This is a genomic window from Alphaproteobacteria bacterium, from assembly GCA_033762625.1.
Classification (GTDB): Bacteria; Pseudomonadota; Alphaproteobacteria; order UBA9219; family RGZA01; genus RGZA01.
The window spans coordinates 1-204622 of the sequence record JANRLI010000011.1 but is presented as its reverse complement, the minus strand read 5'-3'; the positions used below and the strand labels follow the sequence as shown (position 1 = coordinate 204622).

At 48.8% G+C, this 204622-nt stretch carries 219 protein-coding genes and 2 tRNA genes; 64 read left to right on the top strand and 157 right to left on the bottom strand.

Going from position 1 to position 204622, the window contains the following annotated elements; translation table 11 throughout:
* The first annotated feature begins 127 nt into the window (after positions 1-127).
* The 9 genes from SFW65_06765 to gcvPB all read left to right on the top strand — a co-directional run bounded on the left by SFW65_06765 (position 128) and on the right by gcvPB (position 9695).
* Positions 128-1423 carry a PAS domain-containing protein gene (locus tag SFW65_06765; protein MDX1922813.1) on the top strand — a complete coding sequence of 432 codons (1296 nt, stop codon included), beginning with the start codon at positions 128-130 and terminating at the stop codon, positions 1421-1423.
* A gap of 77 nt (positions 1424-1500) precedes the next feature.
* Positions 1501-2304, top strand: a complete 804-nt coding sequence (locus SFW65_06760; GenBank protein ID MDX1922812.1) for an ABC transporter permease — start codon at positions 1501-1503, stop codon at positions 2302-2304.
* A gap of 4 nt (positions 2305-2308) precedes the next feature.
* Positions 2309-3523 carry an aspartate aminotransferase family protein gene (locus tag SFW65_06755; GenBank protein ID MDX1922811.1) on the top strand — a complete coding sequence of 405 codons (1215 nt, stop codon included), beginning with the start codon at positions 2309-2311 and terminating at the stop codon, positions 3521-3523.
* Positions 3523-4440, top strand: a complete 918-nt coding sequence (argF, locus tag SFW65_06750) for an ornithine carbamoyltransferase (protein MDX1922810.1) — start codon at positions 3523-3525, stop codon at positions 4438-4440. Before SFW65_06755 ends, argF begins: the two co-directional genes overlap by 1 nt.
* 191 nt (positions 4441-4631) lie before the next feature.
* Complete coding sequence (locus tag SFW65_06745) at positions 4632-5198, top strand: hypothetical protein (GenBank protein MDX1922809.1); 567 nt, start codon at positions 4632-4634, stop codon at positions 5196-5198.
* Between the two features lie 24 nt (positions 5199-5222).
* Positions 5223-6362 carry a glycine cleavage system aminomethyltransferase GcvT gene (gene gcvT / locus SFW65_06740; GenBank protein MDX1922808.1) on the top strand — a complete coding sequence of 380 codons (1140 nt, stop codon included), beginning with the start codon at positions 5223-5225 and terminating at the stop codon, positions 6360-6362.
* Positions 6359-6724, top strand: coding sequence for a glycine cleavage system protein GcvH (gene gcvH / locus SFW65_06735; GenBank protein ID MDX1922807.1), 366 nt, complete (start codon positions 6359-6361; stop codon positions 6722-6724). The genes gcvT and gcvH overlap by 4 nt, the downstream gene beginning before the upstream one ends.
* A 41-nt stretch (positions 6725-6765) precedes the next feature.
* Positions 6766-8112, top strand: coding sequence for an aminomethyl-transferring glycine dehydrogenase subunit GcvPA (gene gcvPA / locus SFW65_06730; protein ID MDX1922806.1), 1347 nt, complete (start codon positions 6766-6768; stop codon positions 8110-8112).
* Between the two features lie 53 nt (positions 8113-8165).
* A complete protein-coding gene (gcvPB, locus tag SFW65_06725; GenBank protein ID MDX1922805.1) occupies positions 8166-9695 on the top strand; it encodes an aminomethyl-transferring glycine dehydrogenase subunit GcvPB in 1530 nt (509 codons plus the stop codon).
* On the opposite strand, the gene fliP is transcribed toward gcvPB, so the two are convergent.
* Genes fliP through SFW65_06705 form a run of 4 tightly spaced genes read right to left on the bottom strand, consistent with a single transcriptional unit; the run spans position 9692 to position 11436 of the window.
* A complete protein-coding gene (fliP, locus tag SFW65_06720) occupies positions 9692-10450 on the bottom strand; it encodes a flagellar type III secretion system pore protein FliP (protein MDX1922804.1) in 759 nt (252 codons plus the stop codon). The two genes, gcvPB and fliP, sit on opposite strands and share 4 nt — an antisense overlap.
* Positions 10437-10727, bottom strand: a complete 291-nt coding sequence (locus tag SFW65_06715) for a flagellar biosynthetic protein FliO (protein MDX1922803.1) — start codon at positions 10725-10727, stop codon at positions 10437-10439. Before SFW65_06715 ends, fliP begins: the two co-directional genes overlap by 14 nt.
* Positions 10728-10729: 2 nt before the next feature.
* A complete protein-coding gene (locus tag SFW65_06710; protein ID MDX1922802.1) occupies positions 10730-11080 on the bottom strand; it encodes a hypothetical protein in 351 nt (116 codons plus the stop codon).
* Positions 11077-11436, bottom strand: a complete 360-nt coding sequence (locus SFW65_06705) for an EscU/YscU/HrcU family type III secretion system export apparatus switch protein (GenBank protein ID MDX1922801.1) — start codon at positions 11434-11436, stop codon at positions 11077-11079. Before SFW65_06705 ends, SFW65_06710 begins: the two co-directional genes overlap by 4 nt.
* Positions 11437-11856: 420 nt before the next feature.
* Here SFW65_06705 and flgB point away from each other — a divergent pair, with 420 nt between their 5' ends.
* Genes flgB through SFW65_06670 form a run of 7 tightly spaced genes read left to right on the top strand, consistent with a single transcriptional unit; the run spans position 11857 to position 17896 of the window.
* Positions 11857-12282 (top strand): flagellar basal body rod protein FlgB, encoded by a 426-nt coding sequence (gene flgB, locus SFW65_06700; protein ID MDX1922800.1) that lies wholly within the window; start codon positions 11857-11859, stop codon positions 12280-12282.
* A complete protein-coding gene (gene flgC / locus SFW65_06695; GenBank protein MDX1922799.1) occupies positions 12282-12701 on the top strand; it encodes a flagellar basal body rod protein FlgC in 420 nt (139 codons plus the stop codon). The genes flgB and flgC overlap by 1 nt, the downstream gene beginning before the upstream one ends.
* A gap of 12 nt (positions 12702-12713) precedes the next feature.
* The gene (locus SFW65_06690) at positions 12714-13025 is read left to right on the top strand and encodes a flagellar hook-basal body complex protein FliE (protein ID MDX1922798.1); all 312 of its coding nucleotides are present in this window, start codon (positions 12714-12716) and stop codon (positions 13023-13025) included.
* Positions 13026-13077: 52 nt separating this feature from the next.
* Positions 13078-13350 carry a flagellar biosynthetic protein FliQ gene (locus SFW65_06685; GenBank protein ID MDX1922797.1) on the top strand — a complete coding sequence of 91 codons (273 nt, stop codon included), beginning with the start codon at positions 13078-13080 and terminating at the stop codon, positions 13348-13350.
* Positions 13351-13362: 12 nt separating this feature from the next.
* Positions 13363-14145 (top strand): flagellar biosynthetic protein FliR, encoded by a 783-nt coding sequence (gene fliR, locus SFW65_06680; protein ID MDX1922796.1) that lies wholly within the window; start codon positions 13363-13365, stop codon positions 14143-14145.
* A 9-nt stretch (positions 14146-14154) separates the two neighbouring features.
* On the top strand, positions 14155-15237 hold the full coding sequence (gene flhB, locus SFW65_06675; protein MDX1922795.1) for a flagellar biosynthesis protein FlhB: 1083 nt from the start codon (positions 14155-14157) through the stop codon (positions 15235-15237).
* 37 nt (positions 15238-15274) lie between these two features.
* The gene (locus SFW65_06670) at positions 15275-17896 is read left to right on the top strand and encodes an ATP-binding protein (GenBank protein ID MDX1922794.1); all 2622 of its coding nucleotides are present in this window, start codon (positions 15275-15277) and stop codon (positions 17894-17896) included.
* A 19-nt stretch (positions 17897-17915) separates the two neighbouring features.
* Here the strand turns inward: SFW65_06670 and SFW65_06665 are convergent, their stop codons facing one another.
* The gene (locus SFW65_06665) at positions 17916-18233 is read right to left on the bottom strand and encodes a hypothetical protein (protein ID MDX1922793.1); all 318 of its coding nucleotides are present in this window, start codon (positions 18231-18233) and stop codon (positions 17916-17918) included.
* 12 nt (positions 18234-18245) lie between these two features.
* Positions 18246-18428: a hypothetical protein gene (locus SFW65_06660; protein ID MDX1922792.1), complete on the bottom strand. Its 183-nt coding sequence runs from the start codon at positions 18426-18428 to the stop codon at positions 18246-18248.
* A gap of 397 nt (positions 18429-18825) precedes the next feature.
* Between SFW65_06660 and recA the strand changes: the two genes are divergently transcribed.
* Positions 18826-19890 carry a recombinase RecA gene (gene recA / locus SFW65_06655; protein ID MDX1922791.1) on the top strand — a complete coding sequence of 355 codons (1065 nt, stop codon included), beginning with the start codon at positions 18826-18828 and terminating at the stop codon, positions 19888-19890.
* A 100-nt stretch (positions 19891-19990) separates the two neighbouring features.
* Positions 19991-20878 (top strand): branched-chain amino acid aminotransferase, encoded by an 888-nt coding sequence (locus SFW65_06650; protein MDX1922790.1) that lies wholly within the window; start codon positions 19991-19993, stop codon positions 20876-20878.
* Positions 20879-20881: 3 nt separating this feature from the next.
* Here the strand turns inward: SFW65_06650 and SFW65_06645 are convergent, their stop codons facing one another.
* The 18 genes from SFW65_06645 to SFW65_06560 all read right to left on the bottom strand — a co-directional run bounded on the left by SFW65_06645 (position 20882) and on the right by SFW65_06560 (position 38181).
* Positions 20882-21502 carry a GNAT family protein gene (locus tag SFW65_06645; protein MDX1922789.1) on the bottom strand — a complete coding sequence of 207 codons (621 nt, stop codon included), beginning with the start codon at positions 21500-21502 and terminating at the stop codon, positions 20882-20884.
* 6 nt (positions 21503-21508) lie between these two features.
* Positions 21509-22768 carry a pitrilysin family protein gene (locus SFW65_06640; protein MDX1922788.1) on the bottom strand — a complete coding sequence of 420 codons (1260 nt, stop codon included), beginning with the start codon at positions 22766-22768 and terminating at the stop codon, positions 21509-21511.
* Between the two features lie 24 nt (positions 22769-22792).
* Positions 22793-24178 carry a threonine synthase gene (gene thrC / locus SFW65_06635; protein ID MDX1922787.1) on the bottom strand — a complete coding sequence of 462 codons (1386 nt, stop codon included), beginning with the start codon at positions 24176-24178 and terminating at the stop codon, positions 22793-22795.
* Between the two features lie 2 nt (positions 24179-24180).
* Complete coding sequence (locus SFW65_06630) at positions 24181-24885, bottom strand: SURF1 family protein (GenBank protein MDX1922786.1); 705 nt, start codon at positions 24883-24885, stop codon at positions 24181-24183.
* Positions 24885-25238, bottom strand: coding sequence for a DUF983 domain-containing protein (locus tag SFW65_06625; GenBank protein MDX1922785.1), 354 nt, complete (start codon positions 25236-25238; stop codon positions 24885-24887). Before SFW65_06625 ends, SFW65_06630 begins: the two co-directional genes overlap by 1 nt.
* Positions 25231-26094: a cytochrome c oxidase subunit 3 gene (locus SFW65_06620; GenBank protein MDX1922784.1), complete on the bottom strand. Its 864-nt coding sequence runs from the start codon at positions 26092-26094 to the stop codon at positions 25231-25233. The genes SFW65_06625 and SFW65_06620 overlap by 8 nt, the downstream gene beginning before the upstream one ends.
* A 23-nt stretch (positions 26095-26117) precedes the next feature.
* Positions 26118-26753 (bottom strand): cytochrome c oxidase assembly protein, encoded by a 636-nt coding sequence (locus SFW65_06615; protein ID MDX1922783.1) that lies wholly within the window; start codon positions 26751-26753, stop codon positions 26118-26120.
* Complete coding sequence (locus tag SFW65_06610) at positions 26750-26896, bottom strand: hypothetical protein (protein MDX1922782.1); 147 nt, start codon at positions 26894-26896, stop codon at positions 26750-26752. The genes SFW65_06615 and SFW65_06610 overlap by 4 nt, the downstream gene beginning before the upstream one ends.
* Positions 26893-27828, bottom strand: coding sequence for a heme o synthase (gene cyoE, locus SFW65_06605; protein MDX1922781.1), 936 nt, complete (start codon positions 27826-27828; stop codon positions 26893-26895). Before cyoE ends, SFW65_06610 begins: the two co-directional genes overlap by 4 nt.
* 27 nt (positions 27829-27855) lie before the next feature.
* The gene (gene ctaD / locus SFW65_06600; GenBank protein MDX1922780.1) at positions 27856-29442 is read right to left on the bottom strand and encodes a cytochrome c oxidase subunit I; all 1587 of its coding nucleotides are present in this window, start codon (positions 29440-29442) and stop codon (positions 27856-27858) included.
* Positions 29443-29473: 31 nt separating this feature from the next.
* The gene (gene coxB / locus SFW65_06595; GenBank protein ID MDX1922779.1) at positions 29474-30397 is read right to left on the bottom strand and encodes a cytochrome c oxidase subunit II; all 924 of its coding nucleotides are present in this window, start codon (positions 30395-30397) and stop codon (positions 29474-29476) included.
* A gap of 217 nt (positions 30398-30614) precedes the next feature.
* A complete protein-coding gene (locus tag SFW65_06590) occupies positions 30615-33548 on the bottom strand; it encodes a hypothetical protein (protein ID MDX1922778.1) in 2934 nt (977 codons plus the stop codon).
* A 120-nt stretch (positions 33549-33668) separates the two neighbouring features.
* Positions 33669-34313 (bottom strand): protein phosphatase CheZ, encoded by a 645-nt coding sequence (locus tag SFW65_06585; protein MDX1922777.1) that lies wholly within the window; start codon positions 34311-34313, stop codon positions 33669-33671.
* 34 nt (positions 34314-34347) lie between these two features.
* On the bottom strand, positions 34348-34734 hold the full coding sequence (locus SFW65_06580) for a response regulator (protein ID MDX1922776.1): 387 nt from the start codon (positions 34732-34734) through the stop codon (positions 34348-34350).
* A gap of 204 nt (positions 34735-34938) precedes the next feature.
* On the bottom strand, positions 34939-35658 hold the full coding sequence (locus SFW65_06575; protein ID MDX1922775.1) for a hypothetical protein: 720 nt from the start codon (positions 35656-35658) through the stop codon (positions 34939-34941).
* Between the two features lie 29 nt (positions 35659-35687).
* A complete protein-coding gene (locus SFW65_06570) occupies positions 35688-36404 on the bottom strand; it encodes a DUF6468 domain-containing protein (protein MDX1922774.1) in 717 nt (238 codons plus the stop codon).
* A 3-nt stretch (positions 36405-36407) separates the two neighbouring features.
* Positions 36408-37481, bottom strand: coding sequence for a flagellar motor switch protein FliM (fliM, locus tag SFW65_06565; protein MDX1922773.1), 1074 nt, complete (start codon positions 37479-37481; stop codon positions 36408-36410).
* A gap of 61 nt (positions 37482-37542) precedes the next feature.
* Complete coding sequence (locus tag SFW65_06560; protein MDX1922772.1) at positions 37543-38181, bottom strand: flagellar basal body-associated FliL family protein; 639 nt, start codon at positions 38179-38181, stop codon at positions 37543-37545.
* 381 nt (positions 38182-38562) lie between these two features.
* Between SFW65_06560 and flgF the strand changes: the two genes are divergently transcribed.
* From flgF to flgH, 4 genes are read left to right on the top strand one after another with little or no spacing between them, the layout of a single operon-like run.
* The gene (gene flgF / locus SFW65_06555) at positions 38563-39282 is read left to right on the top strand and encodes a flagellar basal-body rod protein FlgF (GenBank protein MDX1922771.1); all 720 of its coding nucleotides are present in this window, start codon (positions 38563-38565) and stop codon (positions 39280-39282) included.
* A gap of 27 nt (positions 39283-39309) precedes the next feature.
* Positions 39310-40095, top strand: coding sequence for a flagellar basal-body rod protein FlgG (flgG, locus tag SFW65_06550; protein ID MDX1922770.1), 786 nt, complete (start codon positions 39310-39312; stop codon positions 40093-40095).
* Positions 40096-40116: 21 nt separating this feature from the next.
* Complete coding sequence (gene flgA, locus SFW65_06545) at positions 40117-41082, top strand: flagellar basal body P-ring formation chaperone FlgA (GenBank protein MDX1922769.1); 966 nt, start codon at positions 40117-40119, stop codon at positions 41080-41082.
* A gap of 24 nt (positions 41083-41106) precedes the next feature.
* Complete coding sequence (gene flgH / locus SFW65_06540) at positions 41107-41874, top strand: flagellar basal body L-ring protein FlgH (protein MDX1922768.1); 768 nt, start codon at positions 41107-41109, stop codon at positions 41872-41874.
* 52 nt (positions 41875-41926) lie between these two features.
* Here flgH and SFW65_06535 read toward each other — a convergent pair whose 3' ends face one another.
* The 3 genes from SFW65_06535 to SFW65_06525 all read right to left on the bottom strand — a co-directional run bounded on the left by SFW65_06535 (position 41927) and on the right by SFW65_06525 (position 43660).
* A complete protein-coding gene (locus SFW65_06535; GenBank protein MDX1922767.1) occupies positions 41927-42676 on the bottom strand; it encodes a hypothetical protein in 750 nt (249 codons plus the stop codon).
* Positions 42677-42708: 32 nt separating this feature from the next.
* Positions 42709-43131, bottom strand: coding sequence for an RNA polymerase-binding protein DksA (gene dksA, locus SFW65_06530; protein MDX1922766.1), 423 nt, complete (start codon positions 43129-43131; stop codon positions 42709-42711).
* 109 nt (positions 43132-43240) lie between these two features.
* Positions 43241-43660, bottom strand: a complete 420-nt coding sequence (locus SFW65_06525) for a flagellar assembly protein FliX (protein ID MDX1922765.1) — start codon at positions 43658-43660, stop codon at positions 43241-43243.
* 315 nt (positions 43661-43975) lie between these two features.
* Between SFW65_06525 and SFW65_06520 the strand changes: the two genes are divergently transcribed.
* The 5 genes from SFW65_06520 (at position 43976) to SFW65_06500 (ending at position 48509) form a co-directional block, all read left to right on the top strand.
* Positions 43976-45133, top strand: a complete 1158-nt coding sequence (locus tag SFW65_06520; protein MDX1922764.1) for a flagellar basal body P-ring protein FlgI — start codon at positions 43976-43978, stop codon at positions 45131-45133.
* Entirely contained in the window at positions 45133-45465 is a 333-nt protein-coding gene (locus tag SFW65_06515) for a rod-binding protein (GenBank protein ID MDX1922763.1), read from the top strand. Before SFW65_06520 ends, SFW65_06515 begins: the two co-directional genes overlap by 1 nt.
* Positions 45462-45959 (top strand): hypothetical protein, encoded by a 498-nt coding sequence (locus tag SFW65_06510; GenBank protein MDX1922762.1) that lies wholly within the window; start codon positions 45462-45464, stop codon positions 45957-45959. Before SFW65_06515 ends, SFW65_06510 begins: the two co-directional genes overlap by 4 nt.
* A gap of 166 nt (positions 45960-46125) precedes the next feature.
* Positions 46126-47763 carry a flagellar hook-length control protein FliK gene (locus SFW65_06505; GenBank protein MDX1922761.1) on the top strand — a complete coding sequence of 546 codons (1638 nt, stop codon included), beginning with the start codon at positions 46126-46128 and terminating at the stop codon, positions 47761-47763.
* A gap of 11 nt (positions 47764-47774) precedes the next feature.
* On the top strand, positions 47775-48509 hold the full coding sequence (locus SFW65_06500; GenBank protein MDX1922760.1) for a flagellar hook capping FlgD N-terminal domain-containing protein: 735 nt from the start codon (positions 47775-47777) through the stop codon (positions 48507-48509).
* 3 nt (positions 48510-48512) lie between these two features.
* Here the strand turns inward: SFW65_06500 and SFW65_06495 are convergent, their stop codons facing one another.
* Complete coding sequence (locus tag SFW65_06495; protein ID MDX1922759.1) at positions 48513-49079, bottom strand: TlpA disulfide reductase family protein; 567 nt, start codon at positions 49077-49079, stop codon at positions 48513-48515.
* A 34-nt stretch (positions 49080-49113) separates the two neighbouring features.
* Between SFW65_06495 and argH the strand changes: the two genes are divergently transcribed.
* The 5 genes from argH to SFW65_06470 are packed head-to-tail and all read left to right on the top strand — an operon-like array spanning position 49114 to position 53847.
* The gene (argH, locus tag SFW65_06490) at positions 49114-50541 is read left to right on the top strand and encodes an argininosuccinate lyase (GenBank protein MDX1922758.1); all 1428 of its coding nucleotides are present in this window, start codon (positions 49114-49116) and stop codon (positions 50539-50541) included.
* Complete coding sequence (locus tag SFW65_06485; protein ID MDX1922757.1) at positions 50541-50708, top strand: hypothetical protein; 168 nt, start codon at positions 50541-50543, stop codon at positions 50706-50708. The genes argH and SFW65_06485 overlap by 1 nt, the downstream gene beginning before the upstream one ends.
* Before the next feature lie 11 nt (positions 50709-50719).
* On the top strand, positions 50720-51976 hold the full coding sequence (gene lysA, locus SFW65_06480) for a diaminopimelate decarboxylase (GenBank protein ID MDX1922756.1): 1257 nt from the start codon (positions 50720-50722) through the stop codon (positions 51974-51976).
* 19 nt (positions 51977-51995) lie between these two features.
* Positions 51996-52811 carry a DUF4175 family protein gene (locus tag SFW65_06475; protein ID MDX1922755.1) on the top strand — a complete coding sequence of 272 codons (816 nt, stop codon included), beginning with the start codon at positions 51996-51998 and terminating at the stop codon, positions 52809-52811.
* Positions 52812-52818: 7 nt separating this feature from the next.
* Positions 52819-53847 (top strand): COX15/CtaA family protein, encoded by a 1029-nt coding sequence (locus SFW65_06470; GenBank protein MDX1922754.1) that lies wholly within the window; start codon positions 52819-52821, stop codon positions 53845-53847.
* Here the strand turns inward: SFW65_06470 and SFW65_06465 are convergent.
* From SFW65_06465 to SFW65_06365, 21 genes are all read right to left on the bottom strand, one after another.
* Complete coding sequence (locus tag SFW65_06465; protein MDX1922753.1) at positions 53844-54410, bottom strand: DJ-1/PfpI family protein; 567 nt, start codon at positions 54408-54410, stop codon at positions 53844-53846. The two genes, SFW65_06470 and SFW65_06465, sit on opposite strands and share 4 nt — an antisense overlap.
* A 223-nt stretch (positions 54411-54633) precedes the next feature.
* Positions 54634-55284 (bottom strand): hypothetical protein, encoded by a 651-nt coding sequence (locus tag SFW65_06460; protein MDX1922752.1) that lies wholly within the window; start codon positions 55282-55284, stop codon positions 54634-54636.
* Positions 55285-55444: 160 nt separating this feature from the next.
* Positions 55445-56146 carry a hypothetical protein gene (locus SFW65_06455; GenBank protein ID MDX1922751.1) on the bottom strand — a complete coding sequence of 234 codons (702 nt, stop codon included), beginning with the start codon at positions 56144-56146 and terminating at the stop codon, positions 55445-55447.
* Complete coding sequence (locus SFW65_06450; GenBank protein ID MDX1922750.1) at positions 56143-57117, bottom strand: hypothetical protein; 975 nt, start codon at positions 57115-57117, stop codon at positions 56143-56145. The genes SFW65_06455 and SFW65_06450 overlap by 4 nt, the downstream gene beginning before the upstream one ends.
* Positions 57117-58349 (bottom strand): type II secretion system F family protein, encoded by a 1233-nt coding sequence (locus SFW65_06445; GenBank protein ID MDX1922749.1) that lies wholly within the window; start codon positions 58347-58349, stop codon positions 57117-57119. The genes SFW65_06450 and SFW65_06445 overlap by 1 nt, the downstream gene beginning before the upstream one ends.
* On the bottom strand, positions 58346-60115 hold the full coding sequence (locus SFW65_06440; GenBank protein MDX1922748.1) for an ATPase, T2SS/T4P/T4SS family: 1770 nt from the start codon (positions 60113-60115) through the stop codon (positions 58346-58348). Before SFW65_06440 ends, SFW65_06445 begins: the two co-directional genes overlap by 4 nt.
* An 11-nt stretch (positions 60116-60126) precedes the next feature.
* On the bottom strand, positions 60127-61713 hold the full coding sequence (locus SFW65_06435) for a hypothetical protein (GenBank protein ID MDX1922747.1): 1587 nt from the start codon (positions 61711-61713) through the stop codon (positions 60127-60129).
* Positions 61713-63491 (bottom strand): hypothetical protein, encoded by a 1779-nt coding sequence (locus tag SFW65_06430; protein ID MDX1922746.1) that lies wholly within the window; start codon positions 63489-63491, stop codon positions 61713-61715. The genes SFW65_06435 and SFW65_06430 overlap by 1 nt, the downstream gene beginning before the upstream one ends.
* A 170-nt stretch (positions 63492-63661) precedes the next feature.
* On the bottom strand, positions 63662-64501 hold the full coding sequence (gene nadC, locus SFW65_06425) for a carboxylating nicotinate-nucleotide diphosphorylase (protein ID MDX1922745.1): 840 nt from the start codon (positions 64499-64501) through the stop codon (positions 63662-63664).
* Positions 64494-66062 carry an L-aspartate oxidase gene (locus SFW65_06420; protein ID MDX1922744.1) on the bottom strand — a complete coding sequence of 523 codons (1569 nt, stop codon included), beginning with the start codon at positions 66060-66062 and terminating at the stop codon, positions 64494-64496. The genes nadC and SFW65_06420 overlap by 8 nt, the downstream gene beginning before the upstream one ends.
* Before the next feature lie 14 nt (positions 66063-66076).
* Positions 66077-67387 (bottom strand): replication-associated recombination protein A, encoded by a 1311-nt coding sequence (locus tag SFW65_06415; protein ID MDX1922743.1) that lies wholly within the window; start codon positions 67385-67387, stop codon positions 66077-66079.
* A complete protein-coding gene (locus tag SFW65_06410) occupies positions 67384-68802 on the bottom strand; it encodes a Do family serine endopeptidase (protein ID MDX1922742.1) in 1419 nt (472 codons plus the stop codon). Before SFW65_06410 ends, SFW65_06415 begins: the two co-directional genes overlap by 4 nt.
* Positions 68803-68889: 87 nt before the next feature.
* Positions 68890-69222 (bottom strand): multidrug efflux SMR transporter, encoded by a 333-nt coding sequence (locus SFW65_06405; GenBank protein ID MDX1922741.1) that lies wholly within the window; start codon positions 69220-69222, stop codon positions 68890-68892.
* 10 nt (positions 69223-69232) lie between these two features.
* The gene (locus SFW65_06400) at positions 69233-69556 is read right to left on the bottom strand and encodes a hypothetical protein (GenBank protein MDX1922740.1); all 324 of its coding nucleotides are present in this window, start codon (positions 69554-69556) and stop codon (positions 69233-69235) included.
* A gap of 1 nt (position 69557) precedes the next feature.
* Entirely contained in the window at positions 69558-69992 is a 435-nt protein-coding gene (gene rplQ, locus SFW65_06395) for a 50S ribosomal protein L17 (GenBank protein ID MDX1922739.1), read from the bottom strand.
* Between the two features lie 130 nt (positions 69993-70122).
* The gene (locus SFW65_06390) at positions 70123-71136 is read right to left on the bottom strand and encodes a DNA-directed RNA polymerase subunit alpha (protein ID MDX1922738.1); all 1014 of its coding nucleotides are present in this window, start codon (positions 71134-71136) and stop codon (positions 70123-70125) included.
* Positions 71137-71208: 72 nt separating this feature from the next.
* Complete coding sequence (gene rpsK / locus SFW65_06385) at positions 71209-71643, bottom strand: 30S ribosomal protein S11 (GenBank protein ID MDX1922737.1); 435 nt, start codon at positions 71641-71643, stop codon at positions 71209-71211.
* 42 nt (positions 71644-71685) lie between these two features.
* On the bottom strand, positions 71686-72066 hold the full coding sequence (gene rpsM, locus SFW65_06380) for a 30S ribosomal protein S13 (protein MDX1922736.1): 381 nt from the start codon (positions 72064-72066) through the stop codon (positions 71686-71688).
* A gap of 338 nt (positions 72067-72404) precedes the next feature.
* A complete protein-coding gene (locus SFW65_06375; GenBank protein ID MDX1922735.1) occupies positions 72405-74105 on the bottom strand; it encodes an ATP-binding protein in 1701 nt (566 codons plus the stop codon).
* 1 nt (position 74106) lies between these two features.
* Positions 74107-74619, bottom strand: coding sequence for a chemotaxis protein CheX (locus SFW65_06370; protein ID MDX1922734.1), 513 nt, complete (start codon positions 74617-74619; stop codon positions 74107-74109).
* A gap of 8 nt (positions 74620-74627) precedes the next feature.
* Positions 74628-75053: a response regulator gene (locus SFW65_06365; protein ID MDX1922733.1), complete on the bottom strand. Its 426-nt coding sequence runs from the start codon at positions 75051-75053 to the stop codon at positions 74628-74630.
* Between the two features lie 162 nt (positions 75054-75215).
* Between SFW65_06365 and SFW65_06360 the strand changes: the two genes are divergently transcribed.
* Positions 75216-76457, top strand: coding sequence for an MFS transporter (locus SFW65_06360; protein ID MDX1922732.1), 1242 nt, complete (start codon positions 75216-75218; stop codon positions 76455-76457).
* 130 nt (positions 76458-76587) lie between these two features.
* Here the strand turns inward: SFW65_06360 and SFW65_06355 are convergent, their stop codons facing one another.
* From SFW65_06355 to rpsL, 26 genes are all read right to left on the bottom strand, one after another.
* Entirely contained in the window at positions 76588-77253 is a 666-nt protein-coding gene (locus tag SFW65_06355) for an adenylate kinase (GenBank protein MDX1922731.1), read from the bottom strand.
* Positions 77253-78599: a preprotein translocase subunit SecY gene (gene secY / locus SFW65_06350; protein MDX1922730.1), complete on the bottom strand. Its 1347-nt coding sequence runs from the start codon at positions 78597-78599 to the stop codon at positions 77253-77255. The genes SFW65_06355 and secY overlap by 1 nt, the downstream gene beginning before the upstream one ends.
* A 166-nt stretch (positions 78600-78765) precedes the next feature.
* Positions 78766-79242, bottom strand: coding sequence for a 50S ribosomal protein L15 (rplO, locus tag SFW65_06345; protein MDX1922729.1), 477 nt, complete (start codon positions 79240-79242; stop codon positions 78766-78768).
* Positions 79243-79245: 3 nt separating this feature from the next.
* Positions 79246-79881 carry a 30S ribosomal protein S5 gene (rpsE, locus tag SFW65_06340; GenBank protein MDX1922728.1) on the bottom strand — a complete coding sequence of 212 codons (636 nt, stop codon included), beginning with the start codon at positions 79879-79881 and terminating at the stop codon, positions 79246-79248.
* Positions 79882-79899: 18 nt separating this feature from the next.
* Positions 79900-80271: a 50S ribosomal protein L18 gene (rplR, locus tag SFW65_06335; GenBank protein MDX1922727.1), complete on the bottom strand. Its 372-nt coding sequence runs from the start codon at positions 80269-80271 to the stop codon at positions 79900-79902.
* 59 nt (positions 80272-80330) lie between these two features.
* Complete coding sequence (gene rplF, locus SFW65_06330) at positions 80331-80864, bottom strand: 50S ribosomal protein L6 (protein ID MDX1922726.1); 534 nt, start codon at positions 80862-80864, stop codon at positions 80331-80333.
* 26 nt (positions 80865-80890) lie between these two features.
* On the bottom strand, positions 80891-81289 hold the full coding sequence (rpsH, locus tag SFW65_06325; protein MDX1922725.1) for a 30S ribosomal protein S8: 399 nt from the start codon (positions 81287-81289) through the stop codon (positions 80891-80893).
* Between the two features lie 18 nt (positions 81290-81307).
* Entirely contained in the window at positions 81308-81613 is a 306-nt protein-coding gene (rpsN, locus tag SFW65_06320; protein MDX1922724.1) for a 30S ribosomal protein S14, read from the bottom strand.
* Positions 81614-81626: 13 nt separating this feature from the next.
* Positions 81627-82178, bottom strand: a complete 552-nt coding sequence (gene rplE, locus SFW65_06315; protein MDX1922723.1) for a 50S ribosomal protein L5 — start codon at positions 82176-82178, stop codon at positions 81627-81629.
* Positions 82179-82192: 14 nt separating this feature from the next.
* On the bottom strand, positions 82193-82516 hold the full coding sequence (gene rplX, locus SFW65_06310) for a 50S ribosomal protein L24 (GenBank protein MDX1922722.1): 324 nt from the start codon (positions 82514-82516) through the stop codon (positions 82193-82195).
* Positions 82517-82531: 15 nt separating this feature from the next.
* Positions 82532-82900: a 50S ribosomal protein L14 gene (gene rplN / locus SFW65_06305; protein MDX1922721.1), complete on the bottom strand. Its 369-nt coding sequence runs from the start codon at positions 82898-82900 to the stop codon at positions 82532-82534.
* Positions 82901-82935: 35 nt separating this feature from the next.
* Positions 82936-83247, bottom strand: a complete 312-nt coding sequence (gene rpsQ, locus SFW65_06300) for a 30S ribosomal protein S17 (GenBank protein MDX1922720.1) — start codon at positions 83245-83247, stop codon at positions 82936-82938.
* 9 nt (positions 83248-83256) lie between these two features.
* The gene (gene rpmC, locus SFW65_06295) at positions 83257-83472 is read right to left on the bottom strand and encodes a 50S ribosomal protein L29 (protein MDX1922719.1); all 216 of its coding nucleotides are present in this window, start codon (positions 83470-83472) and stop codon (positions 83257-83259) included.
* 66 nt (positions 83473-83538) lie between these two features.
* Positions 83539-83952, bottom strand: a complete 414-nt coding sequence (rplP, locus tag SFW65_06290; protein MDX1922718.1) for a 50S ribosomal protein L16 — start codon at positions 83950-83952, stop codon at positions 83539-83541.
* Positions 83953-83985: 33 nt separating this feature from the next.
* Positions 83986-84666, bottom strand: a complete 681-nt coding sequence (gene rpsC / locus SFW65_06285) for a 30S ribosomal protein S3 (protein ID MDX1922717.1) — start codon at positions 84664-84666, stop codon at positions 83986-83988.
* 9 nt (positions 84667-84675) lie between these two features.
* Complete coding sequence (gene rplV, locus SFW65_06280; protein MDX1922716.1) at positions 84676-85122, bottom strand: 50S ribosomal protein L22; 447 nt, start codon at positions 85120-85122, stop codon at positions 84676-84678.
* Positions 85123-85133: 11 nt separating this feature from the next.
* On the bottom strand, positions 85134-85415 hold the full coding sequence (gene rpsS, locus SFW65_06275) for a 30S ribosomal protein S19 (GenBank protein MDX1922715.1): 282 nt from the start codon (positions 85413-85415) through the stop codon (positions 85134-85136).
* Positions 85416-85426: 11 nt separating this feature from the next.
* Complete coding sequence (rplB, locus tag SFW65_06270; GenBank protein MDX1922714.1) at positions 85427-86263, bottom strand: 50S ribosomal protein L2; 837 nt, start codon at positions 86261-86263, stop codon at positions 85427-85429.
* 9 nt (positions 86264-86272) lie between these two features.
* Complete coding sequence (locus tag SFW65_06265; protein ID MDX1922713.1) at positions 86273-86596, bottom strand: 50S ribosomal protein L23; 324 nt, start codon at positions 86594-86596, stop codon at positions 86273-86275.
* A complete protein-coding gene (gene rplD, locus SFW65_06260; protein MDX1922712.1) occupies positions 86593-87216 on the bottom strand; it encodes a 50S ribosomal protein L4 in 624 nt (207 codons plus the stop codon). The genes SFW65_06265 and rplD overlap by 4 nt, the downstream gene beginning before the upstream one ends.
* 3 nt (positions 87217-87219) lie before the next feature.
* A complete protein-coding gene (gene rplC / locus SFW65_06255) occupies positions 87220-87966 on the bottom strand; it encodes a 50S ribosomal protein L3 (GenBank protein ID MDX1922711.1) in 747 nt (248 codons plus the stop codon).
* An 11-nt stretch (positions 87967-87977) separates the two neighbouring features.
* Entirely contained in the window at positions 87978-88292 is a 315-nt protein-coding gene (gene rpsJ / locus SFW65_06250; protein MDX1922710.1) for a 30S ribosomal protein S10, read from the bottom strand.
* 292 nt (positions 88293-88584) lie between these two features.
* On the bottom strand, positions 88585-89772 hold the full coding sequence (tuf, locus tag SFW65_06245) for an elongation factor Tu (protein ID MDX1922709.1): 1188 nt from the start codon (positions 89770-89772) through the stop codon (positions 88585-88587).
* A 49-nt stretch (positions 89773-89821) separates the two neighbouring features.
* Positions 89822-91900, bottom strand: a complete 2079-nt coding sequence (fusA, locus tag SFW65_06240) for an elongation factor G (protein MDX1922708.1) — start codon at positions 91898-91900, stop codon at positions 89822-89824.
* 52 nt (positions 91901-91952) lie between these two features.
* On the bottom strand, positions 91953-92432 hold the full coding sequence (gene rpsG / locus SFW65_06235) for a 30S ribosomal protein S7 (protein MDX1922707.1): 480 nt from the start codon (positions 92430-92432) through the stop codon (positions 91953-91955).
* Between the two features lie 19 nt (positions 92433-92451).
* Positions 92452-92823, bottom strand: coding sequence for a 30S ribosomal protein S12 (rpsL, locus tag SFW65_06230; GenBank protein ID MDX1922706.1), 372 nt, complete (start codon positions 92821-92823; stop codon positions 92452-92454).
* A gap of 701 nt (positions 92824-93524) precedes the next feature.
* On the opposite strand from rpsL, the gene SFW65_06225 reads away from it, so the two are divergent.
* From SFW65_06225 to SFW65_06210, 4 genes are all read left to right on the top strand, one after another.
* The gene (locus tag SFW65_06225) at positions 93525-94313 is read left to right on the top strand and encodes a TSUP family transporter (GenBank protein ID MDX1922705.1); all 789 of its coding nucleotides are present in this window, start codon (positions 93525-93527) and stop codon (positions 94311-94313) included.
* Complete coding sequence (locus tag SFW65_06220) at positions 94313-95107, top strand: TSUP family transporter (protein MDX1922704.1); 795 nt, start codon at positions 94313-94315, stop codon at positions 95105-95107. Before SFW65_06225 ends, SFW65_06220 begins: the two co-directional genes overlap by 1 nt.
* Positions 95104-95814, top strand: coding sequence for a 16S rRNA (uracil(1498)-N(3))-methyltransferase (locus tag SFW65_06215; protein ID MDX1922703.1), 711 nt, complete (start codon positions 95104-95106; stop codon positions 95812-95814). The genes SFW65_06220 and SFW65_06215 overlap by 4 nt, the downstream gene beginning before the upstream one ends.
* 88 nt (positions 95815-95902) lie before the next feature.
* Positions 95903-97267 (top strand): glutamate--cysteine ligase, encoded by a 1365-nt coding sequence (locus tag SFW65_06210; protein ID MDX1922702.1) that lies wholly within the window; start codon positions 95903-95905, stop codon positions 97265-97267.
* A gap of 4 nt (positions 97268-97271) precedes the next feature.
* Here the strand turns inward: SFW65_06210 and SFW65_06205 are convergent, their stop codons facing one another.
* Both SFW65_06205 and SFW65_06200 read right to left on the bottom strand, forming a co-directional pair.
* Complete coding sequence (locus tag SFW65_06205; GenBank protein ID MDX1922701.1) at positions 97272-98087, bottom strand: FTR1 family protein; 816 nt, start codon at positions 98085-98087, stop codon at positions 97272-97274.
* 12 nt (positions 98088-98099) lie between these two features.
* On the bottom strand, positions 98100-98435 hold the full coding sequence (locus SFW65_06200; protein MDX1922700.1) for a cupredoxin domain-containing protein: 336 nt from the start codon (positions 98433-98435) through the stop codon (positions 98100-98102).
* Between the two features lie 421 nt (positions 98436-98856).
* Here SFW65_06200 and SFW65_06195 point away from each other — a divergent pair, with 421 nt between their 5' ends.
* Together SFW65_06195 and SFW65_06190 are read left to right on the top strand one after the other, a co-directional pair.
* Positions 98857-99738, top strand: coding sequence for a hypothetical protein (locus SFW65_06195; GenBank protein MDX1922699.1), 882 nt, complete (start codon positions 98857-98859; stop codon positions 99736-99738).
* Between the two features lie 17 nt (positions 99739-99755).
* Positions 99756-100409, top strand: a complete 654-nt coding sequence (locus SFW65_06190; GenBank protein ID MDX1922698.1) for a M23 family metallopeptidase — start codon at positions 99756-99758, stop codon at positions 100407-100409.
* Here SFW65_06190 and gyrB read toward each other — a convergent pair.
* On the bottom strand, positions 100406-102862 hold the full coding sequence (gene gyrB, locus SFW65_06185; protein MDX1922697.1) for a DNA topoisomerase (ATP-hydrolyzing) subunit B: 2457 nt from the start codon (positions 102860-102862) through the stop codon (positions 100406-100408). The two genes, SFW65_06190 and gyrB, sit on opposite strands and share 4 nt — an antisense overlap.
* A gap of 74 nt (positions 102863-102936) precedes the next feature.
* Positions 102937-104139, bottom strand: a complete 1203-nt coding sequence (locus SFW65_06180; GenBank protein MDX1922696.1) for a CCA tRNA nucleotidyltransferase — start codon at positions 104137-104139, stop codon at positions 102937-102939.
* Positions 104140-104258: 119 nt separating this feature from the next.
* Here SFW65_06180 and SFW65_06175 point away from each other — a divergent pair, with 119 nt between their 5' ends.
* The gene (locus SFW65_06175; protein ID MDX1922695.1) at positions 104259-104807 is read left to right on the top strand and encodes an OmpA family protein; all 549 of its coding nucleotides are present in this window, start codon (positions 104259-104261) and stop codon (positions 104805-104807) included.
* Positions 104808-104906: 99 nt separating this feature from the next.
* On the opposite strand, the gene SFW65_06170 is transcribed toward SFW65_06175, so the two are convergent.
* From SFW65_06170 to SFW65_06160, 3 genes are all read right to left on the bottom strand, one after another.
* The gene (locus SFW65_06170; GenBank protein ID MDX1922694.1) at positions 104907-105659 is read right to left on the bottom strand and encodes a hypothetical protein; all 753 of its coding nucleotides are present in this window, start codon (positions 105657-105659) and stop codon (positions 104907-104909) included.
* A gap of 58 nt (positions 105660-105717) precedes the next feature.
* Positions 105718-105804: transfer RNA gene (locus SFW65_06165), tRNA-Leu, on the bottom strand.
* A gap of 97 nt (positions 105805-105901) precedes the next feature.
* Positions 105902-106378: a cytochrome c family protein gene (locus tag SFW65_06160; GenBank protein MDX1922693.1), complete on the bottom strand. Its 477-nt coding sequence runs from the start codon at positions 106376-106378 to the stop codon at positions 105902-105904.
* Positions 106379-106605: 227 nt separating this feature from the next.
* On the opposite strand from SFW65_06160, the gene SFW65_06155 reads away from it, so the two are divergent.
* Both SFW65_06155 and SFW65_06150 read left to right on the top strand, forming a co-directional pair.
* Positions 106606-107367 carry a 3-deoxy-manno-octulosonate cytidylyltransferase gene (locus SFW65_06155; protein MDX1922692.1) on the top strand — a complete coding sequence of 254 codons (762 nt, stop codon included), beginning with the start codon at positions 106606-106608 and terminating at the stop codon, positions 107365-107367.
* Positions 107364-108203 carry a prephenate dehydratase gene (locus SFW65_06150; GenBank protein MDX1922691.1) on the top strand — a complete coding sequence of 280 codons (840 nt, stop codon included), beginning with the start codon at positions 107364-107366 and terminating at the stop codon, positions 108201-108203. Before SFW65_06155 ends, SFW65_06150 begins: the two co-directional genes overlap by 4 nt.
* Before the next feature lie 16 nt (positions 108204-108219).
* Here the strand turns inward: SFW65_06150 and SFW65_06145 are convergent, their stop codons facing one another.
* The 7 genes from SFW65_06145 to SFW65_06115 are packed head-to-tail and all read right to left on the bottom strand — an operon-like array spanning position 108220 to position 114986.
* Positions 108220-108624 carry a 3TM-type holin gene (locus tag SFW65_06145; protein ID MDX1922690.1) on the bottom strand — a complete coding sequence of 135 codons (405 nt, stop codon included), beginning with the start codon at positions 108622-108624 and terminating at the stop codon, positions 108220-108222.
* The gene (locus SFW65_06140; GenBank protein MDX1922689.1) at positions 108617-109063 is read right to left on the bottom strand and encodes a lysozyme; all 447 of its coding nucleotides are present in this window, start codon (positions 109061-109063) and stop codon (positions 108617-108619) included. Before SFW65_06140 ends, SFW65_06145 begins: the two co-directional genes overlap by 8 nt.
* The gene (locus tag SFW65_06135) at positions 109063-109335 is read right to left on the bottom strand and encodes a hypothetical protein (protein ID MDX1922688.1); all 273 of its coding nucleotides are present in this window, start codon (positions 109333-109335) and stop codon (positions 109063-109065) included. The genes SFW65_06140 and SFW65_06135 overlap by 1 nt, the downstream gene beginning before the upstream one ends.
* 11 nt (positions 109336-109346) lie before the next feature.
* A complete protein-coding gene (locus SFW65_06130; GenBank protein ID MDX1922687.1) occupies positions 109347-110495 on the bottom strand; it encodes a DUF2793 domain-containing protein in 1149 nt (382 codons plus the stop codon).
* A 19-nt stretch (positions 110496-110514) separates the two neighbouring features.
* Entirely contained in the window at positions 110515-113928 is a 3414-nt protein-coding gene (locus SFW65_06125; GenBank protein MDX1922686.1) for a phage tail protein, read from the bottom strand.
* Positions 113929-114348, bottom strand: a complete 420-nt coding sequence (locus SFW65_06120; protein ID MDX1922685.1) for an NlpC/P60 family protein — start codon at positions 114346-114348, stop codon at positions 113929-113931.
* Positions 114349-114353: 5 nt separating this feature from the next.
* Positions 114354-114986, bottom strand: coding sequence for a hypothetical protein (locus SFW65_06115; GenBank protein ID MDX1922684.1), 633 nt, complete (start codon positions 114984-114986; stop codon positions 114354-114356).
* A gap of 3 nt (positions 114987-114989) precedes the next feature.
* On the opposite strand from SFW65_06115, the gene SFW65_06110 reads away from it, so the two are divergent.
* Entirely contained in the window at positions 114990-115397 is a 408-nt protein-coding gene (locus SFW65_06110) for a hypothetical protein (GenBank protein MDX1922683.1), read from the top strand.
* On the opposite strand, the gene SFW65_06105 is transcribed toward SFW65_06110, so the two are convergent.
* From SFW65_06105 to SFW65_06055, 11 genes are all read right to left on the bottom strand, one after another.
* Positions 115394-116239, bottom strand: coding sequence for a DUF2163 domain-containing protein (locus SFW65_06105; protein ID MDX1922682.1), 846 nt, complete (start codon positions 116237-116239; stop codon positions 115394-115396). The two genes, SFW65_06110 and SFW65_06105, sit on opposite strands and share 4 nt — an antisense overlap.
* Entirely contained in the window at positions 116236-116862 is a 627-nt protein-coding gene (locus SFW65_06100; protein ID MDX1922681.1) for a DUF2460 domain-containing protein, read from the bottom strand. The genes SFW65_06105 and SFW65_06100 overlap by 4 nt, the downstream gene beginning before the upstream one ends.
* A gap of 68 nt (positions 116863-116930) precedes the next feature.
* Positions 116931-117176, bottom strand: a complete 246-nt coding sequence (locus SFW65_06095) for a phage tail assembly chaperone (GenBank protein MDX1922680.1) — start codon at positions 117174-117176, stop codon at positions 116931-116933.
* A 15-nt stretch (positions 117177-117191) separates the two neighbouring features.
* Entirely contained in the window at positions 117192-117524 is a 333-nt protein-coding gene (locus SFW65_06090; GenBank protein ID MDX1922679.1) for a hypothetical protein, read from the bottom strand.
* A 1-nt stretch (position 117525) separates the two neighbouring features.
* The gene (locus SFW65_06085; GenBank protein MDX1922678.1) at positions 117526-117939 is read right to left on the bottom strand and encodes a phage tail tube protein; all 414 of its coding nucleotides are present in this window, start codon (positions 117937-117939) and stop codon (positions 117526-117528) included.
* Positions 117940-117954: 15 nt separating this feature from the next.
* Positions 117955-118362, bottom strand: coding sequence for a DUF3168 domain-containing protein (locus SFW65_06080; GenBank protein MDX1922677.1), 408 nt, complete (start codon positions 118360-118362; stop codon positions 117955-117957).
* The gene (locus SFW65_06075) at positions 118359-118685 is read right to left on the bottom strand and encodes a phage head closure protein (protein MDX1922676.1); all 327 of its coding nucleotides are present in this window, start codon (positions 118683-118685) and stop codon (positions 118359-118361) included. The genes SFW65_06080 and SFW65_06075 overlap by 4 nt, the downstream gene beginning before the upstream one ends.
* Before the next feature lie 11 nt (positions 118686-118696).
* Positions 118697-119350: a phage head-tail connector protein gene (locus tag SFW65_06070; protein MDX1922675.1), complete on the bottom strand. Its 654-nt coding sequence runs from the start codon at positions 119348-119350 to the stop codon at positions 118697-118699.
* A gap of 96 nt (positions 119351-119446) precedes the next feature.
* Positions 119447-119839 (bottom strand): hypothetical protein, encoded by a 393-nt coding sequence (locus SFW65_06065; GenBank protein MDX1922674.1) that lies wholly within the window; start codon positions 119837-119839, stop codon positions 119447-119449.
* An 88-nt stretch (positions 119840-119927) separates the two neighbouring features.
* On the bottom strand, positions 119928-121145 hold the full coding sequence (locus tag SFW65_06060) for a phage major capsid protein (GenBank protein ID MDX1922673.1): 1218 nt from the start codon (positions 121143-121145) through the stop codon (positions 119928-119930).
* A gap of 22 nt (positions 121146-121167) precedes the next feature.
* Positions 121168-121719 (bottom strand): HK97 family phage prohead protease, encoded by a 552-nt coding sequence (locus SFW65_06055; GenBank protein MDX1922672.1) that lies wholly within the window; start codon positions 121717-121719, stop codon positions 121168-121170.
* Between the two features lie 88 nt (positions 121720-121807).
* On the opposite strand from SFW65_06055, the gene SFW65_06050 reads away from it, so the two are divergent.
* Positions 121808-122467 carry a hypothetical protein gene (locus SFW65_06050; GenBank protein MDX1922671.1) on the top strand — a complete coding sequence of 220 codons (660 nt, stop codon included), beginning with the start codon at positions 121808-121810 and terminating at the stop codon, positions 122465-122467.
* A 1-nt stretch (position 122468) separates the two neighbouring features.
* Here SFW65_06050 and SFW65_06045 read toward each other — a convergent pair whose 3' ends face one another.
* From SFW65_06045 to SFW65_06035, 3 genes are read right to left on the bottom strand one after another with little or no spacing between them, the layout of a single operon-like run.
* Positions 122469-123653: a phage portal protein gene (locus tag SFW65_06045; GenBank protein MDX1922670.1), complete on the bottom strand. Its 1185-nt coding sequence runs from the start codon at positions 123651-123653 to the stop codon at positions 122469-122471.
* A 15-nt stretch (positions 123654-123668) separates the two neighbouring features.
* Positions 123669-124922, bottom strand: a complete 1254-nt coding sequence (locus SFW65_06040; GenBank protein MDX1922669.1) for a terminase family protein — start codon at positions 124920-124922, stop codon at positions 123669-123671.
* Positions 124831-125238, bottom strand: a complete 408-nt coding sequence (locus SFW65_06035; GenBank protein ID MDX1922668.1) for a hypothetical protein — start codon at positions 125236-125238, stop codon at positions 124831-124833. Before SFW65_06035 ends, SFW65_06040 begins: the two co-directional genes overlap by 92 nt.
* Before the next feature lie 189 nt (positions 125239-125427).
* Here SFW65_06035 and hemA point away from each other — a divergent pair, with 189 nt between their 5' ends.
* The gene (hemA, locus tag SFW65_06030; GenBank protein MDX1922667.1) at positions 125428-126660 is read left to right on the top strand and encodes a 5-aminolevulinate synthase; all 1233 of its coding nucleotides are present in this window, start codon (positions 125428-125430) and stop codon (positions 126658-126660) included.
* On the opposite strand, the gene SFW65_06025 is transcribed toward hemA, so the two are convergent.
* The 5 genes from SFW65_06025 to SFW65_06005 all read right to left on the bottom strand — a co-directional run bounded on the left by SFW65_06025 (position 126661) and on the right by SFW65_06005 (position 134132).
* The gene (locus SFW65_06025) at positions 126661-127167 is read right to left on the bottom strand and encodes a hypothetical protein (GenBank protein ID MDX1922666.1); all 507 of its coding nucleotides are present in this window, start codon (positions 127165-127167) and stop codon (positions 126661-126663) included.
* Positions 127168-127263: 96 nt separating this feature from the next.
* On the bottom strand, positions 127264-128334 hold the full coding sequence (gene epmA / locus SFW65_06020) for an EF-P lysine aminoacylase EpmA (GenBank protein ID MDX1922665.1): 1071 nt from the start codon (positions 128332-128334) through the stop codon (positions 127264-127266).
* On the bottom strand, positions 128312-131821 hold the full coding sequence (smc, locus tag SFW65_06015; GenBank protein ID MDX1922664.1) for a chromosome segregation protein SMC: 3510 nt from the start codon (positions 131819-131821) through the stop codon (positions 128312-128314). The genes epmA and smc overlap by 23 nt, the downstream gene beginning before the upstream one ends.
* An 80-nt stretch (positions 131822-131901) precedes the next feature.
* Positions 131902-132654 carry a class I SAM-dependent methyltransferase gene (locus SFW65_06010; protein ID MDX1922663.1) on the bottom strand — a complete coding sequence of 251 codons (753 nt, stop codon included), beginning with the start codon at positions 132652-132654 and terminating at the stop codon, positions 131902-131904.
* Positions 132655-132761: 107 nt separating this feature from the next.
* On the bottom strand, positions 132762-134132 hold the full coding sequence (locus SFW65_06005; protein MDX1922662.1) for a peptidoglycan DD-metalloendopeptidase family protein: 1371 nt from the start codon (positions 134130-134132) through the stop codon (positions 132762-132764).
* Positions 134133-134556: 424 nt separating this feature from the next.
* Between SFW65_06005 and SFW65_06000 the strand changes: the two genes are divergently transcribed.
* Positions 134557-136200: a peptidoglycan-binding protein gene (locus SFW65_06000; protein ID MDX1922661.1), complete on the top strand. Its 1644-nt coding sequence runs from the start codon at positions 134557-134559 to the stop codon at positions 136198-136200.
* 7 nt (positions 136201-136207) lie between these two features.
* On the opposite strand, the gene SFW65_05995 is transcribed toward SFW65_06000, so the two are convergent.
* Both SFW65_05995 and SFW65_05990 read right to left on the bottom strand, forming a co-directional pair.
* A complete protein-coding gene (locus SFW65_05995) occupies positions 136208-136924 on the bottom strand; it encodes a DUF5765 domain-containing protein (GenBank protein ID MDX1922660.1) in 717 nt (238 codons plus the stop codon).
* Between the two features lie 2 nt (positions 136925-136926).
* Entirely contained in the window at positions 136927-137811 is an 885-nt protein-coding gene (locus tag SFW65_05990; GenBank protein ID MDX1922659.1) for a 4-(cytidine 5'-diphospho)-2-C-methyl-D-erythritol kinase, read from the bottom strand.
* A gap of 169 nt (positions 137812-137980) precedes the next feature.
* On the opposite strand from SFW65_05990, the gene SFW65_05985 reads away from it, so the two are divergent.
* The 4 genes from SFW65_05985 to SFW65_05970 all read left to right on the top strand — a co-directional run bounded on the left by SFW65_05985 (position 137981) and on the right by SFW65_05970 (position 141339).
* Positions 137981-138808 carry a TIGR00282 family metallophosphoesterase gene (locus SFW65_05985; GenBank protein ID MDX1922658.1) on the top strand — a complete coding sequence of 276 codons (828 nt, stop codon included), beginning with the start codon at positions 137981-137983 and terminating at the stop codon, positions 138806-138808.
* A 3-nt stretch (positions 138809-138811) separates the two neighbouring features.
* The gene (locus SFW65_05980; protein MDX1922657.1) at positions 138812-139438 is read left to right on the top strand and encodes a ribonuclease HII; all 627 of its coding nucleotides are present in this window, start codon (positions 138812-138814) and stop codon (positions 139436-139438) included.
* A 64-nt stretch (positions 139439-139502) separates the two neighbouring features.
* Positions 139503-139949 carry a hypothetical protein gene (locus tag SFW65_05975; GenBank protein MDX1922656.1) on the top strand — a complete coding sequence of 149 codons (447 nt, stop codon included), beginning with the start codon at positions 139503-139505 and terminating at the stop codon, positions 139947-139949.
* A gap of 337 nt (positions 139950-140286) precedes the next feature.
* Positions 140287-141339, top strand: a complete 1053-nt coding sequence (locus SFW65_05970; protein ID MDX1922655.1) for a site-specific DNA-methyltransferase — start codon at positions 140287-140289, stop codon at positions 141337-141339.
* Between the two features lie 12 nt (positions 141340-141351).
* On the opposite strand, the gene SFW65_05965 is transcribed toward SFW65_05970, so the two are convergent.
* The 3 genes from SFW65_05965 to mutY form a co-directional block, all read right to left on the bottom strand.
* Positions 141352-142860 (bottom strand): hypothetical protein, encoded by a 1509-nt coding sequence (locus SFW65_05965; protein MDX1922654.1) that lies wholly within the window; start codon positions 142858-142860, stop codon positions 141352-141354.
* A 223-nt stretch (positions 142861-143083) separates the two neighbouring features.
* The gene (locus SFW65_05960; GenBank protein MDX1922653.1) at positions 143084-143830 is read right to left on the bottom strand and encodes a DUF4852 domain-containing protein; all 747 of its coding nucleotides are present in this window, start codon (positions 143828-143830) and stop codon (positions 143084-143086) included.
* Positions 143830-144924 carry an A/G-specific adenine glycosylase gene (mutY, locus tag SFW65_05955; protein ID MDX1922652.1) on the bottom strand — a complete coding sequence of 365 codons (1095 nt, stop codon included), beginning with the start codon at positions 144922-144924 and terminating at the stop codon, positions 143830-143832. The genes SFW65_05960 and mutY overlap by 1 nt, the downstream gene beginning before the upstream one ends.
* Before the next feature lie 157 nt (positions 144925-145081).
* Here mutY and SFW65_05950 point away from each other — a divergent pair, with 157 nt between their 5' ends.
* Both SFW65_05950 and SFW65_05945 read left to right on the top strand, forming a co-directional pair.
* Complete coding sequence (locus SFW65_05950; protein MDX1922651.1) at positions 145082-145402, top strand: DciA family protein; 321 nt, start codon at positions 145082-145084, stop codon at positions 145400-145402.
* A 165-nt stretch (positions 145403-145567) separates the two neighbouring features.
* Positions 145568-146281, top strand: a complete 714-nt coding sequence (locus tag SFW65_05945) for a DsbA family protein (GenBank protein MDX1922650.1) — start codon at positions 145568-145570, stop codon at positions 146279-146281.
* A gap of 86 nt (positions 146282-146367) precedes the next feature.
* Here the strand turns inward: SFW65_05945 and SFW65_05940 are convergent, their stop codons facing one another.
* The 5 genes from SFW65_05940 to SFW65_05920 form a co-directional block, all read right to left on the bottom strand.
* The gene (locus SFW65_05940) at positions 146368-147042 is read right to left on the bottom strand and encodes a hypothetical protein (GenBank protein MDX1922649.1); all 675 of its coding nucleotides are present in this window, start codon (positions 147040-147042) and stop codon (positions 146368-146370) included.
* Positions 147043-147094: 52 nt separating this feature from the next.
* Positions 147095-147433, bottom strand: coding sequence for a peptidoglycan-binding domain-containing protein (locus tag SFW65_05935; GenBank protein MDX1922648.1), 339 nt, complete (start codon positions 147431-147433; stop codon positions 147095-147097).
* Between the two features lie 36 nt (positions 147434-147469).
* A complete protein-coding gene (locus SFW65_05930) occupies positions 147470-148084 on the bottom strand; it encodes a hypothetical protein (protein MDX1922647.1) in 615 nt (204 codons plus the stop codon).
* A gap of 291 nt (positions 148085-148375) precedes the next feature.
* Positions 148376-149419: a hypothetical protein gene (locus SFW65_05925; GenBank protein ID MDX1922646.1), complete on the bottom strand. Its 1044-nt coding sequence runs from the start codon at positions 149417-149419 to the stop codon at positions 148376-148378.
* 95 nt (positions 149420-149514) lie between these two features.
* Positions 149515-149979: a hypothetical protein gene (locus tag SFW65_05920; GenBank protein ID MDX1922645.1), complete on the bottom strand. Its 465-nt coding sequence runs from the start codon at positions 149977-149979 to the stop codon at positions 149515-149517.
* A 123-nt stretch (positions 149980-150102) separates the two neighbouring features.
* Between SFW65_05920 and SFW65_05915 the strand changes: the two genes are divergently transcribed.
* Positions 150103-150957 carry a DUF4743 domain-containing protein gene (locus tag SFW65_05915; protein ID MDX1922644.1) on the top strand — a complete coding sequence of 285 codons (855 nt, stop codon included), beginning with the start codon at positions 150103-150105 and terminating at the stop codon, positions 150955-150957.
* Here SFW65_05915 and SFW65_05910 read toward each other — a convergent pair.
* The 21 genes from SFW65_05910 to ubiE all read right to left on the bottom strand — a co-directional run bounded on the left by SFW65_05910 (position 150893) and on the right by ubiE (position 171372).
* Positions 150893-151765 (bottom strand): hypothetical protein, encoded by an 873-nt coding sequence (locus SFW65_05910; protein MDX1922643.1) that lies wholly within the window; start codon positions 151763-151765, stop codon positions 150893-150895. The two genes, SFW65_05915 and SFW65_05910, sit on opposite strands and share 65 nt — an antisense overlap.
* 128 nt (positions 151766-151893) lie before the next feature.
* Entirely contained in the window at positions 151894-152685 is a 792-nt protein-coding gene (locus SFW65_05905; GenBank protein MDX1922642.1) for a hypothetical protein, read from the bottom strand.
* Between the two features lie 590 nt (positions 152686-153275).
* A complete protein-coding gene (lepA, locus tag SFW65_05900; protein ID MDX1922641.1) occupies positions 153276-155084 on the bottom strand; it encodes a translation elongation factor 4 in 1809 nt (602 codons plus the stop codon).
* A 75-nt stretch (positions 155085-155159) separates the two neighbouring features.
* Positions 155160-156761: an alpha-amylase family glycosyl hydrolase gene (locus SFW65_05895; GenBank protein MDX1922640.1), complete on the bottom strand. Its 1602-nt coding sequence runs from the start codon at positions 156759-156761 to the stop codon at positions 155160-155162.
* 43 nt (positions 156762-156804) lie between these two features.
* On the bottom strand, positions 156805-158211 hold the full coding sequence (locus SFW65_05890) for a glycoside hydrolase family 104 protein (GenBank protein ID MDX1922639.1): 1407 nt from the start codon (positions 158209-158211) through the stop codon (positions 156805-156807).
* 15 nt (positions 158212-158226) lie between these two features.
* Positions 158227-159123 (bottom strand): phage tail tip lysozyme, encoded by an 897-nt coding sequence (locus tag SFW65_05885; protein ID MDX1922638.1) that lies wholly within the window; start codon positions 159121-159123, stop codon positions 158227-158229.
* Positions 159124-159301: 178 nt separating this feature from the next.
* Entirely contained in the window at positions 159302-160105 is an 804-nt protein-coding gene (locus SFW65_05880; GenBank protein MDX1922637.1) for a hypothetical protein, read from the bottom strand.
* Between the two features lie 248 nt (positions 160106-160353).
* The gene (gene leuB / locus SFW65_05875) at positions 160354-161457 is read right to left on the bottom strand and encodes a 3-isopropylmalate dehydrogenase (GenBank protein MDX1922636.1); all 1104 of its coding nucleotides are present in this window, start codon (positions 161455-161457) and stop codon (positions 160354-160356) included.
* Between the two features lie 12 nt (positions 161458-161469).
* Entirely contained in the window at positions 161470-162066 is a 597-nt protein-coding gene (gene leuD / locus SFW65_05870; GenBank protein MDX1922635.1) for a 3-isopropylmalate dehydratase small subunit, read from the bottom strand.
* Between the two features lie 7 nt (positions 162067-162073).
* Complete coding sequence (locus SFW65_05865; GenBank protein MDX1922634.1) at positions 162074-162331, bottom strand: hypothetical protein; 258 nt, start codon at positions 162329-162331, stop codon at positions 162074-162076.
* Entirely contained in the window at positions 162328-162543 is a 216-nt protein-coding gene (locus tag SFW65_05860; GenBank protein MDX1922633.1) for a DUF4177 domain-containing protein, read from the bottom strand. Before SFW65_05860 ends, SFW65_05865 begins: the two co-directional genes overlap by 4 nt.
* A gap of 31 nt (positions 162544-162574) precedes the next feature.
* Positions 162575-163234: a hypothetical protein gene (locus SFW65_05855; GenBank protein ID MDX1922632.1), complete on the bottom strand. Its 660-nt coding sequence runs from the start codon at positions 163232-163234 to the stop codon at positions 162575-162577.
* Between the two features lie 20 nt (positions 163235-163254).
* Positions 163255-164667, bottom strand: coding sequence for a 3-isopropylmalate dehydratase large subunit (leuC, locus tag SFW65_05850; GenBank protein MDX1922631.1), 1413 nt, complete (start codon positions 164665-164667; stop codon positions 163255-163257).
* An 87-nt stretch (positions 164668-164754) separates the two neighbouring features.
* Positions 164755-165600, bottom strand: coding sequence for a glutamate racemase (gene murI / locus SFW65_05845; GenBank protein MDX1922630.1), 846 nt, complete (start codon positions 165598-165600; stop codon positions 164755-164757).
* An 87-nt stretch (positions 165601-165687) separates the two neighbouring features.
* The gene (gene rplS, locus SFW65_05840) at positions 165688-166086 is read right to left on the bottom strand and encodes a 50S ribosomal protein L19 (GenBank protein MDX1922629.1); all 399 of its coding nucleotides are present in this window, start codon (positions 166084-166086) and stop codon (positions 165688-165690) included.
* 130 nt (positions 166087-166216) lie between these two features.
* Positions 166217-166960 (bottom strand): tRNA (guanosine(37)-N1)-methyltransferase TrmD, encoded by a 744-nt coding sequence (gene trmD / locus SFW65_05835; protein MDX1922628.1) that lies wholly within the window; start codon positions 166958-166960, stop codon positions 166217-166219.
* Complete coding sequence (gene rimM / locus SFW65_05830) at positions 166957-167538, bottom strand: ribosome maturation factor RimM (GenBank protein ID MDX1922627.1); 582 nt, start codon at positions 167536-167538, stop codon at positions 166957-166959. Before rimM ends, trmD begins: the two co-directional genes overlap by 4 nt.
* Positions 167539-167554: 16 nt before the next feature.
* Positions 167555-167932, bottom strand: a complete 378-nt coding sequence (rpsP, locus tag SFW65_05825; protein MDX1922626.1) for a 30S ribosomal protein S16 — start codon at positions 167930-167932, stop codon at positions 167555-167557.
* 99 nt (positions 167933-168031) lie between these two features.
* Complete coding sequence (gene ffh / locus SFW65_05820; GenBank protein ID MDX1922625.1) at positions 168032-169396, bottom strand: signal recognition particle protein; 1365 nt, start codon at positions 169394-169396, stop codon at positions 168032-168034.
* A 160-nt stretch (positions 169397-169556) separates the two neighbouring features.
* On the bottom strand, positions 169557-170465 hold the full coding sequence (locus SFW65_05815; GenBank protein MDX1922624.1) for a hypothetical protein: 909 nt from the start codon (positions 170463-170465) through the stop codon (positions 169557-169559).
* A gap of 94 nt (positions 170466-170559) precedes the next feature.
* Entirely contained in the window at positions 170560-171372 is an 813-nt protein-coding gene (ubiE, locus tag SFW65_05810) for a bifunctional demethylmenaquinone methyltransferase/2-methoxy-6-polyprenyl-1,4-benzoquinol methylase UbiE (GenBank protein ID MDX1922623.1), read from the bottom strand.
* 71 nt (positions 171373-171443) lie between these two features.
* Here ubiE and SFW65_05805 point away from each other — a divergent pair, with 71 nt between their 5' ends.
* Positions 171444-171875 (top strand): hypothetical protein, encoded by a 432-nt coding sequence (locus tag SFW65_05805; GenBank protein ID MDX1922622.1) that lies wholly within the window; start codon positions 171444-171446, stop codon positions 171873-171875.
* Positions 171876-171912: 37 nt separating this feature from the next.
* Positions 171913-172743 (top strand): bifunctional DNA-formamidopyrimidine glycosylase/DNA-(apurinic or apyrimidinic site) lyase, encoded by an 831-nt coding sequence (gene mutM / locus SFW65_05800; protein MDX1922621.1) that lies wholly within the window; start codon positions 171913-171915, stop codon positions 172741-172743.
* A 64-nt stretch (positions 172744-172807) separates the two neighbouring features.
* Here mutM and SFW65_05795 read toward each other — a convergent pair whose 3' ends face one another.
* The 3 genes from SFW65_05795 to SFW65_05785 form a co-directional block, all read right to left on the bottom strand.
* A complete protein-coding gene (locus SFW65_05795; protein MDX1922620.1) occupies positions 172808-173578 on the bottom strand; it encodes a 3'(2'),5'-bisphosphate nucleotidase CysQ in 771 nt (256 codons plus the stop codon).
* 11 nt (positions 173579-173589) lie between these two features.
* A complete protein-coding gene (locus SFW65_05790; protein MDX1922619.1) occupies positions 173590-179946 on the bottom strand; it encodes a hypothetical protein in 6357 nt (2118 codons plus the stop codon).
* 304 nt (positions 179947-180250) lie between these two features.
* The gene (locus SFW65_05785) at positions 180251-180883 is read right to left on the bottom strand and encodes a hypothetical protein (GenBank protein MDX1922618.1); all 633 of its coding nucleotides are present in this window, start codon (positions 180881-180883) and stop codon (positions 180251-180253) included.
* A 222-nt stretch (positions 180884-181105) separates the two neighbouring features.
* Here SFW65_05785 and SFW65_05780 point away from each other — a divergent pair, with 222 nt between their 5' ends.
* Entirely contained in the window at positions 181106-181576 is a 471-nt protein-coding gene (locus tag SFW65_05780; GenBank protein ID MDX1922617.1) for a DUF305 domain-containing protein, read from the top strand.
* Positions 181577-181694: 118 nt separating this feature from the next.
* On the opposite strand, the gene mutS is transcribed toward SFW65_05780, so the two are convergent.
* Positions 181695-184394 carry a DNA mismatch repair protein MutS gene (mutS, locus tag SFW65_05775; protein MDX1922616.1) on the bottom strand — a complete coding sequence of 900 codons (2700 nt, stop codon included), beginning with the start codon at positions 184392-184394 and terminating at the stop codon, positions 181695-181697.
* A gap of 178 nt (positions 184395-184572) precedes the next feature.
* Positions 184573-184830, bottom strand: coding sequence for a hypothetical protein (locus SFW65_05770; GenBank protein MDX1922615.1), 258 nt, complete (start codon positions 184828-184830; stop codon positions 184573-184575).
* Between the two features lie 151 nt (positions 184831-184981).
* Here SFW65_05770 and SFW65_05765 point away from each other — a divergent pair, with 151 nt between their 5' ends.
* The gene (locus SFW65_05765) at positions 184982-185668 is read left to right on the top strand and encodes a helix-turn-helix transcriptional regulator (protein ID MDX1922614.1); all 687 of its coding nucleotides are present in this window, start codon (positions 184982-184984) and stop codon (positions 185666-185668) included.
* Here the strand turns inward: SFW65_05765 and SFW65_05760 are convergent.
* Complete coding sequence (locus tag SFW65_05760; GenBank protein MDX1922613.1) at positions 185665-185880, bottom strand: hypothetical protein; 216 nt, start codon at positions 185878-185880, stop codon at positions 185665-185667. The genes SFW65_05765 and SFW65_05760 overlap by 4 nt on opposite strands.
* 118 nt (positions 185881-185998) lie before the next feature.
* Between SFW65_05760 and SFW65_05755 the strand changes: the two genes are divergently transcribed.
* Complete coding sequence (locus SFW65_05755) at positions 185999-186688, top strand: helix-turn-helix domain-containing protein (GenBank protein ID MDX1922612.1); 690 nt, start codon at positions 185999-186001, stop codon at positions 186686-186688.
* 2 nt (positions 186689-186690) lie between these two features.
* On the opposite strand, the gene SFW65_05750 is transcribed toward SFW65_05755, so the two are convergent.
* The 3 genes from SFW65_05750 to rplJ all read right to left on the bottom strand — a co-directional run bounded on the left by SFW65_05750 (position 186691) and on the right by rplJ (position 189681).
* Positions 186691-188376 carry a SulP family inorganic anion transporter gene (locus SFW65_05750; GenBank protein MDX1922611.1) on the bottom strand — a complete coding sequence of 562 codons (1686 nt, stop codon included), beginning with the start codon at positions 188374-188376 and terminating at the stop codon, positions 186691-186693.
* Positions 188377-188592: 216 nt separating this feature from the next.
* Positions 188593-188973 carry a 50S ribosomal protein L7/L12 gene (gene rplL, locus SFW65_05745; protein ID MDX1922610.1) on the bottom strand — a complete coding sequence of 127 codons (381 nt, stop codon included), beginning with the start codon at positions 188971-188973 and terminating at the stop codon, positions 188593-188595.
* 189 nt (positions 188974-189162) lie between these two features.
* The gene (rplJ, locus tag SFW65_05740) at positions 189163-189681 is read right to left on the bottom strand and encodes a 50S ribosomal protein L10 (GenBank protein MDX1922609.1); all 519 of its coding nucleotides are present in this window, start codon (positions 189679-189681) and stop codon (positions 189163-189165) included.
* Between the two features lie 412 nt (positions 189682-190093).
* On the opposite strand from rplJ, the gene SFW65_05735 reads away from it, so the two are divergent.
* The gene (locus SFW65_05735) at positions 190094-191011 is read left to right on the top strand and encodes a hypothetical protein (GenBank protein MDX1922608.1); all 918 of its coding nucleotides are present in this window, start codon (positions 190094-190096) and stop codon (positions 191009-191011) included.
* A gap of 2 nt (positions 191012-191013) precedes the next feature.
* Here SFW65_05735 and SFW65_05730 read toward each other — a convergent pair whose 3' ends face one another.
* From SFW65_05730 to rplK, 3 genes are all read right to left on the bottom strand, one after another.
* On the bottom strand, positions 191014-191451 hold the full coding sequence (locus SFW65_05730) for a hypothetical protein (GenBank protein ID MDX1922607.1): 438 nt from the start codon (positions 191449-191451) through the stop codon (positions 191014-191016).
* Positions 191452-191537: 86 nt separating this feature from the next.
* Positions 191538-192230, bottom strand: a complete 693-nt coding sequence (gene rplA / locus SFW65_05725) for a 50S ribosomal protein L1 (protein MDX1922606.1) — start codon at positions 192228-192230, stop codon at positions 191538-191540.
* Between the two features lie 11 nt (positions 192231-192241).
* Positions 192242-192673: a 50S ribosomal protein L11 gene (gene rplK / locus SFW65_05720; GenBank protein ID MDX1922605.1), complete on the bottom strand. Its 432-nt coding sequence runs from the start codon at positions 192671-192673 to the stop codon at positions 192242-192244.
* Between the two features lie 512 nt (positions 192674-193185).
* On the opposite strand from rplK, the gene SFW65_05715 reads away from it, so the two are divergent.
* On the top strand, positions 193186-194331 hold the full coding sequence (locus SFW65_05715) for a hypothetical protein (GenBank protein ID MDX1922604.1): 1146 nt from the start codon (positions 193186-193188) through the stop codon (positions 194329-194331).
* Positions 194332-194358: 27 nt separating this feature from the next.
* Here the strand turns inward: SFW65_05715 and SFW65_05710 are convergent, their stop codons facing one another.
* Complete coding sequence (locus SFW65_05710; protein ID MDX1922603.1) at positions 194359-194895, bottom strand: response regulator; 537 nt, start codon at positions 194893-194895, stop codon at positions 194359-194361.
* Positions 194896-195014: 119 nt separating this feature from the next.
* Between SFW65_05710 and SFW65_05705 the strand changes: the two genes are divergently transcribed.
* Positions 195015-195758, top strand: a complete 744-nt coding sequence (locus SFW65_05705) for an isochorismatase family protein (GenBank protein ID MDX1922602.1) — start codon at positions 195015-195017, stop codon at positions 195756-195758.
* Between the two features lie 71 nt (positions 195759-195829).
* Complete coding sequence (locus tag SFW65_05700; protein ID MDX1922601.1) at positions 195830-196678, top strand: hypothetical protein; 849 nt, start codon at positions 195830-195832, stop codon at positions 196676-196678.
* Here the strand turns inward: SFW65_05700 and nusG are convergent.
* The 3 genes from nusG to SFW65_05685 form a co-directional block, all read right to left on the bottom strand.
* Entirely contained in the window at positions 196656-197189 is a 534-nt protein-coding gene (nusG, locus tag SFW65_05695; protein ID MDX1922600.1) for a transcription termination/antitermination protein NusG, read from the bottom strand. The genes SFW65_05700 and nusG overlap by 23 nt on opposite strands.
* A gap of 90 nt (positions 197190-197279) precedes the next feature.
* Complete coding sequence (secE, locus tag SFW65_05690; GenBank protein MDX1922599.1) at positions 197280-197474, bottom strand: preprotein translocase subunit SecE; 195 nt, start codon at positions 197472-197474, stop codon at positions 197280-197282.
* Between the two features lie 117 nt (positions 197475-197591).
* Positions 197592-197667 (bottom strand) — tRNA-Trp (locus SFW65_05685).
* Positions 197668-197811: 144 nt separating this feature from the next.
* Here SFW65_05685 and SFW65_05680 point away from each other — a divergent pair.
* Both SFW65_05680 and SFW65_05675 read left to right on the top strand, forming a co-directional pair.
* Positions 197812-198975, top strand: coding sequence for a pseudouridine synthase (locus SFW65_05680; GenBank protein MDX1922598.1), 1164 nt, complete (start codon positions 197812-197814; stop codon positions 198973-198975).
* 113 nt (positions 198976-199088) lie between these two features.
* Positions 199089-200009: a hypothetical protein gene (locus SFW65_05675; protein ID MDX1922597.1), complete on the top strand. Its 921-nt coding sequence runs from the start codon at positions 199089-199091 to the stop codon at positions 200007-200009.
* Here the strand turns inward: SFW65_05675 and SFW65_05670 are convergent.
* Together SFW65_05670 and rpoC are read right to left on the bottom strand one after the other, a co-directional pair.
* The gene (locus SFW65_05670) at positions 200002-201048 is read right to left on the bottom strand and encodes an asparaginase (GenBank protein MDX1922596.1); all 1047 of its coding nucleotides are present in this window, start codon (positions 201046-201048) and stop codon (positions 200002-200004) included. The genes SFW65_05675 and SFW65_05670 overlap by 8 nt on opposite strands.
* A gap of 263 nt (positions 201049-201311) precedes the next feature.
* Positions 201312-204545 (bottom strand): DNA-directed RNA polymerase subunit beta', encoded by a 3234-nt coding sequence (rpoC, locus tag SFW65_05665; GenBank protein ID MDX1922595.1) that lies wholly within the window; start codon positions 204543-204545, stop codon positions 201312-201314.
* Between the last annotated feature and the right edge of the window lie 77 nt (positions 204546-204622).

The following is a 204622-nucleotide window of genomic DNA, read 5'->3' as shown; positions in this document are numbered from 1 at the left end:
ACGAAACAACCTTGACTAATCAGTAGGTTAATTAAAAACACCTGCTAATTTGCTGGCCTCTTAAGAAAAGCTTAGCACTCACTATATATATCTAAGAGACATTCCTTTTTCCCAAAAGGCCCTCCACATGCCTCAAGCTCCTGAAACACCTATCGCAGAACCAAAATTATCGCTACTGGCAAAGCTGCTGGGCTTTCTTGTGTTCCCGCTATTGTTGTTACTCGGCGCATTTGAAGCATTTCAATTATTTCAGCCTGCATTTACCAACGGCACCGCTGATACCTTACTGATGGTCCTTGGCATTTTTCTTGCGCTTGTGATTTGCGGCTCCATCACCACTTATCACCTGGCACATTTCCATTCTGAATTACAACATTTGAGCAAAGAGACAGGCTTGAACCGCCGCGCGCGCTATCATGAAGATTTACTACGCGTGATTACAGATAATATTCCAAACAGTCTATTTATCACCGACCGTGAAGGCCATTTCTGGTTTGCCAATAACGAAGCTGGTAAACAAGTGAAGATGGATCAGGAAGACTTGGTTGGCAAAACAGTTGACCGTGTATTCCTGCCGCGTCAAGCAAGCCTACTCATCGATCGCATCAAACGCGCCAATAAAAGCGGCGCACCTGTTATCACGGTTGACCGCCGTGACGAAGCGTCAGGTCCGCATTATATGCAGACCTATCATATACCGCTGCCAGATACGGCTGATTTGCATAATCTAATTATGGTCACGCAAAAAGATATTACTGACGTGATTGTTGAGCGTGAACGCCAAGACCAAACCTTCCGCCAGTTGATTGATACCTTGGTAGCTGTGGTGGATAGACGCGATCCTTATGCTGCTGGCCACTCCCTTCGCGTGGGTATGGTTGCCGAAGCACTTGCACTGGAAATGGGACTTGATGAATCGAGTGTAGAAACATGCCGCATCGCGGGTTCATTGATGAACCTTGGTAAAGTTCTGGTGCCGCGCAAAATTCTCGTGAAAAGCTCAGCTCTTGATGCTGAAGAATTACGACTTGTGCGCAAAAGCATTTTAACATCTGCCGACATTCTTTCGCTTATCAGCTTTCAGGTTCCGGTTATTCCAACCTTGCGCCAGGTACTTGAACGCTATGATGGTTCAGGCATGCCCGAAGGCAGAAAAGGCGAAAACATTCTGGAAACCACGCGGATTGTTGTCGTTGCCAATGCCTTTGTGGCGCTGGTATCACCCCGTGCTCATCGCCAAGGTCTTACCATCGATAATTCGATGCGCATCTTAAAGGAAGATAACGCCGCCATTTATGATCCCAAAATTGTTGCTGTTTTGGGCAAATACCTTGAAAGCTATCCGGATGCCAGCCAGTCATTGCTGACGCCGCCACCGGAATTACGCAGCGGTATTACAGATAAAGACTTCCTGAACGATTAAGATCGGCACGATTAGGGTCTTGTAAACCCTGCCCACCGATTTATAATTAGTTGCTTCCATAAAAGGATTAGGAAGCAATGACCCCTGCGCAACAACTGCAACCACGTAACATCGGCGCCATCAATTGGATTGGCCTTGCCACCCTTACGAAAAAAGAAACCCAGCGTTTTTTTGTTGTGTATTTGCAAACCATTATCGCACCAGTTATCAGCACCATTTTATTTTATGCGGTGTTCCGCATTGCATTAGGCGGCGCTGGAAAAATGGCTGCCGGTATTCCGTATATGGATTTTTTAATGCCCGGCCTCATCATGATGTCTATGGCACAAAACGCATTTGCCAATACATCCTCATCGATGGTGATTTCAAAGGTGCAAGGCAACATTGTCGATGTGTTGATGCCACCTTTGACAGCAACCGAATTGTGCATTGGCTATACACTTGGTGGATTGATCCGCGGCCTTGCTGTTGGCGCCGCATCAATGCTTGTAGTCGCGCCGTTCTCTGGCATTCCCATTCACGATTTTTCGTTTATCCTCTATCATGCAGTTATGGGCTCCATGCTGATGGCCTTGCTTGGCCTGATTGGCGGCATCTGGTCGATGAAGTTTGACCATCTGGCCACCGTTACTAACTTCATTATCATGCCGGCTACATTCCTATCAGGAACCTTTTATACGGCTGGCCAGTTGCCGGAGGTGTGGCGTTTTATCTGCCACCTCAATCCATTCTTTTATATGATTGACGGCTTCCGATATGGCTTTGTAGGCGTAACCGATGGGTCGCTCACCGTTGGTTTATATGTGATGCTAAGCGTTAATATTGTGCTATGGATAGTAACCTTGGTGATGTTGAAAAAAGGCTATAAACTTAAGAGTTGAGACGATGATTACACCGATTATGCCCGTTTATAACCGGGCGAATTTAGCATTCGAGCGGGGCGAAGGGCCTTATCTTTATACAAGCGATGGTAAACGCTATCTTGATTTTGCAGCAGGAATTGCCGTAAACGCCTTTGGGCACGCGCATCCCTACCTTGTTGAAAAATTGCATGAGCAAGCAAAAAAGCTTTGGCATGTTTCCAATATTTTCCGAATTCCAGAAGGCGAGCGTTTAGCGCAGCGGCTTTGCGATGTAACATTTGCGGATACAGTGTTCTTCAATAACTCCGGCAGCGAAGCATGGGAATGCGGCATCAAAGTTATTCGCAAATATTTCACACATATTGGCCAACCACAAAAAACACGTTTTATCACTTTCCAAGGCTGCTTTCACGGACGCAGCATGACGGGTATAGCAGCAGCAAAGACCGAAAAAATGGTGGGTGGATTTGGCCCACTCATCGATATGTTCGATCAGGTTCCGTGGAATGATTTAGATGCAGTACGCAAGGCTATTACTCCTGAAACGGCTTCTATCCATATCGAAGTCGTGCAAGGTGAAGGCGGCATGCGGGCGGCTTCTACCGAATTCATTCAAGGCTTAAGAAAACTATGCGATGAGCATGGTTTGCTATTATTCTTTGATGAAATCCAATGCGGTATGGGCCGTACAGGCAAGCTATTTGCTTATGAATGGCATGATGTTACCCCTGATGTAGTTTGCGTTGCCAAGGGGATTGGTGGCGGCTTCCCGCTGGGTGCATGCCTTGCAACAGAAAAAGCCGCCAGCGGTATGTTACCCGGTACGCATGGCTCAACTTATGGCGGAAACCCGCTGGCGATGGCGGTAGGCAATGCTGTGCTTGATCTTTTAGATGAAAAATTGCTGACGCAGGTAAACCGTGTCGGGGAGTATCTTTGGAAGCAATTTGATACGTTGATTGATGAATTTCCAAAATTGTTTGCAACCAATACTGCGCCGATGTTTAATGAACATCGCGGCAAGAATTTGATGCAGGGTCTTCGTTGCGTTAATGCTGATGATAATCTGAAACTGGTTGCAAAGTTGCGCGAAAATGGTTTGCTATGCGTAGGCGCATCGGACCAAGTGGTGCGTTTCCTGCCACCACTTATCATCGAAGAAAAACATGTTGACGAAGCTATGAGCATCATCAAGAAAACGGTCGCCGATTACCTAAAAGCCAAGGATGCTGCATAATGAGCCATCATTATAAAACCCGGCATTTCCTTGACTTGGATTCACATGATAACCAGACACTGACGACAATTTTGCACACTGCACTGCGGCTGAAGAAGTTCCGTAATTGGCGTAAAGACTTGCATGGCAAAACATTAGCCATGATATTTGAAAAGCCATCCACCCGTACGCGTGTTTCATTTGAAGTTGCGATGAAAGAACTGGGCGGAGAAACGGTGGTCTTATCCGGCAAGGATATGCAACTGGGTCACGGCGAAAGTCTTGCCGATACCGCTAGGGTGCTGAGCCGTTTTGTCCAAGGGTTGATGATCCGTACCTTTGAGCAAAGCAATCTTACTGAAATGGCCGCCAATGCCAGCATTCCGGTTATTAATGGACTAACCAATTTTTCACATCCCTGTCAGGTAATGGCAGATTTGATGACTGCCTTTGAAAAATTCAAAAAGCTGAAAGGGCTGGAAGTTGCTTGGTGTGGCGATGGCAACAACAATGTGTTGACAAGCTGGATGCATGCCGCAGGAATCTTTGATTTTTCCATTCGGATTGCAGCGCCCGCAAGCCTTGCTCCCGATAAGGAAATATTGAAGAAGGCCAAAGCAAAAGCCAAAATTACCTATTCGGATAATTTACAGTCAGCATTAAAGAATGCCGATATTGTACTGACGGACACATGGGTTTCGATGCATGACACTAATGCCGACGAACGCCGCAAGCTATTGCAACCTTACCAGATTGATACAGCACAAATGGTACTTGCAAAACCTTCTGCTATTTTCATGCATTGCCTGCCTGCCCATCGCGGGGAAGAAGTAACCGATGCAGTCATGGATGGCGAGCAATCGGTTGTATGGGATGAAGCTGAGAACCGTTTGCATGTGCAAAAAGCTATCCTCTTATGGTGCTTTAGAAAAATTTAAGTTATCCACAGAAGATATTTGACATCTTTCGGCGGCATTGGCCGCCGCCTCGCTATTGGGCTCCCATACCAACTGCGTCTTTTATCATAAGCAAATAAAATGCCGCCAGTTGGTATAAGAGCGTGGACTCTTGCCCGTTTACCCTATAATTTTTTCGGCTTGAGATTTAACTCGTTTTAATCAGGCCACTCATGAAGCGTATCGTTGCACTTTGCCTACTTGCACTTCCACTTGCCTCATGCAGTTCCGATGGACCACGGGAAGCAACTCCTGTAGTAACACCCGGCGGCTGTCCACAACTTGCAATCATCCGTGATTTATCGGTCTATCAACATCCGGCTGCTGCCGATGAAACTAATCTGGTTATCAGTGCGCGTATGGGTAATCTCCAGCCCAATTGCCGAACTGACGAAGAAGGCAATGCGGTTTCAGACCCTTTAGCACAAACATCATTTGATGTTATTGCTGTACGTGGTCAATATACAGCCGGTAAACGCGCGGCCATGCCGTTTTCTGTTTCAATTGTTGATGCCAATGATCAGGTTATCAAAAAAGAAATCTATGAAATCCCTGTTGTGTTTCACGAAAACAGCCGCGAGCTGCGTTTGACCATCCCCGTAAATCCGAATGTGGGATTGGCAGGCCTTGATGAACCATCAAAATACCAAGTGCTTATTGGCTTCCAGCTCAGCGCCGAACAACTGAAAGCCAACACCAATTATTTTTCACAAATCGGACAACCGACCCCTCAAGAATAACCACCAACCGACGCCAAGGAACACATGACCGCAAACGCCCAAGCAAATGCAGCACCCCGCCGTACTACGCTTTATAATTGGCATCTTGCCAATGGCGGCAAGATGGTGGAATTCGCAGGTTACGAAATGCCCATCCAATACCCAACGGGTATTATGACCGAACATTTGCACACCCGTGAACATGCAGGCCTGTTTGATGTATCGCATATGGGGCAGATTGTACTGCGCGGCAGTGAAGCAGTAGCTGCGCTGGAGAAGCATGTTCCAAGCGATGTACAAAGTTTAAAGCCGGGACAAATGCGTTATTCTACATTGCTCAATGAATGGGGCGGCGTGATTGACGATTTGATTATTGTGCGCCCGGATACGGGTTACGATTTATGGGTAATTGTAAATGCATCCCGCAAGGAACATGACCTTGCGATTATTCGCGGCAAGTTGCCGAGCAATCTAATTGAGCTGGTAAACCGCGATTTAATCGCGTTGCAAGGTCCACACGCCACACATGTTATTCGTGCTCTCGCCGATAATGATGTGGTTGAAAAACTCGGCTTCATGAATTCAGCCTGGACAAAAATGAGCGGTATGCCCGTATTGCTGATGCGTTCAGGCTATACCGGCGAAGATGGTTTTGAAATTTCTGTTGACCCACAGAATACCGAAACACTCGTAAACATACTTATGCAAGATACAGATGTTAAACCGATTGGTCTGGGTGCGCGCGATACGCTTCGTTTGGAAGCCGGGCTTTGTCTGTATGGCCACGAACTGAATGAAAAAACCACTCCCGTGGAAGCTGGCCTTAAATGGGTTGTTAACAAGGCGCGCTTATCGCAAGGTGAGTTTGCTGGCGCATCAATTCTGGAATCTGAGCTTTTGAACTTACCGGAACGCTCCCGCGTGGGTATCATGGTGGATGATAAAGCCCCAGCCCGCGAAGGCACGGAAATCCAAAACACCAAAGGTGAAAAGGTTGGCGAGGTGACCAGCGGCGGATTTAGCCCTACACTGCAAAAACCAATTGCCATGGGGTATGTCGATAAACATTTGGCCGTAAATGGCACACGCCTGCAATTAATTGTGCGCGGACGCCCGCTTTCGGCACGTATTGTTCCATTACCGTTTGTACCACACCGTTATATTAACAAAGGAAAAATGCCATGATGAAATTTAGCAAAGACCATGAATGGGTACGTTTAGAGGGCGATGTTGCCGTTGTAGGCATCACTAATTATGCTCAAGGTGCATTAGGTGATATCGTGTTTGTCGAACTTCCCGAAACAGGAAAACAGGTTTCACAAGGAAAGCAGGCTGCGGTTGTTGAATCCGTGAAAGCGGCATCGGATGTCTACGCGCCATTATCAGGCGAAGTGATAGCCGTGAATGATAATTTGAAGAACGACCCTTCATTGATTAATTCTAGCCCGGAAGATACCGGTTGGTTTTTCAAAGTTAAACTCAGCAACAAAGCCGAGCTTGACGGGTTAATGGATGCAACCGCCTATAAAAAACATACTGGCGAATAAGTTACGTTTTATTTTTTATTTAAATAAATTAGAGGTGCTTCATGCGTTATTTACCGCTTACTGCACAAGACCGCAACGATATGCTGCAAAAAATCGGCGTTGCAACCGTTGATGACTTGTTCAAAGACGTTCCTGCGGCTGCAAAACTGAAAGGTCCTATTGCTGGCCTTCCCAACCATGCCAGCGAAATGGAAGTAGAACGCCAGTTGTCAAAGCTTGCCAATCAAAACATTTCTGCGGGCAGCGCGCCTTTTTTCTGTGGCGCTGGCGCTTACCGCCACCATGTTCCTGCATCGGTTGATCAATTATTGCTGCGCGGTGAGTTTTTAACATCTTATACGCCGTACCAGCCCGAAGTCAGCCAAGGCACACTGCAATACCTGTTTGAATTCCAAACACAGGTCTGCATGTTAACCGGTATGCCGGTTGCCAATGCATCGATGTATGATGGTTCAACAGGCACTGTTGAAGCTGTGATGATGGCAAACCGCGTGACTAAACGTGATCAAGCCATATTGTCTGGCGGGCTCCACCCACATTACCGCGATGTTGTAAAAACTCATGCTGATTTAAGTGGCTTTAAAGTTGAATGCTTACCGCCCACCGTGAAACAAGCCGAAAACTTAGCATCCAAAATCACGCAGCAAACATCATGTGTTGTTGTGCAAACCCCTGATGTATGGGGCCGCGTACATGATGTGACAGCGCTGGCAGAAGCTTGCCATAAAAATGGTACACTGCTGATTGTGGTGGTAACTGAAGTTGTTTCACTTGGCCTGCTGCCATCTCCCGGCAGCATGGGCGCAGATATTGTGGTATGCGAAGGGCAATCGATTGGAAACGGTTTGAATTTTGGCGGGCCATATGTGGGCCTCTTTGCAACCAAGGAAGAATATATGCGCCAAATGCCGGGTCGCCTTTGCGGGCAAACGGTTGACGCCGAAGGCCAGCGCGGTTTTGTGTTGACGCTATCAACGCGCGAACAACATATTCGTCGCGAAAAAGCGACCAGCAACATTTGCACTAATTCGGGGCTTTGCGCATTGGCATTCACCATGCACTTAACGCTGCTGGGTGAAGAAGGCTTGAAGAAACTCAGCCGCCTTAATCACGCTATGGCTGTGCAAACCGTAGATCGCCTCGCCAAAATTAGTGGCGTGAACGTGCTAAATGATAACTTCTTTAATGAATTCTCCGTTGAACTGCCAAAGCCAGCTGCGGAAGTTGTTGAACGCTTGGCAGCACAGAAAATTATTGCTGGCGTCCCTGCTAGCCGGCTTGATAATACGCCGGAGCTTAAGAACATCCTGCTAGTTGCAGTAACCGAAACCACCACGCCAGAGCATATTGAAGCGCTGGCGGTTGCCTTGGAAAAGGAGTGCCGCTAATGACCCAGCACGCAGCACGTAAAATGGATGAGCAGATGGACAGGAATATTCCAATGGTAAATGAAGGCCGTAAAACAACACCAGCAGAAGCAACACCCCGCTCTCAGCACCGCGGGATGCAGTTGGAAGAACCATTGATTTTTGAAATGGATGAAAAGGGCCGTTGCGGCGTTGATTTACCTGATGTGCCTAAAACCGCCACACGCCTTGGCGCTTTAAAGCCACGTGCAGAAATCGGTTTACCTGGAATTTCTGAACCGGAAATGGTGCGCCATTATACGCGTCTGTCACAAAAGAATTTCGGCATCGACAGCACGTTCTATCCGCTGGGCTCATGCACCATGAAGCACAACCCGCGCCTGAATGAAAAAATGGCACGCCTGCCAGGCTTTAATGATGTTCACCCATTACAACCTCAATCGACTGTGCAAGGTGCAATTGGCGTGATGAAGGAATTATCACACTGGTTGCTTACCCTAACGGGTATGAAGGCGCTTACGCTTGCGCCTGCTGCGGGTGCGCATGGTGAATTCGCTGGCATGGCTGCAATTAAAGCTGCGCTTCGGGCTCGGGGCGAAGACCGCAAAGTAGTGCTGGTTCCTGAATCAGCCCATGGCACGAACCCAGCCACTGCTGCTGCACTTGGCTTTACGGTTGTTAGCATCCCTGCCAATTCACGCGGGCGCGTTGACCGTGATGCCTTGATTGCGAAACTGGATAACACCGTTGCGGCGATCATGCTCACCAACCCCAATACCTGCGGATTGTTTGAAAATGAAATCGTTGAAATCGCGGCTGCTGTTCATAAGGCTGGCGCGTATTTCTACGGTGATGGCGCAAACTATAACGCAATTGTGGGCCGTGTTCGCCCAGCTGATTTGGGCATCGATGCGATGCACATTAACCTGCACAAGACATTCTCTACGCCACATGGTGGCGGCGGACCAGGCAGCGGCCCTGTTGTATTCTCTGAACGCCTTGCGGCCTATGTGCCTGTGCCTTACCTGAAAATTGAAGCCGATAAATTACAATTGGTGGAAGATGCTGCAACGCCCGATGCCACTATTAAATCATTTGGCCGACTAAAAGCGTTCCACGGGCAGATGGGTATGTTCACAAGAGCGCTGACCTATATTTTAAGTCACGGCGCAGATGGCCTTTATCAGGTAGCGAGCGATTCAGTGCTCAACGCCAATTACGTTCTGGCGAGCCTTAAGGATGTGATGAGCGCGCCGTTTGGCGATGGCCCATGCATGCATGAAGCTTTGTTTGATGACAGCTTCCTGAAAGATACCGGCGTGACAACGCTGGATATTGCCAAGGCATTACTGGATCGCGGCTATCACCCCATGACCATGTATTTCCCGTTAGTGGTTCACGGCGCATTCCTGATCGAGCCCACCGAAACGGAAAGCAAGCCAACGCTGGATGCCTATATTGCAACCATGCGCGAACTGGCGATCGCAGCGAAGGTAGCAAATAACAAGGATATGTTTTTGCAAGCCCCGACAACAACGCCGCGCCGCCGCCTTGATGAGACAAGGGCAGCGCGTCAGCCTGTGTTACGTTGGAAGAAAAGCTAAGATAGGCCGTAGCTTTTAACGAGCGAGCCGACGACGAGATACCAGCCGTCAACAAGTACGAAGAAAATAATCTTGAACGGCAGCGACACGACCGATGGCGGCAGCATCATCATACCCATGGCCATCAAGATGGATGATACAACCATATCAATAATCAAAAACGGCAAGAACAGCAGGAAACCGATTTCAAACGCGCGGCGCAGTTCCGAAATCATGAAGGCCGGAATAACGATGTGGTATGGAACATCTTCTGCCTTGGTGGTGTTTGGCAGTTTTGCAATATCCGCGAACAGTTTTAAATCCTTCTCACGCGCATAATGCATCATGAAGTCATGGAATGGCTGCGCGGTTAGCTTTATTGCATCCTCTTCCTTTATTTTCTCCGCCATCATCGGCTTAATACCTTGTTCATACGCTTTGTTAAACGTCGGCGCCATGATGAAGAAGGTCAGGAACATCGCAAGGCTGATAATTACGGTGTTGGGCGGTGTTTGTTGCAAACCCAAAGCAGTGCGAAGCAATGAAAGCGAGACAACAATACGTACAAACGATGTCACCATCATCAAAATCGATGGGGCCAGCGACAATACTGTAATCAGCATAACCAGCTGAACAATTTGCGATGCGGTAGAGCCGCCTTCCTGCCCGCCGACATTCAGATTGATGCTTTGCGCAGCTGCCGGAAATGCCATTCCGATAAAACAAATTAATGCAGCAAGCAGAACGGGAAGAAAACGGATGCTATGTTTTTTCATTTGAACCTTTATGAGCGATTCCTGTTTCAACCACAATCGGGCTAGCGCCACCCAAGAGCAAAAGATGCTCCACATCATCACGGCGGACCAGAACCAAACGATGCCGGGCATCAAGCGGAGTGACATCCAGCAATTGGGTGCGTGACTTGCCTTGCTTGATTGCCATGGGCACGCCAAGACGGTTACCATATTTTTTTAATACCCAGGCCAGCGCCCCAAGCAGCGCCAAAACCAGCGCAAGAGATAGAAGCGCACGTGCAAATAAATCTTCCGGCAAGGCTAGTTCCCCTTAGTTGTAACTGGGGTTGTAATCGGCGGTACGCCGTAAGCCTGATTAGCGCGCAAACGGTTATGGGCCTGCATGCTTTCGTGCGGCGCTGTCTTGCGGAGGACAAGTTCAAGATTATCCAGTATCTGAATAACGGCTTCCAGTTTTGGCAAAAGCTGCAAGCGCATGGAACCTTCGGTTTTTACAACCTCAGCGCATAAAAATTCAACTTGCTCATCCAAATCACGTAAATCAATCAACCCGCCTTCACGTACCACGCGTTCGCTCGCTTCCAAGGCAAGGCGCAGCGCTTCCAACTCGTCACTCGGATTAAACCCCTTTGGATCAAATGTTGCGCTCATGTCGTTTGGGGATCCCCCGAATTGGCCTGATTGGTGTTACCCACATTTGTATTACCCAGTGCAGAATTTGCTTCAAACACCCGGGCAAGAACTTCCGCAACCGCTATGACTGCTTCCGCTGGAATATGGTGGTCAAGGTCAAGCATTGCCAGCAACTCAACCAGATCTTCATCTTGACGCACTTTTATATTATTTTCAAAAGCTAGCTTTAGAATCTGTTCGGCTAAAAGACCTCGGCCGCTGGCAATCACCCGTGGTAATGCGTTTGGATTGCTGCCGCCTTCGATTGCTACGGCAGTTTTAGGGCCTTTTTGGGCCTCATTCTTCTCTTCGCCATACGTTACATCTATTGGCATACCTAGTGTCCCGATTCTGAAGTTCGGTTTATTCTACTGCTGTCATTATCGAACTTCAGAATCGATAAGGACACCAGTAAAACTATAAAACTAGTGTGGTTCAGACCTTGAAGTCCGCTAAGTAGCGTGAACCCAAGTATTAAGCGGATTTCAAAGTCACCACACCAGAGCTTAGTGCCCGTTGTGGTTATTAAATCGTTAACACGTTTAACTATCTTCCGTGAGCTTGGTGTTTCAAGAGATGTGCCAAGCACCTCATGCCTGCCTCATTTCCTGAATCATTTCAATGTAGTTACGAAGTTGGAACGGTTATTGCAATGATAGGATTCAGATAAAGCTTTACGTATTATTAAGCGTGATGGACGCAATGTAGAGCTTAGATATTTTAAAGGGCGAAATGTCGCTTTAGGGAAACGAAAAATGGGACTTACAAATTTATTTTCGCTGCTTTCCGAAAAGATGGAATATCTAACCCAGCGTCAGGGTGTGATAGCGCAAAACATCGCGCAAGCGAATACGCCAGGCTACAAGCCAAAAGATATCGTCAGCTTTGACGAAGTTTTGCAAAAACAGATTTCAAGCGGCACCGGCAGCGCACGCAGCGGTGGCTTTCAATTAGCAACCACCAATCCTAAACATGTACAGGGCCTTAGCAGCGGCGGTGGACTTTACAAAACATCAAAAGAAAACGACGTGTATGAAGTAAAGCCATCTGGCAATGCGGTTGTTCTTGAACAGCAAATGAGCCAGATGTCGGATACCACCGCGCAGTATCAAATGATGACCAGTCTTTACAAAAAGACGCTGGGCCTTCTTAGAACTGCGCTTGGCAGAGGTGGTGCATAATGCGCAGCACTGATTTTTCAGATGTATTTAAAGTAGCGACCGCAGGCATGCGTGTGCAAGGCGAACGCCTGCGCATTATCGCAGAAAACATTGCAAATGCTGATAGCACGGGTCTTTCACCCGGCGCAGAACCATATCGTCGCCGCCAGATTATCTTTAAAGAAGTGCTGGATAATACATCGGGTTTGTCCACTGTAAAGGTTGCGGCAGTAACGGGTGATACCACACCGTTCATCAAAGAATTCAATCCAAAACATCCTGCTGCTGACGCAGAAGGCTATGTATTAAAACCAAACGTAAAGCCGCTGGTCGAAGGCATTGATATGCGCGAAGCCCAACGCAGCTATGAAGCGAATTTGAGTGTTATTGATACAATAAAAAGCATGTTAGCCAGAGCACTGGATGTTTTAAGAGGATAATGGAGAACCATCATGGTTGTTAATGTAGGCGATGTTCTGAAATCATACCGCAATACCATCAAAACACTTGATGAAGGTGCAGGCGGTGCTGATGAAGCAGGCAAAACAGGCCAATTCGGCGATATTCTTGGCAATATGCTGAACAGCACAGTTGATAGCCTGAAGACTTCGGAAAAAGTTTCGCTTTCTGCCGTACAAGGCAAAGCCAGCATCAATGAAGTGATTACAGCCGTTAGCTCTGCCGAAACTGCTTTGCAAACCGTTGTCACCATCCGCGACCGCGTCATCGCCGCATATCAGGAATTGATGCGCAGCGCGGTTTAGGTTAGGCTTTTTCGTATCACCATTTCTAATACCTTGCCTTTAAGGAATCACCGTGAACGAAGCCGATATTGTCGATATTGCACGTGAATCCATTATCGTCATGCTGCGCGTTGGCGGTCCATTGTTGATTGTGGGATTGATTATCGGCGTGCTCATCTCGCTCATTCAAACGGTAACGCAAATTCAGGAAGCAACCCTCGCCTTTGTTCCAAAATTATTAGTGATGTCGATCGGCTTGCTGCTCATGCTGCCGTTTATGATTACCAGCCTCACCACCTATACCGAAGGTTTGTTTGCGCGCATCGCGTCGTTTGGTCAAATATAGGATATTGACGGTATGTCGATTGATCTTGCGCAGTTCATCACCGGAAACGTATTTGCTTATCTTCTAATCTTCTGTCGTATTGGTTGCATTTTTATGATTATGCCTGGTGTTGGCGAAAGCTTTGTACCAGCACGTGTGCGCTTGCAACTCGCACTATTAGTTAGCTTTATTTTATTGCCCCTGCTTGCACCGCAACTTCCTGCCATGCCCGAAGATGCATTTCGCGTATGCGAATATATTTTGATTGAAGCAGGCGTTGGTATTTTTATCGGTTTTATCATGCGCCTGCTCCTCAGCACGCTGGAAGTTGCAGGAATGCTCATTGCCCTGCAAATCGGTTTATCGAACGCAATGGTTTTAAACCCGACTATTCAAAGCCAAGGCTCTGTTACCGGTACACTTCTTAGTATGCTTGGCATTGTATTGCTATTTGAAAGCGGCCTTTTGGACATGACACTCAAATCATTCGTTCAAAGCTATGTGGTGTTCAAGCCAGGCGCATTTATCGCGATTGGCGATATGACGCATTTTATTTCCCAAAGTGTCAATGATAGTTTCTCGCTTGCGCTGCGGCTCGTTGCACCCTTTATGATATTGGGCGTTGTGTTCCAGCTCACGGGCGGTTTAATGGTCAAAATGATCCCGCAGATGCAGATTTTTTTTGTGCTTGCGCCACTTCAAATTCTGTTCGGTCTTGCCATTCTGGCTGCAAGCCTTGGCACCATGATGGCGGTATGGGGCAGAGGTTATGAAGAAATTTTCACGCGTATCTTTTCCATTCCATCCGTTATTTAAGGGATAGCAATGGCAGAAGATGATGATGACAGTCAAAAAACCGAAGACCCCACCGCGAAACGGCTGAGTGAAGCGCGTGAACAAGGTAATCTGCCTATCAGTCGTGATGTTGCGACATGGACCTTGCTGCTGGGGATTGTATTATCGGTGATGGTGCTTTTCCCCATGTTGGGACAGCAGATGATGATCCCCTTAACAGCGCTGATTGAGAAAGCAGGCGAAACACAGTTGAGTGATGGCGGATATCAATCCGTATATCTCTATATCCTTGGTTCGTTTGGCCCGCCAGTATTGGCTGTTGTGTGCGTGTTAATGGCAATGGGTGTATTGGGCTGGATTGTGCAAACAGGCATTTTTTTCAGCCCTGGCCTTATAAAACTCAAATGGGAACGCCTTAGCCCGCTTGCAGGCATCAAACGGTTATTCTCGGCAAATTCGCTTGTCGAACTTTTGAAAAGCATTGGAAAAATCGTAATAGTTGGCAGTGTTGCATGGATTTTGATAACGCCAACTTTTCATCAATCAGAAAGCATGACAGGCATCAGTAATGATGACCTTATTTCTACAACCTATAATCTTTCTATTCATATCATTTTCTCTGTATTCCTTGTGTTCACAGTGATTGCAGCAATCGATTTGGCTTATCAGCGCTTTACGTATTTTAAAAATATGCGCATGACCAAGCAGGAAGTGAAAGACGAAAACCGCCAATCGGAAGGTGATCCGCATGTGAAGGGGCGCCTGCGCCAAATCCGAGCAGAAAAAGCCAAGAAGCGCATGATGGCCGCCGTGCCCAAAGCAGATGTGGTGATTACCAACCCGACCCACTTTGCTGTTGCCCTGAAATACGACCCGGCAAAGATGCAAGCCCCCGTATTGCTTGCCAAAGGGCAAGATTTAGTTGCCCTTAAAATCCGTGAAGTAGCGGATAAAAGCAAAGTGCCAATTGTTACGAATCCGCCATTAGCAAGAGCGCTGTTTGCTACCGTTGAAATCGACCAGGAAGTGCCGCCCGAGCATTACCGTGCAGTGGCTGAGGTTATTTCCTATATCTATCGGCTTAAAAAGATAACGCCGCAGAAGAAAAACTAAGTTGTGTTATGGGCTACAGCTTTTAAGCTGTTAATCCATGAAAACAGATTCGGCTAAAGCTCAGCGTTCTTCCAGAAAACCTGCTGCATCGGTTGGTAAAAGTCTCGAAGCTTCGGATGAAGCGATGGGTCTTCTTGCCGCAACCGGCAAACAGGAAACCAGCGAACGTCAACATCGCCTTTTAATTGTTGCCATCAGTGCAGGGATTCTGGTCGCGCTGGTATTCAGTATGGTGGTGCTCGCCAATCTGGACATGGCGCCCTATAAAGGCATCGCAGGGATACTGATTGATGTGGCTATCATCATTCTGGCGATTGTGATTGGCCGTAATCTTCATAAAATTTCACGATTTGGAAAAATTGAAACCATTTTAGCTGAAGCGTTTCAAGCAGCATTTAATCCTCAGGTAATTGTGGACAGCGATGGCAGAGCAGTGTTGACCAATAAGGCTTATGATTACTGGGTCAGCAAGTCGGGAAGCAATGTCGAAGCAGTGGTTTCAAGCAAGTTCAGCGAAAACGCGACTGTTGCTGCCGAATTCCAGAAATTGCGCAAAGCCGCGCGCACCAATCAGCCATCGCAAGGCGAATTACCGGTAATAAAAGGCGGGAAAATCACCGAGTGGCGGCGTGTAATTGTACGTCCACTGCCGACAACCGGATATATCATCTGGCGCTTTGAAGACATCAGCGAACGTAAACGCGCCGAACAAGCGGTGCGCGAGGAACAAGCCAAGCTGATTGACTTCATGGCACATGCGCCCGTGGGCATTTATTCGGCCGACCAAAATGGACGTTTCCGTTTTGTTAACCGCACGCTTGCTGAATGGTTGGGCTGCAGTATTGAAGAGCTAACCAGCGGCAGCATTAAATTGCATGATGTTATTGCACAAAAGCTGGAGGGCGTTGTGCCATACGGAGTTGCTACGGGCCCCGATGGCCATTTGCGCGGCGATAGCTTCATGCGCAGCAAAAAGGGACGCGTATTTCCGGTATCAATCACCCAAACGGTGGTGATGAATGAAGACGGGCAAACGCTTCGCACCCGTTCAATTGTTCGCGATTTAACACCTGAACAATCTTGGCAGGAAGCACTAACCCTTTCCGAGCAACGCTTCCAACGCCTATTTGCCGAAGCACCAATCGGCGTTGCATTGCTGAACGCTACCATGCAAGTCGAAGAATGCAACCAGGCATTCACTGCGTTGATTAGGCGCAACAAAGAAGATATTCTGAAAAAGAACTTCATCAACATGATTACCGATGAACGGCAAGCAGCGATCGCCGATGAACTGGCCGCCGTATTGTCAGGCCGCGATTTGCAAAAACCGATTGAACTGCGCGGCATGGGCGATGCCAGCTCCGTTGCATTCATTTACGCAAAGCGTTTTGCATTGTTGGGCCATACATCAAACGAAGAATTATCCAGCCCGCAGCAAACGGGATTAATGCTGTACTTCATCGATTTCAGCGAACAAAAACGTATTGAAGCGCAACTTGCGCATTCCGTAAAACTGCAAGCCATTGGCCAATTAGCAGGCGGCGTCGCGCATGATTTCAACAATCTGCTCACCGCGATGATCGGGTTCTGCGACTTGCTGTTGCAACGTCATAAACCCGGCGATCAATCCTTTGCTGATATCATGCAGATTAAGCAGAATGGTAATCGCGCCGCAAACCTTGTGCGCCAGCTTCTTGCCTTCTCGCGCCAGCAAACCCTACAACCTAAAGTACTCAGCGTGACGGATGTATTGGCAGAACTCGCCAATCTTCTACGCCGTCTGATCGGTGCCAATGTCGAATTGAAGATGGTGCATGCGCGTGACGTTGGCCTTATCCGCGCTGACCAGGGCCAGCTGGAACAAGTGATCATCAATCTGGTCGTGAATGCACGTGATGCGATGCCACAAGGCGGCACCGTCACCATCAGCACCAGCCCGCATCACCAAGACAGCGCGGTGACCAGAGGCCAAGACATCATGCAGCCCGGCGATTACATCAAAATAGCAGTAGCCGACCAAGGCATGGGCATTCCTAAGGAAAACATCCAGCGCATCTTCGAACCGTTCTTCTCCACGAAGGAAGTCGGCAGCGGAACCGGCCTTGGCCTTTCCACCGTATACGGCATTGTGCGCCAAACGGGCGGCTTCATCGAAGTGGATAGCACGGTTGGTAAAGGTTCCACCTTCACCATCTATCTGCCGCATCATATCGAAAAAGAAAAACCAGCCGATGCTGTCGTTGAAGTGGTACGCGAAAAGAAGACGTCAGATTTAACCGGCGCAGGTACCATTTTGCTGGTTGAAGATGAAGACGCCGTGCGCGTATTTGGTGCACGCGCTCTGCGCAATAAAGGCTACAATGTTCTGGAAGCCCGCGGCGGTGAGGAAGCATTGACCATTATTGATGAACAAGGCGGCAAGATCGATCTGCTCATTAGCGACGTCGTCATGCCGCAAATGGATGGCCCAACCTTGGTGCGTGAAGTGATGCGCCGCAAGCCTGATACAAAGGTGGTATTCATCTCCGGCTATACCGAAGATAAATTCCGCGAACAACTGCGCGAAGGCGAAGTTGTGCATTTCCTATCTAAACCGTTCAGCTTGAAACAGCTCGCGAGCAAGGTGAAGGAAGTTCTAACCGGAGAAATCGAAGAATAGAAATACAAGAACAGCGGAATTAACCTGCGCCGCCACCTGCGCCTGCGTAAGGCGATGGCGCATTGGGTTTTACGGAGTTGACTACTTTATATCCGCCGCCCGCGCCTTCACCGCGGCCGCCCGAGCCTTTATACGCATAGTCATCACCGAAATAGCCGTAATCAAACACAGCGATACCATAAAAATCATAGGACCATACCATTTCCGTGATGCTAAGGGAGTTGTCGGAGAAACACTGGTTCTCATACGCGACGTCAATCACGCGCGGCGCACGCATTGCATGTTCTTCATGCGATGCCCCAATCGTGTTGTATTGATCTTTCCGCGACGTCATCATGGTTCAGAGCTTCTAATTGTGCTCATATTTTGCAGCAACAACCCGGCTACCAGGACGCAAAGGTTCATCCATTGAACGGCCTACCGATTTCCCTGAAGGGTCTTTCATCATGATTTCGCCCGACCCATCTGAAGGATGAACGGCTCCTAGTAATGCTGAGCCGAAATCTGCAACTGCTTCTTGGGTTCTTGTCATGGCTATATCCCTAAAAAAATTAGCTGATTGCATGAGAATACGTGAAAGTATTTAAACTTTTATTTAATTTCTTGGTTAATGTTTATTACCGTAACGATTATTTCCCTTTATTTTTATAGGCATAGACAGTTTTTTCTGACTTAACCACAATTTTTATCAGTAAAATCTTGGCCAGAGCTGTACTCCTCATAGCTATGGAATCATCCAAAAAACAAATCCACATAAAGAACAAAAATAGAACTTGAAATTGGGAACAAACCATGAATAATGACATGCATAGTTATTCCCCAAGTACTTAAAAAATGGTCCTCACGAAAATCCCTTTACCTAAATGGAGTCCCCTATGTCTAATCCTAAAGCCCCGTTACGTGTAATCCCCAATGAAAAAGGCGACAGCATGAGCCAATCCGCTGCCAAGGAAATGAACCCAGAAAAGCAAAAAGCATTAGACGCTGCGTTGACCCAGATTGAGCGCGCATTTGGTAAGGGCTCCGTAATGAAACTGGGAACCCGTGAATCTATCGATATTGAAACCATCTCAACCGGCTCACTTGGACTTGATATTGCGCTGGGCATTGGTGGATTACCCCGTGGCCGTATCATTGAAATTTACGGCCCTGAAAGCTCAGGTAAAACCACCCTTGCGCTGCATGTCCTTGCACAATCACAAAAAATGGGCGGCACCTGCGCATTTGTTGATGCTGAACACGCCCTTGACCCATCCTATGCCAAAAAACTTGGAGTAAACATCGATGATCTCCTTATCTCCCAGCCTGACACCGGCGAACAAGCTCTTGAAATTGTGGATACACTCGTTCGCTCTGGCGCAATTGATGTGCTGGTGGTTGATAGCGTCGCCGCTCTTGTTCCAAAGGCTGAAATTGAAGGCGAAATGGGCGATAGCCATATGGGCCTCCAAGCTCGCTTAATGAGCCAGGCTTTACGTAAACTCACCGCGTCCATCTCCCGTTCACGTTGCATGGTGATCTTCATCAACCAGATCCGCCAGAAGATCGGCGTGATGTTTGGTAATCCTGAAACGACCACTGGTGGTAATGCACTGAAATTCTATGCTTCGGTTCGTCTTGATATCCGCCGTATTGGCGCAATCAAAGACAAAGAAACCGTTGTTGGAAACCAGACACGTGTCAAAGTTGTAAAGAATAAAATGGCTCCTCCTTTCCGCGTGGTAGAATTCGATATCATGTACGGCGAAGGCGTTTCAAAGCTTGGCGAACTGATTGATCTAGGTGTTAAAGCGGAAGTAGTCGAAAAGTCTGGCGCATGGTTCTCATACGATGGACAACGCATCGGCCAGGGCCGTGAAAACTGCAAGCAGTTCTTAAAAGACAACCCTGCAATTGCCGAAGCTATTGAAAACGAAGTGCGTTCAAATGCTGGCCTTGTTGCTGGCGCTATGATGGAAGGCGATACCGGAGGCGGTTCTGACGCCGACGAATAGGCCTTTTTTGTATACCTCCTGCACCTAATTATTGACTCATACAGACCCTCTAGCGCATTGTTAGAGGGTCTTTTTTTTAACAATTAATAGGTTGATGACTATGGCTGTAGCGTTTCATGATCGTGATGGTAAAATTTGGTTTGACGGTAAAATGATTGATTGGCGCTCTGCCAATATTCACGTCTTAACCCATGCATTACATTACGCTGGCGCGGTCTTTGAAGGTGAGCGTGTATATGGCGGCCAAGTATTCAAGCTGCGTGAACATACCCAGCGCCTGCTCGATTCGGCTGTAACCATGGGGTATAGCATTCCTTACACGTTGCAACAGCTTGAAGAAGCAACCATGGAAGTTGTCCGCACGCAGAAAATTGTTGATGGGTATGTGCGACCTATTGCTTGGCGCGGCAGTGAAATGATGGGCGTTGCTGCACAGAAAAATCTAATCCATGTAGCAATTGCCGTATGGGAATGGCCGAGCTATTTCGACCCCGAAGCTAAAACCAAAGGCATCCGTCTGACTATGAGTAAATGGAAACGCCCATCACCCGAAACAGCACCTGTTCACGCCAAAACATCCAGTCTTTATGCGATTTGCACACTTGGAAAGCATGAAGCTGAAAATGCAGGGTGTCATGATGCCTTGATGCTGGATTGGCGCGGACAAGTTGCGGAAGCAACCGGTGCTAATTTTTTCATGGTAAAAAATGGCGAAATTCACACCCCAACGCCTGATTGCTTCCTGAATGGTATTACCCGCCAAACTGTAATTGAACTGGCACGCGGCATGAATATTAAAGTAACGGAACGCGCGATTATGCCGGAAGAACTAAAAACCGCGGATGAAATCTTCCTCACTGGTTCCGCAGCAGAAGTGACTGCAGTGGGTCAAATTGCAGATATGACCTTTAAAGTAGGGCCAATTACACAGAAACTTGCTGAAGCCTATTCCGCAGAAGTACGCAAACCTGTCGCCAAAGCCGCTTAAATCTTATTTTATTTTTTCAAACAGTATTTGATCGCGCCATGCGCCTTCAATCTGCATATTTGTTTTTGAAAGCCCGATTTCGCGGAAATTTAAGCCACGTAATAAACGTAGGCTGCGTTCATTTTCTGGCATAACAGTGGCTTCAAGGCGTTGCAGGCCAAGCTGTTCAAACGCGAATGGCAATATCAGTGAAATGGCTTCGCGCATAACGCCTTTTCCGGCAAAGGGCGCGCCCATCCAGTAGCCGAGTGTCCCTACCTGATAGACACTGCGCTTGATATCAGTAACAGTAATACCCCCCAGCAATCCACCTTCCATATTATCTGGCTCGCGACGAAAAATAAGAAATGCATATTCGCGGTCCTGAACCCAGCGCCGCACAAAACGCCGCCATTGGCGCATGTAAAAACTTTGCGTGACCGCATCTTTTGGCCATAACGGTTCCCATGGAATTAAAAAACTGGTACTTAAGTGCCGTAACTTGGTCCATTCCTCCCAATCGCCAACATCCGGCATACGCAGAATGATATTCGTACCCTCTAGAATAGTATCATAGGATGCACGGCATCGCCGCCCACGTTCCCCTGCAACTAATGCCATCAGTGTTTGCAATAAGAAGCTCATTAATGCCTATAATCTGAATGCGGCAGCAATAGCGTCTTCTTTTGGTACGCTGCCAAGTGGCCCCACAAACGCGCTAGCAGGCGCTTTCTTCAGCACATTCGTTGCAAGACGCTGAATATCAGCGTTTGTTACCGCTTCAATTCGTTCCAGAATTTCCGCATTCGGTACTATCCGGTTATACATCAGCTGGTTGAATGCCAGTTTTTCAGCACGGCTCATCGTGCTTTCCTGCGACATGAAGAGCGATGAACGCAATTGTGCTTTGGCACGATTCAATTCCTCATTACTTACATGCTTGGTAACGAGCTGCAATTGCTCTGCAACAACGGGCAATAACTCGGTAATCTTATCAGGATCAGTGCCCGCATACACACCAAAGCTACCGCTGTCCCTATGGGCAGAAACGAATGAATATATACTATATACCAGTCCGCGCTTTTCTCGCACTTCCTGAAACAAGCGCGATGACATACCACCGCCCAGTAGCGTGGAAAGTACAGATAACGCAAAATAATCCTTATCTAGATATGACAATCCTTCGAATGCCAGCGCCATATGCAGCTGTTCAATGTCACGGTCTTCGCGCATGTCACCGCTTTGAAATTGCGCAGCATCAATCTTGGTTTTCGATGCAGAAGGCAATTTAGTCAAATGCGTATTTGCATAATCAACCATCTGGTCATGATGAACTGCGCCTGCCGCCGCAAAAATCATCTGTGGGCCTGTATAATTGCTGTTAATATAGTGTGTTAAGCGATCACGCTTTAAATTACGGATAATATCCGCCGAACCCAACACAGGCCGACCAAGACCGGAATTGGGATATGCGGTTTTTTGTAAATAGTCGAATAAAATATCATCTGGCTGGTCTATTGATTGACCAATTTCTTGGATAATTACGCCGCGCTCACGGTCCAATTCGTCCTTATCAAGCGAAGCATTCTGCATCATATCGCACAGAATATCGGCGGCAAGGGCGACATCTTGTTTCAAAACCTTGGCATAATAGGCTGTTGATTCACGGGTCGTATAGGCATTCAGATGCCCGCCAACATTTTCCATCTCGGCCGAAATATCAAATGCGCTGCGCCGCTCTGTGCCTTTGAACAACATATGTTCAACAAGATGCGCAACACCATTGTCGGCTGCTTCTTCATGGCGCGTACCCACACCAACCCAAAAACCAATCGACGCCGTTTCGACATTTTCCATCATGTCAGTTACAACACGCAAGCCGCTGGGCAATGTGCTTATTTGAACAGTCATTTTATTCCTTAATGCTGAAACAGCTTAGCGCGTCTCGATAAAATTCACAAAAGCCGCATAATCATTTGGCATAACGGTAAATCGCTCTGGCCGTTGATATAAATCAGCCAAATGCGGCGGCAAGGGCGGATTTTGGCCTGTTACTTCGCGCACAATTTCAGGGAACTTGGCAGGGTGCGCGCACGCAAGGCTGATAATTTGCCCCGGCAACTGGCTGCGGAAACGATTTGCAATCGTCACGCCAACGGCCGTGTGTGGATCAAGCAAAATACCATGCTTTTCCCACACAGCTTTAATCGTTGCCTTCGTATCTTCATCACTTACCGATGAAGCCATAAATTCGTTTTTGAGCATACTGTGTGCTGCCGACGGCAACTGCACATCTTTGTGTGCAGCAATCTGCTGCATTGCGGCTTTCACTTGCCCAGCATCTTCGTTGAGCAATTCATATAAATAACGCTCGGCATTGCTTGCAATTTGAATATCCATGCTGGGAGACAAGCTTGGCGACACAACACCGCTAGTCATTAGGCCAGTTTCAATAAATTTTGTCATGCTGTCATTTTTATTGGTAGCAATCACAAGGCGGTGAATGGGCAAACCCATTTTTTTTGCCACATGGCCAGCAAACACATTTCCGAAATTGCCGGTTGGCACAACAAAGTTTACCGGTTTTTCAAGCGCACCCGCCTTCAGGCCAGCATAGAAATAATAAACCACCTGCGCCAGAATACGCGCCCAGTTAATCGAATTGACAGCTGTCAGCGTGTGTTTCTTGCGCAACTCCTGATTGTTGAATGCTTGCTTGACCAAAGCCTGGCAGTCATCAAACGAACCTTCCAGAGCAACGGCAAAGACATTTGGCGCATCAACGCAGGTCATTTGACGGCGCTGTACTTCCGATGGACGGTTATGCGGATAAAGAATGATGACCTTAATACCGGGAATGCCACGGCAACCTTCAATTGCTGCCGAACCTGTATCACCGGAAGTTGCACCAATTACGGTCATGGAACCACCGTGCTTATACGTAAAATGCCCAAACACACGGCCAAGAAATTGTAAGGCTACATCTTTAAATGCCAGTGTCGTGCCGTGGAATAATTCCAGTAATGAAAGCTGATCATCTACTTTGGTCAACGGTACAACATCCGGATGATCAAATCCCGCATAGGTATCTTGTACCAAGGCAGCCAATTCACCTGCTGACAAACTATCCCCGACAAAAGGCTGCATAATTCGCTGCGCCAACTGGATATAGGAAAGCGTTGATAGCTTGCGTAGTTCGTCAACACTGAATTGTGGCCATGTTTCAGGCACGAACAATCCGCCATCACTTGCAAGACCGCGTGCCACAACACTTTCAAAATCCGGAACGGCGTCTCCGCCTCTGGTACTGATATAACGCATGATTAGTCCTTGGAAACGAGCTTGGTATGTGAAGCAACATAAATCACGCATAAGGCGAAGGCGAGCAAAAACCAAGTTAGCGAATAAGCCTTGTGGTTATTGCTTATATTGAGCAGGCGCGATTTTAACAATTCATGTTGTACGCTACCCCATTCAAAAATCGGTATAAAAATAACAGGTTCCACCTTATCCAGTGGGCGAATGGGCTCGCTGCCGATTTCCTTCAGCACAATAAAATTTGCTGCATCTTCCAAAGGTACAAAAATACCCAGTTGTTCATGAGGTGGTTCATTAGCCAACTGTTCGTTGGTAGGCCAACGCAGACCCCCCGCTCTCCACTCTTCCATCGTTAGAAAATCCGATTTACGAATGAACCAGCGGTTGTCATTCCATGTTTCAGGAAAATAAAGCTGAAACCCAATACCATGTTCCGATGTATGGGAAAACGTATAATATGGCCGCGCGATTTTCACCGATGCCGTAACATACGCGCCGCGATAATAGAGATCGGAAACAGGTCCATCCGGAAGCCCTTTCAATACCATCGGTTTTTCAGCAAGCCGTGCAGATCGCTCCGCAATCAGTGCGGTTTTCCATTCTCCACGCTGCATCTGCCATGTGCCAAGCGCCAACAATAGCGCAACTATCACCGCTGTGGTGATGCTTGGCCCAAGCTTTGGCGTGAATTTGAGTGTTGGAAGTGCCATTACTGAAAAATTTCTGGTCTGTTTTTGTATTGCAGTGCAACGGTTAGCGCTTTTGCCGGACGCAACATCCCAAGCGTAGCGCCAAGGATAAGCACGCCCCACAGCACCCCATGGATCCATAAAGGCCAATCAACACGCATGGCAATAATAATAGCGGGCGGCACCATGCAAAAGCCTAAAATAAAAATCAGGAATACCGCAGGACCATCGCCATTATCGTTTTTGGCGAGTGGCAACCGGCAAACAGCACAATAATCAACGAGCGTAATATAACCTTTGAATAATGCGCCCTGCCCGCATTTTGGACAGCGGCACGCTACTCCTTTGGCAAGCAGGCTGGATAGATTATCCATGTCCTGGCACTTGCGGACCCGAACCCCACCAGTAAACAGATGTGAAGAGGAACAGCCATACCACGTCAACGAAGTGCCAATACCAAGCGGCAGCTTCAAAACCAAAATGGCTATCCTTGGTGAAATGACCTTTTGCTGTGCGCACCCAAGCAACTATCAAGAAGATCGTCCCGATCAGCACGTGGAACCCGTGGAAGCCCGTTGCCATAAAGAAGGTTGAAGGAAAAATGCCATCCTTAAAGCTGAAATGACCGTTCATATATTCGTAAACCTGAAAACAGGTAAACAGTATGCCGAGCAATACGCTTAAGCCCAAAGCTTGAATTGCATCTTTGCGGCGACCTTCTACCAATGCTTCGTGAGCAAAAGTCACGGTCGAGCCCGAAAGCAGAAGGATAATCGTCATCACGAAAGGTAAATCAAACGGATCAATTGTGTGAATACCCTTTGGTGGCCAAACACCGCCAACTGGATAAAGCGCGGAACTGAAATACGCCCAGAAAAAAGCAACAAAGAACATAACTTCTGAGGCGATGAATAATGCCATACCATAACGAAGGCCGATTTTTACTAGCGGGCCATGCAGTTTTTCAACATAGGCTTCTTTAATCACGTCTTTCCACCAATAGAACATGACGGCCAGAACGGCGATCGCACCAAGGATTAAAACCTTGCTGTCGAATTCAAAGGCAAAGCTACCCAAAGTAAGTTTGATTTTATGCATAAATAAAATCATACCCACAGCCAATATACCTGCAGCAAATGCGCCAAGCAGCGGCATGATGGACGGCGCAACCAAGTGATAAGGTTGCGGGATGCCACTGTCCTCGTATTCATTTTCGCGATGTTCAGACATACTGTTCTCCTTTAAGGCCAAAATTAAGGTATATTTTTTGCTGTTTCCAGCAATTGGGTTTGTTTGATATCAAATTTTTTCTGCGCTTGTGCAAGCGTTGGGCTTTTGGCAGCAAAAAAGGTATAAGAAAGCGTGATGGTTTTTACATCATCCATTTGTCTGTCGCTTGCCAAGGCTGGATCAACAAAAAACTGCACGGGCAACTCAGCGGTTTCACCAGCCTTTAACGGCTTTTCATCAAAGCAGAAGCATTGAACCTTATTAAAATATAATCCGGCACGATCAGGCTGCACATTATATACAGCCACGCCGATATCATTGGTTTTGCTTTGGCTGCGCGCTTCATAAATAATTTTTTGCGCTTCGCCGATACGTACTTCAATTTCGTTGATTGCGGGCTTGAAACTCCACAACAATCCGGGCGCCACATCGGCGTTGAAACGGATTTTAATCTTGCGATCCAAGATGCCGTCTTGCAATGGCGCAGCTGCAACCTGTGTTGCACCACCATAACCCGTCTTTTTGCAATAGAGATTGTAAAGCGGAACAGAGATGAATGCCAATGCAAGCATAACAAAAACGCCACCCGCCAGCTTCATGCCAACGCTGCGGTTTTTGCTTTGCAGATTATCAGATGGCTTCGCCCCAAATTGCTTCATGGTTGCACGCCGCCATGAATATGGATTTTAACAACGGTGACCACATAAATAATTACCACAAAAGCAATCAGCCCAATGGCAATTGCCCAATTACGTTTTGCGCGCGCAGGCGGAATGGAAATCTTTACAACTGGCTCGCTCATAGCTGCCATCCTGTAGCTGGGAACCCGGCCACACGTTCAATCAGCAGCGCCATAAACAGAGACGTCAAATAAAGCAGCGAGAATTTGAACATACCTTTGGCGATCTTATAATCTTTGTCAAAGAACACGGCGGCTGCGTAAGCAATAAAGCCGATGCTGAATAGAATCGCGGTTATCGCATATAACCAGCCCGCAAATCCAAGAAAGCATGGCGCCAATGCAATGGGAACAAGCAATAAGGTATAGACAAGCATCTGGATTTTTGTGGCGCGTTCACCTGCAACAACTGGCAACATGGGGATACCCGCACGGGCATAATCATCGCTGCGATACAGTGCAAGCGCCCAGAAATGCGGTGGCGTCCAAAAGAAAATCAACGCAAACAGAACAATCGCTGGTAATTCCAACTGGCCTGTTGCAGCAACCCACCCAATCATAGGCGGAAAAGCACCCGCTGCGCCGCCAATGACTATATTTTGCGGGGTACTGCGCTTAAGCCAAATAGTATAAATAAATATATAAAACGCGGCTGCAGATGCAAGTAAAGCAGCCGCAAACCAGTTCAATGCAACACCCATCAGCAACACAGACACGCAGAGCATCACGACGCCAAATTCCAACGCATGCTCAGGCGCAATACGCCCACGTGGCAACGGACGGTTGCGGGTACGCACCATCAGCGCATCCACATCACGCTCGTACCACATGTTAATCGCGCCACTTGCGCCGCTTGCCAGCGCAATACAAAGTACCGCAACAAAAGCAAGCACAGGATTAATCGGCACTGGCGCGACAACGATTCCAACAAGCCCTGTAAATACTACTAATGACATGACCCGCGGCTTTAGAAGCGCAATATAATCGCGCACGCTTGCTTCAACATCGGATGCAAGCGGTTGATGTTCCTGTAGCGCGAGAGGTGACAATGTCATTGTGCGGTTTACTTAACTCAACTTATTTTATTTTACACGGGGCAGTGTTTCGAATTGATGGAATGGTGGTGGCGACGGCAATGTCCATTCCAATGTATTGGCATGCTCATTCCAGTAATTTGCGCCAACTTTCTTGCCATATTTGAGCGTCACAATCACTACCACCACGAACCATAAGGCAGCAGCATATGAAATATATGAGCCAATCGATGAAACGAGGTTCCAGCCGGTAAGCGCATCCGGGTAATCGGGGTAATGACGCGGCATACCCTGCAATCCCAGGAAGTGTTGCGGGAAGAAAGTAAGGTTTACACCCACAAAGGTGAGCCAGAAATGAACAACACCCATCCATTCAGGGTATTGGCGACCAGACATCTTACCAATCCAGTAATAAAAACCGGCAAAAATGGTGAACACAGCACCAAGTGACAGCACATAATGGAAATGCGCGACTACGTAATAGGTGTTATGGAGTACAACGTCCACACCGGCATTCGCAAGCACAACGCCAGTTACACCCCCAATTGTGAACAAAAAGATAAAGCCAATAGCCCATAGCATGGGGGTTTTGAACTCAATCGAACCGCCCCACATGGTTGCAATCCATGAAAAGATTTTAATCCCTGTTGGCACCGCGATTATCAGTGTTGCAGCAGTAAAGTATGCACGGGTATCCACATCAATACCTGATACATACATGTGGTGAGCCCAGACTACGAAACCGACTACGCCGATTGAAATCATCGCGTAGGCCATTGCCAAATAACCGAACACAGGTTTCTTAGAAAAAGTTGAAACGATGTGACTGATGATACCAAAGCCCGGCAAAATCATGATGTAAACTTCGGGATGGCCAAAAAACCAGAATAAATGCTGGTACAATAATGGGTCGCCGCCCCCAGCTGGATCAAAGAAGGTTGAGCCAAAATTACGGTCGGTGAGCAGCATAGTAATTGCACCACCAAGAACAGGCACAGCAAGCAAGAGCAAGAAAGCGGTAACCAACATCGCCCAAACAAACAATGGCATTTTGTGCAAGGTCATGCCGGGTGCACGCATGTTAAATATTGTAGTAATAAAATTTACCGCGCCCAGAATGGATGATGCACCCGCAAGATGGAGCGCAAAAATCGCCATATCAACCGATGGCCCTGATTGTCCGGATGTTGCAAGCGGGGGATAAACCGTCCAGCCTGTACCAGCACCTTGACCAACAAATGCCGAACCAAGCAACAGTAGGAAAGAAGGAACCAACAACCAGAAGCTGATATTGTTTAAGCGCGGGAACGCCATATCGGGCGCGCCAATCATCAGCGGCAAAAACCAGTTACCAAAACCGCCAATCACCGCAGGCATCACGACAAAGAACACCATCGTCAAACCATGGGCGGTAACAAGCACGTTCCACATCTGTCCATCAGCTACATATTGCAGCCCTGGGGTCTGCAATTCCATGCGCATGATGACGGAGAACAGGCCTCCAATTAAACCTGCGATAATCGAAAACAGCAGATAAAGCGTACCGATATCTTTATGGTTAGTAGAACAAAACCAGCGCACGAAAAAACCTGGCTTGTGATCATCGTGGTGCGCATCATGTGTTACGGCTGACATATTCAAGAACTCCTAAGTCGAATAGATAATCTTATTGTTGGGCAATGATGGATGAGCGTTGCAGCTGCGAATGCTTCTTTGATGGCGCAGATGTTTCAGCTGGCGCTGCGGCACCAGTTTTCTTAGCAACCCACTGCGCAAACTTTTCTTTGCTCACCGCTTCAATCACGATGGGCATGAAAGCATGGCCCGTACCGCAAATCTGCGAGCACTGACCATAATAGACGCCTTCTTTGTCAATCTGGAGCCACGTTTCATTCAAACGACCAACAACACCATCTTTACGAACACCAAGCGATGGAACGGCAAAGGAATGGATAACGTCGGTTGATGTTGTATAAACGCGAACTTGCGTATCAACCGGAAGCACTAAACGGTTATCCACTTCGAGCAAACGCAGTGGATGTTCAGTCGGATAAATCCAGTTCGGCGCTGCATCTTTTAACGCAGCTTCAATTTGTTCTGGCGTTTGCTTTGTGCCATCCCAGATGGGGCGACTATCAAAGCTTTCAACTTTCTGGTCTGGCAATTCGTATGACCAATACCATTGATGCGCTGTTGCTTTCAGCGTCAATTCAGGATTTGGTGTTTTATCAACGTAATACAACAATTGCATCGATGGAATGCCAACCACGACAAGAATAAGCACTGGAATTGATGTCCATATAACTTCCAGTAATGTATTATGAGCAAAGGTCGCTGGTTTTGGATTAGCTTTTGCGTTGAAACGCAAAATCACAAAAATCAGCAAGCACATCACAAAGAGCGTGATCACCGTAATGATAACAAGCATGAAATCGTGGAAGTCGTGCATGCGGTGCTTTGCCGGGGAAAATGCTTCCTGAAGGTCAATCCCCCATGGAATGGGCGCGCCGAGAGCAAGTTTGTCATCTGCGTGAGCAGGGCTGGCGAGTAACAGAATACAAGCAAAAAAAGCAAAGAAACGTGACAACACGGGGATACATCCTCTTGAGCTGGAAGAGCTTATTTAGATATTAGACGGAATTAAAACAAATGAGTCGTCACTTGCCTTATGAATGGGCATCTAAATAGCATGAAATATATGGGCTTATAAGCAAAATAGTTGGCCCTGCATAACAAGATTAAAAGGTGTGGCCTTCTTGAAGCCCGACAGAGCAGAAAATCATTATTTTTATAATTATTTCAATATGTTAATTCAGATTACGGTAGTTCTCAAGATAGCCTTGAAACAAATCTACATCGGCCATCAACGATTTCATAGCCGAAGGGTCGCGAGGCAGACCTGTATCTGCTTCCGTTAGCATTTTAAAGAGTTCTTCCTGCGGCAAACCTTTCATCCCAGATGAAAAATCGCTCCGCATTTTTTCAAGTGCTACACTATCGTTAATCAGTGCAAGGGCAATCGCGCGGCTGATAACTAGCTGGGCGGTTTCTGCCTTCATTGCTTCAGCATGCGGCGCACCAATCAGGTCATTGAGAATAGTTGCAGCGCCCGCCCAATCATGCGCACGCCATGCAATATCAACCAACAAACGGGTTGCATATTCACTGTTTATATTTTTGAGCATAGCTTTGGCTTCATCTTCCTTGCCTGACACGGCTAACGCTTTTGCTTTTAACAAATTACGTTCTACCACTAAATCTTCTGGTGTTCCCGTCTCATCACTGTCTTTTAAAATTTTTAACGCATCGTCCGGTTGATGATCGAGCAAATAAATTCCTGCGGCTTGCGTCCCTACCCGCGTTTTCATCACGCCTGTTAAACGGTGGCGCGATTGGTCAGCCAGTAGTGCCGCGGCTCTATCTAATAAATCAAGCGATACCATGCGCTGTGCCAGTGCACGTATAATCGCATCACCTTCTGCGCCCGGCGGCGCTAAATCATAAAAACGCTCGTAAAGGCTGAGCGCATCAAGCGCTGAAATATTACGGTTTTTATTTCCCAAGAACACATCACGAAATGCAAACGCCATTTCCTCATGCAATTTTTTTGCCACATCATTATCGGGCAACAACACCAACGCCTGCTTTAGCGTTGCAAGGCCTTCTTCTATCTTGCCACCTTCAATATAAAATTTGCCAATACGGCGCAGGATATCCAGTTCCAGATCATCGCCACGCCATGCAAAACGCACTTTTTCTAGTTTTTCTGCAGCTTGCAGCGGATTAATTTTTCCACTGATAACTTCGTAATCGGTCAACGATAATTTTGCGCGTACTTTATATAATTGGTCCTTACTGCTAGCTGCTTTATTCCAGAACTTTTCTGCCCTGTCTAAACGATCGGTTAAGCTCATTAATACGCCGCGCAGATAATTGACAGGGCCAGACGAGGCATCAAGTTCGGGGTGACGCTGCATCAATCTGTCTAACACTGAATTAGCATAGGTTTTATCCTTGCTCGCAATTGCAGCTTCGATGGCAGTAATTGAAAAATCTGTGAAGAACGGTTCAGGATATTTATCCAACACATTATCAGCGCTGGCAAATAATTCGGCTGCTTCTTTCCATTCCATAACGCGCGTTTTAGCAACCGCGCGCCACAATTTCATTTCCGGATAATTCATAATATCGGGTGAATTGAAATCTTCAAGTGCACCAATATCATGGGTAAGCACGCGTACCGCGCCGCGCAGCGCGCGAAATTCACTGCGGTGAAGCAAATCTGGAACTTGTTGCGACAAAAGTGTAAGCAACCCTAATGCTTCCTGTGCATGGTTACGTGCAAAATAAAAACGCGCCATATTTAAACGAACGCGGTCGCGTTCATTTACGGGAACTTCAGCAAGGGTTTGCTGCCAGTGCTGGCGCATTTGCGTATAGGATTTTGAAACAGGCCCATACCAGTCGTTTAAATCAAATAACTGGTCTTTTGATGGTGTGGTTGCACGTGTATCACTGGGAAGCCCGGTATCTTTACTTGATGAAAGACGAAGTCCTTTATCGGATGTAATTTCAATGCCAAGGCCCTGACGCTTTACGTCAACGCCATCAACCAATGGGCGAATAACAACGCCTTGCTCGGATGGAATAAATCGAAAATCCGTATATTGGTAGGCCTGTCGCACCGCCTGACTGGAGCCCACAAGTGGCACAACAATCAACTCATCGCCAATTTCGGGGTCTACAAAATGCACCACGTCATCAGCCTTGCTGACAGGAATAATAATACGTGCCCCTAGCGCATAATCAGGCTGCGCAGACAGGGTAAGACTGATAGGAGCGGTTGGAACTTTTTTGGATGCCAGAATGCTCCAACGGTTTTCTTCACGCACACACCGCAGGTTAAAATCCTGCGGCATATAAAAACGATACACGCTTCCGGTTGACGACTGCATGCTTTCTAATGTTACACGCGGCGTATCACGCAGCATGGATGCAAGTGGCAAAGTAATTTTTTTACCAAACACGATATAGATATAATCCGCCCGGCGGTAAATTGCGGTTCCTGCAACAATACCGGGATCTATCGTTACTAGTGGCAATCCCTCGTTTCCAACATCGTCTAAATTGGGTGGCGTTGGGCCATTTGTGTTCTTTCCTGCAGACGCCTCTGCTACTGACGCTTTTGTTTCTTCAGGTTTTTCTGCCTTTACTTCAGGTGCTGGCGGCGCCGGGGCTACAACCGTTGCTGAATGTTGCTCATGCTGTACAGGTGCTTCGCCAGCAATCGACATTGCTTGCGGCAAATTGGATGACACTGTAACAACGGGCGCGAGACCTTCATAAAAATCGAGTATGACCAAGCCTGCTTGCTGCACATGTTTGGCAACCGTATCAGGAGCAAGAAGCAGCTTTATAATACGCGCATTACCTTCAGCGATTTGTTCGCTATGAATAATTTTTGAGAGATGGCGGCGTTTGATTTGCGTTAAATCAACTGGCGCGCCTTGCGCAAAACGCAAATTCACTTCTTGGCCGTTTTGCGAAAAGGTGTAGGAAATTTGCACAGGCCAATCAAAAACCAAGCGTTCATAATCATCGTGAATACCGGCGCGCACCTTTGCTTGCACCTGAATGGGTTGCCCATGCTCGGCAATTTCCTGCGCGCAAACAAACTGCGTTGGCACAACCGTGCCAAGCGATAAGATCAATGCTGGAAGAACAGACGAATTAGGTTTCAAAGGACGTGCGGTGACAACACTGGAAAGAGTGCAAAAAATACACTTTCAGATTGACCGATTTTAGCCAAAACAACAAGGGTTTATGGCGATTCAATGGGCGCGGCTTGAGGATGGTACAGACTAGCCAAAGAGCTTATCGATATCATCTTGCTTAATAGCGGCGTCGGCTGCTTGCGGGCCATTGAGTAAATGCTTTTCAGTATCGGTTGCCTTGGACACATTGAGGCCTTGCAACACGCCACTCTTTTCAATCTGGAAACCTGCATCATCAAGCGCTTTAAGCAGCAAGGTTACCTGAGTATCGATATGCTTGAGAGTACGCACCACCTTGGTAATGCGTTGGCCAGTAAGGTCTTGAAAGTTACATGCTTCGTAAATCTTTGTGACTTGGTCAGTCAACTCCTGCTGTGTCGGCTGCGGCTGTTTGCCTGCAATCAGATTGATTGCATCGCAACAATCCATAATCTTGTTGGTGGCTTCTTCGGTTGCTCCAACGACTTCATCCAACTGGTCGGTAGCGCTTGGGATGTGCTCGCCGCTAATGGCATCCGCGCGTATATTTGCGATTTCCTGTTTTGCGTTGGCGATATACTTCCCAAGGTCAGCCAAACGCTCATAAACGCTATTGTTGGTCACACGCGCAGTTTTAAGTGATTCAATAGCCGTTGCAATCAACGCCTGTGGGTTCTGCTTGCCCGTGGCATCGCCAAGTTGCGCTAGCGCATTTTCCAGCGTCTTCTGCAATTGATCATCATACCCGGTCATTACGCAATCCCTTCAAGAGCAGCTTTGTCAATAATCAGAATTGACCCAGTACGGTAACTATTTTTGATTTCAATGTTTCAGCATTAAACGGCTTAACAATGTAATTGTTCACGCCGGCCTGCTTTGCAGCTACCACGTTTTCGGTTTTGCTTTCAGCGGTTACCATAATGAACGGTGTTGCTTTCAATTTTGCATCGGCGCGAACTTCTTTCAAAAGTTGTAAGCCGGTCATGGGCTCCATGTTCCAGTCGGAAATCACCAGACCATAATCTTTTTCACGCATCATGCTCAGAGCCATACCGCCATCGGTTGCTTCGTACACATTCTTAAACCCCAATTGCTTGAGAAGATTGTTCACGATACGCAGCATCGTTTTGTAATCATCGACGATGAGGACGTTCATATCCATATTCACAGCCATGTGAGTTGCTCCTTAACATGTGCAAAGTTTTGCCGATTAAATAATGCGGGCGCTTGGAATGGCTATTGTTAGCCGTGAGGATTTAACAAAGGCTTATTAGCGTGATTTTTTTTGATGTTTTTGATAAAACGACTGCGATATGCTAATAAAAAATTGTTCTGATATACGAACAAATCAGCCGAGAAACAGATAAATTACGCTAACTTAGGGCTGTGTTGGCAATGGTTTCTTTTCCATTAACGCGCCGGTTACTTGTTTTGCTTTCTGCGGATCCATTGCGGCAAGGATAGGCGCAACGCGTGATTCTTTCATGTTGGCAATCACACTGAGCAATACAGGCATATCCAGTGCGTTAAAAATATTCGCAGCATCCTTGGGTTTCATAATTTCATATATTTTTACTAGACTATCCGTCTTGGCTTTTTGTTCAGCACTTGCCGTGCTAATCGCTGCACGGACCTGCTCCTGCATCGTTTTCATATCGGCGAGTTTTTTGTCGATCCGTTGCTCGGTGATTTTCAGCAACGCTTCACGCTGGTCAAGGTCACGCGCATGTTTATCCAGTTCCTGACGGCGTTCCGAAAGACGCTTTAAGATGTTCACTTCCGCTTCGGAATAGTTTTCCTGATCCTGCACAGGATCGGGATTAATGGGATCAGGTGTTTCGTCTTTTGCAACCTCGCCTTCCTTGTGCTCCGCTTTCTTTTCGTCTTTTTTGGCTTCCGTCTTGGTTTCTGGCGTTGGCTTATCCGCTTCCTTGGCTGCGGTTTCAGCTTTTGCGGGTGTTACAGCCTGCAAAGGATTACCGTTTGCCAAATCGGTGGCCATTTCCTGAACGCGTAGCCCCATCACGGCTACCGCAAGGAAAATAAAAATCGACATCCCAGTACGAAACGAGATTTTGAATTTCGGTTTCGGTGACACAGTTTTTTCCAAGGGGCCAAGTGTCATGATTATTTCATCTTTTCAAGTGCTTGCTGCAATTCGCGTTCAGCTAATGAGCGCAGCTGCTCTTCTTCTTTTGCGGGTTGCGAATTGGCTAGCGGTTCTGGCGATTTTTGAACGGGCTTTTTGCCAAACTGCAAACCGGAGACAGGCGCTGCTGCTTCAACGGGCGCATTAATCACTGGGCCATTTGGTTCAGCGCGTTTTGCCCATAACGGTACGGTTTTGGCCTGCACAGGTTGAGGTGCGACTTCAGCTTTTGCAGCAGGCGAATTAATGACTGTTTCCGCTTTTTGTTTTTGCACTTCCTGAATGGATGAAAGTGGTTTGGTATCAGCTTTACTCTCTACAGATTTTTCGTTTTGCTTTTCAGATCGATTATTACGTGATGCTTTTGCATCATTTTGCGCGGATGCCGTGCTATCGGTAAGTCGCGTTGCAATTTTATCTGCCGCTTCCACCAAAAAAGTCAGTTCATCGCGCAAGCCTTGTGCGCGTGATAAATGATTTTCAACATCCTCACCTACATCTCGTGCGGTTTGCTGCAAATCATTAATAGCTTTTTGAGCGCGCGCAATGCTGCCAGAAAAGTCGGCGACGAACTTTTCCATTTCCAGACGGCTTTTGTTTAATCCGTTCAAGGTTTTTTGCAAACGCCACACGACCACAATGCCAACTGCCATACACACGATAAACACGGCATTGATAACGATACTCCAGTTCATAAATTATTCTCCGGGACGCTTGATTTTTTCTTCTTCAATCATCACGGCAATACGGCCATTCTTGCTGCCCATGCGCCCTTTGAATAAGGATACTTCACCGCTGCGCAATTCCACCATACTGTCGGGCTTCACGTTGAGTGGCACGAAGGTTCCAGGTTTCATATTCAAAATATCATAAAGCGGCATGGTCATTTCATCCAAGACCGCATGCATGCTCATATCCGTGGTGAGTAATTCATTACCCAAGTGAGTTTCCCAGATGGAATCACGTCCGAACTTTTCACCCATGAACATCTGCAAAAGCAGTTCACGAACCGGCTCAAGCGTCGCATAAGGAATAATGATTTCAAGACAGCCGCCACGATCTTCCATATCAATGCGCAGCTTGACGAGCACCGCAGCATTGGCAGGTCGTGCTATCGTTGCAAAGCGAGGGTTGGTTTCAAGACGATCAAAACGGAAGTTTACTTGCGATAGCGGGTCAAACGAACCGCTCATATCCGCCAATATCACATGCACAAGACGTTCCACAAGATTACGTTCAATGGTTGTATAGGGACGGCCTTCAATACGCATTGCTGCCGTACCGCGACGGCCGCCCAGAAGCACGTCAACAATCGAATAAATCATTGCGCTATCAACGACCATCAACCCGAAATTATCCCACTCTTCGGCCTTAAATACGGCAAGCATCGCAGGCAATGGGATAGAATTTAGATAATCGCCAAAACGTACCGACGAGATTTGGTCAAGGCTGACTTCTACGTTGTCAGATGTGAAGTTGCGAAGCGATGTGGACATCATACGCACCAAGCGGTCAAAGACCACTTCGAGCATCGGCAAGCGTTCATAGTTCACAAGCGCGGAGTTAACCAGCGCCATGATGCCTTTGTTTTCATCGCCATCATCCGCGCCGCCAAAACCCAGCAAGCTGTCGATTTCATTCTGGCTTAAGACACGGGTATCGCCGCCCATATCAGCCATCGCGGCGGCCATATCATCTCCGCCGGCAGGCGCAGCAGCGCCATCACCCGACATGGCAGCCCATTCGGCGGCCATGCGTTCTTCTTCGCTCATTTGTTCACCACCAGGTGGTTTATCATCAGCAGGCGTCACAGGAGGCCCCCATTCACATTCATCATTGCACCAGCATTTGCTGGATCAGTACGTCTTTAACTTTAACTGGTTGCGCCGCTTCAGTAACGCGGAACAGCAATTCTTCACGTAAGCGGTAAAGCCCTGCAGAACCACGCAAATCATCAAGGCGCAATTCACGTAAATACGTCTGGAAATTATCAATAATGCGCGGTTTGATTTTTTCAATAACCGCTTTGTCTTCTTCTGCTTCCAGCTCCAGTTGCATCACCAGCTTTAAGAATATCTGGCGCTTGCCATCCGTTTGTAAATTCACAACTACTTCGCCCATATCATAAAAAATGGGGCCATGTTCACTTTTTTTTCCATCTTCTTTGCCGCCATGGCCATCATCCTTGGCTTCACCGTGACCATCTTCTTTTGCTGCTTCACCGTGGCCATCGGCCGCTGCCGCTTCCGGCTTTTTACCGCCCAGCACGCCAGTGAATACCAACGCCGCAGCACCACCACCCAACAACAACACTGCGGCAGCCGCAATGATGATGATCATTTTCTTATCGAGTTTCTTTTTCCCGCCTTCGGCGCCTTCCGTCGCTTCGCCTTCCGCGCCTTCTTTGCCTTCTGGTGCTGCGACTTTCTTATCGTCCTTCTCTTCAGCTTTTTTTTCTTCTTTTTTAGCCACGCAGAAAATCCTTTTGGGAAAACGGCCTACCGGAGATAGAACGGCGGAAAGCCTTTTAGATGTTAACACTTTAACAAAAACATGGTTAACAACTTCTTGAAAGAAAAAAATTAGGTCTTTCAATATGTTATTTGGCTTTCGCAACCAACAGTGGTGGCCAAACCATACCTTGCCTATGCCATTTCTATGCCAAGTTCTGGGTAAAAACGCCCCCAAGCTGGTTTGAAGGTTAGCACAAAATGCGCATTTTTTTGCACGCCCAGTAACTAACCACATGAAATAAAATAAAAAACAATCTTGGCACAGCATGTGCATAGCAACGCGGTGTGACGATGGTCAGCCTTTAACGAACCAACGCACAAAAGAGAGGAGAAGGGCCAAATGGAATCGCCAGTATATGTTTTGCTATCACAACAAGAAGCTCTGCAACGGCAGATGGACATTGTCGCGCAGAATATCGCGAATGTGAACACCACTGGCTATAAATCGAACGACGTATTGTTCCAAGATTATATGGTGAAGCCTGCACCAAAATTCACACATCACATGGTGCTGGATCGCGCAACCTTGCGAAACACCACCCAAGGAACATTTATTAAAACTGAAAATCCATTAGATATCGCGATTGCCGGGCAAGGCTATTTTGCAGTTGATACGCCACAAGGCGTCCAATATACGCGCCAAGGAAGTTTCCAACTGGATGCCGAAGGCAATCTGGTAACGCCAGATGGCTATGCTGTACTCTCCGGTGGCGGCTCGAATGTCACTATTCCAAGCGATGCGAAAAGTATTTTGATTTCACAAGACGGCACCCTTTCAACCGAAAACGGAAAAATTGGTCGCTTGCAGGTTGTCAAGTTCCAGAATGAACAACTAATGAAGCAGACCTATGGCGGCTTTTACAAAAGCGACGAACTGCCAGAAGTAGATGAAGATGCACAACTAAACCAAGGCATGGTCGAAGCATCCAACGTCAAATCAGTTACCGAGATGACGCATGTAATTGAGATTTCGCGCGCTTATGAACGCGTCGCTCGTTTAATTGACACCGAAAATCAACGGTTAACTAACGCCATTCGCTCACTCGGTAAAGTGGCATAACGGGTAAAGTATAAAGGGAGAAGAACCATGCGTAGTATGCTTATCGGCGCAACGGGAATGCAAGCACAGGAATTAAATGTGGAAGTCATTTCCAATAACATCGCCAATATTTCGACGAGCGGGTTCAAGCGCCAACGCGCAGAATTCCAGGATATGATTTACGAGAACATCCGCCGCCCCGGCTCTACGTCAACCGACGCTGGCAACATTGTTCCAACAGGCATTCAAGTGGGAATGGGCGTGCGTCCTGCGGCTGTGTACCGCATCAATTCGCAAGGCAACGTAACCATTACCGATAATCCGCTTGATATTTCCGTATCTGGCCGCGGCTTTTTTCAGGTCCAATTACCGGATGGCACCACAGCTTATACACGCGCAGGTTCCATGCAGCTCAACGCAGATGGCGTGATTGTAAATGCGGATGGGTACCCTATTCAGCCATCCATCACCATTCCAAGTAATGCGATTGACGTGACCATCAATTCCAGCGGCGAAGTATTGGTGAAACAAGATGGCACCACCACCTTGACTAATGTAGGTCAGCTGCAGCTTGCAACCTTTGTGAACCCGGCTGGCCTTGAAGCTATTGGTAACAACTTGCTGCGGGAATCCCCCGCTTCCGGTACGCCAACAACTGGTGCTCCAGCATCAACCGGTTTTGGCGAAGTACGCCAAGGTTCGATTGAAAATTCAAACGTCAACGTCGTTTCAGAAATTACCAGCCTGATTACCGCGCAACGTGCTTATGAAATGAATTCCCGTGTGATTAAAGCATCGGATGAAATGCTCAGCACGGTCAGCCAGCTCCGTTAATTAAGCAACAGGGATTAATACATGACTAGCGCCAAAAAGCTCCTCCTCCTCCTCGCCGCAAGTTGGGCTGTTAGCATGGCCGCACCATGCCTAGCTGCAACAACGCGCGGCGAGGTTCTTTTAGAGGGAAGCAATGTGACGCTGGGTGATTTGTTTATAAATGCCGGCGATAAGGCTGGTATGATTGTCGCGCAGGCCCCGGCACCAGGCATGAAAACTAGCTATGATGTAACGGCACTTAATCAAATTGCCCGTTCCAACGGTTTTGATTGGAAGCCCGAAAATACATATGAACGTGTGGTTGTAACACGTGATAGCAACTCATTGAACTCAACGAAAATCAAGGAACTGGTTACAGCCGAAATTGCCAAGGTTGTACCATCCAAGGATCTGGATATTGCACTGGATAACCAGAGCATTGAAATCCACCGCGCAAAAAGCGAACCGCTTAGCTATCATTTTTCTGAAATCAAATACGACCCGATTAAAAGCCGTTTTGAAACCAACCTGATTGTTGATCGTGCAGGATCACCTGACGCTGAAGTTATCAAGCTATCAGGCCGTGCAATGCTGATGGTACAAGTCGCGATTCTTAATCGTAGCGTTACCACTGGCGATGTGATTACCGAACATGATGTCGAATGGTCGCGAGTGGCCGTTGATAAAGCTGGCGCGGATGCAGTAACTGATCCTTCACGTCTCGTGAATGCAGAAAGCCGTCGCGCATTGAATGTTGGCAGCGTGTTACGCATGCGTGATTTGCGCGGCGCAAAAATGGTTTTGAAAGGCGCAATTATCACCATCGCCGTTGAAACACCTAACATGACGTTAAGCACCCAAGGACGCGCCATGGCCGATGGCGCAATGGGGGATACGATTCAGGTTATTAATACACAAAGCAACCGCGCAGTAGATGCGGTGGTTGTTGGCAGCGGAAAAGTTTCAGTAACGCCACGTGAATTATTGAGCAAGGTTGCAGCAAAATAGGAAAGAGTTTTTGAGGAGTAAAACATGAGAACACGAATTCTTACCAACGGGGCATTCATCAAAATGGTAATGCTCACCAGCGCACTGGTCAGCCTTAGCGCATGCAATGCGGGGCAACGCCTGTCTGAACTGGGTGAAGCGCCAGCATTGAGCTCCGTTGAAAACCCGTCCAAACTTGCGGGGCCAGAACCCGTTTCATTCCCGATGCCACAAAAGGAAGAATATAAGCACCAGGCGAATTCCTTATGGCAATCCGGCGCGCGCCAATTCCTGAAAGACCAGCGCGCTGGCAAGGTTGGCGATATTCTGACCGTGATTATTCAAGTAGCAGATAAGGCCGAGTTCAAGAACGTAACCAAGCGTTCACGCACCACGAATGAAGATGACAGCGCACCAAAAATCCTTGGCTTTGAAACCAAGCTGCATAAATACTTGCCAGAAGCTGTTGACCCAACCAGCCTCTTGAACATCAAGGGCAAAACCCAACAAGATGGCAAAGGCGAAATGACACGTACCGATACCGTCAACATGCGGGTTGCTGCTGTGGTGACTCAAGTATTGCCAAACGGCAATCTGGTAATTGCCGGTAAGCAGGAAATGGTTGTGAATTACGATATGCGTGAATTAAAAGTCACCGGCGTTATTCGCCCAGAAGATATCAGCTCACAAAACGCTATCAATTACGACCAGATTGCCGAAGCCCGCATTTCATACGGCGGCCGCGGTCAGTTGATGGATGTTCAGCAAGCACGCTACGGCTCGCAGCTGCTCGATATCATCTTCCCGTTCTAATATTTGCCATTCGCTCTGTTCCGCTGCGCGGAACAACCGCTCGGGTATAGATTTATTTAAGTGTCTCCGGATCAACGGATGCGTGTTGCTTATCCCACGCATTTCTAAAGCGCATTGCCAAATCGATGAAGCCGTTAATCAGCGCGCCATTATGGGTTGACTTGGCAGATGATACCATCATGCCATCATACCACAGCATAATCGGCACCTTGCGGCGATACATGAGCGGCGGCACGCGGAAGGTGTATTGCACCGACACTTTGTATTGAATCCAGGATATACAGTTAATCACCAAATCCTGCATGGAAATGATTTGCGGCTCGGCTTCAACGGTTACCACATCGGAAAGCAGCGTATCGTTTTGCGCTTCATTCACAAGCGGAATACCGCCTTCACGTAAGCGTTCGACAAAGAAATGAAAAATCATGTCTTTCTTCATACCGCAATCGGTCACTAAACCTTCATCAGGCATTTTCAAATCTTTGATAACTACCCGGCTCCAACCATAGAGCGGTGGCAGAATAATATTGCTGGCAGGATTGGGACGCTCCGATAATTCCGGAGCTACGTAAATCTTTTTGGTGGGGTTTGCCACATCATTGCTTTTGGGTTTTGGCTCCGATTTTGGTGCTGGGGGCGGCTGTTCAGGCAGTGGCAGAGCTTTAGTATTTGTTAAGACAGAGTTGCGCGGCGATGCATCAGGCGGCGAAGCTGTTGTTCCTTGCGATTGCGCATACGCAACACCAATACCGGCGAGTAAACATAATGATACGGATAGTAGAATGATTTTTTTAGGTGCCATTCCAGTTCCTTTTTAATTATTTATCGCGTCGATTATTCATCACGCTGTGTGCGCTCAACCCGCTCATGTCGTTCTTGTGCTTCAACCGAAAGTGTTGCAACCGCGCGCGCTTCAAGGCGCTTAATGCCAATCGGCTCGCCGGTTTCTTCACAATAGCCATAGGTATTTTCGTCAATACGACGAAGCGCTTCTTCAATTTTATTGATGAGCTTTCGTTCACGATCACGCGTACGGAATTCCAGCGATTTGTCAGTTTCCAATGTTGCGCGGTCTGCGATGTCCGGTTCCTGCATGCCGCCATCTTCTTGTAAATCTTTGAGCGTGGAAGAAGATTCCTGCAACAAATCGGCTTTCCATTTAATAAGCTTCTGGCGGAAATATTCCAACATGACAGGATTCATGTATTTTTCTTTTTCAGTCGGCTTGTAGTCGGGTGGAAGAGTAACTGAAGTCATTAAATCCGCTCCTGATACATAATAAGGATAGGTGACTTTCTTGGCGGGATTTTGTCCGTTTTGCAACTATTTAGATGCAATTCGCGTAATACATATGCTTATTTGGGGCTTAAAAGCCATATTTTGCGAGCTCGACTCTTGCCCGCAGGTCAACATCATCGAGAATCTGGTTGAGGCCGGGATCATCGGCTTTAACCTTTTCGCTTTGAATAGCAGCAGATAATTTCAGCAACTGCGCACGGGTTAGCGTGCCGCATGCCAACGCCAAACGGAGATCGTCCATTTCATCAAGCAATGCTTGAGCACGTTTTTTGCCTTTTGACTCGCGCTGGGTGGCATCATCTACTTCCTGCAGACCAATCAACGCGCTAATGCCGCCAATGCCAGATGCACCGCCAACGCCATGTGCACTACTAGCTTCATCAAGATGTGAAGAGAAGTTTGCACCACCTGTTTTTTCTGTTTTACCAGCTTTGCGCACCGGTTGTGTTCCACGTACGCCGCCAGGTCCATCAACTTTATTGATCAATTGCGCATGCCTTAGAAAAAATGTCCGGTCACAAGTTCGACCACGAACCTTACTATAGCACTTTGCGCGATGCCTCTTAAAGGCCAGTTAATGAAAAAGCTGCGCTCACGCAAAACAGCAACAGTCGGCACTACGAAACAATTGAAAAAAGACAAGCAAAAACAACTGAATCTGCACGGCATTACTTACCTATTCTTTGATTGTTTGCGTTTTCGTAACGACCATGTATTGATATTTTTCTATTATATTTCAATGCGTTAGAAACGATGTGATTTGGCATGCGTTTCGCATAGTGAAGGGTTGGAGAAGGAGCTCATGATGGTTCAACCGATCGTTCAGTGCGGCATGAAAAAACAAAGAACTATAGCCAAAGCGCTCATGTCAGCGTTGATGCTGGCAATATTACTTTGCTCAGGCACGGCGCAGGCAAGCGCAGTTCGTATCAAAGATATTGTGGATATTGATGGCGTTCGTGACAACATGCTGGTGGGCTATGGATTGGTTGTTGGTTTGAACGGAACGGGCGACAGCCTCAGCAATTCACCATTCACTGCCAAAAGCTTGGTTGGTATGTTGGAACGCCTTGGCATCAATACGCGCGGTGATTCACTTAAAACCAAAAACGTCGCAGCCGTGATGGTTACGGCAACCTTGCCGCCTTTTTCCGCGCAAGGCACGCGTATTGACGTGACTGTTTCAACACTTGGCGATGCAAAAAGCTTATCCGGCGGTACATTATTGGTAACACCGCTGATGGGCGCTGATGGTGAAGTGTATGCCGTTGGCCAAGGCTCACTTGTTATTGGCGGATTTACCGCCGCAGGCAATGCCGCATCGGTTACCAAAGGGGTTCCAACTACTGGCCGTATTGCCAGCGGCGCGATTATTGAACGTGAAATTAATTTCCAACTGGCGGATATGCCGAATTTGCGCCTCAATTTACGCAATCCTGACTTCACCACCGCAAAGCGTATCGCAGATGTCGTGAACAAGGAATTCGGCAGCGAGATTGCAATTGCATCTGATCGTTCTAACGTCACTGTCGCCATCCATGACAAGAGCAAGAACAAGCTAGTCTCGCTTATTACACGGATTGAACAGCTTGAAGTAACGCCAGATGAGGTTGCCAAAGTCGTAATCGATGAACAATCCGGCGTTATCATCATGGGCGATAATGTGCGCATTAGCCGCGTTGCAATTGCTCAAGGTAATTTAACCGTGCGGATTACCGAAACACCGCAAGTGTCACAGCCAGGCGCATTATCAAACGGCACAACCCAAACTGTTGATAGAACCGATATTGATGTCAGTGAAGGCGAAGGTAAAAAACTCGCGGTGTTTTCACCCGGTGTTACCTTGCAGGAATTGGTGCACAGCCTGAACGCCCTTGGAATCGGACCCCGCGATATGATTACCATTCTTCAATCCATCAAAGCAGCTGGCGCATTGCAGGCAGAAATTCAGGTTATCTAATGCTTGATGCGCTAACCAGTAACAAACCTTACATCCCGCCAGTCATTCCTGATGCGCAAGCAGCGGGCAATCTGGTCAGCAATAAAAAAGCAACGCCGGAAGAGGCAGGAAAAGCAGCTGCGGATTTTGAAGCGGTGTTTTTGTCACAAATGCTAGCGCCCATGTGGGCAGGCGTAAGCGGCGATAGCTATATGGGCGGCGGTTCAGCAGAAGACACCTATCACAGCATGCTCGTCAATGAATACGGCAAATTGTTGCAGAAATCAGGAGGCCTAGGAATTGCAGACGCGGTAAAACGCGAGATGCTCAAGATGCAGGAGAAGCACACATGATTCAGCATACAATTCAACAACCCGATCCGCCGCCACAACCAGCAGCGACTATGCCGATTGCAGCAGCACGCGAATTGGCTAAGAAGCTATTTAATATCATCAATGAATTATCAAACGTCATGGAAGAAGAAACACCAATTCTTCTTGCGCGCGATTATAGCAAACAGGAGTTATATCTGCGCCGCAAACAGGAATTGACGATGGATTATCAATCAACCATGAAAGTGTTTATCGAAAACAAGGTGTTGCTTGAAAGCCTTCCCAAAGAGGAGTCGCTGCAATTACGCTCCAGCGGCAAAAAATTGGAAGAAGTGACACAAAAAAATGCCGATGCCTTGCGTTTTGCACATCATGCCAATGAGCATTTTCTGAAATACATCATCAATGACATCCGTAAGGATTTGCATAAGGAAAGTGGCTATTCCGTGCGCGGTGTTCTGGCGTTGGCTGAGGCACAACGATCACGCCCCGTCTCAGTCAACCAACGCATATAGGCGCATTCCGCCGACTGGCATTCCTTGCCGGATAACCTCATACCTAAATTTATACTAACCTGTTGTTTTTAAAAACTTTTCCGAAAAAAGGCATTTGGCACAAAGTGTGCAAAGTCCATCAGAGATGATCAGGCCTTCCGGCCCAAATACAAGGTGATGAACGATTATGGTTTCTTTGAACGACACAGCAGTAGCACAGCTTCAAATCAGCCTTAAACAGGACGCAGCGGAAGCCGCGTTTAAAGCCCGTCACAGTTTTGGTTCATCCGATGCCTTTAAACAGATTTTCGATGGCATCGATAAAGTTGCCGCGCCAGTAAAAGAAAATAACCCTGAGCCAAAGAACGAAGGCCCACAGCGCGCACATGGTCACAACCATTCACATAAGTCAGAACGCAAAGATGATGATAAGTCACTTTCCAAAGCATGCGATGAAGATAAAGCAACCAGCGAAAACGAAGTAAATAAAATCGCTGCACCGAAACATGAAAAGACCAAGCATGTTAAAAAAGATAAGACTGATAAAACCGAAGAGGCCAGCGACGATAAAGATGGCTGCAAGCATACCGCATGCACAGACAAAGCAGATGCAAGCACAGAAGTAAAAGCAACAGTGGAAGCAAAAGCATCTGTCGATACCGGCCTTGTTGACCTTGATGTTGGCGTGTCAGCAGAAGCTGAAACCCATACATGTAGCAGCGAAGAAAACACCGCAAACAGTGATGGCAGCGAACAAGCTGCGACTGATGTTTTGGCAGACGCATCTACCAACACGCAGGAACAAGCAGCTAATACAGCAGACCAATCAAAATCAGCAGGCGTGGTAATTGCTAACCTGCAATTAATCGCCAAAGAAGATTTGCCAACCGTTCATTTGGAAGCAGTAAGCAAGTTCCAGTTACAGGGGTTGGATTTTCAAAAACCTGTTCATGACAAGGCAGCGCTTCAAAAAACGGGCAAGGACGATACTACCGCAGCTGCAAATGACGATTTTGCTGCCGCCCTTGATGCTGATGGTAAACTGGTTAAAGACCAACAGGGCAAAGATACGCAAACAGATGCGAAAACAGAACGCGCTACGCAAAAAGAAGCAACCCAGAAACATGATGACCAGTTAGACCTATTGCAGGGAAAATTCTCTGCTAACTCCACCCCCCCCGCTGCCGGCGACCGCGCGATTTCCGTTGCTTTGAAAGCTTCGGACTCCTCCGCACCCACCCTTAACGGATCTGCTGGCAGCGGCTCCCCCATTGCACCAAAAGGTGATGGCGCAAATACCGCCCTCACAGGCCTTGCAGGACTGCGCCCGGGCCATGCTGCGGATGCAGCATCCTTTGCAGCAACGCTGCGCGGCACCAAAGAAGCGCAAGCAAGCTTGATGGTGCCAAGCGAACAAATTGCAGTAAGCCTGCACCGTATGGCAAAATCTGGCACTACCCAGTATGAGCTACAATTACACCCTGCTGAATTGGGCCGCGTCGATATCAAACTGGATATCAGTAAGGATGGCATGGTACGCGCAACTGTTTCTGCCGACAACCAGCAAGCGTTCGATATGCTGCAAAAAGATTCCAAAGCGCTTGAACGCGCATTGCAACAGGCCGGTTTGCAGACCGATGATTCATCCTTGAGCTTCAATTTGCGTCATAACCAAAATCAGGCACAGCAACAGCAAGCACAGAACCAATCGGGCAATGCATGGAATAGATGGATGGACAAAACCCTGCCTGATGAACCGGCTCAGTCCAAAGTTTTGACATTTGATATCGCGGGCGCCAATGGCCGCGTTGATTTACGGGTATAGGAGCAAGCACAATGGCCACCACATCTTCCCTAACGAATACCAGCACCGATAACCCGCTAGCGAAATACCAAGCAGGCGCAACCAGCTCGACAACTAAATCCGCAACTGAGGCTGCTAAAGACAAGCTAACCAGCGATTACACAACCTTCTTGAAACTGCTGACCACGCAGTTACAAAATCAGGATCCCACTAATCCCATGGATTCCGCGCAATTCACCCAGCAGCTGGTTCAATATTCGCAAGTTGAACAGCAAATCAAATCCAACGAAAAACTAGATGCTCTACTCGCCGCACAAAATAGCGCGGGAGTGGGTTCATCGCTCGGCTATCTTGGCAAAACCATCGAAATGGATGGCGCTTATCTATCTACTGATGCAACTTCAGGTGGTTCGTTCAATTATACCCTGAGCGATGTAGCAACTTCGGCGACAATTAAAATATATAATGAGAGCGGCACACTGGTCCGCACATCAACCGGTTCCGGCACGCTTGGCAAACATACAGTTACATGGGATGGCAAGGATGATGATGGCCATCAATTGCCAGCTGGCGTATATGGAGTGTCGGTCACTGCAACCAATTCCAGCGGCGCATCTGTGACCACCAAAGTCAGCACCAATGGTAAAGTGGATGGGGTTGAAAAAGATTCATCCGGCGCGGTTGTGCTGGATGTTGGCAAGTTACAGGTAACGCTGGATAAGATTTTGGGCATCCACGACACCCCGACTACAGTTGCATCCAACTAATCGCTATTTGATAAATGCTTTGATCAACGCAGCTGCTTCGGGCGCTTTCCAGTTCGTCTCGCCTGGAATGCGGCCAATTTCACGCCCTTGCTGATCAATTAGTATTGCATAGGGAACACCAGACGCACGCAGCGAAATGCCCAGCCGCATTTTAGGGTCGGAGTATGTCGGCAGGTTAATGCTTTTTTCTTCAAGATATTTTTTCACCACGCGCGGACCTTCCTTATCAACGCTGATGGGTAACACCATAAATTTATCGCGGCCAAATTCTTCCTGCATATCGCTCAGCATCGGCATTTCAATCGAACAATAGGGACACCATGTCGCCCAGAGCGTAAGCAAAACCAGACGCCCACGAAAATCACTGAGCTTAATGGGTCTACTTGTTACATCCAGAAAATCGACATCAGGAAGGGGCTTTGGCTCAGCGTGAAGGACAAAATCCTTCATTTCACCTTGGATTAAATCTGCCGCAGAACCTGCGTAAACAGGCTGATTTTGAAGCCCACCAATCAAAAAAACGAAGATTGCTACGCGAAAGACTTGTAAGAACGCGCTCTTTTTCTGCATAATCAATAAAGACCCTTAAAACCAAGATTTATGAATGTCAGATAAGCAGAAAAACGTGCCCAATCCTACCGAAAAGAACACATCCGGAAACAGTATGTGGGGCGGCCGCTATGCGGCTGGACCATCGGCAATTATGACAAGCATTAATGCCAGCATCAGTTTTGATAAAAAGCTTGCCCTTTATGACATTGAAGGGTCGATTGCGCATGCAACCATGCTCGGCGCAAAGAAAATTATCGGCAGTGATGACGTTACAAAAATTACCAATGGCCTTAACGCCATCAAAGAGCAGATAAAGGCGGGCACTTTCCAGTTCACAGAAGAACTCGAAGATGTGCACATGAATATCGAACATCATTTAACGCAAGCGATTGGCGATGCAGGACGCCGCTTGCACACTGGCCGTTCACGTAACGACCAGGTTGCTACAGATTTTAAATTATGGATACGCGATGCGTTTGATTACCTCGAATCTCAATTAAAAGCATTGCAAGGCGCGCTCATTGCCCAAGCTGAAAAGCATGTAGATAGCGTGATGCCAGGCCTTACGCATTTTCAAATTGCGCAACCGGTAAGTTTTGCACATCACCTACTTGCCTATGTTGAAATGCTGGGCCGCGACCGCGATCGCGTTACATCGGCACGAAAGCGCGCCAATGAATGCCCGCTGGGTGCTGCGGCTTTGGCTGGTACACCATACCCAATTGACCGCACCATGACCGCAAATGCGTTAGGTTTCGATAGGCCCACCGCCAATTCGCTGGACAGCGTGTCAGACCGCGATTTTGCCATGGATTATGCAAGCGCGGCAAGCATCATCATGGTGCATTTATCGCGCCTTGCCGAAGAAATCATTCTTTGGATGAACCCGCAAATCGGCTTCATCACGTTGGGTGATCAACTCACCACCGGCAGCTCCATCATGCCACAAAAACGTAACCCCGATGCAGCGGAATTGGTACGTGGCAAAACTGGCCGTGTGTTTGGTGTGCTTACGCAAATGTTGACGCTGCTCAAAGCCTTGCCACTTGCTTACGCCAAAGATTTACAGGAAGACAAGGAGCAAACCTTCATGGTTGCTGAAACGCTTGACCTTGCGTTAAGCGCAATGACTGCGATGGTGCACGATATGAAAGCGAACACTAAGGCGATGAAGGAAGCAGCCGCCTTGGGTTTCAGCACTGCAACCGATTGCGCCGATTGGCTGGTGCGTGAATTGCAACTGCCATTCCGCGATGCGCACCATATTACCGGACAAATTGTCAAACTGGCTGAAGGTAAAAGCGTGCAACTCCACGAATTGAAATTACCTGAACTGCAATCGATTGAACCACGCATTACCGCCAAAATTTTTGACGTCTTAAGCGTTGAAGCATCCATGAATAGCCGCACCAGCTTTGGTGGCACTGCGCCTGTTGCTGTACGCGCAGCGATTAACGATGCCAAGAAAAGGTTTCTTTAATGCGCAGGCCAGCCCAGATTTTATTGATGCTTTGTGTATTGTTGTTATGCGCCGCATGCGGCAAGCGCCCAGACGTGGTTGATGCCCCCGAAGGCAGCGACCCCAACGCCTTTCCACGTAAATACCCTGATATTTCAATAGATCCAGCTGGACACGCCAATCCATAACTTAACACTCAATGAAACATTTTATTGCTCACAAAAACACAAGACTAATGATGGAAGATGTTGATATTGCGGAACTGGCAAAAACGACACCTACTCCTTTTTATGTGTATTCCGCCAATACCATCCGCGCACGGTATTCTGAATTATGCAGCGCGGTTAATCATTCGCGCGTGAAAATCTTTTTTGCCGTAAAGGCAAACTCCAATATTGCTGTGTTATCACTGCTGGGCAAAGCCGGTGCGAATATGGATATCGTATCGGCTGGCGAGATGAAGCGGGCTTTGGCGGCTGGCATTCCCGGAAACCGGATTGTATTTTCCGGTGTTGGCAAAACCGATGATGAGTTGGAATTCGCGCTAAAAAACTATATCTATCAAATCAATGCTGAATCATTACCCGAACTGATTGCAATTAACCGCGTCGCAGCTGCGTTAAAAGTGCAGGCGCCTGTAGCCCTGCGCGTCAATCCGGATGTCGATGCAGAAACCCATGCCAAGATTTCAACCGGCAAAGATGAAAACAAATTCGGCATCAGCTGGGATCACGTCGAAGCCGCCTTTGCAAAAGCCGCGGCGCTTTCGAATATTAATGTGTTGGGGCTAAGCGCACATATAGGTTCACAAATTATAACCACTCAGCCTTTCATCAACTCCGCTGCGCGCATGGAAGAAATGGTAACCAAGCTTCGCGCGCAAGGTCATTCTATTCAACGCATCAGCCTTGGCGGCGGGCTTGGCATTCCATATCAGGGCGAAACCATTCCGCTGACTGAATTTGGCAAACTGGTTCACGACTTCGCCGATAAAATGAATTGCGATGTAGAACTGGAGCCGGGACGCTTTCTGGTTGGTGAAGCAGGCTTGCTCATAAGCAGGGTCATTTATGTGAAGGAAGCCAGCAGCAAAAACTTCCTGATTGTGGACGCTGCCATGAATGACCTGTTGCGCCCTACCCTTTATGAAGCCCACCACCCCATCTGCAAGGTCATCGAATCGCCATCGGCACCCGCGAACCAAGTATATGATATTGTTGGCCCCATTTGCGAAACAGGAGATTATCTGGCTGAAAACCGCGCTCTTTCCCCCTGTCAGGCAGGAGATTTAATCGCTATATCTATGGCAGGGGCTTATGGGGCGACCATGTCTTCCATGTACAATTCGCGGACGCTGATTGGGGAAGTGTTGGTTGATGGCAACCGCGCCGAAACAATCCGTAAGCCGTTAACGATTGAACAGCAATTATTATGGGAAACTATTCCAGCTAATTAAACCTTCTGCGGGATGACCTATGCGACCACCAGTGATTAAGAAAAAATACGGAAAGCGGTTTTGGGGTCCCTTAGTTTTAGCTGTAGTTGCAATTATTGCAGTTGGCGCAACCGTCATCTGGAAAGATAAAACCACCGAATTTTTACAATCCCTAAACCGCAGCGAAACTCTACCTGCTGAGCAGACTGCCGCGCAGGAAACCGTGCGCCCCAACCCCAATCTTGCACCACCGGTTGTTTCATGGGTTGCCCAACCGCAACATTCCGCGCAGGGTCGTGTTGCTATGGCTTTTAAAATTGGCGCATCAGCGCCGCTGCGCAGCGTTAAAATTAGCATCACGCCTGTTGTGCAAATGTCTGGGATTTATATTGATAAAGAGGTCATGGAAGTTCCAACCTATATCATTGGCCGTAAAAGTCTTGATTGGGATGGCCAGTTAGATTTAACGGGTTCAATACTGGCAGGCACGCCAGTTGTACTACAAATCATTGCGCAGGACAGTGACCGACGCGAAGGCACAAGCGATACCGTTTCTATCACGCTTCCTGAACATAATTTCAATCATCCCGTTGCCAAGGCTATTTATTCCCTCCGCAAAAACTTGCGTGAAGACCCACAGAACAAGCGTTTGGAAACCCTGCGCGGCCTTGCAGTGCTGTTACAGCAACGCGACAACTTTGAGCATAATGAGTTAAGCTTGCTTACCTTGCGCAGCGCTGCGGTGCGTATTGCGCTAGATAAAACCAATGATGGTCTTCGTACCGCCCTTGATTTATTATGGCACGCAGCAGTGCTATTTGAAGACAGACACCCCACGGGTCTTGCTAAAAGCTAAATAATAAATGATTTCCCAATCTTCAATTCCGGCGCGTAAAGCGCTCACCGTCTGGCTAACCACTTGCTGCATCCTGATTTTATGCATGGCGGTTATTGGCGCCATTACGCGTCTAACGGAATCGGGCCTTTCCATCACAAAATGGGAGCCGATTAAGGGTACCCTGCCGCCTTTGAACGCTGCCGCATGGAATGAAGCATATGAACTATATAAGGCTACCCCACAATATGCTGGTATCCATGACGGGATGAGCCTTGAAGAATTCAAGGGTATTTATTTCTGGGAATGGATACATCGGCTATGGGGCCGGATGATTGGCGTTGTCTTTGCATTACCCTTATTGTTCTTCTGGGTAAAGGGAATGATACCCAAAAGCTTTAAACTGCCCCTGTTGGGCATTTTTTTACTGGGTGGCTTTCAGGGCTTTATCGGCTGGTTCATGGTGCAAAGCGGTCTGGAACCCGGACAAGTAAGTGTCAGCCCTATTCGCCTTGCACTGCATCTAGGGATTGCACTGTTAATCTACGCCCTAACCTTCTGGCAAATCCTGCGATTACATCCGGAGCAATTCAGACTTCACAGACCTTACACATGGTGTTTGCATCGCCACACGTTATTCGCATTATTGTTTTTATCGATCACGATTGTATGGGGAGCATTCACCGCAGGGCTTGATGCCGGAAAAATCTATAACAGCTTCCCATTGATGGACGGGCGCTTAGTGCCGACAGATTTTATCGCGTTTGAAGATTGGCTGAAAAACATCACGGCAAATCCCGCAGCCGTGCAATTCATTCACCGCGTACTGGCAACCATTACCTTTGTGTTGACCGTAACACTGGCTTGGCGGATGCACAGTATTGATAAACGACTAAGCATCGCGTTAAGTGGTTTTATGATCCTGCAATATTGTCTTGGTATAGCAACCATATTGACCGGTGCGCATATCATCCCCGCCAGCCTGCATCAAGCGAATGCAGTATTAGCGCTGACCAGCCTCATCGCAGCATTATTTGTCGTAAAACAAAAAGTTTAAGCAGCCTTTAGAACAGCTGTGCGGTCTTCGGCGACATGCTGGATAATTGCATCCAGCCATTCACCATCATCCGAAAGTTTTGCGAATGTCAGCAGATGATTATCGATCATTGCTGGCTGATCAGAAATAATAGCCCCTGCGGTTTTAATGGTCTGCACCAATCCGGCAGGAACACTTACTTCCAGACCATTCAGATGTTCGCAAAGTGTCAATAATTCGATGGCTTCAGCAATCGCAACAATCGGCTTTTGTGCATCAAAGAAATGACGCAGCACACGGCGGGTATGAAGGTTGTTCTTAAGCTTTTCAATTGCACGTGCGCCACCGGGTAGCAAAACCGCGTCGTAATCAGAACCCAATGCTTGGTCGAGTTGTACATCAACCGGAAAATAATGGCCCCATGTGTTTTCAAACCACCCATGAACCAAACCGTTTTCGGGGGATACAGTGATAAATTTTGCGCCGGTTTTGTTTAATGACTTTTGAATATTGCTAAATTGTTCTTCGGCAAAACCGCTTGCTACCAAAATACAAATCTTCTTACCTGACAGGATATTCTCCATGCCCCGACCTTTCTTTTTATATTTTTGATTTTGAAATGCGCCGCTAGTTCTTGAGACTGCGCTGCATTTGTGGGTGGAACTTCTGCTGTAAAAAAAACCCTCGTGCTTTAAAAACCCACACTCTTAAAATAACAAGGGGACGCAATAGATAGCCTATTGCGCCCCCTGATTCAATGCAGTTTTTAGTTTCAAGCGACTCTTAGAAAGTCGCTGTTATCAAGTATTATTGAACACCCAGTACTTGATAGTAATAATAACCAGGCACAGTTGCGTTGCTGTTGTTTATGCAGCCTGTCATTTTGCCGCCAAGCACCTGCGCTGGGGGACCCACCACGTTCGCAGGCCATGCGGAGAAGTTCACAGTATTCGATATGGCGCCAACGTCAGTACCAGTTACGTGAGTAGTTGTGTTCGCACCAATCACGTTGATTTGATCGCACACCCCTTGGTTCACTTTAAGTACAGCGAGACGTTCAAGTGCAGTACTGCCCAGGCTGGTTACAGCACCCCATGTGTAAATCCATGTATCGGTTGCAGGATTTGCAGCGAGCGCCGTTGAAGGAGGAACAAGACCGCCACCAAGTGGGGAGAAAATCGCAGTATTGGTGGTTGTGTTCGACGCATTAATATCTACGTTTGCAAGCGGTGTACCCAATGCCACAATACGATCCACACCAAGCTTCAGATTTTGACCAATCTGAATTATGGCGCCAGCATTCGTGCGATTGGTTTCTTGCGATGCGTTAGTTGCAAAGGTTGAGGACCCTGCGGCAATTGCAGTTGCCAAAATAGCAAGAATTGCGACCACGAACAGAATTGGGCCAATCGCAATACCAGCTTGCTGATTTAAGCGTGAATGAGCGTGACGTTGCATCGGCTATGTCTCCTAAAATGGGTCGATGTGAAGTGCTTGAATTTTAATAAACCTTTATTAAACAAAGGTTACTCTAGCTGATAACAGCTTCGCAACTGCATGATTCGTGCATCGGCAGGATGCTTAATCCACCATTATCTATGTATTGACTGATCAGTATTTAATTCTGAGCTGTTTCCGGCTGTGTAATATTGATGGCCTCAGCGGTTAACTCAGCCTGCATCAAGCCATCTCCCGGACACTCCACGCCAACGCAAAAAGCATTCAGTGTCCAACGCACTGTGGATACCATCGAATCCACATAGCTAACAGCATTTAACCAATTCATGAAATCATCGGGGTTATTGCTCATCAACCGCAAAGTGGGTTTGGATGTAATATCAAAATTCACTGTGGGAAATTGTTTTTTTAATCGCGCCTGCAACGGTTCGTATTGTTCCTTGGTCAACGGCAATCGAACAATCTTTGGCAATACGGGGTCTAGCGCACGCGCAACCTCTGTTTTCAGTTTAAGCTGAGCAGTATCTTTTACAGCCGTGAATGCCAAACCCATTGCTACAATCGCAACAAGCCAGGCGATGCCTATAATGAGAAGCGTTGATTTATCAATCGTCACCATCGCTTTTTCAAATACAGCGCCAGAAAAATAACGGCCGACATCACCCATTCGTAAATCGAGCGATAATCCCTTTGGCATAGCAAAAGATTGTTTTGTTACGCCAGTGGGGAGAACAGCATCATCAGCAAACGGATCAGTTTGTTTTTTAGATAAAAGCTTTTTGAAACTGCCTTTCGATAAATCAATTTCCAGCGAGTTTATTTTCTTGAAAAACCCCGATATGCCATCAAGCAATTTTGTCATTTGATTTGCCCTTTGCGCATATAGGAATCCTTGCCATTGGCAATTACCAGGCCTTCATCATTGCGTTCGATCGTCTGGCCGCCCAATTCCTGAATACGGTTCGATGTTAGATTTTCAGGAACAACGCCCCACCATTTAACATTATTGTCTTTAAGCATATAGAGCTTTAACCAACCCTGTGCATTGATAAGGCTTTCATTGAGTTTGTTAAAATTGGCGACTTGTTCGCGCATATCACTCGTACGCAAAACCATGGCTGTTTGTTGCAATTGCAAAAGTGATGCGGCAGTACGCGTTTGCAATTCCTTTAAATCCGATCGATAGGCAAGTTGCGTAACCGATGCCATGAACCACACAAATACTGAAAATATAGTCACGATGATGGCTGTAATCACCGATGCAAATCCCATAAAGCGGCGCGCACGGTTTTCAAGCAATGACAACGATTCCCATTCAACTGCCTTCAAGGTGATAATCCGGTCAGGAATTAAATCAAATATTTCTGCATTACCCATTTCACGGGAAAGGCGTTCAGCCTTGGCTTTTATAACTGATGACGTTCCACGGATAATCTGCATGCTTTCACGGTCAACCGCCATAAGGGTCGCGGCTTCGTCACTATAATAGGTATAGATAATCGGCATTTCCAAGCTATCTGGAGCACCAGGCAGCAAACAAGCAAAGGGGCACCATGATTTTGAATGCGATGCCATATCTTCCGAACGGATGGCCAGATACCACACGCGGTCTTCATAGACGCGCCACACAAAATGGATACGTTCACTGGCACAAGCTTCTGCCGCTGCTTGCCAAGCAATAGCTTGTTCTTCACCTTTTACCGCAGGACAGCTGCCGCCAATCATTTCCGGCGGGAAGTAGAATGTTTGTAGCGCTTCATCCGCCGTACTTAACGCACCAGCTTCCAAAACGGATGCGTTTGCATCCCTGTCTGCTCCGCTTACAAAACTCATTAACCGCCACCCTTGCCGATATCCTTCATGCTATCCATGAAGCCTTGGTTTTGGATACTTAAAAGATAAATCATCGTCAGAACTACCGCACCAAAAAGCACCATGGTCAGAATAACGCCAAACATCATGATTTTCTTCTGGCCGGTTTTTGCCATGCTATGGCGTTCTTCCGAAATACTCTCGAACACTTCTGATAATTGTTCAAGAGATTGAATACTACGTAATTGGTCACTTTCCTGCTTGGTCAATGGTGGGCGCGCCAGTGCCTTTGCCGTATCAATACCCGCCATAACGCGTGATAAGCATTCGCGCCAATAATTGCGGGTAATCGGTTCAATGCACGAATCAATCAGAATTTTTAATGCTTCGTCCAGCGGAACATTGCCTTTCAGCAAACGGCTCATCAATTTAGTCGTATCATGCATGGTCGCATCGTGCATGTAACTGCTGATAAGTGGCAGTTTTGATACCATGCGCGACGCATAGTGATCCGCCTTGTGGCGGTTTTTCCAAAATATCATACCAATCCCAGCAATCGCCGCAGCACCGCCAAGCGTAATCACCATCAAGGAGTAATTGATGATGCTCACGGTTTCGATCGCATCATTGAATTTTTTTGCTGCAACAGGATCCGTGCTGGATTTATTACCTGATGTTTTCAAATAAGGAATGAACGTAAATTGTGCACCCCAAATGGTCGAAATAATCGAAAAAATATCGAACGACAACCAGCCGAGCGCACCCATGACCAGCTTCATCTGCTTGCCTTTTTCATCAACGTGCTGAATGGCATGCACGATAACACTCTTCAAGTCACCCGCACGCTCTCCTGCCATGATAATCGACATTGTCGCAGCATCCATCAATTTGAGCTGGCGAAGCGCTTCGGAAAACGAACCACCACCCTTTAATACTGAGCGTGTTGGCAAAAACGCTAGGCGCCGCCGCGGATCGGTTTCGCCTTCAATAATATTCAATAAAGCGGTACCTGCTGATGTTGTTGCAGATTGAAAGCGCAACGCGCGTAGTAACTGAATTTGCCAAGCAGCAGAGCGCACATCCATCCATTCGAACATGTCTTGCTTGCGCTCTTTGATTTTGATTGGCCATAATCCCTTGGAACGCAATACGCGGCGCACTTCATCTTGGGATGGCAAATAGAAATCTTCTTCGCGTACACTGACGTGGCCGCCGGGCAAAGTCACTGCATAGCGAACATTCCAAAGCTTCATCGCGCTTTCCCTGCCATTTCTTCAACAAGCAGCGCAGCGCCCATATGCGCGTCAATCACACGGCGTTTAATCAGATCACGGATAGTGGCTTCACGTGGAATGAATATTGTGCCCGGCACATCGACTACCGAATTGGTAACATTCGATAAAATCATTTCCGTGATACTGCGCTTACTAGCCTGATCTTCAGGCGGGAATAACGCTTCAAGCGCAAGCGTTCGACCTAGAAAACCGCTGCGGTTGCATAAATCACAGCCCTTGCGATCAGCAATGGCTACTCTGTCGTCACCCGTTAATCCCATATCCTGAAGGCGATTTTCATCGCCAAATACTTCCATTGCATTCATTTGCTTGTGACAGGCCGGGCAAACCGTTTTCACAAGGCGCTGTGATAATGAACCGATTAGCGCATGACCAAGAATATAAAGGCCAGATGTACGATAAGTGGATGATAAAAACCCATCAATACGGTCAAGCACGTGCAAGGCGTTGACAGCATGCACCGTAGTAATCACCAAGTGACCAGATTCTGTTGCACGCAATGCGGCTTCTACCGTATCACCATCGCGCATTTCACCGATGATGATAACGTCAGGGTCATGGCGCATCAGCGCGCGTACCGCATCCGCAAGGCCCATACCCGAATGATCGGTAACCGATGTCTGGTCCACCAGTGGCATATCGTATTCCACAGGCGATTCAACCGAATAGACTGCTTTGGCCGTGCGGTCGATTTCTTGAATAATTCCGTACAAAGTTGTTGATTTACCAGAGCCCGTAGGTCCGCTGACCACAATCAAACCGCCATCTTTTACATTACCATGCACCACGCGGCGAATACGTTTGGCAACATCGGGGGCATTGGAAAAAAGTTCATCGAATGAACGAAGGTTATCTCGATCGAGCAACCGCATGGTGATTTTTTCACCCGAAGGCGCAACAGGTAAGGATGCAACACGAACGTCAATCATGCGACCTTGCCATTCAAATGACAGACGGCCGTCTTGTGGGTGCTGACGATCAGCGGCGTCCATCTTGGACTCCGTTTTAATACGGGTGACAATCGGCGCCATCACACGGTTCGGAAGCAAGTGTTTGTAGGTAATATCACCGTCAACACGATATCTAATCCAGCAGCGCACATCATCTTCTTGCAGGGTTAAGTGAATATCCGATGTACGACTTTGGCAGGCTTCCGCCAGAATATCATAAACGGCCTGTTCGACCATGGTTGCGTTATCTGGGTCGCGTGAAAGGGTGGCAAAAATACGCACCAAGCGTTCACTGGCAACTTCGGTTTGGTCGCGCATCAGGCGCGCCAGTTCCCCTCTATCCCATGGCTCGATTTCGACATCATTGACATCGCACTTACCGCGTTTAAGCGCAAGAATGATGCGCTCCAATTCGCTTTCTTCAAATCGGTCACCTGTCGCGACACGCAGCACACCTTCTTTTAGGTCAAGAAGGCAAATACCCATCGCAGTTTGAATGGATGTTGGAACATAGAGCCGCAGGGATTGCATATTCAAATCCTGACGGACACCGATTTTACTTTTGCCCTTGGTTTCTTCTTCTTCAATCCGGAAACCATTGCGCTTAAGAATTTCTTCAACCGACATGTGACGGCCGCGTGCACGGTGCACACTTTGCTCGGCAAGCGCTAAATCGACATGTCGCTGTGATAATTTAAAGCGTGCTTCTGGCGCTTGAAGGGATGACTTTGTTTCTTTTGTCTCATCCGCCGGAGTTGTTATAACCTCTTCCATGCACGACTAACCTATGGCTTTATCATATTGAGAACATCTTGTGCGGTCATGGCGTTATTCAACTGTTTTGTCGAGGTGCCCAAGCCCGAACTATTACTGCTTGTTCCACCAATACTGCCTGTTGAATTCAGACCACTACCGCCTGAAGATGACGAAGATGAACTAGTCGCAGAATTATCCACCAGCTTTTCTGACTTTGAGCTACCACTCTCAAAAGAGGAGCGTTTACGCTTGGCCTGTCCTGAATCCGATGTGCTTTTTCCATCATCCGATTTTTCAGCGCTTCTGGGCTGAATAGTTTGCTTGTTACGAAGCGTTAGATTCATACGTTTGCCAGCCGCCATCACCACGACACGGGTTGGATCCAGCTGTAATAATTCTACATCGACGCCGTCAATCGAAACTTTTTCACCAAGCCCCACCATATAGGATTGTTCTTGTGCATCGCCTAAAATAGCGCGCCCGCCGACAGTACCAATCAACATAAGTTGCGGTGCCGATGCAGCGGGCGCTTGCTCGGCTTCAACCATTTCTTCAACGCTTGGCGGTTTAGTTGGGAGTACCGCACTTGATTTCATCGGTACAACGCCGTCATCCGAACCATCCATTTTTGCGGCTGATTTCGGCAGTGGCAATGGTTCAAGTGAAGGTTGTGAACGCAATTGCAGCTTACCCGAACCGCTTGGCATCAATGATGAAGAGCTACTACGTTTTGGCTTATCCGAACCGGATTTTGTATCTGCAACATCCTCTTCTTTTCCGCTGCGTCCATCTGAACCTGCACCGCGAATGGGCACTACAACAAAGCCCAGATTGCCGCTATGACGCACAATCAAATCGGTCGCTACATTCCCACGGAAAGTTGGCTCCCACATCACCGTAATCGGGCAGGATTCGCCCGGTTTTAATTCATCACCTTCTTTGCAGCCCATTTTTCGGACACTCAGCCCTTCATCTTCTGAGGCAATCAAATCTATCGAAGAGATAAGCAACGGAACCGTGCTGTCATTTTCAATTAGCATGGTGCGGGCGGCTTTTTCTTCATTCACCATTACCGTACCAAAATCGAGTGGCGCCGCGATTTTTTTACTGATTGCCAATCCTTCGGATTTTTCATCAGCTTTACCAAGCGTTGTGCCATTTACTTCCGCGCGCGCAATACGGCCTGTACCGGAATGATTTAATAATAATTCAACTGACCAAGGCCCTGGGCTGCTAGGCGTAATTTCCAACGCAACTGAACATTTATCCTGAACCGGTAGTGTTTTAAGTCCCTTGCAATCATCGGTGATAACTTTGCTACGCACATTACCATCAGCATTCAAGGTCAGTTCATTAATCTGTACGGGATTTCGAAAACCGTTGAAAAAAAACACCGTTATTCGCCGCGCTACATTTACCAATGTTTCACCTGCATCAATTGATGCAGGGTCCGCAACAACGGTGTTAGATATCGATGCATTCTTGCCGTCTGCTGATTTTTGGGAAACGGTATTTGGGTTCACAAAAGATGCGTTACGTGACTGCGCATGTGCGGGCGCAGATGCAACCGCCAGCACCATTACAACCATGCATACCAAGTGAATACCTCTATTCATCACGTACCCCCGCTTTCCTGGCCAGGCGGCAGAATGCTTTGCGGGTCGTCCTTGGATATAGGCTGCGGCGTTAATGCAGTTTCCGGCGTTTTAACGGGTGGAATATGGGTTTCTTCAAACATCTTTACAACCTGCCCAAATTCATTTTGTAAATCATTTGGCTTAACAGGCTGATCTTCAGCAACTTTTTTGTCTGTAGCTTCAGAAACTTTTTCTGGTACAGCAGGTTGTTCTTTTGGTTTATCTGCCACTTCGCCAACAGAGCGTAAGCTATCTACATTTCGTAGATCGGGCGCTTCCTTGTCACTAAAGAATACAACCGATGGTTTAACCATCACAACAAGCTCCGAATTGCTGACCGTGCCAGTGCCGTAAGTTGGTATAATACCGCTCATAAAATCGGGGCCAGGCAATCCTTCGCGGTTGCGGTCCTCACGGGAAGTTTGCAATCCTGCCAATACAAGATTATCACCGGGTCGAACACGCAGCACGGTTTGCACAGCACGGTTAGCTGTTTTTGGTAATTGCAATTGCGTGGTACCGGTTGGGATATTGGTAAACCTGATGAAGTCGGATGTTTTAATTTCAAGTTTAGAGAATACCACACCACCTTCATAATTTCCGGTAACGGTAATTTGAAGACCAGTCTTCAATTCTTCAGTGTTTACGGTGTTATTGCTTGCTCCGGATGTCGTTCCGGTGCCCGCGACCGTGCTGTTAACGAGCGTGCCAACTTGCGACACATAACGCTCGCTATCACCCACTTCAAACTTCGCGGATGTACCGGACACAAACGTCAATTGCGGCGAGCTGATATTTTGAACCTTACCCTGCGTTGCAAGGAACCCTGCAAGCACATTGACGTCAACCGCGCCTGAAAGCACGGCGCCAAGGCTTACACCTTTGCTTGTTCCAACCGTTGATGTATTGGACTCTCCAAGGATGTTAAGCCCCATGCCTTTTCCGCCAAAATCCGGCAGATGCAAATCTTTCCAGCTGATGCCCAATTTTTTTGTATCATCCAGCGTAACCTGCCAGATGTATAATTGCATCACGATGAGTGGTCGGCCGTTGCGCAATTGATCAAGGTAACCTTGAACGCGTTCATGACCGATAGCGTTCGTTGTATAAATCAGATTTCCGCCATTCGTATCAGCTTTTACTTTGCCATCAATCAATGCTTCAATTGAATCAGCAATCGTATTCGCTGCACTGCCCGATCCGGACACGGCAACACCAGGCAATTCAACAACAAACGTATCTTCTTCAGCGAGTTCCAGTGCGCCATTGCGATAGGCGCAAAGAATTTTTGCTGCGCGACACATTCGGCTTACAACGACCGGTAACGAACCTTTCAGGTTCATTAATGTGACTTTGCGGGTTTGTAATTCTTCACTTTCCCAAAGCAGTGTAATGTCAGTATCGGCAAGAACAGCTTGCAGCGCGGTAGTCACCGGAACATTATTTAAATTAGTAGCACCAATTTTAATATGCGCGGGTAGATCCTCGCTTGGACGTAAGTTGGCAGGACGCAGGGTGCGACCTAATTGCAATTTCACAACTGGCGGATCTTTATCGCCGCGAACAGTTTCTGCTTGCTCGGGAATTTGCTGAACGCGGGGTTCACGTTCCGTTAATCGCTCAGGCGGTGAAAAATCTCCGCCAACTAATGAACAGCTTGTCAAAAGCAACGAGAGAATAAACGCCGTGCAGGTGCGCGAGACGCGCAAAAGCAAAGCAAAATTCTGTTCAAAACTTCTTTTACAAAACCATTTCATATCAATAACGATGCCGACCGTAAGACGTGTGATTCGACCGATTTTGCGGCTTGTATCGATTAAGAAGGGTTAAGATTGACAAAAAATTAACGTCGCGCCGCCTTCGCCAAATCGCTTGGCAGATAATCTGGGGCGTGTCTTTTGGATTCTGGTTTGCAAAAAAGCCGGTTTTAAAAGTCGAGCGCGATATCAAGCGCCGGCGCAGAATGCGTAATGGCGCCAACCGAAATAAAATCAACGCCCGTTTCGGAAATAGAACGAATAGTCTGGAGACTTACCCCCCCTGATGCTTCCAGCGGAATCTTACCCGCGGCCATACTCACGGCCTTGCGCAGCGATTCAAGGGAAAAATTATCAAGCATGATGACATCTGCGTCGGTTATTAAGGCTTCACCAAGCTGTTCAAGCGTATCGACCTCGATTTCGACCTTTACGGTCTTGCCCACGGCTGCCCGCGCCTTTTGCACGGCCATACTTATCGAACCCACTGCGGCAAGATGATTATCTTTTATGAGCACAGCATCATACAAGCCAAAGCGATGATTAACAGCGCCGCCTGTGCGCACTGCATATTTTTCAAGTGCGCGAAGCCCGGGATGGGTTTTACGTGTACATAATATTTTTGCTTTTGTCCCGGCTGTTTCTTTTACAAATTTGGCTGTAAGCGTTGCTATACCTGATAAATGGGTTAGAAAGTTTAGCGCGGTTCGTTCAGCAGTTAAAATAGAGCGCGTATTGCCTTCCAGTTTTGCAATAACATCACCTGCCTTCAAATGATCGCCATCATTTTTAAAAATAGTGATGCGCAAACTATCATCCACTAACCGCAATGTCGTTTGCGCACACTGCATGCCACATAACACACCGTCAACGCGCGCAACAATATCAGCAGTGCTTTGCAATCCTTCCGGAATTAGTGCTGCACACGTAATGTCACCTGCATCCCCCAAATCTTCGGCAAGAGCGGATTTGACCGCCGCATCAATGATGGACTGCGTTAATTCAATCATGTCTTACTTCTTTCGGCCAGTCCTGATGCACCAATTCACGTACCGCGCGCTCGAACAATGCCAATGTAATCGTACTATGTTCAGCTTTTTCAAGTAAATTAGGGAAATCTTCGCGCGCATGTGCACCGCGGCTTTCTTTGCGCTGCAATGCGCTCACCGTTACCATTCCTGCAATCAAAATCATGGAACGGGTTGTCCGGCTAAGCTCACCACGACGCTGAAAATCTACAATCGCTTTTAATGCTTCAAGCAGTTTTGCTTCATTGCGCACAAGGCCGACATTCGCATACATCAGCTTACGAAGCGCCATACGTGTAATTCCATCTTTGTTCACATCAACGGCATGTGCCTTATGCAGCTGAACCACTTTGGTTGAACTTTGCGCAAGCGGTTCAGATAATACATCTTTGGCAATCACCTGTCCGTACACCAAAGCCTCTAATAATGAATTGCTGGCAAGGCGGTTGGCACCATGAATGCGGCTACATGCGGTTTCCCCGCACACCCACAGATTTTTAATTGTGCTGTGTCCTGTATCATTAATACTTACGCCACCCATATGGTAATGTGCGGCAGGTGCAACCGGCAGCGCATCTGTAACAGGATTTAAGCCCGCACTTTCGCACACTGCAGTAATTAATGGAAAGCGCTGCGGGAATAATTCGCCGACAGATTGCCGCGCATCGAGCATCGGCACGTGTCCCGATTGCAATTGCCGCCAAATGGCGCGTGCCACCACATCACGGGGTGCTAGTTCCGCTTGTTTATCAACGGATGTCATAAAGCGTTCGTTATTTTCATTAATCAAAATTGCGCCTGCACCGCGCAATGCTTCGGTAAGCAAAGGCATGGGGTCGCGGCCGATCGCCAGCGCAGTTGGGTGAAATTGTACAAATTCCAAATCTGAAAGTTCTGCGCCCGCGCGCGCTGCCATGGCCAAGCCTTCGCCACATGCGGCAAGCGGGTTGGTTGTATAACAATAAAGCTGGCCAACACCGCCCGTTGCCAGCACAACAGCTGATGCAGGCAACACCATATATTCATGTGCACGCGCTAAATGAATACCCACTACCGCGCCATCTTCAACTGCAATATCAACCGCGCGCCAGCCGACATGAAAATGGATAGATGGCGTTGTTTTTGCAGTTTCAATTAATGCACGCATTACAGCAGCGCCAGTACCATCGCCGCCTGCATGCACAATCCGGTGTTTACTATGCGCAGCTTCGCGGCCTAATGATAAATTTCCATCTTCTTGCCTGTCAAATGGAACGCCCAGCTTCTCAAGCCATGCGATTTGTTCGCTCGCATGTTCGGTAAGCATTTTCGTGCGATGTTCATCCACCAACCCTGCACCAGCGGCAATCGTATCTTCTACATGCAAGCTTGGTGTATCTTCTTCGGATAATGCGGCAGCAATACCACCTTGAGCCCATGCGCTCGCGCTACCTTCGCCCAAGGGTGCGCCCGTCAATACCGTAACCGGATGCGGCGCCAGCCGCAGCGCTGTTGATAGCCCCGCAATACCTGCGCCGATGATGATGATAGGGGCCTTAGACAAAATGATTCCTTTGGTTATTCTTTCTTTTGGCGCTGCTGTCGCAGTGCATCAAGCTCGGCAAGCCGCGTGGCAATATCCTTTTCATGCCCGCGACCCGTTGGTTGGTAAAATTGCTGCCTGACAATAGCATCGGGGAAATAATTTTGTCCTGAAAAAGCATCTGGCGCGTCATGGTCGTATTCATATCCCTTGCCATAGCCTTGTTCGCGCATCATTTTCGTAGGCGCATTCAAGATATGCTTTGGCGGCATGAGCGAGCCGTATTGCGCAGCCGCGGCCCTTGCTCCATGCATGGCTGTGTAGGTAGCGTTTGATTTGGGCGATACCGCCAGATAAATAACCAATTGCGTAAGCGCCAAATCCCCTTCGGGCGAGCCCATACGCTCATAGGCCTGCCATGCGGCAATCGCCTGTGTGAGGGCTGCTGGGTTGGCAAGCCCCACATCTTCCACCGCAAATCGCGTTAAGCGCCGCGCAATATAGTTAGGATCCTCTCCGCCTTCCAGCATGCGGAAAAACCAATACAGCGCCGCATCCACATCACTACCTCTCAATGATTTATGAAGCGCGCTGATTAAATTGTAATGGCTATCCTGCTTTTTATCATAAAGCGGCGCACGTTTTTGCAACCGTTTAATAAGATTTGGAGTATCCAGAACATCCTGTGGCAGCGAAGTTAATAAATCTTCGGCAAGCGCCAACAAATAACGTCCATCACCATCCGCCATACCAATTAATGTGCTGCGCGCTTCTACGCTCAGTCTCAGTTTTTTGCCGGTATCTTTTTCTGCGCGTTGCAATAACTCTTCTTGGGCCGCTTCATCGAGGCGATTGAGCACCACCACCTGCGCACGCGATAGCAACGCGCCATTGAGTTCAAATGATGGATTTTCGGTTGTCGCACCAACCAATACCACCGTACCATTTTCAACATATGGCAAGAATGCATCCTGTTGTGCGCGATTAAAGCGATGAATTTCATCGACAAATAATAATGTGCCATTTCCCATGGCATGGTTTTTCTCAGCTAATTCAAATACTTTGCGCAATTCCGCAACACCGGACATCACGGCAGACACAGGCTCGAACTTCAGTCCGACCGCTTTTGCCAGAAGTCGTGCAATTGTAGTCTTGCCGCAGCCTGGCGGTCCCCACAGAATGATTGACGATAAATGCTTTGTCGCCACCATGCGAGCAATGATGCCATTATCTTTTAGCACATGGTCTTGGCCAATGACTTCCGATAAGTGCACTGGCCGCAATTTATCAGCAAGCGGCCGTGGCGCTGCGCTTTCAAATAAGGATGTTTCTTTTTGCGCGCTCATCTCACCACTACTGTTATGACATTACCACCGCGGTTAATGCTGATTTTCCATGCTGACGCAGGGGCATTTAATGCAGTCTGAATATCGCTCACTGACTTTATTTCATTATTATTGATGCCGATAATCAGATCACCACGCTGAAGTCCCAAACGCGCAGCCACACTGCCCTTGCTCGTGCCAAGCACAATCACGCCTTCAATATCATCCGGGAGACCAAGGTCTTGCGTTAACGCAGGCGATGGATTAACAACCCTGGCGCCGGACAATGGTGTATCGCCTGTTAACGTCGTTTCACTTTTTATTGTTTCTTTTGGCGGCGGTGAAATTTTGACTGTGATATCCTGTTTTTCCTGCTTGCGCATGATGCTGAAGGTCAGTGATGTATCAACCGCCGCTGTTGCTGTGCGGTAACGCAAACCTTCCTCATCGGTGATTTCCTTGCCGTTAATTGCCAAAATAACATCACCAATTTTTAACCCTGCATCCAGCGCCGGGCTTTGCTTGTGAATTTTGCGCACGATCACGCCTGTGGGATGGTTAAGTCCTACGCTTTGTGCAATCTCGCTATTAAGCGCCTGTACGGAAATACCAAGCCAGCCGCGCACCACTGTCCCGCCCTGACTTGCGGATGCAATAACCGTACGGACAAGGTTTGATGGAATAGCAAAGCCAATACCTAGCGAGCCTCCATCTTTTGAATAAATGGCAGAAGGAATACCCACGAGTTTACCATCCGCCGTTATCAGCGCGCCTCCCGAATTGCCTGGGTTAATCGCCGCATCGGTTTGAATGAAATAATTATAATCGCTACTACTTACTTCTGCCGCGCGCGCAACCGCAGAAATGATTCCCATGGTTACGGTTTGCCCGACCCCGAACGGATTGCCTATTGCCAATACCACATCGCCTACTTCCGCATCATCACTATCAGCCAGAGTTAGCGTTGGAAAAGTTTCGCCTTTGGTTTTCAATTTTAAAACTGCCAGATCGCTGCGTTTGTCATCGGTAATAATCGATGCTTCAAATTCGCGGCGGTCGGAAAGCACAACTGTAATCTGGTCAGCGCCTTCAATGACATGGTTATTGGTTACGACAATTCCGTTTTCGCCAACCATCACGCCTGAACCCAACGAATTTTGTACGCGCTTTTGGGTCAAACCTTGTGGCATTTGGTCACCAAAAAACTGGCGAAACAGCGGATCGTTCATAAACGGCGATATCATCATGCGCTGGCGTACTAATGTGCGCGTATAGATATTTACGACTGCGGGCGCCACACGTTTGATTACAGGCGAAAAACTAATGGCAATGTCTTGCTTGCTTGTAGGGATGCGCGGCGCATCATCTGCTGCCAAAACCGGCGCAGCCATCATGATTGAAACAACGAAAAGCAAATTAGAAAAAAGCCGGGTCAAAGGGAGCCTCCATCCATCAGGATAATATAGAGCACCCCAAGATATGAGCAAGAAGTTGGGCAAGAATTTGGCATATCACTACCACGTTCAGGACTTGATAATACCCCCTTCAATCAGTTTTAGGCCCACAGCCCCCGCAATGATAAGTGAAATACAAAGGATTTTTTGCCATGTAATCGGCTCATTAAAATAGAACGTGCTAAGCAGTGTAAGAAGGACACAATTCACACCTATCCATACTGTATAGCCAGTGCCAATACCGAGCGATTTCATGGCAAGTGACGCAAAGAACGGGCTAGCCAGAATAAAGACCAGCGCAATAAGGCTTGGGATTAGTTTAGTGAATCCGTCATTGAGTTTGAGTGTGACAATCCATGCCACTTCGCAAAGCCCTGCAAGAATGAGATAAACCCATGCCATGCACTAACCCTTATTTGCAATAACGCAGACAATCGCGAAGGGATTTATCGCACCCCGCGCTTGCTCCAACCACAGCTGTTGGTGCATCAAACACCGTGTTGCGCGACTCAGGGCCAGCACTGCAAATATCGCGCTCCTGATTACAGGCGCGAACACAGGCTTCGCGCTTTGTATCCGTTGTTGGCGATGTATGAGGAACTTCAATATTATCGGTTGATCTGTCTGGGCTACGTAAATAGGCGCAGCCGGACAACAAGCAAACCCCAAGCGATAAGCTCAGGAACAAGCAAAGAGCGGCTGAAAATGTTTTCCGCTCTGTTGCTTGAACGTGCATCTTAGGCAGCCTTTTCAGATACGGTATCCAATACTTCTTCGTTTGGATTTGGGCCGCTGTCCTTACCTTTTGCGGATACATCGCGGTCAACCAATTCAATAATTGCAACTGCAGCTGCATCGCCATAACGGAAGCCAGCTTTCAATACGCGCGTATAGCCGCCTGCACGTTTCGCATAGCGCGTTGCAACAGTATCAAACAACTTGGTTACCATTGCATCATCACGCAAAACAGCAAATGCGCGGCGACGATTTGCCATGCCACCCTTTTTGCCGAGCGTGATAAGGCGTTCCACAACGGTGCGAAGTTCTTTAGCCTTCGGAAGCGTGGTTTTGATTTGTTCGTGTTTGATAAGACTTGCCGCCATGTTGGAGAACATCGCTTTGCGATGGCTTGCTGTGCGGTTTAATTTACGACCTGACATTGCGTGACGCATAGTACACTTCCTTTTTTCTTCGCTTGGCTCCAGATTCTGGAGACCGATTGTGTTTGCCTTTGCCCACTCATTTTACAAACATGATGGTACAAAAGCAGTGGGCCACCATGGCCCGTTTTACTACTTAGACTTAGTATGGCTCTTCCATCTTCTTGAGTAATTCGTCGATGTTCTCAGGTGGCCAACCAGCCACTTCCATACCCAAGGTCAGGCCCATTTGTGCAAGCACTTCCTTGATTTCGTTCAAGCTCTTGCGGCCAAAGTTTGGCGTGCGGAGCATTTCTGCTTCTGACTTTTGAACCAAATCACCAATGTAGATGATGTTGTCGTTCTTGAGGCAGTTTGCAGAACGAACGGAAAGTTCGAGCTCGTCCACGCGGCGTAGCAAGTTCTTGTTGAATGGGAATTCATCTTTAACAGCTTCAGCGATATGTGCTTTTGGCTCTTCGAAGTTGATGAACAATTGCAACTGGTCTTGCAGAATACGTGCAGCAATTGCCACCGCATCTTCTGGAGCAATTGCACCATTGGTTTCAACTTGCAATGAAAGCTTGTCATAGTCGGTTACTTGACCCACACGGCTGTTTTCCACCTTGAAAGAAACCTTACGTGCTGGCGAGTAAAGGCTATCGATGGGGATCAGGCCGATTGGTGAATCTTCCTTACGGTTTTGGGATGCAGGAACATAACCCTTGCCGGTTTCAACGGTGAATTCAATGTTGAGCTTTGCACCGTTATCAAGGGTGCAGATCACCAATTCAGGGTTCATGATTTCAATTTCAGAACCGGTTTGGATTGCCTTTGCGCGAACTTCACCAGGGCCTTCAGCAGAAAGGCGCATCTTGCGTGGGCCTTCGCTGTGCATCCGAAGCGCGAGCGACTTAATGTTGAGAACAATATCGGTTACGTCTTCACGTACACCGGGGATAGACGAAAACTCGTGTAACACGCCATCAATTTGAATGGAGGTTACTGCAGCGCCTTGCAGCGATGACAACAATACGCGGCGCAGTGCGTTACCAAGGGTGGTACCAAAACCGCGTTCCAATGGTTCTGCGGTGAGGGTTGCAAAACGGGTCAGATCAACGCTTTGTCCGATTTGCTTGTTAGCTTGAATAAGTTGCTTCCAGTTTTTCTGCAGCATCTGCGACATTCGGTTATTCCTTATGGGTCAGGGTAAAAACAAAAATTCTTTAAACACAAAACGCGGGTATTTTTATACGCGGCGACGTTTTGGCGGGCGAACACCATTGTGTGGAATTGGCGTCACATCCTTAATGGAGGTGATAATGAAGCCAACCGACTGCAATGCGCGTAATGCAGACTCACGGCCAGCACCAGGACCCTTCACTTCAACTTCAAGTGAACGCATGCCATGTTCCAATGCCTTCTTACCTGCGTCTTCAGCAGCCATCTGTGCAGCATATGGGGTTGAACGGCGCGAGCCTTTAAAGCCCACAACGCCAGATGATGACCATGCAACGGTGTTGCCTTGACCATCGCTAATCGTAATCAGTGTATTGTTAAAGGTAGAGTTTACCTTTGCAATACCAACAGCAATGTTCTTGCGTTCTTTGCGTTTGGTACGCGGTGCGCCTGCTGCAGGTGCTTTTGCATCTTCTTTTTTTGCAGCTTTTTTTGGTTCAGCCATGTTCGTGTCCTTCAAATAGTAAAACTAATAATTTTTTGCCAATTACTTCTTGGTTGCGATTTTCTTACCAGCGATTGGCTTCGCAGGGCCCTTACGCGTACGCGCATTGGTGTGTGTACGTTGGCCACGAACCGGTAATCCCTTGCGATGACGCAAGCCGCGGTAACAACCCAAATCCATCAGGCGTTTGATGTTCATCGCGATGTCGCGGCGAAGATCGCCTTCTACTTTATAGTTCGCATCAATGAACTCGCGGATTTTCAAAATTTCGCTATCGCTCAACTGGTTCACGCGCTTCGCATCAGGGATAGCGAGCGCATCGCAAATCTGGCGAGCACGCAAAGGGCCCACACCGAAAATATAACGTAACGAAATCCATACCGGTTTATTTGTAGGTATGTTGACACCAGCAATACGAGCCACGCGCTTCTCCTCAAGAAAACAAAAACTCAAAAACCAAAAACAAAAAAAGCCGCACCAAATCCGCCCTTTAATCAGGCACATCCAGTCGGTTGCGCTTTTTTGTAAAAACTATATCCCTGAAAAAAAACGTCTTAAACGCCACGCCCGTTTTCAGAAAATTGTGGGCGGAAAGTAAGGCCTTGACAGGGTTGAGTCAAGGGCTGGCTTTAACCCCTCTTTAATCTTTAGGCCAGAATGAACAGATTGATTTTTAAGGGTTTTTTGCTTAGCACCCTAAGGCCAAAGCATCTGTTTTGAGGAAATACATATTATATGTGTGCGAAAAGCGGGTTTTGGCCCTACTTGAACTCAGTCAGCAGGCTTTCGGGCAGGCGCATGATAAGGCGGGTACCTTTATGCATTTCAGAACGTAACACGGCCTGACCTTTCAAATGCAGTACCTCTTGATAAACAGCAGACATGCCGGCACCACGGCCTGACAACATGCTAATTTCATCGCGGGTTGAAACTTCATGAGTCAATAATTGCTGGATGATATGTTCATCATCATCAAAACGCCAACTGCCTTCTGGGTCTGCCGTCATCAGTTTTTGACGCACGCGGTTCGGGTCAATACCTGCACCATCATCGGAAATAACTATCTCTACCCATTTTCGTCCATCATCTCCTGTGACTTTCTTTACATCAATGGTCACCTGGCCTTGCGGGTCTTTCCCCTTTGCCATACGCGTAATCGGCGCTTCAATACCGTGGTCAACGATATTATGAACAACGTGCGTAAGCGCCATAAGCCAATGCTGCAAGGGTTTTGCAGGCAAGCGAACTTCTTCGCCTCTGAAGATAATCGGTTTAACTTTCTTTTCCAGCTTTTCTGCCAGCGGCAACATCTGTCTATCCAGCGATTTCAGCAATGTGAACAGCGGTACGGATAACAGATTATTTTGATACGCATAATATACATCGGGCGATACATTATGCTGCTTGAGCAATTTACCGAAATCATAAAGGCTGTCTTCATCTACTTCGATGATACCCTGCACACGGTCATTCTCATTCCCCAGAACTGCACGCAACGAATTCTGGATACGTCCGAATTCCAATTGCACCTCAGCGCGATGCTGCGATAACGCTTCGTGAGCTTCAGAATTAATACCTATTTCTGCAACCGTGCTTTGCAATTGGCGCAATGTGTTTTCAAGCCCATGCAGTTTTTCACCCATCACTTCCATCTTGAAATGCATCGCAGCACCTTTAAGGGTGTGCACATCACGGAAAAATTCTGGGCTGAATAATGTTGCATCAATACGCGTGAGACGCTCGACCATCTCTTTCATTTCGGTCATCGTCAACATGAAGCTTTGTTTTTCAGCAAAAATCGCGCACACCATCGCCACAAACTGCCGTTCGGTATCCACACGTTTTTGGGCGTCTTTTTCTTCGGTCTTGTCAGTTGCAATCATCACGATGCACACAAGACGCTTTTGTTTATCCCTCACTGGGCGATAAGCCAAATGAACCACACGTCCATTATCATGCAACAACTGGTCGGGCATAAACCGCGCCGCATCTTCAAAACTAAGCGCATGGTCAGGCATATATAGAATGCTAAGCCATTCATCAAAATCAGCGCGGCCTTCCTGACTTACATTCAATAAATCGGCGATTTTTTTGCCGGGGATTTTTTCGCATTCTAACAATGTGCAACAGGCCTGCGAATAGGCAGACCCGCATATCCCTTTTGCGTCAAAGGTCAAAAAGCCTTGACCTAAACTGTTTGTGAGTACATCTGTCAGACGGGCCTGTTCCAGGACAATTTTGTGTGCGCAGTAATTCATAAAATAAAGATAGCCAACGCCCACGCACACAATAACACAGATAAGCGCAGCAACTGGAAGTGAGCGTACATGGCTAAAGCCGAATACTGGCAGCAACAACCCAGCCAATAATACCATACAAATGAGCGATAATCCGGCAAGGCTGGTATGGATAATTTCCACCTGCCGCAGCGTCCGATCAGATGTGGGCAATTCCGACATCATCTTATACCCCGTGATGCAAGGCGATATGGATTTGAATCACACCGCCTTCCAACTCGAAATTCATGATCATGTAACGGCCCTGATGAAGCTGCGAAATAAAATGCCCATCACCGCTGATAACACTTGGCATACCAAAGCGCACATGATGGCCACGCTTATTCAATTCGGTTTTTATCTGGCCAAAAATCATATTGGTGATCTCGCCAACCGCGTCCATCGCGACTGCTTGCGTGATTTCAATATCATCCCCTAATAACCTTGGTAAAACAGTACGGATTGTTTTCATATTAAAACAAGCCGTTAATGTCCCCTCGAGCTTTTCCTGAACAAACCCAACAACGCCCGATACATCGCCAGTCAAGCTTACGGCGCCTTCACCAATCGAATAGCGGCCGGTCTTTACTTCAATACCGAATGTTTTGCTAAAGGCATCGCCCACTGCATGCGAAAAATCTTGTGCAAGCTGGTCGCCCAATGCGAGCGCCAGCGGCTTGGAAGGAGGATTGGTTGTCATTACCCCTCCTATACCTTTGCCAGACGCCGGCCTTGCAGCCAGTCCATGATTTCACGGATTTTCTTATTCAGTTCCATCGGCGCAATCGGTTTCAAGATATAGGATGTCGCGCCCATCTTGATGGCCTTCATAATATTCTGTTTTTCGGACTCCGCTGTAAACATCACGACAGCCGAATTTTGATATACAGGCTTGGTGCGGATATATGACAGCACATCAATGCCGGCCATAACCGGCATATTCCAATCCAAAAACACAATATCGTATAAATCTTTCTTCTCGATGGATGTATTGATGGCTTCAATCGCTTCGTTTCCATCATTGACCATATCGACATTCTCCATGCCGGAGTCCACTAAGGTGCGCTTTACAAATTGCCGAATTAAAAAATGGTCGTCGGCAATCAATATTTTTGGTTGCGGTTCACTGGGCACGGCGAAAAATCCTTAAAGGAGACAGGATGCACATGAAAGAAAAGTCTTATGATTACTGCATATTCATGCCATGAAAGGATTGACATGCGGTTAAGGACAGCCTTCTATTAGCTTTCTATTAACACATCTATTCGTTTCACTTTAATTATGAACACGCCAATCATGGAAAATACCGCAAATCAAAAAATGAACCCGTTTGTTGTTATGACTATTTTAGTCACAACGCTGGGCTATTTTGTCGATGTCTATGACATCTGGGTCTTTGCTGCCAGCCGCGTTATTGCCTTAAAAGATTTAGGCGTTCCTGATGCTAAACAAATGGATACCGGCATTCTGCTTTTGAATTTGCAGATGGTTGGCATGCTTATTGGCGGATTGGTATTTGGCATGCTGGGCGATAAATTGGGCCGTACACGCGTGATGTTTATTTCCATTTTGACTTATTCGCTGGCAACACTCGCAAACGGCTTTGTAACAAATGTAGAAAGCTTTGCTGTATTCCGCTTTCTCTCGGGCTTTGGCTTATCGGGCGAACTTGGCCTTGGCGCGACATTGATTTCCGAAATTTTATCCAAAGAAAAACGCGGGCTTGGTGTCGGCTTTATGGTGGCGCTGGGTGTTACGGGTGCATTATTTGCAGGCGTGACTGCGCAATTATTCGAATGGCGTGTCTGCTACATGATTGGTGGCGGCATGGGCTTGGTGCTGTTGCTGTTCCGTATGAAAATCATGGAATCCGACATCTTTAAAAATGTGGCGCACTGCCCGAATAAAGGTGATATCCGCTTGTTGTTTGCAACACGCGAACGCTTCATGCGTTTTTTTTGGTGCATGATGCTGGGTCTTCCTACCTGGTTTGTACTTGGAATTCTGATGACATTTTCACAGGAAATTTTACCAAACGCAGGACTGCCGATTATCGCAACCGCTATATTGATGGTGTATTGCAATATCGCCCTGCCACTGGGGGATTTCTGTAGTATTTTATTATGCCAACTCGTGAAGCGCCGCAGACCTGTGTTTGCTTTATTCGTGATCATCTCGGTTGTCGGCTCACTCGGCCTGTTATTTCTTCCGCGCCCATTATCCGAACTGGACGTAAAACTGATTTATGGGTTCATGGCGTTTGGTGCTGGCGGCTGGGTATTGATGACGATGATTTCAGCCGAAAGCTTTGGCACCAACCTGCGTGCAACGGTTGCAACAGCGGTTCCGAACTTTGCGCGAGCTTCCGTGGTACCCATGACCATGGCGCTCAGCGCGCTCAAGGACCATATGCCATTACTGGATGCTGTGATGCTGGTAGGGGCAGGAAGCTATATCCTGCCACTCATTGCACTATCTAGATTGCCGGAAACATTCGGCCGTTCGCTGGAATATCTGGAAGAAGATAAAAAGGCCTAAGCGAGTATTTAGAATCTCGCTGCGGCTAAGGATTTTCGTTGAGTTCGAGAACCGGAGCGCAGCGTACGCTGGAGTACGTGAGCCCCGGAAGCGCAGAAATCGGCGAAAAGCCAACGCCGCAGTTAGAGTTCTAAGCAAGTTTTAGAACGCTTTTAATCTCGGCATAGACATCATTCATCTCGCCCATGCCATCTACCTGCACTAAAATACCTTGGTCGCGGTAGTATGGAATAATAGGCGCAGTCTGCGCATGATAGGCTTCAAGGCGTGTCTTCATTGTTTCCGCATTATCATCAGGGCGGCGAACAAATTCCTTGCCTTGGCACTTATCACATTCGCCCGCTTTTTTCAGCGGCTTGAAGCTGTCATGATAACCTTCGCCGCATTTTGCACAACTAAAACGGCCTGACACGCGCTCTACCAAAGCCTTGTCATCCACTTTCATTTCTACGACAGCTTTTAACTTCATGCTGCGCTTTTGCAGCATCGCATCCAGCGCCTTGGCTTGCGGAACGGTGCGCGGGAAACCATCAAGGATAAAGCCTTTTTTAGCTTCAGGCTTTTGCATCCATTCTTCAATGAGGCGGATAATCAAATCATCTGGAACAAGCTTGCCTGCATCCATATAGGTTTTGGCTTCACGGCCTAATGGCGTTCCGGCTTTTACAGCAGCGCGCAATACATCGCCTGTTGAAAGCTGCACCAGGCCATAGTGTTCTTCGAGGCGGCGGGCTTGCGTGCCTTTACCAGCGCCTGGGGGTCCAAGTAAAATAATAGGTTCTGCCGCTGCGCTCATTAGTTACGTTTTCCTTTGAGATTTGCTTTCTTGATTAGGCCTTCATATTGGTGCGCCAAAAGCTGGGATTGAATGCGCGCAACCGTATCCATGGTTACCGACACCACAATCAACAAGCTAGTGCCGCCAAAGTAGAATGGAATGGAAAATTCCGCCGTCAAAAATTCTGGCAGCAAACATACAATCGCCATGTAAATCGCGCCCAGAACCGTTAAACGGGTAAGAATATGATCAAGATAATCAGCGGTGTTGTTACCTGGGCGAATCCCCGGAATGAAGCCACCATATTTCTTCAGATTATCAGCGGTATCTTTGGGATTAAACACAACCGCTGTATAGAAAAAGCTGAAGAAGATAATCAGTGCAGCATAAAGGAACATGAACAGCGGGCTGCCATGGCCAAGATGCTGTGAAATCCACTGCGCCCAAGGCGATGATGCGTCTGCGCCCAAGAAGCCAATAGCAGTAAGTGGCAAGAGCAAGAGCGAGCTTGAGAAAATCGCCGGAATAACGCCCGAGGAATTCAGCTTTAATGGCAAATGGCTTGCTTCACCGCCATAGACCTTATTGCCAACTTGGCGTTTTGGATATTGCACCAATACACGGCGCTGTGCGCGCTCCATAAACACCACAAAATAAATCACCGCCAGAATAATGATGATGAGCAGGATAATTACGCCAACAGATAACGCGCCTGTACGTCCCAATTCCAAAGCATTCACGATCGAGAATGGAATACGCGCTACGATGCTGGAGAAAATAATTAGCGATGTGCCGTTACCAATACCGCGACTGGTGATTTGTTCACCAAGCCACATCAAGAACAATGTGCCAGCCGTTAAGGTAACAGTGGTTGTTAGACGGAATAGCAAACCTGCTTCCGGCACGGCAGGACCAGATGGCCCCATCATGTGTTCAAGACCTGTTGCAAGTGCATAAGATTGAATCAGCGCCAAGAACACTGTGAGGTAGCGCGTGTATTGATTGAGCTTGGCACGGCCAGCTTCACCTTCCTTCTTCATGGCTTCCAGTTGCGGAAGTACGGCGGTCATCAATTGAACGATAATCGATGATGAAATATACGGCATGATGCTGAGTGCAAAAATCGTCATACGGCTAAGCGCGCCGCCAGCAAAAATATCAACCATGCCAAGCACACCGCGCGATTGCTGCTGGAAGAATTCTTCCAATACAACAGGGTCAATACCCGGAACAGGGATATAGGTTCCAAGACGGTAAACAATCAGCGCAAGCAGCGTGAACATAATGCGCTGCTTAAGTTCAGTTGCCTTACCAAAGGTACCAAGATTGATGTTAGAGGCTAGTTGCTCTGCGGCGGATGCCATGCGTTCCTCGGAGGGTATGAAAGTGATGGAAGGACTTAAATTACTTAGCAAAATTTACAGTGACTGGTCATATAGTGCAAATGAAAATGCCGGCCAGTGTATAAGACACCTGCGCCGGCATTCCCTAATCATCATGATTTGTGCAGTGCGTTAAGCCAATGTGCGATTACGCAGCAGCTGCTTCAGCGCCAGCAATGGTAACTTTGCCACCCAGCTTTTCAATTGCAGCAACAGCTGATTTAGAAGCGCGCGCAACAACCACATTCACTTTAGCCTTGAGCGCACCTTTTGCCAGCAAGCTCACGCCGCCAGTTGCATTGTTGACAACGCCAGCCAAAATCATCATTTCCTGGGTAATGGTTTCTTTGGCATTCAAACGACCCGCATCAATTGCTTGTTGCAAGGCGCCAATGTTCATCACTGCGTATTGCGTTGCATTTGGATTATTAAATCCACGCTTTGGCATACGGCGGTACAATGGCATCTGACCACCTTCGAACGCTTTCAAGCGAACGCCGGTACGTGCCTTTTGACCCTTTACGCCGCGGCCTGATGTCTTTCCTTGTGCAGAGCCGATACCACGGCCAACAATCATCGGGCGTTTACGTGCACCTTTGTTATCGCGAATTTCGTTCAGTTTCATTGTTTACTCCTCTTTCGCGGATTCTTTTGTTGCAGCTTCTGCATCAAGTTTGCCGCCATATTCTTTTTGCTTGCCAACAATGTCGCTGACTTTCTTGTTACGACGGTTTGCAACTTGGCGTGGGCTGACGGTTGACTTCAGTGCTTCCAGGGTTGCAAGGATCATGTTGTGCGGATTGGATGAACCAACCGACTTGGAAATAACGTCTTGTACGCCCAGCACTTCGAATACCGCGCGCATTGGTCCGCCTGAAATGATACCGGTACCAGGAGGAGCCGTGCGAAGTACAACCTTACCCGCACCAAAATGGCCATACACATCGTGATGAATGGTGCGGCCTTCACGCAATGGGATGCGGATCATGTTACGTTTAGCTGCTTCGGTTGCTTTCTTCACTGCATCGGGCACTTCGCGTGCCTTTGCGTGCGCAAAACCAATGCGACCTTTTTGATCGCCAATCACCATCAGCGCTGCAAAACCAAAACGCTTACCGCCCTTCACCACTTTGGCAACGCGGTTTACGGCAACCAGCTTTTCGATAAACGGGTTTTCGCCCTGTTCACCACCGCGTTGCTCACCGCCACGGTTTTCAGAACGCTTGTTGTTATCGTCTTCTTGTTTTTTAGGACGTTGCGCCATTAATGTACCCTCTCAAAATTAAAATTCTAATCCGCCTTCACGTGCACCTTCAGCCAGCGCTTTTACGCGGCCATGGTAAAGGTAACCTGCACGGTCAAATGCAACTTGTTTAACACCCGCTTTGATTGCGCGTTGTGCAAGCAACTTGCCAACTGCTACCGCTGCATCTTTGTTTGCAGTGGTCTTGAGCGACTTGCGCAAGTCCTTATCCATGGTGGATGCCATGGCGATGGTTACGTCTTTGGTGTCGTCAATAATTTGCGCGACCATGTGCTTGCTTGAACGGAAAATCGACAAGCGCAAACGACCCTTACCGGTTTCGGTTAGGCGTGCAAGACGTGTGCGAACACGCTGCTTACGACGGGCAAATTTATCTTTGTTGCTTAACATAGCTAACTCCTAATACCTTCTCTTTTACTTCGCTCTGTGCTTCGCACAACCGCTACGCATTACTTCTTCTTACCTTCTTTACGTTGAATCTTTTCGCCCTGATAGCGGATGCCTTTACCCTTATAAGGTTCAGGACGCTTGTAACCGCGAATAACCGCAGCCACCTGACCAACGCGTTGTTTGTCGATACCCGTGATGGAAAGCAAGGTTGGCTTTTCAGCCTTGATTGCAATGCCTTCTGGAATTGGGAAGCGTACTTCGTGGCTGAAGCCAATGTTCAAAATCAAATCCTTGCCTTGAACAGCAGCCTTGAAACCAACACCTTCGATTTCGAGTACGGTCTTGAAGCCGTTTGAAACACCTTCGACCATGCTGGCAAGCAAGTTGCGTGACGTTGCCCAGATCATGCGGGTCTGGCGTGAGTCATTGCGCGGCGTCAGCACAACCTTGCCGTCAACAAGCTTCACTTCAACATTGCTATCAACATTGATGTTCAGCGTGCCGAGCTTGCCTTTTACGGCAACAGCCTGACCTTTGATATCTGCCGTTACACCTGACGGCAATGTTACTGGTTTTTGACCTACGCGTGACATGTTACTTCCCCGTTCAACCTATAAAATTAGAATACTCGGCAAAGCACTTCACCACCCACATGGGCTGCGCGTGCTTCGTTATCCGACATCACACCTTGCGGTGTTGACAAAATGGAAATGCCAAGGCCGTTGTAAACGCGTGGCAAATCTTTAATACGAGCATAAACGCGGCGACCCGGTGTTGACACGCGGTCAATACGGCGGATGGCTGGCTCACCTTCGTGATACTTTAATTCGATAATCAGCGCGCTGCGGCCATTGCCACGGTCTTCTTCGCTGAACGTACGGATATAGCCTTCGCGTTGTAGCACTTCTAATACGTGCTTACGAAACACTGACATTGGGCTTTCAACTGTTGCCAGCTTGGCCATTTGTCCGTTACGTATGCGGGTGAGCATATCACCGATTGGATCTGTCATCGTCATGATGCTTATTTTCCTTCCTTACCAGCTGGACTTGACGCAACCAGGAATTCTTCCTGATGACGCAAGGTCGCGAAATTTAATACGGCACAATTTGAACTTGCGGTAATACGAACGTGGACGGCCCGTGAGTTCGCAGCGGTTGTGAATGCGGGTGCGGCTTGAATTACGCGGCATTTGTGCAAGCTTCAAGGTTGCAGCAAAGCGTTCTTCGATTGGCAATTCGCGGTTGGCACAAATCGCCTTAAGCGCTTTGCGCTTTGCGGCCTTGCCTTTAACCATACGTTCACGTTTCTTGTTACGTTCAATAGCGCTTGTTTTGGCCATTACTTTAACTCCACTATTTGATAAATGGCATGGAGAAGCCTTCGAGCAATGCTCGTGCTTCTTCATCGGTTTTTGCGGATGTCACGAACACAATGTCCATGCCACGAATTTCACCAATCTTGTCGTAATTGATTTCAGGGAAAACCAATTGCTCTTTCAGGCCCATGGCGTAGTTGCCATTGCCATCAAAGCTGCGGGTTGGAATACCACGGAAGTCGCGTACACGTGGCAATGCCATGTTTACTAATCTATCCAAGAATTCATACATGTGCGCACGGCGCAAAGTTACCTTGCACCCAATTGGCAATTTGGCGCGGGTTTTAAAGGTAGCAATCGCTTTCTTGGCCCGTGTAACGGTTGCGCGTTGACCTGCAATCAGGGTCAGTTCTTCAGCAGCTTGCGTTACTTTCTTGTTATCGTTTACGCCTTCACCAACACCCATGTTGATAACGATTTTTTCAAGGCGTGGCACTTCCATGACGTTCTCATACTTGAAACGCTCGATGAGGGCTGGACGAACCACCTTCTCGTAGTGCTGTTTTAATCTTGCTTCAACCTTAGCCATAACGCTCTCCTAAATTATACCCGGCGAATTTCTTCGCCAGACTTTCTGGCAACGAGTGCCTTTTCGCCGTTGCCCAATTGCTTCACGCTGGTTCGTGTTGCTTTACCGGTCTTTGGATCAACATGCGCAACATTCGAAATGTGGATGGATGCTTCCTTGCGAACCAGACCGCCGGTGCTTTGTGCGCTTGGCTTGGTTGCACGAGTAATCATATTTACACCGGAAACCAATACGCGGCTTTCCTTTGGCATCACTGCCAGAACTTCGCCTGTCTTGCCTTTATCTTTGCCAGCAAGCACGATAACTTTGTCGTTCTTTTTGATCTTCTGTTTCATAATCTTATTCCTTGGTCCTTATAGAACTTCGCCAGCGAGCGAGATGATCTTCATGAAACCGAGCGCGCGGAGTTCGCGTACAACTGGTCCAAAAATACGGGTACCGATCGGTTCACGATCCTTGTTGATCAACACGGCAGCATTGCGATCAAAACGGATGGTCGAACCATCGTCGCGCTTCACATCGTACTTGGTGCGAACGATAACGGCTTTGTGCACATCACCCTTCTTAACGCGGCCACGTGGAATGGCATCTTTGATGGAGACAACGATAACGTCGCCCACCGAAGCCACTTTGCGCTTGGAACCGCCCAGCACCTTAATGCACATCACCTTCTTTGCGCCGCTGTTATCAGCAACTTCGAGGGTTGATTCTTGTTGTATCATGACCGTTTTCCCTAACTTGTATTCCGTGCCTAAAACTACTTTGCTTTCGCAACTTTCTTCTTTGGTTCTTTTGCTGGCGCCTTTGCCGCAACCTTTGGAGCTGCTGTGCCTACTTCGCCGCCGCCAACGAGCATCCATTTCTTGCGCTTGGAAATCGGACGGCATTCAATGATGTCCACTGTTTGACCAAGCTTGGCTTGTTCGTTTTCGTCATGCGCCAGATACTTCTTCGAATTCTTCACGAATTTTTTGTAAATCGGGTGCATCACCTTACGTTCAACAAGAACGGTGATGGTCTTGTCTGCTTTATCGCTAACAACAACACCTTGTAAAACACGACGTGGCATAATTACTCCTTAACCTTTGGCTTTCTGTTTAGCGCGACGTTGGTTTTGAATAGTCAAAACCTTCGCGATTTCTTTTTTTACATGACCGGAACGTGCAGGCTTAGCCAATTGACCTGTGCTCTTTTGAAAACGCAGGTTGAATTGTTCCTTGCGAAGAACTGAAAGCTGATCTTTCAATTCATCATCTGACTTTGTTCTGATATCGCTTGCCTTAACTAGACCCATAACTCTTCTCCATATTGCTACTCGCTCTGTGCTTCACACAACCGCTCGTCGCTTACTCCTAAATCCTTATGCCGCAATACGCGTGACCATCTTGGTCTTGATCGGCAGCTTGGCCGAAGCAAGATCAAATGCTTCACGAGCGATTTGCGGGCTGACACCATCAATTTCAAACATGATGCGGCCTGCATGAACGCGCATTACCCAAAATTCTGGGGTACCCTTACCTGAACCCATACGTACTTCAGCAGGCTTGCGTGATACTGGAACATCCGGGAACATCCGGATCCATACGCGGCCTTGGCGTTTCATATGACGCGCAATTGCACGGCGAGCTGCTTCAATCTGGCGGGCAGTGATACGTTCTGGTTCCATTGCCTTTAAGCCGAATGAACCAAATGCCAGTGTGTAACCAGCTTTTGCTGCGCCATGAATGCGACCTTTGTGGCCTTTGCGGTACTTTGTTTTCTTTGGCTGTAACATTTTCTTATCCTTGTTTTCCGAATAACGAACCGATTAGGTGCGTGATGCAGATCCTTCCAATTGGCGACGTTCAACAGCGCCTGGATCGTGATCCAGAATTTCGCCCTTGAAAATCCAAACTTTTACGCCGCATGCGCCGTAGGTGGTTTGTGCGGTTGCAACACCGTAATCCACGTCAGCGCGAAGTGTGTGCAATGGAACGCGTCCTTCGCGGTACCATTCCATACGTGCGATTTCTGCGCCGCCTAAACGGCCAGAGCAGTTGATACGAATACCCAGTGCACCCAAACGCATCGCGGTTTGTACTGCACGCTTCATGGCGCGACGGAAAGCCACGCGGCGTTCCAATTGTTGTGCGATGTTTTCTGCAACAAGAGTTGAATCCAGTTCTGGCTTGCGGATTTCAACGATGTTGAGGCTTACTTCGGAAGCGGTCATCTTGCCGATATCTGACTTCAACTTTTCAATATCCGCACCCTTCTTGCCGATTACTACGCCTGGACGTGCGGAGTGAATGGTCACGCGAGCTTTCTTAGCCGGGCGTTCAATCACAACACGTGCAACACCTGCTTGCTTCAGCTTGTCGGTAAGGTATTCGCGGATTTCGAAATCTTCGTGAAGAAGACCACCATATTCCTTACCTGCAAACCAACGGCTATCCCAAGTACGGATGATGCCTAAACGCAGACCTACTGGATTAACTTTCTGACCCATTGTCGCCCCTTATTTCTTTGGCTTAGTGGTTTTTGGGGCAGCGGTTTTCGCTGCCTTCGGATTTGTCTTCTTAACTTTCTTCACTTCTTCAACTTCACGTACAACGATACGCAGGTTGCTGTATGGCTTTTGAATGCCATCACCCTTACCACGACCACGCGCATGGAAACGCTTCAAAACAAAAGCGCGGCCTACGGTTGCTTCCACAACGACCAAACGATCAACATCAAGTTGGTGGTTGTTTTCAGCATTCGCAATCGCGGATTGCAAAACCTTGTAAACTTCCTTTGAAACACGACGTTCATTGAACGCAAGCATGGTCAAAGCAGCCGAAGCTTTCTTGCCGCGGATCATTTGCGCAACAAGGTTAAGCTTACGTGCGCCAGAGCGAACGGTGCGGGCAATTGCCATCGCTTCGTTGTCGGCTACTTCTCTTGGGTTTGCTGACTTACTCATTCGTTACCCTCTTACTTTTCTTCTGTCTTCTTTTCGGTGCCGCCATGTGCAACGAAAATACGTGTCGGAGCGAATTCACCAAACTTATGACCAATCATGTGTTCGGTTACTGAAACTGGCAAAAACTTGTGGCCGTTATAAACACCAAAGGTCAGGCCAACAAACTGTGGCAAGATGGTCGAACGACGTGACCAGGTCTTGATGATTTCATGACGGCCTGAAGCGCGGGCTTTATCCGCCTTCTTCAACATATACCCGTCAACAAATGGGCCTTTCCAAACTGAACGTGCCATTTTAACTCCTATTATCCCTTATTGCGTTTCTTGCGACCCTGAATGATGTTCAGTGTGGTGCGCTTGTTCTTGCGTGTCTTAGTACCCTTGGTGCCCTTACCCCACGGCGTTACTGGATGACGACCACCGGATGTGCGGCCTTCACCACCACCGTGCGGATGGTCGATCGGGTTCATCGCAACGCCGCGAACGGTTGGGCGTGTACCCATCCAGCGCTTACGGCCTGCTTTACCAAGTGAAATGTTGAAATGATCTGGGTTTGAAACTGCGCCAACCGTTGCCATGCAATCTTCTGGAACGAGACGAACTTCACCCGAGGTAATCTTGATTTGTGCCTTACCATTATCACGGCCAACCAATTGTGCGTATGCACCAGCTGAACGTGCGATTTGACCACCCTTACCAACGCGCATTTCTACGTTATGGATGATGGTGCCAACAGGCATGTTCTTAAGTGGCATTGCATTGCCTGGCTTCACGTCAACACGCGCGCCCGAAACAACCGTGTCACCAACCTTCAAGCGTTGTGGCGCAAGAATGTAGGAAAGCACGCCGTTGGTGTATTTGATGAGCGCGATAAACGCGGTACGACCTGGATCGTATTCCAGACGTTCAACGGTTGCGGGAATATCATGTGTCAAGCGTTTGAAATCTACCTTGCGGTATAACTTCTTGTGACCGCCACCGATATGGCGTGTGGTGATGCGGCCTTTATTATTACGACCACCGGTTTTGCGAACACCTTCAGTCAATGACTTAACCGGACCACCCTTCCATAATTCGGAGCGGTCAATCTGCACCAATTGACGGGTGCTAGGTGTTACTGGGTTGTATGTCTTTAAAGCCATGTCTTACTCCTAGATACCGGTAGCAACATCGATGCTCTGGCCTTCAGCAAGCGTGACATAAGCCAGCTTGATATCAGGACGCAGACCAGGACGGCCTCTGAAATTCTTAGTTTTGCCCTTGCGGATTTGGGTATTCACCGCAACAACCTTTACCTTAAACAGGCTTTCAACTGCACCGCGAATTTGTGGCTTGGATGCGCTGGTGCACACTTGGAACACAACTTGGTTGTGTGCCGATGCAGCGGTCGTCTTTTCGCTCATGATGGGGCGAATGATGGTGTTGTATTCAGCTGCCGTCGGCGCTTTCTTTGCTTCTGCTTTTTGCTTGCTCATTTCAGGCGCTCCGTCAGTTGTTCAACCGCGTTCTTGGTAAGCACCAAGGTGTCGCGGCGGATAATGTCATATACATTCGCGCCTTGTTCTGGCAGCACATCAACATGCTTGATGTTGCGTACGGAAAGGGCGAAGTTTTTGTCAATATTTGCGCCATCGATAATCAGCGCGGATTCGTTTGCGCCGAGTGATTTCAATGCCGCAGCCATCGCCTTGGTCTTGATACCAGTGGTCTTGGCGCTATCGATGATAATGAGCTTGCCTTCAGCTTGTTTTGCAGAAAGCGCTACACGCAATGCTTGAGCGCGAATCTTCTTTGGCAAATCGTATTCGTGTGAACGAACAACGGGTCCAAAAATTACAGCACCCTTACGGAATTGCGGTGAACGCAACGAACCTTGACGTGCGCGGCCAGTACCCTTTTGTGCCCAAGGCTTCTTGGTGGTGCCGCTGATGTCAGCAATGCCTTTGGTCTTGTGGGTGCCCGCACGGCGCTTTGACAATTGCCAATGAATAGCACGTGCCAAAAGATCCTGACGAACATCCTGGCCAAATACATCTTGGTTCAGTTCGATTTCGCCTACGGCTTTGTTTTGGAGGTTTTTTATTGAGAGCTTCATGGATTATTCCTTATTTTCTTCAGCTGCGGCTGGCGCTTCAGCTGCTGGCGCAGCTTTTGCTTCCGCTTTAACCGCGCCTTGCTTCAAGCCAGCTGGCTTTGGTGCATCCTTAGGCAATGCGCGCTTAACAGCATCGCGTACCATTACGAACGAACCTTCGCTGCCGGGAACAGAACCGCTTACGAACAACAAACCTTCTTCTGCATCAACTTGAACAATGGAAAGATTTGGAATGGTTGCGCGAACCTGGCCCATGTGGCCGGCCATTTTCTTGTTCTTGAACACGCGACCTGGATCTTGGCGGTTACCGGTTGAACCGTGTGCGCGATGGGTAATCGAAACACCGTGTGATGCTGGCATACCGCCGAAATTGTGGCGCTTGATAACACCTTGGAAGCCTTTACCAATCGTGGTGCCGGTTACGTCAACGAATTGACCTGGTACGAAATGCTCAGCGCTGATTTCTGCGCCAACTTCAAGCACTGCGTCTTTTGAAACGCGGAATTCAACGAGCTTGCGCTTTGGCAATACATTTGCTTTTGCAAAATGACCGCGCATCGCCTTGTTGGAGCGGCTCGCTTTCACATCGTCAAAGCCCATCTGCACAGCAGTGTAGCCATTCTTCTCTTCGCTGCGCACAGCAACAACTTGGTTGCCTTTCATCAGCAATACGGTCACTGCAACGTGTTGGCCTTTGTCATCAAAGACCTTCGTCATGCCCAGTTTTTTTGCAACAATACCTGTTCTCATAATTTTCTCCATTAAGCCTGAAGCTTAATCTCCACATCCACACCCGCAGCCAAATCGAGCTTCATCAACGCATCAATGGTTTGCGGCGTTGCTTCAAGAATATCGAGCAGGCGTTTATGCGTGCGGATTTCAAATTGTTCACGTGACTTTTTATCAACGTGGGGACCACGGTTCACAGTGAAGCGTTCAAAACGTGTAGGCAACGGAATGGGGCCGCGTACGCGTGCACCGGTTCGCTTTGCCGTGTTGACGATTTCGCTCACCGATGTGTCAAGCACACGATGGTCAAATGCCTTAAGGCGGATACGGATAACTTGCGCTTCCATGAGAATCGCTTTCTTCTTTTTTTCCTGCTCTTAAGCGTCTCTACTTCCCGAAAACTGCGCCTCATTACGCAACAACAAAAAGCAAATAGCCAAAAAGACTTTCCATTTGACAGACTTTCCGGACAATCCGGTAGTCCCTGTCATAAAAAACTAGGTCCACTTTTTTTAAAGAGCGCACCTATATAACCCAGAAACTTTACTTTCCAAAGCGGTTTTATTAAGAAACCGCTAGAAAGTTTAAGGCATTGGCGGAGTTAGATTTCTCTAACCCCGCAAAACCTCTTAACGATTGTTACTCGATAATCTTAGCAACAACGCCTGCACCTACGGTGCGGCCACCTTCACGAATAGCAAAGCGCAGACCTTCATCCATAGCGATCGGAGCAATAAGCTTCACTTCAATCGCGATGTTGTCGCCTGGCATTACCATTTCCGTACCAGCTGGCAGAATAACTTCACCAGTAACGTCGGTTGTACGGAAGTAGAACTGTGGACGGTAGTCGTTGAAGAATGGGGTATGACGACCGCCTTCTTCCTTGGTCAGAACGTAGATTTCTGCCTTGAACTTGGTGTGTGGAGTAATTGTACCTGGCTTCGCCAAAACTTGGCCACGTTCAACTTCTTCACGCTTTGTACCACGGAGCAATGCGCCGATATTGTCGCCTGCTTCACCTTGGTCAAGCAGCTTACGGAACATTTCAACGCCGGTAACGATGGTCTTTTGGGTTGGACGAATACCAACGATTTCGATTTCTTCGCCTACCTTGATGATACCGCGTTCAACACGGCCGGTTACAACAGTACCACGGCCAGAAATTGAGAACACGTCTTCAATTGGCATTAAGAATGGCTTATCGACTTCGCGTTTTGGTTGTGGAATGTAGCTATCTACTGCTTCCATCAACTTCAGAACAGCTTGTTCGCCGATTTCTGGTTGCTTGTCTTCCAATGCGCAAAGCGCTGAGCCCTTCACGATAGGAATTTCGTCGCCTGGGAACTTGTAGGACTTGAGCAAGTCACGAATTTCCATTTCAACCAATTCAACCAGATCCTTATCAGCCATATCCATCTTGTTCATGAATACAACGATTGCAGGAACACCTACTTGGCGAGCAAGCAAAATGTGTTCGCGGGTTTGTGGCATTGGGCCGTCAGCAGCAGATACAACGAGAATTGCACCGTCCATCTGAGCAGCACCGGTGATCATGTTCTTCACATAGTCGGCGTGGCCTGGGCAATCTACGTGTGCGTAGTGACGGTTGGCGGTTTGATATTCAACGTGTGCGGTTGAAATGGTAATACCACGTGCGCGTTCTTCTGGCGCCTTATCGATTTGGTCGTACGCAGTGAATGTCGCGCCGCCGGACTTGGCGAGAACTTTGGTAATCGCTGCCGTCAAAGATGTCTTGCCATGGTCAACGTGACCGATGGTACCAATGTTGCAGTGAGGCTTACTGCGATCAAATTTTTCTTTTGCCATTTTACTCTCCGTTTATTTTACGACGTTTAATTAAACCTACTTAACTCACTTAACTTGCCAATTTGGCCTTTACCTCATCAGCGACATTCTGCGGAACCCGATCATAATGATGGAACTCCATCGAATAACTTGCACGGCCCTGCGACATGGAGCGCAAGGTGTTCACATAACCGAACATGGATGCGAGCGGCACGGATGCTTCGATCACACGCGCATTACCACGTTGATCCATACCAAGCACCTGACCACGGCGGCTATTCAAATCGCCAATCACGTCGCCCATGTAATCTTCAGGGGTTACCACTTCAACCTTCATCACTGGCTCCAGCAATACGGGGCCTGCTTTTTGCATACCTTCACGGAATGCAGCTCTGGACGCGATTTCAAATGCAAGCGCCGAAGAGTCCACATCGTGGTATGCGCCATCAACAAGGGTAATCTTGAAATCGATCGCAGGGAAGCCAGCGATAACGCCGGTGTTCTTTGCCGATTCCAGACCCTTTTCAACGCCGGGGATATACTCTTTTGGAACTGCCCCGCCTTTAACATCATTCGAGAATTCAAAACCTGCACCTGGTTCAAGCGGTTCGAATTCCATAATAACGCGGGCAAACTGACCCGAACCACCCGATTGTTTCTTGTGGGTATAATCAACCGTTGCTTTCTTGCTGATGGTTTCGCGATACGCAACTTGCGGTGCGCCAACGGTCGCATCAACCTTGTAGGTACGGCGAAGAATATCGACCTTAATTTCAAGATGAAGTTCGCCCATCCCCTTCAAAACGGTCTGGCCGGTTTCTTGGTCGGAGGTAACGCGGAAAGACGGATCTTCTTGAGCCAAACGAGCAAGAGCAACACCCATTTTTTCTTGGTCGGCCTTGGTCTTTGGTTCAATGGCAACTTCGATAACTGGTTCTGGGAACACCATGCGTTCCAGAATGATCGGCTTTGCTTCATCGCAAAGGGTTTCACCGGTCGTGGTTTCCTTAAGAGCGGTTAAAGCAACAATATCACCCGCATAGGCTTCTTTGATTTCTTCGCGGGTATTTGCGTGCATCAATAGCATACGACCAATACGCTCGCGCTTGTCTTTGATTGTATTGTGAACATATGAACCTGATTCCAGTTTACCTGAATAAACACGGAAGAAGGTCAATGAACCCACGAATGGATCGGTCATAATCTTGAAAGCTAAACCGCTGAATGGTTCATCATCGGAAGCCTTGCGGGTCATTTCTTCACCTGAATCAGGGTGCGTACCCTTCACAGATGGAATATCGAGCGGTGAAGGCAGATAATCAACTACCGCGTCAAGCATTGGCTGAACGCCCTTGTTCTTAAATGCAGAACCGCACAATACTGGTACAAATTTACGGGTGATGGTGCCCCTGCGGATGCAAAGTTTTAAAGTTGCAATATCGGGTTCTTGACCGTTCAGATAGGCTTCCATTGCCTTATCGTCCATTTCAACTGCCATATCCAACATCTTGGCGCGGTATTCAGCAGCCTTTTCTTTGAGATCATCCGGAATTTCGGTTTCAAAAAATTCTGCGCCCAGCGCTTCATCTTTCCAAACGATCGCCTTCATTTTAAGAAGGTCCACGATGCCCTTATGTTCGGCTTCGGTACCGATCGGGAGTTGGGTGACGAGCGGGTTTGCGCCAAGGCGATCAACCATCATGTCAACGGTGCGGAAGAAGTTCGCACCAATACGATCCATCTTGTTGACGAATGCGATGCGTGGAACATTATACTTATCAGCCTGACGCCACACGGTTTCGGATTGCGGTTCAACACCGGCAACCGAGTCATACACAGCAATCGCGCCATCGAGTACACGTAGCGAGCGCTCAACCTCAATGGTGAAGTCAACGTGACCTGGAGTATCGATGATGTTCAAACGGTGACCTTGCCAGAAGCAGGTGGTCGCAGCTGAAGTAATGGTAATACCGCGTTCTTGTTCTTGTTCCATCCAATCCATGGTCGCAGCGCCATCATGCACTTCGCCGATTTTGTGGGATTTTCCGGTGTAATACAAAATACGTTCAGTGGTCGTCGTTTTACCAGCATCGATGTGAGCCATGATGCCGAAGTTGCGGTATTTTTCGAGAGGATACTGACGAGCCATAACGGATTTTCCTAAACCTTAGAACAAAAATAAAATTACCAGCGTTACTTTCTTACCAACGATAATGAGCAAATGCCTTGTTTGCATCTGCCATACGATGGGTGTCTTCACGCTTCTTGATTGCAGCGCCGCGATTGTTAATCGCATCCATGATTTCACCAGCAAGGCGATCAATCATGGTTTTTTCATTGCGTGAGCGAGCAGCGTTAATCATCCAACGCATCGCAAGCGCAAGACCACGATCAGGGCGAACATCCACTGGAACCTGATAGGTCGCACCACCCACACGGCGTGAACGAACTTCAAGGAATGGGCGAACATTGTTGAGCGCTTTATGGAAATTATCGAGTGGAGTGTCGTTTGCGGCTTTGGTTACTTTGTGAACCTTATCAAGCGCACCGTACACGATGCTTTCAGCAACCGACTTTTTACCGGAGATCATCAATACGTTCATGAACTTGCCAAGGACAAGATCTCCGAACTTTGGATCTGGAAGAATTTCGCGTTTTTCTGCTCTATGACGACGTGACATGTTTAATTCCTTTTAAAAATTATTTCGGACGCTTCGCGCCATATTTGGAACGGCGCTGCTTGCGGTCTTTCACGCCTTGGGTATCGAGCGTACCGCGAATGATGTGGTAACGAACACCTGGTAAATCCTTCACACGGCCGCCGCGGATCATTACAACACTGTGTTCTTGAAGGTTATGTTTTTCGCCTGGAATATAGCTAATGACTTCAAAGCCATTGGTGAGGCGTACGCGGGCAACTTTACGAAGCGCGGAGTTTGGCTTCTTTGGCGTGGTTGTATAAACGCGAGTGCATACACCGCGGCGCTGAGGTGATTCTTGCAGAGCAGGAACCTTATCGCGGGTCTTTTTCAATCCGCGCTGTTTGCGGATAAGCTGATTAATTGTTGGCATACGCCGATCCTTTTTTCATACGGCCATTAAAAATGGCCTTGGCCTTTTCAAGTTCTGCCGCAAGAACGTCTTCAAGCAGCAATACACAAAACATAAAACGCCAAAAGCATTCCTGCTTTTAGCTTAGAGGAGAGAAATTGGCACCCGCGTCATTTTAGTCATATATAGCAATGCTAAAACGGCAACTCTGTTACGCGAAACCACTCAAAATACCAACGGCTTCTCTCAAAAATTCAAATACTCAATTCTAAAACTTAGACCTTATAATAAGCCCATCAGCACATGTCTGCTTGCTATAAGCGCCCCCTGTTTTTACCTGATTTTATTGCATTTTTTGAACCGGGAGACCCGTTTAAACCACGCACTATTCAGAAAGCGCGCGGATATTATGTATTTGGCCCACACCCGTCAAGCGCATAATTTAAAGGCTTTTTTAATTTATGCGACCCATGTTCCTAGCGTACTGTTGCGTGCTAAAACCCCAATAATTAAAGGGAAAACTTGCATATCTTAACAGGCTATCCCGTGCCGTCACAGATCAGCGAGCCGCCACCATCAACAATAAATTTTGTTAAAAATGGTTTTGATATCAGGAAGATGCCTGAAATGACTCAAAAATACCAAAACTGACCTTAGCGGGTGCACACCAAGCGCTAAAATTCAACTGCACAGCTTTGCTTAAATCACTTATATCATCAAGGATGATAGAAACAGATTTTTTTCACCTGGCTATTCTTTTTGCACTCGCGGTTGTGGCCGCAACAGTGGATGCGATGGCGGGCGGCGGCGGATTGCTCACCGTGCCGGGATTGATGGCAACCGGGCTTGATCCGGTTACAGCGCTCGCAACCAATAAATTCCAAGGCACATTCGGCGCGCTCAGTTCCACCTATCGGTTCTGGCGTTCCGGAAAGCTAAGTTTAAAAAAATATTTGCCTTCCGCACTCTTTGCATTCGCTGGCGGACTTGCGGGCGCAGCAACGGTAATGGTTGCAAATCCTGATACATTAAAAAGCATCATTCCGTTTTTGCTGATTGCCATCGCGTGTTGGGTATTATTCAGCCCAAAACTGGGAGATGTTGAAGCGCATGCAAAAATTCCCTTCACGCTGTATATCGGTTTTTTTGTACCTTTTATTGGCTTTTATGATGGTTTTTTGGGGCCAGGCGCTGGCAGTTTTTATGCGCTTTCCGGCGTAGCATTACTGGGTTTAAAACTCGATGAAGCAACCGCGCGTGCAAAACTTTATAACCTGATGAGTAATTTTGCGCCGTTGTTATTTTTTCTGGCACAGGGAAAAATTTTCTGGCTATTTGCCAGTGTGATGGCCGTAGGAAATATTATTGGCGGGCAAATTGGTGCGCGGCTGGTCATTCATCATGGCACGGGGCTTATCCGTCCCATACTGGTGATCATGTCATTTGCAATGAGTATAAAATTGCTGTGGCAACAAGGATTGCTACATAAAATTTTACCGGGAATTTTTTAATGGCTGAAACATCCTTTACCGATATCAATCTATGGCATATGGCGTTCCTGCTTATCATGGGGCTTGTCGCAGGCACGATTAATGCAATGGCTGGCGGTGGCGGATTGCTGACTATCCCCAGTTTTATGGCGCTTGGCCTTACGCCGCTGCAGGCGATTGCAACCAACTTCCCCACTGCAATTGCAGCAAATTCCAGCGCTACATTGCGGTTCTGGCAACATGGCGAACTGGATATGAAAACCGAATTTCCACGGGCACTGATAGCGTTTGCTTTTGGAATTCTGGGCGGCACATTGGTGCAGCATATCCCTAATGATTTTTTAAAAATCCTTATCCCCGTTCTGCTGATTTTAATTTGCATATGGCTGGTTACTAATCCGCAAGCAGGTCATGCACCCGGCGCTGCGCGCATCTCCCCTGTCATCTACACCTTCTGCGCATTACCTTTGCTTGGATTATATGATGGTTTTTTCGGCCCGTGTTCCGGCACCTTTTATGCCTTAAGCGCTGTCTCGTTACTGGGCACTACCCTTTCACGCGCAACTGCAAATGCAAAACTTTATAACACCTTTGGCGGACTTGGCGGGTTTGTAAGTTTTTTCGGTAGTTCAAATATTCATTGGACATATGCGGCAATCGTGATGGTTGGCTGCTTTATCGGTTCCTATATCGGCGCATCACTGGTCATTAAACACGGCACCCGATTGGTACGGCTAGCGTTGGTAGTTGTATCGATGTCGATGAGTGTTAAACTGTTGTTTGACCAGCCCTTCTTCCAAAAACTAATTACATGATACGGCTTTTTGTCAGCACAGATTTACATGCAACTTCATCCTTTTCGTTCGATGAAAAGCAAAGCCATTACATTAAACATGTGATGCGCCAGAAGGATGGCGATGTGGTGTTGGTATTCAACGGACGCGATGGGGAATGGCAAGGCACGATTGCCATCACCAAAAAAAATGTGACATTCACTGCGCAAAAGCAAACCCGCAAACAGACAAATGAAGGCCAGTTAACGCTGTTGTTTGCACCAATTAAAAATAATCATGGCAACATGACGGTTGAAAAAGCCGTTGAACTTGGTGCATCGGCGCTATACCCCGTGATCACCGAGCGCACTGTGGTAAGCCGCGTTCCCGTAGATCGCTACGAAGCGATTGCGATTGAAGCTGCCGAACAGTGCGAGCGCTTATCGGTTCCCAAAATCCATGACGCACAAAAACTGGACGTGCTTTTAAAAAGCTGGAATGAACATAAACATATTTTACTATGCGCCGAAGCAGGCGAAGCAACACCCATCGCATCTGCGCTTGCATCCATGAATATGCCAGCGCTTGCCGTTCTGGTTGGGCCCGAAGGTGGCTTCACGGATAAGGAATTTTCCATGCTGCGCGGCCTGCCATTCGTTACGCCTGTAACACTAGGACCACGTATCTTACGTGCTGATACAGCAGCTATTTCGGCCTTAAGCATCATTCAGGCTTTAAAACACTCATAAGGTTTGGGGGGTAGGTGAAATTTTAAACCTTTGCTCTATATAGGGGTTTAGTACTTAATAATACATCCCCTGACCCTTATGGCCGTGAATGTCTGTTCTCCCTACCCAAGCTGCTGAACCCATTGAAAGCATCGACCAACTTGTTGCCTATCACGCATCGGGCGCAAAACCGAAAAACGGTTTGCTGATTGGCACGGAACACGAAAAATTCGTGATTGATAAAAATACACATCAGGTTGTGCCCTATGAAGGCGCAAATGGCATCAAGGCATTGCTGCAAGGTATGACGCGATTTGGTTATGAACCTGTTATGGAAGGTGAAACGCTAATCGGTTTGCAGCGCGGACGGGAAAGCATTTCATTAGAACCCGCAGGTCAATATGAATTATCGGGCGCACCGCTATCCCATTTGCATGAAATGAGCGATGAGCTGGATAAGCACATTGATGAAAGCACGCAAATCGCCGACGAACTTGGCGTGACCTTTATGCCCATTGGTTATCATCCAACCGCAGATGTGAACGAACTGCCATGGATGCCAAAAGGTCGTTATAAAATCATGCGCGAGTATATGCCAAAAGTTGGCACACGCGGTTTGGAAATGATGCAACTGACCTGCACAACACAGGCCAATCTGGATTTCACCAGCGAAGCGGATATGGTGCGTAAAATGCGCGTCAGCCTTGCATTACAACCGGTTGCGGCGGCGTTATTTGCCAATTCGCCATTTGCAAAAGGCAAGCTCGCCGGTCGTTATGGCAACCGTTTCAGCGTTTGGTCGGATGTTGATAATGCGCGCTGTGGTATTCCGCCAGTAGTATACGAAGACGGGTTTAATTTTGAGCGCTATGTGCAATACGCACTCGATGTGCCGATGTATTTTGTGTACCGCGATAGCACCTACATTGACTGTGCAGGTCAATCCTTCCGTGATTTCATGGCAGGAAAATTACCTGCTCTGCCGGGCAAAAAACCGCAGATGTTTGACTACATCAACCACCTTACCACCATGTTTCCTGATGTGCGTCTCAAAACCTACATCGAAATGCGCGGCGCAGATGTTGGCAACGCCGCGATGATTAAAGCACTACCTGCGTTATGGGTTGGCTTGCTTTATGATGATACTGCCTTTAATCAGGCCGAAGCGCTAATCAAAGATTGGAATTTACAGCAAATTAATGAAGCGCGCGCGAATGTTCCAAGCCAAGGCATGGATACCATGATAGGCAAACAAAAGATGTTTGCCGTTGTTAAACAAGTGGTAACGCTTGCCGTGCAGGGGTTACGCCGCCGTGCGCTACGGAACTCCAATGGCGCGGATGAAACGCGTTATCTTGAACCCTTACTGACACTGATTGATATTGAACAAACGGAAGCTGAACGGCTGATAAGCTTGTTTAATAGCGAATGGAATCAGGACATCAATCCTGTATTCACGACAGTAAAATTATAGCCAATTAAACTTTAATCGGCGCCCCTTGATTTTTCTGCAAACGCAGCAAAATCAAAATGGTCGCTACCGTCACACCGTAGAACAGCAACTGCATCGCATTAGGCTGCGCGATATAACCTACCAGCGCGGTGAGGAACTGGCCGGGTAAACTGCCTTCTGGTAAAATCGCGCTGCTATCCCACACATTATCGTAAAGCGATGGAAGAATGCCTGCTTGAATGAGCTTGTCTGCGCCTCTGGCTGCCATTCCCGCTGCAATCAACATCAACACAACATTCGTTGCACTGAATAAATGCTTCAACGATAGTTTTAGGAAACCGATATACAGCAACCATCCCGCAAATATACCCGATGCCAGTCCCAATCCCAAGCCGCCCATCACGTTCTGCATATCGCCTGCCGCCGCCATGCCTTGCAGGAACAACACCACTTCGCTGCCTTCGCGTAATACAGCCAGCATCACCACAACCGCAAGCGCCATCAGCGGCTTTTTACCAGCAACTACGGCGGCACCAACCTGCTTCATTTCGCATACCATTTCACGGCCGTGGCGTTGCATCCATATAATATGCCACGATAGCAAACCCACCACTGTAAACATGATGAATGCGTGGAACATCTCCTGACCAAACCCTGAAAAAGCATCGGAAAGCTGCGCAGTAAATAGCGCAACAATAAATGACCCCATAAAACCGGCAAGCACGCCTCCGAAAATCATTTTCAAGCGGTTATCTACGCCTTTGGTGGCAGCCAGAATAACCGACACAATCAGTGCCGCTTCAAGAACTTCACGAAAGACGATAAGTGCGGCAGCAATCATGGTGACCTTAAACTATTTTACGGTGATGATGCCTTTGGCAGTGTCTTCATGGTACTCGCCAAAAAATTTGTAAACACCTGGCTTAAGCGGGCCGACATTTACAACAACTGTACCATTGGCTGGAACAATCTTTTCACGGCGCATATCCTTGCTTTCAAATTCTTCAGGTGTTTCATCCTTGTTCATCACGGTGATGGTAAATTTCTCATTCGCCGGGGCCTCAATATTATTTTGATCAAACAAATGATTTTTGATCGTTAGATTGATATTATGAACGGGCTTGGTTTCTTCTGCTTTCGGCGCTTCAACAGCAAATGCCCTACCTGCGAGAACGATTCCAAAAACCATAATCGCAACTAAAGCTACATAAAATCTGACCCAGTTCTTCATGATGCATCCCTTATTGGTTCAAAACGTATATGGTTTTAATTCTCATTCTCAACTGTGGCAGAAAAGCGTGTCTTTATAACGGCACTTCCCATTCTACTAAAACCATGGCTGGTTATACGCTTCATACTTTATCAGTTGCAAGTGATTATTAAAAGCATGCTCTTATGTATAACTCTTTGTTTTCATTTCGTTAACTATATAATTTAACATATTGATTTTAAACAGTAAAACTTAAATGCGCCAGATTTCTTAATATAAAATTAGGCAGAATTACATAAAATTGTTTCAATACTTTCTTAAACCGTAAGCTAAGATATTGTATGTCTTTTCAATATGTTGAGATTTCAACATTACGCCTATTACCGGATGGGGACGCCGCATGAGCACCCTTCCACAATGGCGCATGTACAGACATAACGAACCGCGCGAAGTTCCGCCGGCTTATGTTCCACCGCCGCCGCCACCTGAAGAACAACCCAATTTGCTTCAGCGCGTATGGAATGGAACACGCGATTTTATCCAAAGCATTCCCGGACGAATTCGCAGCGCCGCCGAATGGATCGGTGAACGGTTTAATGAACTAAGACAATTTTTTTCTCCTAAACCCGGCGTCAATCTCAACGGCGTTGATAAACGCCTTATCCATGTTGCATGTGCAATTGGTATTGGTTCACACACAAATTGCGTTTGCACCGATGCGCAGCGATCACGAAATGCCGGTTATGGCGCAGCTAATTCTGAACACCACCGTGGTAATGCGATGGATTTGCGTTTAACCTCTGTTCCAGGGCGAACCGATAAAGAAAAAGAACAATTCGTTGCCGACGTTGCAACCGTGCTGGGATATGGCGGGCGCCGCGAACAAGACCGTATTTATGCCAGCGTGCATGGCGGTACAGGTCCGCATTTGCACTTCCAGTTTGGATCAAACAATATTGCGCATCTTAATCCCGTTCCCAGCACGCGTGGCGGGCAGGCTGATTTAATCGCGGCGCAGCAACGCATTTCACGGCTTGTTGGCCCCGAAGGCCTGCAGCGCATTATGAATACAAGAGCGCCCGATGACGTGCAGCATAATGGCGTACCGCTTGCCAATAGTTATTCGGGATATCGCCAAGAACCAAGACCAACCACCCCGACACTGGTTTATTCGAATGGGCCGCGTCCGCAACCACAGCTGACACATGAAGCGCCGCGCCCCGTCCTGCAACCGCGCCAACAGGCCGAACCGCAATGGATGATGCGCCGTCATAACGCATAACTTTTAGATGAAGACACATGGCCCATCATCATAACGAATACAGCGGATTAAAACCACCACGCGCACCGCTTGGTGTACGCCATCGTGATGACATGACATCCCCCGCCAGTTTGAATATGATTATGCCTTTGCCGCGCGGAACTTACCGCATCGGCAGCGGATTTGGCATGCGCCATTTGGATGGTCATTCACATTTTCATCGCGGACAGGATATTGGCGTTCCAGTGGGTACGCCCATCTTGGCGCCGCAAGATGGCGTGATTAGCGATGTACTTGCCCATGCCGGTGATGCCGGTAATTTTTTGAAAATGCGCGGGCAAACCCACGGGTTTGGTTTTATGCATTTGGCAAGCTTTGCGCCAGGCATTCGTAACGGCGCTCGCGTGAGACAAGGGCAGATTATCGGCTATGTAGGAATGACAGGCTATACCAAAGGCCCGCATTTGCACTATGAGGTGTATTCACTGGCTAATGGCCAACATCTCGATCCACGGCCAATTGCGCTTACAAACGCCAGAACCGTAACCCTTGCCGATGCACGGTTAATTACACAGGGCCAGACAACCACCGCCGCCATTTTTTCAACGAGCACAACGGCGCAGATAAATCCGCAAACAACCGTAACGAGAACCAGCACGGTCTGGCAGATGCACAGACACGCCAACGCTTAAGCGTCGATATTAGTCGCCGTGAGTGCGTTTTGTACGATGAAGTCTTTGCGCGGTTCTACCACATCGCCCATCAGGGTCGAGAAGATGCCATCCGCTTCATCCGCATGATGCACGCGCACTTGTAACAGCGTACGTACTTCGGGGTTTAGTGTTGTTTCCCAGAGTTGTTCGGGATTCATTTCGCCAAGACCTTTATAGCGCTGAATGGCCATGCCGGAACGCGCTTCGGCAAATACATGCTCAACTAAACCTAATGGACCGGTGATCTGATTTTTGTCTTTGCCCTTTACCAGAAGGGTTGCCGGTTTTTCCAAATGCTTGCGCAGCTCGGTTGTTGCAGTATCCAGCTTGCGTGCATCGCCACTGCCTAGCATATCGTTATCAAGTACATAGGCATGTTTGATGCCGCGCTTGTTGCGCGTTACCACAACGCCGGATGGATTAGCTTCTGCTGCCCAACTGGTTTCTTTATCGGCCAGAATTTCCTTTAGGCGCGCATTCAAGACTACAACAGCGGCTTCGCGTTTTTTGACATCGCCAAATACACCCGACATCGCTGCCTGTTCAATCACACCTGCATGGTTGATCTTGCGGTTGAGATTTTCAATGGCGCCTCTGGCAGTCAACGCTTCGTTGAACAGCTTTTTCCAAGCATCGCCTTGAAGCAATGTGCCACCCGCCAGACGTAGCGCTGAATCTTCGGTACCAATATCAGACAAATACGCTTCAAGCGCATCGTCGTTCTTCAAATAGCGCTCTTTGGCTGAGCCACGCTTAACACGATAAAGCGGCGGCTGCGCAATATAGAGATAACCGTTTTCAATCAGCTGCGGCATTTGACGGAAGAAGAAGGTCAATAACAATGTGCGGATATGGCTTCCGTCAACGTCAGCATCGGTCATGATGATGATTTTGTGATAGCGGGCCTTGGTCGCATCAAACTCTTCGCGGCCGATGCTGGTTCCCAGCGCAGAAATCAGCGTACCGATTTCAGCCGAACCAAGCATTTTATCAAAACGTGCACGTTCGACGTTCAAAATCTTCCCGCGCAACGGCAAAATCGCCTGGTTCTTGCGGTTGCGGCCTTGTTTGGCGGAGCCGCCGGCGCTGTCGCCTTCGACGATGAACAATTCTGAAAGCGCCGGGTCGCGTTCCTGACAATCGGCCAACTTGCCCGGCAAGCTGGAGATATCAAGCGCATTTTTGCGGCGTGTTAAATCGCGTGCCTTACGCGCAGCTTCACGCGCCATGGCGGCTTCAATAATCTTGCTCATCACGCGCTTGGCATCAGCGGGGCGTTCTTCAAGCCATTGCTGCAATGCCTCACCCACTACTTGTTCAACCACCGGGCGAACCTCAGATGAGACCAGTTTATCTTTGGTTTGCGAGGAAAATTTAGGATCAGGAACCTTCACCGACAAAATGCATGACAATCCTTCGCGCGCATCATCACCGGAAATACTTACCTTTTCCTTCTTAGTCGTACCGGAGCTTTCGGCATATTTATCAATCGCGCGGGTTAGTGCTGCGCGGAAACCGGTTAAATGCGTACCGCCATCACGCTGTGGAATATTGTTGGTAAAGCACAGCACGTTTTCGTGATAACTATCATTCCACTGCATCGCCACTTCAACGGTAATGCCGTCTTTTTCCTTGGTCACTGCGATGGGCGGCTTATGAATGGCTTCCTTGTTGCGATCGATATACTCAACGAATGCGCCAAGGCCGCCGGTATATTGCAAATCAATAACTTTCGGCTCCGCACCCCGTTTATCAGTCAGCACCACATGCACGCCGGAATTGAGGAATGCCAATTCGCGCAGACGGTGTTCCAAAGTTGGTAAATCGAATTCGGTTTGCGTGAAGGTTTGCTTGGATGGCATAAAGGTCACTTGTGTGCCCGTTTGCGTGGTCTTGCCTCTTTGGCTAAGCGCTTCAACGCGCTCGCCGTGCTGGAAGCGCATACCCCATTCAAACCCTTGGCGCCAAATGGTCAACTCCAGCCATTCGGAAAGCGCATTCACAACCGACACGCCCACGCCGTGCAAGCCGCCGGAAACTTTATATGAATTCTGATTGAACTTACCGCCCGCGTGCAACTGGGTCATTACGACTTCCGCAGCAGACACGCCTTCTTCTTCATGAATATCAACGGGAATACCGCGGCCATTATCGCGCACCGTTACGGAACCATCGGCATTCAGCATCACGTCAACTTGCGTACAAAACCCTGCGAGAGTCTCGTCAATGGCGTTATCGACCACTTCATACACCATGTGGTGCAGACCCGAACCATCATCGGTATCGCCAATATACATGCCGGGGCGTTTACGAACCGCATCAAGTCCTTTCAGCACGGTGATGGATTGCGCACCATAATCGGTTTGCTCTTCCCCTTGCTTTGCCGGGGTTTTGTCTAAATCTACTGGTGTCGCCACGTTTGCTTTCGCCATTTCTTTTTTCCAAACATATAAAAAATATCGTCCTTCTTTACAAAGAACGACACTGTTCTTAACGCCTTACTGTTCTAATTGTTGATCAGGCTTTTTGCTTTTTTGATGCAAGCGGCATGATCAGGCACAAAATTTTGCGCCACCCACCATGCTTCGACTTGATGCAAAATTTCACCAATGCGCGGACCCGGTGGAAGGCCCATCACCAGCAAATCTTCCCCTTTTAAAGGGAAGGTTTTTGGCTGCCAGTTTTCTAGCATGTCACGCGCCGATTCCCAATTAAATTGCGCACCTTTGGCCATGTTTAAAACTAAAAATTCTTCAGTTAAATCAAGGCCATAGCGGTATAGCGCAAAAGACAGAGTAGGAAGGTCGGTTTCCCCGCCTTGGAATAACGGATTTTTCAAAAAGAGACCCAGTTTCTGGGTCTCTTGCCCCGACAGCGCAAAGCGTTCCTTTAATCCATCCGCTTCAATTTTTTGGCCATCCAGCACCGCCGCCAAACGCAAAAGCGGATTGGCCTCCTTCCCAACCAGACGCACATGCTCATAGGAAATGAGATTGCATAATGTTTTCAAATTCGTGCCTTCAGGAAAAAATGCATCAACCACATTGTGCTTCAGCATCAACATCCAGCTATCGGATGGATTAGGCGCAGATAACAGTTTTTTGATTTCTTTCCACACACGTTCGCGCGACAGGTTTTTTAAAGTGCTCGCCGCAGCTTCAATCGCCTGCATAGTCGCGGCGTCTGGCGCTTCCTTACCAAGCCATGCGTAAAAACGGAAGTAACGCAGCAACCGCAGCGCATCTTCTTTCATGCGCGCAGCAGCATCACCCACAAATTTTACGCGACCCGCTTTGGCATCTTCAATACCGCCAAAATAATCATAAAGTTTTCCCGTAGCATCACGCGACAGCGCATTCATGGTAAAATCGCGCCGCGCTGCATCTTCTTTCCAGTCATCGGTATATTGCACAACCGCATGACGGCCATCGGTTTGAATATCCCGCCGCAATGTGGTGATTTCGAACCCCTTGCCCTCTAGCACTGCGGTCACAGTTCCAAACGCGATGCCGGTTGGCACAACCTTAACACCTGCCGCTTCCAGCACGCTGGTAACCGCCTGGGGTTGGGCGGTTGTTGCCAAATCAACCTCACCTACCGGAATGCCTAATAATGCATCTCTAACCGCGCCGCCAACGAAACGAGTTTCGTATCCGGCCTTTTTGAGCAGTTCAATAAGCTTCAGGGCATGGTGTTCAGATGTGCTCATAACATAAAATCGCTAGGAAAGGCTGGAATTCGACGATTAGGGACTTTTCACTCTCTACAACATTCTTTAGTTTAACGCCATCCACGTATCACGTTCTAATTTCTTTGCTGGAGAACTCAATGAAAGATCAATCTGTGAAAACCCAAATCAAAAAAACCACCGCACTCGTTATGCTATCAGCGCTCGCACTCAGCTTATCAGCTTGCGCCGATCTTACTCACAACAATACCGACAAGGTTAGCGTATATTTCGAAACAGGCAAACACAACCTGTCCGAACAGTCCAAGACAACCTTGAACGCCTTTGCAAAATCGCTGAGCGATGAAAAGATCGCCGGTGCAACCGTTACCGGTTTTGCCGACCGCCGCGGTAGCGACAGAGCAAACGAAGCATTGTCCGCACGCCGTGCAAACACTGTTGCACGATATCTTTCAGCTCAAGGCGTGACTTCGGTCCGCACTGCGCTTGTAACGGCTGCGGGTGAAAGCCAACCATCCACCGATTGCGCTGAAGGCGTAAAAGGCAGCGCAGCTTCTGCATGCCTAAGCCCTGATCGCCGTGTGGATGTTGCCGTTGATACCGTTCCATTGATGATCGAAAGCGGTTCAAACACAGCACGCAACCATTCAACCCTTCAAGACCGCCACAAATGGCAGTTGAACAAGTAAGAGCTGAATAACGCTTACGAAAAAGGCGGCTCGGGATTATCCCAGCCGCCTTTTTTTTGTATCTGCATTTTAGAAAATGATTGGTGCAGAAAGCTTCCTTTATAATTTAAAATTAGATGCATGTATCTTAGCTATAGGCTCAAAGTGTTTATTAAACCAAACCCACTTTGAAAGTTTGTTCCAATCTTCATTCTTCTCAAAATTTTCAATATTAGATTTGATTACATCATTTGCATTATCTAACCATATTTTTAAGCGTAGCGGAAAGCCTTCTCCTGGCTCACCACCACCAGCTAAAACCATCGAAGAAAAATAGTTAAGATGCGTAATGCCGTCGTTATCTTTCGATAATATTAGACTTCGCGACTCTGTTAGTACCCTTGAATAAAGCTTACGAGAGAATGCTATACGCGGATATAAGGCAACTTTTGACTCCAACTTATAGGCCTCAACCATGGCCTTACCCATTACAACAGCATCAGCGTGATAAAGTTGGCCAATAGTGGCGCCTCCACGGATAAGCAATCCTAGGTTCATAGCAGCCGCTGCTAAAGCGCCGACTAGTCTTTGAATCATAAACAAAGTTATCTCAATAAAATTTTCTCCTCCCAATATTTGCAGCTTTTCAATCGGATAACTCATAACAATATGATCCGAGAAGGTAGTAACCGTAGGGCGCATTTCAATTGAGTGGCCATCACTTCTTTCGGTCTTAATCAATTTAAATTCAGAACGCAGGTTAGCTAAATCGTGCAATAATTTTATTATTTGCTTAGCTTTCTTATCATCCCATTCTACGGTTGCCTCAGCAAAGCCTAGGAAATCAATGTAGATGATTAGATGTTCTTCCATGACGGCGGGTTTTCTTGCTTATGGGTAAAAAGCGAAGAGCTTAAAGCTCACATCGAACTGGTGCCCCGGGAGGGACTTGAACCCCCACACCCTTGCAAGTAGTAGATTTTGAGTCTACCGCGTCTACCGATTCCACCACCGGGGCATCCGGCGCTTAGCTGCTTTACTTAAAGCGCATAAGCATAAGTGAGGGCAAGGGATTACGGCCTTACCCAATCTTTTTCAAGCATAAAAAGTGCGGCTTACTTAAGCGACTTTAAATACGCAATTAAGTCAGCGCGATCTTGGGTTTTTGAAATACCCGCAAATGCCATTTTATTGCCAGGCGCATAGGCTTTGGGGCTAAAGAGCCACTTGTTCAGTTCGGCTTCCGACCACTTACCCTTAAGGTTCTTTAAGGCTTCGGAATAGGCAAAGCCTTCATGGGCTGCCTGTTGATGACCTACTAAGCCGAACAAACCAGGGCCCACGCGGTTTGGACCACCCTTGTCAAAGCTATGGCACGCTGCGCACGCGCGTGAGAGTTTTTGTCCGTTCTCCACACTCGCTGTTGCCAACAAGCCGTCAATCGGCTCTGCTTCTTTTGGTTTTTCGGCGGCGGCTTCGCCTGAACCGCTATGCTCGGCAACTGCGACGGCGTAACCCTTTTCTTTGGGTTCGTGGCCTTCAACCAGCTTACGGGAGATAAAACCAGACAGGCTTGCAATCAGTACAGCCATTAAAAGTCCGGCGAAAAGTTTGTTGAAATCGAAGCCTTTATGCATGGAGTGTCCGTAAGCTGAATATTCGTAAGATTTTGTACGCGCCTTATGTTGCGTGAGGTGCCAATGGTATAGGAAAAACAATGTGCTTTGTCATGCGTTCTATTGCCGCAAGCAGCGTGGTTTTTGAATACTGTGGCTGTTCTGCTTGACCATAACTTAAATCTAAGGCAAATCAATAGGTTATGACAAACGCGCCGAAAAACCTTTCGAATCCTATTCTGTTGATACCTGCGCGGATGCAGGCTGCACGTCTGCCGGGTAAACCGCTTGCCGATATTGCGGGCACGCCCATGATTGTCCATGTATGGAAACGCGCCAGCGAAGCAAAGCTTGGCCGCGTGGTGGTTGCAGCGGCAGAAAAGGAAATTGTTGATGCGATTAACGCAGCAGGCGGGGAAGCAGTACTTACCAATGCAAATCTACCTACGGGTTCCGATCGAATTTATGAGGCGCTGACGAAATTGGACCCTGAAGGCAAGCACGATGCGGTAATCAATGTGCAGGGCGATGTGCCAACATTGGAATCTAAGTACATTCGCACGGCTTATGAAACGCTGCAGAAATCTGATGCTGATATTGCAACGCTGATTACGCCGATTACCAGCGAAGCGGATATACACGCATCGCAAGTTGTAAAAGCGGTTGTCGAATTACCGGAAGGCGTGCAAACAGGCCGCGCCCATTATTTCACGCGCGTTGCAGCACCTTCGGGGGCTGGCCCTTATTATTGTCATGTGGGATTATATGCGTATCGCCGCAGCGCGCTGGAACGCTTTGTAAAAAGCCCGCGCAGCACATTGGAAAAACGCGAAGGACTTGAACAGTTACGGGCACTGGCAATCGGGTTGCGCATTGATGCAACCATTATCGATACCTTGCCGCTTGGCGTTGATACGCCGCAGGATTTGGAAAAAGCACGCGAAGTATTAGGTGGAAGAAAATGAACAAGAAAATAATCGCATTTCAGGGTCGTCCCGGTGCTTATTCCGATTTGGCATGCCACGCGGTATTTCCCGATTGGCAAACCCTTCCCTGCAATTCGTTTGAAGATGCGTTCGCGGCAGTGCACGAAGCCAAGGCAACCTATTTCATGATGCCATTTGAAAATTCAACCGCTGGGCGCGTTGCGGATATTCATCACATTCTTCCCAATGGCGGCTTGCATATTATTGCCGAGCACTATCAACCGGTGGAACACCACTTGCTGGGCCTGCCCGGTGCAACGCTTGGCGATATCAAATTTGCGCATAGCCACATTCAGGCATTAAGCCAATGCAAGAATTTCCTGCGCAGCCACGCGATAAAACCGGTAATGAAAGAAGATACAGCAGGTTCAGCGGCGGATTTGAAACCCTTGAATGATCCAAGCATCGCCGCGATTGCATCAAGTCTTGCTGGAAAGATTTATGGCTTACAAAGCCTCGCTGGAAATATTAATGATCAGGTGGGAAACACAACGCGCTTTCTGGTGATGGCGCGCGAAGCGGTCGTTCCGGAGGTTGGCAAAAGCGAATGCATTACATCATTCGTATTCCGTTTGCGCTCAGTTCCTGCCGCGCTGTACAAAGCACTTGGCGGTTTTGCATCAAACGGGGTGAACATCACCAAAATCGAAAGCTACATGGTCGATAATAAATTCACCGCGGCGCAATTCTATGCCGATGTGGAAGGCCATAAAGACGATAAACAATTGAAGCTGGCATTTGAAGAATTAAACTTCTTCGCGGAAGAGATAAAAATCCTTGGTGTTTATCCGGCGCATCCATTTCGTAAATCTTAGGCCGCAAGACTTAAAATCATTTAGTCTTATGCCATTTGTCAAAACTTCTGGCACCCGCATACCCCAGATAACCCATCGCAAACAAATTATATAAATCCTGCGGCAAGGCACGCAGCAAGGCGTTGATATTGGCTGCTGCCTGCGTGGTTGCTGCGGGATACCAGATGCCAATAATCCCGCCAACAAAGCATAATACAATCACGCCATACATCACATAAAGAAAGCTAGGGCGCGCGCGGCTTGTCCATTTATCACTACTGCCGCCTTCAACCAATATGGCAGAAAGGCTTGCCTGCATTTCGTTTAACACCTGCTGGTTTTCTGACTTCATCAGTTCCAGTTTGGCGGCGGCGCGCGTTGTTTCATCCGGAATAATCCGGTCAATTAGCTTGGAAATAAACGGAAATATAATTTCAAACATCTGCATCTTCCTTATTCCATAACGCCGCTTCATCCTTTCGGCGCGTGATCAGCCCTGGCAATTCCACACCGCGTGACATCGTCCAACGCATTAATTGTGCTGGCACTTGTTCATACCAACCGCGATTGAGTAAATTGAGAAGAGTGGAGCGTAAAAATGCCTCCACCCCGATATTAAACGCAAAGCATACCAATGCTGAAAACTGGTTTGATGTAAGCGGAATAAGCACAGAATGATTAATGCAGCGCTCAAACCGCGCAACATCCTTTTGTAGCAAGCGTTCCGCTTCCTCGATGGTAATTTGTTGCAACGGCTTTACGTCGCCCGTATGCCCATACCCAATCGTCAAAACACCGCCAGGACACAAATAAGCCTGAAGCTTTAGCCCCTCATGTGCTTTAAGCAATGCAAATCCGGCATCGTTCATCGTGCGCATCATTATTTCTTCCGGATAAATGCATCAACGCGCTGCAATAATTCCAATTGCATATCACTGTGCGCTTCAAGCCGTGTCAGGCGCTCAAGGATATGGTCCTGTTTTTCTATATCTTTGTTATGGCGCATCTCCAATTCATGCAACCGTACATCGCGAAAATTATCCTGCGCCTGGGTAAAGGATGCCCACCATACCACCCCGCCCAATTGCAACAGCACTGTGAACATAAGCGCCAGCGGAACACGTTTATCAATTGAAAAGCGCCTTGGTGTCATATCACTCACCTTTAAGTCAGCGTTACGGTTTTCCATGCGCCGTTGTAGATGCATAGTTTGTTGTTTGTTGTGTCGTAAACCATCGGGACGCGCCCTGTGTAAGATGTTGGAACACCCGTAGGCGCACCCGCACAGGTGGGGATATAAACAAAACCATTCGTTGCGCTGGTTGAAATAGCTGCGGTTCCGAAAATTACATTCGCCGAGCTGTCCAGCTTCATTACTTGTGTCAGCGTTCCAGAAATACCGGTATAAAATACCATCGAACCGGTTTTCACGCTGTGGCTTTCATTCACGCCATCAATTTGCGCAACCGCTTGCCCACTGGTATTTTCAAACTGTAATACACTGGCATTATTCGTAGTGGCCGAAAGATTTCGGATTTTGACAGTCGGGTCGGTGTTTGGCGTTGCAACTGCGGCTGAGTTATTCGAAAAACGGAATGGCGAATTTCCCTTGGTCAAAAATACTAATGCCTGATTGGTATCCGGCGATGTAACTTGCAATTGCGGAGCCGTACCCGTCGTGCCACCCACCAGTTTCAGTCCTGCATTTTGTGAAACTGTAGAATCATCGATCTGCAATACGGGATTAGTGGCGCCATTAGGGCCAACAATCAAAGCTGTGGAACTATTCGAGGTAATGGTATGATTGGATGTCGCCAAAACTCCTGCAACATTGGTATTGCCAGATGCATCCACCGACATACGTTGCACTCCGCCCGTCGCAATAGCGACCTGATTTGCACCCGGGCTGTAAATGCCGGTATCACTATCCCCGATAAAACTATAGGACGGTGCAGCAGCTGAACCTAATGGCACAACACCCTTATACACATTCCACGTGCTACCATCGAACAGATAGAACACAGCTTCAGCTTGCACATAGGCAAACCAGCCGGTTTTTGGTGTTTTTATGCGCCATCCTGAATAATACGATGCAATCGCATTGGCATTCCCAGCCCACACACCTGTCGGGCTTGCGGCAATGATATAACTATCCCCATCAGCAGGCGTAGCGGGCGGCGTAGCGGTTGTTTTATTGATAACCGATATCTGGGCCAAACTATCCATATCGTTCAGCGCATCATTATGTGAAATTTCCTTTTGCGCTTGTCCTGCGATTAGATAAGGCATGTTCAGGCGCGGTGTGTTGGCCATGGGGTTCTCCGTTTATATGTTAAACTGTGGCAATTGCTGGATTGCCGCGTCCAAAACGCGCACTCAGCTGATATATGTTGATGGTGACGGTGCTTTGCGCCGCACCAAAATCGGCAATCTGCTGCGCGGCTGTATAAGTTAGCATCGGGCTTGGCTGGTTTAGAAAGCTTCTAACCACAGTGCTGCCATTCATAATTTCAACATCATATAACTCGCTTGTCTCATCAAGCGGTACGTCGATTAAATCAATCCATTCGCTATTGCTGCGGGCGCGGCGTTTCCATGCCAGCGTTATATCCAGGCTACTATTACGGTTTGCCGTCACATGACACGGTGCAAGGGGCTTTAGATTGTTTATCTGCGGTACAAACACAGTGTCTGCCACATCATGCACATCCTGTCCGATGGAAGCAGCGCGGTAATAAAATGTTCGGCCACGATCGCTGCTGTTCAATGGCAAGAAATGCACGGTTGCGGGTTGAAGTAAGACAAAACGCTCCCCCGTAATGTGGGTTGATGTTGCACCTTCACTCCCCTTGCGGCCACGCAGCAAGTTTGAAAGCGTAACAGTGCCATCTGCGTTCAAATTGGCATTCTGAAACTGGATGATTTCATCGCCAAGCAATGCCGCATTACTACCATTAAATAAATCCGCGCTACTGCAACTGGAAAGATTGCCACGAAGTAAGGCAACCGTTACGGTGCTTGCTCTGTCCATATAATGCACTGGGCGCGGCGGTAAGACCGTTGTTGCCAAACCAATGGTTGCAGGCAAACTGAAACTGTCTTGCACCGCGTAATTACTACCATCGGTTGAACGCATCAGACTTGCGCCAGGCCATGCGGCAGAGCCGGACATGGCCACATAAAATCCTGGCTGATCATCTTCAGCCTGAAGCAACCCGGCATCGATCAAACAAAGCGTACTGGAAATCAGCGATAGCATATCGCGGCTTACACCCTTGCCGCCATCCGCAATTGCCGAACTATTCAACACCAAATCGGAAATGGGAACAGCCTGCGTTTTTAAGACCCCGCCCTGCTGATTGATGTGCGTGATGCGCAGCGCCTGCCCTGAAAAGCTAATCACATCACCGGTATCCAACGGCGCGTAATTACGATTGATATACAATTCATGCTCGCTACGTTCTGCCCATCGCCGGTAAAGCTGGCTTTCAGCAATCTGTTTCGCTTTTTGCGCTGGGCACACAACGGGCAGGCGCATGGTTTCAACTGCCATGGCATTACTCGCAATACGGCGTGCACGTTGCGACCCGCGCTGGAAATCAAGCGCGGGGTCAAGGTAATCCACACTTACCTCACGCGGTAAATCCAGTTCCTGCCCGCGCGTTGTCTGTAATGCAGGTGGTTGGTCTTGCTTTTCTGGTGATGCGCGAACTTCGCTTTCCGGCACGGTTATATTAATTGCTGCGCTATATATTTTTGCTTTTAAAATGCCATCCGTTTCAATCAGATCAAAAGGCTGATAGGCTTGCAATGGTTCAAGTGCAGCTCTCGCGGATGAAACATCATCCACCACATATCCCTGTACACTGGAATTGCCAAGCGCGCTGACATCATAATCACTACCCACATATCCTGCGCGCGTTAAAATATCCGCGACGATAGCACTCAGGTTCTGCTCAGCTGCTGCACGCTCAATCAACGCAATGCGGGAAATGATGCCGGAACCCCCTGTTGCCTGCACCACAAACCGCGTCGCATCAACCGGATACAAACTAAAGTTATTTAACGTACCGCTGTAACTTCCCGTTACCAGTGTGCTGGCCGTTGTTAAACTAAATCCCGTCGCTGTTACAGCGATTTCGCCGTACCGATATGAAACCGTGCTAAACGCTTCGTGCAGAAAACAGATGCGTCCATCTCGGATAGAAATTGATAAATCACCGCTTGGCGATATTGCTATGCTTGTCCAGCCACGCGTTACAATCGATGTATTGAAATTGGCAGTAAAGCTAAGCAAACGAATATCAGATGTGCCTAGGCGCGCAAGCACAAATTCATTCGCACTAAGCGGCAATAATGCGCAATTGATCGAACTAAAACCTGCCAACGTGTTACTCAACAGAATTTCACTACCAACCACCAAACCATTATTCTGCCAAGCCAGTGTGCGCGTATAAAGCGATGTCGGCGTGACAGCCACATCACCCATCAAGAAGCAAAGCCCGCCAGATAATTTACAAAATTGCGCAAAAGGCAATGGATAACGGGTTGCACTGCTGCCAACACCCCATACCCCAAAAAATCCCAGCGATACTACCGCTGTGCCGGCCATCGCATACACACGAACGCCGCATTCACCTGAAACCACATCCTGTAACACGAAGCGCTGTTCATCAAGCCATGCGATTTGATTAAGCGCGCTGGAATAGCCAAGATTATCGCTCAAAAGAGTTCCAAAGCTACGCGAGGCAATTTTATAAATCGCAATCGTCGCCGGATTAAAGGCATCTGAATGCTGCATATAAAATGCGATGCTGGTTCCATCCGGGCTTAACGCCCAGCTTACATCCACCATATCGCTGCTGCGGGTAATGCTGGCACTTAAGCTGCGGTTGATTTCAACGGGCACATTGCCTGTCAAATCCATTTCAACCGCAGCGAATTGAAAGGATGTTCCGGTTTGGATAACGCCGCCCATCACCATGCGCGTAATGCTGGAACCTGCGCGCGCAAGCGGAATAGCTGGCATCGCATTATAACTGGCTGCGGTTTGCGGACGCGATAGTAAGGCAGAATTTGTTGCGCCAAGAAAGCGCGGCGCAACGCTGGCATCAGCGGGATAGCATTCAAACGTCATATTCGGCAGTCGGTTGCCAAAATTGGCAAGCTGCAAGCGATGAAACACCGCATACGCAACGCCGCGATACGCGGGTACGTTACCAACACCCAAATACCCTTCCATCAAGGGGGACGGGTTTTGTGTTTCCGTGCCGGTATAAAATTCGGCATCTGCGATGACATTCGCATTCCATCTGCCATCGCTGTAAATAATTTTACTATCTGCCCAAATGGTGCGGATGTTGCCAATGCTGGCACCGGCCATCCCCATACCAATTGCAATTGCGCAATCCACCGAATAGCTGGCGCGCTGCACCGATGCGCTGGTGCTGCCGCCCTTCCCGCCTACCTGATCGCTCGATAATGTTTCAATTAAATCACTTGTCCAAATTACATTTCCTGCAATACGCGCATTGCCATACACCACGGGAATAGATTTGCCATAGGTAGAATCTTGGATTTTCAGATTTTCAAGACGCGGGCCTTTAATATGACTGCTTCCAAATACCGCATTATCGATCTGCCCGCCAACATACGCGCCAATCCCACCCAGCAACGCGCCGCCAATACCCGGCAATAGCGCGTTGCCCAGCGCTGACCCGCCAATCGTTAAAACAAGCGATGCCATTTATAATTCCTCAATATTAGCGGCGCGATATATGCCTGCAATACGCCGTTGCCATGTCTCGCCCAGCCCCGTTTCAACCACACGGCCGATGGGTGCATAGGCATGGACCATTGCATCATGTGAAACGGCCAATCCCACATGTTGCGCTTCGCCATTAAAGCGAAATAGCAATACATCACCCGCAGTAATATCATTCACCTGTTCAAACCCATGCGCAATAAGCGCGGCGTGAAGCCGCTCACCCTCCGGCTCGCGGCCATAATCGGTTTGGTCATTCACGGGTATACCGATTTGCTTTACTGCATGGATGACAAGTCCAATACAATCAAGCCCGATGCCCGCGATGCGCCCTTGGTGATAAAACGGCGTGCCGATACATGCTCTGGCGGCAGTTACCAGTGTTTGCTTGGTATCATTCATGTTGATTATCTAATCCGCTGTGCTCTGCGTGCTGCATCAATCATCGATGCGGCAATTTGTGTCTGGCTACTTTGAAAACTTGCAGCGTCATTTGTGGTAATGTTCATCACAATGCTTACGGCGCTACCAACATCTGGGTTTATCCGTCCTGATGTTTGCGGCACAAACAATTCTGGCCCGCGCTCCCCAACCAGATAAGGTTGCCCCGCAGCAACTGGCCCGCCAAACGCACGCGCACCGAATAAATCGGCGATGCCATTGGTCAAATCACCAAGCAAACCGCCAGTGCCTCTAGTCGGCAAAACATCGCCGATCTTTGTGATGCTATCAAGACGAGGGGTATCACCGCCAAACAGAATATCGCTGAGCGGATTGATAACAGCGGCTTTAATAGTAAAATCTTCCAGTGATTTGCGGATTTTATCAAACGCGTTTGAAAATGTGTCGCTGCCCTTAATCGCATCGCCTAACGATTTCGCAAAGCTATCCTTGATAACATCAGATGTTTTAGAAAATTCTTGTTTGAGTTTATCAAGTTTAGCGGTAAGTTCATCGGATGATTTTCCTGCGCGCTTAAAGCCATCGTCTGTCTTCTGCGTTGCTTCTTGTATTTCTTGTTGATTCGCGTCAAAGGTCATCGGATGCATATCTTTCTTCGTATGTGTTGCTGCCTCTTATTACTATCCATCAGCGGATGCATTGGTTCACGATTGCACAGCTATGGCGGCGAAGGTGAGCTACAGAATGGCAACACCGAAACGGATATTGAACTTAATCGCCGTCTTGTTGGCCTGACCCGCGACCAATTAATCACGCTTTACGGTCCGCCCAACCGTTCCATTTCACTGGATAACGGTTTCAAGCTTATGCAATACAACCGCAAAACGTCTTACCTCTTGGGCAAAAGCAAGCGTTCTCAATACAATTGCGAACTGCGTTTATGGATGCTCGATAAAAAAGTCCATCATGTGGATTACCGCGGTGATCAGCACGAATGTTTATTCTTCACGTCCACGGGCCGTCAAAACGTGACGCATGATTTGCGCTAACTTCGTGCATCGGGGTAATTCAATGTACGGTCAACCCCTGGCAAATGCGGAAAGCCGCCAAAATTTACCGCGTTGTTGAATATACTTTGGCAAGTTGCAAACCGTTTATCGCATCCATTATAAACCGAATAGCTGTTGCCGACCGTTATGGGATAGGGCATGGGCAGCCATAACGTGAATTGCTTTGCTATAAAACTTTTTACCTCCATCGAAAGGCCGGTATTTGCGCCCGATGTCCACGTCAGCAATCCATAGTTAAATATATTATTGGCTTCACTGCGCGTTGCATCGGTAAACTGTGACGCGTCAACGACGCTGCTCACGCTGCCCGTTACTGTAAAACTCGCCAAATTTATTTTACAACTTGTATCCCCAAATCCGTGACGGCATTCGGGCGAATAGGTTTTGCCAAATGGCCGTTGCAATAAATCAAGAAATCCACGTAATTCAGCCTGATATTTGCCGCCGATCAGCTTTACTTCACCAAGCCATCCACGGCGCAACTGCATCACGCCTTGGGTTAAATCCGCCCAATTGCACATATACACATCGATACGTGCATGATCATATAACCCTGCGCGCAAATCCGCGTCACTGATGCTTGCGCTGTCCAGCAAACCAATAATATCCAGATTATCTGTTGAAAGCGCAGCGCGATTCTGAATGGCGCTCGCCTGAAAGGCGCCATCGGCCTTATAGGTAACGCCACCGATCACTAAATCTTTATCCGTGGTTGTGAACCCCAATACCACATTATCTTTGCGTGTAATTTTAACCAGCGTTGCAAGTGTTGAAAGTTCTTTTGATAGATGCGTTTGCAATTCAGGTGAGACAGTCTTCATACCCGCACCTCCACCAACGGAATACTGGATGTATATTGCTGAAAGTCCTGCGCGCTTAAACGTAGCTGGTCGGTATCAAACCGCACAGGAACATCAAAGGTAAAGCCAGCGGTAATCGCGGCAGCAGCAATCGGCGCCGTCGCAAAGGTGACAATACCGGTTGCAGTATCCACGCTCCACCCGCTTAATGCCTGCACACCATTTACGCCAATGGTCACGCTGCCTGAAACAGGTTTTCGTATATCGCGTGCATGGGTAATACTGGCACTGATATAGTTTTTCTTGAGTTGAAATTGCGTAAGTGTGCCATTACCCGTGCCGATACTCTGATCATTAAATGCACTGGCGGAAAGGCCATCTGCTGCGCTTGTATAATCGCTCCAGTCCTTCACACGAAAACCCCGTGCACGACCCGCGCGCGCATGGAAGAATGTAATTAGCGTTGCAACATCGCTTGCATTACGTAAACCTGTTGATGCATCAAAATGTCTGCGCGCCTGGCTCCAGTTCTGGTTGCGACGTTCATACCCGCCATCAATCGTAACGATTTCGGTTGAAAAGGCTGGCCCGCCGGAACTGCCAAAACCTACGCGTAACGGAAACTGAACTTCATCAAAGGCCATTTTTTATCCTTAAAGGCAGCGACCGCTGGCCCGCGAGCTTATGCGAGCAAAGCCTTGCGGCGTTTGAGCTATTTTAAGTCGTTTAATATTTTTCTTAACTCGCGCACGTCAGCATGCGTCAAATCATTCGCGGGTTTCAGGCCATGAAATGTTTCATACCCATGCCACGCGTTTAATAAATCAAATGGCGTTGCTTGCCAAAACACGTCTGGTGCCCAGCCCATTACGCCACAGGCTGTACCCATCGCATTTTTTGTGAACTCATCCATAAGGACAGCGATTGCTGGCCCGCGAGCCAATGCGAGCGAAGCCATGCGGCGTTTGAGCTATTAACATTTTATTCCACAAGCGTGGGCTAGAAACTTCCCGCATGGTTCGATAATTTGCGTTAACCCCGTGCCAATAATCCTGTCTGGCAAATCAGCAGGCACGTCTTGCGCCGCACCTTTTAATCCTGCCTGCACAATGGCTACAAAATCACCGGCATGGGAAATTTTGCTATTATGGTAATCGCGGGCAATATCGATTATACCCCGTTTGAAATGCTCTTCCAGCAATGCAATCGCATGAAAACTGGGGCGCATGATGAATTCATATTCCAAAAGACTGATCAGCACATCGCCGCGCGCCGGATTATATTCACGCATCGCTACACCCGTCATATTACACCGTAGTAAATGTGAGCGCGCCAGCGGATTCAAAACTAAGCTGATAGGTTTGCTCGTTATTATAATCACCCGCTGCTTCAAACTGTACCAACTGGAATGGTCCTTCCAATACATCGCCGTTATCAAAGGTAATCCGGTAGCTATCTACGCTGCGGCTAATCGCCCTTGTGACAAGTGTTTGCGTTTGTGTTGAACCGCTCAGCAATCCCTTGGCTCCAACGGTTACGCTAACCACGCCAGCACCTGCCAATAATTCTCGGTATTGGTTGGTGCTGCTTTTATCGGTGACATCAACGGCCTTGCCTTGAATAGTAAAATTCGTCGATCGCATCGCAGCAATCACGGTTGCGCCAACTCCTGTGCCATCGGCAATCAGCAAGGTCCGTCCGGTTCGGGCGTTTTGGGTCATATTCTTCTCCTGGTTTTAATGCTGAACAATTATTCGGTAACGAAGGATGCCATGAAGCGTCAGGCCATCATTTTCCTGAAGCGTGCTGGCGGATTGAAACTGGCAAGATACATAATTTGCGCCGGTTATACTCAGTGCACTGTTATGCAACACATCATAAATGGTCTGGATGATTTGCTTGAGTTCCTTGCGCCCGCGGTAACGCGACCACACATGCAGAATGAGTGATTGCTCAAATCCGGTCTGGTCTTTTGTATCAAATTCTTTTATCAATACATCGCCAAGCGTCGCATATGGAAACAACGCAGCAGGTGGTATCACATCATATAATCGAACCGGATTACCCAGTAATGCTTGCAGTGCTGTGCTGGATGTCAGTGCACCATACACAGCTTCCTGCACTGCAAAAAGTGATGTGGTCATGTCGCGACGCCTTCTTCGGCAAGAATTTCCAATACGCGGTTGCGTTCCTGAATATTTTTGATGGAACGGATATTATAGATGCGGCTACCCAGCATAAGCCGCATCGCGGGTGTGATGGTTGCGTCATAACGCGTATGAATGCGATGTGTAACCGTGCCGCTTGGCTTGCCTGCAATCATTTGTTCATTGCCGCTAACAGGTTCAATCGATGCCCAAATGGTATTGATGGTGGTCCACGCCATGGCATTGCCGCCGCCAGTATCCGCAACCGGGTTTTCCTGCTGCACATATAAGCGCTGACGGTAAGTTCCGATTCCGAACATCTGAAATTCCCCTAGTAACGCAGACGCTGTACGCGGAATGGCTGGTAAAGCGCCTGAACAATATCCGGCAAAGCCTTCACCGAAAGTGCATCCCCATTTAAACGCAGCCCTTCGCCGCGATGTTCATAAAGCTGTGCAATGTGCGCGAGCATGCCTTGCTTCAATGCCTGCGGTACCGCGCTTGCCGCGCCATATCCCGCGGTAAAATCAACGCTAATTCCGTTGCTTGCGCGTTGTGGCACTGGCCATGATGCGTTATTGCGCAACGCCAACCGCCCTGGCTCGGCATTGCTATCTACAAAATATAGCGTGGGCGAAAAAACAACGCTGCTATCATCGTCGGCATATACATTTACGGCGCTAATGCTTTGCAATGGCGCGCGCGGCATGAGAATAAACCGCTTCACCGTTAGTTTCGATGCCGCGCCTTCGCGTGTTCCATCCCACCACGCCAAGCGGTCGCCTGGAAATGTATCAAGCCATAACCGCCATCCTTGCGTTATCAGTGCGCGGCCAGTGAACTCTTCGCATATCATCCGTGTTGCTGTAATCAAATTGGTTATCAATGCGTCATCATCACTAATGCTCACGCGCACATGCGCTTTAGCTTCCGAAAGACTTATCGGCTCGCTTGCTGGCGGCGTGGTTCGGACCAATGCTGTCATGAAAAACCTGCTTAAAAGAAAAAGGCAGGCTGCATCGCTGCAAACCTGCCCTTGAGTTAGTACTACGTTAGCTTGGGATTACTTATTATACGCTAATTAAACCGGACCTACCGCCGGATGGCTGCGTAGCACCACCGCATTTGCAGCAGCGCCTGTTGTTGCGCCCGAAACAGTCATCACCGCGCGGATGTAACGATACCCGCCCGTATAACCGATTTTCTGAATGGTGTTTGCACCCGCGCCGCTTGATACAGCAACAAATGTGCCGTTCATCGAATTACTGTCGCAGGTCACATAGGTAGAGTTATCGGTTGAATGTTGCAGTGAGGGTGTATGTGTTCCATCTGTCCATGCACCAAAATTGAACACCACCATTGCCGAATTAAAGCCCTGCAAATCAATGCCCGTGCCATTTGCTGTTGCGTTACGCACCGCAGGCGCAAGGCTTTGCGCAACGCTAATTCTGTTTTCAAGATCTTTTAAAGCCATGAGTTATCTCCTAATTTGAATAATAGTTATGTCAGCGACCGCTGGCATGCCCACTGATGCGGGCATGCCATGCAGCATTTGAGCTATTTTACGAAACGCTGAAGCGCAGGAATTTCAACGCATCAAAATTGGTAACATCGCCGCCAACACGCTTGGTGCAACGGAACTTAACAAATGGTGCGGAGGTAAATGGATCACGCAAAATACGCATGCCAATACGGTCAACAATGGTGTAGGCTTCAGCAAAGTTACCAAATGCCAGTGACAAGCTGCTCGCAGCCACGGCTGGCATGTCTTCCCCAAGATAAACCGGGAAGCCCAGCAAGGTTGCCGGTGTGCCGATTTGCAAGCTTGGCTGCCACAAATAGCTGTCATTGGTTGTGCCCTTCATCTTACGGATGAGTTCGGATACCGCGCGCGGCATCAGCCATGATGCGTTTGGCAAATACCCTGCCTTTAATTTATGCATCAGGCTGATAATCGCATCAGCTGGGGCGGTTGAAGCAAATGCGGCCGCTGCGCCAGATGGAAAATATTCAAACGTACCCCATGGGCGGGTTGCATCGGCAGTTGCCGCAACCGAATAACTGGTGAAACCGCGTGGTTGAGCCACACCATCACCGGTGACAAAAGCTGCGTTTTCACGGCGTGCAAAGCGTGCCGCAATTTTTCCGATAATCCACTCTTCAACATTCACATTTGCATCATCGAGCAGTTTTTGCGTTGCTTTTGGCTGCGCATGTAATTCATGCACCGAAATGCGGATACGGCCAAATTGACCGGGTTCTGAATCAACGCGGCTATCCAGCTCGCTGACCCAAAATGCTTCGCTGTCATCCGTATCACGCAGCATTTCAACGGCATCCGATGATACGGTCATCACGGTTGCCAATTGGCGCATTGGGGTTGTATCAAACTGGCGCGTGATAATTCGGTCTGACATTTCCGAAGGAACCAGATAACCACCATCAGGGTCTGAAATGACACTCATCGCCTTGGCTTCAAGACCGGATAGATCCTGCTCCGCGCCCTTCGTGACATAACGCAAAAATGCGCGCTTGTGTTCGGATGGTTCTTGAACCATCTCGCCCGCTTTACCGGGGCGTTTGAATGCGGTTTTAAATGCCGCAACCGTATCTTGCAGTTTGGTTACATCGCTATTGATGCGATCAACTTTTTCTTCCAATACCACATCGCCGCGCTTGCGTTCCAGCGATGCCAGTCGTTCATCATTTGCTTCTTTAAAGGCTTCAAACGCATGAGCAAGCTCACCCGTTGCCGCCTTGATTTCCATCAAGTCAGTCATCCATGTCTCCATTAGTTTTGGTTTAGTTTTTTAAAGCGTTGGCCGTGTTTCGTAAGCGCATAACGATGGCCTGAAACTCGTTATGGTTTAATTGGTTATCCGTATGTTCTTTCACGGTATGCACGCGCGCCAATGAATTGGCGGGGAATGTAACCAGCGATATTTCATAAAGTTCTACTTCCGTCAGTGTGCGGATTTTTGTTTTACTATCCTTCACGCTTTTAATCGCCGAATAGCCGATGGAAAGCCCGCTCACCGCACCAATTTTTAAAAGTTCATAGGCTTCTGCCCCGTGCTGCGTTTTAACCGCCAGCTTTCCTTCAACGCGAAGGCCGCGGGCATCTTCATTCACGCTTGTCCACACGCCGATGGGTTCACCGGTATCATGCATCCACAGCATGGCAGGGTTGCTTTTGCTTTGTTTGTATCTGGAAAGACTGCGCGTAAACGCACCCTTTGCCACAACATCACTTTGCGCATCAACCTCACCAAAGACCGATGCGTAACCCGCGATAAATCCTTCACTGCCCAGTTCTTTTACTTCAAACAGCGCAGTCATATATTTTGTTTTCATGCTTCATCCACATTCACAGTATGGTTAATTTTCAAAATTCTTGTGCCATGAAAGTATAACCGCACACATTTTTCGATATAATCGGCACATGTCACAGATCATCGAACATGAGCCGCAACAACATAAATACAAAAGCCGCATCGCACGCTTTTGGGCATCGCGGACGTATGCATTTCGCGCAACCGCTTATGGTTTAATCGGCGGAGTTGCAGTATTGGGATGCGCTGCACTTGAAACCTGTCTTCCATCATCTGGTGCGATTGCATTCAGCAAATTCATTACTCCGGTGATTACCGCATCTCCTTTTGCAGCCACTGTTCTCGATGCCGTTGATCAATACCGTCAAATGTCAAAGATACCAGGTATCCCTAAACTCGATGCAGCACGGATCGCCGCAGAAGCAGGCCTGAAGGTTGGCCTGATGAATACAACCACCGCATGGTTGATGATTTTAACGCCGCTTATGATCCAACAGAATCACTTGGCGAACTCGGACTACCCATCTGTACGTAATTTTGTCGATTTTGCGTTGATCGGTACTGTTTATGTCATTTCTCCAGTTATGTCCTGGATGATGCGCACCGATTCAAAAGATATGCTCCGCCGCAAATTCGGCATCAGCACCTTAGTGATCGATGATCTGCACCCAACATCAACTGAACCTCGTGATGTAACACCTCACAAACCTGCACCCGCTGACACACCGCGCATTACCGATGCAAAATTAAAACCATTCGTGATCGATTAAATCATTCTGGCGGATAACCAACGGCTTGGCGTTTTTCATTGCGCGAAAGGAAATCAGCTTTGCCGATTTTATCCCACACCATGTCACGCCGCGCGGCGAGCGCCGGGATTTCGTCTGCATCGATTTCAAGTCGCAACGTGTCATCGAACATGGGCGTGAGCCAACGGTTCAACTCACCTCTGAATTGCTGCACCAATGGCAAAACGGTTTCTTCATATAAAGCTAATCGAGCTTCTGCCATGTTGGCATAGGTTTGCGATTCCGAAATGCTGATCAACTGGTCGGGCACACCAAATGCCAATGCAATATCTTGTGCGGCACGTTTACGCCCTGCCAGCCAATCCATATCCTTTGGCGTTAATCCCATTTCCTTCCAATCCAGCCCACCCTCCAGAATAAGCGGGCGTCCGGCGTTGCGCGGTGTTTGATAATGTTCTTCCAGCTCTTCTTTCAACCGCCGGAATTGCTCATCACTTAATTGCGTTGGGCCATCCTTGGGTGAATAAATCAACGCGCCCGATGGTCGCGCTGCTTGGTTCAGTAACGCTTGGTTCCATGCGCTAGCGGCATTATGCTGGTCAATTGCAGTCATCGCAGCTTCCAATGGCGCCATGCCATACCAGTCATCCAATGGATGAAACGCCTTCCAATGCAAAATATTGCTCGCGCCCGTGAACGGATCTGCGGCCCAGCGCACCGTGCGCCCGCTAACCTGATATTCATACCCAAGCGGCAAACCGCTTTCGCCCGGTATCACACGCATACGGTCTGGGCGCAGCACATATAGCTCAACTGGCGCGCTGCCCTCATTCGGACGTATCGCTTCGATATACACATTCCCCGAAATCTGGTAATAGCTGAACACGCTTTCTAAAAACTGCGCGGTACCTTGCAAAGGGTTTGGATGTTTCAGCAGCTCTTTAAGCGGATGATCTTCCAATTCCTGATGGTCCGTATCATAAAGCAGCCACGGTATGCTGGCGGATGCTCTGGCAACTTCGGAAATACAGCGCCATGCGACCACATTCTTGCGATAGCCTTCTTCGGCCAATGCATCATAGCGGCGCGGAGTCCAGCGCGGTTTGCCAACATGCGAATATGCAACCACCGGCCCTGATGCGGATGTTTTTTGTGCGGCAACGCTGCGCATTTTTGGCTTACGCGTTAGAAAAGCTGGCCATTCCATCGTTAGTCCTCTCATTTAAAAACTGATATTGCGAACACGTGGCGCATGATGCGTTCCCTGCATCAATTCGCTCATCGCCCAGACCATCGCATCGACACGGTCGGGCGAACCATCCTTCAACCCTTGGCCAGTGAATTTGCACATCTGGTCTTCAAGCGCCTTGTGCATACCCACATGGTGCACAATTCCGCGCTCATACAATGCCGCAACTGGAAAGGCGCGTGCGGCCTTTGCCTTGGTTGCACGCACGGCTTTAAATGCGACATAGGGGTCGGCAAGGCGCAACATCCGTTCAATCAAATCGCCGCCCTCGTTCACTTCGCCAATAATCAAATCTGCGCCCAATTCATCGCGCAGCGCAATTGCACGCCGCGCCCAGCCATCGGGTGTCATCTGCCCAGATACATCGGCCAGCACATAAAATTTTCCATCATTACTTCTGGCAGCTGCCACTACACCTGTTTCATCGCTGGTGCTGTGGCTGGTTACGGCCGGGTCAATTGCTATAACGATCCGCTCCAGATTATCGGGTGGGTGCGCTACACGCGCCGCATCTAGCGCAGCATGCGACCACAGCGCACCTTCCATATCTTCTACAATTTCAGCATCCAGCTCTTGGCGTCCTATGCGCGTGCCGCCATAGCGTTCGCGTAAATCCGCCAATACATGCGGCGCCAAATTCCCGGCATTTTCTTCACTTCGTCCGCGCGTTAAAATCAAATCCTTGCCCACGCGTTTCACCAAATCCTTGATGATGCTGATGGGCTTTGGCGTGGTCGTGATCACCAGTTGCGGATGTTTTCCCAAACGCAGCCCCATCATCAATTGGTCAAACGCCTGCGGACTTTTCCACGCCGCCAGTTCATCAGCCCACGCGCGGTGAAATTGTGGCCCGCGCAACCGTTCCGGTTCATCAGCAGAAAATAATTTAAACCTGCTACCGTTTTTTAAAACCAGTTCACTCAGCGAGCGGTTCCAGCTCGCAATAGATTCACCAGGCAACGCGCTTAATAATCCGCTTGGGCCTTCCACACAGGTGTCGCGCGCATCGCTGGTGGTTGGCGCGACAATCGCAATACGCGCGCCATCATTCCATAGCGCAAAATACGCCGCATCCTGGGCACCGGTGAGCGTTTTTCCCCAACCTCGCCCCGCCAGAACCAGCCATATGCGCCAATCACCTTGCGGGGTTATCTGTTCCGGGCGCGCTGCCAGCAACCACTTCGCCCGCGCCATCCAGCTTTTGCGTTTTGATTCGGGCCAATTCATCCAATACTGATTTAGCAAGAGCGATTGCGGCATCCACATCATCAGCAGTTGGAAGATTATGTTCAGGGTGCGCGGTCATTATTGGCGCAGATTTTTTTTGTTCGAGTAACATCTTGGCAGCTGCCATTTGCACTTTGGGATCATCATTATCTTTCATAATCGCGATGATGGTCATGAGCGCCTCACTGCTAATGTCGGTGGAGCGAAGATCGCAGTTAAGACTCGTTTGCAACTCGTGTGCTGCGCAAAGCTGTGTCTTTCCTGCACGCAACTTCGCCAGCCGTTCCTGCCATGTAGGAAGCTGTTCATCATGCATATTTATTAGGTTTTATAGGATTCTGTCGTTGGGCGCACCACGCCGTGTCATAGTCAATACAGCAAATGCGGGCATTAGCGCAAATCTATTCCCTTTTTGAAATAATTTTTGTAAAAACATGCCAATTACCATAAGCTTATGCGACACTTTAGCGCATGTGACGCATCCCGTTTTTTGTTACCGTTAGATATGAACACGCCGTTTATTTCCCCTTATGAAAAACACTTTGTGAATTCCCTTTCGGGAATCAAGGCGGAAGGCCGTTATCGTATTTTTACGCCCATTGCCCGCCAACGCGGGGCATTCCCCAAAGCCGAATTACGCTTGCCCGACGGCCGCACCAAAAATGTTACCGTGTGGTGTGGCAATGATTATCTGGGCATGGGTCAAAATGAAGTTGTACTAAAGGCGATGCACGACGCGCTGGATGGATTTGGCAGCGGCAGCGGCGGCACGCGCAACATTTCAGGAAACATGCCTGTCCACGCCGAACTGGAAGCAGAGCTTGCCGATTTACATCAGCAGCAAGCAGCGCTTGTTTTCAATTCCGGATATCTTGCAAACGCCACTACCCTTGCAACGCTGGCAAAAATTTTGCCGAATGCCATTTTCTTTTCCGATGCAAAGAATCATGCATCGATGATTGAAGGCATTCGTCATACACGCTGTGAAAAACACATTTTTGAACATAATAACCCCGAACATCTGCGCAGCTTACTGGCTGCCGCACCGGCTGATAGCTGCAAAATCGTGGTGTTTGAATCCGTTTATTCGATGGATGCGACCTTTGCGCCATTAAAAGCCATTCTGGATGTTGCCCAGGAATTTGGCGCATTCACCTATCTTGATGAAGTGCATGCGGTTGGTCTTTACGGCGAGCGCGGCGCAGGCATTGCCGAGCGCGACAATGTGTTAAACCGTATCAGCCTTATTCAGGGCACCTTGGGTAAAGCGTTTGGATTAATTGGCGGGTACATCACGGGCAATCGCACCATTATTGATGCTATTCGTTCGATTGCGCCGGGCTTTATTTTTACGACATCCATTCCGCCGGTGGTTGCCGCAGGCGCGGTTGCATCGGTGCGTTACGTAAAAAACCATCCCGAATTGCGCATCCAACATCAAAAAATTGTTGGAGCAACCAAGGAGGCTTTGCTGGCAGCAAACCTGCCGTTACTGGAAGAGCCAAGCCATATCCTGCCTATCCATATTGGTGATGCGCGCAAAGCCAAGGCACTAAGCGATGTTTTGCTTAATGATTACGGCATCTACGTACAGCCTATTAATTACCCCACTGTGCCACGCGGCAATGAACGCTTCCGCGTAACACCAACCCCGTTGCATACGGCATCGCACATCGCCGAACTGGTTTCAGCACTATCCGAAGTGCTGCATCATAAAATGGAAGATGCCGCCGAATAACTACCTAACCAGTCCGTAGTATTTCGCCAGTTGCAGCAATCCATCCCTTAAATGGTTCAATTGCGCTACGCGCGGCGCATACCCCAGACATGCGACATGAATAACCACATCACGCATCGGCACAGATATCATGCGCAACGCATTACGCCAACGCTGATAAGCCGCTTCTTCTATTTCATTGCGCAACAGGCGTGCTTCCGCATCGGCTTTTGCGCCCCGCATGCTTGTGTACGAAGCCGTGACTCGCGCTTCTATCCCCGATCCATGATAATCGCGCAGCAACTTTAATCCCGCATCATGCGCCTGCGCATCCAGCAGGTTTCGGTTTAGCAAATGATCCAGAATATGCGGTTCACAAACGCGTATCGCAAAGATGCCAGCAGCATCTGTATATTCCAGCGTATGATCCGAATGCTGCCAGCGTTCCGGCGTGCCATAATCGGATGTTGTGCGTTGTTTAAATCGCTTATCGCGCGATACAGGGGAACGACGATTTTTTTTAGCCATGCTGCATCCTTGGAAAGGTGGGTGGATGCAGTGTGTTTATTTTTTGAAAAACTGGAAGATGCGGGCGTTTTTAAAACTAATTTTGTTTTGAAAAAATTATGTAACCGACGACCATAACACATCATTGATATGCTGCGCGCCCGTCGCCAGCATCACTAATCTATCAACGCCCAACGCAATACCGGCCGCCTGCGGCATCCCATATTCCAGCGCCTGCAAAAATTCCTCATCGATCGGGTAATCGCTACCATAACGCAGTTTACGCAGCTTCATATCACTTTCAAACCGTTCCCGCTGAATAGATGCATCGGTTAATTCTACAAAAGCATTCGCAAGTTCCAATCCGCACACATACAACTCAAACCGTTCTGCGACACGCGGATCGCTAGGCTTTGCACGCGCAAGCGCGGCGAGTGGCAATGGATAATCGGTCAGAAAACATGGCGCATCGCCGCCCAAATGCGGTTCGATTTTTTCACCGATAATGCGTAATACCACATCATCCCATGTGTCATCATTGGCGGTGCGCACGCCAATGCGCGTTGCTTCGGCCATAATTCTAGTTGCTGATGGATGCTGCACATCATCCATGCTGGCCAGCACATCCACATCTGCATATTTGAAAAACGCATCCGCCACAGTGATACGAGTAGCTTTTTTCGTAATATCACAGCGCATCCCGTTATATTCACATTGCGTGCGTTGTGTGACTTGGCAGGCAGCTTTCAAAATCGCTTCGCAATCATCCATCAGCGCATCATAGCCTACGCCGGTGCGGTACCATTCCAGCAGCATGAATTCGGGATGATGCTTACTGGAGCATTCAGCATTCCTGTACATATGGGAAAGCTGATAAATGCGCTCCATTCCCGCTACAAGCAACTTTTTGCAGGTGAATTCGGGGCTGGTGGCCAAATAAAACGGGTGCGTATCGCCATGCGGAGATTGCAATTCGGTTTTAAACGCGTGCAAATGCGGCTCCATGCACGGGCTGCGTTGCAGCGCGGGCGTATCCACTTCCACAAAATTCTCATTGGAAAAATAACTGCGCAGATTTGCTAAAATCTTCGCGCGCGCTTCAAGGATAGCGCGTTTGACTGCAAACTGCTCCGGCTGCCACCAATTGCCCAGACTATTCATCTGGTTATTCTGCGGCGGCTTCCGCATAGGCGCTATTCTGGTTGGATGCTTCGCCTTGTTCGCGCAATGCCAATGCTTGTTTCAGATCAACCGACACAAGTTGCGAGACACCCTTTTCAGCCATGGTCACACCGTAAAGCCTGTCCATACGGGCCATCGTCAAGCGATGATGGGTAATAACAAGGAAACGTGTCTTGCCACTTTCCGCCATTTCACGAAGCAGCGAACAATAACGATCGACGTTTGCTTCATCGAGCGGCGCATCGACTTCGTCGAGGACGCAAATCGGTGATGGGTTCACAAGGAACAATGCGAATAACAGCGATAATGCGGTCAACGCCTGCTCACCGCCCGAAAGCAATGACAGCGCCTGCAAACGCTTACCCGGCGGGCATGCAAAAATTTCAAGACCTGCTTCAAGCGGGTCGTCATTTTCAATCAGTTGCAGATGCGCCTTCCCGCCGCCAAACATACGGGTGAATAGCTCGCCAAAATTCTTGTTCACTTCATCAAACGCAACTTGCAAACGCTCGCGCGCTTCCTTGTTCAGCGTGCCGATGGCTTGACGCAGTTTGGCTATCGCCTGCACCAGATCTTCTTTTTCAGCCGTCATCTTGTCGAACTGCGCCTGAATTTCTTCGGCTTCAATTTCCGCGCGCAGGTTCACAGGGCCCATATTTTCACGTTCCTTGGTGAAACGTGCAAAATCATGCTCCAGTTGGTTAATGGCTGGCAGTTCGCTTGGGTCTTTTACTTCCGCTTTTTCCAACAAGCCATCGGTCGTGCAATGCCATTTTTCCTGCGCTTCAGCCTTTAACGCTTCAAACGCATGCTGCGCCTGATACATCTGTTCTTCACTACGCACACGGTTTTCTTTGGCATTGCTTAACGCTTCTTCATGCTGGCGGGCTTGTTTTTCAACCGCTGCCAATTCGGTTTCTGCCGTTTGCAGATTATCTGCTGCAATCTTGCGGGTTTCCTCGGCGGCACTCGCTTTGGTTAGCAATTCCTGACGCTGCGCTTCAATCGCTGCTGGTTTTTCGGCAAGCGCCTGTTCTGCTTGCGTCAATTCTTCGTTGCGGGTTTGCAATTCTGCAATACGCGCTGCTGCGCCTGTTGAACGCGCTGACCATGATTGCTGTTCGCTGGCTACAGCCGTGATGCGGGTTTCAACGGCGCGCATATCACGCTGGTAACCGGAAAGCGCAGCTTGCTTTTCACTTAAACCACTGCGCAATTCTGCCATCACAATGCGTGCGGAATTGAGATTGCGCGTCAACTCTTCCAAATCGGCGCATTGGCTACGCTGTGCCGTAAGGCTTTCCACTTCGATTTGCAATTGTTGTTCATCGGCAGCACTTACCTGCAACATATCGCGAACACGCTGGGCTTGGGCTGCCTTGTGTGCTTGTGCTTGGGTTTCTTCAGCTTGATTACGACGTGCATCGTTCAATGCCGCGAATGCCTGTGCAACAGCCGCTTGTGTTTCACTATCACGGGTTGATGCTGCCTGCATCGCTTGATTAGCGGAGGTAAGCGCTGCTTCAGCTTGCTCTGCTTTACCAGCCGAATAGGTGATAAGCGCATTAAGTTCCGCCAAACGGTTGCGATGTTGCAATCGCGCTGCGGCGGGCGTTACGGCATCGGCTTTTTGCGTATAGCCATCCCAGCGCCATGCGGCGCCATTTTGCGCAACAATAATCTGACCTGGTTTTAATTCGCTGCTTAGGCGTTCGCCCGTCGCCTCATCATCCACCAAACCGATTTGGCTTAATGCACGTGCAAGCGCTGATGGACAATCCACAAACGCTTTTAATGCGCGCGCGCCATTCGGGAGTGCGTATGCGCCTGTTGCATCGAATGGCGGCAATGTGCGCCAGAAGATTTTTGCCGCATCTTCCAATGGCGCAGAAAGCGCATCACCCAAAGCGGCAGCCAGAGCTGCTTCATACCCCGGTTCCACTTTCACCAAATCGCTTAAGGGTGTGCCAGTGTTTTCTTCCAATTGCAGCAACTTCGTTAGCGCTGCTGCTTCTGCTTCCAGCTTGGTCTTTTCTGACCATGCGCGTTCGCGCGCTGCGCGGGCATCACTTTGCGTTTGTTCAGCCGTTAGTTTGGATTCTTTCGCGCTGCTCGCTTCGGCCTGCTTGCGCGTTAAATCGATTTCGCATGCTTCAACCATGCTCAGGGCAAGCGCAAGGCTTGGCAGACGCGCAATTTCAGCTTCAAGCTCCGCAATCTGCTGTTCCAGTTGTAGCTTCTTTTGCTGGGCCTGCTGCTGACGCTCACGCAATGCCGCTTCCTGGCGTTGCAGGCTATTGTGCTGGGCTTGTGCGCTTGCCAAATTGGTGGTGATTTCCTGAACGGTTTTTTCCTGCGCGGTTACTTCTTCTTGTGCAGTTTGCGCGGCGGCTTCCAAATCTGGACGCGCGATGGAAAGACGCTCGCTTTCTGCCTTTAATGATAATTGTTCTTCTTCAAGGCGTGCTAACGCTGCGGTTGCATCGCTTGCTAATGCTTGTTCGCGCGCGGTGTCTTCTGCCGTCTGTTGCAAACGATTGCGCAGGGCTTGCTGTTCACCAGCAATGCGCGCAGCTTCCCGTTCCAATGCTTCACGTTCCAGAATAAGGCGTTGCACCACAGCCGATGCAGCTGCTTCCGCCTGACGCAGTGGCGGCAATGTGCTTGCCATCTCGGTACGCTGGGTGGTGATTTGTGTGACTAAAGAAACCATTTCGCGCACGCGGCCTTCAGCCTCGGCATGCGTATCTTCCGATAGGCGTAAATTCACTTCCGCTTGCTTGGCTTTTAAATACAACAAGCCTGCTTCGGATTTGCGGATAAGATCACCCAAATTACGGTAACGGCTGGCTTGGCGCGTTTGCGTCTTCAGGCTGCGGATTTGCGCATCCATCACCTGCAATTGGTCATCCACGCGCGTTAGATTACCTTCCGCGCCTTTCAGCTTTAATTCCGCCTCATGACGGCGGGCATGCAACCCGCTAATGCCGGCGGCTTCTTCCAACACCTGACGGCGCTCGGCAGGCTTGGCTTGGATAAGTGCGCTGATGCGGCCTTGGCTAACGATGCTGGTCGAATGTGCGCCGGTTGCCTGATCTGCAAAAAACAATTGCACATCTTTTTGACGAACCGGTTTCCCGTTGATGCGGTAATCAGAGCCATGACCACGTTCAATGTGGCGCACGATTTCAACTTCGTCTTCATTGTTGAATTCGGCGAGCGCAGTGCGCTGCGAGTTATCCAGATAGAGCGTTACTTCGGCAAGGTTGCGCGCAGGCCGCCCCGCAGAGCCTGAAAAAATCACGTCATCCATTTCGCCGCCGCGCAGACGCTTGGCAGAATTTTCACCCATTACCCAGCGCAAGCTTTCAACAACATTCGATTTACCGCACCCATTGGGGCCAACAATACCGGTAAGGCCTTGTTCAATCACAAATTCGGTTGGCTCCACAAAGGATTTGAAGCCGGTGATTTTCATTTTTGTAAATTGCATTTCGTTGCCTTTGGTCTTTCTCTGTCTTTGCTCGAAGGGATCTTTTGTTATTTCAAATCAATTCGTTCTATAATTTCGGGCTAATGTGGTGCCCATTCCGGTTTGTTAAAATAAAGGTAATGCGCCACATTGTTAAAACTGCCGCATTTTAAATTCACGCTTGAAGCAAGCAGCGCTAAACTCTTCTTTGAAAATAAACTGATATGCCCGTTTCGCGGTGATGCATACCACCAATTTAATCGCTGATTGGGCTTAATATCGGTATCAGAAATAAGGGTTGAAAACAACACCACACTTTGCGGATGCATGAGCTGCGTTAACGACTTTATTAAATGGTTTACGTCGCTCACATGCTCAAAAATTTCAAAGGCAGTAATGAAATCAAATTTGCCTAGATCGGCTGGATTAACATCCGTATTCACAAACGGATCATAGGAAGTGGAATTCCACCCCTTCTCGCGCATGATCTTGCTCATCAAACCGTTGCCGCCTCCATAATCCAGATGCCGTGCACCTTGGTAATACTGCCCAAACGTATCGTAAATGGCCTTGGCATTATTGGCTGGGCGCGCTTCCAGATAATCGGGGTCAACTATCCCGTATTCCTCGTTATAAATGTTTTTTTCAAACTCCTCCTTGCTCCATGCCATCAGCTCAGGCGCAAAGGTAAAGGCGCAATTGGGGCAGTGATAATAGTAAACGGTCTTGCCAGACAACGGCAGGAAAACGCCGGTCTTTTCTTCGCAGTTCTTGTTAAAATCGACCACGTCCAGTGCCTTGGCTTGCGCTTTGCAAACCGGGCAGTTATGCGGCTGTAAAGTGGAGGAAATCATTAAAATCGCCTTACGTTTTTATCAAAAAACCGGAAAGCAATTATGGCGCGTTTAGACCCGCGATGAAACGGGAATTGACTCTTATGCACAAGAGATTGGAGGAAGAATTAGCGTGTGGTGCTGTTGATTTGGTTTTGCGCCACGCGTGCAGGGTCAGATGCCGCAGCAACCAGTTGTTCAAACTGGGTATGAACCTTATTACGCCAATCCTGGAACGAAGCCAGTTGCTTGCCTGCCAATGCAGAGCCCATCGGCACATCGACGTTCAGTGGATTGACCTGATTGTTTTCAACCAATACTTCATAATGCAAATGCGGTCCGGTGGATTCGCCTGTTGAACCTGCATAACCAATCACATCACCTTGGGCGATGCGCGTACCGCGCGTAATGCCACGGCCAAAACGGCTCATATGCGCATAAGCGGTTGAAATGCGGCCATTGTGACGGATTTTGATGTAAAGGCCATAACCACTCTTGCGCTCGGCTTCTTCAATAATACCTGATCCTGCTGCAAAAATCGGCGTACCTGTTGGAACGCCGAAATCGATACCCTTATGCATTCTGTTGTAACCCATAATCGGGTGATGACGCATGCCAAAACCCGATGTAATACGCGCGCCTTCAACAGGTGTGCGCAGTAAGCCTTTGCGGATGGACTCGCCCTTGGCATCAAAATATTCATACGCATTGCCAGAGGTTGCCACGCGGTAAATAGGAACGATTTTTCCGTTCACTTGCAAAGCCGCGTAAATCAGCGTTGCATCACCGCTGGTATGACCTTCGGCATCCGCAAGTTGTTCATACAGAACTTCAAAACGGTCGCCTTCTTTCACGTCACGTTGAAAGTCGATGTTATAGGAATAGGTTTTGATGATGGTGGAAAGGACAGAGCTGGGCACGCCCAGCTTAATGCCTGATTCATAAAGATTATCTTGCACAACACCGCGCAAGGCGAAGCGGCGTTTTTCCGGGGCGACGGTTTTCAATGATGCTTCAAATGTATTGGCTGGATTGCGTGAAATTGTTACGACTGTAAAGCCGTCATGCAACTCCAACCCGGCATAGCGTTCATTCACGCCATCACGGGTAAACAAAACCGCCACTTCCTGTCCGTCACGGATTTTACGTGGGTTGATGTGGGGGCGCAGAGCTTCCAGCGTTGCCAGAATTTCAGTGCGGCTAATCCCTGCCATGACAAGGCGAGCGGTTAAGGTCTCACCGCGCCCGACGACCAGAATGCGGTGCAGCTGGCCATTCTTTTCTTCAACGCGCTTGAATACAGCGGCGTTAATGGCAGCATGAAGCGGGTCTGCACTGTTTACGGTATTATTGGTAGAACTGACGATTAAGGTTTGGTCATCATTCGCTGGCGCCGGAATAATACCGGCTTGCAGAATCTGGTTTACAATGGAGTTCACAAAAGCGGGTTTTTGGTCTTTTTCATTGACATTCAGAGCATAGACAAGCCCGAAGCTCATCAATGAAAGCAATATAAGTAAAACTGATCCAACCCGGCTTAAAACCACGCGCTTAAAAACCTTTAGCTAAACGTTGAGTTCCAATACGTACACAAGGACTGGAACGAGACTGGCAGGGCATTAATAAATTAATGCTTAACGGTTCGAAGGATGCAGATAATCAAAACTCGTCGTGATCTGTCAACCTTAACTTCCCCACAAGTTGTGGATAAACCGGATTCGAGATTATTAATTTCACAAATTGTTATGGAGAATCACAAGCTAAAGCGTCTATCTATGATGACACGTCCGCATTCACTTTCGCCGATTCACTGATTTGCCATAATTGTTGGCTTGATGAGGGGCTCCAAGACTGGGATTCTGGACATAAGAATAACGCGTGAATCAAAACGACTTGAATTCTTAATTTTGGGCAAAACAGCTTATGGCACATCCAACTTCCTTAAGATCACGCGCGCAGTCGCCCCGCCAGCAGCAACAGCAACAATATGTCCAAGACGAGCGCTATCAAGACCCCAAATACCAAGAACAGTGGGCCGAGGATCAGCAGGACGATAATTTTGATGTAGCGCTTCATCTCGCGAGCCATGCGCAGCGTTTAAAGAATGTGGATTCATCGCTCACCTATTTCGAACAATCGTTGAAAAATTTTCAGGCGGTATATGTTCAGGAACGTAACCGTCAAAATAAATATCTCGGCATTCTTGCAGGCTGCGTCATGGTCACCATTCTCGCGGTTGCATTCTGGCCGCGTGGCAATGCGCCTGCTGCTGCAAACGCGCAAGCCATTCAGCAACGCAGCATTCAACAACAAATGGCTGCGCCTGTTGCACCAGCAGCACCCGTGCAAATGCCGCAAGCCCAGCAAACCTATACACCAAATTTTGCAAACGCCAATAATTATGCGCCGCCAGCGCAACAACAAATGCCGCAAATCCAAGCGCCATCATTTCGTGCACCGGCACCTGTCGCACTTGGTGCACGCTATGACCAGCAAACAACACAGCGCAACACTCAGGCGTATTTGTCACCGCCCGCGCAACCTGCCTACCAGCAGCCTGTGCAACCACGGTTAAGCCCGTTCCAGATTTCTGTTCAAAATAAATTGGCCGCAAGTGGTCAAGCCGTGCCGCCCGATTGGCAACCGTTATTCAACCGCGAAGCAAGCGGCGACAAGAAAGGCAAGTTGCTGATTGCTGCTAAGTTCCTCAAAGGGGATGGTGTGCAACGTGACCAAGCCTTTGCCGTGGAAATGATCCGCCAAGCAGCAGATGCAGGTGAAAAGGAAGCGATGATGTGGCTTGCCTATGCAAATCAGGGCGGCAATATCGGCAAAACCGACATCAACGCAGCTATCCGCTGGTTTCAGGCAGCGGGCAAAGCAGGCGTTACCCAAGCCTACACCGAACTTGGCCGCATCTATGAAACCGGCGCTGATGGCGCGCCCGATATTGAAACCGCACTTGCATGGTATCAACGCAGCGCAGCAGCAGGCGACGCAAAAGCAGCCGAAGCCATCCAACGCTTGACCGCAGGCGCACAAGCGCAGCAACAAATCCCGCAACAACAATACCAGCAACCAAGCTATGCGCCGTCTGCACAATCGCCTGCGCAGCAAATTCAGCAAATGATTCAACCCACCGCAGGTGTCGGTGGGCAAGGCGCACAAAACAGCATCCCCGCGAATGATATTTTTGTACCTGCGCCGCCCCAAGCACAGGCGCAAATTCAACAACCCATGACGCCTGCCATCGCACAACAGATTGCGAATGAGATTGATAATTCCATCAGCCCTGCTTACTCCGCAACACCGGTTGTTGCATCGGTCCCAACACCCGCGCCATCAACGCAAGTAGGCATGAGCAAAGAACAGGCAAAAGCCGACAACAAAGCAATCCAGCGCATGTTGCGTGTCTTGGGTTACAAAGTGGACCGTGTTGACGGGGAATATGGCCCGCAAACAGCATCCGCCATTCGCGCGTACCAGCGTGATCATTCGGTATATCCCGACGGTGAGCCATCGGCCGAGTTGATTGAATCACTTATGCGCGATGTACGCGGACAATAAATAATTTTTAAGCTTTCCACCAGAACCAGCGCTTCACATGCATGATGTCGCGCAGCTTTGTCTTAATGACAATCAGCAGAAACGCGATGGATAGCAAGCACCATACCGCTGGACGTTCATTGAGATTATTGGTCGAAAGGAACGCAAGCCCCGGCCCCATCACCGCGTGATAGATATTCAGTTTCCATGATCCGTAAATCATCGGCAGTAGGAAGGCGACCACAAAGAATGTCGGGAAACTGCGGATTGGCGGATGCGCAAACCATTCACCAAGTCCATTGGTCGGCACTTCCCATGCAATATGCCAATTCCCTGAAATCGAACAAAGCTCTGGCCCACATAGCGTATGCCCTGGTGTGCAATGGCCCGCCCATGCAAAGGGGTAAAGCTGGATAAGCATGAAAATGGTGGATGCAAAACACAGCGTATAAACCCACGGCGCAACTTTTTCGCTTACATCCTTTGGAATAAAGTGCATCGCCATCGCATTGATAAAAAACGGCTGGAACGCGATATGCAAATAACCCAGCAAGGTCGCAACCTGATTGGATGGCAAAGCGCATTTATCAATTACACTATAGGTAAAGGCTTGCAGCAATTCCATGAGCGAGAAATAGCCAAGCGTAATCCATAACACGCGCGGCTCTTTCTTGATTGCCGCATAGATTGTCGAACCAATACCGATGCTGGCTAGTACTGCCGATGCTTCACCGCTCCAGCACATGTTTAAAACCCGCTTACCGCAACCCACCATTCACGCCCCAATTGGCGAATGGTAGCTGCTGCGGTTTCCGCATCTTCAATGCGCGCGAATAATCCAAAACATGTCGCGCCGGAACCAGAGAGCCGCGCCAGCAGACATCCGTGCTGCGCATTTAATGCCGACAATACATCGGCAATCGGTTCGCATAATAATTTGGCGGGTTCTTGTAAATCATTTCCGCGCGCCGAAAGCTGCGCCGCCAATTCTTCGGCACTATTGGGCAAACTGGGCAAACGCGCCGCATGTGAAAAATCACCCAACCGTGCTTTGAATACATGCGCTGTGGCAAGTGGTACATTCGGGTTGACCAACACCATATAGGTGCGTGGCAATCCGTTCACGCCGTCAATCACATCGCCAATTCCGCTGAAATAGCATGGCTTGTTATAAAGGCATGCCATCACATCCGCGCCGGTTTCTTTGGCAGTGCGCACCACTGCCTCGCTGTTGATATTCACGCCCCAACATTTTGCAGCAGCGCGAAGTGCAGCAGCGGCATCGGCTGACCCGCCGCCAATTCCCGAAGCGACCGGAAGATTTTTATATAGGCGCACATCCACATGTGCGACACGACCCAATTTGCTGGCAAGTCCGCGCAGCGCAATCGTTACCAGATTTTTATCGTGGGATTCACCCTGCAATAATGCAGATTGTGGCCCGACAATCCGTAAGCTATAGGCATCCGACTGGGTAATGGTAATTTCATCAGCTGCTGCCATGCCATCATTGGCAAACACAACCAAACTATCCAGTAAATGGTAACCATCCTCCCGTTTTCCGGTCACATGCAGGTAGAGGTTGATTTTGGCAGGCGCACGCTCAACAATACTCTTTACTGGCTGGTTCATAAAGTTTCCTTGGAAAGAAATAAATAGCCTATTCGGAATTTCGCTGCGGCTAAAGATTTTTGTTGTTTTCGAGAACCGGAGCGCAGTGTACATTTAAGTACATGAGCACCGGAAGCGAAGAAAACGGCAAAAAGATAACGCCGCAGTTAGGAATTATGGATAGGCTAGAATGAAGATACTATTTTTTGGAGATATTATGGGACGCGCGGGGCGAGATGCCCTTGCACAATATCTACCTGTGCTCACTGCGCAGCACAAGCCGGACTTTGTCGTCGCAAACGCCGAAAACGCGGCAGCAGGCTATGGGCTTACCCTTAAGATTGCGGCTGATTTATTTGCGCTGGGGATTGATGTGCTAACAACCGGCAACCATGTTTGGGACCAAAAGGAATTATTATCGACCATTCAAAATGAACCGCGCATCTTGCGCCCGTGTAATTTTCCAAAGGATACTCCGGGCTCGGGCCATTTTATCGCACAATCCAAAACGGGGCGCAAACTGCTGGTCGTCAATGTCATGGGCCGTTTGTTTATGGATGCGATGGACGACCCGTTTGCTGCCACTACCGAAATTATCAACGCCCACCACCTTGGTAAAACCGTGGATGGTATTTTGATTGATGTACATTGCGAAGCAAGTTCTGAAAAACAAGCAATTGCCCATTTATTCGATGGCCGCGTAACCGCTGTATTGGGTTCGCACACCCACGTGCCCACCGCGGATGATCGCATTCTGGCCAATGGCACCGCTTTCCAAACCGATACCGGCATGTGCGGGGATTACGACAGCGTGATTGGCATGAAGAAGGATTTATCCGTGCAACGCATGACGCGCAAATATTCGTTTGAACGCTTAACCCCTGCTGAAGGCGAAGGCACGGTATGCGCCGCACTCGTTGAATCAGACGACAAAACAGGATTAGCCAAAAGCATTTCCACCTACCGCCTAGGCGGAGCCTTAAAACAAACGGCCGGAGCCTTGAAACAAACAGCCTAACGCATGCCTACTTTATTATACGAAATCGAAAACGGTCGTAATAGAGGTCTGCTGATTGCGGGAACGGATGAAGCAGGCCGCGGCCCGCTGGCAGGCCCGGTGGTTGCCGCCGCCGTGATTATCCCGCAAAACTTTCCGGAAAAACTGGCAAGCGCAATCAACGACAGCAAACAAATCAGCGAAAAAAAGCGCGCAGTGTTATTCCCGCAAATTATCGAATGTTGCGTACATGGCATTGCGCAATGCTCGGCACAGGAAATCGATGAAATAAATATTTTGCAGGCCAGCCTATTGGCCATGAAACGCGCGGTGTTACAACTTTCAAACCAACCTGCCTGCGTATTGGTGGATGGCAATAAATCCCCCAATATTCCAAATATGAAGAATATCCCGATTGTGAAGGGCGATAGCAAAAGCCTATCCATCGCCGCCGCATCCATATTGGCAAAGGTCACCCGTGACCGGCTGATGCAGCAATTGCATGACGAATTCCCCCATTATGGCTGGGCGCATAATGCGGGTTATCCAACCGCAGAACATTTAACCGCCCTACAAATCCACGGCATCACGCCGCACCACCGCCAAAGTTTTGGCCCGGTTAAGGGCATAAGCTCACGCAATCTCGCTTAAAAATTAACAAAAAACTGTTCCTTGAAAGTAATACATGCTGCGGATTTTGGGTATAGTCCCGCGCATGGCAACGAACGCATTGGGCATACCCCTTATACCAGTTAATAAATATCCCGTCCCATCGGTGACGGAGCTGTTGGCAATTGCCAAAAAAGAATTGGGCAGTTCGCGCCGCATTCTGCACTCCCCGGAATTCAGAAGCTTTGCAGAAAAATTTGGCGATCCTTCCGAACAGCGCCGTGTAAAAGCGCTCTATGCACTTAATATCGCAGAAGCTGTGCTGATGAATTTTTCATCGCCCCTTGGCGCAGGATTGGCAGCTATTGGAATGTATGATCAGGCAACGAACTTGTTCCGCGATGAATTGGGCAAGCGCGGCCTCACCATCACGGCACGCCCTGCGGTTGTGCCTTATGATCCGCAAAAAGGCCGCAGTAATTTTTTCTATCAGGCCATTCGCAATCTTGGCCGCGGCAGAAAAGACAAGCCCGACGATTACGATTTCTACTAACCCCTTATATATATGTGCGGCGTTTGAGCAATAATATGTGACTCAAAAGACTCAGCCGCGCATGCCAAATTTCTTAACAGTCTGAAGTTTATCAATAATTTACCAATCGGCCATACCGTAGTCCGATGTTTATCCACAGGCAGATCCCCGTTATACTGCCGCTGGACTTATCCACAGATATCCTCAAAGGCCCTTTTGTCCTATGGCAGTCAAGAAGAAATCCGCATCTGTAACAAAAGGTACTAAGGCCGCGTCCGTAAAGGCTGCATCGCTTAAGTCTGCGCCGCTTACCACCCTTCCCCTGAACACCATCCTTGCTGGTAACTGCATCGAGCTGATGAACAGCCTGCCCGAATGCAGTGTCGATATGATTTTTGCAGACCCCCCTTACAACCTTCAGCTCAGCGGTGAATTGCACCGCCCCGATAATTCACGGGTGGATGGCGTAGATGACGCATGGGACCAATTCGGTTCATTCAAGGATTACGATGCGTTCACAACCGCGTGGCTCAAAGCCGCACGCCGCATTCTAAAACCCGATGGCGCGCTTTGGGTGATTGGCAGCTATCATAATATTTTCCGCGTCGGTTCTGCGCTGCAAGATATCGGGTACTGGATCTTGAACGATGTCATCTGGCGCAAGGCTAACCCGATGCCGAATTTCAAAGGCAAGCGGTTTACCAATGCGCATGAAACTTTAATCTGGTGCGCCAAGGATGCAAAGGGTCGCCCCACCTTCAATTACGAAGCGATGAAAGCGTTTAATGATGATTTGCAAATGCGCAGCGACTGGTTCATCCCCATTTGCTCGGGCAATGAACGCTTGAAAGACGATGCGGGCGATAAAACCCACCCCACGCAAAAGCCCGAAGCATTATTAACCCGCGTCATGATGGCATCAACGCGGCCCGGTGATGTCGTGCTTGACCCTTTCTTTGGCACCGGCACAACCGGCGCTGTGGCCAAACAGTTCGGCCGTCATTTCATCGGCTGCGAGCAGGATATTACCTATATCGCCGCCGCCAAAAAACGCATCGCGAATGTGCAGGCCATCAGTGATGAAGACGTTTTGAAAATCACATCTAAGCGCGAAGAGGTACGCATTCCATTTGGTACCCTCCTTGAACGCGGTCTCATTCGTCCCGGCCAAGCCTTGTTCGATCATCGCAAGCGGTTTTCAGCAAAGGTCAAGGCGGATGCCAGCATCATCGCACCATCGCCGCTGGGACACATCAGCGGTTCCATTCACAAGGTCGGCGCGGAAGTGCAAGGCGCACCTGCCTGCAATGGCTGGGCGTTCTGGCATTTTGAACCGAAAAAAGGATTATTGCAGCCGATTGATATTCTGCGTCAGCAAATCCGCGCCGAAAATGGCGGAACGGTTAATTAATCGCATGATACATTAAGCAGCCTTGCCAATAGCGTATTGAGGCAATGGCACGGAACGCAGTTTGGGTTCTGGCGCAGTTGGCATCCGGTCAAACGCGCGCATGAATTCAACCACTGGCTTGCACACATGATTGACGAAATTATCCCCGCGAAAAACGCCGGTATGGCCAGCGCCTTTCACTAAAATATAATATTGCTTTTGAACACCCGTCAGCAACCGCGACATTGCGGTTACCTGGCCAACACCGGTGATATCGTCTTTCTCGCCTTCAATAAACAATGCGCCCATATCGCGGCCTTTAACCTTGGAAAGATCCACTACATGGTCTTTAAATTCGTGACCGCAGATTTCTCCGGTGAAGCGGAATGTGCCTTTGGCAAGACTATTATCAATAAACCACTCCTTGACCGTCTCGATATAAAATTCCCATGTCAGGCTTGATGGAACAAGGAAACGCTTGCCATAAAAATTACCGATTTTATGTTCGGCCGAATGATGCCCGTCTGCTACTGCCTTGTTATAATCGCCTAGCGTACGCCAATGGCTATCGGGCTTACCCATCATGAAGGATGCAATCTGCCATGCGCCATAATATATCTTGCGACCAGCTCCCTTATAGCCATAGCCCAGCGGTACTTCGGCTTGCGTGAACTTTTTAAACCAAGATAATGGTTTACTGCGCGCAAATTTATTTGGAAGCTGCTGGTTTACATCCGTGTCATACGGGTTTGCTTTGGAAACAATCGTGCGCGGCAAGGAAATATGATTATGCCCCTTTTCAACAAGCTCGCCCATCAATGCCAATGCCGCCATCAATGGCGGACCCGGCTGGCAAATCGGAATAACATGCACACCCACATCGCGGAAGAAATTGGTAAAGCGCGCAAGGCCGGAAATGTATTCGTTCAATCCAAAACGTCCTGCGGTTAACGGAATATCCATGGCATCACGGCAATAGACCACATATACATCCCTGCCTTGCTCCATATAACCTTGAACGGTCTTATCGATGTATTCAGGCGGATGACCGGAATTGGGCGCAATCAGCATCACCGGGTCACCTTCGGTTTTGATTTGTTCACCGGTTTCCTTGTTAAAGGCGACAAAATGTTTCATACCCATAAAGGCATTGTAATCATACCCATTATGGGAAAATTCATCGGACATCACATCGCGTTCTTCAACGCGAACCGGAACATCCTTAATTGTAACATTATTTAATTCCCAATCGGGCTTATCAATACGCGGGTCGCTCATCAGTTCGGCAACGGCAGCGGAAGCGCATATTTCGCTTAGCGCCATCGTGAACAAGTTTTTTACGCCCATTTTGGCAAGCATCTCGCGCCAGAACTCGGTCGATTGACGCATAAAGCCGGAGCTTGCGTGAACCAACGGCGCTGCAGTGTGACGGATATGCTCGATAATCGGAACGAAATCTTTAGCCCTGATAACCGGATCACTGTTTTCTGGAAGAATGGTTTTGGCGTAGTCAATCAGCGACGGATGGGGGATTAAAAACATCTATTCAAAATCCTTACAACATACAGATGTGAAAAAATAAGGCCGAACGCGCGTTTTGGTATTTATTGGCCGATGACTGATTGGAAAATGATTTGACAAATTTTGCCGCCCAAACTGACCAAAAAAAACAGTTAGTAAGCGTATCTGTCGATTCGGCGAGGTGTCTATGCTTCTTGTGTGCAGTGCACACGCCAATCCAGCGCCTGTGGGTAAACTGACCTAACTAGAACGGCACGAAGTAGAAAAAGCGGTTGCGGTACTGGGGGTCCGAGAAGAACTCGATGGAATGCATGGTTGCTTTAACTTTCCACAGCCGGTCATTGGCGCCTTGCTGGGTTGAAAAGACAGATGGGCCAATATACTCGGCATCAGTAATATCAATGTTAAACCGCACATAGGCCAGACGGTTCACATTCCCTGCCTGTTCGAACTTCTGGCGCAAATCCTTGGCCTGTTCTTCGCTTAAACGCAGGCCGGGCAAGGTCACAGGGTTGTTGGTAATCACCTGAAAGCGCGATGGCAGCAGGATATTATTGGGCTTGGTGCATACTTCCTCATGCGGGCGCGCATCGGTCAGAAAGGTATTCACCTTCTGCATCGGCGTTTGCTCGGAGAACAGATAATATTTTGAATCACTATCATAGCGCGAGAACATGATTTTGCTGCGCACGCCAAGACGGGTGGGGAATTTGCCCGAGCGTGGCGCGAGCCATTTCTTCATCGCTTCACGCGCCTGGTTCCAGCGGAATTCATCGTTAAAACTGCCCTTCACCACATCACAATGCGCAACCATGCTGTACGCATCGAGAAAATCCGTATTATCGGGTTTGAACTTGCCGATCCTGATCATCGCATGCAGCACATTTACATAATTCAAATCAAGGTAGCTGCGCACGGGCGGATTGGCAAACGCAGCAACCGGCAGGGCCAGCATTAGAAAAAACGCGATGATGTTCAGCATTTTTTTCATCAGGTTTTCGCTTCTAGATATTCTTTCGCAGCATCTGCAATTCGAAGGGTCAATGTCGGTAATGCAAGTGTGGACAAATCCTTCCATTTCATCCAGCGATATTCGCCACTATTTATATTATCCGCAGAAAATGCGGCAGCGCTATGGCCTATTCGCAACGCTGTTTCCAGTTTAAAATGTGAAAACACATGCGATACGGCTTTTTTGCCTATTTGCCAGCGCACCTTTACGGGCGCATGGCGCTTTAATGCCGCCGCGCTGGGTTTGGTTGCATCCCATGGCGTTGAAGGAAATTCCCATAACCCACCCAGCATCCCTGTTTCATCGCGCTTGCGCAGCAATACCTCGCCCTTTTTATTGACCGCAATAAAGGCGGTTGCATATTTCTGCGGTGTCTTTTGTTTGGCCGCTTTGCGCGGATAGTGTTGCGCCATGTTTTTTGCAAACGCCGCACAATTTTTCTTCCACGGACATTTCATGCAGTGCGGATTTTTTGGTGTGCAAATCATCGCACCCAGCTCCATCACGGCCTGCGCATAATCGCCAAAACGCGTTTCGGGCAAACATTGCGTTGCCAATGCATGCAATTTCTTTTTTGCGGCTGGCAATTTTTCTTCCACCGCAAATACCCGTGCCATCACACGCTCCACATTGCCATCCATCACTACCGCTTTTTTATCAAACGCAATCGCGGCAATCGCGGCGGCAGTATATGGGCCAATCCCGGGCAGCGTACGCAAGATTTCTTCATCCTGTGGGATTTTTCCCGCATGACGCGCCACCACCGCCTTTGCGCATTCGTGCAGGAATTTGGCGCGGCGGTAATAGCCAAGTCCAGACCATGCGTGACGCACATCCTCCAATGAAGCGTCAGCTAATGCCATCAGCGTCGGCCAGCGTTTGGTGAAGGCGTGGAAATACGGAATAACCGTTGCGACCTGCGTTTGCTGTAACATGAATTCCGATAATAATTCATGGTAAGGGTTTGGGCGCTTTCCGCCCTTTACCCTCCACGGCATATCGCGGGCATGTGCATCATACCAGCGCAGCAGCGCAGTGGGCGATGGCGGCTTAAGACCTGTTCTACGAATCATTGTTTAAGTATATCTGGATTAGAATTTATGCAAAATCTCGCTGTGGCTAAGGATTTTTGTTGTTTTCGAGAACCGGAGCGGAGTGTACATTTAAGTACATGAGCACCGGAAGCGTAGAAAGCGGCAAAAAGCCAACGCCACAGTTAGAGATTTTCTGATGGCAAAACATATCCAACAGCTGCTGAATAATCTGGCGGGCAAAGTCCTTGGCCCTGAATGGCGTGTGCTGCGCTTGTTGATGGAACATTGGAAAAGCATTGTCGGTGATGATATGGCGGAACATGCCTGCCCGGTTGGCGTCACACTAATGCCGAATGCCGCAGGCAGTGAAGGAACAGAAACTGCAAAATTATTCGTACGTATTCCGGGCGCGCTGGCCCCGCAATTTCAAATGATGCACGGCGTAATGCTGGAGCGTATCAATCAGCTGGTGGGGTATAATTTCATCACCAAAATTATCTTTGAACATAAGGTGTAGCCGGGCAAAATGGGCTTTTTTTAAGAATGGCGACCGCCATTCCGTGAGCTTATGTGAACGAAGCCCTATGAATAATATGAGCGGCGTCTAAGTAATACGTGCCTTGCTCTTGCCACAGTATTACGATTATATAATTCCATATTTCTCCACCTAAAAGGATATGAAATGCGCCATCGCTTCTTTGCCCTTCTGCCCCTTTCTATCTTCGTGCTTTCCATCCTCGCTTTATCGCCTGCCTTTGCTGAGGAGGCTGCAAAAGCATCAGAAAAAGCCGCAGCAAAAACTCCTGAAATTGAAACCATGAAGCAGGATGTGGCAAAAAAAGAAACCACCGATCACGTCGTTAAAACCGGTGACATTTTAACCGAACACGTTATGGGGAATGCGTCAGCACCCGTGACCATTATCGAATACGCATCGCTCAACTGCTCGCATTGCGCACATTTCCATAAGGATATTTTGCCGGAAGTGGTCAAAAAATATATCTCCACCGGCAAGGTCAAGCTTATCTACCGTGACTTCCCACTGAATGCCATGGCATTGAAAGCCGCGCAGCTTTCGCAATGCATGCCGGAAGACCGTTATTTCCCGTTCGTGAAAACCCTGTTTGAAAATCAGGACGCTTGGAATAGTGCGGCAGACCCCGAAGCAACCCTTACCCAATATGCCAAACTGGCGGGCCTGCCAGGGGAACGCATTACCAAATGTCTAGCTGATAAAAACCTGCAAGATGCTTTGGTCAAACGCCGCATGCAGGCTGAAAACCAGTTCAAGATTAATGCCACGCCAAGCTTTGTGATTAACTACGGCGCGGAAACCATCAGCGGCATCGGCACCTTCGAAGATTTCGACAAGGCGATTGCCAAATATGTGAAGTAATCTTCACCGCGCATAATAAAAAACACACATAAAAAATCCCCGTCAGTTTCCTGACGGGGATTAATTTTTTATAGCTCAACCAGTAATTAAACTACCGTTGGGCCAGCTGGACGGCGTGCCGCTGCGCTTGGCGTACCGGTCGTTGCACTCGCATCTGCCACAATAATCTTACCATCATTGGTGCGCTGGGTAAGGCCAGGTATCAATGAATTTGCAGGCGCTGCAGCATCATGCACTGTATTAAACACTTGATTCAGTGAAGCAAGCGCAGTTCCAGTTGGTACTTGTGAGCCAGTCAATGCAGGACCGTCTGGAACATAGGTGTTATTCACAAGTTTCCCTTTAAAATATTGAGTAGATGCCTCATCGGTCAAGCCCGGGGGGGTGCCAGGAGTTACGCCTCTACGCGCCAACAAAATGCTACCATCTGGCTGGGTTACGCCAACTTGCATAACCGAAGTGCTATTCGGGAAAGGAGAGCGATTGGTATTATTCGTAGTATTGATATTGTTTAACGCCTGAACGTCCGTGGTTATGCCCGGAATTGGCTTACCAAAAGGGCCTGTTCCCGGAGTTGGTCCGGTGGTCAGCGTGACACGGCCACGGTTACCAAGCAATAAACCGCCATTTTCTAGGCGGGCATCGGGGATACCAAATGCAGTTTGAAGACGTTGTCCCCAAGCTGTTTGAGCTGCCTTGCGTTCTTCTACGCGTGCTGGATCTTCACCTGGTGCTGATTCTAATTTAATTGTAAATGGCATACTATACTCTCCTCTTGTTGTTGTGATGACGTTGCTTACTTCATTTCAATTTCTATGCTGATGGTGGCACCGGCCCGACAATTCTATTGTCTACTACCTTTGGTTGGCTGCTTGCTGGAAGCTCGGTGGTGCCCACCTCTCCAGAAAGAATTGGCCTTACTATGTTATTGGGTGCTGCTGATACCGTTGCTGATGGCGTTGCGGTTGCCGTAGGGACATGAGGCATCATGGGCATATGGCCATTATGGGCTGTCATAAATCGTGCCATGGCTGCTCTCGACAATGCGCCGAAGTTGCCATCGATTTCGCCTGTATAACCTGCATACGTTTTAAGTATGCGCTGCATCGCTTTCGCGGCTTCGATGGATTCGGGTGATACTTTAACGGCCATGGTCTCTCTCCTTAATGTTCCAACCTGATGAATGCTCTAGCTTGATGGTGGTACTGGTCCTGTTATCAAATTACTTGCGCGTGTTGGTGTCACAGGTAATTCGGTAGTGCCAACTTCACCCGTATATCCAACCGCAGCCGGATGTGGGCTTACCGTTGGCGCAGCGGTTGGCGCTTCAGATGGTGCAGCAGTTGGCGCAGCTGTCGGTGCAGCGGTTGGCGCGGCAGTTGGTGCGGCAGTTGGCGCTGGCGCTACCCCTGTGCCGGGAATAAAGCCATTTGGTGTATCGGGCAGCGCGTTGACACCGGTGCTAAGATCGTTCATTGCACCGCTAGCTCTGGCCTGTTCCATGAATTGTTGGCCTTGAGGCGTATCCAGAAACTGGCTAAGGCGCTGCATGCGCTGCAAACGGGTTTCACCTGGATTAGCGGGATCTGGCGGGAATGACTTATCAATCAGCTCTTGAACGCCTCTCGTTGCGGGGCCAACAATGCCATCCGGATTCAACTGGCGGGCATTCGGGCCATATAACTTTTTCATGACCTCGTTCATCGCATTTTGTTCGGCTTGTGCCTCTGGGCTAAACGGTCTGCCACGCGGCGTACGGCCAGCGCGAGGGCCACTATGATTTGGATATCTACGACGACGCATTAGTGTTCCTACGTAATTGCCTAAAATTCCTTGTGTGTAACGTGATTATCAGCGCAAGCCCTTAAAATATATTTAATGGGCAAAAGTTCATTTTGTATCGGTGGTTAGCAGGTTAATGAACATGGTTAATAACTGGTGAAAATATTTTTTTGCTGTTTGTTATTGATTCTATTGAGTTATTTGCATGTATCACAAAGTGCAAAAATGATACGTGGTTAAAAAATGAGGATTTTATTGGGGATTTGACTATTCATTCCAGCACACCAATAGATAATTTTTTAAACGCATACGTTATGTCGTATGGCGGTGCATCACGAATGGCGCGGGGGTAGAAGTTGGTGTTTGGTCACTGCGCTGATGGACAGGACGCGGGGTTGCCTGCGCATTAATGCGCCATCCTTCTTGATGCTGCTGCATGGCAATATTTGTTTGCAGATTACTGAAACGCAACATATCCGCTTCCAGGCTCGGAGAATATGCCTGGGTTGTGGCATAGTTGTATGTATCATGCGAACGCGCTAGCTGTATGCCAATCCGGGCAGAGGCACGTTCAATAGCAGGCCAGCGGCTCCGATTGTTTTCTTCTGAGATATGGAAATCTGCAAAGTTGCGGCGGTTCAACAATCCGCTGTTCATCGCTTGCTCAACACCTTGCAGATTCTCGACTTCCAGATTCTTCATCATCAAGCGCAAGGATCCATCCCACTTTGCTGTTTCACGGTAAAGATCAATTAATCCGCTGGTTTTCATCGCAGTATCGGCATCACGTGGCGCTCTGATACGGGCATCGCGTTCCAGATTATCCAGTTCGTAGGATTCGAACCCTAATTGCTTAATAACCTTAAGCTGTTCTTGGGCTGCTTTTTTCCAACCCCAATCATTCCATTCATTCATCCAGTTACTTCTGCTGGTATCAATGCCTACCAGACCGGCGGATGTGCGCATATGCTCCATTTCCCCATCGGTGATCCTGCCTCCGGTTGGCCCGCCTGGCCCGCCCAGATACGCATGCAACCGAACCCCCAGCCGCCTTGCTTCGTTATAGGCTTCGAGCATGGCGCTATTTCTTGCGAGTTCGGTCTGTGCCAAAGCCTGCTCATGCGTATAAACGCCGCGCAAGCGTGAATCGAATTTGGTTTTTCCCATATCAAACCCGATGACAATGTTATTACCATGCAGCCGCACCAATTCACGGATGCGCGCGGCGCTTATTCCGTTGCGGTGTGCTTCAACCTTCTCGGATGGCGAAGCAAATTCGAAAAAACGCGGCGCTGGCCGCAACGGCGGCAATAGCGAAGCAGCGGGCAATGCGGTTGGTGTTGGCGGATAAACCATGCCGTATCCAAAATTCATAAAATATCTGGCATTTTATCTAATTTAGGTTAGCAAGGTATGAAGAAGCCTATTAAAAGCGCGGAAATACAGGCTTTTTAGCCTTGCTTGGGGTCTTCCCAATCGGTTGGCGGGCCCATAACCTTAATGGCTGTGCCAAACAGATGGGTTTCGTAAACCGGCACATCGGCATAATTGCGGCGGTTGGTTGTATAACGCACAATCTGGTATTGCGCGTGAATAACAGCATCCGCGCCAGTTGAAAATGCTAATTCCTGCATCATGCGTGTGGCTTGCTGGGATGATGCTGTTGGGTCATACGGCTGACCGGGCTCGGCCGTGTAATGCGAAAAGACGCGCAACGTATCAAGAATTGCATAACGGTATTTTACATCGCCCGTAATGACACGGATAGTGGCGATCTTGCGTTCGCGCTCTTCCTTCAGCCGCGCATTGATGCTCTCCTGCTGTTGCTTGGCGCGGTCCTTACGTTCCTGCTCTTCACGCGCTTTGGCACGTTCTTCATTCACTTTGCGCAGATTTTCTTTAATGGAATCAAACATGGCTTTATCGGGATTTCGGGGCCGAGCGGCAAGGTTAAGCCAAAGCTCGATAAAAAAGGATTAAATTTTTCCAAACCTATGATAAACCTAGCTTTTCTATAACCCATTTTTGCTTCCATTTCCATGCACCCGCTCTACCGCCACATCATTCATAACAATACTGTGAACTGGGATAATTACACCCCGCTAAGCATTTCAGGCAAAGATTTGGGGCGCGTGCACAGAAATATCGCCACCGAATTGCTCCATGCAAAATTGCTCGAACAGAAAGACCATACGCTTTTTATCGCCGATGAAAAAGCCGACCAAGATGGTCGCACGCAGCAACTTCGCACTATCTTGCATCATTTGATTGAAAAGAAATTTATTCCAAAGGAACGCTTCGAGCTTTACAGCGTTGCATCATCGTTCAAGGATGAACCGGTTGCCCTTGCTGACCGCGCGCTTATCCCATTCCTTGGCTTTGTCGCCTACGGCGTGCATTGCAATGGCTATGTCAAAAAAGATGGCACGATATCATTATGGGTTGGCAAACGCTCATCCGATCGCGGCACCGACCCCGGCAAGTTCGACCACATGATCGCAGGCGGCCAGCCCCATGGCCTTAGCGTGCAAGAAAATCTTGCCAAAGAAGCCCATGAAGAAGCCGGCGTTCCAGCCAAGCTGGCCGCGCTTGCCAAACCCGTTGGGTGCATCACCTATACGCGCGCACTGCCAAACAGCATTCGCCGGGATGCGTTATTTCTGTTTGATTTGAAATGCCCGAATGATTTCACACCGCATAATCAAGATGGCGAAGTGGAAAATTTCCGCCTGATGCCGGCCAGCGAAGTCCTGCATCTGATTACCACGACAGATGCATTTAAGTTCAATGTCAATTTGGTGCTGATTGATTTTTTTATCCGTCACGGAATTATAAAAAGTGACGAAGCGGGGTATTCCGAGCTATGCGCAGGCCTGCACTCCGCGCATAGTTAACCGCATAGCGGGCATTTTCACGCGTAAGCGCCGATACAACTTTGCTGGATAACGGGCGCTTGCCATTCTGCGGCAATAAAATCGATGTGCCTTCGCGTAAACGCGCCGCTTCCTGTTCTACAAATTGAGTAACATTAATCCGGCGCGGCACTTCATAATGATACAGCAATTGCATGTTGTCTTGCACATCCAGCAAATTCGGACCCGCTTTGGTATAGCGCATCTTCAGGAAACTGAACGTGGCTGGCTTTGGTTCCACATACTGGTTTGCGGCAAAATCATAAATCATCAGACGATACGGCGTGGTGGTCGGGTCTTCATAATAGACAACAAACTTCAAATGATTGGAATGAACGCCTTTTTCTACTTCCGGATATGTCAAAAAGTTATTCATATCGGCAAGTGTTTTTGCAGCAGACAATAAGCGCAAGCTATTGGTGGTATCCAATCCCATACGCTGCACATCCCGCGCCAGATCAAGATATGGTTCATATAATGTCCGCTCATAGCGCTGGGTGATCGGCACACCACTCGTCGCTGCATCCCAGATTTTCTTTACGTCCAGACAATCATAATGGCCCGATTGCGCGGTGATTAATAACCCGTCATCTTCTTTGGTATGTCTATAAAGCAGGAAAAACGATGCCAAAATAACACTAAGCTTATCGCTTTCAGGTGGCGGGGAAACCGGAATAGATGCTCCGGCATTGGTCGCAAGAAACTGAACGCCGCCATGCGTTTTGCGCGTATCAAGGCGCTTATCCATACAACGGAAACACATGCAGGTAATGGTTTGTACATTAGTCATGCTTAAAAATAAGTTCTAAATAAAATTAAAAATACAGTGCATCCGGCACCGCATGGTTGTGCCAGAGCAACACGAAGCCGTCAACGGAAATAGCCTGAAGTTAAGGATTTGAAAGGGAGATATGCCGATTAACTGCGCGCAACCCGGGCAATTTGCAACGCTGGTCTGATTTCCTGTGCATCTTGTTCATCACGGTCAACAACCATCGACTTAATGGCTTTTTCGTATCGGCGTTGTTTGTAAATCGCAGCCTTGTCTTCAACAAATGCAGCAACATTTACAGGTGCTTTTAACGCATACTGTTCAAGCAATTCAGGCTGTTCTAACAACTCTTTCAAGCGCGTTGTGGTTGAAACAAACACATTTTGCTTCACATCAAAAATATACAAACGGTGCGGTTCGGTCACCACATCTTCAAAATAGGCAACGATGCTCAACTCATTCTCATTCACCACCGCTTGAATATCATCATACGCAAATGCGTGATTGATATCCTGCAAGGTCTTGGCTTGTGTCAATAAACGAAGGCGTTCGGTTTCCTCAATCGTGTGGCTGCGCACCTGCTCGACAAGTGCCGCATAGGGTGCAAGGCGTGCCGCATCACGTTCGCTGCGTTCGGTTGCAGGCTTGTGCGCAGCATTCCAGATGCTCTGTACAGCTACGCAATCCTCATGGCCGGAAAATGCCGAGATAACGGTCTGGCCGCTTTCTTTTGCACGCTCTAAAATAATATGCAGGCTATCTTCCTGGGTGCATTGCTGGGCAGATGGCGCTGGAAACGATGCGCCAGCGGTTGACATTTTAAATACTTCAACACCGTGGGTTGCGTTGGAGTTAATGCGGCGGTCCATGCAATGGATACAAATACAAACTGCGGCAGGCTTACTGTTTTTTTGGGCGGCCAATGGGTTAACCGTCATACATCCTCAAAAGCAAATTTATTTTTCCCAAGTTTAACTGCACTTGGCGTTTTTTTAAAGCTGCGCGTAGAATCACTTAGTAGCTACGGCGCCAGCGCAATAAATAACGAATGAATTGAATGATATTGCTCATAAATGCAGTCCTCGTTTTATCCATTGACCCAATCGATGCACGGCAACCGAAATAGGCGTAGCCGGCACGGCAGTAGTAGAAATTTCGCCGCGAGCAAATTGTCTGACGATTTCTTGACCGGGCGAATCTGATCCGGCAAACCCTGTCACACGCTCGCGGTCCGAAGCGCTACGCCCGGGCGCCTTTCCAAATGGTCGTTGTGGTGCGTGCATGTATAAATCCCTTAAAAATGCTCTCCTCCAATTCTACTGTAAAAACGCGAAAGTAATTGGCCCCAACAAGCGCGTTAAGCACAAGTTTTAACCAGAAATACCAACAATTTTGGGATAAACAGGCCTAAGTTGCGTCAGAATGCGGCGAAAATGCTGTGTTGTGAGAACCGGAGCGCAGCGCACGTTAAGTACGTGAGCACCGGAAGCGCAACAACGCTGTCATTTGCAGCCCATTATCACGCAACTTACTTATTATCTTCGTATTTAAGGGCGGCAATAAATGCGCTTTGGGGGATTTCAACCTGCCCGAATTGGCGCATGCGCTTTTTGCCTTCTTTCTGCTTTTCGAGCAGTTTTTTCTTACGCGTAATATCGCCGCCATAGCATTTCGCGGTTACGTCTTTGCGCATGGCTGAAATATCTTCACGTGCAATAATCTTGCCGCCAATCGCTGCCTGCACCGCGATCTTGAACATCTGCTTTGGAATTAAATCTTTTAATCGCTCGCACAATGAACGCCCGCGTTTTTCTGCCGCGGTTTTATGAACAATCATAGCCAGCGCATCAACGGGTTCCTGGTTCACCAGAATGCTCATCTTCACCAGATCACCGGTTTCATAGCCATCCATAGCATAGTCAAAACTGGCATACCCACGGCTTACCGATTTCAAACGGTCATAAAAATCGAACACCACTTCATTAAGCGGCAACCGGTAAACCAGCATCGCGCGCGTTCCGGCATAGGTTAAATCCACCTGCACGCCGCGGCGGTCTTCGCATAATTTTAAAATGGAACCCAGATATTCATCCGGCACTAAAATCGTCGCCTTAATCCATGGTTCTTCAATGTGGTCAATGCGCATCACATCCGGCATATCAACCGGATTGTGAATTTCCATTAAACTGCCATCGGTCATGTGCAGCTTATAAACCACCGACGGCGCAGTCGTGATTAAATCAAGATTAAACTCCCGCTCCAAACGCTCTTGAATGATTTCCAGATGCAACAAGCCAAGGAAACCACAGCGGAAACCCAAGCCAAGTGCAGCGGATGTTTCGCCTTCAAAGTGGAAACTAGAATCATTGAGCACCAACTTCCCCAGTGAATCGCGCAGCGTTTCGAACTCCGCTGCATCGGACGGAAATAATCCGCAGAACACCACTGGAACCGATGGTTTGAACCCTGGCAACGCTTCTGTTGCTTGACGTCGCTCTTCGGTAATCGTATCGCCAACCTTGGTATCGGTAATGGTTTTAATACCTGCCGTGATGTAACCCATTTCACCCGGCAACAACGATGGAACTGGGATTTTTTTTGGTGTGAAATAACCAACACGTTCTACTTGATGTGTTGCACCAGCGGCCATGAAGCGCACCTTCATATCTTCCTTCAGCTCGCCTTCAAAAATGCGCACCAGAATAACCACGCCAAGATATGCGTCATACCAGCTATCCACCAGTAATGCCTTTAATGGCGCATCTTTATCGCCTTTGGGCGGAGGCAAGCGGTGCACTACCGCTTCTAATACATCCTGAATATTCAGCCCTGTTTTTGCCGAAACGCACACGGCATCACTGGCATCCAGCCCGATCACATCTTCAATCTGTGTCTTTACGCGGTCGATATCGGCGGCGGGCAAATCCACCTTGTTCAACACAGGAATAATTTCGTGATTATTGTTAATCGCCTGATACACATTGGCCAGCGTTTGCGCTTCAACGCCCTGACTTGCATCAACCACCAGAATACTGCCCTCGCATGCCGCCAGACTGCGGCTAACTTCATAGGCAAAATCCACATGGCCTGGTGTATCCATCAGATTCAACTGATACATCTCGCCATTCAATGCTTTATAATTCAATCGAACGGTTTGCGCTTTAATCGTAATACCGCGTTCACGCTCGATATCCATGCTATCCAGCATCTGTTCTTTCATATCGCGCTTTTCAATACCGCCGCAAAATTCAATCAGCCGGTCAGCAAGCGTCGATTTACCGTGGTCAATATGCGCGATGATTGCAAAATTTCGAATATGGGATAATGGAACGGACATTGATGTATAAGCTCGTGGCAGCGTTTTAGGTGGCGCTATTGATAGCGCATAAAGGCTTTAAACAAAACCGAATTATTATCTGCTTTTTTGGGCTTTTTTGGATGGTTTTATCGCTAACACAGCGCAGCTCATGGGCTTTAACACAAGGCTGTTTTTCTGATGCAACGCGCCAATACTGGCTTCATAAACCATCTCCGCATGCGGGGGAACTTTATAGTTCGCCGATGAAGACCCAAGGTTAAATACAAAATGCAGGCGCTGTTTCTTATCGAACCGTTCGAAAGCAATCATGCTACCCTTCGTTTTGATGGGCTTAAAGCCATGCCCTTGTAACGCGGGTTGTGTCTTGCGCCACGCAATAGCACGGCGTGTAAAATGCAAATGACTTTCTTTGCTGCGCTCCTGAATATCCACCGCCAGCATTTTGTGCGTTTCACTGATTGGCAACCACGTGCTGCGCGATGTGCTGAATCCTGCACCAGACGCATACCCGTTCCATGGCATGGGCGTTCTACATCCATCGCGTCCTTTGAATTTCGGATAAAACGCGAGCCCAAACGGATCAACCATTTTTTCATACGGTACATCGGCTTCCGGCAGGCCCAATTCTTCGCCCTGATACATGCAATAGGAACCCGGCAGCGAAAGACCAAACATCACTGCAACGCGCGATGCATGACCACTGCCCCACCGTGATGCAACCCGCATCACATCATGGTTTGATAATGCATAACAAAACTCCGTATCGGATGGTTTGGTTTCTTCAGCCAGCGCGACAGTTTTTGCAAATGATGTGGCATCGGGCACGTTCTTGAGCAGACCAAAGGTGTAACTCATATGCAAGCGATGACGCTGCGTATAAAGCGCGGCGCGCGCAAGCGGGTTCTCGCCGCCCACTTCGCCTAGCAATACTGCCCCGTATCGGTTGGCAAGCTTACGAAGCTCTTCAAGAAACGGTAGCGTTTCAGCATGCCCTTCGCTGTGCAGGCGAATTTGCCGCGCCTGCGGAATGTCTTTTGGAACATCCGGCGCAACCGGCATGTTTTTGGGCCGCGCAGGATTATTGCGCAACTTCGGATCGGCAAAACCGGTATGAATAGCATCAAGCCGGAAGCCATCCACGCCCATTTCCAGCCAGAACTTCCCGATACTCATAATCATTTTACGCAAAGCAGGATTGCGCAAATTGAACGTCGGCTGGCTTTCAAGAAACTGGTGAAAATAATATTGCTGGCGCGTTGTATCCCACGCCCATGCACCACCACCAAAATAGGAAAGCCAGTTATTGGGCGGTGTGCCATCCGGTTTTGCATCGGCCCAGATAAACCAATCAGCTTTGGGGTTTTTTAGACTGCTGCAGCTCTCCACAAACCATGGGTGTGCATCGCTGCAATGGCACCATACCTGATCCATCAGCACCTTCAGCTTGTTCTTATGTGCTTCGGCCAACAGCTTTTTAAAATCATTCAGTGTGCCAAAGCGCGGATCCACATCGCAGTAATCGCTGACATCATATCCGAAATCTTTTTGCGGCGATTTGACAAATGGCGAAATCCAAATCGCATCTACGCCCAAGCGCACAATATAGGAAAGTTTTTCCAGAATACCGCGCAAATCGCCAACACCATCGGCGTTGCTGTCTTTAAACGAACGGGGATAGATTTGATAAATAAGCATTGCGATTAGCTTAATCTACTCGCACAGCTTCGCAAGAAATATATTACGCCGAGGTGTGCGGCGGCGTATGCCGCTGCATGGCCCATGCCGTTGTGGTGGTGGTTGTCGTCACTACGGCTGGCGGGCGCGCCGTATTGGCAATCAATGTTTGTACCTGCTGCGCGACAAGGGTTCTCAATTGCTGATTACCTCTATCTGTAAAATGATAGCCATCAGCCGATTGAACAACGCCCCGATCACGCGTTGCAACGGTTTGGATAGGTGGACGATCCGGATGCGCGGCATTATATTCACGAATGGTTTGGGTAATAATATCACCCACGCGCTGAAGTCCTGCATCGGTTGCTCGGGACCGTTCATGATGAGCCGGTAATATCCAGTTATTGATGCGCACACCTTGCCTATCAGCTGCTGCTAAGAATTTAAGAACTTGCTGTCTGTTTTGTTCGGCCGTATAAGGTGCATTATTCGTACCTAAATACACATCGGCCACGCTGCCACGCGGCACTCTAGCAAACTGATTGGCGGCCACACCAATACTCCTCCCGCCCTCTGCAACATTTCTAACGCCTGGATATTGCGGGCCCACTCCCACACCAATACTGTCGCCCATAATCACATTGGTTTGCTGGTTGGGAATAACCGGCGCGCGGTTATTCACCCATGGCACCATCGGCGTTGTGCTGGGTGCATGTCTTAGCTCTGGCCTCATGTCACTAAGCGGCGCCGTCATCTGCGGCGAATAAGAAGGTGTTGCGCTTGGTATCGCGCTTGGTGTTGGAAGCGGTATTGCACTGGGTGTTGGCTGCTGGTCTCCGTTATGGCGATGCATAACCCAGCCTTGTGGCTGCGTGTGTTGCTGGACTTGTGGCAATGGGTGTTGCTGCGGTGCTGGCGGGCGAAATGCATTGCCGATTGCACTGCCGATTGATGTGAACACATTGTTAATGCCGCGCCCGATTTCTGCAAGCGCATCACGAAATCCTTTCAGAAAACTATTTACAGATACCGTGCGCTGCCCGTGTTCCGAACCCGGCAGTGATGCCCATTCCTGACGGCATAAATGCGCAGCACGTTGAATATCGCCGCGCATAACAGCCTGCAATGCACCGCGTTCTGCAATCAGCGATACCGCTGCAATATCTTGCGTGTGGGGTTTGAAATCATTATACCCATAGGTACGCGCAATACGGTCCCATGTCGTGCTGATAAACTGATAACGGCCCGCTGCGTTTGAACGCAGCCGCGGATTCAACTGCACCATTCTGCGCGGATGTTCGGCATAGCCGTTATTGAACTGGCTGTGCCCCACAACAATATTATATCCGTCGTCACCGCGCCGATAGGTTCCTTCGGCTTTGGCAATTGCATCAAGAAACGCGCGCACATTGGGATGTTGCAATGCGGCTTCGTATTCCGAGTACCGTGGTGAACGTGGATAGTTTGTCATTCCCATGCCCGTAACTTATGCGCGCGGTGGATGCGGTTCATCCGGCTGTCTATGCCTGTGCATTACAAATGCAGGCGCGGGATGCAGATGTGGGCCAGCTGTTATAGGCCGTTTCATCGGCACAACCTGTCCCAACGGACGTTGTTCGGGGGAACGTATCGGCACACCGTATTGGGTATAGGAAACTTGCTCACGGTGTTCTTGGGTTCCCATATCAGCGCTGGTATGGCGCTGCATGCGCCACACGCTGGTTGTAGTGGTCACGTGAGGAGGCGCTTCAGGACGGCGCGCGTCAGGGTGATGCGCATCCGGATGCGGCGGGTCTGGCTGTCTTCCACCAAATACATAGTTGAATGCACCAACTGCCGCATCACGCACCACAGTAAATGCACGCTGGATGGCATCGCCCACCTCGCGGAAAAAACCCATGGCGGTGCGGTGTCTTTTATTCGTTTCCCCAAAACGGTTATCATAACGCTCGAAGCGATGCATCGCTTCTACGGCCTGCGCCAGATTTGTTGCACGCCGCAGCATATTTCCGGGAACGACTTCAATATTCCATCTTGGCCCGGGCACGTTGGAATTATCACGCCGCGCGATGCCCATTTCATGCATGGCATAATCGACATGCGCGGTGACCTCATCTTGATGCGGGCGCGCGGCAACAAAACGATCAAGCCCGTGCTTGCGTTCCTCACGCCACTGGAACAAGCCATAGGCTTCACGGCCTCTGCCCAAATTTCTATCGCCAACAACGCCCAATCGGAATGTGGATTCATGCTGAATGGCGGCCATGACCGCTTGGATCTGATGCTGCTGAAAATTATAAGCCGTCGTAAGGTGTTCCAGCACACGCCGGCGATTTGCAGCGGGGTCGTTTCGTTGATCACTATGATGTCTGGCAGCGACCATTATTCGCCCTTTAAATAAAAGCTTATCTATTTATACTTACTTTAATTTCTTATCATTAAAACTTGGTGAAATAAGCGTTAACGCACGCGGTGTTTGCTGCAATCTTGATAAGGAATTACAACGCATTATTCACACGCGCCAAATTGAGTTATTTCTTTATATGGTTAATGAGCGCGTTTTATACGGTCGGCCGTGTCGGGCGGTGTGGTTCAGGGCGAGGTTCAGGCAAAGTGGTTGTCGTATGACGGTGCATCACCCATGCGGTGTGCGTGACGCTTTGCGGTGTCATTATCCTGCGTTCTGGTGGTTGCTGTGGCACATAACTCGGATGATGCGGCGGCGCTGGTGCGTGTGGATGCACGGCGGGGGGCGGCGGCGAAAACATATCCGAAATCCTATTCATGACCCAGCGTCCCGCATTCACAACACCCGTTGCAACAGTTGCAATCGTGTTGCCAATCACGCTCGCCACATCGCCGATAAAACGTCCAACCCCGCGAATAAGACTAGCAAAACGGTTATTCCACCAACCGGAATCTGGAGTTTCAACGCCGAAGCGTTCTCCGCGTGAACGGAAGGTTTCCCTACCCACGCCGACATTTTCAGACGCATTACCGGTTGCGCCCAAGCTTAAATTAGTTCCGTTTCTCATAACCTTGGTAATCATCTCGATGAAAGCAGGATTATTTGAATAACCAGGATCAGGCTGGTGCCGCGGCCAATAGTTGTAATTGCCATGATTACGTAATTCATAATTCAGTGTATGGTTGCGCGCGGCGCTACGATTAAAAACAGTTTCAGCCCACGCCATTTGTGCGTCGGTGCCTTGAGCGCCCACTTCTTTCTGCATGCGTCCTGCAAACGCAAACATGACAGGGGTTGGCCTTCCATGCGCATCAAACAATTCACGCTCGAACTGTCTGCGATCAATAATTGCATGTGGATTAGATCGTGGATCTCGATTAGCAGGATGACGTGCCATTACATCACCACGTAGGGACGCGCGCCATGCTCTGCAATACCGTGTGGCATTGCAGGGATCGCGTGTGCGGCAAGGTTGTTGACCTGCGCAGGCATCCCTATCCCTTTAAAAAGTACTTTTTACTGGGCTTATTATAGGTTTTTCAGCTTAAAATGTGGTGAAGGAGAGATTAACTACGCTTCATTCTCGTCGCAGGTTTCCTGCGTTTCTTGAAGCAGTATGGTTAATTTTTCTGCCTAAATTATAGCTTATGCGTTTTCCAGCGCCTTAAGCACCGCATCACCCATGGCCTGTGTGCCAACCGGTTTTACACCGACGGCCGCAATATCAACCGTGCGAATATTCTGCTCCAGCACCTTGGCAACTGCGCGTTCCAGCGCAGCGCATTCATCAGGCATGCCAAGTGAATATTTAAGCGCCATGGCAAAACTGAGAATAGTTGCAAGCGGGTTCGCCTTATCTTGTCCTGCAATATCCGGCGCGCTGCCATGAATGGGTTCATATAGCGAGTTCTGTTTGCCATGCTTATCAGGCGCGCCAAGACTTGCCGATGGCAACATGCCAAGTGAACCTGTCAGCATCGATGCTTCATCAGATAGAATATCACCAAACAAATTATCTGTCACAATTACATCAAAGCTTTTCGGGTTACGCAGCAACACCATTGCTACCGCATCGGCATACATATGCGTTAATTCCACATCCTTAAATTCCGTTTCATGCAGCTTGGTGACTTCTTCGCGCCATAAACGGCCGCTTTCCATCACATTGGCTTTTTCCGATGAGCATACTTTGTTGCCGCGTTTACGCGCCAATTCAAACGCCACACGCGCCACACGCTGAATTTCGGGCGTTGTATAAACCTGCGTGTTCACACCTTTACGCACGCCATTACCCATATCGAAAATGCCGCGCGGCTCGCCAAAATAAACGCCGCCAGTCAATTCACGGACAATCATGATATCAAGGCCCTTCACAACTTCCGGCTTTAGCGTGCTGGCATCCAACAGCGCATCAAACACTATCGCTGGGCGAAGATTGGCAAATAAATCCAGCTCCTTGCGGAGCTTTAATAATGCCGCTTCGGGGCGCTGGGCATAATCCACCTTGTCCCATTTTGGTCCGCCCACCGCGCCCAACATGACCACATCTGCGGCCTTGGCTGCTGCCAGTGTCGTATCATGCAATGACGTTCCATATTTGTCATAAGCGGTACCGCCAACCACATCTTCGCTTACCTCAAACCGTGCGCCCTTGTTTTTGAAATAGGTGATAAGTTTTTTAACAGGTTCCATCACTTCATGGCCGATATTATCGCCGGGAAGCACGAGAATGTTGTAGGTCTTTGACATAATATTTCCTGTTTAAGTCCAGCTTTGGTTTGCTTTACGCTTTTCTTCAAACGCAGCAATGTCATCTTGATGTTGCAAAGTAATACCAACAGCATCAAGGCCTTTAAGCATGCGATCCTTACGCAGCGCATCGATAGTGAAGCTGAATTGCTTATTACCTGCCTTGACCGTCTGCGCCTCTAAATCCACAGTGATTTCGCGTCCCTGCTTTGCATCTTCCATCAACTGGTCAACCTGGTCTTGCGGTAATTGCACTGGCAAAATACCGTTTTGAAAACAGTTATTATGGAAAATATCGGCAAAGCTTGGCGCAATTACACAGCGAATGCCAAAATCTAAAAGCGCCCAAGGCGCATGTTCGCGGCTTGACCCGCAACCGAAGTTTTCGCCCGTCACCAGAATACTCGCCTTGCGGTAGGGCTCGCGGTTTAAAACGAAATCAGGAATTTCCTTGCCATCTGCCGCGAAACGCATTTCATCGAACAGGTTTTTTCCAAGCCCCGACCGCTTGATGGTCTTTAAAAATTGCTTTGGAATAATCATATCCGTGTCGATATTGATAATCGGCAACGGCGCTGCAATTCCGGTGAGTTTTGTAAAGGCCTGCATGGCGCTCCTAATTCAAAAACTTGTCTTTGGTCATCGACTCTTCTTCGCGGATATAGGCTTTAATAACCATCCATATCCCCAGTATTCCCGCCGTGATAATGAGCGTGAGCAAAACCTTGCCCATCACTGCCCAAGATAAAATATCAAACCACAAATCCAGAACAAAAATGCCGCCTGCAGTTGCAATGATGATGAACAGGATATTCAACAGTAAACGGCGTGTACGGTTTGCTTCACTGATTTGATTAGCGCGGTCTTCAATCATGCGATTTCCCTTTCCAAAACAACCAGAAATGCTTCACGGGAGAACAATAATAACTCGCGGCGCTTTTCACGTTCCATGGTGATAACGCGCCAGCCTTCTTTCGCATTACTGTTCAAAAATTCGCTGAACTTCACAGGGTTAACCTTGGATTCCCCCAGCAGCAACGAGCCTAATAACGGTTCGCGATATACTACGACTTTATATTCACGCATAGCCCATGTCCTTGCTAAAATTATGTCCTTGCTAAAATGGTGCGGGAAACCTGCTTGGTTTTACAGGGGAAGCCCCTCTGAATCCACCGTTTCTTTCATAGAAAAATGCAACATCCATTTCCGGAAACGCCACGATGCGGTCGCGGTTTTTAACCCGCAAGGTTGGCGCATCACGAAACTCCTGCGCATGCCACGCATCACGTACCAGATCTCCTTCGGGCACAGCTAAATGGCTAAGCCCCCTGCCATTTTCGACCACCATGTTGTGCCAGCCTTTTTCCCACTGCACCATTTCATCCACTTTGCCTGCAATCACCTGTGTGCCGATATCTTTGGGACTTAGATAAAAGGGTGTCATACCCAAACGCACGGTTTGCCATTTCGAACGCGGCAGATTTTTATTCACGCCCGTTTCCAAAAACGCGCGGATCGACGCAACGCCAAACGCGTGATGACTTGATGCGCGCCGCAAGATTAATCCGTTGCCTTTGTGGATATTCGATTTATGGCGCTCATTCAAATGCGGTGCATAAACCACAAAATGCGTCTTGGGCTGTGCATCGGTTGTAAATACAACCTTGTCGTAGCCGCCCATATCCTCCACATATACAACCAACCCTTTCACGGGGGGCGGCACGTTTAATTCCGCATAATTATCAGGGCGGCGCAAAGGTGCTGTTCGTTGTAACATCGTCAACCCATTCAAAAGCGTTATTTCACCAATTCGCGTACATCTGCCAACTTACCGGTAATCGCAGCCGCAGCAGCCATTTCGGGGCTAAGCAAATGCGTGCGGCCGCCGCGGCCTTGGCGACCTTCGAAATTGCGATTGGATGTGGATGCGCAGCGTTCGCCTGGTTGCAACTTGTCTTCATTCATCGCCAAACACATGGAACAACCGGGCTCACGCCAGTCAAATCCGGCATCCTTAAATAATTTATCCAACCCTTCTGCTTCGGCTTGTTCTTTCACCAAGCCCGAACCTGGAACCACCATTGCGTACACATGCTTTGCAACTTTACGTCCGCGAATAACTTGGCTTGCTGCACGAATATCCTCGATGCGTCCATTGGTGCATGAACCGATAAACACTTTATCGATTGCCACATCGGTCAATTTCGTTCCCGGCGTTAAACCCATATAATTGAGTGCGCGTTCAACGGAACCACGATGATTTTCATCAGCGATATCAGCTGGGTTCGGTACAGTGCCGGTAATCGGTAAAACATCTTGCGGGCTGGTTCCCCATGTGACTTGCGGAGCGATCTTCGAGCCATCCAACGTGAACACCTTGTCATATTGTGCGCCCGCATCACTGGGTAATGTGCGCCAATACGCAACTGCATCATCCCATGCTTTTCCTTGCGGAGCCATTGGGCGACCTTTCAAATACGCAAAGGTCGTTTCATCGGGCGCAACTAACCCGGCACGCGCGCCCGCTTCGATGCTCATGTTGCATACAGTCATGCGGCCTTCCATGCTCATTTCCTTGAACACATCGCCCACATATTCGATTACATAGCCTGTGCCGCCGGCCGTTCCCGTCACACCAATAATTGCCAGGATAATATCTTTGGGCGTTACGCCGAAACCGATTTTACCCGTCACTTCAATTTTCATATTTTTGGAAGGCTTCGCGAGCAACGTCTGGGTTGCAAGCACATGCTCCACTTCCGAAGTCCCAATACCGAACGCCAATGCGCCAAATGCGCCGTGGGTTGATGTATGGCTATCGCCGCATACAATGGTCATGCCGGGCTGCGTCAATCCCTGTTCGGGTCCAATAATGTGCACGATGCCTTGGCGCTTATCGGCCATATCGAAATATTGAATGCCGAATTCCTTGGTGTTCTCGGCGAGCGCCGCAACCTGAATGCGCGATTCTTCCTCTTTAATCCCTTTCAAGCGGTCAGCAGATGTTGGCACGTTGTGGTCGGCAACGGCAAGGGTTGCCGCAGGCTGGCGCACTTTGCGTCCGCTCATACGCAAGCCTTCAAATGCCTGCGGGCTGGTTACTTCATGCACCAAATGACGGTCGATATACAAAATCGCCGTGCCATCGGGCAAGGTTTTCACAACGTGATGTTCCCAGATTTTATCGTATAAGGTTTTAGCTTTGGTCATTTTATTCCACATAGTAACGGAGCGATTTTTTCCCATAAACGCATCTTCAATGCAAACGCCTTGCATAAAGTGCTTATGCTACTTGGATTAATTGAGGATTGTGTTTTTTAAGGCAGTTTCAAAGGGGAGGGAAACCCCCAGAAAGCGCGCGGCATCGCGCGAAACGCGCTGCGCATCACCGCTGGTAAGGAACAGATCTTGGCGCTTCTTTTCATGCTGTGCAAATTCCGGGTGCCGCTGCAAATAATCAATTAACCGGTCTGCGACTGCCGCGCCTTGTGATAAAATCTGCGTGGACTGCGGCAAATGTTTTCTAAACAAATGCTCCACAATCGGGAAATGGGTGCAGCCTAATAATGCGCGCTGCGGGGCAGCACCATTCGTTTTTTGCAAACATTCGCGCACCGCTTCACTCACTAATTGTTCCAATTCGTTTTCGCTTGCGCTGTTTTCAATCGCGCCTGCCAATTGCCGGCAGGTTTGCGCAATCACCTTGGCCTTGGGATTACGCTTGTGAATCTCAATTTCATAAACGCCGGATTCGATTGTGCGCTGCGTGCCAAATACCGCTAACGTCTCGCTCGCATCCTCATGCGTTGCTGTGGCAACTTCCACTGTTGGCACAATAATGCCAAGCACGCGCTTATCGCTGTGAATGCTATGCGGTAACCATTGCTGCTGTAATGTGCGCAACGCAACCGCAGTTGCCGTATTGCATGCCAAAACAACCAATCGGCAGCCCCCGTTCTCGTTAATGCCAAACAACATTTCAATCGCGGCCTTTGTGAGTTCAAGAATTTCCTGTGCTGGCTTCATGCCATATGGCGCGTTGGCATGATCTCCAAAATAGACAAAATTGCGCTGCGGCAATTCCTTGGCCAGCGCCTGATAGATGGTAAGCCCGCCATGGCCTGTATCAAATAAACCGATCATCACACTTATTCCAAAAAGGGCACCAATAAAAAAGGCCGCTAAAATCAGCGGCCTTTTTGAAATATGTTGTTTTAGAAAGTTTGGAAATTATTCCTGACCTTCTTGGCTGTCCATACCAAAGCCGGTGGTACGTTCAGCAATACGTGCGGATTTACCGCGACGATCACGCAGGTAATATAGCTTGGCGCGGCGAACTTCACCACGGCGCACCAACTTGATGGATTCAAGACGTGGGCTGTAAAGCGGGAATACACGTTCAACGCCTTCACCAAGGCTGATCTTGCGCACAGTGAATGATGAATTGAGGCCAGCATTTTTGCGTGCCACAACCAAACCTTCATACGCCTGAATACGTTCGCGGGTTCCTTCAATAACGCGCACATTCACGCGCACGGTATCGCCCGGCGCGAAATCGGGAATGGCATTTGCGTTTGCGCCGGTCAGCTTCTTGATCTGTGCGGCTTCAACTTTTTGTAACAAGTTCATTGGTAACTCCTAATATAGCATATTCCCGAAAAGTGGTTTCTGGTTTTCGGATAGCAATATGCGACTTAATAAGTGGCCTAATAACCACAAAAACAGGCATCTGTGCAATAGAAATACTGGGCCTAAATTACTATTTTTTTTGCCTAATATTACCGGTATTTAAGGCCTCATAGCGCTGCCAAAGGTCGGCGCGGCGCGCCTTGGTGAGGTCCTTGGCTTGGTTTAAGCGCCATTCCTTAACTTTTCCATGGTCCCCCGAAAGCAGTACATCCGGCACATCCATACCCTTCCAGCTCGCGGGTTTGGTGTAATGCGGATATTCCAGCAATCCTGCGGCAAAGCTTTCTTCATCGACCGTTTCCGCATTTCCCAACACGCCGGGCAATAAACGCACCACGCCTTCAATTAACGCCATCGCGGCAACTTCGCCGCCTGCCAACACAAAATCACCAAGGCTTACTTCTTCCAATCCCTGCGCATCGATCACACGCTGATCAATCCCTTCATACCTGCCGCATAACAAGCCGACATTCATTTCATTCGAAAGCTCATGCAACAGTGCCTGATCCAATTTTTTACCGCGCGGGCTCAAGTAAATTTTACGGGTACCCTCTGGCAAACTGCTTAGCGCAGCATCGAGCACATCAGGCTTCATCACCATGCCCGCGCCGCCACCATAGGGTGTATCATCCACCGTCTTATGCTTATCGGTAGCAAAGTCGCGGATCTGAATGGCTTGCAAATTCCAGATGCCGTTTTCCAGCGCCTTACCCGGCAAAGAGTATCCCAAAAGCCCGGGAAACATTTCCGGAAACAACGTGAGAATATGAACATTCCACAATGTTTTCATGGCGGATTTCATGGCGGGTTTCATTTTGCTTTTTTCTTGGTTGGCTTCTCTACCGCTTCTTTTTCAGATTTTGGTGGCTTTTCATCTGCAAGCCAGCCATGCGGTATCATGATGCGTATGCTGCGTTTCTTGATGTTCAAATCTCCCGCGTAGGGTTCCTTGAACGGCAGCATAAATTCCTTACCTTCCAGCGGTTGCAACACCAGAATATCACCCGCACCAAAATTATGAATATCGGTCAGCGTTGCAATCACCTTGCCTTTATCCGATACCGCCGAAAACCCTTTCAGATCTTCTACATAATAACGGCCATCTTTCAATTCCGGCAACTGGTCACGCGTCACATATAATTTTGGTTTGGTGCGAACCAACGCCTCTGCAGCATTGCGGTCTGCAATGCCCTTCACCTTGGCAATCAATGTATTTTTATGGGCGCCTTGATGTTCGCCAATAATTTTTAAATGATATTTATTCGAACCGCTCTCATCCTGAACAACTTTATAATCGCACAAGCCCAAGGGATCTTCGGTAAAGCTTTTGACCTTTACCTCCCCCTTGATGCCATGTGCGGCAATGAATTGCCCAACCAAGATGAGTTTCATTTTGCGTTATGCGCTATTACGCTGCGTTTTCTTCAGCTGGTTTTTCTTCAGCTTTTGCCTTTGCTTCAGCAGCAGCCTTGGCGCGTTCTTGTGCCTTTGCCTTTGGCGCAGACTTAATAGGCGCATGACGGTATTCAACCTTGGGGCCGATACCGGCTTTGTGCATGAAAATAGCCACGCGTTCCGATGGTTGCGCGCCCTTTGAAACCCAGTATTTAATGCGTTCAGCATTCAGTTGAACACGCTGCGGGTTATCTTGCGCCAGCATCGGGTTATAGCTGCCGACCTTTTCGATGTAACGCGCATCGCGTGCCTTGCGGCCATCTACGACAACGATGGAATAGAACGGACGCTTCTTTGCGCCGCCACGTGACATTCTGATTTTAACTGACATAGTTTTTTCCTTCTCTCTCTTGGTTGTACGCTTGGTTTTAATATACAGATTTCAATTCTCCCCCTTCGAATAAAAAGGGCCCAGAGAACTGAACGCTACTTATCGCTTCCCGAGCAAATGTTCCAATCCCCCCGCATTCATCTGGCGCATGAAATTTTTATTACCCATCTTTTTCATCTGTTTCATCATGTCGCGCATTTGCAAATATTGTTTAACCAGCTGATTGATCATCGCCACATCCGTGCCGCTACCTTTGGCAATACGGCGCTTGCGCGACGCGTTCAGCAAATCCGGATTTTGCCGTTCCTCTCTGGTCATGGAACTGATGATGGCTTCCTGCCGTTTGATTACGCGCTCATCAATCTTGGCTTCGCTCATCGCTTGCTTGATTTTACCAACGCCCGGCATCATGCCCATAATGCCTGAAAAACCGCCCATTTTGCGAATTTGGCGTAATTGATCCGCCAAATCGTCAAAATCGAACTGCCCTTTCTGCATTTTGGCAGCCATTTTTTCAGCGCTTGCCATATCGATTTCCGCGGCCGCTTTTTCAACCAGGCTGACCACATCGCCCATATCCAGAATACGGCCCGCGATACGGTCGGGGTGATAGACTTCAAATGCATCCAGCTTTTCGCCCGAACCAAAAAATTTGATTGGCTGGCCCGTAACAGCGCGCATCGATAATGCCGCGCCGCCGCGTGCATCCCCATCAAGGCGCGTCATGATGATGCCGGTGATATTCACGGCTGCATGGAATTTTTCCGCGACATTTAGCGCGTCTTGGCCTGTCATCGCATCAACCACCAGCAATATTTCGGCTGGCTTGGCGATTTCGCGTACCGCTTTCACCTCATCCATTAATTCTTCATCAATCGCGGTGCGGCCTGCGGTATCCAGAATGACAACGTCATAACCTTCACGTGCCGCAACTTCAATCGCGCGCTTGGTAATCGCGGTTGGCGCTTCGCCTGCAATAATCGGAAGGCTTCCCACATCAGCCATTTTAGCCAATATTGCCAGCTGTTCCTGCGCGGCGGGGCGGCGTGTATCCAGTGATGCCAGCATCACTTTTTTACGTTCCACTTCCTTCAACCGCTTGGCCAGTTTACCAGATGATGTGGTCTTACCCGAACCTTGCAAGCCTACCATCAAAACAGGCACAGGTGGGTTATGCGCCAAATTCAGCGGCGTGGCGGTTGCGCCCAATGTTTCAACCAAAACATCATGGACGATTTTTACAACCTGCTGGCCTGGCGTAACCGAAGCAATGACTTCCTGACCTACTGCGCGTTCACGCACACGCGCAATAAAATCCTTGGCAACCGTCAGCGCAACATCGGCCTCAAGCAGCGCAATGCGTATCTCTCTACAAGCGGCATCCACATCGCTTTCGGTCAAAGCACCGCGCCCGCGCAAGCGGTCGAAAATTCCGGTTAGTTTGCCAGTTAAGTTTTCAAACATTTAAACCTATACGCATACAACAAAACATAGCCTGTGCGCGAAACTCGCGGACAAGCTGAACACCTTAGTGTCGTTTATCTCTATACTTCGGAGATGTCAGGAAAATAGGGGTTTTAGTAGCATGGAGTCAAGCTAAACCCCGTCATCAAAGGTTTAACGCTTAGCTATGGTTCATTTGGCTAAAAAATGTAGCTGCATCAAAGCGTTCAACCACGGGACGCACCGCCTTTTTCTTATGTGGCTTGGCATCCGCCACCTTTACAGGGCGGTTAACTTTTGCATCCTGCCTTGGTTGCTGGATTTTTAGCAATTTGGTCGCTGGTGCGCTGACATGTTTGCGCGCAGCAACCGAAGCAAGTTGCAAAGCCTCCACCCTGGTTTGTGCAACAACCGCATCACCAAATTGCTGATAGAGCGGCGCCATGCGTTTACCGCACCGCTCATCCAGCTGCACCGTGCTTGGAACAGGAGGACATATTCGTTCGGCATCTTTAAATCGTGCAACCAATGGATGTTTTGCACCAAGTGTATGCGCTACATACGACGCGTTGATAAGGGGTGCCTGCACAAGCATCCGGGATGGCACCGCATAATGCACAGACATAACCGAACCGTCGAAAGCCGCGGCGCTCACTGCGGCAGTCGCTTCAAAAGGCTCAAATGTCACGGCTATATGATCCGGCTTTGGCTGCTTTAGTGTTGCCTGCCATTTGGCCAAATCAAATGCGGGGTCAATATGTTGGCGTACATAGCTTTCATAGCGCGCAGAGCGTAAAGCATGCGCCTGTTCTATACCCGCTTTTTCAACCTCAATCGACATATCAATGTCAGCGGCAAATTTCTGCGCAGTACGCGTACTTAGATGTGAAGATGCGTAATTATACGCAATCAAACCCGCAAAGAGGACAAATCCTGCAATCGATGTAGCACGCGCAGCTATATTTATGCTTCTACGCAGCGCTTGTTTTGCGCCACGGAAACTGAACAAGGCCGGCGGGATCATACGTACTTCAATATCTTCGGCGCGGGGATAGGCACAAAACGATGCGCCAGCAGCATAATTTATCATTAAACACTCGAACTTTTAAAACGAACTAAAAAATTCCGTGCGCAAGCTATACGAAGAAAGCCGAAAAAGAAAAACAAAAATTTGAATATTCGGGTTAACGCTTGAAACCACTATGGATGGCAGCGATTCCCAAGCTTAAATTGCGGTATGTAGCAGCGCTAAAGCCTGCGTTCTGCATCAACTTAACCAGCGCCTGCTGGTCGGGGAAGGCACGAATACTTTCGGCAAGGTATTGATACGCTGCGCGGTCACCTGCAATTTTTTCACCGGCCCACGGCAAAAAACCAAATGAATAACGGTCATATGCCTTTTGCAATAACGGTACGGGAATATGGCTGAATTCCAGACAATAAAAACGACCGCCCGGTTTCAATACCCGCAAAATATCGGCAAGCGCTTTGGAAAGCCGCGTCACATTCCGCAATCCAAATGCAATCGTCACAACATCAAATGAATTGTCATCAAATGGCAATGCTTCGGCATTGCCTTCCACCCAGTTAAACGTGCCATGCAACCCCCTATCCATCGCGCGTTGCTTGCCAACATTCAGCATCGCGGGGTTGATATCGCAAATCGTAATTTTACTGGTGGGCTGTGAATGACGGCTGCGCGCGCGCTGCATCAGGAACGCGATATCGCCCGTGCCACCCGCCAAATCCATAATCGCTTCATGGGCCTTTGGCTGGACGTCATTTACAAAGTCGCGCTTCCACAAACGGTGAATGCCGAGCGACATCACATCATTCATGATATCATATTTGGGAGCGACACTTTCGAACACTTCGCGCACCAGTTTTGTGCGCGTTTCCGGCGCGGTTTTCCGGTAGCCAAAACCGCTTTGGGTGGTTTCAGTTTGCCCGTCGTTTGACACCTTGTTTATCTTTGCTTTTTTGGCGCGATTAACCATTAACACTCTCATATTAGGTGAAAGTATTCTTAGCTGATAAGATACTTTCAGGATAGAGGGAAAAGCGGCTAATGAGCGATATTATGGTCTTAACTGGTCACGAAATTGAAAGCAGATTTATGTCTGCTATGCGTGGCGGAATTGACTGGGTTCATGACACAGCCGGGACCTTGCGAAACTGGTTTAGCCATGCCGCCGATGAATGCGGCGCAAGAGGCGGAAGTGAGCACGCACGTCTGATGACACCTCATCCGGCACATGCCCCTGAATTGCACAGCGCTGCACATCATGATGAAAAAGCCCATCAAAGCTTTGGTGGATGGCTTGATTGGCTTGCCAATAAAAACAAACAGCAAAGTTGGGCTGTTCGCATCAATGAAATCATGCGCAAGGCAGGGGCTGCCTTCAGCTATCACAATTTACCGCGTTTTTTCCCGAAGCGCCCATCTACAGAATCCATTCACGCCCGTCCATTCACCCATGGCGCGCGCCCAGAAGTATGATTTGTAATTAAGCGGCGTCTGCGGCTAAAATCGTCTTATGCCTGAACTCCCCGAAGTTGAAACCGTGATGCGCGGCCTTTCTGCCGTACTGATTGGCCGTTCCTTTACATCGATTGAACTACGCCGCAAGGATTTGCGTTTTCCATTACCAAAAAATATGGAACGCGTGCTGCGTGGGCAACCAATCACATCGCTCGCACGCCGCGCCAAATACATCCTCATCAACTTTGCCAATGAGCAATCGCTGATTGTGCATCTTGGCATGTCAGGGCGCATGGTGATTGATGATGGCAAATCAAATGTACAAAAACACGACCATGTGATTTTCCGAACCAATAAAAACCACAGTATTCGGTTCAATGACCCGCGGCGCTTTGGCATGATGGATATCGTCGCAACATCCAAAACCAATACCCATAAATTACTCAAACATCTGGGTCCTGAACCTTTGGATGCAGCATTTACGGGCGAAGCCCTGTTCGCCAAACTCAAACCCAAAAAGGTCGCGGTAAAGCTGGCAATTATGGATCAACGCGTTGTCGTCGGCGTTGGCAATATCTATGCCTGCGAAGCGCTCTATGCGGCAGGCATCCACCCCGCGCGTCCAGCCAATAAAGTTACCTTAAGCGAATGCACAGCGTTGGTTGCCGCCATAAAGGCTGTTTTAAAACGCGCCATCGCCAAAGGCGGTTCAACGCTTCGTGACTATGTTCAGGCGGATGGCGAATTGGGATACTTCCAGCATGAATTCATGGTTTATGGCCGCGAAGGTGAGGCGTGCAAGGATTGCACCCATAAATCCAAAACCATTCAACGCATCACGCAGGGCGGACGTTCAACATTCTTTTGCCCCGTAAAGCAGAAATAGCACTTCGCCCGAACGGTTGCGTCACCCGCACAAGCGGCAGACGCAGAGCGAATGGCGCAAACAATTATACTTTGCCTCTGGCAACAAAGAACGGATTGAGGAACTTATCCTTCCCGTAGGTCAGCTCATTTCCATCCATGGTTTTAACGCTACCTCCTGCTGCGCGTAAAATCGCATGGCCCGCACCAATATCCCATTCATAGGTTGGGCCAAAGCGCGGATACATATCATATTGCCCATGCGCAATAAGGCCTAATTTGCGCGCGCTGGATTGCTGCTTGGTTGAACGTACCTTGAAGTCCTGCAAATAGTTTTTCAAACGCCCCGACCAGTCTTCGGTGCGATTGACGATGACATCAAACCCTTGCGTGCTGGGCATGCGCGCTTCAATCACGCTTTCCTGTTCGCCCGCACTTAAAAAATATGCCTGTTTGCCATCTGTATAATAGGTTTCATTGGAAACGGGGCTATGCAACACGCCCATCACCGGCACACCATTTTGAATGAAGCCAATATTAACGGTGAATTCATCTCCGCCCTCGACAAACGCTTTGGTGCCGTCCAAAGGATCAATCAGGTAATAGCGCCCCAGCTTGGTAACATCAGGCGATAATGAGGCAGTTTCTTCGGCAACCACGGGCTGTTGCAATCCCAGATTTTCCAGCCCTTCCAGAATATGTTCTTGCGATGCCATATCGGCAAGTGTCACGGGCGAGCCATCATTCTTGGCCGTTAATCCCAACACATCTTTTCCGGATTGATGTTGATTGCGCACGTTCAGGATGACTTGGCCTGCCTCACGCGCCAGTTGCACAAGCGCGCGGACATCGGTCAAATCAAAAACCACTAGAAGCTTTTCTTCTGTTTGACATCAACACCGCCCGCAGGAGCGCCAGCTGTTTCTTCAAGCTGCTGGATGATCTGCGTGAGGGAGTTGATCAGATCACTATCCTGCTTCTTCACTACCGGTGCTGGTTTAACCGCTTGCGGTTGAACGAAGGACTGCATCGGGTGTTGTGATGAATAGGATTGCTGGACAGGTTGCACAACTTGTTGCACTGCTGGCTGTGCCGGGGGCGGTACATGCGGCTGACCCTGCGGTGCGCCAAAGCTGTTTGGCACATAGCTTGTGGCAGGCTGCTGAATGGGCTGCGGCACATATTGCTGCTGCGGTTGTGGCGCAGGCTGTTGTACCGGCTGCTGGTATTGCTGGAATACCTGCGGCACAGGCTGCGGCTGATAGCTGGCTTGGGCAGCAGCTTCATTCTTACGGGTAATATCCCGCAAACGCTGCAACATTTCTTCCGCTGCTTCATCACGTGCCTGCTTGAAGGTTTGCGTGGTGGTTTGAATGATGCTGCCGGCCTTTTGTGTGCCTTCAGCTAAATCATGCAATGCACGTTCCATTTCACGGGTAATGCTGCCAAGCTGGCCGGTGATTTTATCACCCACCATCACAGTCAGATTTAATGTCTTATCCATACGTTCGTTCAGCGTGTCAAAACGGCTAAGTGGTGTATCAAGCGCCTGGCTTACCGCAACGCTTTGATGCGCTGCTGCTTGCGCAGCATTTTCCAACGTCGAAACCTGCTGTTGCACTTGCTGGCTGAGCGCCGAGATTTGGCGGGCCTGCTGTTCGGTTTCAATGGCGCTGTCACGCATATTGGCCGACAACGTGCGGTTGACCGCTTCAAGCTGTGAAAGCGCGGTTGCCAGCGCTTCTGCTGTTTGGGTCATGTTGATGTTCTGGTTTGCAACTTCCTGCCCGCTCGTGGTCACAATGTGCGCAGCACTTTCTGCTTCCTGTTTCACATTGACAATTTGCTGACCCAAATTCACAAGGCCGCCATTGAGACGCTCCATGATTTCAGCAAGCACGTTCTGGAAGCCATGCTTCAAAACGGTCATGCGTTCATCGGCCGCTGACATATGATCAGCCGTCTGCACAAAGCTTTGTTGCAGGCTGGCAAGGTTGCGTGACTGATGCATAATGCTGTCATTGAACACATTTAATGCATCGCTGGATTTCTGCGCTACATCATACAACGCGCTTTGGCTGCGTTGCAGCAATGTGTTGGTGGTGGAAAGGCTTTGCGCCACTTCCGAAACACCGGCTGAAATCTTGGCACTATCTGAACGCATCGAATTGGCAACGGTGTTGAAGCTTGCACCAACTTCCTGTGCTTGGGTTGCAGCGGCCACAATATCCTGCACCATCAACGATGAGCCGGACTGTGTTTCTTCAACAACCTTGCGCATTTCTTCGGAAATACGTTCGGCATTGCGTTCGGCATCAATAACCGCCTTGCGCATATCTTTGGTCAGCAAATCGCAATTGGCTTGCAACTGCGCTGCGGATTCTTGCGCGCGGGCGATGATATTCTTGAATTCGCCTTCGACTTGCTCGCGCATCTGTGCAAAGGCCGCAACGGCATCACGCTGCGTTTGCGTGCTATCGCCCTTCAATTCGGCTGCCATGGCAAGTGATGACTGGCGCATACCCTGCAATGCCAGTTCAACATAACTGGCCATACCCAATACCTGTTCTTCGGTCTTGGCACGCAAATCGGCCAGCATTTGCATCGCCTGTTCAGTGCCAATCGCAGCACCGGAGCGGATGCTTTCCATCACGCCCGAACCATTTTCCTGAATTTGGCGCAGATGCGTCACCAACACTTCAACCATACCCACAATGGTGGAACGGAAATCCAGCTGCATCGCGGAGATGTTCTGGTTCGCGCTGGCAAATGCTTTTTCAACTTCTTGTGTCATGGCGGTTGAGAGCTTGCTGCTTTCATCCTTCACGGTTGCCATGACCTCGCCGGTCTTGCTGACCACCAGATCAAGATTGCCTTCCACTGTGGCCGAAAGCTTGCTGCTTTCATCCTTAACCGTTGCCATGACTTCGCCGGTCTTGCTGACCACCAGATCAAGGCTGCCTTCCACATTGGAACGCATATCGCTCAGCGTTTGTAAAATAGAGTCGGCTGCGTTTTGCGCTTCATCCTTCATTGCCTCGCTGATGCCGCGGGCTTTCTGGTTCAGCGTTTCAATGGTGTTGCCGGCATTATCGGTCATGCCTTTGAGTTCGCTTTCAAAGGTTGAAATCATATCCGCCATGCTTTGCAACAAGCCGCCGGAAACTTCCTGCGCACTGGTCTTCATGCGGTCAATCTGGCCGCTCACATTGCGTACAAGGAAGTTGGTCTTTTCCAATGTTTCGTTCACATCAACACCGGATGCCGCAAGTTTGGAAGTTAAACCATCCAACTGGTCGGCGCCGCCTTTGATTTCGGAAGTAAAGCTTTGCAACTGCGCTTGCGCCTTGCCGGCCACATCTTCCAAACGGCTTGCCTGTGCTTCGAATTGTTCACGCAGATTTTGCGTTGCTTCGGCAAAACGTCCGGCCATTTGGTGAACCATGGTAATGGCCATCTCGCCGCGCTGTTGCAAGCCTTCACCCGTCGCCGACATGGTCGAAACAGCTTCGGCAACTTCGTTCTTGAATTCAAGCGTTGAGCTTAAAATACGCTGACCTGCATTGGTTGCATCTTCATAAGCTGCAATCGTGGTATCGCGAAGGCGCGTAATCTTTTGCTCCAGATTATCGGCAATATCAAACACACCCAGCGACTGGTTGGCAAAGCCATTGCCCAGCGCATCAAAGCGCATAAGAAGGCCTTCAGCCTCGGTCTTAAGGCCGGTAATTTGCTGGCGTAATTGTTCAGCGGCAAAGGATGCTGTTGCCCCTGCTTCGCTGGAAAGACGGTTGAGATATGCGGTGCTTTCCTGTGCGGAGCGGCGGATTTCGCTATCCACCTCAGCCAGATGTTCGCCCGCAAAGGTCAGGCTTGCCATCTGATCCATCAATGACTTGTTCACGGCTTCAACCTTGGCGATTGAACCATCGGCAACATGTTCAATTTGCGTTGCGGCTTCATTCAAACGTGCGAATGCGGATTGGCTGATGCCATCAAAGCGCTTGGCCATGCCTTCGGTGCGGTCGAATGCGATGACTGCATTGCGTTCCATACCCACGCTGGCGCTTTCGATTTGCGACAGGATTTCGGAAAGGCGCGCTTGCATTGCTTTGGCTTCGCCTTCAATCGAAATACGCACATTTTGCGCCTCTGCTTGCAGAGCAGCTGTGGTCGCTGCGAGATTTTCAATGCGCTGTTCGGCCTGCTGGCTTGCAGCGGCAAGGCCCACGGACTGTTCAACAAGGTTGGCCACAGCATCGCGCATGGTGTGCGCAATGGTCTGGCTACCTTCACTTACCGCGCTAATCTGGCGGTTGAATTGTTCATGCACATCGCTCAACCGCGCATATACTTCCTGTGCGGTATCGCCTGATGTGGTCTTGGCTGCAACCACCGCATGGGTAAATACCGACAAGCGGTCAAGCGCCTGCTGGGTTGCGCTGTCCAAAATCTGCGTGCTGTCATGAATTTGGTTGTGCACGCTCGTTAATTGCTGCGTGCGACCATCAATGGTTTCGCCAAGGCTGGAAAGGCGTTCCGCAGCGCCGCTGACCACAAAATCAAGGCCGCGGATTTTATCTTCAAGGCCAGCACCGCTCATATGGGTAATCTCCCCATAGCGCTTGCTGATTTCTTCGATATGCGCTTGGGCAATTTCGGTTGCGCCGCGCATCTGCTGCGACATCGCACTGAATTGCTCATTCAAATTGCCGAGCGCGCTTTCAATGCCCATCGCTTGGGATTCCAGCTTGCTGCGCACATCCGATGCCTGCTCGGAAAGAAGGCTAGCCGCAATGCGAATGCGTTGGTCAGCTGTCTGGCTGTCATGGATGAGACCATTAATGTCAAAGCTGAGCTGACGGACGGTTTCGCCAAGGCGCTTTTGTTCTTCTTCCGCAGTGGTGCTGATATCGCCCATACGGTTTTGCACTTGTTGTGCAACGTGGTTCAAGCGCAACAACACATCCTGGGTTGCCTGCATATTCCCATGTTGAATGGCTTCCATACGCGCTGCAACGGCATCAAGACCTGCAAGTGTTTCAGCAGCCTTATGTCCAGCATTATCGCCATAGGTTGCAAGTCGGGTGTTGAGCTCGGCGATATCGGCTGCATTCTTTTGCAAGGCCGCCGTAAAGCGGTTGAGCTGGTCTTCGCCCTGTTCAACACAGGTTCTCACGCGCGCCACTGCATCATTAAATGGCGCATCGGTTACCGTGCCAAGCTTGGCGAGCATGTCCACCATCTCGCCGCTGCGGGCAAGACCAGCTTCCACATGCTGGTACATGCTATCACGGGCGGCTTCAATCGCTTGTGCATTTTCATTCAGCAATGCAACGGCGTCATCCACCTTGGCCCGCAATTGCTGTTGCAGTGCTTCCTGCTGGTTATTCGCAGATTGAACAAGCGACTGCCATGTGCCTTCCGCTTCACGGGCGCGTTCAGACAGTTTCTGGCCGACATCTTCCAATTCATCATGGGTTGAATTCAAACGCGCCACATGCTGGTCGCTCATGCTTACCAATGAATTGAATTTTTCTTCAATGCTGCCAATCAAGCCGCTGCTGCTTTCCTTGGCCTGCTTTTCAGCTTCATAAATGCGTTCAATCATCACTTCCAGTTGCTGCAAGGAATAGCTGACCGCGGCGCTGGCCTGCTGGCTTGCGCTGGAGGCACGTTCGCTGCCTGATGAAATGCTTTCTACCTGGCTTGAAAGACTGCTGCCGATTACCGCAACGCGTTCCACAACATTCTTGGATACGTCGTCAAGGCGCTGCGCCATGCTATCGTAATGGCTGCTGGATTCACGGAACTGACGGGCAATACGTTCGCTCTGGTTGGCAACATCATCACGCACGCTGGAATATTTCTGGAATGCTTCCGATGCCGTGGTATCCAGCAAGACAACCGTATTCTGCAAATTCTGCATCAGATTGCCGGCTTGTTCTGCCAAACGAATCTGACGGCTTTCCAATTCATCGGTGCGTGAACCAATACCTTGGTTCGCTGCAAAAATCTGCGCTTCCAAACGGCTGGTCAATGCTTCCAATGCCGCGATTTCATGCGTCATGGTTTCCGACAATTGCTTGCCGCTTTGTGCAAGCTTGGCTTCCTTGCTGTCACTAATCGACGCAAAATGTTCAATCTGCGTGCCGATTTCCTGCATGCGCGCCATCAACCGCTGACCTGCAGCATCCAGAATATCCTGGTTCTTTGACAGCATATTGCCAAGTTCCTGCGCCGACTGGCGGGCAGCTTGCAAGGTTTCGCTCATACGCTGTGCGGATGCTTCGGTATCTTTTTCCTGACGGCCAATCTGCTCGGAAACATTCGCAACATCGGCAAGCTTCTGGTCTGCCGCAGCTTTGAATTGGTCAATCATCAAATGCAGGCGGTCAACCATGTCACCAAGTCGGCTTGCTGCTTGGTCAGCGCGGTCATCCAGCGTTGCGATGTGGCCCGCAATTTTTCCGGACAAATCGTTGAAGCGTTCGCGGTTATCATGCAGCAAATCTTCCAGAACTTCGCTGTTATCACGCACAATGCCAGCCACGCGCTGGATTTCTTTTCCGCTGCGTTCAGCCAGATTGTTGATCGCGCGTTCTTCTTCCTGCAAAACCTGAACCGCATTTTGCAATACATCATACGAACCATCGCCCGCTTGACGCAGCAATTCCAATTGGCGTTCCAGCGCTTCGTTAAAACGGCGCACGCGGGATTCAGCATTTGCGCCTGTACCCAACACCATCTGCAATTGGCGACGAAGCGGTTCGGTGATGGCCTTCACATCCGATGCGCGTTGCAGGTAAGCGATAATCATCCAAAGGAATGCAACAGGCGCAATCACGCCGGAGATACCAAGCGCGATGGTGGTAACAGGCAAGCCCGCAATGCTGCCCGATGAATTCACGCTCATGGTTGCAAGGAACACGGCAACAAACCAGATGATGGTCAATCCCATACCCGTCCAGAATGGCCATGATGCAAATTGTTCGCGTGGCTTTGGTGGATCGATGATCGCACCGCCCATTGCGCGGCGATTGCTTTCGTTTTGTTTATTGGTCACGCCGCTGCGTAACTGCGGAAAAGCTTGCGGCGGAACGGGCGGCGCAAGATGCTGCTGCGCGTAATTTTGGGGCGCTCCTTGCTGCGATTGCGGTTTGGCTTGATTTTGGGCCCCTTGATTCAAACTGGCAGAAGCTGGAGCTTGCGGTTTTTTCGCCATAGTTTCCTCGAGATGAGTGTGCGCAAATATATAATTTCAAAGCATAAAAACGCACGTTTATGAGTTCTTAATAAAAAACTAAAAACGGACTATTTTGATTCTTGAGGGGGCACTGTAGCAACATCAGGGGGGAAATTTGAACACAATTATTGCACGAAGATGAATTTAGCCTGTGGATAACTTTTTTGTTCAACAGGCGTAATTGCAACAGCTGAAAAGCACAGTCGTTGCAGCTATGATGCAACCGCGCCACAAGAACAAAACACGCTCATTTTTTTGCTCGCATTTCAGACTGAATTTTTGACTAGCGTGATGCTGCTTCTGGTGCTTGTGCTTGATCATTTAGGGCACCAATAGCCAATTCATGATCAACAATCTGGATCAGGCCGTTGCTGCCCACTTCCATTTTGGTTTTAAAGATGCAGTCTTTGAATAGCATACCGGCGTAAACCGTAAACGTACCGCTGGCGCGGTCATAATTCACGACTTTGGGCGGGGTCATGCGCAAAACTTCCTTCACGCGCTTCTTAACTTCTTCATCTGCATCCGCTGGCGGGTCAAGATTTTCAACCACGGTCATCGGACCATAAGGCCCCTGCACGCACGCAAAGAAGAAACCAAGATAATCGGCCATGTTGTCGGTACGAAGACTGATGGGGTCATGTTCATTCACGGTATAGATCGGGCGGTTGGTCCAATCCATCACAAAAGTCGCATCTTCGCCGCCATTGGGATTATGCAGCGCAAACATGCTTTTAGGTTGCGCTTCGCGTATATCGGTCAGTTCAAAGAATTGGTAATTTTCATAAAACGATAATTTGGCTTGGCGCACAGGGCTGGTACCCGGCGGCAACGCATACTCGCCAAGATGGGGATTAACAGCTGCGATGATGCGCATTGCATCTGCGCGTGGCAAAACTCGCCAATTTAGATTCATGAGACAATCACAATGTTATTTTCAACGCGTTTTTTAAATCGGTACTAATCTTGTAAACAGCCTGCCGATTTGGTCAAGCCAATTCAGCTGCAGCCAGCATTACAACCCGCATTTTTGCCTTGTTTGGGTTAAGAATGTCTTGATTGTTTGAATCACCTTTAAAACGCCTTATTTTAACGGCTTCATGTGTGTGCTACCCCCATCCCTTTCCAAGGAGTTTTTATGAAATACGCCTCTTTTATCATTGCCGCGATTGCATGCCTAACCATGGTCAGTGTTGCGCATGCAGAAACCACGGCCAAAGCACATGTTGAAGAACACGCCATCGGCAGCGCGATTGTGAAAGAGCCTGCCGTGCCCACCGGCGCGCCGCCTGCAGCGGCTCCTGCCGCAGCGCATGCTGCGCATGCCATGGCGATGACCGCACCACCAGGCGCAACACCAGCCACCAAAGAATTCATCGAAACCAATTCCAAAATGCATAGCGGCATGATGATTGATTTTTCCGATAACGCCGATGTGGATTTTGTAAAAGGCATGATACCCCACCACCAAGGCGCGGTGGACATGGCAAAGATTGTGTTGAAATACGGCAAAGATCCGGAAATTAAAAAGTTTGCCGAAGACATCATCAAGGCCCAAAGCGCCGAGATTAAGTTCATGAACGACTGGCTTGCCAAGCATCCTAAGTAACGGCATCCCAAGCAACCCCCTGTCATTGCGAGGAGAGCTTCAGCCCGACGCGGCAATCCAGAACTGTCTCAAACTGGATTGCTTCAGTGGCTAACGCCACTTCGCAATGACATCGCTTTTATTGCTTTGCCAAACTTTTCAAAGCATACAACTTTTCCAGCGCTTCCTTGGGTGAATAATCATCCGGGTTTAATGCATCAATCGCTTTATCCACCGCCGATTTATCGCGCAATGCCCTACTCGTAAAATCCTGCGGTTTTGCAGATGCAATCACGGTATTTTTATTCTGGCCCACGGATTTACCGCTTTCCAATTGCTGCAAAATTGCGCCAGCACGTGCAATCACTGCCGCGGGCAATCCCGCCAATTGCGCAACGTGCAGTCCATAAGAACATTCGGCAATACCTTCACCCACTTCATGCAGGAAGATAATCTCGTTTTCCCATTCCTTCACCTTGGCGGTCGCGCAGCGTAAATTCGGCAACTGGTCTTTCAGTACCGTCAATTCATGGTAATGCGTTGCGAATAATCCGCGGCATTTATTCTGGTAGTAAAGATATTCAAGGCTACCCCACGCAATCGAAAGCCCGTCAAAGGTTGCTGTGCCACGGCCAATTTCATCGAGTATCACCAGCGACTTTGCCGTTGCCTGATGAAGGATGGCGGCGGTTTCAATCATTTCCACCATAAAGGTTGAACGTCCTCTGGCCAAATCATCGGCGGCGCCAACACGGCTGAATAGTTTATCAACGATACCGATATGCGCCGAAGCAGCCGGAACGTATGAGCCCATTTGCGCAAGCACCACTAGAAGCGCGTTTTGCCGCAAAAACGTGGATTTACCGGCCATATTGGGGCCCGTCACCAGCCACAACCGGCTCGCCGCGCTTAAATCGCAATCATTGGCGATGAAGTTTTTGTTCAACACTTTTAAGCTGGCTTCCACAACGGGATGGCGCCCACCTTTAATATCAAATGCATCGCTATCATCAATGACCGGCTTGCACCAATTTTGTTCAACCGAAATTTCTGCCAATGCCGTTGCAACATCCAATTGCGCCATGGCGCCTGCTACAACGCGCAGGTCATCAAAATTCGCGAGCACCTTTTGCACCAACTCATCAAATAATTGCAGTTCAATCTGCAATGCCTTATCGCCTGCTTCACTGGTTTTGCGCTCCAGCTCCGCTAGTTCATTGGTGGTAAAACGCACCGCGCTCGACAATGTTTGGCGGTGAATAAAATCCTGATTAAACGGTGGTTGCAGCAGTTTATCCGCTTGCGCTGGCGTTATTTCCACATGGTAGCCAATGACGTTGTTATGGCGGATTTTCAGCGTGGTGATTTTGGTTTGTTGCACATATTTATTCTGCAACCCTGCAATCAGCTTCTTGCTGTCATCGCGCAAGCTTACCAATTCATCTAGCTGTGCATTGTAATTTGGCGCGATAAACCCGCCATCACGGGCAAGGAATGGCAATTCGGATTTCAGCGCGCGGCTCAGCACATCAATCAAACTGGAGTGCTCGCCCAGCTGCATGCCCAGTTTTTTTAAATCAGCATTCAATTCATGCGCATGCTGGTTCAGGAAGAACCGCAGCTTGGTCGCGCTTTCCAGTGCTACACGCACAATAGCCAAATCACGTGGACTTCCACGTTGCAGTGACAAACGCGTTAATGCACGCGGCAAATCGGGGCAGGCCTTCAGCATGGTCCGCAGCGCATCACGCCAATCATCATGCTGCACAAAACATTCAATTCGCGAAAGGCGCTCATTAATCGCAGCAAGTTCGGTCAGCGGCGCAGAAAGCTGTTCTGCTAATAACCGTGCACCTGCATGGGTTTGTGTGCGGTCAATGGTTGCCAGCAAACTTCCCTTGCGCCCGCCGTCTAGACTTTGCATCAATTCCAGATTACGGCGTGTCGCCGCATCAATGGCAACCACGCCTGCAACCGTCGCCATGCGCGGCGGCAATAACAAACTCACCTGCTGCTTTTGCGTCAATGCAATGTAATCCAGCAGCACGCCCAGCGCGGTAGTTTCATTTTTAGAAAATGCGCCAAAACTGTCCAAACTGGTGACACTGTATTGACGCAGTGCGGCGCGTTTCGCGCTTTCGCTGTCATAGCGCACCGGCGCGACATAGGTGATGATATCCTTTTGCGCATCGAGAAATTCACGCTTATCCTCTGCCGACATCATCTTTTGTGACACCACCAACTCGGCAGGGTTCAAACGGGAAAGGAGTGTCGGCACATCATTCCATGGCATGCTTTGCACATACGGAACGCCTTGCACCAAATCGCACCACGCAACACTAAATTCGCCCATGCTTTCCGATAACACCGCCAAATAATTCGCCCGCGCACTGTCCAGAAAACTGTCTTCAGTCAGCGTGCCGGGCGTAATGATGCGGATGATTTGCCGCGTGACGAGTGTTTTACCGCCCTTTTGCGTTTTGGCACGCGCTTTGGCTTCCTGCGGGTTTTCCATTTGCTCGGCAATCGCTACACGAAAGCCAGCACGGATTAATTTTGGAAGGTATGCTTCATAGGAATGCACGGGCACGCCGCACATCGCAATATCGTCTCCTTGATCCTTACCACGCTTGGTCAATGCGATATCCAGAACAGGGGCAGCTTTTACTGCGTCATCATGGAACAACTCATAAAAATCGCCCATGCGAAAAAACAGCAAGCATTCCGGATGCGCGTTTTTCAAATCCCAGTATTGCTGCATCATGGGAGTTAATTGGGGGGTAAGTGCTGGCGCATCGCCAGGTTCAGCAAAAAATGAGGGTTGGAGATTGGCTGTCATGCGCAAACTATAGAAGTGCGTTTGCGCGAATGTCATTCATTATGTGAGGGCCTATGTCAGGGTTATACACAAGCAACCCACAGGAATAGGGAAATCCCCGCTAACAAAGTCCTGAAGGCAAAAGTTAACGGGGGTTGCCACAAAGTAACCAAAATTTAGTAATTAGAACAAAAATCGATTACGGCTCGTAATGATTGGCTTCGCCGCGACTTACTTGGTTCTGATCGGGCTCGCCGAAGATAAAACTATTCGTTGCGCTGAGCGCCGTGCCACCCGCCCGAAAGATATTTGCGCAGATGTTATTCAACTTCACCACCTGCTTTTGCAGCGGCGTTAACTTATGTGAATCAACAGGGTAGCCTGCTAGAACCTGAAGGAACTCGTTCACTTCATCTTCCATCGACTTGAGGTGGTCTGGTTTCTTGTTATCGTTCATTTTGCGTCGCGCTAGCTTCGTTTGTGGTTTCGAAATTCGCTCATATTCGTGCTTGTTCATGCTTATAATTTAGCCAATTTCAGCTCCTTTCGCATCTGCGAAGTGAGATTTTTTTAGTGCTTTTTACTAATTATGATGCTTAGTATTAGCTATGATTACTATCAGCCAGATTAAAGCCGCCCGTACCCTGCTGGAATGGACCCAGCGCGACCTCGCCAAGCAGGCAGGGGTATCCCTAGCCTCGGTCGCCAATCTTGAACAAGGCGTGGGCAAGATTGGCGGCAAAGTGTTTGATGCCGTTTGCAAGGTATTGCAGCAAGCGGGCATTGAATTCACGCCCGAACCCGGCGTGCGCTTACGGCGCGAGAAATACCAGTTTCGCGTTCTGGAAGGCGAACACGCCGTTATCGAATTATGGGATGACATCATTCTTGCCTTGGGCAAAACCGGCGGCGAAGTGCTGATTAGCGGCGTTAGCAGCAAATTATGGCTCGCACGGTATAAGGAGGAAGTGACCGCAGCGCTGATTGAACGACGCAAACTTGGCATTCGCAATCGTCACATCATCCCGCAAGGCGACACCTTGATCTTGTCCGACACAGAAACCTACCGCGTAGCGCCGCCGCATTTATTGCAGCAGGTTCCCTATTATGTGTATGCCGACCGCTTTGCGATGATTAATTGGGGGCCACCCTTGCGCATTCTACTGGTGCATAATGCACTGGTCGCCGAGAGCTTCCGAAGCCAGTTCGAGTTTAATTTCCAGCACAGCAGGATTCTCAAGAAAAGCGATGTCGTCATCGCCAAGCTGGAAGGCTTGCCGAACAAACCAATTTAAGAACCATAACGGCTGCCATCACGGCCATATCTGTTTTGGTCTGGTTCACCACATAGGAAAACGCCGGTTGCTTTTAATGCGCTTCCGGTTGCTTTAAAGATTAATGCGCAACCCGCATTCAACGTAATAATCAGTTCACGAAGGCCTTGGCTATATTCGCTTTCATCGGCCTGACCACATAATAATTTGGTGATTTTTGATGTGTTTTGCATAATAAACCCCGTTAAATCGATGTTTTCGATGTTTTTATTATGCGGGGCGGGCTTTACTTTCCTGAGTGGAGAACGGCAAATATTTAATGAAAATCATTAGATTTACCGGTATATTTTAATGATGATCACTATTGAACAACTCAAAGCCGCCCGCAGCCTTTTGGCCTATACCCAGCGCGAATTGGCGGAGCGCGCATCCGTGTCACTGGCCGCCGTATCCAACCTTGAACAGGGCACGGGCAAAATGGGCGGCAAAGTCTTTGAAGCAGTATGCGGCGCACTTGAACGCGCAGGTATTGAATTCACGCCCGAACCCGGCGTGCGCTTGCGGCGCGAGAAATTCAATTTCAGAAATATCGAAGGTGATGGCGCAATCTTCGAATTATGGGAAGATATTATTGCCACACTTGGCCGCACGGGCGGCGAGGTTTTAATCAGCGGCGTTGATGAAAAAGTCTGGCTCAAGAAATATAAAAAAGAACTGACCGCCGCCCTTATTCAGCAACGCAAACTTGGCATCACCAACCGTTTGCTGATTGCAGAAGGTAATAACCTGGTCATCATCGGGCCTTCCACCTACCGCGCTGTGCCATCCTATCTGTTCCAGCAAGCGCCGTATTTTGTCTATGGCGATCGCTTTGCGATCATCAATTGGGGCCCGCCATTGCGTGTCCTATTGGTACAAAATCCGCTGATTGCGCAGACCTTTCGTAACCAGTTTGAATTCAATTACTTGCACGGCAAGCCCCTTGATAAAAAGAAAGTGGCGATTGCCAAACTGGAAGGTCTGCCCTATCTGCCGGATTAGCGTTATGCCGCGTCGCGGTGCAGTTCAATCGCACGCTCGATACTGGGCGCGGTGTAAAATTGTAACTCGGGCCGTTTTACACCATACCGGATAAGGCTGCGTAAAATACGCGTCGATGCATGGGTAATCACAACTTTTGTCCCCTTGCGCTTGGCGCCGCCAATCACGCCTTTTAATGCAGAGGCGCCTGTGGAATCCAGCAATGGCACATCGGCAAAATCCAGAACCAGCAACCGCGGCGGTTTGCTTTCGCGGCCCATGGTTGCAGTGAGTTCCGATGCCGCGCCAAAAAAGAACGGCCCGTGAATGCGGTAAATCACAATGCTCTGGTCCAGATTTGGAATATCGAAGTATGGGCGCGGCGCGCGTACCACATCCGGGCGCTCCACCTCTACCAACTTCACATTGGTTTCAACTTCCACTACATCAGCCATATTATGCATGAACTTAAACGCAGCCAGCACCACGCCCACTTCAATACCGAGCGTCAGGTCATAAAGCACAGTCAGCGTCATGGTAAGCAGCAGCACAGTGCGATCCCCCCATGTGGCATGGCTGATAAATTCGCCGACCACATGCACCTCGCTCATATTCCATGCAACAATCGCCAGAATGACCGCCAAAACCGCCAATGGCACATAAGCCGCCAACGGGGCAGCCACCAGCATAAATACCAATAAGAACACCGCATGCAACATGCCGGATACCGGGCCTGTTGACCCGGCGCGGATATTGGTTGCCGTGCGGGCAATCGCGCCGGTGGCTGGCAGCCCGCCAAATAACGGCGATACAATATTGGCAACACCCTGCGCGACCAATTCGGCGTTGGAGCGATGACGGCGACCCGTCATACCATCTGCCACAACAGCAGATAACAAGGATTCAATTCCGGCAAGCAGTGCGATGGTTGCCGCATCCGGCAACACTGCGCGTAATTTTTCCAATGAAAAAACCGGCCATTGCGGCATGGGCAATGCGCTGGAAATAGCACCGAATTTCGAACCAATCGTCGTCACATCCAGCGACAAGAACGAAACAGCAAACGCGGCAGCAACCACCACAATTAACATACGCGGCCATTGCGGTCGGTATTTCTGCATGATCAACAACGCAATCAAGCATCCCAGCGATAACATTATTGTGCTAAGCTTTGCCGTCGGCATCGCATGAATGATGGCCCATAATTTTGGAACAAACTCGCCGGGCAATTTACCCACCGTAAGGCCAAATAAATCCGATAATTGGCTCACCATAATCGTAATGCCAATGCCTGCGGTAAAGCCAATCGTGACAGGATACGGGATATATTTAATGTAATTGCCCAGCCTTAAAAACCCGACTATCAGCAGCATAATTCCTGCAAGGAATGTCGCCAGCAGCATCCCGTCATAGCCGTGATGTTCAATCGTGCGATAGACAACAACAATAAACGCCGCTGTCGGTCCGCCAATCTGGTAACGGCTTCCGCTCAATGTGGAGATGATAAATCCGGCGATAATTGCGGTGAACAATCCGCGTTCAGGCGTTGCGCCCGATGCAATCGCAATCCCCATCGCCAGCGGCAACGCCACCACCGCAACGGTGAGGCCAGCAATAATATCTTTGATTAACCGATCCAGCCCATAGCCTTCGTGCAAAACGGTCAGCAGTTTTGGGCGGAATAATTCAAGATAGTGGCGAAGGCTCATTTGCTTCATGCGCCGATAATTATGCACCCGGACAAATGCACACTAAAAGCAAAATTCACCGCGTCGCCCATACAAATAAACTTGTTTAAGTTATGCTGGTTCAGTTTATGTGTAGGGTGAAACAAAAAAGGGCGTTCTTAAAGAACGCCCTTTTATAAGTTTTAGCGGATTGGATCCCCGCTTTCGCGGGGATTTCGCCAAATAATTACAACGTAATTATTTAAGCTCAACCTTACCGCCAGCAGCTTCGATCTGCTTCTTGAACTTCTCAGCATCTGCCTTGGAGAGGCCGTCCTTAACGGTCTTTGGTGCGCCTTCAACAAGGTCCTTGGCTTCTTTCAGGCCAAGGTTGGTGATTGCACGAACTTCCTTGATCACGATGATCTTGTTCGCGCCGCCATCGGTCAGAACGAGGGTGAATTCGGTCTGTTCTTCAGCAGCAGGACCGCCAGCAGCAGGCGCACCGCCCGCAGCAGCAACCGCAACCGGAGCAGCAGCAGAAACGCCCCACTTTTCTTCAAGCAATTTTGACAATTCAGCAGCTTCGAGAACGGTCAAGGTTGACAATTCATCAACCAATTTTTCTAGTTTTGACATAAGTAACTCCTATTTAGTTAGTAGAACAAAAAAACACTTGTGTTCCGAAAATCCCGATTACCGTCGGTTTATAAATTGTAAGGCTTGCGTCAGATGCGATGGTGTTTCGAGAACCGGAGCGGAGCGTACGTTTGAGTACGTGAGCACCGGAAGCGCAGAAACAGCAAGCAGATGACCAAGGATTACGGTTTATTCTCCTTTTTTGGCTTTTGCGGAAAGCACGCGGGCAATCTGACCAGCGGGAGCTTTGAGCAATACAGCCATACGGGTAGCAGGGGTTTGGAGCATTCCAACAATCTTCGCGCGCAGCTCGTTGATCGAAGGCAGGGTGGCGAGCGTTTTGGTCGCATTCGCATCCAGCATCTGACCATTGAGATTTGCACCAACGAGCTTCAGTTTTTGATTGGTTTTTGCAAAATCAACCAGAACCTTGGCAATGGCCACCGGGTCTTTTGCATATGCAATCGCCGTTGGGCCTTTCATCAGTGGCGTTAAGCCTTCAAAGGTTGTGCCCTTCAGAGCAATGCGTGCCAGCGTGTTTTTAATCACACGGAAGCCAGCACCTGCGGCGCGGATTTGACCACGCAGCTTGGACACTTCTGCAACGGTGAGGCCAGAAGCCTGAACCACTACTGCAAATTCTTGTCCGCCCAGAGCTTTTTGAAAGCTTTCGACTGTTTCGGTTTTTAGCGTACGATTTTTATTCATGACGCCTCCTTCCATTAAAAAACAGGTTCAGAAAACATTTCTAAACCCAACCATGTTCCATGCGCACACCCACGAGACAAAGCGTCGCTGATGCGTTCATGAAATCTGTTTCGTTTGACGGGGAAAAAGGAAGAGGCACGAAATATGCGGCATGCGCATATTTTGAAAATCCTATATTCTTCCGTTTCTGCGCGGGATATTAAGAGGCCCATCTTTTTTAAAGAGGCCCTCACCTGCGGTCTTGGAAACTGATGGCCGGGGGTTACCCGGTTGCCGCTGGTTATAGTGGGGTTTAAGCGCATAAACAACCAGGAAATTCAGGTTTTCAGAGTGAAATTATTAATGCCGTTGAACCGCCGCGTTCCATGACTAAAATACCCTTATATTTAAAGGATTTACAGGCTTCAAAACCATGGCACGGGCAGTTCCAACCAAAGACAGCAGCTTAAGGGATATTATTTTGTACATCCTTGAAGCGCAGGGCGAGATTACGGAGACCCCAGTAGGCATTCGTGCAGCCGCGCAAAAACTATCCGCAGGCCAATCGCAAAAATCACAGAGCATGACGCTGAACTTCCTGCTCGGCAATCGCCCACACACTACTAAAGCTGAAATTCAAGCCGCAGGCTGGCAAGCCAATTTGCGCAAAATTTCCAAACGGCGCTTTGCAGAATGCCAATCACTTTATACCGCGCAGCTTAATCTGCTTGCCAAAGATGCCGCGTCCACAAAATTTGTATTACCGGAAAACTTTGCAGATACCGTTCTGCATATGATTGGCGGCAAGGATAATATTCAGGACGCGGCGCAAAAGCTCGGTATGTCCACGGCTGATTTGCGCGCATTTGCCATTCAGGGCCGCGTACCGGTTACCAAAGAATCCATCGATAATCTCGTTAAAAAACTTGAAGAAGCCTTTCCCGATGAAGCGTGGATTTCACCCCTGCTTCGCGCCTACGCCGAACAGCATCTTACCGTATATCAGGCCAAAACCGGTAAAAAAGCCAATGTCGAATTGTTTCGCCAGGTCGCGCGCGAATTACTGACCGATATACGTCATCAATTGGCCTTAACGCAAAGTGAAGTGGAAGAACGCTTGAAGGCAGCGCAAGCAGGCACCCTTGGCACCAACGAAACGCCGCCGCGCCGCATTTCGGTTGCACGGGTTGCAATCGGAAAAGTCCGGGCGTTCGAAGCAGATGAAAAAATGGGCGCCAGCGTATTTGTGTCGTGCATCCGCTCATTCTCCGATGTCATGTTTTTAGAACGCAATAATCCCAAGCAGCATAAACTGCTCGGCTTCTTGGCGAACGCAATTAGCCCTAAATAGATTTACCTGAATAACGCATTAACCGCTGTGCGCTTTGGAAGGCGGCGCTGAATATCGCGCGTCGCGCGGTCATAGATCACGCTGTCTTCGGGCGCATCGGGATTTGTTATTCCCAAATCTTCATCAAGATATTGCTTGGCACTGCGGCTGCGGGTGCAATAAATCTTCGTGCCCAGCATTGCCAATGCAGATAATTCACCCGCGGTCAGCGCCATGCGCGCCATATGCAATGAACCGCCGAACAAAGCCATATCACCGGCGAATGCAATGGCAGCGAGCGTGAAATAATTCCGCCGCGCATGTTGCACCTTGCCTTCGGCCAAATCCCAGATGCCCGTTAGCACCCCTTTCAGGTAAGCAGGCGGCATGCTTGCATCACCGCGCACCATCAGGCTGCGATGATAGGTTTCAATAAAGCCATGTAAATTCTTAGTGGTCATTTGGCCTATAAAAAAGGGGAAACAAGTTTCCCTGTTCCCCCTGAATTTTTAGAATCTCGCTACGGTTTATGCCGTAGTCGGGATTATTATGCACTTTCAGCGATAACGCTTGGCACATCCAGCTTCACGCCTGCACCCATGGTGGATGAAATGGCGATGCGTTGAATGTAGTTACCCTTGGCTGCTGCCGGCTTTGCCTTGGTCACTGCTGCAACAAAGGTTTTGATGTTTTCGGCAAGCTTGGCTTCGGTGAACGATGCCTTGCCAATGCCTGCTTGTACGATACCCGCTTTTTCAACGCGGAATTCAATCGCACCCGCTTTGGCTGCTTTCACCGCTTCCACGACGTTTGGCGTTACGGTGCCAAGCTTGGGGTTTGGCATCAGACCGCGCGGACCCAAAACCTTACCCAGCTTACCCACGATAACCATCGTATCCGGCGCTGCAATCACACGGTCGAAACCCATTTCGCCGGCTTCGATTTTTTCAGCCAGATCTTCCGCGCCAACAAATTCAGCGCCTGCTGCTTTTGCTGCTGCTGCTTTTTCGCCCTTGGCAAACACAGCTACACGAACCGACTTACCGGTGCCGTGCGGCAATTGAACCATGCCGCGAACATTCTGGTCGTTCTGGCGTGGATCAACACCAAGGTTCATAGAAATTTCGATGGTTTCATCGAATTTCGCATTGGCATTGGCTTTTACAAATTTGATTGCTTCGTCCAACTTTACCGAAGTCTTTGGAGCCGAAGCTTGGATTTTCTTGAAACGCTTACCCATGGTTCAATCTCCTACTTTTCTGAAACCGTCACGCCCATTGAGCGTGCAGTACCAATAACTTGTTGCATAGCGGCTTCGATGGTGTGGCAGTTCAAATCCGGCATCTTGGTCTTCGCAATTTCGCGAACCTGATCCATCGTGATGTTGCCAACCGTATTTAAACCAACCGTGCTGGAACCCTTGGCAATCTTTGCTGCCTTCATCACGAAGTAGCTGTTTGGCGGGGTCTTGGTCACGAAGGTAAAGCTGCGATCAGAGAACGCCGTAATCACAACCGGAACAGGAATACCCTTTTCCATTTGCTGGGTCTTTGCGTTGAACTGCTTGCAGAATTCCATGATGTTCAAACCCTTTTGACCCAAAGCCGGACCAATCGGGGGTGATGGATTGGCGCCGCCTGCTGGCACCTGCAATTTAATAAAACCAATTACTTCTTTTGCCATGTGGCATCTCCTTTTATTGCTCAGACGCCGCTCGGCTTCCTTCGCATAAGCTCAGGGGACGACGGTCGTCGTCCTTAAACACGCGCAAAATATCACGCGAATTCAGGACTGATTTTGAATGCGATGGGAGAAAATCTTCCAAAGCCCTTGATACTCTCGAAACCGAAAACACAATTACCATTCATTTTCACTCGCTCTGCGTTGATTTACGCCCAAGCGGTTGTTCCGCGTCAGCGGAACAGAGCGAATGGCGTATAAAAACGCAACCGCTCGTGACGGCAACATCTGTTCTCAAAACGAAAGTACTTACCGCAGCCCTATAAATAAGGTTGCGTCTCCCGTGGTGCGGCGCGCCGGGCGAGTTCAAGAACTCATTTGGCACTTACCTCCCACAGAAACTTGGGTGTTTTATAAAGGGCACCCTCCACCCTGTCCAATCATTTATTGGTTTAACCATCAATGTTAACGGGTTGAAAGTATTAAAACCACTGCTTATTCGATATACTTACGCCATGGCAGACACAACAGCACCAAAACCTGTGACCAAACGCTACCGCACCCGCAGGCTGCCGTTCATATTTTATATTCCCGGTTTTTTATGGCGCAACAAGCTTCCGATCATCGCCATACTTCCGGCGCTTTATGCTGTTGACCGTCTCTATGGCCCGCAAGCTGTAAATTATTTTGCAGGCCCGCCGCTTGTCACCGTTGATGCAAAATTCTGCCAAACCGAAACATGCACTGCAACCGCGCGCAATATTGCAACTGCAACCGCGCTGTGGATACGCACCGCGCAAACCAGAGGGTACAGTGTTCCTGATTATCTTAATCCGCGCTACGCGATTGGTTCAACCGGCATTGAAAGCGATATGGGCGCAAATATTCATAAGGCTGGCTCACGTTACCGCGGTGTCTTGCAATTATCGCCGCAGATTGACGATACCCATTTCACCGATATCGCGGGCGAATTATTCGAGACTTTGAAAGCGGCTTATGCACAAAACCCCGATGCGATACCGGCGCTTTATCAATTAAAGATAAACGGCAAGCTAATTACCGCAAAGCAATTACAGGAATTATTCGCAGAGAAAATTACCATCGCCACCTTGCCTGCAAATGGCACACGCACCAGACCGCTGCGTTATGCGACCAACAAGCTTTTGCAAATGATACGCGATAACAGGGCGGTATTTATCGACCCCACCATTCAAACTTTTGCATTCATGGAAGCAAGCTACAAGTCACTCAAAGACTTTAAAGACAAGCCGCATTTTATTGAACTGCCTGAAATTGAACAGCATGCGATTTTGTATCTTGCACATAATCACCCGCGCATGGCCCGAGTGGTATTGAAACAGCAATATTGCGAACGCCCGGTTAGCGAATTATCTCCTCGTGATGTGCGTTATTTCCCGGGCAATTCCGGTATATACAGCAGCACAGGCATCGCAACCCCCGCGCAGGTCAAATACCGCGTCATGAAACGCATGTATGCCTATTTAAATGTTCATGGTCCAAAATTGGGCGATGCAAAACTGGCAACATCCATTGCACCGGTTGAACCACGCCTCGAAGGTCATAAAGGCATCTTTCATCGTTTGGTAATACGCAGCCTGATCAACCGCACACGATGCGTTCCAGACAAGCTGGAAAGCTAGCCCGGCATTTTTAAAATTGAGGTTGACTTATTTCCGGGCCAAATCGTACGCAGCGCCAGCTTGCTGTTGTACAGCAGGCAATGCGGGTTTTTCAGCAGCCGCCAATATATTGGGAATAAGATATTGGTTCAGGGCACTTGCATCGCTATTGGGTTTTGAAAAAACACGCGCCGATTTAACATTGTCTGGAAGCTGCGCCTCCGCATCACGCGGCAACGCTGATAGCAAAGCTACAGGCACTTCGCTATCCACTTCACGCAAACGCGATATCAATTCCGTGCCATTTATTTCCGGCATATTATTATCACTTAAAATAACCACGCGGTGTAGGTTTTTGTCTTTCAACATTTCCAACGCATCAACTGAATAATGAAAGGATACTACTTCGATATTCATCTTGCGCGCGGCAAGTTCATCGACAATACCTGCGCTTTTCAGCTTCACCTGAAGCAAGCGGGTATAGCTTTCTCCAAGAAGCACTTCATCATCCACATAGACAACATAGACGGTGTTTGGGTCCAGAACTTCTGGAAGCGTCAGACCATCGGTTATTTTAATCGACATGCGTTATCCTTTTAAAAAATGCCCATGAAAGGTAGCAGGTCAAACCGAAACTAATTACAGATTTCCCATGAATTAATATCCGAATTAACCATTGTTGATAATAAAACGCGCCTTACAAAATGTTAAAATGGCGCATGGTTGAAACGCGCCCCTATAAACCGCTTATCCTGTTTATTGACCTTCAAGCCGTTTATTGCGCGCCGCCCAGCGCCGAAGAAGCCGCGATGATGCAACGCCAAGGCGCGTATGTGCCAACACCAGCGGAAACCGAAGCCGTTGATAACATGATTGAAGGCTGCAACACTCTTGCCGACTTACTTCGGGGCAAAGTCAAAATCGGCTGGGCAGCGATGGTGCTTAATTTTCAGGACCGCTTTAAGATAAGCGACAATCTTGAAGAATTCCGTAAACTGCTGGTTAAACCCGGCAACACCTTGTTCGATTTTTATAAAGCGCAGCCAAAAGACGGTGATGTGTTTGTCGCAAAATCCGAAAACTCCGCGCTTTCCAACCCAACCTTTATGGAGATGCTGGAAAAGGAAGGCTATACGCATATCTATATCGGCGGTTGCCAGAAAACCGAATGCGCGCTCAGCACCGCTTTAAAACAATCAGTCTGGGAGATGTTTGAAAGAACCGCATACGGCATTGAAACCGTGATGATTTCCGATTTATCGATGGATACGCATTCATCCAAAAACCAGTTCCGCCCGCTGCCGGATGCAGCACTCACACAAGCACGCGTGGAAAAATTGGGCGTGCGCACCGTGACAACACCAGCGCTTCTGGCAGAGATTAACGCCAATCTTGGCAGGCCCGTTATCATTCCCGCCATCGCGCCCGACAATAAATACGAAACTTAAATTTGTTTTGCTTCCAAAAGGTTTCTTGGTTATAGCTGAAATGCTAACACCGTTATGGAACCTGCTTATCAATGACCACCCAACGCCCCCCATCCGCAGAGCCTGAAAACGCACCCGGCCTGTACCTTGATGGCGTGAAATTCGAACTCACCAAAGGGGATCAGGCCTCCAGTTATTCGGTCACGCTTGTTACGCAATATGCGCTGCCGGTGATTACCGTCTGCTATCAGTCCAGCCCGTTTTCCAAACCGGTGGAAGTCGCTCATGTCTATCCACAACCCGAACAGGGCTTTAACGAAAATCCCCTGATGCGCGCTTGGATGAATGATTTCAACAATGCGCTCACCGCCAGCATTGCGTTTGCATTAAATGGCGGATTATCGGGCAATGAAGAAATGCCCGTTTACAGGGTTGGCGATATAAACGAAATCCAGAACGCGGCGCCGCTCAATCCAAAACTACCTTCCGCCGTGAATTTTATTCATGCTGTCCCGTTCACAGAAGAAAGCGATCCGTCCGAAGAACCCACCATCTATGCTTTCTCGCAAATTTTCCAACTTGCAACGGACCCCGATGTGCCTGTACCGGATGAACTCAAAGGCTATGACGCAGATTTTGTGCAGGCAGCCGTGTGCGCCGTCACAGATATTCCTGATTTACGTGATCGCCCATCCTATGTGCCACCCGCGCAATCATTGAAAGAACTGCTGGTGGTTGCCGAGCGGGGATTATATTTTTCCAGTATGGATGCTATTCAATCATTCAATCCGCCGCACACTAATGCGCTTGGCAATTGGGCGATGAGCGATGGCTCTCGCCCCGTAGCCAAGATTCTCGGCTTTCCGGAGCGCACCAATGTGAAGGAAGCAAAACGCAGAGCGGGGATTAAAGAAAAACCTACAGCTTCTCAACTTGGGTGAATTCCAGATCCACCGGCGTTGCGCGTCCAAAGATGGACACGGAAACTTTAAGGCGTGCTTTTTCATCATCCACTTCTTCAACTGTACCGTTGAATGAAGCAAACGGACCATCCGCCACACGGACCTGTTCGCCCACTTCGAAGGTGATGGAATTCTTGGGATGCTGGATGCCTTCCTGCATTTGGGAAATCAAACGCATCGCTTCCGCTTCGGACATCGGCACGGGCTTTGCGCCGCCGCCAAGGAAACCGGTAACCTTTGGCGTATTCTTGACCAAGTGCCAGCTTTGGTCGGTCAGCGCCATCTTCACCAATACGTAACCGGGAAAGAATTTGCGTTCCATATTCACCTTGCGGCCACGTGCCACTTCAACCACTTCTTCGGTGGGCACCAGAATATCGGCAAACATGTCGGCTAAACCTAAGCTTTCGGCCTTTTCACGGATAGCAGCGGCCACCTTCTTTTCAAAACCAGAATACACATGCACCACATACCAGCGATGGGTTGCTATTGCTCTGGGGGCGCGCGGCGCAGCTTCTGCTTTTGCTTCTTTGGGTTTTTTGGTTTTTGTTTCAGCCATGATCGTGCTCCGGTAAAATCTCTAGAATCTCAGGTTAATAAGGGCGCGTGAAAGGAAGGATAGCCCGCCATCCACCACCAGAAAGAAAATCGACATTATGCCCGACAACACCACCACCATCACCGATGTCATCACGGTTTCCTTGCGGGTGGGCCAGGTTACTTTGTTGGCTTCTTTTTTTACTTCGGAAAAGAAGGTTGTAATCTTGTTTATCATCGTCGTTCTTTCAAAAAACTCATACTCACGGCAACCGCCACAACTTCACTCAAGGACGGCGACCGCCGTCCCGTCTGCTTATGCAGACGAAGCCCAGCGGCAACTGAGCGACAAAAGTGGCAGGAGTTGGGGGGCTCGAACCCACAGCCTTCGGTTTTGGAGACCGACGCTCTACCAGTTGAGCTAAACTCCTCCAATAAGCCCGCTACTCGGACCTAAAATAACGGCCCGCCTACATAAATGTGGGCGAGCCGTTGGATGATTTTATAGATGAAACCGGGGCTGAAAGCAAAGTCTAAAAAAGACTTTTATAAATGAATAGGTTAGATTGCCCCCTATGAAAGCCCAAAAAACACAAAAACCGGCCAAAAAACAAACCCAAAAGCACGAGATTACGCTGGAAGGCCAATCTGGCCGCCTTGATAAGGTCACAAGCGCCCTGCTGCCTGATGTCTCGCGGGCGCGCATTCAAAAACTGATTGAAGAAGGCGCACTGACCGTTAACGGCAAATCCGTAACCGATGTTGCGCATAAATTGCGCGGCACCGAAACCATCGCGCTGGAGATCCCCGAAGCCGTCGATGCCAAACCGCGCGCGCAAAAAATCAAGCTCGACATCGTTTATGAAGACAAGGATGTGTTGGTGATTAACAAACCCGCGGGCATGGTTGTGCATCCTGCGGCGGGCAATCTGGATGGAACTTTGGTGAATGCACTTCTTGCCCATTGCGGTAAAAGCCTGTCCGGAATTGGCGGTGTTAAACGCCCGGGCATCGTGCATCGTTTGGACAAAGACACCAGCGGATTAATGGTCGTCGCCAAACACGATAAAGCGCATCAAGGCTTATCGGAACAGTTTGGTGATGCAGCGCAGTCGCGGTTGGGCGAAGCCCTTTTATACAAGGGCGAAGCCCAGAGCAGTCGCGCTAAAACATTACGTCGTGTGTATCAGGCATTTATATGGGGCGCGCCATCAACCAAGCGCGGCACGATTACGGGCGATATTGGCCGCAGCGACACCAACCGTAAAAAAATGGCACTCGTTAGCCATGGCAAACATGCCATCACACATTTTGAAGTCTTGGAAACCTACGCACCGCCCGCAGATGAAACAGGATATGGCGCGGTTGTTCGTAAAAATAAATCTGCGCGCAAAGAAAACAAATCACCGTTTGCCGCACTTATTCAGTGCGAACTTGAAACAGGCCGCACGCACCAAATCCGCGTGCATCTTGCGCATATCGGCAACAGCATTGTAGGCGATGCGCTGTATGGCAATGCCAAAGGCAGCAAGCAACGCGCACTCAGCACGCTGGAAAAACTATACAAGGGCGATGAGAAAAAACTAAGCCTGCTGGCAGACTTCCCGCGTCAGGCGCTTCATGCCAAGGCCTTGTCGTTCCTTCATCCTATTACGGGGGAAGAAATGACCTTCGAAGTAGCCCTGCCCAAGGATATGCAGCAACTCCATGGATTGCTTGGAAAAGTATCTGCAATTTGAAATAAAGCCTAAGCATTCGTAGGAATTTGTTATCTAAAAACTTTGGCCGTATTAGTCTTTTGCAAAGCCCCATCCTTTATATTTTCGATTAAGGATTATAGGGCTTAACTTAGATGACCCAAGAACGCGCACCCCGAGTATTAACTCCTGACCAGCAACTTGCGCGGTTCAGAAAAATCTATCCACGGTTCGACCCGCAACTGATTGCGCATATCCATTCGGTGACCGAGTTCGCCCGGCCCCATGGCGGAAAGGATTTTTCAACCGTCATGGCATGGGCGATGCTTGAATCATTCGGCAATCCCGCATCGCGGACCACTACGGGTGATTTTACGCGGCATACCGCCTTTGGCGCGTTCCATTTTAAACCGGAAACCATGCTGGAAGGGTTTTTAAGAACCGCCGATTTACAGGTGCAATTCAACCCATCTTTGCAAGGTCATGTCACCCAGGCACGGGCATTATTGGCGCTAAAAGCAAAAAACCCTGCGCAATTTACAGCTGGCGCACTCGCATTTTCCCAAAACATGTTTAAAAACCCTATCCTGACAGCGCAGGTGCAAGCGCTGATTGTCGCCAGCAATAGCACGGATTACGTTGCGCATTTCCTTGGGCCAACAGGCGCACGCAACCTGCGCGAAGCGGCAGCAGGAAAAAACAACATCACCATGGATTCACTTCTCGCAGGCCTGACGCAACGATTTCCCCGATCCGAGCTGGATCAGCACTTAACCTCAGCGGCTAATCCGTTCATTTCCCCGAATATGGAAAAAGCTGCACAGAGCAATCCATCATATTTTTTCAACTGCGACAAAACGCATTGCAGGCCAAGACTGCCGTCTGAAACCTTGCGTGAAATCGAACGCCGCGTAACCGAAAAAACCGATTTGTTCGAGAAAGATTTTCCGCAATTGCGTACCGCCAATCTTGAAACTCCTCCCGAACCCGCGGCAACGGCGCCAGCCAGAAAACCTGCCGATGCCAAAAAACCACCGGTTGTTCCAACGCGGATAATGGCGGGCCAGCCTAGATAGTTTCGTTCATAAGCCATGGTTGCGCTGGCGCAATCGCCTCGCGCGGCTGTAATCCGTTGGCCAATCCCAACACGCCCAACACATAGAGTTTATGTGGCGGTAGATCGCGGTACACATAAGCGCCCATGCGCATCAAATTCCATGTCGATTCATATGGTTTTTTGACGAGCGCTGCCGGCAATGGCGCAAATACCACCAAGGATTCTGGAAAGCGTTTCATAAATTCTGCCACGCCGCCATGACCATCACTGGCATTCGCCGTACCGCTATGATAATTGCGGATAACCAGCAGAATATTTTCTTTTGCCGCCAACGCATGATACGGGGCAAGATTCATTCCCGGATAGGCAGCTAGGAAATATACACGCTTGGCTGCGCTCACCATGCTTTCGCACGCCGGAACTTGAAAATCGGTTTCAATCTGTTTTGGCCTATCTTCGGCCCATTCAATGCCTATGCCTTCTTTATAAACACCCACAGCTGCGTCATAAAATGAATGAAAACTTCCTGCATCGGCCGACATTTGCTGCACGTTTGTGGCATGGTGCAGCGTTACATCACGCCCTGTTCCACGAAATGGAATGAACACACCTTTGCGTGGCTCCGGCTGGGTGAGCAATGCCATGGCAGCAGTAATATTCGCGGTTGCATCGGTTCGCGCATCTTCCAGCGGATAGAACGCCGCCGCCAGCGCAATGCTCACATCACGTTTGGCAAATAATAACTGCAATAATGTTGCGGTAAACGGCAAGGTATCCGTACCATGAGTGATTAAAAACCGCCTACAGCCTTTTTTAATCTGCGCATCCACTTCACTTGCTATCGCATGCCAATCCGGCATATCGAAGTCACCGGAATCTTTGGCAAGCAATTGGTGAAAATGAAAATCGAAAATGCGGTTCTTGGTCAGGCTTTCCATGCGCGATTGCAGCAATTGGTTGCCCGCCATATCAGCGCGTGTTGCATTTTCGGTCAGTATGGAACCGATGGTTCCGCCCGTTAAAATGATGGCGATCGATGGTTTGGCAGTACTTGGCATGGTCTAAATCCGGATAGATACGAATTTTTCAGACTACGCCTGCAAAAACGACCATGGCAATAAAAAAGGGCGGTACTGCTACCACCCTTTTGGATTCATTCGAAAAAGTCTTTCTGCTGAGGCAGATGCGCCGATGATTTTTAGAACCGGAGCGCAGCGTACATTTAAGTACGTGAGCACCGCCCTGCTTTGCAGGTTTTTACGATGTCCTGCGAAGCAGGACAGGTAAAAAACATCAAGCAGATGTCCAGCAGAATAGGCTTTTAGCCGTTCACAGCTTCTTTGGTTTCGTCAGCAACCGCGTTTGACTTGTTTGCTGCTTCCACTTCCCGGGCGCGGTCACGGCCGGCTGCAATCGCCTTCAGGCGATTAACAACGGCGCCGGTACCTGCTGGAACCAAACGGCCCACGATGACGTTTTCCTTAAGCCCTTCCAGCTTATCGGTGCGACCCGATACTGCGGCTTCGGTAAGAACGCGCGTGGTTTCCTGGAACGACGCAGCAGAAATAAAGCTGCGTGTCTGCAAGCTTGCCTTGGTAATGCCCTGCAATACAGGGCGGCCCTTGGCAACGCGAAGATTTTCCAGAACCACCTTGTCGTTTTCGTGTTCGAAGTCGAGGCGGTCAACCTGTTCACCGTTGAGGAAGGTTGTATCACCGGCATCGGTGATTTCAATCTTCTGCAACATCTGGCGCGCAATCACTTCAATGTGCTTGTCGTTGATCTTCACGCCTTGCAGACGGTACACATCCTGAATTTCATTGATGAGGTATTCCGCCAAAGCTTCAACACCCATAATGTTCAAAATGTCGTGTGGTACTGGGTTTCCGTCAATCAGCAAGTCGCCGCGTTGAACACGGTCGCCTTCCTGAATGGACAAATGCTTGCCCTTTGGAATCATGTATTCGCGGGGTTGCTCGCTGCCATCTTCCGGAACGATAACCAGACGACGCTTCGTCTTGTAATCTTTTCCGAATTCTACGCGGCCATCAATTTCTGCGATAACGGCAAAGTCTTTTGGCTTACGTGCTTCAAACAATTCAGCAACACGCGGCAAACCGCCGGTGATGTCGCGGGTCTTGGTTGATTCACGTGGAATACGTGCAAGCACGTCGCCCGCTTTCACTGCTGTGCCGTTTTCAATCGACAAAATCGCATCCACAGGCATGAAGTAACGGGCTTCCATACCGTTGGATAAGGTGATTACCTTGCCCTTGGCATCGTGCAATACGATGCGCGGACGAAGATCATTACCCTTGGGTTGTTGACGCCAGTCGATAACCTTCTTGCTGGAAATACCGGTTGCTTCATCGACCACTTCACGTACCGACACACCTTCCACAAGGTCAGCATAATGCGCCACACCTTCCTTTTCAGTGATAATCGGCAAGGTATAGGGATCCCATTCCGCAATGCGTTGACCCTTCTTCACCGAAGCGTTGTCATCCGCCAGCAACTTGGCGCCATATGGCACCTTGTGGCGGGCGCGTTCACGGCCTTGTTCATCGGCAATCGCGATTTCCATGTTGCGAACCATAACCACAGGTTGGCCTTCGGAATTTTGCACAACGCCCTTGTTCTTGATCTTGAGCTTACCATCAAGGCTTGCATCAATCGTGCTTTGCTCAGCAGCACCTTGCGCCGCACCACCAATGTGGAAGGTACGCATGGTAAGCTGGGTTCCTGGTTCACCGATGGACTGCGCAGCAATAACGCCCACAGCTTCACCGATGTTCACGGGTGTACCACGTGCCAAGTCGCGGCCATAGCATTTGCAGCATACAGCGCCCGACTTGTTTTCGCAGGTAAGGACCGAACGGATAGCAACGCTATCAATACCGGCTTTATCAATCGCTTCAACATCGGGTTCGGTGATGATGGCGCCTGCTGGAACAAGTGTCTTGTTGCCAACAGTGTCCTTCACATCAACTAATGCAGTGCGGCCCAGAATACGTTCACCCAAAGGCGCAACTACTTCGCCGCCGTCAATGACTGCTTTCACAGTCAGACCGCGCTTGGTGCCGCAATCTTCTTCCACGATGATGGCGTCTTGTGCAACGTCAACAAGGCGGCGTGTCAGATAACCGGAGTTCGCTGTCTTCAAAGCAGTGTCGGCCAGACCCTTACGCGCACCGTGGGTCGAGTTAAAGTATTCAAGAACGGTCAGACCTTCCTTGAAGTTCGAAATAATCGGCGTTTCAATAATTTCGCCCGATGGTTTGGCCATCAATCCGCGCATACCGGCAAGCTGTTTGATCTGTGCTGCCGAACCACGCGCACCCGAATGGGCCATCATGTAAACGCTGTTATGCGGTTGACCGGGTTTTGGCGTTGAGATGGCTTTCATCATTTCATCCGCAACACGTTCGGTGCAGGATGACCAGGTATCCACCACCTTGTTGTACTTTTCACCGCGGGTGATCAGACCGTCTTGGTATTGCTGTTCGAATTCCTTGACTTGGTCTTGTGCCTTCTTGATGAGCGTTTCCTTGGCTGCTGGAATAATCAAATCATCCTTACCGAAGGAGAAACCTGCACGGCATGCCCATTTGTAACCCAGCGCCATCATGCGGTCAGCAAAGATAACCGTTTCTTTCTGACCACAGTGACGGTAAACGCTATCGATCACGTTCGACACGTCCTTCTTGGTCAGCAAGCGGTTGATGATGCTGAATGGCAGGTTCTTATGACGTGGGAACACTTCCGAGAACAACATACGGCCCGGAGTGGTTGACACAGTCATGGTCACTGGCTTGCCGGTTTCGTCAACAGTATGGTAACGCGCCTTGATTTTCGCGTGAATATGAAGGCATTTTGCATCCATCGCTGCTTCGATTTCGCCAATCGAACCAAATACGGAACCTTCACCCACCATGCCTTCGCGTTCCAGCGTGATATAGTACAAGCCCAAGACGATATCTTGGGATGGCACGATAATCGGCTTACCGTTTGAAGGTGACAGGATGTTATTGGTGGACATCATCAATACGCGGGCTTCCAGCTGCGCTTCCAAAGAAAGCGGAACGTGAACCGCCATTTGGTCGCCGTCAAAGTCCGCATTGAACGCAGCGCAGACCAAGGGGTGCAACTGAATTGCCTTACCCTCAATTAACATTGGCTCAAACGCCTGAATACCAAGACGATGCAATGTTGGTGCACGGTTAAGCAATACAGGTCTATCACGAACAACTTCTTCTAAGACATCCCAAACTTCTGGAATCAATTCCTCAACCATACGACGAGCAACACGCATATTTGATGCTAATTCTCGTTCTATTAAACCTGCATATATGTATGGCTTGAACAATTCTTCACGGATTTGTAATTGTTTTGGTTCAAATTTGTTTTCATGCTGAACCAAAGTGACTGGTGATGATGGGTGTGCCACATCGACTGGTCTGATCTTATTGTCCACAACAGATGAAAAAAGTGTCAGCGCTCTATATGCTTTTTCAGCAGGAAGCTTGTGTAAAAGGTCTTTGAAAAAAGTTGGCATTAAATTTTTGTTTTTGGGGTCTTTCAACCTCAAACTTAAATATTCATCGACTGCGATTCTCGATGCTTCATGACGCA

Bases quoted from the DNA above. Each gene is read 5' to 3' on its own strand.
- rpsK (MDX1922737.1), bottom strand. From the start codon at position 71,643: ATGGCTGAACCAAAAAAAGCTGCAAAAAAAGAAGATGCAAAAGCACCT.
- flhB (MDX1922795.1), top strand. From the start codon at position 14,155: ATGGCAGAAGATGATGATGACAGTCAAAAAACCGAAGACCCCACCGCG.
- SFW65_06225 (MDX1922705.1), top strand. From the start codon at position 93,525: ATGATAGAAACAGATTTTTTTCACCTGGCTATTCTTTTTGCACTCGCG.
- SFW65_06035 (MDX1922668.1), bottom strand. From the start codon at position 125,238: ATGCATGATGAACAGCTTCCTACATGGCAGGAACGGCTGGCGAAGTTG.
- SFW65_06055 (MDX1922672.1), bottom strand. From the start codon at position 121,719: ATGAAAACAAAATATATGACTGCGCTGTTTGAAGTAAAAGAACTGGGC.
- SFW65_06615 (MDX1922783.1), bottom strand. From the start codon at position 26,753: ATGAAGCAATTTGGGGCGAAGCCATCTGATAATCTGCAAAGCAAAAAC.
- SFW65_06045 (MDX1922670.1), bottom strand. From the start codon at position 123,653: ATGGAATGGCCAGCTTTTCTAACGCGTAAGCCAAAAATGCGCAGCGTT.
- SFW65_06135 (MDX1922688.1), bottom strand. From the start codon at position 109,335: ATGACACCAAGGCGCTTTTCAATTGATAAACGTGTTCCGCTGGCGCTT.
- SFW65_05925 (MDX1922646.1), bottom strand. From the start codon at position 149,419: ATGGTTTATCCGCCAACACCAACCGCATTGCCCGCTGCTTCGCTATTG.
- SFW65_05815 (MDX1922624.1), bottom strand. From the start codon at position 170,465: ATGATAAATTATGCTGCTGGCGCATCGTTTTGTGCCTATCCCCGCGCC.
- SFW65_06665 (MDX1922793.1), bottom strand. From the start codon at position 18,233: ATGATGACGTCGCGGAAAGATCAATACAACACGATTGGGGCATCGCAT.
- SFW65_06190 (MDX1922698.1), top strand. From the start codon at position 99,756: ATGGCCCATCATCATAACGAATACAGCGGATTAAAACCACCACGCGCA.
- SFW65_05940 (MDX1922649.1), bottom strand. From the start codon at position 147,042: ATGCCATTTACAATTAAATTAGAATCAGCACCAGGTGAAGATCCAGCA.
- SFW65_05860 (MDX1922633.1), bottom strand. From the start codon at position 162,543: ATGCGTGAATATAAAGTCGTAGTATATCGCGAACCGTTATTAGGCTCG.
- SFW65_05920 (MDX1922645.1), bottom strand. From the start codon at position 149,979: ATGTTTGATTCCATTAAAGAAAATCTGCGCAAAGTGAATGAAGAACGT.
- SFW65_06155 (MDX1922692.1), top strand. From the start codon at position 106,606: ATGACAAACGCGCCGAAAAACCTTTCGAATCCTATTCTGTTGATACCT.
- SFW65_06070 (MDX1922675.1), bottom strand. From the start codon at position 119,350: ATGACAGCATTGGTCCGAACCACGCCGCCAGCAAGCGAGCCGATAAGT.
- rplA (MDX1922606.1), bottom strand. From the start codon at position 192,230: ATGGGTAAGCGTTTCAAGAAAATCCAAGCTTCGGCTCCAAAGACTTCG.
- SFW65_06610 (MDX1922782.1), bottom strand. From the start codon at position 26,896: ATGAGCGAGCCAGTTGTAAAGATTTCCATTCCGCCTGCGCGCGCAAAA.
- SFW65_06415 (MDX1922743.1), bottom strand. From the start codon at position 67,387: ATGAGCGCGCAAAAAGAAACATCCTTATTTGAAAGCGCAGCGCCACGG.
- SFW65_06505 (MDX1922761.1), top strand. From the start codon at position 46,126: ATGGTTTCTTTGAACGACACAGCAGTAGCACAGCTTCAAATCAGCCTT.
- smc (MDX1922664.1), bottom strand. From the start codon at position 131,821: ATGCAATTTACAAAAATGAAAATCACCGGCTTCAAATCCTTTGTGGAG.
- flgA (MDX1922769.1), top strand. From the start codon at position 40,117: ATGACTAGCGCCAAAAAGCTCCTCCTCCTCCTCGCCGCAAGTTGGGCT.
- SFW65_05905 (MDX1922642.1), bottom strand. From the start codon at position 152,685: ATGACGGTTAACCCATTGGCCGCCCAAAAAAACAGTAAGCCTGCCGCA.
- SFW65_06150 (MDX1922691.1), top strand. From the start codon at position 107,364: ATGAACAAGAAAATAATCGCATTTCAGGGTCGTCCCGGTGCTTATTCC.
- tuf (MDX1922709.1), bottom strand. From the start codon at position 89,772: ATGGCAAAAGAAAAATTTGATCGCAGTAAGCCTCACTGCAACATTGGT.
- SFW65_06400 (MDX1922740.1), bottom strand. From the start codon at position 69,556: ATGCACGTTCAAGCAACAGAGCGGAAAACATTTTCAGCCGCTCTTTGC.
- SFW65_05935 (MDX1922648.1), bottom strand. From the start codon at position 147,433: ATGGCCGTTAAAGTATCACCCGAATCCATCGAAGCCGCGAAAGCGATG.
- SFW65_06265 (MDX1922713.1), bottom strand. From the start codon at position 86,596: ATGAGCAAGCAAAAAGCAGAAGCAAAGAAAGCGCCGACGGCAGCTGAA.
- SFW65_06075 (MDX1922676.1), bottom strand. From the start codon at position 118,685: ATGTTCGGAATCGGAACTTACCGTCAGCGCTTATATGTGCAGCAGGAA.
- fliM (MDX1922773.1), bottom strand. From the start codon at position 37,481: ATGAGCGAAGAAGAACGCATGGCCGCCGAATGGGCTGCCATGTCGGGT.
- rplV (MDX1922716.1), bottom strand. From the start codon at position 85,122: ATGAGTAAGTCAGCAAACCCAAGAGAAGTAGCCGACAACGAAGCGATG.
- flgF (MDX1922771.1), top strand. From the start codon at position 38,563: ATGGAATCGCCAGTATATGTTTTGCTATCACAACAAGAAGCTCTGCAA.
- SFW65_05675 (MDX1922597.1), top strand. From the start codon at position 199,089: ATGACCCAAGAACGCGCACCCCGAGTATTAACTCCTGACCAGCAACTT.
- SFW65_05730 (MDX1922607.1), bottom strand. From the start codon at position 191,451: ATGACCACTAAGAATTTACATGGCTTTATTGAAACCTATCATCGCAGC.
- dksA (MDX1922766.1), bottom strand. From the start codon at position 43,131: ATGACTTCAGTTACTCTTCCACCCGACTACAAGCCGACTGAAAAAGAA.
- recA (MDX1922791.1), top strand. From the start codon at position 18,826: ATGAGCCAATCCGCTGCCAAGGAAATGAACCCAGAAAAGCAAAAAGCA.
- SFW65_06500 (MDX1922760.1), top strand. From the start codon at position 47,775: ATGGCCACCACATCTTCCCTAACGAATACCAGCACCGATAACCCGCTA.
- SFW65_05965 (MDX1922654.1), bottom strand. From the start codon at position 142,860: ATGTTTTTAATCCCCCATCCGTCGCTGATTGACTACGCCAAAACCATT.
- SFW65_06705 (MDX1922801.1), bottom strand. From the start codon at position 11,436: ATGCCAATAGATGTAACGTATGGCGAAGAGAAGAATGAGGCCCAAAAA.
- SFW65_06080 (MDX1922677.1), bottom strand. From the start codon at position 118,362: ATGACCACATCACTTTTTGCAGTGCAGGAAGCTGTGTATGGTGCACTG.
- SFW65_06180 (MDX1922696.1), bottom strand. From the start codon at position 104,139: ATGAGCACATCTGAACACCATGCCCTGAAGCTTATTGAACTGCTCAAA.
- SFW65_05710 (MDX1922603.1), bottom strand. From the start codon at position 194,895: ATGTCGATTAAAATAACCGATGGTCTGACGCTTCCAGAAGTTCTGGAC.
- fliR (MDX1922796.1), top strand. From the start codon at position 13,363: ATGTCGATTGATCTTGCGCAGTTCATCACCGGAAACGTATTTGCTTAT.
- SFW65_06130 (MDX1922687.1), bottom strand. From the start codon at position 110,495: ATGGCCAACACACCGCGCCTGAACATGCCTTATCTAATCGCAGGACAA.
- rpsE (MDX1922728.1), bottom strand. From the start codon at position 79,881: ATGGCGCAACGTCCTAAAAAACAAGAAGACGATAACAACAAGCGTTCT.
- argF (MDX1922810.1), top strand. From the start codon at position 3,523: ATGAGCCATCATTATAAAACCCGGCATTTCCTTGACTTGGATTCACAT.
- SFW65_05950 (MDX1922651.1), top strand. From the start codon at position 145,082: ATGGCAAAACATATCCAACAGCTGCTGAATAATCTGGCGGGCAAAGTC.
- rpsG (MDX1922707.1), bottom strand. From the start codon at position 92,432: ATGTCACGTCGTCATAGAGCAGAAAAACGCGAAATTCTTCCAGATCCA.
- SFW65_06110 (MDX1922683.1), top strand. From the start codon at position 114,990: ATGCATATCTTTCTTCGTATGTGTTGCTGCCTCTTATTACTATCCATC.
- SFW65_06100 (MDX1922681.1), bottom strand. From the start codon at position 116,862: ATGGCCTTTGATGAAGTTCAGTTTCCGTTACGCGTAGGTTTTGGCAGT.
- SFW65_06630 (MDX1922786.1), bottom strand. From the start codon at position 24,885: ATGGCACTTCCAACACTCAAATTCACGCCAAAGCTTGGGCCAAGCATC.
- SFW65_05985 (MDX1922658.1), top strand. From the start codon at position 137,981: ATGAAGATACTATTTTTTGGAGATATTATGGGACGCGCGGGGCGAGAT.
- SFW65_06520 (MDX1922764.1), top strand. From the start codon at position 43,976: ATGATGGTTCAACCGATCGTTCAGTGCGGCATGAAAAAACAAAGAACT.
- trmD (MDX1922628.1), bottom strand. From the start codon at position 166,960: ATGAAACCCGCCATGAAATCCGCCATGAAAACATTGTGGAATGTTCAT.
- SFW65_06090 (MDX1922679.1), bottom strand. From the start codon at position 117,524: ATGACGGGTGTAGCGATGCGTGAATATAATCCGGCGCGCGGCGATGTG.
- rplQ (MDX1922739.1), bottom strand. From the start codon at position 69,992: ATGCGTCACGCAATGTCAGGTCGTAAATTAAACCGCACAGCAAGCCAT.
- SFW65_05700 (MDX1922601.1), top strand. From the start codon at position 195,830: ATGACCACCCAACGCCCCCCATCCGCAGAGCCTGAAAACGCACCCGGC.
- SFW65_05980 (MDX1922657.1), top strand. From the start codon at position 138,812: ATGCCTACTTTATTATACGAAATCGAAAACGGTCGTAATAGAGGTCTG.
- rplN (MDX1922721.1), bottom strand. From the start codon at position 82,900: ATGATACAACAAGAATCAACCCTCGAAGTTGCTGATAACAGCGGCGCA.
- rplD (MDX1922712.1), bottom strand. From the start codon at position 87,216: ATGAAGCTCTCAATAAAAAACCTCCAAAACAAAGCCGTAGGCGAAATC.
- mutM (MDX1922621.1), top strand. From the start codon at position 171,913: ATGCCTGAACTCCCCGAAGTTGAAACCGTGATGCGCGGCCTTTCTGCC.
- SFW65_06660 (MDX1922792.1), bottom strand. From the start codon at position 18,428: ATGACAAGAACCCAAGAAGCAGTTGCAGATTTCGGCTCAGCATTACTA.
- nadC (MDX1922745.1), bottom strand. From the start codon at position 64,501: ATGATTGAATTAACGCAGTCCATCATTGATGCGGCGGTCAAATCCGCT.
- SFW65_06625 (MDX1922785.1), bottom strand. From the start codon at position 25,238: ATGGATAATCTATCCAGCCTGCTTGCCAAAGGAGTAGCGTGCCGCTGT.
- flgG (MDX1922770.1), top strand. From the start codon at position 39,310: ATGCGTAGTATGCTTATCGGCGCAACGGGAATGCAAGCACAGGAATTA.
- SFW65_06670 (MDX1922794.1), top strand. From the start codon at position 15,275: ATGAAAACAGATTCGGCTAAAGCTCAGCGTTCTTCCAGAAAACCTGCT.
- flgC (MDX1922799.1), top strand. From the start codon at position 12,282: ATGCGCAGCACTGATTTTTCAGATGTATTTAAAGTAGCGACCGCAGGC.
- SFW65_05890 (MDX1922639.1), bottom strand. From the start codon at position 158,211: ATGACAAACTATCCACGTTCACCACGGTACTCGGAATACGAAGCCGCA.
- rimM (MDX1922627.1), bottom strand. From the start codon at position 167,538: ATGAAACTCATCTTGGTTGGGCAATTCATTGCCGCACATGGCATCAAG.
- SFW65_06620 (MDX1922784.1), bottom strand. From the start codon at position 26,094: ATGTCTGAACATCGCGAAAATGAATACGAGGACAGTGGCATCCCGCAA.
- secY (MDX1922730.1), bottom strand. From the start codon at position 78,599: ATGGCATCCGCCGCAGAGCAACTAGCCTCTAACATCAATCTTGGTACC.
- SFW65_06430 (MDX1922746.1), bottom strand. From the start codon at position 63,491: ATGAAATGGTTTTGTAAAAGAAGTTTTGAACAGAATTTTGCTTTGCTT.
- gcvH (MDX1922807.1), top strand. From the start codon at position 6,359: ATGATGAAATTTAGCAAAGACCATGAATGGGTACGTTTAGAGGGCGAT.
- SFW65_06580 (MDX1922776.1), bottom strand. From the start codon at position 34,734: ATGGCTGTGAATATGGATATGAACGTCCTCATCGTCGATGATTACAAA.
- SFW65_06460 (MDX1922752.1), bottom strand. From the start codon at position 55,284: ATGCAACGTCACGCTCATTCACGCTTAAATCAGCAAGCTGGTATTGCG.
- SFW65_05975 (MDX1922656.1), top strand. From the start codon at position 139,503: ATGGCAACGAACGCATTGGGCATACCCCTTATACCAGTTAATAAATAT.
- SFW65_06765 (MDX1922813.1), top strand. From the start codon at position 128: ATGCCTCAAGCTCCTGAAACACCTATCGCAGAACCAAAATTATCGCTA.
- SFW65_06710 (MDX1922802.1), bottom strand. From the start codon at position 11,080: ATGAGCGCAACATTTGATCCAAAGGGGTTTAATCCGAGTGACGAGTTG.
- SFW65_06405 (MDX1922741.1), bottom strand. From the start codon at position 69,222: ATGGCATGGGTTTATCTCATTCTTGCAGGGCTTTGCGAAGTGGCATGG.
- SFW65_05780 (MDX1922617.1), top strand. From the start codon at position 181,106: ATGAAATACGCCTCTTTTATCATTGCCGCGATTGCATGCCTAACCATG.
- fliP (MDX1922804.1), bottom strand. From the start codon at position 10,450: ATGAAAAAACATAGCATCCGTTTTCTTCCCGTTCTGCTTGCTGCATTA.
- ffh (MDX1922625.1), bottom strand. From the start codon at position 169,396: ATGTTTGAAAACTTAACTGGCAAACTAACCGGAATTTTCGACCGCTTG.
- SFW65_06120 (MDX1922685.1), bottom strand. From the start codon at position 114,348: ATGAATGATACCAAGCAAACACTGGTAACTGCCGCCAGAGCATGTATC.
- mutS (MDX1922616.1), bottom strand. From the start codon at position 184,394: ATGACAGCCAATCTCCAACCCTCATTTTTTGCTGAACCTGGCGATGCG.
- mutY (MDX1922652.1), bottom strand. From the start codon at position 144,924: ATGATTCGTAGAACAGGTCTTAAGCCGCCATCGCCCACTGCGCTGCTG.
- murI (MDX1922630.1), bottom strand. From the start codon at position 165,600: ATGATCGGTTTATTTGATACAGGCCATGGCGGGCTTACCATCTATCAG.
- SFW65_06650 (MDX1922790.1), top strand. From the start codon at position 19,991: ATGGCTGTAGCGTTTCATGATCGTGATGGTAAAATTTGGTTTGACGGT.
- fusA (MDX1922708.1), bottom strand. From the start codon at position 91,900: ATGGCTCGTCAGTATCCTCTCGAAAAATACCGCAACTTCGGCATCATG.
- SFW65_06115 (MDX1922684.1), bottom strand. From the start codon at position 114,986: ATGACCTTTGACGCGAATCAACAAGAAATACAAGAAGCAACGCAGAAG.
- flgH (MDX1922768.1), top strand. From the start codon at position 41,107: ATGAGAACACGAATTCTTACCAACGGGGCATTCATCAAAATGGTAATG.
- SFW65_06005 (MDX1922662.1), bottom strand. From the start codon at position 134,132: ATGAGCTTCGGGCTTGTCTATGCTCTGAATGTCAATGAAAAAGACCAA.
- rplB (MDX1922714.1), bottom strand. From the start codon at position 86,263: ATGGCTTTAAAGACATACAACCCAGTAACACCTAGCACCCGTCAATTG.
- gcvPB (MDX1922805.1), top strand. From the start codon at position 8,166: ATGGTAAATGAAGGCCGTAAAACAACACCAGCAGAAGCAACACCCCGC.
- SFW65_06645 (MDX1922789.1), bottom strand. From the start codon at position 21,502: ATGAGCTTCTTATTGCAAACACTGATGGCATTAGTTGCAGGGGAACGT.
- SFW65_06360 (MDX1922732.1), top strand. From the start codon at position 75,216: ATGGAAAATACCGCAAATCAAAAAATGAACCCGTTTGTTGTTATGACT.
- SFW65_06220 (MDX1922704.1), top strand. From the start codon at position 94,313: ATGGCTGAAACATCCTTTACCGATATCAATCTATGGCATATGGCGTTC.
- secE (MDX1922599.1), bottom strand. From the start codon at position 197,474: ATGATAAACAAGATTACAACCTTCTTTTCCGAAGTAAAAAAAGAAGCC.
- gcvPA (MDX1922806.1), top strand. From the start codon at position 6,766: ATGCGTTATTTACCGCTTACTGCACAAGACCGCAACGATATGCTGCAA.
- epmA (MDX1922665.1), bottom strand. From the start codon at position 128,334: ATGCGGAAGCCGCCGCAGAATAACCAGATGAATAGTCTGGGCAATTGG.
- SFW65_05960 (MDX1922653.1), bottom strand. From the start codon at position 143,830: ATGAAAAAAATGCTGAACATCATCGCGTTTTTTCTAATGCTGGCCCTG.
- SFW65_06450 (MDX1922750.1), bottom strand. From the start codon at position 57,117: ATGAGTTTTGTAAGCGGAGCAGACAGGGATGCAAACGCATCCGTTTTG.
- SFW65_05805 (MDX1922622.1), top strand. From the start codon at position 171,444: ATGAGCGATATTATGGTCTTAACTGGTCACGAAATTGAAAGCAGATTT.
- SFW65_06390 (MDX1922738.1), bottom strand. From the start codon at position 71,136: ATGCTGCAGAAAAACTGGAAGCAACTTATTCAAGCTAACAAGCAAATC.
- SFW65_06140 (MDX1922689.1), bottom strand. From the start codon at position 109,063: ATGATGCGCACGATGAACGATGCCGGATTTGCATTGCTTAAAGCACAT.
- SFW65_05735 (MDX1922608.1), top strand. From the start codon at position 190,094: ATGGCACGGGCAGTTCCAACCAAAGACAGCAGCTTAAGGGATATTATT.
- SFW65_05885 (MDX1922638.1), bottom strand. From the start codon at position 159,123: ATGGTCGCTGCCAGACATCATAGTGATCAACGAAACGACCCCGCTGCA.
- SFW65_05705 (MDX1922602.1), top strand. From the start codon at position 195,015: ATGTTAAAATGGCGCATGGTTGAAACGCGCCCCTATAAACCGCTTATC.
- SFW65_05680 (MDX1922598.1), top strand. From the start codon at position 197,812: ATGAAAGCCCAAAAAACACAAAAACCGGCCAAAAAACAAACCCAAAAG.
- SFW65_06000 (MDX1922661.1), top strand. From the start codon at position 134,557: ATGGCACATCCAACTTCCTTAAGATCACGCGCGCAGTCGCCCCGCCAG.
- leuD (MDX1922635.1), bottom strand. From the start codon at position 162,066: ATGCAGGCCTTTACAAAACTCACCGGAATTGCAGCGCCGTTGCCGATT.
- SFW65_05755 (MDX1922612.1), top strand. From the start codon at position 185,999: ATGATGATCACTATTGAACAACTCAAAGCCGCCCGCAGCCTTTTGGCC.
- rplF (MDX1922726.1), bottom strand. From the start codon at position 80,864: ATGTCACGCGTAGGTCAAAAACCAGTAACATTGCCGTCAGGTGTAACG.
- argH (MDX1922758.1), top strand. From the start codon at position 49,114: ATGTCAGATAAGCAGAAAAACGTGCCCAATCCTACCGAAAAGAACACA.
- SFW65_05765 (MDX1922614.1), top strand. From the start codon at position 184,982: ATGATTACTATCAGCCAGATTAAAGCCGCCCGTACCCTGCTGGAATGG.
- SFW65_06445 (MDX1922749.1), bottom strand. From the start codon at position 58,349: ATGAAGCTTTGGAATGTTCGCTATGCAGTGACTTTGCCCGGCGGCCAC.
- hemA (MDX1922667.1), top strand. From the start codon at position 125,428: ATGAACACGCCGTTTATTTCCCCTTATGAAAAACACTTTGTGAATTCC.
- leuB (MDX1922636.1), bottom strand. From the start codon at position 161,457: ATGTCAAAGACCTACAACATTCTCGTGCTTCCCGGCGATAATATCGGC.
- SFW65_06690 (MDX1922798.1), top strand. From the start codon at position 12,714: ATGGTTGTTAATGTAGGCGATGTTCTGAAATCATACCGCAATACCATC.
- SFW65_06060 (MDX1922673.1), bottom strand. From the start codon at position 121,145: ATGACTGACTTGATGGAAATCAAGGCGGCAACGGGTGAGCTTGCTCAT.
- rplE (MDX1922723.1), bottom strand. From the start codon at position 82,178: ATGGCTAAGGTTGAAGCAAGATTAAAACAGCACTACGAGAAGGTGGTT.
- SFW65_06040 (MDX1922669.1), bottom strand. From the start codon at position 124,922: ATGAATTGGCCCGAATCAAAACGCAAAAGCTGGATGGCGCGGGCGAAG.
- SFW65_05970 (MDX1922655.1), top strand. From the start codon at position 140,287: ATGAACAGCCTGCCCGAATGCAGTGTCGATATGATTTTTGCAGACCCC.
- SFW65_06455 (MDX1922751.1), bottom strand. From the start codon at position 56,146: ATGACAAAATTGCTTGATGGCATATCGGGGTTTTTCAAGAAAATAAAC.
- SFW65_05855 (MDX1922632.1), bottom strand. From the start codon at position 163,234: ATGTTACAACGAACAGCACCTTTGCGCCGCCCTGATAATTATGCGGAA.
- rplR (MDX1922727.1), bottom strand. From the start codon at position 80,271: ATGTTAAGCAACAAAGATAAATTTGCCCGTCGTAAGCAGCGTGTTCGC.
- SFW65_05670 (MDX1922596.1), bottom strand. From the start codon at position 201,048: ATGCCAAGTACTGCCAAACCATCGATCGCCATCATTTTAACGGGCGGA.
- SFW65_06215 (MDX1922703.1), top strand. From the start codon at position 95,104: ATGATACGGCTTTTTGTCAGCACAGATTTACATGCAACTTCATCCTTT.
- rplS (MDX1922629.1), bottom strand. From the start codon at position 166,086: ATGAACTTGTTACAAAAAGTTGAAGCCGCACAGATCAAGAAGCTGACC.
- rpsC (MDX1922717.1), bottom strand. From the start codon at position 84,666: ATGGGTCAGAAAGTTAATCCAGTAGGTCTGCGTTTAGGCATCATCCGT.
- lepA (MDX1922641.1), bottom strand. From the start codon at position 155,084: ATGTCCGTTCCATTATCCCATATTCGAAATTTTGCAATCATCGCGCAT.
- SFW65_06640 (MDX1922788.1), bottom strand. From the start codon at position 22,768: ATGACTGTTCAAATAAGCACATTGCCCAGCGGCTTGCGTGTTGTAACT.
- SFW65_06095 (MDX1922680.1), bottom strand. From the start codon at position 117,176: ATGGCTTCGCTCGCATTGGCTCGCGGGCCAGCAATCGCTGTCCTTATG.
- ubiE (MDX1922623.1), bottom strand. From the start codon at position 171,372: ATGGTTAATCGCGCCAAAAAAGCAAAGATAAACAAGGTGTCAAACGAC.
- SFW65_05770 (MDX1922615.1), bottom strand. From the start codon at position 184,830: ATGAACGATAACAAGAAACCAGACCACCTCAAGTCGATGGAAGATGAA.
- SFW65_05715 (MDX1922604.1), top strand. From the start codon at position 193,186: ATGGCAGACACAACAGCACCAAAACCTGTGACCAAACGCTACCGCACC.
- SFW65_06370 (MDX1922734.1), bottom strand. From the start codon at position 74,619: ATGACAACCAATCCTCCTTCCAAGCCGCTGGCGCTCGCATTGGGCGAC.
- rpmC (MDX1922719.1), bottom strand. From the start codon at position 83,472: ATGGGTCTAGTTAAGGCAAGCGATATCAGAACAAAGTCAGATGATGAA.
- SFW65_05910 (MDX1922643.1), bottom strand. From the start codon at position 151,765: ATGACTAATGTACAAACCATTACCTGCATGTGTTTCCGTTGTATGGAT.
- rplC (MDX1922711.1), bottom strand. From the start codon at position 87,966: ATGAGAACAGGTATTGTTGCAAAAAAACTGGGCATGACGAAGGTCTTT.
- SFW65_06465 (MDX1922753.1), bottom strand. From the start codon at position 54,410: ATGGAGAATATCCTGTCAGGTAAGAAGATTTGTATTTTGGTAGCAAGC.
- SFW65_06355 (MDX1922731.1), bottom strand. From the start codon at position 77,253: ATGAGCGCAGCGGCAGAACCTATTATTTTACTTGGACCCCCAGGCGCT.
- SFW65_06470 (MDX1922754.1), top strand. From the start codon at position 52,819: ATGATTTCCCAATCTTCAATTCCGGCGCGTAAAGCGCTCACCGTCTGG.
- SFW65_06535 (MDX1922767.1), bottom strand. From the start codon at position 42,676: ATGGCACCTAAAAAAATCATTCTACTATCCGTATCATTATGTTTACTC.
- SFW65_05945 (MDX1922650.1), top strand. From the start codon at position 145,568: ATGCGCCATCGCTTCTTTGCCCTTCTGCCCCTTTCTATCTTCGTGCTT.
- SFW65_06510 (MDX1922762.1), top strand. From the start codon at position 45,462: ATGATTCAGCATACAATTCAACAACCCGATCCGCCGCCACAACCAGCA.
- SFW65_06010 (MDX1922663.1), bottom strand. From the start codon at position 132,654: ATGATTTCCTCCACTTTACAGCCGCATAACTGCCCGGTTTGCAAAGCG.
- SFW65_06195 (MDX1922699.1), top strand. From the start codon at position 98,857: ATGAGCACCCTTCCACAATGGCGCATGTACAGACATAACGAACCGCGC.
- SFW65_06105 (MDX1922682.1), bottom strand. From the start codon at position 116,239: ATGAAGACTGTCTCACCTGAATTGCAAACGCATCTATCAAAAGAACTT.
- SFW65_06495 (MDX1922759.1), bottom strand. From the start codon at position 49,079: ATGCAGAAAAAGAGCGCGTTCTTACAAGTCTTTCGCGTAGCAATCTTC.
- rplP (MDX1922718.1), bottom strand. From the start codon at position 83,952: ATGTTACAGCCAAAGAAAACAAAGTACCGCAAAGGCCACAAAGGTCGC.
- SFW65_06210 (MDX1922702.1), top strand. From the start codon at position 95,903: ATGTCTGTTCTCCCTACCCAAGCTGCTGAACCCATTGAAAGCATCGAC.
- SFW65_06755 (MDX1922811.1), top strand. From the start codon at position 2,309: ATGATTACACCGATTATGCCCGTTTATAACCGGGCGAATTTAGCATTC.
- SFW65_06205 (MDX1922701.1), bottom strand. From the start codon at position 98,087: ATGATTGCTGCCGCACTTATCGTCTTTCGTGAAGTTCTTGAAGCGGCA.
- gcvT (MDX1922808.1), top strand. From the start codon at position 5,223: ATGACCGCAAACGCCCAAGCAAATGCAGCACCCCGCCGTACTACGCTT.
- rpsP (MDX1922626.1), bottom strand. From the start codon at position 167,932: ATGTCAGTTAAAATCAGAATGTCACGTGGCGGCGCAAAGAAGCGTCCG.
- SFW65_05750 (MDX1922611.1), bottom strand. From the start codon at position 188,376: ATGAGCCTTCGCCACTATCTTGAATTATTCCGCCCAAAACTGCTGACC.
- SFW65_06435 (MDX1922747.1), bottom strand. From the start codon at position 61,713: ATGAATAGAGGTATTCACTTGGTATGCATGGTTGTAATGGTGCTGGCG.
- rpsN (MDX1922724.1), bottom strand. From the start codon at position 81,613: ATGGCCAAAACAAGCGCTATTGAACGTAACAAGAAACGTGAACGTATG.
- lysA (MDX1922756.1), top strand. From the start codon at position 50,720: ATGAAACATTTTATTGCTCACAAAAACACAAGACTAATGATGGAAGAT.
- rplO (MDX1922729.1), bottom strand. From the start codon at position 79,242: ATGAAACTGAACGAAATTCGCGATAACAAAGGTGCACGTAAACGCCCG.
- SFW65_06125 (MDX1922686.1), bottom strand. From the start codon at position 113,928: ATGGCATCGCTTGTTTTAACGATTGGCGGGTCAGCGCTGGGCAACGCG.
- rpsH (MDX1922725.1), bottom strand. From the start codon at position 81,289: ATGACGATGACAGATCCAATCGGTGATATGCTCACCCGCATACGTAAC.
- SFW65_06085 (MDX1922678.1), bottom strand. From the start codon at position 117,939: ATGACCCAAAACGCCCGAACCGGACGGACCTTGCTGATTGCCGATGGC.
- SFW65_06050 (MDX1922671.1), top strand. From the start codon at position 121,808: ATGTCACAGATCATCGAACATGAGCCGCAACAACATAAATACAAAAGC.
- SFW65_05865 (MDX1922634.1), bottom strand. From the start codon at position 162,331: ATGATTGAAGACCGCGCTAATCAAATCAGTGAAGCAAACCGTACACGC.
- SFW65_06570 (MDX1922774.1), bottom strand. From the start codon at position 36,404: ATGAACTGGAGTATCGTTATCAATGCCGTGTTTATCGTGTGTATGGCA.
- SFW65_06585 (MDX1922777.1), bottom strand. From the start codon at position 34,313: ATGACCGGGTATGATGATCAATTGCAGAAGACGCTGGAAAATGCGCTA.
- SFW65_05930 (MDX1922647.1), bottom strand. From the start codon at position 148,084: ATGCGTCGTCGTAGATATCCAAATCATAGTGGCCCTCGCGCTGGCCGT.
- SFW65_06175 (MDX1922695.1), top strand. From the start codon at position 104,259: ATGAAAGATCAATCTGTGAAAACCCAAATCAAAAAAACCACCGCACTC.
- SFW65_05790 (MDX1922619.1), bottom strand. From the start codon at position 179,946: ATGGCGAAAAAACCGCAAGCTCCAGCTTCTGCCAGTTTGAATCAAGGG.
- SFW65_06440 (MDX1922748.1), bottom strand. From the start codon at position 60,115: ATGGAAGAGGTTATAACAACTCCGGCGGATGAGACAAAAGAAACAAAG.
- SFW65_05915 (MDX1922644.1), top strand. From the start codon at position 150,103: ATGCACCCGCTCTACCGCCACATCATTCATAACAATACTGTGAACTGG.
- SFW65_05785 (MDX1922618.1), bottom strand. From the start codon at position 180,883: ATGAATCTAAATTGGCGAGTTTTGCCACGCGCAGATGCAATGCGCATC.
- SFW65_06065 (MDX1922674.1), bottom strand. From the start codon at position 119,839: ATGGCTTTAAAAGATCTTGAAAACAGAATTAGCGTTGCGCAAAGCCTT.
- SFW65_06145 (MDX1922690.1), bottom strand. From the start codon at position 108,624: ATGTTTGAAATTATATTTCCGTTTATTTCCAAGCTAATTGACCGGATT.
- SFW65_05895 (MDX1922640.1), bottom strand. From the start codon at position 156,761: ATGCTTATTTATCAAATCTATCCCCGTTCGTTTAAAGACAGCAACGCC.
- SFW65_06760 (MDX1922812.1), top strand. From the start codon at position 1,501: ATGACCCCTGCGCAACAACTGCAACCACGTAACATCGGCGCCATCAAT.
- ctaD (MDX1922780.1), bottom strand. From the start codon at position 29,442: ATGTCAGCCGTAACACATGATGCGCACCACGATGATCACAAGCCAGGT.
- SFW65_06485 (MDX1922757.1), top strand. From the start codon at position 50,541: ATGCGCAGGCCAGCCCAGATTTTATTGATGCTTTGTGTATTGTTGTTA.
- SFW65_06375 (MDX1922735.1), bottom strand. From the start codon at position 74,105: ATGATGTCGGAATTGCCCACATCTGATCGGACGCTGCGGCAGGTGGAA.
- rpsJ (MDX1922710.1), bottom strand. From the start codon at position 88,292: ATGGAAGCGCAAGTTATCCGTATCCGCCTTAAGGCATTTGACCATCGT.
- rplJ (MDX1922609.1), bottom strand. From the start codon at position 189,681: ATGAATAAAAATCGTACGCTAAAAACCGAAACAGTCGAAAGCTTTCAA.
- gyrB (MDX1922697.1), bottom strand. From the start codon at position 102,862: ATGGCGAAAGCAAACGTGGCGACACCAGTAGATTTAGACAAAACCCCG.
- rplL (MDX1922610.1), bottom strand. From the start codon at position 188,973: ATGTCAAAACTAGAAAAATTGGTTGATGAATTGTCAACCTTGACCGTT.
- SFW65_05760 (MDX1922613.1), bottom strand. From the start codon at position 185,880: ATGCAAAACACATCAAAAATCACCAAATTATTATGTGGTCAGGCCGAT.
- SFW65_05995 (MDX1922660.1), bottom strand. From the start codon at position 136,924: ATGTGCTGGAGCGGTGAAGCATCGGCAGTACTAGCCAGCATCGGTATT.
- leuC (MDX1922631.1), bottom strand. From the start codon at position 164,667: ATGACCAAAGCTAAAACCTTATACGATAAAATCTGGGAACATCACGTT.
- SFW65_05990 (MDX1922659.1), bottom strand. From the start codon at position 137,811: ATGAACCAGCCAGTAAAGAGTATTGTTGAGCGTGCGCCTGCCAAAATC.
- rpsS (MDX1922715.1), bottom strand. From the start codon at position 85,415: ATGGCACGTTCAGTTTGGAAAGGCCCATTTGTTGACGGGTATATGTTG.
- rpsL (MDX1922706.1), bottom strand. From the start codon at position 92,823: ATGCCAACAATTAATCAGCTTATCCGCAAACAGCGCGGATTGAAAAAG.
- flgB (MDX1922800.1), top strand. From the start codon at position 11,857: ATGGGACTTACAAATTTATTTTCGCTGCTTTCCGAAAAGATGGAATAT.
- rplK (MDX1922605.1), bottom strand. From the start codon at position 192,673: ATGGCAAAAGAAGTAATTGGTTTTATTAAATTGCAGGTGCCAGCAGGC.
- SFW65_06475 (MDX1922755.1), top strand. From the start codon at position 51,996: ATGCGACCACCAGTGATTAAGAAAAAATACGGAAAGCGGTTTTGGGGT.
- SFW65_05880 (MDX1922637.1), bottom strand. From the start codon at position 160,105: ATGGCACGTCATCCTGCTAATCGAGATCCACGATCTAATCCACATGCA.
- SFW65_06200 (MDX1922700.1), bottom strand. From the start codon at position 98,435: ATGGTTTTTGGAATCGTTCTCGCAGGTAGGGCATTTGCTGTTGAAGCG.
- rpoC (MDX1922595.1), bottom strand. From the start codon at position 204,545: ATGCCAACTTTTTTCAAAGACCTTTTACACAAGCTTCCTGCTGAAAAA.
- SFW65_06745 (MDX1922809.1), top strand. From the start codon at position 4,632: ATGAAGCGTATCGTTGCACTTTGCCTACTTGCACTTCCACTTGCCTCA.
- SFW65_06170 (MDX1922694.1), bottom strand. From the start codon at position 105,659: ATGGAAGAACATCTAATCATCTACATTGATTTCCTAGGCTTTGCTGAG.
- SFW65_06160 (MDX1922693.1), bottom strand. From the start codon at position 106,378: ATGGCTGTACTGATTGCAAGCCTGTCTGGTTTTATCTCCCGTAAGCTG.
- rpsQ (MDX1922720.1), bottom strand. From the start codon at position 83,247: ATGCCACGTCGTGTTTTACAAGGTGTTGTTGTTAGCGATAAAGCAGAC.
- cyoE (MDX1922781.1), bottom strand. From the start codon at position 27,828: ATGACATTGTCACCTCTCGCGCTACAGGAACATCAACCGCTTGCATCC.
- SFW65_06025 (MDX1922666.1), bottom strand. From the start codon at position 127,167: ATGGCTAAAAAAAATCGTCGTTCCCCTGTATCGCGCGATAAGCGATTT.
- SFW65_06515 (MDX1922763.1), top strand. From the start codon at position 45,133: ATGCTTGATGCGCTAACCAGTAACAAACCTTACATCCCGCCAGTCATT.
- thrC (MDX1922787.1), bottom strand. From the start codon at position 24,178: ATGCGTTATATCAGTACCAGAGGCGGAGACGCCGTTCCGGATTTTGAA.